The 229,226-nt window shown below is 62.0% G+C and carries 207 protein-coding genes and 8 pseudogenes (1 of these 215 running past the window's edge); 106 read left to right on the top strand and 109 right to left on the bottom strand.

Features of this window, described 5'->3' with window-relative positions:
• Positions 1-83: 83 nt before the first annotated feature.
• The 6 genes from ROSMUC_RS03960 to ROSMUC_RS03985 all read left to right on the top strand — a co-directional run bounded on the left by ROSMUC_RS03960 (position 84) and on the right by ROSMUC_RS03985 (position 8,397).
• Positions 84-1,244: a hypothetical protein gene (locus ROSMUC_RS03960; protein WP_146005665.1), complete on the top strand. Its 1,161-nt coding sequence runs from the start codon at positions 84-86 to the stop codon at positions 1,242-1,244.
• A complete protein-coding gene (locus ROSMUC_RS03965) occupies positions 1,237-3,423 on the top strand; it encodes a hypothetical protein (protein ID WP_037269985.1) in 2,187 nt (728 codons plus the stop codon). Before ROSMUC_RS03960 ends, ROSMUC_RS03965 begins: the two co-directional genes overlap by 8 nt.
• 466 nt (positions 3,424-3,889) lie before the next feature.
• Positions 3,890-4,954 (top strand): TRAP transporter substrate-binding protein, encoded by a 1,065-nt coding sequence (locus ROSMUC_RS03970; protein WP_037270396.1) that lies wholly within the window; start codon positions 3,890-3,892, stop codon positions 4,952-4,954.
• Positions 4,954-5,478: a TRAP transporter small permease subunit gene (locus tag ROSMUC_RS03975; RefSeq protein ID WP_037269987.1), complete on the top strand. Its 525-nt coding sequence runs from the start codon at positions 4,954-4,956 to the stop codon at positions 5,476-5,478. Before ROSMUC_RS03970 ends, ROSMUC_RS03975 begins: the two co-directional genes overlap by 1 nt.
• A gap of 9 nt (positions 5,479-5,487) precedes the next feature.
• Complete coding sequence (locus tag ROSMUC_RS03980) at positions 5,488-6,813, top strand: TRAP transporter large permease (protein ID WP_037269989.1); 1,326 nt, start codon at positions 5,488-5,490, stop codon at positions 6,811-6,813.
• 3 nt (positions 6,814-6,816) lie between these two features.
• On the top strand, positions 6,817-8,397 hold the full coding sequence (locus ROSMUC_RS03985; RefSeq protein ID WP_037269991.1) for a gamma-glutamyltransferase family protein: 1,581 nt from the start codon (positions 6,817-6,819) through the stop codon (positions 8,395-8,397).
• A 146-nt stretch (positions 8,398-8,543) separates the two neighbouring features.
• On the opposite strand, the pseudogene ROSMUC_RS03990 reads toward ROSMUC_RS03985, so the two are convergent.
• Both ROSMUC_RS03990 and ROSMUC_RS03995 read right to left on the bottom strand, forming a co-directional pair.
• Positions 8,544-8,858 (bottom strand): annotated as a pseudogene (locus ROSMUC_RS03990) (IS6 family transposase); the annotation flags it as partial.
• A gap of 295 nt (positions 8,859-9,153) precedes the next feature.
• Positions 9,154-10,008 carry a MurR/RpiR family transcriptional regulator gene (locus ROSMUC_RS03995; RefSeq protein ID WP_037269993.1) on the bottom strand — a complete coding sequence of 285 codons (855 nt, stop codon included), beginning with the start codon at positions 10,006-10,008 and terminating at the stop codon, positions 9,154-9,156.
• A gap of 181 nt (positions 10,009-10,189) precedes the next feature.
• On the opposite strand from ROSMUC_RS03995, the gene ROSMUC_RS04000 reads away from it, so the two are divergent.
• From ROSMUC_RS04000 to ROSMUC_RS04020, 5 genes are all read left to right on the top strand, one after another.
• Entirely contained in the window at positions 10,190-10,999 is an 810-nt protein-coding gene (locus ROSMUC_RS04000; RefSeq protein ID WP_037269995.1) for a transporter substrate-binding domain-containing protein, read from the top strand.
• Between the two features lie 79 nt (positions 11,000-11,078).
• Positions 11,079-11,822 (top strand): amino acid ABC transporter permease, encoded by a 744-nt coding sequence (locus ROSMUC_RS04005; protein ID WP_037269997.1) that lies wholly within the window; start codon positions 11,079-11,081, stop codon positions 11,820-11,822.
• Positions 11,819-12,694 carry an amino acid ABC transporter permease gene (locus ROSMUC_RS04010; protein ID WP_052115250.1) on the top strand — a complete coding sequence of 292 codons (876 nt, stop codon included), beginning with the start codon at positions 11,819-11,821 and terminating at the stop codon, positions 12,692-12,694. Before ROSMUC_RS04005 ends, ROSMUC_RS04010 begins: the two co-directional genes overlap by 4 nt.
• A gap of 11 nt (positions 12,695-12,705) precedes the next feature.
• On the top strand, positions 12,706-13,452 hold the full coding sequence (locus tag ROSMUC_RS04015; RefSeq protein ID WP_281256576.1) for an amino acid ABC transporter ATP-binding protein: 747 nt from the start codon (positions 12,706-12,708) through the stop codon (positions 13,450-13,452).
• A gap of 6 nt (positions 13,453-13,458) precedes the next feature.
• Positions 13,459-14,847: an aspartate ammonia-lyase gene (locus tag ROSMUC_RS04020; protein WP_037270003.1), complete on the top strand. Its 1,389-nt coding sequence runs from the start codon at positions 13,459-13,461 to the stop codon at positions 14,845-14,847.
• Positions 14,848-14,853: 6 nt separating this feature from the next.
• On the opposite strand, the gene hpxZ is transcribed toward ROSMUC_RS04020, so the two are convergent.
• The 6 genes from hpxZ to ROSMUC_RS04050 all read right to left on the bottom strand — a co-directional run bounded on the left by hpxZ (position 14,854) and on the right by ROSMUC_RS04050 (position 21,204).
• A complete protein-coding gene (hpxZ, locus tag ROSMUC_RS04025) occupies positions 14,854-15,267 on the bottom strand; it encodes an oxalurate catabolism protein HpxZ (RefSeq protein WP_052115251.1) in 414 nt (137 codons plus the stop codon).
• 8 nt (positions 15,268-15,275) lie between these two features.
• Positions 15,276-16,451, bottom strand: a complete 1,176-nt coding sequence (locus ROSMUC_RS04030) for an amidase (RefSeq protein WP_075571707.1) — start codon at positions 16,449-16,451, stop codon at positions 15,276-15,278.
• Positions 16,452-16,462: 11 nt separating this feature from the next.
• A complete protein-coding gene (locus tag ROSMUC_RS04035) occupies positions 16,463-17,755 on the bottom strand; it encodes a TRAP transporter large permease (RefSeq protein WP_037270007.1) in 1,293 nt (430 codons plus the stop codon).
• 10 nt (positions 17,756-17,765) lie between these two features.
• Positions 17,766-18,278 (bottom strand): TRAP transporter small permease, encoded by a 513-nt coding sequence (locus ROSMUC_RS04040; protein WP_037270009.1) that lies wholly within the window; start codon positions 18,276-18,278, stop codon positions 17,766-17,768.
• A 131-nt stretch (positions 18,279-18,409) separates the two neighbouring features.
• Complete coding sequence (locus ROSMUC_RS04045; RefSeq protein WP_245875106.1) at positions 18,410-19,411, bottom strand: TRAP transporter substrate-binding protein; 1,002 nt, start codon at positions 19,409-19,411, stop codon at positions 18,410-18,412.
• Positions 19,412-19,578: 167 nt separating this feature from the next.
• Complete coding sequence (locus ROSMUC_RS04050) at positions 19,579-21,204, bottom strand: gamma-glutamyltransferase family protein (protein WP_245875107.1); 1,626 nt, start codon at positions 21,202-21,204, stop codon at positions 19,579-19,581.
• Positions 21,205-21,293: 89 nt separating this feature from the next.
• Here ROSMUC_RS04050 and ROSMUC_RS04055 point away from each other — a divergent pair, with 89 nt between their 5' ends.
• Complete coding sequence (locus ROSMUC_RS04055; RefSeq protein ID WP_075571712.1) at positions 21,294-21,989, top strand: TetR family transcriptional regulator; 696 nt, start codon at positions 21,294-21,296, stop codon at positions 21,987-21,989.
• Positions 21,990-22,302: 313 nt separating this feature from the next.
• On the opposite strand, the gene ROSMUC_RS21720 is transcribed toward ROSMUC_RS04055, so the two are convergent.
• The 3 genes from ROSMUC_RS21720 to ROSMUC_RS04065 form a co-directional block, all read right to left on the bottom strand.
• The gene (locus tag ROSMUC_RS21720; protein ID WP_146005666.1) at positions 22,303-22,581 is read right to left on the bottom strand and encodes a response regulator transcription factor; all 279 of its coding nucleotides are present in this window, start codon (positions 22,579-22,581) and stop codon (positions 22,303-22,305) included.
• Between the two features lie 237 nt (positions 22,582-22,818).
• Positions 22,819-39,291: a VCBS domain-containing protein gene (locus tag ROSMUC_RS04060; RefSeq protein ID WP_052115253.1), complete on the bottom strand. Its 16,473-nt coding sequence runs from the start codon at positions 39,289-39,291 to the stop codon at positions 22,819-22,821.
• A gap of 1,171 nt (positions 39,292-40,462) precedes the next feature.
• Positions 40,463-42,739: an adenosylcobalamin-dependent ribonucleoside-diphosphate reductase gene (locus ROSMUC_RS04065; protein WP_037270405.1), complete on the bottom strand. Its 2,277-nt coding sequence runs from the start codon at positions 42,737-42,739 to the stop codon at positions 40,463-40,465.
• Positions 42,740-42,830: 91 nt separating this feature from the next.
• Here ROSMUC_RS04065 and ROSMUC_RS04070 point away from each other — a divergent pair, with 91 nt between their 5' ends.
• Positions 42,831-43,256 carry a DUF1489 family protein gene (locus tag ROSMUC_RS04070; RefSeq protein ID WP_037270013.1) on the top strand — a complete coding sequence of 142 codons (426 nt, stop codon included), beginning with the start codon at positions 42,831-42,833 and terminating at the stop codon, positions 43,254-43,256.
• Between the two features lie 548 nt (positions 43,257-43,804).
• On the top strand, positions 43,805-44,398 hold the full coding sequence (locus ROSMUC_RS04075) for an outer membrane protein (protein ID WP_037270015.1): 594 nt from the start codon (positions 43,805-43,807) through the stop codon (positions 44,396-44,398).
• A gap of 43 nt (positions 44,399-44,441) precedes the next feature.
• Here the strand turns inward: ROSMUC_RS04075 and hisG are convergent, their stop codons facing one another.
• From hisG to hisS, 3 genes are read right to left on the bottom strand one after another with little or no spacing between them, the layout of a single operon-like run.
• Complete coding sequence (gene hisG, locus ROSMUC_RS04080) at positions 44,442-45,137, bottom strand: ATP phosphoribosyltransferase (protein ID WP_037270017.1); 696 nt, start codon at positions 45,135-45,137, stop codon at positions 44,442-44,444.
• The gene (locus ROSMUC_RS04085) at positions 45,134-46,219 is read right to left on the bottom strand and encodes an ATP phosphoribosyltransferase regulatory subunit (RefSeq protein ID WP_037270018.1); all 1,086 of its coding nucleotides are present in this window, start codon (positions 46,217-46,219) and stop codon (positions 45,134-45,136) included. The genes hisG and ROSMUC_RS04085 overlap by 4 nt, the downstream gene beginning before the upstream one ends.
• Positions 46,219-47,691, bottom strand: coding sequence for a histidine--tRNA ligase (hisS, locus tag ROSMUC_RS04090; protein ID WP_037270407.1), 1,473 nt, complete (start codon positions 47,689-47,691; stop codon positions 46,219-46,221). The genes ROSMUC_RS04085 and hisS overlap by 1 nt, the downstream gene beginning before the upstream one ends.
• Positions 47,692-47,800: 109 nt before the next feature.
• Here hisS and ROSMUC_RS04095 point away from each other — a divergent pair, with 109 nt between their 5' ends.
• The gene (locus ROSMUC_RS04095) at positions 47,801-47,995 is read left to right on the top strand and encodes a SlyX family protein (RefSeq protein WP_037270019.1); all 195 of its coding nucleotides are present in this window, start codon (positions 47,801-47,803) and stop codon (positions 47,993-47,995) included.
• 61 nt (positions 47,996-48,056) lie between these two features.
• Here the strand turns inward: ROSMUC_RS04095 and dnaE are convergent, their stop codons facing one another.
• Complete coding sequence (dnaE, locus tag ROSMUC_RS04100; RefSeq protein WP_037270020.1) at positions 48,057-51,557, bottom strand: DNA polymerase III subunit alpha; 3,501 nt, start codon at positions 51,555-51,557, stop codon at positions 48,057-48,059.
• Positions 51,558-51,718: 161 nt separating this feature from the next.
• On the opposite strand from dnaE, the gene xdhA reads away from it, so the two are divergent.
• The 8 genes from xdhA to ROSMUC_RS04140 all read left to right on the top strand — a co-directional run bounded on the left by xdhA (position 51,719) and on the right by ROSMUC_RS04140 (position 62,068).
• A complete protein-coding gene (gene xdhA / locus ROSMUC_RS04105; protein ID WP_037270021.1) occupies positions 51,719-53,125 on the top strand; it encodes a xanthine dehydrogenase small subunit in 1,407 nt (468 codons plus the stop codon).
• Positions 53,122-55,473 (top strand): xanthine dehydrogenase molybdopterin binding subunit, encoded by a 2,352-nt coding sequence (gene xdhB / locus ROSMUC_RS04110; RefSeq protein ID WP_037270022.1) that lies wholly within the window; start codon positions 53,122-53,124, stop codon positions 55,471-55,473. The genes xdhA and xdhB overlap by 4 nt, the downstream gene beginning before the upstream one ends.
• Positions 55,466-56,392 carry a xanthine dehydrogenase accessory protein XdhC gene (gene xdhC / locus ROSMUC_RS04115; protein ID WP_037270024.1) on the top strand — a complete coding sequence of 309 codons (927 nt, stop codon included), beginning with the start codon at positions 55,466-55,468 and terminating at the stop codon, positions 56,390-56,392. Before xdhB ends, xdhC begins: the two co-directional genes overlap by 8 nt.
• A complete protein-coding gene (locus tag ROSMUC_RS04120) occupies positions 56,389-57,906 on the top strand; it encodes an ABC transporter ATP-binding protein (RefSeq protein WP_037270026.1) in 1,518 nt (505 codons plus the stop codon). Before xdhC ends, ROSMUC_RS04120 begins: the two co-directional genes overlap by 4 nt.
• Before the next feature lie 48 nt (positions 57,907-57,954).
• The gene (locus ROSMUC_RS04125) at positions 57,955-59,037 is read left to right on the top strand and encodes an ABC transporter permease (protein WP_037270028.1); all 1,083 of its coding nucleotides are present in this window, start codon (positions 57,955-57,957) and stop codon (positions 59,035-59,037) included.
• Positions 59,037-59,957, top strand: a complete 921-nt coding sequence (locus tag ROSMUC_RS04130) for an ABC transporter permease (protein ID WP_037270030.1) — start codon at positions 59,037-59,039, stop codon at positions 59,955-59,957. The genes ROSMUC_RS04125 and ROSMUC_RS04130 overlap by 1 nt, the downstream gene beginning before the upstream one ends.
• Positions 59,958-59,992: 35 nt before the next feature.
• On the top strand, positions 59,993-61,066 hold the full coding sequence (locus ROSMUC_RS04135; RefSeq protein WP_037270032.1) for a BMP family ABC transporter substrate-binding protein: 1,074 nt from the start codon (positions 59,993-59,995) through the stop codon (positions 61,064-61,066).
• 189 nt (positions 61,067-61,255) lie between these two features.
• Entirely contained in the window at positions 61,256-62,068 is an 813-nt protein-coding gene (locus ROSMUC_RS04140; RefSeq protein ID WP_245875108.1) for a phytanoyl-CoA dioxygenase family protein, read from the top strand.
• Here the strand turns inward: ROSMUC_RS04140 and ROSMUC_RS04145 are convergent.
• A complete protein-coding gene (locus ROSMUC_RS04145) occupies positions 62,065-62,814 on the bottom strand; it encodes a CDP-alcohol phosphatidyltransferase family protein (RefSeq protein ID WP_037270034.1) in 750 nt (249 codons plus the stop codon). The two genes, ROSMUC_RS04140 and ROSMUC_RS04145, sit on opposite strands and share 4 nt — an antisense overlap.
• Positions 62,811-63,473: a phosphatidylserine decarboxylase gene (locus ROSMUC_RS04150; protein ID WP_037270409.1), complete on the bottom strand. Its 663-nt coding sequence runs from the start codon at positions 63,471-63,473 to the stop codon at positions 62,811-62,813. The genes ROSMUC_RS04145 and ROSMUC_RS04150 overlap by 4 nt, the downstream gene beginning before the upstream one ends.
• A gap of 121 nt (positions 63,474-63,594) precedes the next feature.
• On the opposite strand from ROSMUC_RS04150, the gene ROSMUC_RS04155 reads away from it, so the two are divergent.
• From ROSMUC_RS04155 to ROSMUC_RS04175, 5 genes are all read left to right on the top strand, one after another.
• On the top strand, positions 63,595-64,530 hold the full coding sequence (locus tag ROSMUC_RS04155; protein WP_037270411.1) for an aldo/keto reductase: 936 nt from the start codon (positions 63,595-63,597) through the stop codon (positions 64,528-64,530).
• 4 nt (positions 64,531-64,534) lie between these two features.
• Positions 64,535-65,191, top strand: a complete 657-nt coding sequence (locus ROSMUC_RS04160) for a DUF938 domain-containing protein (protein WP_037270036.1) — start codon at positions 64,535-64,537, stop codon at positions 65,189-65,191.
• Positions 65,192-65,261: 70 nt separating this feature from the next.
• On the top strand, positions 65,262-65,612 hold the full coding sequence (locus ROSMUC_RS04165; RefSeq protein WP_037270413.1) for a carboxymuconolactone decarboxylase family protein: 351 nt from the start codon (positions 65,262-65,264) through the stop codon (positions 65,610-65,612).
• A gap of 67 nt (positions 65,613-65,679) precedes the next feature.
• Positions 65,680-66,420, top strand: a complete 741-nt coding sequence (locus tag ROSMUC_RS04170) for a glycoside hydrolase family 25 protein (RefSeq protein ID WP_037270037.1) — start codon at positions 65,680-65,682, stop codon at positions 66,418-66,420.
• A 127-nt stretch (positions 66,421-66,547) separates the two neighbouring features.
• A complete protein-coding gene (locus ROSMUC_RS04175) occupies positions 66,548-66,784 on the top strand; it encodes a hypothetical protein (RefSeq protein ID WP_146005667.1) in 237 nt (78 codons plus the stop codon).
• Positions 66,785-66,870: 86 nt separating this feature from the next.
• Here the strand turns inward: ROSMUC_RS04175 and ROSMUC_RS04180 are convergent, their stop codons facing one another.
• Positions 66,871-69,378, bottom strand: coding sequence for a GcvT family protein (locus ROSMUC_RS04180; RefSeq protein WP_037270041.1), 2,508 nt, complete (start codon positions 69,376-69,378; stop codon positions 66,871-66,873).
• A gap of 194 nt (positions 69,379-69,572) precedes the next feature.
• On the opposite strand from ROSMUC_RS04180, the pseudogene panB reads away from it, so the two are divergent.
• Both panB and panC read left to right on the top strand, forming a co-directional pair.
• Positions 69,573-70,394, top strand: a pseudogene (gene panB, locus ROSMUC_RS21165) (3-methyl-2-oxobutanoate hydroxymethyltransferase); the annotation flags it as partial.
• Positions 70,395-70,397: 3 nt separating this feature from the next.
• Positions 70,398-71,246: a pantoate--beta-alanine ligase gene (gene panC / locus ROSMUC_RS21170; protein ID WP_037270417.1), complete on the top strand. Its 849-nt coding sequence runs from the start codon at positions 70,398-70,400 to the stop codon at positions 71,244-71,246.
• 80 nt (positions 71,247-71,326) lie between these two features.
• Here panC and ROSMUC_RS04190 read toward each other — a convergent pair whose 3' ends face one another.
• From ROSMUC_RS04190 to ROSMUC_RS04210, 5 genes are all read right to left on the bottom strand, one after another.
• Positions 71,327-72,607: an acetylornithine deacetylase/succinyl-diaminopimelate desuccinylase family protein gene (locus ROSMUC_RS04190; RefSeq protein ID WP_037270043.1), complete on the bottom strand. Its 1,281-nt coding sequence runs from the start codon at positions 72,605-72,607 to the stop codon at positions 71,327-71,329.
• Entirely contained in the window at positions 72,604-73,569 is a 966-nt protein-coding gene (locus tag ROSMUC_RS04195; RefSeq protein ID WP_037270045.1) for an NAD(P)H-dependent flavin oxidoreductase, read from the bottom strand. Before ROSMUC_RS04195 ends, ROSMUC_RS04190 begins: the two co-directional genes overlap by 4 nt.
• Before the next feature lie 27 nt (positions 73,570-73,596).
• Positions 73,597-74,253: a phosphoglycolate phosphatase gene (gene gph, locus ROSMUC_RS04200; protein WP_037270047.1), complete on the bottom strand. Its 657-nt coding sequence runs from the start codon at positions 74,251-74,253 to the stop codon at positions 73,597-73,599.
• Positions 74,250-74,951: a ribulose-phosphate 3-epimerase gene (gene rpe, locus ROSMUC_RS04205; protein ID WP_037270049.1), complete on the bottom strand. Its 702-nt coding sequence runs from the start codon at positions 74,949-74,951 to the stop codon at positions 74,250-74,252. The genes gph and rpe overlap by 4 nt, the downstream gene beginning before the upstream one ends.
• A gap of 105 nt (positions 74,952-75,056) precedes the next feature.
• The gene (locus ROSMUC_RS04210) at positions 75,057-75,953 is read right to left on the bottom strand and encodes a zinc-ribbon domain-containing protein (protein WP_037270051.1); all 897 of its coding nucleotides are present in this window, start codon (positions 75,951-75,953) and stop codon (positions 75,057-75,059) included.
• A gap of 162 nt (positions 75,954-76,115) precedes the next feature.
• Here ROSMUC_RS04210 and ROSMUC_RS04215 point away from each other — a divergent pair, with 162 nt between their 5' ends.
• Genes ROSMUC_RS04215 through ROSMUC_RS04225 form a run of 3 tightly spaced genes read left to right on the top strand, consistent with a single transcriptional unit; the run spans position 76,116 to position 78,438 of the window.
• Positions 76,116-76,793 carry a cell division ATP-binding protein FtsE gene (locus ROSMUC_RS04215; RefSeq protein WP_037270053.1) on the top strand — a complete coding sequence of 226 codons (678 nt, stop codon included), beginning with the start codon at positions 76,116-76,118 and terminating at the stop codon, positions 76,791-76,793.
• Entirely contained in the window at positions 76,790-77,695 is a 906-nt protein-coding gene (locus ROSMUC_RS04220; RefSeq protein ID WP_037270055.1) for a cell division protein FtsX, read from the top strand. The genes ROSMUC_RS04215 and ROSMUC_RS04220 overlap by 4 nt, the downstream gene beginning before the upstream one ends.
• Positions 77,692-78,438 carry a lysophospholipid acyltransferase family protein gene (locus ROSMUC_RS04225; RefSeq protein ID WP_037270057.1) on the top strand — a complete coding sequence of 249 codons (747 nt, stop codon included), beginning with the start codon at positions 77,692-77,694 and terminating at the stop codon, positions 78,436-78,438. Before ROSMUC_RS04220 ends, ROSMUC_RS04225 begins: the two co-directional genes overlap by 4 nt.
• 26 nt (positions 78,439-78,464) lie before the next feature.
• Here the strand turns inward: ROSMUC_RS04225 and ROSMUC_RS04230 are convergent, their stop codons facing one another.
• From ROSMUC_RS04230 to mdh, 8 genes are all read right to left on the bottom strand, one after another.
• The gene (locus ROSMUC_RS04230; protein ID WP_102105874.1) at positions 78,465-79,268 is read right to left on the bottom strand and encodes a glycosyltransferase family 2 protein; all 804 of its coding nucleotides are present in this window, start codon (positions 79,266-79,268) and stop codon (positions 78,465-78,467) included.
• 13 nt (positions 79,269-79,281) lie between these two features.
• On the bottom strand, positions 79,282-80,670 hold the full coding sequence (gene lpdA, locus ROSMUC_RS04235; RefSeq protein ID WP_037270062.1) for a dihydrolipoyl dehydrogenase: 1,389 nt from the start codon (positions 80,668-80,670) through the stop codon (positions 79,282-79,284).
• A 142-nt stretch (positions 80,671-80,812) separates the two neighbouring features.
• Positions 80,813-81,208, bottom strand: coding sequence for an MAPEG family protein (locus ROSMUC_RS04240; protein ID WP_037270064.1), 396 nt, complete (start codon positions 81,206-81,208; stop codon positions 80,813-80,815).
• A gap of 76 nt (positions 81,209-81,284) precedes the next feature.
• Positions 81,285-82,799, bottom strand: a complete 1,515-nt coding sequence (gene odhB, locus ROSMUC_RS04245) for a 2-oxoglutarate dehydrogenase complex dihydrolipoyllysine-residue succinyltransferase (RefSeq protein ID WP_037270065.1) — start codon at positions 82,797-82,799, stop codon at positions 81,285-81,287.
• A 3-nt stretch (positions 82,800-82,802) separates the two neighbouring features.
• Positions 82,803-85,763 (bottom strand): 2-oxoglutarate dehydrogenase E1 component, encoded by a 2,961-nt coding sequence (locus ROSMUC_RS04250; protein WP_037270067.1) that lies wholly within the window; start codon positions 85,761-85,763, stop codon positions 82,803-82,805.
• Positions 85,764-85,861: 98 nt separating this feature from the next.
• The gene (gene sucD / locus ROSMUC_RS04255) at positions 85,862-86,743 is read right to left on the bottom strand and encodes a succinate--CoA ligase subunit alpha (protein WP_037270069.1); all 882 of its coding nucleotides are present in this window, start codon (positions 86,741-86,743) and stop codon (positions 85,862-85,864) included.
• Positions 86,744-86,802: 59 nt separating this feature from the next.
• On the bottom strand, positions 86,803-87,996 hold the full coding sequence (sucC, locus tag ROSMUC_RS04260) for an ADP-forming succinate--CoA ligase subunit beta (protein ID WP_037270418.1): 1,194 nt from the start codon (positions 87,994-87,996) through the stop codon (positions 86,803-86,805).
• A gap of 225 nt (positions 87,997-88,221) precedes the next feature.
• Positions 88,222-89,184, bottom strand: a complete 963-nt coding sequence (mdh, locus tag ROSMUC_RS04265) for a malate dehydrogenase (RefSeq protein ID WP_037270071.1) — start codon at positions 89,182-89,184, stop codon at positions 88,222-88,224.
• Between the two features lie 158 nt (positions 89,185-89,342).
• Between mdh and ROSMUC_RS04270 the strand changes: the two genes are divergently transcribed.
• On the top strand, positions 89,343-90,089 hold the full coding sequence (locus tag ROSMUC_RS04270; RefSeq protein WP_037270073.1) for a sulfite exporter TauE/SafE family protein: 747 nt from the start codon (positions 89,343-89,345) through the stop codon (positions 90,087-90,089).
• 5 nt (positions 90,090-90,094) lie between these two features.
• On the opposite strand, the gene ROSMUC_RS04275 is transcribed toward ROSMUC_RS04270, so the two are convergent.
• The gene (locus ROSMUC_RS04275) at positions 90,095-90,400 is read right to left on the bottom strand and encodes a hypothetical protein (protein WP_037270075.1); all 306 of its coding nucleotides are present in this window, start codon (positions 90,398-90,400) and stop codon (positions 90,095-90,097) included.
• Between the two features lie 210 nt (positions 90,401-90,610).
• Between ROSMUC_RS04275 and ROSMUC_RS04280 the strand changes: the two genes are divergently transcribed.
• The 4 genes from ROSMUC_RS04280 to ROSMUC_RS04295 are packed head-to-tail and all read left to right on the top strand — an operon-like array spanning position 90,611 to position 93,263.
• Positions 90,611-91,471 (top strand): HpcH/HpaI aldolase/citrate lyase family protein, encoded by an 861-nt coding sequence (locus tag ROSMUC_RS04280; protein WP_037270076.1) that lies wholly within the window; start codon positions 90,611-90,613, stop codon positions 91,469-91,471.
• Positions 91,472-91,476: 5 nt separating this feature from the next.
• Positions 91,477-92,022 (top strand): NnrU family protein, encoded by a 546-nt coding sequence (locus tag ROSMUC_RS04285; RefSeq protein WP_037270077.1) that lies wholly within the window; start codon positions 91,477-91,479, stop codon positions 92,020-92,022.
• 3 nt (positions 92,023-92,025) lie between these two features.
• On the top strand, positions 92,026-92,229 hold the full coding sequence (locus tag ROSMUC_RS04290; protein WP_037270079.1) for a DUF1737 domain-containing protein: 204 nt from the start codon (positions 92,026-92,028) through the stop codon (positions 92,227-92,229).
• A gap of 2 nt (positions 92,230-92,231) precedes the next feature.
• Positions 92,232-93,263: a MaoC family dehydratase gene (locus ROSMUC_RS04295; RefSeq protein WP_037270080.1), complete on the top strand. Its 1,032-nt coding sequence runs from the start codon at positions 92,232-92,234 to the stop codon at positions 93,261-93,263.
• A gap of 6 nt (positions 93,264-93,269) precedes the next feature.
• Here the strand turns inward: ROSMUC_RS04295 and ROSMUC_RS04300 are convergent, their stop codons facing one another.
• The gene (locus ROSMUC_RS04300) at positions 93,270-93,731 is read right to left on the bottom strand and encodes an NUDIX hydrolase (RefSeq protein WP_102105864.1); all 462 of its coding nucleotides are present in this window, start codon (positions 93,729-93,731) and stop codon (positions 93,270-93,272) included.
• A gap of 70 nt (positions 93,732-93,801) precedes the next feature.
• A pseudogene (gene hrpB / locus ROSMUC_RS04305) lies at positions 93,802-96,259 on the bottom strand (ATP-dependent helicase HrpB).
• 117 nt (positions 96,260-96,376) lie between these two features.
• Between hrpB and meaB the strand changes: the two are divergent.
• Positions 96,377-97,351: a methylmalonyl Co-A mutase-associated GTPase MeaB gene (gene meaB, locus ROSMUC_RS04310; protein WP_037270081.1), complete on the top strand. Its 975-nt coding sequence runs from the start codon at positions 96,377-96,379 to the stop codon at positions 97,349-97,351.
• Positions 97,352-97,355: 4 nt separating this feature from the next.
• Here meaB and ROSMUC_RS04315 read toward each other — a convergent pair whose 3' ends face one another.
• Positions 97,356-97,595 carry a hypothetical protein gene (locus ROSMUC_RS04315; RefSeq protein WP_037270083.1) on the bottom strand — a complete coding sequence of 80 codons (240 nt, stop codon included), beginning with the start codon at positions 97,593-97,595 and terminating at the stop codon, positions 97,356-97,358.
• Between the two features lie 123 nt (positions 97,596-97,718).
• Here ROSMUC_RS04315 and ROSMUC_RS04320 point away from each other — a divergent pair, with 123 nt between their 5' ends.
• From ROSMUC_RS04320 to ROSMUC_RS04330, 3 genes are all read left to right on the top strand, one after another.
• Positions 97,719-98,429, top strand: coding sequence for a M48 family metallopeptidase (locus ROSMUC_RS04320; protein WP_037270085.1), 711 nt, complete (start codon positions 97,719-97,721; stop codon positions 98,427-98,429).
• Position 98,430: 1 nt separating this feature from the next.
• Entirely contained in the window at positions 98,431-98,787 is a 357-nt protein-coding gene (locus ROSMUC_RS04325; RefSeq protein ID WP_037270087.1) for a YigZ family protein, read from the top strand.
• A gap of 63 nt (positions 98,788-98,850) precedes the next feature.
• The gene (locus ROSMUC_RS04330; protein WP_037270089.1) at positions 98,851-99,114 is read left to right on the top strand and encodes a DUF6455 family protein; all 264 of its coding nucleotides are present in this window, start codon (positions 98,851-98,853) and stop codon (positions 99,112-99,114) included.
• A 55-nt stretch (positions 99,115-99,169) separates the two neighbouring features.
• Here the strand turns inward: ROSMUC_RS04330 and trhA are convergent, their stop codons facing one another.
• Positions 99,170-99,820: a PAQR family membrane homeostasis protein TrhA gene (gene trhA / locus ROSMUC_RS04335; RefSeq protein WP_037270090.1), complete on the bottom strand. Its 651-nt coding sequence runs from the start codon at positions 99,818-99,820 to the stop codon at positions 99,170-99,172.
• A 186-nt stretch (positions 99,821-100,006) separates the two neighbouring features.
• On the opposite strand from trhA, the gene ROSMUC_RS04340 reads away from it, so the two are divergent.
• Positions 100,007-100,387, top strand: a complete 381-nt coding sequence (locus ROSMUC_RS04340) for a hypothetical protein (protein WP_037270092.1) — start codon at positions 100,007-100,009, stop codon at positions 100,385-100,387.
• Between the two features lie 148 nt (positions 100,388-100,535).
• Here ROSMUC_RS04340 and ROSMUC_RS04345 read toward each other — a convergent pair whose 3' ends face one another.
• The 8 genes from ROSMUC_RS04345 to dctP form a co-directional block, all read right to left on the bottom strand.
• Entirely contained in the window at positions 100,536-101,492 is a 957-nt protein-coding gene (locus ROSMUC_RS04345) for a 2-hydroxyacid dehydrogenase (RefSeq protein WP_037270095.1), read from the bottom strand.
• The gene (locus ROSMUC_RS04350; RefSeq protein WP_037270097.1) at positions 101,489-101,827 is read right to left on the bottom strand and encodes a tRNA-binding protein; all 339 of its coding nucleotides are present in this window, start codon (positions 101,825-101,827) and stop codon (positions 101,489-101,491) included. The genes ROSMUC_RS04345 and ROSMUC_RS04350 overlap by 4 nt, the downstream gene beginning before the upstream one ends.
• The gene (gene proC, locus ROSMUC_RS04355) at positions 101,820-102,635 is read right to left on the bottom strand and encodes a pyrroline-5-carboxylate reductase (protein ID WP_037270099.1); all 816 of its coding nucleotides are present in this window, start codon (positions 102,633-102,635) and stop codon (positions 101,820-101,822) included. The genes ROSMUC_RS04350 and proC overlap by 8 nt, the downstream gene beginning before the upstream one ends.
• 42 nt (positions 102,636-102,677) lie before the next feature.
• Positions 102,678-103,178: a type III secretion system chaperone family protein gene (locus ROSMUC_RS04360; protein WP_037270100.1), complete on the bottom strand. Its 501-nt coding sequence runs from the start codon at positions 103,176-103,178 to the stop codon at positions 102,678-102,680.
• A gap of 203 nt (positions 103,179-103,381) precedes the next feature.
• Complete coding sequence (locus ROSMUC_RS04365; protein ID WP_102105865.1) at positions 103,382-104,167, bottom strand: alpha/beta fold hydrolase; 786 nt, start codon at positions 104,165-104,167, stop codon at positions 103,382-103,384.
• Positions 104,143-105,444: a TRAP transporter large permease gene (locus ROSMUC_RS04370; RefSeq protein ID WP_037270102.1), complete on the bottom strand. Its 1,302-nt coding sequence runs from the start codon at positions 105,442-105,444 to the stop codon at positions 104,143-104,145. Before ROSMUC_RS04370 ends, ROSMUC_RS04365 begins: the two co-directional genes overlap by 25 nt.
• A gap of 3 nt (positions 105,445-105,447) precedes the next feature.
• On the bottom strand, positions 105,448-105,951 hold the full coding sequence (locus ROSMUC_RS04375; protein ID WP_037270104.1) for a TRAP transporter small permease: 504 nt from the start codon (positions 105,949-105,951) through the stop codon (positions 105,448-105,450).
• A gap of 64 nt (positions 105,952-106,015) precedes the next feature.
• Positions 106,016-107,005, bottom strand: coding sequence for a TRAP transporter substrate-binding protein DctP (gene dctP, locus ROSMUC_RS04380; protein WP_037270106.1), 990 nt, complete (start codon positions 107,003-107,005; stop codon positions 106,016-106,018).
• Between the two features lie 175 nt (positions 107,006-107,180).
• On the opposite strand from dctP, the gene ROSMUC_RS04385 reads away from it, so the two are divergent.
• Positions 107,181-108,065, top strand: a complete 885-nt coding sequence (locus ROSMUC_RS04385) for a LysR substrate-binding domain-containing protein (protein WP_037270108.1) — start codon at positions 107,181-107,183, stop codon at positions 108,063-108,065.
• Between the two features lie 106 nt (positions 108,066-108,171).
• On the opposite strand, the gene ROSMUC_RS04390 is transcribed toward ROSMUC_RS04385, so the two are convergent.
• The 3 genes from ROSMUC_RS04390 to rimO form a co-directional block, all read right to left on the bottom strand.
• A complete protein-coding gene (locus ROSMUC_RS04390) occupies positions 108,172-109,452 on the bottom strand; it encodes a glycerate kinase type-2 family protein (RefSeq protein ID WP_037270110.1) in 1,281 nt (426 codons plus the stop codon).
• Positions 109,453-109,516: 64 nt separating this feature from the next.
• Positions 109,517-109,894 (bottom strand): thiol-disulfide oxidoreductase DCC family protein, encoded by a 378-nt coding sequence (locus ROSMUC_RS04395; protein ID WP_037270112.1) that lies wholly within the window; start codon positions 109,892-109,894, stop codon positions 109,517-109,519.
• Between the two features lie 109 nt (positions 109,895-110,003).
• On the bottom strand, positions 110,004-111,380 hold the full coding sequence (gene rimO, locus ROSMUC_RS04400) for a 30S ribosomal protein S12 methylthiotransferase RimO (RefSeq protein WP_037270424.1): 1,377 nt from the start codon (positions 111,378-111,380) through the stop codon (positions 110,004-110,006).
• A gap of 150 nt (positions 111,381-111,530) precedes the next feature.
• Between rimO and ROSMUC_RS21785 the strand changes: the two are divergent.
• The 3 genes and pseudogenes from ROSMUC_RS21785 to ROSMUC_RS04410 form a co-directional block, all read left to right on the top strand.
• Positions 111,531-112,001: pseudogene (locus ROSMUC_RS21785) on the top strand (AsmA family protein); the annotation flags it as partial.
• 286 nt (positions 112,002-112,287) lie between these two features.
• Positions 112,288-113,430: an AsmA family protein gene (locus ROSMUC_RS21270; protein WP_483880251.1), complete on the top strand. Its 1,143-nt coding sequence runs from the start codon at positions 112,288-112,290 to the stop codon at positions 113,428-113,430.
• Positions 113,431-113,480: 50 nt separating this feature from the next.
• Positions 113,481-114,677 (top strand): class I SAM-dependent methyltransferase, encoded by a 1,197-nt coding sequence (locus tag ROSMUC_RS04410; RefSeq protein WP_037270114.1) that lies wholly within the window; start codon positions 113,481-113,483, stop codon positions 114,675-114,677.
• Positions 114,678-114,733: 56 nt separating this feature from the next.
• On the opposite strand, the gene rplT is transcribed toward ROSMUC_RS04410, so the two are convergent.
• The 4 genes from rplT to pyk form a co-directional block, all read right to left on the bottom strand.
• Positions 114,734-115,099, bottom strand: a complete 366-nt coding sequence (rplT, locus tag ROSMUC_RS04415) for a 50S ribosomal protein L20 (RefSeq protein WP_009817248.1) — start codon at positions 115,097-115,099, stop codon at positions 114,734-114,736.
• Between the two features lie 14 nt (positions 115,100-115,113).
• Positions 115,114-115,314 (bottom strand): 50S ribosomal protein L35, encoded by a 201-nt coding sequence (gene rpmI / locus ROSMUC_RS04420; RefSeq protein WP_037270116.1) that lies wholly within the window; start codon positions 115,312-115,314, stop codon positions 115,114-115,116.
• A gap of 135 nt (positions 115,315-115,449) precedes the next feature.
• The gene (locus ROSMUC_RS04425; RefSeq protein WP_037270117.1) at positions 115,450-115,674 is read right to left on the bottom strand and encodes a hypothetical protein; all 225 of its coding nucleotides are present in this window, start codon (positions 115,672-115,674) and stop codon (positions 115,450-115,452) included.
• Between the two features lie 41 nt (positions 115,675-115,715).
• The gene (gene pyk, locus ROSMUC_RS04430) at positions 115,716-117,161 is read right to left on the bottom strand and encodes a pyruvate kinase (protein ID WP_037270118.1); all 1,446 of its coding nucleotides are present in this window, start codon (positions 117,159-117,161) and stop codon (positions 115,716-115,718) included.
• Positions 117,162-117,268: 107 nt separating this feature from the next.
• Here pyk and ROSMUC_RS04435 point away from each other — a divergent pair, with 107 nt between their 5' ends.
• The 4 genes from ROSMUC_RS04435 to ROSMUC_RS04450 all read left to right on the top strand — a co-directional run bounded on the left by ROSMUC_RS04435 (position 117,269) and on the right by ROSMUC_RS04450 (position 120,593).
• Entirely contained in the window at positions 117,269-118,030 is a 762-nt protein-coding gene (locus ROSMUC_RS04435) for an N-formylglutamate amidohydrolase (protein WP_102105866.1), read from the top strand.
• 24 nt (positions 118,031-118,054) lie between these two features.
• Positions 118,055-118,369, top strand: coding sequence for a DUF1244 domain-containing protein (locus ROSMUC_RS04440; protein WP_037270120.1), 315 nt, complete (start codon positions 118,055-118,057; stop codon positions 118,367-118,369).
• 55 nt (positions 118,370-118,424) lie between these two features.
• The gene (locus ROSMUC_RS04445; RefSeq protein WP_037270121.1) at positions 118,425-119,120 is read left to right on the top strand and encodes a glutathione S-transferase family protein; all 696 of its coding nucleotides are present in this window, start codon (positions 118,425-118,427) and stop codon (positions 119,118-119,120) included.
• A gap of 99 nt (positions 119,121-119,219) precedes the next feature.
• Positions 119,220-120,593, top strand: coding sequence for an L-serine ammonia-lyase (locus ROSMUC_RS04450; RefSeq protein WP_037270122.1), 1,374 nt, complete (start codon positions 119,220-119,222; stop codon positions 120,591-120,593).
• 209 nt (positions 120,594-120,802) lie between these two features.
• Here ROSMUC_RS04450 and arsC read toward each other — a convergent pair whose 3' ends face one another.
• The 3 genes from arsC to ROSMUC_RS04465 are packed head-to-tail and all read right to left on the bottom strand — an operon-like array spanning position 120,803 to position 122,534.
• Positions 120,803-121,150 carry an arsenate reductase (glutaredoxin) gene (gene arsC / locus ROSMUC_RS04455; RefSeq protein WP_206018423.1) on the bottom strand — a complete coding sequence of 116 codons (348 nt, stop codon included), beginning with the start codon at positions 121,148-121,150 and terminating at the stop codon, positions 120,803-120,805.
• The gene (locus ROSMUC_RS04460) at positions 121,141-122,199 is read right to left on the bottom strand and encodes a quinone-dependent dihydroorotate dehydrogenase (RefSeq protein ID WP_037270123.1); all 1,059 of its coding nucleotides are present in this window, start codon (positions 122,197-122,199) and stop codon (positions 121,141-121,143) included. The genes arsC and ROSMUC_RS04460 overlap by 10 nt, the downstream gene beginning before the upstream one ends.
• On the bottom strand, positions 122,196-122,534 hold the full coding sequence (locus tag ROSMUC_RS04465; RefSeq protein ID WP_037270124.1) for a DUF952 domain-containing protein: 339 nt from the start codon (positions 122,532-122,534) through the stop codon (positions 122,196-122,198). Before ROSMUC_RS04465 ends, ROSMUC_RS04460 begins: the two co-directional genes overlap by 4 nt.
• 98 nt (positions 122,535-122,632) lie before the next feature.
• Between ROSMUC_RS04465 and ROSMUC_RS04470 the strand changes: the two genes are divergently transcribed.
• Complete coding sequence (locus ROSMUC_RS04470; protein WP_037270125.1) at positions 122,633-123,241, top strand: (d)CMP kinase; 609 nt, start codon at positions 122,633-122,635, stop codon at positions 123,239-123,241.
• Between the two features lie 224 nt (positions 123,242-123,465).
• A complete protein-coding gene (gene rpsA / locus ROSMUC_RS04475; RefSeq protein ID WP_075571710.1) occupies positions 123,466-125,145 on the top strand; it encodes a 30S ribosomal protein S1 in 1,680 nt (559 codons plus the stop codon).
• 313 nt (positions 125,146-125,458) lie between these two features.
• On the opposite strand, the gene glmM is transcribed toward rpsA, so the two are convergent.
• Entirely contained in the window at positions 125,459-126,799 is a 1,341-nt protein-coding gene (glmM, locus tag ROSMUC_RS04480) for a phosphoglucosamine mutase (protein ID WP_037270127.1), read from the bottom strand.
• Positions 126,800-126,931: 132 nt separating this feature from the next.
• Between glmM and ROSMUC_RS04485 the strand changes: the two genes are divergently transcribed.
• Both ROSMUC_RS04485 and ROSMUC_RS04490 read left to right on the top strand, forming a co-directional pair.
• Entirely contained in the window at positions 126,932-128,272 is a 1,341-nt protein-coding gene (locus ROSMUC_RS04485; RefSeq protein ID WP_037270128.1) for a UDP-glucose dehydrogenase family protein, read from the top strand.
• Between the two features lie 5 nt (positions 128,273-128,277).
• Complete coding sequence (locus ROSMUC_RS04490; protein WP_037270129.1) at positions 128,278-129,036, top strand: SDR family NAD(P)-dependent oxidoreductase; 759 nt, start codon at positions 128,278-128,280, stop codon at positions 129,034-129,036.
• A gap of 105 nt (positions 129,037-129,141) precedes the next feature.
• Here the strand turns inward: ROSMUC_RS04490 and ROSMUC_RS04495 are convergent, their stop codons facing one another.
• The 4 genes from ROSMUC_RS04495 to ROSMUC_RS04510 all read right to left on the bottom strand — a co-directional run bounded on the left by ROSMUC_RS04495 (position 129,142) and on the right by ROSMUC_RS04510 (position 131,223).
• The gene (locus ROSMUC_RS04495; protein WP_037270130.1) at positions 129,142-129,492 is read right to left on the bottom strand and encodes a RidA family protein; all 351 of its coding nucleotides are present in this window, start codon (positions 129,490-129,492) and stop codon (positions 129,142-129,144) included.
• A gap of 68 nt (positions 129,493-129,560) precedes the next feature.
• Positions 129,561-130,040 carry a hypothetical protein gene (locus ROSMUC_RS04500; RefSeq protein ID WP_037270131.1) on the bottom strand — a complete coding sequence of 160 codons (480 nt, stop codon included), beginning with the start codon at positions 130,038-130,040 and terminating at the stop codon, positions 129,561-129,563.
• Between the two features lie 273 nt (positions 130,041-130,313).
• Positions 130,314-130,661 carry an antibiotic biosynthesis monooxygenase family protein gene (locus ROSMUC_RS04505; protein WP_037270132.1) on the bottom strand — a complete coding sequence of 116 codons (348 nt, stop codon included), beginning with the start codon at positions 130,659-130,661 and terminating at the stop codon, positions 130,314-130,316.
• A 256-nt stretch (positions 130,662-130,917) separates the two neighbouring features.
• Positions 130,918-131,223: an NIPSNAP family protein gene (locus ROSMUC_RS04510; RefSeq protein ID WP_037270133.1), complete on the bottom strand. Its 306-nt coding sequence runs from the start codon at positions 131,221-131,223 to the stop codon at positions 130,918-130,920.
• 81 nt (positions 131,224-131,304) lie between these two features.
• Between ROSMUC_RS04510 and ROSMUC_RS04515 the strand changes: the two genes are divergently transcribed.
• From ROSMUC_RS04515 to ROSMUC_RS04545, 8 genes are all read left to right on the top strand, one after another.
• On the top strand, positions 131,305-131,988 hold the full coding sequence (locus ROSMUC_RS04515; RefSeq protein ID WP_037270134.1) for an ArsR/SmtB family transcription factor: 684 nt from the start codon (positions 131,305-131,307) through the stop codon (positions 131,986-131,988).
• A 107-nt stretch (positions 131,989-132,095) separates the two neighbouring features.
• Positions 132,096-133,571, top strand: coding sequence for a MocR-like pyridoxine biosynthesis transcription factor PdxR (gene pdxR / locus ROSMUC_RS04520; protein WP_037270135.1), 1,476 nt, complete (start codon positions 132,096-132,098; stop codon positions 133,569-133,571).
• A gap of 240 nt (positions 133,572-133,811) precedes the next feature.
• On the top strand, positions 133,812-135,587 hold the full coding sequence (gene xsc / locus ROSMUC_RS04525) for a sulfoacetaldehyde acetyltransferase (RefSeq protein ID WP_037270136.1): 1,776 nt from the start codon (positions 133,812-133,814) through the stop codon (positions 135,585-135,587).
• Positions 135,588-135,590: 3 nt separating this feature from the next.
• A complete protein-coding gene (locus ROSMUC_RS04530; protein ID WP_037270137.1) occupies positions 135,591-136,751 on the top strand; it encodes an acetate/propionate family kinase in 1,161 nt (386 codons plus the stop codon).
• Between the two features lie 137 nt (positions 136,752-136,888).
• A complete protein-coding gene (locus ROSMUC_RS04535; protein ID WP_037270138.1) occupies positions 136,889-139,708 on the top strand; it encodes a molybdopterin oxidoreductase family protein in 2,820 nt (939 codons plus the stop codon).
• Positions 139,705-139,854 carry a hypothetical protein gene (locus ROSMUC_RS20965; protein ID WP_170062550.1) on the top strand — a complete coding sequence of 50 codons (150 nt, stop codon included), beginning with the start codon at positions 139,705-139,707 and terminating at the stop codon, positions 139,852-139,854. Before ROSMUC_RS04535 ends, ROSMUC_RS20965 begins: the two co-directional genes overlap by 4 nt.
• Entirely contained in the window at positions 139,851-140,633 is a 783-nt protein-coding gene (locus tag ROSMUC_RS04540) for a 4Fe-4S dicluster domain-containing protein (protein ID WP_037270139.1), read from the top strand. The genes ROSMUC_RS20965 and ROSMUC_RS04540 overlap by 4 nt, the downstream gene beginning before the upstream one ends.
• Entirely contained in the window at positions 140,633-141,505 is an 873-nt protein-coding gene (locus ROSMUC_RS04545) for a dimethyl sulfoxide reductase anchor subunit family protein (protein ID WP_037270140.1), read from the top strand. Before ROSMUC_RS04540 ends, ROSMUC_RS04545 begins: the two co-directional genes overlap by 1 nt.
• A gap of 18 nt (positions 141,506-141,523) precedes the next feature.
• Here ROSMUC_RS04545 and ROSMUC_RS04550 read toward each other — a convergent pair whose 3' ends face one another.
• Positions 141,524-142,105 (bottom strand): DUF1523 family protein, encoded by a 582-nt coding sequence (locus ROSMUC_RS04550; RefSeq protein WP_037270141.1) that lies wholly within the window; start codon positions 142,103-142,105, stop codon positions 141,524-141,526.
• 11 nt (positions 142,106-142,116) lie between these two features.
• Positions 142,117-142,443: a hypothetical protein gene (locus ROSMUC_RS04555; protein ID WP_342748339.1), complete on the bottom strand. Its 327-nt coding sequence runs from the start codon at positions 142,441-142,443 to the stop codon at positions 142,117-142,119.
• Between the two features lie 44 nt (positions 142,444-142,487).
• Between ROSMUC_RS04555 and ROSMUC_RS04560 the strand changes: the two genes are divergently transcribed.
• Both ROSMUC_RS04560 and ROSMUC_RS04565 read left to right on the top strand, forming a co-directional pair.
• On the top strand, positions 142,488-143,303 hold the full coding sequence (locus ROSMUC_RS04560) for a cyclase family protein (protein WP_037270142.1): 816 nt from the start codon (positions 142,488-142,490) through the stop codon (positions 143,301-143,303).
• A 105-nt stretch (positions 143,304-143,408) separates the two neighbouring features.
• Entirely contained in the window at positions 143,409-144,218 is an 810-nt protein-coding gene (locus ROSMUC_RS04565; protein ID WP_037270430.1) for a CE1 family esterase, read from the top strand.
• Between the two features lie 77 nt (positions 144,219-144,295).
• On the opposite strand, the gene ROSMUC_RS04570 is transcribed toward ROSMUC_RS04565, so the two are convergent.
• The 3 genes and pseudogenes from ROSMUC_RS04570 to ROSMUC_RS04580 all read right to left on the bottom strand — a co-directional run bounded on the left by ROSMUC_RS04570 (position 144,296) and on the right by ROSMUC_RS04580 (position 146,668).
• On the bottom strand, positions 144,296-144,538 hold the full coding sequence (locus ROSMUC_RS04570; RefSeq protein WP_037270143.1) for a hypothetical protein: 243 nt from the start codon (positions 144,536-144,538) through the stop codon (positions 144,296-144,298).
• Between the two features lie 157 nt (positions 144,539-144,695).
• On the bottom strand, positions 144,696-145,553 hold the full coding sequence (locus ROSMUC_RS04575; RefSeq protein ID WP_052115257.1) for a phosphotransferase: 858 nt from the start codon (positions 145,551-145,553) through the stop codon (positions 144,696-144,698).
• A gap of 154 nt (positions 145,554-145,707) precedes the next feature.
• A pseudogene (locus ROSMUC_RS04580) lies at positions 145,708-146,668 on the bottom strand (DUF808 domain-containing protein).
• A 234-nt stretch (positions 146,669-146,902) separates the two neighbouring features.
• On the opposite strand from ROSMUC_RS04580, the gene ROSMUC_RS04585 reads away from it, so the two are divergent.
• From ROSMUC_RS04585 to ROSMUC_RS04605, 5 genes are all read left to right on the top strand, one after another.
• A complete protein-coding gene (locus ROSMUC_RS04585; protein WP_037270432.1) occupies positions 146,903-147,394 on the top strand; it encodes an Lrp/AsnC family transcriptional regulator in 492 nt (163 codons plus the stop codon).
• A 159-nt stretch (positions 147,395-147,553) separates the two neighbouring features.
• Positions 147,554-148,696 (top strand): glycine cleavage T C-terminal barrel domain-containing protein, encoded by a 1,143-nt coding sequence (locus tag ROSMUC_RS04590; RefSeq protein ID WP_037270145.1) that lies wholly within the window; start codon positions 147,554-147,556, stop codon positions 148,694-148,696.
• Positions 148,697-148,725: 29 nt separating this feature from the next.
• A complete protein-coding gene (locus ROSMUC_RS04595; RefSeq protein WP_037270146.1) occupies positions 148,726-149,175 on the top strand; it encodes an OsmC family protein in 450 nt (149 codons plus the stop codon).
• A gap of 21 nt (positions 149,176-149,196) precedes the next feature.
• A complete protein-coding gene (locus tag ROSMUC_RS04600; RefSeq protein WP_037270147.1) occupies positions 149,197-149,997 on the top strand; it encodes an enoyl-CoA hydratase in 801 nt (266 codons plus the stop codon).
• Between the two features lie 3 nt (positions 149,998-150,000).
• Positions 150,001-151,647: an acyl-CoA synthetase gene (locus tag ROSMUC_RS04605; RefSeq protein WP_037270148.1), complete on the top strand. Its 1,647-nt coding sequence runs from the start codon at positions 150,001-150,003 to the stop codon at positions 151,645-151,647.
• On the opposite strand, the gene ROSMUC_RS04610 is transcribed toward ROSMUC_RS04605, so the two are convergent.
• The 8 genes from ROSMUC_RS04610 to ROSMUC_RS21725 form a co-directional block, all read right to left on the bottom strand.
• On the bottom strand, positions 151,644-152,495 hold the full coding sequence (locus ROSMUC_RS04610; protein WP_037270149.1) for an ATP-binding cassette domain-containing protein: 852 nt from the start codon (positions 152,493-152,495) through the stop codon (positions 151,644-151,646). The two genes, ROSMUC_RS04605 and ROSMUC_RS04610, sit on opposite strands and share 4 nt — an antisense overlap.
• On the bottom strand, positions 152,492-153,331 hold the full coding sequence (locus ROSMUC_RS04615; protein WP_052115258.1) for an ABC transporter ATP-binding protein: 840 nt from the start codon (positions 153,329-153,331) through the stop codon (positions 152,492-152,494). The genes ROSMUC_RS04610 and ROSMUC_RS04615 overlap by 4 nt, the downstream gene beginning before the upstream one ends.
• Before the next feature lie 4 nt (positions 153,332-153,335).
• Positions 153,336-154,253 carry an ABC transporter permease subunit gene (locus ROSMUC_RS04620; protein WP_037270150.1) on the bottom strand — a complete coding sequence of 306 codons (918 nt, stop codon included), beginning with the start codon at positions 154,251-154,253 and terminating at the stop codon, positions 153,336-153,338.
• Positions 154,250-155,257 (bottom strand): ABC transporter permease subunit, encoded by a 1,008-nt coding sequence (locus tag ROSMUC_RS04625; RefSeq protein ID WP_037270151.1) that lies wholly within the window; start codon positions 155,255-155,257, stop codon positions 154,250-154,252. Before ROSMUC_RS04625 ends, ROSMUC_RS04620 begins: the two co-directional genes overlap by 4 nt.
• A 71-nt stretch (positions 155,258-155,328) precedes the next feature.
• Positions 155,329-156,873, bottom strand: a complete 1,545-nt coding sequence (locus ROSMUC_RS04630) for an ABC transporter substrate-binding protein (protein ID WP_102105877.1) — start codon at positions 156,871-156,873, stop codon at positions 155,329-155,331.
• Positions 156,874-157,000: 127 nt separating this feature from the next.
• The gene (locus ROSMUC_RS04635; RefSeq protein WP_037270153.1) at positions 157,001-157,624 is read right to left on the bottom strand and encodes a helix-turn-helix domain-containing protein; all 624 of its coding nucleotides are present in this window, start codon (positions 157,622-157,624) and stop codon (positions 157,001-157,003) included.
• Between the two features lie 146 nt (positions 157,625-157,770).
• The gene (locus ROSMUC_RS04640) at positions 157,771-158,886 is read right to left on the bottom strand and encodes a M24 family metallopeptidase (protein ID WP_037270154.1); all 1,116 of its coding nucleotides are present in this window, start codon (positions 158,884-158,886) and stop codon (positions 157,771-157,773) included.
• 202 nt (positions 158,887-159,088) lie between these two features.
• Positions 159,089-159,250: a hypothetical protein gene (locus tag ROSMUC_RS21725; protein ID WP_425442765.1), complete on the bottom strand. Its 162-nt coding sequence runs from the start codon at positions 159,248-159,250 to the stop codon at positions 159,089-159,091.
• Between the two features lie 137 nt (positions 159,251-159,387).
• Between ROSMUC_RS21725 and ROSMUC_RS04655 the strand changes: the two genes are divergently transcribed.
• From ROSMUC_RS04655 to ROSMUC_RS04670, 4 genes are all read left to right on the top strand, one after another.
• Positions 159,388-159,750 carry a hypothetical protein gene (locus ROSMUC_RS04655; protein WP_146005668.1) on the top strand — a complete coding sequence of 121 codons (363 nt, stop codon included), beginning with the start codon at positions 159,388-159,390 and terminating at the stop codon, positions 159,748-159,750.
• A gap of 73 nt (positions 159,751-159,823) precedes the next feature.
• Entirely contained in the window at positions 159,824-160,921 is a 1,098-nt protein-coding gene (locus ROSMUC_RS04660; protein WP_037270156.1) for an ABC transporter substrate-binding protein, read from the top strand.
• Positions 160,918-161,973 (top strand): FecCD family ABC transporter permease, encoded by a 1,056-nt coding sequence (locus tag ROSMUC_RS04665; protein WP_037270157.1) that lies wholly within the window; start codon positions 160,918-160,920, stop codon positions 161,971-161,973. Before ROSMUC_RS04660 ends, ROSMUC_RS04665 begins: the two co-directional genes overlap by 4 nt.
• Entirely contained in the window at positions 161,970-162,731 is a 762-nt protein-coding gene (locus ROSMUC_RS04670) for an ABC transporter ATP-binding protein (RefSeq protein WP_037270158.1), read from the top strand. The genes ROSMUC_RS04665 and ROSMUC_RS04670 overlap by 4 nt, the downstream gene beginning before the upstream one ends.
• 604 nt (positions 162,732-163,335) lie before the next feature.
• Here ROSMUC_RS04670 and ROSMUC_RS04675 read toward each other — a convergent pair.
• The gene (locus ROSMUC_RS04675) at positions 163,336-164,244 is read right to left on the bottom strand and encodes a LysR family transcriptional regulator (RefSeq protein ID WP_245875111.1); all 909 of its coding nucleotides are present in this window, start codon (positions 164,242-164,244) and stop codon (positions 163,336-163,338) included.
• Between the two features lie 166 nt (positions 164,245-164,410).
• On the opposite strand from ROSMUC_RS04675, the gene cuyA reads away from it, so the two are divergent.
• The 5 genes from cuyA to ROSMUC_RS04700 are packed head-to-tail and all read left to right on the top strand — an operon-like array spanning position 164,411 to position 168,502.
• Positions 164,411-165,433, top strand: a complete 1,023-nt coding sequence (cuyA, locus tag ROSMUC_RS04680) for a D-cysteate sulfo-lyase (RefSeq protein ID WP_075571713.1) — start codon at positions 164,411-164,413, stop codon at positions 165,431-165,433.
• 29 nt (positions 165,434-165,462) lie between these two features.
• Entirely contained in the window at positions 165,463-166,338 is an 876-nt protein-coding gene (locus tag ROSMUC_RS04685; protein WP_037270161.1) for an amino acid ABC transporter substrate-binding protein, read from the top strand.
• Between the two features lie 58 nt (positions 166,339-166,396).
• On the top strand, positions 166,397-167,116 hold the full coding sequence (locus tag ROSMUC_RS04690) for an amino acid ABC transporter permease (RefSeq protein ID WP_037270162.1): 720 nt from the start codon (positions 166,397-166,399) through the stop codon (positions 167,114-167,116).
• 1 nt (position 167,117) lies between these two features.
• Positions 167,118-167,774: an amino acid ABC transporter permease gene (locus ROSMUC_RS04695; protein WP_037270163.1), complete on the top strand. Its 657-nt coding sequence runs from the start codon at positions 167,118-167,120 to the stop codon at positions 167,772-167,774.
• Positions 167,771-168,502: an amino acid ABC transporter ATP-binding protein gene (locus ROSMUC_RS04700; RefSeq protein ID WP_037270164.1), complete on the top strand. Its 732-nt coding sequence runs from the start codon at positions 167,771-167,773 to the stop codon at positions 168,500-168,502. Before ROSMUC_RS04695 ends, ROSMUC_RS04700 begins: the two co-directional genes overlap by 4 nt.
• A gap of 164 nt (positions 168,503-168,666) precedes the next feature.
• Here the strand turns inward: ROSMUC_RS04700 and ROSMUC_RS21275 are convergent.
• Positions 168,667-169,074: pseudogene (locus tag ROSMUC_RS21275) on the bottom strand (integrase core domain-containing protein); the annotation flags it as partial.
• A 128-nt stretch (positions 169,075-169,202) separates the two neighbouring features.
• Positions 169,203-170,242: pseudogene (locus ROSMUC_RS21730) on the bottom strand (LacI family DNA-binding transcriptional regulator).
• Positions 170,243-170,352: 110 nt separating this feature from the next.
• Between ROSMUC_RS21730 and ROSMUC_RS04720 the strand changes: the two are divergent.
• The 5 genes from ROSMUC_RS04720 (at position 170,353) to ROSMUC_RS04740 (ending at position 176,329) form a co-directional block, all read left to right on the top strand.
• Positions 170,353-171,873 (top strand): tripartite tricarboxylate transporter permease, encoded by a 1,521-nt coding sequence (locus ROSMUC_RS04720; protein WP_037270166.1) that lies wholly within the window; start codon positions 170,353-170,355, stop codon positions 171,871-171,873.
• On the top strand, positions 171,870-172,325 hold the full coding sequence (locus ROSMUC_RS04725) for a tripartite tricarboxylate transporter TctB family protein (RefSeq protein WP_037270167.1): 456 nt from the start codon (positions 171,870-171,872) through the stop codon (positions 172,323-172,325). The genes ROSMUC_RS04720 and ROSMUC_RS04725 overlap by 4 nt, the downstream gene beginning before the upstream one ends.
• Positions 172,326-172,373: 48 nt before the next feature.
• Positions 172,374-173,333 (top strand): tripartite tricarboxylate transporter substrate binding protein, encoded by a 960-nt coding sequence (locus ROSMUC_RS04730; RefSeq protein WP_037270168.1) that lies wholly within the window; start codon positions 172,374-172,376, stop codon positions 173,331-173,333.
• 72 nt (positions 173,334-173,405) lie between these two features.
• Positions 173,406-174,815, top strand: a complete 1,410-nt coding sequence (gene sauS / locus ROSMUC_RS04735; protein WP_037270436.1) for an acylating sulfoacetaldehyde dehydrogenase — start codon at positions 173,406-173,408, stop codon at positions 174,813-174,815.
• Positions 174,812-176,329, top strand: a complete 1,518-nt coding sequence (locus ROSMUC_RS04740) for a class I adenylate-forming enzyme family protein (protein WP_037270169.1) — start codon at positions 174,812-174,814, stop codon at positions 176,327-176,329. Before sauS ends, ROSMUC_RS04740 begins: the two co-directional genes overlap by 4 nt.
• A gap of 29 nt (positions 176,330-176,358) precedes the next feature.
• Here ROSMUC_RS04740 and ROSMUC_RS04745 read toward each other — a convergent pair whose 3' ends face one another.
• The 7 genes from ROSMUC_RS04745 to ROSMUC_RS04775 all read right to left on the bottom strand — a co-directional run bounded on the left by ROSMUC_RS04745 (position 176,359) and on the right by ROSMUC_RS04775 (position 184,019).
• Complete coding sequence (locus ROSMUC_RS04745) at positions 176,359-178,212, bottom strand: heavy metal translocating P-type ATPase (protein ID WP_037270171.1); 1,854 nt, start codon at positions 178,210-178,212, stop codon at positions 176,359-176,361.
• Positions 178,213-178,335: 123 nt separating this feature from the next.
• Positions 178,336-179,133: a phosphodiesterase gene (locus ROSMUC_RS04750; protein WP_037270174.1), complete on the bottom strand. Its 798-nt coding sequence runs from the start codon at positions 179,131-179,133 to the stop codon at positions 178,336-178,338.
• Between the two features lie 2 nt (positions 179,134-179,135).
• The gene (locus ROSMUC_RS04755) at positions 179,136-179,945 is read right to left on the bottom strand and encodes a carbohydrate ABC transporter permease (protein ID WP_037270176.1); all 810 of its coding nucleotides are present in this window, start codon (positions 179,943-179,945) and stop codon (positions 179,136-179,138) included.
• Complete coding sequence (locus tag ROSMUC_RS04760; RefSeq protein ID WP_037270178.1) at positions 179,942-180,835, bottom strand: carbohydrate ABC transporter permease; 894 nt, start codon at positions 180,833-180,835, stop codon at positions 179,942-179,944. Before ROSMUC_RS04760 ends, ROSMUC_RS04755 begins: the two co-directional genes overlap by 4 nt.
• Before the next feature lie 74 nt (positions 180,836-180,909).
• Positions 180,910-182,166, bottom strand: coding sequence for an ABC transporter substrate-binding protein (locus ROSMUC_RS04765; RefSeq protein WP_037270180.1), 1,257 nt, complete (start codon positions 182,164-182,166; stop codon positions 180,910-180,912).
• Positions 182,167-182,208: 42 nt separating this feature from the next.
• Positions 182,209-183,243 (bottom strand): ABC transporter ATP-binding protein, encoded by a 1,035-nt coding sequence (locus ROSMUC_RS04770; protein ID WP_037270182.1) that lies wholly within the window; start codon positions 183,241-183,243, stop codon positions 182,209-182,211.
• Positions 183,243-184,019, bottom strand: coding sequence for a DeoR/GlpR family DNA-binding transcription regulator (locus ROSMUC_RS04775; protein WP_037270184.1), 777 nt, complete (start codon positions 184,017-184,019; stop codon positions 183,243-183,245). Before ROSMUC_RS04775 ends, ROSMUC_RS04770 begins: the two co-directional genes overlap by 1 nt.
• A gap of 298 nt (positions 184,020-184,317) precedes the next feature.
• Here ROSMUC_RS04775 and ROSMUC_RS04780 point away from each other — a divergent pair, with 298 nt between their 5' ends.
• The gene (locus ROSMUC_RS04780) at positions 184,318-185,202 is read left to right on the top strand and encodes an HAD-IIA family hydrolase (protein ID WP_037270186.1); all 885 of its coding nucleotides are present in this window, start codon (positions 184,318-184,320) and stop codon (positions 185,200-185,202) included.
• A 39-nt stretch (positions 185,203-185,241) separates the two neighbouring features.
• On the opposite strand, the gene ROSMUC_RS04785 is transcribed toward ROSMUC_RS04780, so the two are convergent.
• Together ROSMUC_RS04785 and ROSMUC_RS04790 are read right to left on the bottom strand one after the other, a co-directional pair.
• A complete protein-coding gene (locus ROSMUC_RS04785; protein ID WP_037270188.1) occupies positions 185,242-185,997 on the bottom strand; it encodes a class II aldolase and adducin N-terminal domain-containing protein in 756 nt (251 codons plus the stop codon).
• Positions 185,994-186,437 carry a VOC family protein gene (locus ROSMUC_RS04790; RefSeq protein WP_037270190.1) on the bottom strand — a complete coding sequence of 148 codons (444 nt, stop codon included), beginning with the start codon at positions 186,435-186,437 and terminating at the stop codon, positions 185,994-185,996. Before ROSMUC_RS04790 ends, ROSMUC_RS04785 begins: the two co-directional genes overlap by 4 nt.
• 74 nt (positions 186,438-186,511) lie before the next feature.
• On the opposite strand from ROSMUC_RS04790, the gene ROSMUC_RS04795 reads away from it, so the two are divergent.
• Together ROSMUC_RS04795 and ROSMUC_RS04800 are read left to right on the top strand one after the other, a co-directional pair.
• Positions 186,512-187,975: an AMP nucleosidase gene (locus ROSMUC_RS04795; protein WP_206018424.1), complete on the top strand. Its 1,464-nt coding sequence runs from the start codon at positions 186,512-186,514 to the stop codon at positions 187,973-187,975.
• Between the two features lie 132 nt (positions 187,976-188,107).
• Positions 188,108-188,395: an HU family DNA-binding protein gene (locus ROSMUC_RS04800; protein WP_037270194.1), complete on the top strand. Its 288-nt coding sequence runs from the start codon at positions 188,108-188,110 to the stop codon at positions 188,393-188,395.
• Positions 188,396-188,497: 102 nt separating this feature from the next.
• On the opposite strand, the gene ROSMUC_RS04805 is transcribed toward ROSMUC_RS04800, so the two are convergent.
• Both ROSMUC_RS04805 and ROSMUC_RS04810 read right to left on the bottom strand, forming a co-directional pair.
• Positions 188,498-189,481 carry an NAD(P)H-quinone oxidoreductase gene (locus tag ROSMUC_RS04805; RefSeq protein WP_037270196.1) on the bottom strand — a complete coding sequence of 328 codons (984 nt, stop codon included), beginning with the start codon at positions 189,479-189,481 and terminating at the stop codon, positions 188,498-188,500.
• 16 nt (positions 189,482-189,497) lie between these two features.
• Entirely contained in the window at positions 189,498-190,187 is a 690-nt protein-coding gene (locus ROSMUC_RS04810; protein ID WP_037270198.1) for a COQ9 family protein, read from the bottom strand.
• 106 nt (positions 190,188-190,293) lie between these two features.
• Here ROSMUC_RS04810 and rpsU point away from each other — a divergent pair, with 106 nt between their 5' ends.
• Positions 190,294-190,500, top strand: a complete 207-nt coding sequence (rpsU, locus tag ROSMUC_RS04815) for a 30S ribosomal protein S21 (RefSeq protein ID WP_008207378.1) — start codon at positions 190,294-190,296, stop codon at positions 190,498-190,500.
• A 136-nt stretch (positions 190,501-190,636) separates the two neighbouring features.
• On the opposite strand, the gene ROSMUC_RS04820 is transcribed toward rpsU, so the two are convergent.
• The 8 genes and pseudogenes from ROSMUC_RS04820 to ROSMUC_RS04855 form a co-directional block, all read right to left on the bottom strand.
• Positions 190,637-190,825: a hypothetical protein gene (locus ROSMUC_RS04820; RefSeq protein WP_037270200.1), complete on the bottom strand. Its 189-nt coding sequence runs from the start codon at positions 190,823-190,825 to the stop codon at positions 190,637-190,639.
• Positions 190,826-190,930: 105 nt separating this feature from the next.
• On the bottom strand, positions 190,931-191,650 hold the full coding sequence (locus ROSMUC_RS04825; protein WP_037270202.1) for a gamma-glutamyl-gamma-aminobutyrate hydrolase family protein: 720 nt from the start codon (positions 191,648-191,650) through the stop codon (positions 190,931-190,933).
• Positions 191,647-192,600: an amidoligase family protein gene (locus ROSMUC_RS04830; RefSeq protein ID WP_037270204.1), complete on the bottom strand. Its 954-nt coding sequence runs from the start codon at positions 192,598-192,600 to the stop codon at positions 191,647-191,649. Before ROSMUC_RS04830 ends, ROSMUC_RS04825 begins: the two co-directional genes overlap by 4 nt.
• A 4-nt stretch (positions 192,601-192,604) precedes the next feature.
• Positions 192,605-193,783 carry a dual-specificity RNA methyltransferase RlmN gene (gene rlmN / locus ROSMUC_RS04835; protein WP_037270205.1) on the bottom strand — a complete coding sequence of 393 codons (1,179 nt, stop codon included), beginning with the start codon at positions 193,781-193,783 and terminating at the stop codon, positions 192,605-192,607.
• Positions 193,784-193,898: 115 nt separating this feature from the next.
• The gene (locus tag ROSMUC_RS04840; RefSeq protein ID WP_037270207.1) at positions 193,899-194,867 is read right to left on the bottom strand and encodes an agmatinase; all 969 of its coding nucleotides are present in this window, start codon (positions 194,865-194,867) and stop codon (positions 193,899-193,901) included.
• Positions 194,864-195,589, bottom strand: a complete 726-nt coding sequence (locus ROSMUC_RS04845; RefSeq protein WP_425442767.1) for a C40 family peptidase — start codon at positions 195,587-195,589, stop codon at positions 194,864-194,866. The genes ROSMUC_RS04840 and ROSMUC_RS04845 overlap by 4 nt, the downstream gene beginning before the upstream one ends.
• Positions 195,590-195,609: 20 nt before the next feature.
• A pseudogene (locus ROSMUC_RS04850) lies at positions 195,610-196,990 on the bottom strand (leucyl aminopeptidase family protein).
• A 79-nt stretch (positions 196,991-197,069) separates the two neighbouring features.
• Entirely contained in the window at positions 197,070-197,462 is a 393-nt protein-coding gene (locus ROSMUC_RS04855) for a hypothetical protein (protein WP_102105870.1), read from the bottom strand.
• A gap of 140 nt (positions 197,463-197,602) precedes the next feature.
• Between ROSMUC_RS04855 and ROSMUC_RS04860 the strand changes: the two genes are divergently transcribed.
• A complete protein-coding gene (locus tag ROSMUC_RS04860) occupies positions 197,603-198,253 on the top strand; it encodes a carbonic anhydrase (protein ID WP_008279607.1) in 651 nt (216 codons plus the stop codon).
• A 45-nt stretch (positions 198,254-198,298) separates the two neighbouring features.
• Here ROSMUC_RS04860 and ROSMUC_RS04865 read toward each other — a convergent pair whose 3' ends face one another.
• From ROSMUC_RS04865 to ROSMUC_RS04905, 9 genes are all read right to left on the bottom strand, one after another.
• The gene (locus ROSMUC_RS04865) at positions 198,299-200,497 is read right to left on the bottom strand and encodes a 3-hydroxyacyl-CoA dehydrogenase NAD-binding domain-containing protein (RefSeq protein WP_037270212.1); all 2,199 of its coding nucleotides are present in this window, start codon (positions 200,495-200,497) and stop codon (positions 198,299-198,301) included.
• Between the two features lie 3 nt (positions 200,498-200,500).
• Entirely contained in the window at positions 200,501-200,980 is a 480-nt protein-coding gene (locus ROSMUC_RS04870; protein ID WP_037270213.1) for a cupin domain-containing protein, read from the bottom strand.
• Entirely contained in the window at positions 200,980-202,191 is a 1,212-nt protein-coding gene (locus ROSMUC_RS04875; RefSeq protein ID WP_037270215.1) for an acetyl-CoA C-acetyltransferase, read from the bottom strand. The genes ROSMUC_RS04870 and ROSMUC_RS04875 overlap by 1 nt, the downstream gene beginning before the upstream one ends.
• A gap of 15 nt (positions 202,192-202,206) precedes the next feature.
• Positions 202,207-202,842 carry a glutathione S-transferase family protein gene (locus ROSMUC_RS04880; protein ID WP_037270217.1) on the bottom strand — a complete coding sequence of 212 codons (636 nt, stop codon included), beginning with the start codon at positions 202,840-202,842 and terminating at the stop codon, positions 202,207-202,209.
• 163 nt (positions 202,843-203,005) lie between these two features.
• Positions 203,006-204,139, bottom strand: a complete 1,134-nt coding sequence (locus tag ROSMUC_RS04885; protein ID WP_037270219.1) for an acyl-CoA dehydrogenase family protein — start codon at positions 204,137-204,139, stop codon at positions 203,006-203,008.
• A gap of 27 nt (positions 204,140-204,166) precedes the next feature.
• Positions 204,167-204,379, bottom strand: a complete 213-nt coding sequence (locus ROSMUC_RS04890) for a hypothetical protein (RefSeq protein WP_037270221.1) — start codon at positions 204,377-204,379, stop codon at positions 204,167-204,169.
• Positions 204,380-204,406: 27 nt separating this feature from the next.
• Positions 204,407-206,185 (bottom strand): acyl-CoA dehydrogenase C-terminal domain-containing protein, encoded by a 1,779-nt coding sequence (locus ROSMUC_RS04895; protein WP_037270223.1) that lies wholly within the window; start codon positions 206,183-206,185, stop codon positions 204,407-204,409.
• A gap of 34 nt (positions 206,186-206,219) precedes the next feature.
• The gene (locus ROSMUC_RS04900) at positions 206,220-206,621 is read right to left on the bottom strand and encodes a MerR family transcriptional regulator (RefSeq protein WP_037270225.1); all 402 of its coding nucleotides are present in this window, start codon (positions 206,619-206,621) and stop codon (positions 206,220-206,222) included.
• Between the two features lie 171 nt (positions 206,622-206,792).
• The gene (locus ROSMUC_RS04905) at positions 206,793-207,161 is read right to left on the bottom strand and encodes a MerR family transcriptional regulator (protein WP_037270440.1); all 369 of its coding nucleotides are present in this window, start codon (positions 207,159-207,161) and stop codon (positions 206,793-206,795) included.
• A 118-nt stretch (positions 207,162-207,279) separates the two neighbouring features.
• Between ROSMUC_RS04905 and ROSMUC_RS04910 the strand changes: the two genes are divergently transcribed.
• From ROSMUC_RS04910 to ROSMUC_RS04940, 7 genes are all read left to right on the top strand, one after another.
• Complete coding sequence (locus tag ROSMUC_RS04910; protein WP_037270227.1) at positions 207,280-207,702, top strand: PaaI family thioesterase; 423 nt, start codon at positions 207,280-207,282, stop codon at positions 207,700-207,702.
• Positions 207,702-208,211 (top strand): PaaI family thioesterase, encoded by a 510-nt coding sequence (locus ROSMUC_RS04915; RefSeq protein WP_037270442.1) that lies wholly within the window; start codon positions 207,702-207,704, stop codon positions 208,209-208,211. Before ROSMUC_RS04910 ends, ROSMUC_RS04915 begins: the two co-directional genes overlap by 1 nt.
• Positions 208,204-209,556, top strand: coding sequence for an MATE family efflux transporter (locus ROSMUC_RS04920; RefSeq protein ID WP_037270229.1), 1,353 nt, complete (start codon positions 208,204-208,206; stop codon positions 209,554-209,556). Before ROSMUC_RS04915 ends, ROSMUC_RS04920 begins: the two co-directional genes overlap by 8 nt.
• Before the next feature lie 55 nt (positions 209,557-209,611).
• Positions 209,612-210,034, top strand: coding sequence for an alternative ribosome rescue aminoacyl-tRNA hydrolase ArfB (arfB, locus tag ROSMUC_RS04925; protein WP_037270231.1), 423 nt, complete (start codon positions 209,612-209,614; stop codon positions 210,032-210,034).
• 119 nt (positions 210,035-210,153) lie between these two features.
• Positions 210,154-212,703: a calcium-binding protein gene (locus ROSMUC_RS04930; protein WP_245875112.1), complete on the top strand. Its 2,550-nt coding sequence runs from the start codon at positions 210,154-210,156 to the stop codon at positions 212,701-212,703.
• 327 nt (positions 212,704-213,030) lie between these two features.
• Complete coding sequence (locus ROSMUC_RS04935) at positions 213,031-214,152, top strand: beta-ketoacyl-ACP synthase III (protein WP_037270235.1); 1,122 nt, start codon at positions 213,031-213,033, stop codon at positions 214,150-214,152.
• Between the two features lie 113 nt (positions 214,153-214,265).
• Positions 214,266-214,724, top strand: coding sequence for a hypothetical protein (locus ROSMUC_RS04940; protein ID WP_037270237.1), 459 nt, complete (start codon positions 214,266-214,268; stop codon positions 214,722-214,724).
• A gap of 14 nt (positions 214,725-214,738) precedes the next feature.
• Here the strand turns inward: ROSMUC_RS04940 and ROSMUC_RS04945 are convergent, their stop codons facing one another.
• Together ROSMUC_RS04945 and ROSMUC_RS04950 are read right to left on the bottom strand one after the other, a co-directional pair.
• Entirely contained in the window at positions 214,739-215,314 is a 576-nt protein-coding gene (locus ROSMUC_RS04945) for a HupE/UreJ family protein (protein WP_037270240.1), read from the bottom strand.
• A gap of 139 nt (positions 215,315-215,453) precedes the next feature.
• Positions 215,454-216,851 (bottom strand): aminotransferase family protein, encoded by a 1,398-nt coding sequence (locus ROSMUC_RS04950; RefSeq protein WP_037270241.1) that lies wholly within the window; start codon positions 216,849-216,851, stop codon positions 215,454-215,456.
• A 427-nt stretch (positions 216,852-217,278) separates the two neighbouring features.
• Here ROSMUC_RS04950 and ROSMUC_RS04955 point away from each other — a divergent pair, with 427 nt between their 5' ends.
• The 3 genes from ROSMUC_RS04955 to ROSMUC_RS04965 all read left to right on the top strand — a co-directional run bounded on the left by ROSMUC_RS04955 (position 217,279) and on the right by ROSMUC_RS04965 (position 220,436).
• Complete coding sequence (locus tag ROSMUC_RS04955) at positions 217,279-218,277, top strand: taurine ABC transporter substrate-binding protein (RefSeq protein ID WP_037270243.1); 999 nt, start codon at positions 217,279-217,281, stop codon at positions 218,275-218,277.
• Between the two features lie 87 nt (positions 218,278-218,364).
• Positions 218,365-219,174, top strand: coding sequence for a taurine ABC transporter ATP-binding protein (locus ROSMUC_RS04960; RefSeq protein WP_037270244.1), 810 nt, complete (start codon positions 218,365-218,367; stop codon positions 219,172-219,174).
• Positions 219,171-220,436 (top strand): ABC transporter permease, encoded by a 1,266-nt coding sequence (locus tag ROSMUC_RS04965; protein WP_037270246.1) that lies wholly within the window; start codon positions 219,171-219,173, stop codon positions 220,434-220,436. The genes ROSMUC_RS04960 and ROSMUC_RS04965 overlap by 4 nt, the downstream gene beginning before the upstream one ends.
• Positions 220,437-220,475: 39 nt before the next feature.
• Here the strand turns inward: ROSMUC_RS04965 and ROSMUC_RS04970 are convergent, their stop codons facing one another.
• The 3 genes from ROSMUC_RS04970 to ROSMUC_RS04980 are packed head-to-tail and all read right to left on the bottom strand — an operon-like array spanning position 220,476 to position 222,142.
• Positions 220,476-221,321: an urea carboxylase-associated family protein gene (locus tag ROSMUC_RS04970; RefSeq protein ID WP_037270249.1), complete on the bottom strand. Its 846-nt coding sequence runs from the start codon at positions 221,319-221,321 to the stop codon at positions 220,476-220,478.
• Position 221,322: 1 nt separating this feature from the next.
• Entirely contained in the window at positions 221,323-221,538 is a 216-nt protein-coding gene (locus tag ROSMUC_RS04975) for a hypothetical protein (RefSeq protein WP_037270251.1), read from the bottom strand.
• Between the two features lie 4 nt (positions 221,539-221,542).
• The gene (locus ROSMUC_RS04980) at positions 221,543-222,142 is read right to left on the bottom strand and encodes a DNA-3-methyladenine glycosylase I (protein WP_037270253.1); all 600 of its coding nucleotides are present in this window, start codon (positions 222,140-222,142) and stop codon (positions 221,543-221,545) included.
• Between the two features lie 108 nt (positions 222,143-222,250).
• Here ROSMUC_RS04980 and ROSMUC_RS04985 point away from each other — a divergent pair, with 108 nt between their 5' ends.
• The 3 genes from ROSMUC_RS04985 (at position 222,251) to phbB (ending at position 225,295) form a co-directional block, all read left to right on the top strand.
• Positions 222,251-223,087, top strand: coding sequence for an EAL domain-containing protein (locus ROSMUC_RS04985; protein ID WP_037270255.1), 837 nt, complete (start codon positions 222,251-222,253; stop codon positions 223,085-223,087).
• A 140-nt stretch (positions 223,088-223,227) separates the two neighbouring features.
• Positions 223,228-224,403 (top strand): acetyl-CoA C-acetyltransferase, encoded by a 1,176-nt coding sequence (locus ROSMUC_RS04990; RefSeq protein WP_037270257.1) that lies wholly within the window; start codon positions 223,228-223,230, stop codon positions 224,401-224,403.
• A gap of 169 nt (positions 224,404-224,572) precedes the next feature.
• Positions 224,573-225,295 carry an acetoacetyl-CoA reductase gene (phbB, locus tag ROSMUC_RS04995; protein WP_037270259.1) on the top strand — a complete coding sequence of 241 codons (723 nt, stop codon included), beginning with the start codon at positions 224,573-224,575 and terminating at the stop codon, positions 225,293-225,295.
• A 45-nt stretch (positions 225,296-225,340) separates the two neighbouring features.
• On the opposite strand, the gene ROSMUC_RS05000 is transcribed toward phbB, so the two are convergent.
• Positions 225,341-226,378: a LacI family DNA-binding transcriptional regulator gene (locus tag ROSMUC_RS05000; RefSeq protein WP_037270261.1), complete on the bottom strand. Its 1,038-nt coding sequence runs from the start codon at positions 226,376-226,378 to the stop codon at positions 225,341-225,343.
• A 136-nt stretch (positions 226,379-226,514) separates the two neighbouring features.
• Between ROSMUC_RS05000 and ROSMUC_RS05005 the strand changes: the two genes are divergently transcribed.
• From ROSMUC_RS05005 to ROSMUC_RS05020, 4 genes are all read left to right on the top strand, one after another.
• Positions 226,515-226,694, top strand: a complete 180-nt coding sequence (locus ROSMUC_RS05005) for a hypothetical protein (RefSeq protein ID WP_037270264.1) — start codon at positions 226,515-226,517, stop codon at positions 226,692-226,694.
• Between the two features lie 26 nt (positions 226,695-226,720).
• Positions 226,721-227,869 (top strand): TRAP transporter substrate-binding protein, encoded by a 1,149-nt coding sequence (locus tag ROSMUC_RS05010; protein WP_037270266.1) that lies wholly within the window; start codon positions 226,721-226,723, stop codon positions 227,867-227,869.
• A 106-nt stretch (positions 227,870-227,975) separates the two neighbouring features.
• Positions 227,976-228,482: a TRAP transporter small permease gene (locus tag ROSMUC_RS05015; RefSeq protein WP_009817082.1), complete on the top strand. Its 507-nt coding sequence runs from the start codon at positions 227,976-227,978 to the stop codon at positions 228,480-228,482.
• Between the two features lie 9 nt (positions 228,483-228,491).
• On the top strand, positions 228,492-229,226 hold the 5' portion of the coding sequence (locus ROSMUC_RS05020) for a TRAP transporter large permease (RefSeq protein WP_037270268.1). Its footprint extends 594 nt past the window's final position; 735 of the gene's 1,329 nt are visible here — the first part of the coding sequence; the start codon lies at positions 228,492-228,494; the stop codon falls past the right edge of the window.

A 229,226-nucleotide genomic window follows, 5' to 3' on the forward strand; every position in this document is an offset into this window, starting at 1 on the left:
GGGTGAAGATGACATCATCCGCTATGAAGACATTTACGCGCGTGGCTGACGGGCGCGCTGCACATAAACAGATGGAACCCGCCATGTCCGAAGAATCCCGCCTCATCATCTGGGTCAGGCCCGAGACAGAGGCCGCCCTGATCGCGGAGAGATTGCAACAGATCGCCGCCGGGCCGGACGAGCGCGTCAAGGTGGAGATCTGCACGGACCCGGATACGGCACAGGCGATGCTGCGTTCGGATGGTGCCGCGATATTATGCCAGATATACACGTCACCGGAACGCTTTCTCTCGCGGGCTGTTCGGGATGGTGACAATCTGAAAGCGGCGCTTGGGAAATGGATGGACGAGGCACACAAGATGCTTGCGCTCCATCGGCAAAACCGGGGGCGCAGCCTGCTCTTCGAGGCACTCCACCTCTGCCGTTATTCCGATACCGGTCTGGCCCGGCTTGGCTTTTCATCGGGCAGCGTGATCCTGAACACCGCGCTCGAGGATGTGCCACAAGGGGCCCCATTGCAGTGGTTGATCGCACAGGCCCATCTCCAATCCCGCCCCGATGTCGTAGACCTGCGCGAGGAGCTGGATGCCAGCGCGCAGCTTCTGTCAAATGACGCAGCTCTGGTGCCGCCCTTGTCAGCCGAGTTGGCGCTACAGGATTACCGCGCCCAAGCCCTGCGCTTTGCGGAGGTCAAAGAGGAACGGGATTCGGCGAAAAACCAGACCCTGGCGAGCTTGGAGAGCCTGAAAGTCCTGAGGGCAGAAACCGCGTCAAAGGATCTGAGCCTGCAGGCGCGCGCGGCAGAGATCGAGGCGCTGCGGGCGGAACGCGACAGTCTCAGTGCCCGGGTGGCAGAGCGGGATGCGAGCCTGCAGGCCCGCGCCGTGGAGATCGACGGGCTGCGAGCGGAGCGCGACAGTCTCAGCGCCCGGCTGGCAGAGCGGGAGGCGAGCCTGAAGGCGCGCGCCATCGAGATCGACGGGCTGCGCACCGATCTCGTCGGGAAGGATGCGGCGCTTGGTGCGGTGCAGAAGGATATCAGCCGGGTCAGCAAGGAACGCGACCTCGGCTTCAAAACGCGCGACGGCCGGATCGCTGATCTGAACGAGGCAGTGAAGAAAGAACAAGGTCAAGTTCAGGCGCTCGAAGCCGAGATCGAACGCATCATGAATTCCCGCTCAATTCGCATCACCGCACCGCTTCGCCGCCTATGGGCCCTGTTTGGCGGGAGGTCACATGACTAAGATCTGGCCCGAGATCGTGGCCATGGATCTGGCCGCCCGGCCCCTAGGGACCATTCTGATGCTCGGGTCCGGCGGCGAGACGCTGCTTGGGAGTTTGCCGCTTGCGGCCACGACGCGGGTGGTACGGGCGGAGCCCGATCCCCGGCGGGCGCGGATTCTGCAGCGCCAGCACGTGTCGGACTCGTCCGTCACGATCCTGCCCGTCGCAGTTGCCGAGACGGCTGGCCCTGCGAGGCTGCGACGCTTCAATCTCTCGCATGCGACCTCGTTTCGCGCCCCGACCGGGCTTGCCTCCCTGTTCCCGGGGCTGTGCGAGACAGGGCAGGCCGAGGTCGAGACACAAACTGTCGCGGCGGTCGTTCAAGAGGTCGATCTCGACCGTGAGGCCGACAACGTGCTCATCCTCGGGTTGGCGGGCGAGGAACTGGCCGTGATTGAAAAGCTTGCGGATCTAGGCCTGTTGCAGCGGTTCGCGCATGTGATCGTCCCCTTGCCGAGCCTGCCCCTCTATGAGGGATCGGGCGACGGACGGGAGATCCGTACCCGTCTCGAAGAGGTCGGTTTCCGGGTAGAGAGCCGGGACATGTCCGACCCGGATCTCGCGTTTGCCCATCTCCGTATCGACCGGGTGCAGGTGGCGCTCACCACCGAGCGCGATGGGCTGCGCGAGGAACTGGAGAGAACCCAATCCGAGATCGCCCGCCTGCAAGACGCGGTGAGCGCGGCCGAGACCGAGCGCGACCGGCTGCGCGAAGCGCAGGGCACGTCCAATGCCGAGATCGAGCGCCTCAAGTCCCTGCGCGCGCAGATTGCTGCGGCCCGCGATGCGGCACAAGAAGCGCGCACTGAGGCCGAGCAGAAAGCCGCGACGCAGGCAGAAGAGATCGCCCGCCTGCAAGACGCGGTGAGCGCCGCCGAGGCCGAGCGCGACCGGCTGCGCGAGGCGCAGGGCACGTCCAATGCCGAGATCGAGCGCCTCAAGTCCCTGCGTGCGCAGATTGCCGCGGCCCGCGATGCAGCACAAGAAGCGCGCACTGAGGCCGAGCAGAAAGCCGCGACGCAGGCAGAAGAGATCGCCCGCCTGCAAGACGCGGTGAGCGCCTCCGAGCAGAAACGCGAAGCCGCGCAGAAGATCGTCGTCGCGACGCAGGAAGAGAAGGACCGGATCGGAACCCTCAGCGATACCTATCGCCATGCGATCCGACTGGAGCTGATGCGCACCAGTGGACGCGCGTCCGAACGAGCGCGTCCATTGTCGCCCGCCGTCCTGCGGTGGCTCGAGGCGCTTGACAGCCCGACATCGGCGCTCACCTCACAATCTCTCGGCGCACGGACCTTCAATCTGGAGGTGTATCGGAAGGCAACCGAGAATGCCGCAGATCATGCTGATCGCCATATCGTTCTGGATGTGAAATCCATACCGCGCTCTGGTCTGCATTACATGAAGCGGCAATTCGCACATCTGTTTCAAGATCGGTTCAGTTTTTGCGAGTGGTACCAAGAGCCGGGTTGCTGCAAACGGATGCCCTGCGCGTTCTTCCCCCATTCGGCGGGCGATGGCGCTGCGCTCCGAATGCTGAAGTCCCATGATTTCGACCTGAGCGATCCAGTCTACCCCGTCACGCCGGGCCTGCAACGCCTCATTCTGGTCCGTGATCCGCTCTATGTTCTGACATCGCATTGGGTCTTGCATCTACTGGCCAAGAACAAGGAAATCCTGGCAGCCAACGATATCCGCTTCGAAAAGATCGTTTACCTCCACGAACCTGCCGTGCTGTCCCGGGCCTATGCGCTTTTGGATGAGGCCGCGGTCATTCCCGACGCCGAGGCCGTTGCGATGTTCCTGTCGGAACAGCAGGAGTATTTGACCGGGTTCGCGCGCAAGTGGGCCGTAGCGGCAGAGATGCCCCGGACCTATGTTGTCCCCTATGACAAGACGCCGCTGGCGATAGAGGCCTGTCTTGCGCCGATCCGTGAGGCGATGTCCGCTGATCAGCGCGCTCGGCTGGACGACTATACCGCGGGCTGGAGAAAAAGCTTTCAGCCGCGTCAGGATCCGTTCCGGGGGCCGACCCCGTATCTGAGTAGCCTGCTCGAACGCCATTCCGCGCTGTTCCGCGCGACGGCAGACGCGGTCCGCGATGCCGATAGCAGCGGGTTCTTTGACCTGTCGGGATAGGCGGGCTGCCGCCCCCAGAGTGTGTTATGTGCATTTGCGGTCACGCAACACGCTCTAACCCATTGATTTTGCATGTTCTAGACACCCTCTGGCTCTAGCAGAAGCACGCCGGCGCTCCGCCGACGCTTGCGAGCGGACAGAGCGCTGTGAGTGACGGTCTTGGGCGTTGATTGCCACTGAGATTTGACCCGGCAGAGCAAAGGCCAGTGCCCCCCTTTGGAAAGAAACCTGTGCGGTCATCTGCTCCCTTCTACGGCAGCAGTTTACAATCGCTAAGGGGGCCCTGAGCCAGAGGTGAATGCTCTAACCTTTTCATCCCGCTCAAAAAATGGACAGGCTTTCGCAATATTGGGCAAAATTGCATGCAAAATGCAATCTTGTGGTGATTTTGCGCTTTGGAATCTGGTTTCTGCCCTGTGGGACGACATGGTCTGCCCATCTGCCACCGATTAAAAAGGACAGGACAATGGATAGACGCAAGTTTCTGGCGGTCACCGCCGTCGCCCCTCTGGCCGCGCCGAGCATTGCGCGGGCTCAGACCAGTTTTGCTTGGAAAATGACCAACGCTTATGGCCCCGGTTCCCCGTTCTATGTCGAGGGCCCGGGGAGCCCCAAGGACTTCTGCGACAAGGTTGCGGCGATGTCTGGTGGCCGTATGACCATTCAGCATTTCGCCGCCGGTGAGCTGATCCCGGCACTAGAAGGCTTTGACGCCGTGCGTGGCGGCGCGGTCGAAATGAACGCCGCAAACGCCTATTTCTGGGCGGGTAAATTGCCTGCGGCGCAGTATTTCACGACTGTTCCCTTTGGCATGAACTTTCAGGGCATGACGGCGTGGCTCTATCACGGGGGCGGGATGGCGCTTTGGGATGAGCTTTATGAGCCGCTTGGCCTCAAGGCGCTGCCAATGGGCAATACCGGCGTGCAGATGACCGGCTGGTTCCGTGAGCCGATCGAGAGCATAGCCGATTTCAAAGACCTCAAGATGCGTATTCCCGGTCTTGCCGGCAAGGTCTATGCGGCCTTGGGTGTCGATGTGAAACTCTTGCCGGGCGGCGAGATTTTCCCGGCGCTGGAACGCGGCGTGATTGATGCGGCGGAATTTGTCGGACCCTATCAGGATCGTCGCCTCGGACTGCATGATGCGGCCAAATACTATTACACGACCGGCTGGCACGAACCCTCGAACGTGACCGAACTCTTGATCAACAAGGCCGCGTGGGACACGCTGCCCGCCGATCTTCAGGCTATTGTGTCTACCGCTGCCATGGCCTGCAACCTCGAAAGCCACACATGGTGCGAGGCGAATAACGCCGCAGCTCTCAAGGACCTGGTCGAGAATGAGGGCGTGATCGCCAATACCCTGCCCCAGGATGTGGTGGACGAGTTGAAGGCTGTGACGCAAAAAGTCCTCGAAGAAGGCGCTGCCGCCGATCCGGCGACCAAAAAAGTGCATGACGCCTTCATGGCGTTCAAGGCCGAGCATGACAGTTGGGCCGCCGTGTCCGAAAAGCCGCTCTACGCTCTGTGATGCAGGCGTGGATCAAACGCGTTACGGACGGGGCTTCTGGCCTCGTCCGTGTCATCGGACATGTCGCAGCATGGAGCGCGCTGGCGCTTGTGCTTGTCGTCGCGTTCAATGTACTGGCGCGCTACCTCTTTTCCTATGGCACCGTCGGGTTGCAAGAGGCCGAGTGGCATATCATGGCGGTGAGCGCGCTTTTTGGGATGTCTTACGGTCTCAATCAGGGGGGCGAGGTGCGGGTCGACATTTTCTATGGGTCGATGCGCCCCAAGTCGCAAGCACTGGTCGATTTCGTGTCCAACATCGCGCTTTTTTTGGTTGCGCTCCTCATTGCCTGGCTCTGCATTGCTTATGTGCAGTCAAGCTACGCGATCAACGAAGGCTCTCCGGATCCCGGCGGCCTTGGCTACCGCTACCTGCTCAAGGCAGCGATGCCTGTGGCCTTTTTGCTCTTGGCTTTGCAGGCGGTCGCGATGATCGGCCACGCCGCGCTCAAGTTGATGACCCCTCTCCCAGAAAGACAGGAATAGGCACGTCCAATGCCCTACACTGAAATTCTCGCGCTCTGCATGATCGGCGCGTTCTTTGTCCTGTTGCTGATCGGCATGCCGGTTGCCGTGTGCCTTGGCGCGACGGGGTTTGTATTTGGCTACATGGGCTTTGGCTCCATGCTCTTCACGCTGATGCCCGCGCGCATCTTCGGGGTGGTCACCAATTATACACTTCTGGCACTGCCCCTCTTCATCTTCATGGGGATCATGCTCGAAAAATCCCGAATAGCCGAAGACCTGCTGGAGGTCATAGGCTTTGCCATGGGCGGGCTGCGCGGGGGCATGGCTCTGGCCATTATCCTTGTTGGGGTGTTGATGGGCGCGGCATCTGGCGTGGTTGGCGCGACAGTGGTCACGATGGGGCTGATCGCCCTTGGCCCGGTGATCAAGCGCGGCTACAGCGCCAGCGTAGCCGCAGGCGTCATCTGTGCATCGGGCACTCTGGGGCAGATCATTCCGCCTAGTCTGGTTTTGATCCTGCTGGCCGACATCATGGGGCAATCCGTGGGCACGCTCTTTGCCGCAGCGCTCTTTCCGGGGCTGATGCTGGCGGGGCTTTTTGTGGGCTACGTCCTCATTCTTGGATTTCTTTCGCCCAAGACCCTGCCGGCGATCCCTCTCGAAGAGCGGGCCGCGATGCTGCGCGGTGAACTGGCCGGCAAGCTTCTCAAGGTTGTCTTTCCGCCCATTGCCCTGATCGTTTTGGTGCTGGGGTCGATCATCGGCGGTGTTGCCGCACCGACCGAAGCGGCCTCGATGGGTGCCTTTGGCTCTATCGTGCTGGCGGCACTGGCCGGGCGGCTTAATCTCTCGATCCTGCGTGACGCGGTGCGCGCCGCCTTTGTGACTTCAGCCATGGTTTTCCTGATCCTGATTTTCGCGCAGCCGTTCGGGTTGGCCTTTCGCGGACTTGGAGGCGAACATCTGGTGCAATCGGCGTTCTCCAGCGTGCCGGGCGGGATGGATGGTCAGATCTTTTTCCTGATGCTCTTGCTCTTTGTGCTGGGCTTCTTTCTGGAATGGATCGAGATTTCCTATATCGCCTTGCCGCTCTTTTTGCCGATTTTCATGCAGTCTGGTGCGGATTTGACATGGATCGCTATTCTGGTGGCTATGAACCTGCAAACCTCGTTTCTCACGCCTCCCTTTGGCTGGGCGCTGTTCTTTCTCAAAGGGGTCGCCCCGCCCGAAGTCACGACCGCTGACATCTACAAGGGGGTTTTGCCCTTTATCGGCCTTCAGCTTGCTGCGCTCAGCCTTGTCTATTTTTCACCGGGGCTGGCCACATGGCTGCCCCAAGCAATCGGATGGTGAACCATGCTTCATTCTGCCTTGGGATATAACGGCGCGGTGTCCGCGCCCCATCGGGCCGCCGCATTGGCGGGACGGGATGTGCTGCGCGACGGAGGCACAGCAATAGAGGCGATGGTCGCCGCTGCGGCGACGATTGCAGTGGTCTATCCGCATATGAACGGCATTGGTGGGGATGGGTTCTGGCTGATCAAGCAACCGGGAAAGCCACCTGTCGGCATCTTTGCAGGCGGGCAGGCGGCGGGGCTGGCGACGCCAGAGTGGTATGCGGCGCGAGGGCATCATCAGGCAATTCCCACGAGGGGCGGTCTGGCTGCGCTGACGGTTCCCGGCACAATCGGCGGCTGGGAGGCGGCGCTTGACGTGCAGGGCACAAAGTTGCCGCTCTCGCGTCTCTTGGCCCCTGCGATTGCCTATGCGGAACGCGGCATCGCCGTGACCGGCAATCAATCGCGCACCACGGCCGAAAAGTTGGACGGCTTGCGCGACGTTCCGGGCTTTGCCGAGACCTTTTTGATCGGTGGCAATGTGCCAGAGGCGGGCGCACATCTGCGCCAATCGGCCCTTGCCCGCACCCTGCGCCATCTTTCTGACGAGGGGCTGCGCGCCTATTATGACGGCCCGCTGGCGCGCACCCATGCCGCCTATCTTGAGGCCAACGGCAGCCCGCTGCGCGCCGAAGACTTTAAGGGTTATGCCGCAGAGCAGGTGACGCCGCTGAGTTTGGAGACTTCTCAGGGGCGGCTCTACAACATGATCCCACCCACGCAGGGGGTCTCATCCCTAATGATCCTTGGTCTCTTTGACCGACTGGGTGTGACGACGGGTGACGGCTTTGATCACATCCACGGGCTGATCGAGGCCACCAAACAGGCGTTTTTACGGCGCAATGCCGAATTGGGTGATCACACCCACATGGCGACACCGGCGCAGGAATGGCTAACGGATGCGGCGCTGGATATGCTGGCAGCGCGGATCGACAGAAGCAAGGCGCTGCCCTGGCCCTATGAGCCGAAAGAGGGCGATACGATCTGGATGGGCGCCTGCGACGCCGACGGCACGGTCGTCAGTTTCATTCAGTCCGTGTTTTGGGAATTCGGCTCTGGCCTCACATGCCCGGATACGGGCGTCTTCTTTCAGAACCGGGGGGCGGGATTTTCACTGACTTCGGGGCCGAACCAGCTTGCCCCCGGCAAGCGCCCGTTCCACACGCTTAATCCCGCCATGGCCGAATTGCTTGATGGGCGCGTGATGGCTTATGGCACGATGGGTGGCGAGGGCCAGCCCCAGACGCAATCCGCCGTTTTCACCCGCTATGTTCAGTTCGGCATGGGCTTGCAAGAGGCGGTGACAGCTCCTCGCTGGCTATTGGGCAAGACCTGGGGGCAGGAGACTACGTCACTGAAGCTTGAGGATCGGTTTGATCCGGACCTGATTGCGGCGTTGCGAGGGGCCGGGCATGAGGTTGAGATGATCCCCGCTTATTCGGATCTTGCGGGCCATGCCGGGGCTGTGGTGCGCCATCCGACTGGATTGATAGAGGCCGCTGCCGATCCGCGTTCGGATGGGGCCGCGATCACTGATTGAGGTCTAGGGGCAGGGCCGGCCTGAGCAGGTGGGCTCAATCTGCCCTGCCCTTGTGCGTGAGAACAGCAGTGCAAAAGTTGGCCATGGAAATGGCGTGATAATCTCGCTGCGGGCCACGTAGTTGCCGCAGGCGCGTCGCGAGTTTAAGACCGCATGAAGCCCAGCGTTTCGCCGCGCTTGTCGATCGCTCGATACAGACAGCACCAGCGTCCCTACACTTTCTTATATGTTGCATCCATCCGCCAGGAGCGTGCAGCCCCGGTCATCCGTTTCTGTGCCTCTTGCGCGATCAGAGGTGCATATTTCTCGACCCAACGGTTTAGCGTGGCGTGATCGACAAAAACGCCACGGTCCTTGATGATTTCCTCAAGATCACGATAGGAAACCAGGAAACGCACGTAGAACCAGACGGCAAACACGATGACGTGTTTCGGAAACTGAGCGCCCTTGAAATCGATCACACTATTCTCCACCCTGCGACGTTCAGAAGCGCCAGATGTAGATTTCGTGCCCAAGCACCTCAACTCGAGAAAACTTTGCGAGAGAACCGCAGGGGGCAGGTCACTGGAAATTCGACGAGCCTCTGAGGCTTATGCGGACCGCACGCCAACCAACGCACGCGAATCTCGCGCTTGTTTTTGCGAAGTCGTCTTCGAAGTTGGTGATGACCGCCTGTAAAAGTCTCCGCGCCAGCCCCTATGCCCCCTGAATAAATGAGTTACAGATCAACTCGCACTGGGACGCGTATAACGCGCGCTACTCGTCAAGATAAGCGCCGCTTGAGCGTCGGATCTCATCCAGTTGCCTAAGTCGATGGCGCGAAGCGTCACCGCTGGCTGCGGCACAAGCCGCCAAAAGAATTTCGGCGACAAGTTGCACGGCGATGGCTGATGGAAAGTAATGTGGGCTGGCTGTTGGGGCCAGAAAGATGCCATTTGCATAGGGGGCCAATGGCGAGCTGGGTCTGTCGGTGATGGCATAGACCGATGCACCGGCGCGACGGGCATATTGCATTGCATCAATCGTCTGCACGCAATAGGGCGCAATGCCGAGCGCCAGCACGGTATCACGCTCGGAGATTGTCGAAATCCGCTCACTGGCAGCCACGGTCCCGGCTGGCAGTGTGACAAGATCGGGCAGAGCAAGCCTCCCGGTTGCTTCGATCATACCGGCAGCCCAGTACATCGAGCCTGCGCCGATCACATAGGTGCGCCCGGTCCGATGCACAGCGGCAACAAAGGCCGCAACCTCCTTTGGCTCAAGATGCGCGGCAACCTCTGCGATATTATTCTGGGCGGCCTCTGTCATATGAGTGATCAGCTTCGACAGCGAGTCGCTCTGAAAGGTGCTGCGCAGCGCATCAACCCGCGCCCCAAAGCCGCGCCCCATCAACAGTTTCTGAAAGTCCTGTCGAAGTCCATCATAACCCTCATATCCCATATTTTGCGCCAGTCTCTGCATTGTCGGCGCGGCCACACCGCAGGCCTGTGCCACAGAGCGCATGGATTCCATCGCGATCCGGTCTGGATTGTCCAGCGCAAAGCGGGCCGCAACGGCCAACTTGCGCGGCAGGGATGGCAACGCTTGGGTTAACTTTTCGTCGATTTTCATATCCGCGACACCTCTCGCTTCAGCATCGTCAGTGTCATGTGGAGATCGCATTGGGGCAAGTGTAATTTTTTAACGCAAAAAATGACAAATGATATTTTTTTCTGGACTCGTGAGAGTCAAAACCTCATCAAATCCGAAGCAGCACGGAAGACGTGTTGGCACCAGACAACAGGAGAGTGGAATGAGGACGTATATCAAAGCTGCACTGACCGCCGTCGTGGCCACCTTGACCAGCACCGCCGCCATGGCCGATGCGCTGCAAGATATCAAGGATGCTGGCAAGATCGTCGTTGGCGTCAAGCAGGACTACAAGCCATGGGGGTATCTGACCTCGGACGGTCAGCTTCAGGGCCTTGAGATCGACTTGGCCAAAGACGTCGCAGAGCGGCTGGGGGTCGAGGTGGAACTGGTTCCGGTGGTCGCGTCCAACCGTATGGAATTCCTGCAGCAAGGGCGGATCGACCTGATCATCGCGACGATGGGGGACAACCCACAGCGGCGTGAGGTGATCGGCATGATCGAGCCCAACTACTATGCCGGCGGCACCAATGTTTTGGCGCCCAAGGCTGCGGGCCTCGAAAATTGGGAAGACCTGAAGGGCGCAGACGTCTGCGCGCTGCAAGGTTCCTACTACAACAAGCGCGTCACGCAACTCTACGGTCCCAATCTGGTCGCTTTTGCGGGCATCCCAGAGGCGACTGCGGCGCTCTTGAACGGAAGCTGTGTCGCCTTTCTCTACGACAACACCTGGATCGAATCGCAACTGGCCTCGGACGCACAATGGGCTGAATTTGAAATGCCCTTCCCGACTGAAGACCCGCAAGCATGGTCCATCGCCGTGCCACTTGAGGAACTCGACCAACCCTATGGTAAATTGATGAGCGAGATCGTCACCGATTGGCACAAATCCGGCTATCTGATCGAACGAAACGCAGCAAACGGCATCGCGCCCAGCCCGTTCCTGCAGGCAGAGCACGACCGTTTGAAGTAACCTTTCCTTGCTGAACTGCCCGGCAGCACATGTCTCTGCCGGGCATCTCTTTGCGCTGCGACAGAGGTGATCCGAGCCGATGGACCTTGCTAACACATTTATCGACTGGCTGCGCCCCGACTGGTTTTTGAACCTTGCCGTGGTCAGCGACGATTACAATCGCGGTCGCTATGTCGCGGGTCTCTGGATGACGATCAAACTGTCGGTCGTGTCGATCTTTTTGTCGCTCCTTGTCGGCGTGTTGGGGGCCGCTGTCCAAGGTGCGCCGTCCCGCACATTACGCGTTGCTGTCGGGCTCTTTGTTGCGTTCTTTCGCAACACACCGCCATTGGTCCAGCTCTACTTCTTTTATTTCGCCATCGGCACGGTGCTGCGGATCACCGGCGAGAATGGTCTTCCGCAGCCTTTGATCAGCAATTTCGGCTGGGCTATCATTTCCCTATCGCTGTTTGCCGGCGCGTTGAATGTGGAAATCTTTCGCGCAGGGGTCGAGGCTGTGCCGCGCTCGACGGTAGAAGCGGCCGAGGCGCTCGGGTATACACGCCTGCAAATCTACACCGATATCGTGCTACCGCTGGCGGTGCGCGTCTCATTACCGGCGCTCGGGACAAATCTGGTGAACTTGGTAAAGACCACAACACTCGCCTATGCGATTGCCGTGCCGGAACTGCTCTATATCTCGGCGCAAATCTGGTCCGAGGATCTGAACGTACGCGAGATGATGAACGTTCTGCTGGTGTCCTACGTGGGTCTGGTCGCCGTTCTGGTCTGGGTATTGCATCGTTGGGAAAAGGCGCTGCGCATTCCAGGATATGGGGAATGACCATGTACTGTCTCCACCAGAAACCCAAGGTTCGCGGCCACATGCCGGTGATGCTGCCCATGCGCCTGCGCGCCGATGGTTTGCCGCTTGCGGATAGGCTCTTCAATCTCTGGACGCTCACAGCGCTGGTGCTGGCCTTGGCCGCCGTGCTGATTGGTCCCGCCTTTGCCCAGCTTGCAACGCCAGACGAACGCACGATCCTCACGATCCTGCTGGAATGGACCCCCACCTTGGCCAAAGGGTTTGGTTTTAATGTCCTGATTTCCGTTCTGTCGATGCTGATCGGGACGATTATGGGGGTGTTTCTGGGTGTTCTGCAGGTGTCGCAGATCCGTCCGATACGGCAGTCTGCATGGCTTGTCACACAGTTCTTCCGAAACTCACCTTGGCTTGTCCTTCTGTTCTATTGCATCCTGCTGATCCCATTCCAGTTCGAGGTATTCGGCGTGAAGGTCCCCTTCCCCGGCTGGATCAAGGCCGTGATCGGCCTGTCGTTGCCCGTCATGGCCTACACGTCGGAATTCATGCGGGGTGCGATCCTGTCCATCCCGACGGGCCAGTGGGAATCTGCTGAATCCTTGGGGTTCAGCCGCCGGATGACCCTGACGAACATCATTCTTCCACAAACCGTCAAGCGCGTGCTGCCGTCTTGGATGAATCTCTACGCGGTTCTGACGATGGCGACGCCGCTGGTGTCCATCATTGGGGTCGATGATGTCATGGCCCTGACGCGCGCTGCGCTGAGTGCTGAAGGGCGCGCTGATCTCCTGATCCCGATGTACCTTTATATTCTGTCCTGGTTCTTTCTCTATTGCTACCCGATCAGCTCTTTGACGCGCGTTCTGGAACGAAAATACTCGGTGAAACTATGAGCGAGGCTTCCATGACCTGGACCCCCCAACAGCCAATCGTGTCGTTGAAAGACGTGCACAAGTCCTTTGGCTCTGTCGAAGTGCTCAGAGGCATCTCGCTCGATGTGATGAAAGGGGAGGTGATCTGTATCATCGGGCCGTCGGGCTCGGGCAAATCGACCCTGATCCGCTGCATCAATGCGCTAAACGACATTCAGGCAGGTTCGATCACCGTGGAGGGATTGGAGGTCAACGACCCAAAGCTGGACAAACTCGCGCTGCGACGAAAGGTCGGGATGGTGTTCCAGCAATACAATCTTTTCCCACACAAGACCGCCTTGCAAAACGTGATGATGGCACCCATCAAGGTGCTCGGCCAGGACCGCGCAGAGGTGGAAAACCGCGCGCGCGCGCTGATTGCCAAGGTTCGTCTGAACGGCAAGGAAGACGCCTACCCCGGCGAGTTGTCCGGGGGCCAACAACAGCGTGTCGCAATCGCACGATCTCTGGCCATGAACCCCGACGTGATGCTGTTTGACGAGGTTACCGCCGCGCTTGACCCTGAGACCGTGAAAGAGGTTCTGATGACGATCAAGGACCTCGCGGCGGACGGCATGACCTGCATCCTCGTCACGCATGAAATGGGCTTTGCCCGCGAGATCGCAGATTGCATCTACTTCACGGATCGCGGGGTGATCGTCGAGTCAGGTCCACCAGCGACCTTTTTTGACAACGCGCAAGACCCCCGCACCCAGCAATTCCTTGCTCAAATCCTGTAGGTGCCCATGACGTATCGCACTGAATCCGACAGCCTTGGCACCGTCCAATTACCCGATGGCGCGCTCTATGGGTCCAATACCGCACGCGCATTGGAAAACTTTGCCGGCATGGGCCTGCCTCTCTCGGCCTATCCCGATTTCATGCGCGCCATGGCGCTGGTCAAACGCGCGGCCGCGATGGCCAATCGCGAGGTGGGGGCTTTGGCCTCAGATGTGGCTGACGCCATCATCACCGCCTGTGACGAGATCGCGGCTGGCGGTCACGTCGAGCATTTTCCCACGCCCCTTTTGGAAGGGTCTGGTGGCACATCCACCAACATGAATTTCAACGAGGTGATCGCAAACCGTGCGGGCCAGATCCTCGGCGATACGCCGGGATGCTATGCGCGCGTCAATCCCAACGATCATGTGAATTGTAGCCAGTCCACCAATGACGCCCTGCCGACAGCGGTCAAGCTGGCCTGTGTTCTGACCGAACCGTCCCTGACCGCAGCAATAGAGACCTTGATGTCAGCGCTGCGCGTCAAGGCCGACGAAACGCGGGATATGCTGCGCGCGGGGCGGACCTGCATGCAGGCGGCGCAGCCGATGACATGGGGGCAGTATTTCACGGGTCACGCCAGCGCCCTCTCGCGCGCGTTGAGCGCGGTACGGGCGGCGGTTGATGCCTTGCGCACGGTTCCGATGGGCGGGACCGCAATCGGGACCGGTCTTGGGGCATTTCCAGGCTATCGCCTTGCCATTGCCCCCGCTCTTTCAGAGGTGTTCGGCATGGAAATCCGTTTGGCGGAGGACTCATTCGATGCCATGCATGCCGCCGACGGGTTTGTGCGCTTGTCGGCAGAACTTCGTAATCTTTCTGCTGTTATGGCCAAGCTTGCCGCGGATCTGGTGATCCTTGGCAGCGACGGCGCGTCGGGTTTGGGCGAATTGCGTTTGCCGCCTGTGCAACCCGGCTCATCCATCATGGCAGGCAAGGTCAATCCGGTGATCCCCATGACCGTCCAACAGGTCTGGATGCGCGTGCATGGCCATGATGCCGCCATCGCCATCGCCGCGCAGTCTGGCCAGATGGAGATCAACCATTTCGAACCGCTGATCGCCCTGTCTCTCTTCGAGCAGATGGCGTTGATCACCGCCGCCGCCAAGAGCTTTGCTGCGCGCTGCATCGCCGGACTGGAGGTGGATGAGGACCGCAGTTACCTCAACCTCGCGCAATCGTTTGGCGTCTCGACCGTTTTCCTGAAAAAGCTGGGGTATGCACGTGTTTCGGCCATGGCCAAACGTGCGCTCTCCGAGGGCAAGCCGCTGGCAGATATTGCCGTTGAAGAGGGTCTTCTGTCCGACTCTGATATTCGCGATGTTCTGCGCCATGCGGCGGTTCCGGCTGAATGACGGCGGCTAGAGGCGCTCGCGTATTTGCCGTTGCTCAAGATCGACAATCGAGACATGCGCCGAGACGATTTGCCAACCTGTGGCTGGAAACTTTACGAGGCTCTGACTCTGCCTGCCGGTGCGGGTCGCAGGCCAGTCAGCGCGCGTGAAAATCGCATTCGTTGTGGCAAAGTCATCGCCAAAGGTGGTGATGACCACCTGTAAGAGGCTCCGCGCCAGCCCTACACTTGGACGCGCCTTGCGGAACGCGAGGATCTCATCCTGACCGAACAGGTTTTCAGAGGCCCCCAATCTGACCGTGTGGTCACTGGACCAAAACAACGCATCGAGGGTCGCGACATCGTTTGTCACGAGGGCCGTTTCGTAGCGATAAAACACCTCTGTTACTTCGGCGTGGGTCTTGGGGCGGTTTATGTCCATAACGCCGCTCACGTGTGAGCCAGTGACACTGGCGCAAAGGTCTGCGCCGCAGCGATCAGGCGCAGATCCGTTCCTCGGGCACCGAGAAGCGAAAGACCAATCGGTGCGCCGTCATGGATTGCAAGCGGCACGCTGATCTGTGGCAACCCGGCGTGCCCGGCAACGCAGAGCAGTGTCAATGCAGCGTTGCGGAACACATCTAGATCCTCTTGGGGCGTTGTGCGAAGGGGGGCCACGCCCGGAGATGTTGGGAAAACGAGGATAGTTGTGGGCGCAATCGACGTTTCGAGATGAGAGCGAATGGCGGACCGGCGCTCGACTGCGCTGTCGAACTCCTGCTTTGAAATCTTGCTGGCAGTGTCAAACCTCTCTCGGATACCCGGCCCAAAATCAGGTTGGTGCTCCTCTATCCAAGCGCCGAGCGCTTGCCAGATCTCATAGCCTTGATGGATGCGGAACACATGCAGCCAGTCTGTCAGATCACCACCCGGCAAAAGAGGGTCCAAACGACATTCACCGGCAGGACGTGAGGCGCGCAAAGCCCCTGCAACGCCGTCGTCTACAAGTGACCAAAGGTCAGAAGGCAGCCAGAACGTGACTGGCCCCTCCGGCGTCTGATCCTTCTGGAACACCGAAGCGATGGCCGCCATAGTGGTGAGGTCGCGCGTGAAAAATCCGGGTGTATCGTAGCTCGGCGCAAGGGGGACCAGATTTTCGCCTGACATGAGCCCATGTGTTGGCCGCCAGCCATAAACGCCGCAAAAGGATGCCGGCAAGCGGACCGAGCCACCGGTGTCGCTGCCCAGACCAATGTCCACCAACCCGGCCGCCACACTGGCCGCCGAGCCAGAGGATGATCCCCCCGGAACCCGGTCAGGAGCGGCGGGATTGAGGGGGGTGCCATAGCGCGCGTTGACCCCCATGAGGCTATAGGCAAGCTCATCCATCTGCGTCTTGCCAATGATCTCTGCGCCCACGTCAAGCAAAGCCTGCACAACAGGAGAGGTCTTGGTCGCGGGACCGTGAAAATCGGCCCATTCCGGGCATCCAGCCCCGGTCACATGCCCCGCGATGTCAAAGCCGTCTTTCACGCCAACGCGCAACCCGGCGAGCGCGCCAGAGGGGCTGGACCCCCTCAAAGGCGTGTCAAATTTACGTATGAATGGATCGCATGTCGGCAGCATCCGGCATCTCCTCAGAAAGACGTTGAAATATTCGGATAGAATTGCGCTGGCAGCCAGAGCGACGTGATCGGAACATAGGTAATCACCGCCAGCGCAATCAAACCGACCAGAATAAATGGCAGCGCGCCCTTGATCGCGTCGCTGAAGGTGATGCCGAGCGCACCGGAGACAAAGAGGTTCAGGCCGAATGGCGGGGTAAACATTCCAATGGCGGCATTCACCGCAAGCACAATGCCTAGATGGATGGGGTCAATACCCGCCGCCATCGCGACCGGCACGATAAACGGCACGAGGATGATGATGATGGAATTCGGATCAAGGACCATGCCCGCCAAGAGAATGATGCAGTTGATCGCCAACAGGACGTAAATCGGATCATTGCCAATTCCGGCCAAGAGCCCGGTCAGTCCGTTCGCGACGCCGGAAGTGGTGAGATACCACGCAAATGCCGAGGCCGCCGCGATGATGATCATCACTTGCGCCGTCGTGATCGCACTGTCGACCGCAGAATCGAGAATGTCGGTGAGGGTCATTTCCCGGTAGATCAGGGCCGATACGAAGACAGCATAGATGACCGCAACCGCCGCTGCCTCGGTTGGGGTAAAGATGCCCCCATAAATGCCCCCAAGGATGATGAAAGGCGTGGCCAAGCCCCAGAAACATCCGCGCGCCGCGGTCATTATTTCGGCCCGGTCCCACCGCGCCTCACGGGCCATGCCTGTGACCCTTGCATAGACAACGCAGACGGCGATGAAGGCCAGACCATAGACCAACCCAGCACCGACACCCGCCAAGAACAGCGCGCCGATCGACACACCTGTGACTGCGCCATAGACGATCATGAAAATCGACGGAGGAATAATGATGCCCATGGAACCGGAACTCATCAACAGGCCAATGGAAAACCAGCGCTTGTATCCTTCCTTTTCCATGGCAGGCAGCATGATCTTGCCAACAGCTATGACGGTTGCCGGGCTGGAGCCAGAGATCGCGGAAAAGAACATCGAACTTGTAACCGTTGTGATGCCCAGCCCACCAAGCAACGGGCGCACAAGTGCATTTGCTAATCTTATCAGCCGCTTGGATATTCCACCCTGCGCCATGATATTGCCTGCGAAGATGAAGAACGGGATCGCCATCAGCGGAAACTTGTCAATACCGGAGAACAATCGCTGGATCACGAGGACAGGTGGCGTCGCGGTCGTGGTCTCTAGAATGACCATTACGGGCAGCAGCAAGACGACAAAAACAGGCACCCCCACAAGAAGCAGGACAACCAATGATCCAAAGAAAGCGACGTGCATCCGGGTATCCTCAGGCTGTGCTTTGAGCGGCGGTCAGACGGCGGGCATCCTTTGACAGGAAAAAGGCGTTCTGGATGAACCGCACCGACATGAGCGTGCACCCTGTCGGGATGGCGAGGTAGACAACCCACATGGGCCATTCGAGCGACGCGGATGTTTGCCCGAATTGCTTCATCTGGCTAACCAGGGTCCAGCCGTACCATGCCAGCATCGCGGTGGTGCCGGCGGCTATCAGGGCCGCAAACTGTGCCAAGCGGTGCGCCATTCTGGGGGGCAGGACCGCCCCAAGAACATCAATCGAGATATGAGCCCCCGAGCGTGCCCCGATGCCCCCCCCGATGAAGACAAGCCAGACGATGGCATAGCGCGTCAACTCGGCCGCCCAAGCCAGCGCTAAACCAAAGAATGCCCGCAACGCCACATCTGCGACGAGGATTACAACCGCGACCAGCAAGAGGAGTGCGACCGTGGTCCGTTCCAGAAATGTCAGGGCCGCATCTATCAGTTCAAGCCATTTCCGCATCGGCAAAGTCCTTGTTGAAGAGGCAAAGATCGGTCGGGGTACACCCGACCGAGAGGATCGGCCTTCCGGGCAAAGGGCGCAGACGGCCGACCTTTGGGCCCCGCCATGACGACAGGGCCTGTGTTCTCAGCTCACTTTGAGAAGGACTCAATCTCGGCATAAGCCGCCTCGAGCAAGTCGCTGCCGATACGGTCCGCGAATTTCTCATGCACCGGCTGCATTGCATCGGCGAAAAGGGTCAATTGTTCCGGTGTCATTTCGACCACTTCGGTGGTTCCGGCATCAATGATTTCCCGAAGCAGGCGGCCATTGTCCTCAGCGGATACCTGGCGTTGGTAATCGCCGGCTTCGCGCGCCGCAGACATCAGTATGTCTTGCATTTCCGGTGACTGAGCATCGAACCACACTTTTGAGAAGATGAAAGCCGTGCCGATGTACCCATGGTTCGAGAGCATCATATAATCCTGCACCTCGTAGAACTTCATCGAGTTGATGGATACGATCGGGTTCTCCTGACACTCCACGACCCCTTGCTGAAGAGCCGTGTAGGTTTCGGAGAATGCCACGGGAATTGCCGTCGCTCCCAATGCCTCAAACTGAGCGATCAAGAGCGGGCTCTCCATCACGCGGACATTGCGCCCAACATAGTCCTCGGGTTTGCTGATAAGATGGTTGCAGGTCAGTTGTTTGAATCCCGACTCCCAAAACTTTGCCCCAACGAAACCGGAGGCTTCGAGCGACTTCAGCATTGTACCGCCGACCTCTTCTGAATCGAGTAGGGCATAGGTCGCCTCGACCGACGGAAAGAGGAAAGGCAGGTCAATCAACTGTAATGACGGGCTAAAGTTCGCGAGCTTGGCGGTCGGGATAGGGGCGGCCTGTACCGCACCAAATTGCATTTGCTGCGCAACCTCGACATCGTCGCCAAGTGCGTTGTTGGCATAGATTTCGACCTCATAGGCCCCGTTCGATGCGGCCTCGACAAGCTCTTTGAACTTAACGGCGCCTTTGTGCTGGGCCGAGGTGTCCGGCAAGTCATGGTGAAACTTGATGACCTCTCCGAGAGCGACCGTCGATGTCACACTCAGCGCGAACGCAGTTAGGCAACCGATTGTAATCTTTCTCTTATTCATTTCCATTCTCCTGTAGGACAAGTTTCCGTCTGACGCGTGAATGTGTGAGCGACGCTCAGTAAGTGCACAATTACTTTGCAACTCGGGTGTCCGTTTGATTGGACGTCGAAATCTCAAGTGCCTGTCCAAGTGGCGACAAGCCTGCGTTTTGGGCAGGTATCAAATCATCAGAACGCAAGTGCTGCACCATCCGCACGCGGGTCACTCGCGGCTTCCATCAGCCCAGTGGGATGCTGCACGACGGCCCCCGCATGTCCGGCTAGATCGGACCACGGCGCTATTATTTCGATGTCGTGGCCAAGCGAGTGCAACCCCGCCATGAGGGAGGGATCAAAGCGATCCTCAAGCTTGAGAGTCGTGGTTGTTTCGCCCCAGGTCTTGCCCAACAGCCAACGTGGTGCCGTGACTGCCTGCTGCAAATCCTGACCGAAAAGCGCATAGCGCGTGAATACTGCTGCTTGCGTTTGCGGCTGCCCTTCTCCCCCCATCGTGCCATAGGCCATTATGCGGCCATCGTTCAGTTCGGCGAGCGCGGGATTGAGGGTATGAAAGGGGCGCGCGCCCGGACGCAGTTGATTTGGGCCTAGGGCCAGAGAAAAGCCCGCGCCACGGTTCTGGAAAAAGACGCCTGTATCGGTGCAGGTCAATCCGGAGCCAAACTCCCAGAACACCGATTGAATGAAACTGACAACCGTTCCCTCCGCATCTGCCGCCCCCATCCAGATTGTGTCACCCGGTTTGGCCGGATGCGGCCAAGCCAAGGCCCGCGCCGGATCAATGCGCCCGGCAAGGGTGGCAATATGATCTGGTTCCAACCAGTCTTGGGCCGGCTGAGACATGAAATCAGGGTCGCCCAGTTCGGCGTTGCGCTGAATGAACGCCTGTTTTGTGGCCTCAATCAATCCGTGCAGATGTGCGGTCCCCTCAGCTTGGGTAACGCCAAGCTGGTCAAAGATCGCGAGGATCATCAGTGATGAAATCCCCTGCGTGGGTGGTGTCATGTTCCAGAGTCGGCCTGCACCAATCTGAACCGTGAGCGGTGTCACAAGGTCCGCTGAAAATGTGTTGAAATCCTCAAATCGCAGCGGGCTTCCTGCTTCCTCAAGAAAGCGGGCATGGGTTTGTGCGATGTCGCCACGGTAATAGTCGTCCAGCCCGGTCTCTGCCAGCCGTGCCAGCGTGTTGCCAAGCGCCGATTGCCGCAGCCTGTGCCCTGGCGCAGGAGGCATGCCCCCCACCAGATAGGTTTCAGAAAAGCCCGGCACATCCTTGAGCCCAACCAGTTTTTCCAACGTCGTGCGAGATTGATTGCCGGTGACTGCGATTCCGTCACGAGCCTGCGAAATCGCGGCACCAAGCAGATCCCTGAGCGGCATCCGGCGACGGTCCGGCACCAGTGCCAGTGCCTTGGCCCATCCAGCAATCGTGCCCGGCACAGTCAGAGTTGCCAAGGCACCCCGCGCAGGAATTGCATCCAATACACCCTGCGCGGCATACCAGCCAGGGGTAGCCAAAGAGGCAGCCCGACCGCAGGCCGATATTCCGACAGGCGCCATTCCTGGTCGATGAATGAGCCAGAACCCGTCACCTCCGATGCCGTTCATATGGGGGTATGTGACCGCAATACTTGCAGCCGCCGCAACCATTGCCTCAATCGCAGTGCCGCCTGCATTCAGCACATCCCGCCCCGCCAAGGCTGCCGCTCGGTGGGGGGCACTGAATGCGCCGTTAAATCCCAATGCTGTGCTTAGCAATTTTTCACTCCCACGTGAGCACCTGAAAGTATGAGGCATTGGTTAAAATAGTAAGTCAACTATTACTTACAGTTCCTTGCAAACCAAATCTGTTTATGATGGGCTGGGCCAAACACCGAGGAACGCTTATGAGTAATAGAATTTCAGCAGTCCCAGAGGTCGCGCCCAAGAGTGAAGGTCGGAGCGCATCGCAAACCAAAGAGAAGATATTGCTCGCAGCGATCGAAGAGTTCTGCGAGCATGGGTATGCTGGTGCAAGCACAACGAGTATTGTCAGCGCAGCCGGCTGCAATATCAGGATGCTCTACCATTATTTCGAAAGCAAAGATGGCCTCTACCTTGCCGCTCTGACGCGCGTCTACCAACATCTACGCAGCAGTGAAGCCTCTGCGGATTTCTGGAATCTGCCCCCGAGACAAGCAATCATCGCCCTCACACATTTCACCTTTGACTACATGGTAAAAAACCAGAGTTTCCCACGCATGATTATCAACGAGAACCTCAACAAGGGGCGCGCAGCGGTCAGTATTGCCGACTCAATCAGAACAGCATCATCACCATTCATCGCCAAGATAGATAAGTTGATTTCGCAGGGTCATACATCGGGCGAGTTTTCCCACCGGCCAGATGCGCTTAATCTCTACCTCACAATTCTGGGCCTCAGCTTCATTCACATCACCAACAGGTTCACTCTTACAGCGACTTTTGGCGTCGATATGTCCTCAGAGGTGTTTCTCTCAGAGCGCAGGGAACACATCACGCATACCATTTTGGCCCTGCTGTCTTGCGGCATCAATAGTGAACGCAAAGGGTTGAAAGTTTAAGAGAACTGTCCAAAAGGCCCATCTTTCAGGCATCTAAGGCTGTTTCTACCGTTCTGGCGGAGCTTACCGTTTTGCGCAACTTTGCCAATTGGCACAGCCGGAAATTAACTACAGCCTTCAGTGCCCTGATAATAGTTTGAGACGAGCATCTGTTTCATTGGCCATACTAAGCGTGTGCTTTGTGACCAGCTGATCGGAAGCCGGGAAACCCTGCCATCGGGCGGCGCAACGTTGGGGGCGGATCAAGTTGGAGCAGACTCTACATTACAGTGAGGGATTTCGCGGGAGGCAGGTCAGCGTGCGCGGCCAAACCTCAGATTATTCCACGATCTCGCGCTTTAGATGCCGGTTGGACCTGAGTGGAGACACCATGTTTTCGATATAGGATTCGAACATGCGTCTGAACCGGGGAGAGTGAAATCCTCATGACACGTGCTGTTTGCTCGTAGGTAAGTCCCTTTGCGATAAAGCGAATTGTTTCAGTTTCGCACTCTGAAAACGGAGATGCCTTAGGCTGTTGATTGTCACTGAGAACTGACCCGGCGGGAGTGCGGCAATGAAGATCAGCAAATCGCGCGGAAGATCGCGACATTGAAGCAGTGACGCCATTGCTGCGATACGCCGATCCTCACATAGATCGATTAGTGTCCCTATGTCATGCCCTGCTGCATCGCAGATCAACGGCGGTCGCCATTGCACGAGCAGACTGCATTCAGCCTCGACATGCGCGGTTGGAAAAGCGCGCGGGGTCTTGCCTTGCATTTCATGCGAGAGCCCGAGTCCGGGGAGCGCGTGGGGCTCTCTCGCAAGAGTCCCACGCCGTCTTTAGTTACGAGAAGAGATCGAGCTCGCTGGTTCCCAAGCTGGTGACATCCTCGAACAGGATCCGAAGCGTGCCGGTCGCGTTGAAGCTCAGTTCGAGGGCATCGGCACTCACCGAGACATTGCTTGTCAGCGCCGCGTCGTTGGCGTCGATCACGCCGTCCCCGGTTACGTCGAAATCCGAGAAGCTGTTGAACCCAGCCTGCAGCCCGAACACCCGTGCCACATCACCGCCGCCAAAATCGGTGATCACGTCCTCGCCGAAATTGTCGCGGAACACGAAGAGGTCCGCACCCGCCCCGCCGGTCAGCTGGTCAAATCCGTCGCCACCGTCGATCGTATCCTGACCCGTGCCACCATCGATCACGTCTTCGCCAGCAATCCCGAGGATTCTGTCGTCCCCACCGAGCCCACGCAGGACGTTCGATCCCACGTTACCGACCAGCAAGTCATTGCCCGACCCGCCCACGACATTCTCGAAGCCCGAAATCACATCGCCCGTCGCAAACCCGCCAGACGCGGTGTTGTTGAACAGACGCACCGCCACCCCGCTCGTGTCGAGAGAGTAGCTTAGGGTGTCGGTGCCCGCCCCGCCGATCAGCGTATCCGCACCGGTCGCAGAGCGTATGAGGTCATCCCCCGTCCCACCGTCCAGCCGATCGCCGCCGCCGAGGCCACTTAGCGTATCGTTACCACCCAAGCCGCGCAGGTCGTTCGACTGACCGTCGCCGAGCAGCACGTCACTGCCTGCCCCGCCCACGACATTCTCGAAACCCGAGATCACGTCGCCCGTCGCAAACCCGCCAGACGCGGTGTTGTTGAACAGACGCACCGCCACCCCACTGATGTCGAGAGAGTAGCTCAGTGTGTCGGTATCCGCTCCGCCGATCAGCGTATCCGCACCCGCCGCTGAGCGGATCAGGTCATCCCCTGTCCCGCCGTCGAGTGTATCCCCGCCACCTAGGCCGCTCAACGTATCGTTACCACCCAGGCCGCGCAGGTCGTTCGACAGACCGTCGCCGAGCAACACGTCATTACCCGACCCGCCCACGACATTCTCGAAGCCCGAGATCACGTCACCTGTCGCAAAGCCACCCGAGGCGGTGTTGTTGAACAGACGCACCGTCACCCCGCTCGTGTCGAGCGCGTAGCTCAGCGTGTCGGTATCCGCCCCGCCCGCAAGGCTGTCAGCCCCGCCGCTGCCTTCGATCGTGTCGTTTCCGCCTCCACCGGTCAGGGTATCATTCCCGAGACCGCCAGTGAACTGATCCGCAAACACACCGCCGACAAGCTGGCGGCCAAGATCGTCTGCCGTGACGACTTCCGCCGCGCCGTTATCCTGCACGGCGATCGAGATCGTGCGCTGCAACGTCTCAATCCCGTCACTCACGGTGAAGATGACATCGTGGCTGCCCTGCTGCTCGAAGTCGAGGGCGAGGCCGTCATTGACGATGATCTGCCCGCTCGAAGTATCCGCGAAGGCGAACCGCCCCCCGGCATCGTCGAGCATCGTGAAGATCAGCGTGTCCTCGTCCTCGTCCGTCGCCGCAATCGTGGTGACCACGCTGCCCGTTGCCGCAAACTCTGCCACCGCCGCATCCGACGGCACCACAAGCTCTGGCGCATCGTTGACGTTCGCCACCGCATCGGTCGCCGCCGAGGCCACGCTCTCAGGCGTGCCCTGAGCATCGGTATAGGAGGCCACCACGGTGATCGCCGCGCCGACATCGGCCTGACCCAGCGTGTAGGTCTCGCCCGTCGCCCCGTCGATATCCGCACCATCGCGCTGCCACTGGTAGCTGATCGTGCCCAGACCATCCTCATCCGTCAGGTCGTTCGACGCCGTCAGGGTCTGATCCTCTTCCGCCAGACCGCTGATCGTCACCGTGCCAACCGGCAGGTCGTTGACTGGAAGCAGATCGAGACCTGCGGACGCCGTCGCCGTCAACCCGCCATCCGAGACGGTATAGGAGAAGGTCACCGCGCTGTCGTCATTGGCCCCGGGCGTGAAGGTCCAGGTGCCATCGCCATTGTCAACCAGAGATCCGGCACCGCTGCTCAGGGTCAGATCGGTGATCGTGAGCGTATCGCCCACATCCACATCGCTCGCACCGACCAGCAGTTCGGCCTCGGTGATCACGCGCACCTCATCCTCGTTCGAGGCGGTGAGGGTCACATCAACGGCCCCGGGCGCATCATTGTCGCCTGTGACATTGACCGTCACCGTGGTCGAGGACTGAGCCGAGCCGCTGTCCTGCACCGTGTACTGGAAGCTCGCCGTCGTGGACTGACCACCGGCCAGGCTCTCGGGCGCGGTGAGCGTGTAGTCCCCGTTCGCGTTCAGGTCGATGACAACGCCATCTACAGTGGTGATCCGGAACCCGCCCAGCGTCGCAATGGCGGTGGCTGTGACCGAGCTGCCGACGTTCACGATGGTGGGTGTATCGTTCACATCCGCATCGATGTCATTGGCCAGCAGGTTGCCGGTCACGCTTGCGGCGGCGTCCTCGGTTGTCGTGATGGTATCGGCCTGCGCCTGGATCGCATCATTGGCCCCGGTGATGGTCACCTGGACCGTCGCCGTCGTGGACAGATTGCCGTCGGAGACAGTGTAGGTGAAGCTGTCAACCGCCGTCTCACCCGCCGCAAGCTGGTTGAAGCGCGCGGTGGAGGAGGTGAGGTTGTAGAAGAGCTGGCCATTCTGCTGAAGCGTGACCTCGGCGCCCCAATCGGTGGTGATGACGCCCGCCGAGGCGCCAACCACAGCGGTGCCGCCGACAGGCTCTGTGCCATCGGCCACATCTGCCACTTGCGTGACGGTCAGCGCATCGCCATCGGGATCGCTGTCCGCCGTGCCAAAGGTCAGCACGTTGAACGCCGAGGCAAAGGCCCCTTCTGAGACGCCGAAGGCATCGTCAACAGGTGTCGGGCTGTCATTCGAGGCGGTGATGGTGACCGAGACAGTCTGTTGCGCAGCCGAAGCCCCGTCACCGTCGGTGAGGTCGAGCGTGATGTCGCGCGACGCCACGGGGGTGTCATCGGTGGTGGCATAGGTCAGCGCGTTGATCACGGCCTGCACGTCAGATGCAAAGGCTGCGGCCAGGAAGCTGACCGAGAGCGTGGCGGTGCCCTGCCCGGTCACGCTGCCGACCTCGGTGCCACCCACGGAAACGGTGCCGCTTGCGACACTGACCACGCCGGAGGTGTCGAGATCCAGCAGGTCGGTCGCATCGCCGCCCGTGACGGCGGCGGTGAAGGTGCCGCCCGCGTAATCGAGCCCATCCACGTCGATCAGCGCGGCGGCGTCAGCCACCAAAACCGGTACGGGGGCAGCATCGTCGACGGCCTCGACATGGGTTGGGGTCACCTGGCCCGCGACGTCGATCTCGGTTGCGTCGTTGACCGCATCGACCGTGACATTGACCGTAACGGTATCGGTGCCGCCATTGCCGTCCGAGACTTCGACGGTGAAGCTGTCGGTGCCGTTGAAGTCTTGCGCGCCCTGATAGCTGTAGGTGCCGTCGGGGTTGACCGTGACCGTGCCATTGGCAGGCTCACCCTCCGCAGCCAGCGTGAAGGTTAGATCGTCCTCCTCGACATCCGACGCCAGAACGGACCCGGTGATCGCCGTGTCCTCGTCGCCCGAAACCGCGAGATCCGAATTGACCTCGTCAATCACCGGCGCGTCGTTGACCGCATCGACCGTGACGTTGACCGTAACCGTGTCGGTCAATTCGCCGCTGTCGGTGACCACCACGGTGAAGCTGTCGGCGCCGTTGAAATCGGCGTTCGGCGTATACTCGTAGGTGCCATTGGAGTTGACGATGACCGACCCGTTCGTGGGCGCGCCGCCGTCGGCAAGGGCGAAGGTGAGAGTGTCACCCGCATCCACATCCGTCGCCGTGACCGAACCGTTGAGGACCGTGTCCTCGTCGGTGGTCACATTGGCATCCTCCTGTGCGACCGGAGCCTCGTTCACATCCGTCACCGTCAGGGTGAAGGCCCGTGTCGCATTCGGACCGCTGCCAAACTCGGCGTCGTTCACGTTGACGGTTACGTTATACGTGTTATCGGCCCCGGTATCCGCCGGCATCTCGAAATCCGGCGAGGAACCGATGTAGTGCAATTCCAGCCCCGAGGTGCCATTGACCACAATGAAGGCGCTTGCATCATCACCGCTCAGCGTCACGTCATTGATGCCGAGCGCATCGTCGGTGATCGTGATATCCGCGACCTTGATCCCGGTCCCGATGGCGGTGTTCTCGGCCACGGTCGTCTGAGCATTGTCGAGGGTCACCGCCGTGGGCGCCTCGTTCACATCCGTGACCGTGACGGTCAGGGTCTGCGTTGTGGGCGTGGTAGAGCCATCGTCGGCCTGAACCTCAACGGTATAGACATTGCTGCCCGCGACACTGCCCGGAGCCTCGAAATCTGGCGCGCTAACGAAGCGAAGCTGATTGCCAACGAGTTCAAACGCCCCGGCATCCGCGCCACCCGTAATCGTGAAGCTGATGTTTTCAGGTGCCGTATCCACATCCGTGGCCGCCAGTGTCACCACATCGGTGCTGTTCTCGGCGACGCTCTGCGATGCATCGATAGTGAAGACCGGCGCGTTGTCATCCGCATCTAGGATATTGATGGTGAAATCTTCCGTCGCGGTCGAACCGTCCTCGCTGGTCGCCTGCACGGTAATGGTGTGGCTGATCTCGGTCTCGAAATCGGGGCGTACCGCCCCCGGAGCGGTCGAGAGACGCACTTCTCCCGTAGTCGCATTGATTTCAAAGATGCCACCGGCATCATTGGTCAGGCTGTAGGTGACACCGTTCGTGGTCGCGTCCGCATCGCTGGCAAGCGCGGTAATGCCCACCGCCGTACCGGGGGCCGCATTCTCGGAGACTTCGTTGTCACCGGTATTGACATCGACCGGAACGGTTACGTCGAACTCGTCCACATCGTTGATCGTGATGGTGAAGGTCGAGGTGGTGCTCGCCGCGCCGTTTGTCGGCGTTGCCTGCACCTCGATGGTCAATGTCTCGTTTGCTTCACGGTCGATCGTGGCCCCCGAGGCGACCGACACGACGCCTGTGTTGGCGTCGATTTCGAAGGCGCTCTCCCCCGTGCCGCCCGTGATGGCATAGCTGATCGCACCAGAGGTGACATCCGCATCGGTCGAACTGGCGGTGATGCCCACGGTGCCCGAGGTGGCATTTTCATCCACAGTGCCGCCTACGTCACCGTCTGCATCCACCGGCGCGGTCGTCAGGTTGTCGTCCACATCCGTGACGTTGATGGTGATCTCCTGCGTATCGGTGCCGCCATTGCCATCGTCCGCCGTCACGGTGAGGGTATGGGTCAGCGCCGTCTCGGCATCGAGCGTCTGGCCCGCCACGAGAGAGAGATCTCCTGTGGAGGCGTTGATCTCGAACAGTCCCGCTTCGTTACCGCCGGTGATGCTGTAGGACAGAACATCGCTCAGGTCCGCATCCGTGGCAGAGGCCGTCGCGATGACGGTCACGTCGTCGAGGTCTTCGGCGACCGTCGCCGAGGCCGCCGCCGAGGCCACCGGGCTGTCATTGGTGCCAGTGATCGTGATGGTGACGGTCTGCGTGTCGGTCGCGTTGGCCTCGCCCGACTGGTCATCGGCGGTCAGCGTGTATGTGACCTGCAGCGTCTCGCCCACCGCGAGGAAGTCGAAGGACGCATCGCCCGCCGCACCCGAGGTGAAGATCCAGCTGAAATCGCTGCCCGCGCCATCCGCGCCGAGCGTGACGCTGGACGTGCCCGCCGTCGTGACCCCGGCCCCTGCGGCCAGCGTCATCATGGATTGCAAGTTCACAGTCTCGGGCACCAGCCCACTGAACGTGCCACCGGTGACGGCCGCCTCGCTGACCGAGATGGTCACGTCATCGCTTGTATCCACATCCGCAACCGACAACGTTCCTGCGGTCGTGATCGTGGCGTCCACGGCCCCGTCGGCCGCTTCGGTTACCGCGCCGCTGTCGGCCAAACCGCCGCCAAGCGCCCCGGAAATCACTGGCGCATCATTGGTGCCAATGATCGCGATCGAGACCTGCTGCGTCACCGATCCGCCATCGCCATCGCTGATCGAGATGTTGTAGAGCTGCGGGCTGGCCGAGAGCGCCTCGCCCTCAGCGAGGGACTCGAGTTCCGCATCGGGGATGACGAAGCTCCAGGTAAAGGTGCCTGCATCCACCGTCTCGCCCGAGGGCGAGAAAGAGATGGTACCGGCAAAGCCGGGCGCGGCCGCCACAAACCCGAAGGAGGGCGTGCCGGTGCTGTCCACATCCGCGAAGGAGATCGTGCCGGACACGGTGACGGTGCCACCCTCGTCGGCCTCGGCCTTTTCTTTGGCGGTGACGTTGACCACACCTTCGGTCGCCCCCGGCACAGTGCCGGTGACGGTGGGGTCGTCATTCACCCCGTCGATGTTGATGGTGATATTGGTCTCGTCGAACGCGCCCTGCGGATCGGTCGCCCGAAGGGTGGTGGTGATGGTCGGGTCCTCATCCGCCCGCAGGCTGTTGATGCCTGCATCGTCGGGCTCAAAGCTATAGGTGCCATTCGTCTGCACCGTCAGCGTGCCGAGCGCGACACCATTGGTGGGAACGGTGGTGACAACGGTGCCGCTGTCACGATCCAGGTAGAAGGTCTGCGACGTGGCGCCCTCGCTCACCGTCTGGCCCGCGATGGAGTATTCCATCCCGTCCTCGTGGCCGGTATCGCGGTCTGCGGCGGACAGAGTCCCACCTTGGGCGGCAAAATCATCGGCCGCGTCGGTATCGGTAATGCTGATTGCATCCACCGGTGCCAATTCGGGCGTATCGTTGGCCGGGTCGATCGTCACGCTGATCGTCGCGGTATCGGTTCCTCCCTTGGAATCCGTCACCTCGACGGTGAAGTCCTCGTCGATGTTCTCGCCTTCCGGCAGGGCGTTGATCGCCTCCGCATCGGGGGTGAAGGTGTAAGAGCCGTCCGAGAGAACGCGCAAGGTACCGTATGTGCCCGCGATTTCGGTGTAATCGCTCAATCCGTCATTACCGCTCGTCACCCCGGTGCCGGTCACGACATAGGTGAAGCCAGCATTGTCGGCATCGACATCCGTCGCGATCAAAGTTCCGTCGAGCGTGGCGGTCAGGGCGTCATCGGCGGCGGTCTCCGCCACCGTGCCGATATTGACATCGGCCAGAACCGGCGCGTCATTGATGCCTTCAACCGTGAGCGTGAGTTGACCGTTCGTATCGGCCAGCGACCCGCTGTCGATTACGGTAAATGCCACCACAACGGAAACGGTGTCCGTCGCATCGAGCGGTTGGTAGAGCGCCGCATCGGTATCCAGCGTGAAGACGCCGTCCACGTAGCTGATGCCAGCCTCCGCCAGCGTCTGCGGCACGCCGTTTACGGTCACGGCGGTAAAGCTCAGCGAGGAGGGGCTGATATCGCCATCCACATCGCTGGCAAAATCCGACAGGGACAGCTCGTCCGTGTCCGGCAGGCCCGATACGATGGTAAAGCTGAGAGGCGTGTTTTCCAGCACGTTCCGCAGGATCGTCGGCATCTGCGCCACCGGCGCATCATTCATCGGGGTAACGGTGATGGTGACCGTATCGGTATCGTTCAGCGCGCCACCCGCGCCGGTGTTGCCACCGTCATCGGTGGTCATGGTCAGCGTGACATCGCCGTTGAGATCCTGCGCCGGGGTAAAGACCGGTGCAGTCATGCCAGCGAGATAGGCGTTGATATCCGCGAGGGTGCCCGAAAGCTGGACGGACTCCCCCCCTGAACCCAGAACAGTGACACCGCCCGCTTCGCTTGCCGCGATGGTCCCGTCACCCTCACCCACCGACAGCGTCACGGTGATCGCGCCCGTGGCCGCATCCACATCCGCGACCGACAGGCCGGTCAGTGTGACCGAAGTATCCTCGTCCGTGGTGTAGCCTGTCGGCACGGTGTTCACCGGCGCGTCGTTCACCGGGGTGACCGTGATGTCGAACGAATCCGAGATCGTGTCCTCGCCGTCCGAGGCAATAACGGTAACGGATGCTATTCCCACGTCGCCGTTCTCGGGCGTGCCGCTCAACTCTCCTGTCGTCTCGTTGATGCTCAGCCATGTTGGCGCACCATCGCCGAGGCTATAGGTCAGCACATCACCATGGATCGTGTCGTCATCGGCAAAGTTGCCCGAGACATCGAGGCTGAACGCCGCATCCTCAGCGACGCTTGTATCAGAGATCGGGCTTGCCACGACAGGCGCATCGTTGGTGTTGTTGACGGTCAGGTTGAAGGTATCGGAGACCGTCACAGAGGAGTCGTCGGTTGCGATCACGGTCACCTCGACCGTTCCCACATCGCCGTTTTCGGGCGTACCGGTCAGAATTCCGGTATTCGCGTCGATGCTCAGCCATGCCGGCGCACCCTCGCCAAGGCTGTAGCTGAGGCTGTCGCCATGGATCGTATCATCGTCGGCGAAGTTGCCGGACACATCGAGGCTGAAGGCTGCGTCCTCGTCGGTGCTGGTGTCGCTGATCGCGACCGATACGACCGGCGCGTCGTTGACGTTTGTCACGGTCAGTTCGAACGTGTCGGACACGGTGTCGTTACCGTCATCGGTGGCGATGATGGTTACGCTGTTGACACCGACATCGCCATTTTCAGGCGTCCAGCTGATCACGCCGGTGGTTGGATCAATCGTCAAACCCTCCGGAGCCCCTGCCCCCAACGAGAAAGTCAGCGTGTCGGTCACATCCAGATCGGCGAAATTACCCGAAACATCGAGGCTGAAGGCCGCGTCTTCAGCCGTAGTCTGATCAAGGATCTCGGTTCCAACCGTCGGTGCATCATTCGCGCCCATGACGGTGACACGCACAACCTGCGTGTCGGTCGCCATGCTGCTGTCGGTGGCCGTCAGCGTATAATCCAGCACAAGGCTTTCGCCTTGGTTGAGATAATCGAACACACCCGGTGCGGCGGTGAAGCTCCAATTCACGACATCGGTCGTTTCGGTGGCGTTCAGATCGCCGCTCACGCCCATCAGCGCGAGCAAAGTTGAGTTTTCGATGCCGTTGTCACTGCCCTCGAAGACCGCGACACCGGTAACGACAACACCCACCGTATTGCTCAGGTCCACGTCCGAAAGTGTCAGCGTTCCCGTTGCCGAAACTGAATCCTCGCCCGTGCTGCCGAAGGCGGTGTCCATACCACCAGAGGCATCGAGAACCGGTGCATCGTTGGTGCCGTTGATCGTCACCTCGATCAGTTGCGTATCGGTGCCGTCGACCGAGGACACCGTGATCGTGTCGGTCAGGCTCTCACCGACGCCAAGCGCCTGAACCGCCGCCACGCCATTGTCGAGCGTGTAGGTCCAGTTGCCATTGGCATCCATCGCGAAAGTGCCATAGGCATTGCCGCCCGGGGTTCCAGCCTCGACCGGCGTGAACACCGCCTGACCGTCATCGGCATCGGTAACGGTAAGTGCGCCGGAAACCGTCTGGAAGGTGGTCTCGCCATCGCCATCTTCGGTCACCGCACCCGTCGCGACACCCGCGATGGTGGCGGCATCATTCGTGCCGGTGACGGTGAAGGTCAGCGTTTCGGTATCTGTGCCGCCATTGTCATCCTCCACCGTCACGGTGAAGGTGATCGCCAGTTCTTCACCCGCATTCAGGAAGTCGAAAGCACCATCGGTGATGGCATAGGTCCAGCCAACGGTATTGCCGAGGGCGTTGGAGGCATTGGCCGCATCCGCGTCAAAGGTCAACGTGCCGGTCGGGCCAGCATATTCGGCAACAGCTTCGCCGCCGCGGGCCACGCCCGTCACTTCCGCCGTCACCGTATGGGTATCCGCCGTGCCGCTGCCATTGAGCGCGGCCATGTCGGAGATGTCGACATCGTCAAACGTGATCGTGCCGGTCAGGGATTGGCTGTCGACCGAGCCGGTCTCGACCGTGCCCGCATCCTCGGTCAGCGTGGTGGCACCCGTGGTCCCGGTGATCACCGGCGCGTCATTGGTGCCGGTGAAGGTCAGCACGATGTTGCGGCTCGTGGTCGCCGTGCCGTCCGAGATCGAGACCTGATATTCCTGGGTGAACGTCTCGCCCGCGGCCAGATTGTCGAGCACGGTGTCGTTGAGGTTGAAGTTGTAGAAAACCGACCCGGCATTTGCGACATCGGTGCCTGTGGGCGCAAGGAAGCCCGCCGAGAAGGTGCCGACATAGGCCGAGAGCGGTGCTGCCCCCGCGCCCTCGCCCTGCACCGCCTGCGTGATGACCTGCAAGTTGGCGATATCGCCCGGATCGACGTCATTGAAGGTGATCGAGCCTGGGACGGTGTCGCGCGGGGCGTTATGGCCTGCGTCGGCCGCTGTCAGTTCGGTCACGTCCGCCGCGAAATCCGCGCCCTCGATGATATAGGGCGCGTCATTCGCGCCATTCACGCGGATGGTGGTGGTCACCGTGTCAGTGGTCGTGGTGATGCCGTCCGGCGAGGTGGTGGTGACGGTATAAGTCAGCGCCACGTCAATGAATTGGCCATCGTCCAGCGCGTCAAATACGGCTGCGTTGCGGTCGAAGGTGACGGATTCCGCCCCGGGCGCGCCCAGAGTAAAGGCTGCCTCGGCATCCGCTGCGGTGAAGCCGGCGGGAATGTTGCCCGAGGCCAACACGCTCGTGGTGCCGGTGATCGTGCGGACATCGTTGGTGTCGGGTTCGGTGACGTTGGTCACCCAGATTTCATCGGCGGTATCGGTGCCCTCGCCCAGCAGGTTGATGGTGACATTTGCCGTCGGCGTGGTCGCCTCTTGATCGAGAACGCGGGTCACCGGGTCGATCACAAGTGAGTCGCCTTCGACAAAGGCGTTCACTTCGTCCGCCACAACCGTCGGCGCATCATTGGTGCCGGTGATCGTGATCGTCACCTGCTGCACGGTGGAGACAGAGTTCTCGTCCGCGCCGGTGCCGTCAGACCCTTCGCCATCATTCACCGTCACGTCGTAGACAACGGTCAGCGTCTCGCCCGCGCCGAGGAAATCGGCAAGGGTGTCGGCAAGAGCGAAGCTCCAGTCGACCTGCCGCGCGTCGCCCGTGTTGATCGTCGCCGCGAAGGCCGCGTCGAGCGCTGCCTCGAGCCCGGCGGGCAGCGGCGTGACGGAAGACGGAGTCCCCCCGTTGTCGGCCCCGTTCTCGTCGGTCCAGGTCACCGAGGCGCGGGTTGCGGAAACCGAGTGCACATCCGAGGCGTCGGCATCGGCGATGCTGAGCGTGCCGGAGGTTTCAAGATTGCCGCCCATAAGGTCGGTTGACTCGGTCAGGCTTCCAGTGGCGCTGTCGGTGCCTTCCACAACGATTTCCGGCCGGTCATTGGTACCATTGACCGTGACGGTCACGGTCTCGGTATCTGTGGCGTCGCCGTCATCGGCGGTGACCGTGTATTCGAGGGTGATGCTCTCGCCCGCGCCGAGATAGTCGAAGGTCTCTGTGCCGCTGTCGAACGTCCACGTCGCCTGACCCGAGGCATTGCCCGTGCCAGTGGTCAGTGGGCTGCCGGCGGTGATGCTCAGCATGGTCTGCAACGCAAGGTCATTCGCATCGAAGTCGCCCAGCGTGCCGGTCGCCGCCACGCCCGTCACTGTCAGGCGCACCGAGTCATCCGCATCCACATCGGACAGAGTCAGCGTGCCGGTCGTGGTGAGGTTCGCCGCGTCAGATTCCTGGACGGACTCCGCCTGGGAATCGCCGGTCTCGACCGTGATCACGGGCGCGTCGTTGGTGCCGGTGACGTTGACGGTGACGTCGAGTTCCGAGTAGCCGCCCAACCCGTCGGCCACACGAACGGTGAAGACGTCTGTGACGCCTGCCCCTGCGGCGAGCGCCTGCGTGTCCGGGTCGGCGTCATTGAGAAGGTAGGACCAAGTGCCGTCATTGTTGAGCGTCAGGCTGCCATAGGTGCCCACCGCCTCGGCGGCCGCGCCATTGGCGACGGAATGGGTGATCGCCCCCCCATTCACGGCTGTGATCGACCAGATCGCCGCATCATCGGCTGTCGTTGTCGTGTCGTTGCCGTCGACATCCGAGACCGTGAAAGCACCCGAAGCCGCGTTGTCACCCACAACGCCTTCGCCTGCTTCTACCACGGCATTGTCCGCAACGGCGCTGCCGTCCACCGCGATCACCGGCGCGTCATTGGTGCCGTTGATGGTGATCGTGACATCCTGTGTCGTGACAGCGTTTCGGCTGTCGGTCACCGTCACGGTGAAGGTTTCCTCGACGGATTCCGAGTCGTGCAGCGCCTGCACGTCCGGATCGGTGTTATCCAGCGTGAAGGTCCAGTTACCGGAGGCATCGACGGCAAAGATGCCGTAGGTGCCTGCGATCGTCAGGGCATCGGTCTGCGACTGGCCGGCAGCGGTGTCGGCACCGGCACCCCATGTCAGGGCCGTGCCGCTGATGCCATCCTCGGCATCCACATCGTCGGCGCTGAGCGTGCCGGTGGCGGTGGTCGGAGGGGTGTTGATCGCGGCATTGCTGCCATCGACGCCCTCTTCCTCGACGGTGCCCGCATCCTGACCTTCGCCAACGGTGATCACGGGCGTATCATTGGCCCCGGTGATGTTGACGGTGAGGGTGGAGGTGGCGGTGTCGTCCGCATCCACACCATTCGAGATCGTATAGTTGAAGGTTTCGGAGGCGGCCTCGCCCGCGTTCAGCGCCTGCGTTGCCGCGCGTGTGTCATCGAGGACGTAGCGATAGCTCCCATCGGCGCTGACAAAGAGCGTGCCATAGGTGCCGTCGATCTCGGCTTCGCTGCCGGTGCCACCATCGAATGTCAGTTCCGCCTGCGCATCGGCCCCATGCGATCCGGAGACGACCGCCAGATTGGCCGCCTCGCCATCATCGGCATCGGTCCAGTTGCTGTCAGCGGAAAGATTGCCGGTCACCTCACCGGTGCCAGCCGTGCCGTTGTCCACGCCGCCGGCCTCGGCCACGCCGTTTGCCGTGCTGCTGGCCACAATCTCTGGCACGTCATTGCTGCCGGTGATGGTGATGGTCACGACCTGCGTGTCGGTCTCGTCCACGCCCGCGCCGGAATCATCCGTCGCCGTGAGAGTGTATTCCAGAACCAGCGTTTCGCCGTCGGGCAGGAAGTCGAAGGGCGAGCTTGTCTCATCGCCCGCGCTGAACTGCCAGGTGAAATCCGAGCCGCTCAATTCGGGATCCGGCGACGCATTCGCCGCCAGCGCTTCGCCAGCCACGACCTGCATCATCGCCAGAAGAGTGGCGTTGTCCGGGGGAGTACCGGTAAATGTGCTGGCACCCGCAACAGCCACCGACGTCACATCCACCGTCACCGTGTCGCTGGTGTCGGTATCCACCACGTTCAACGTGCCCGAGGCGCTCAGCGACTGGTCGCTGGTGCCGTCGTCGACAACCTCGGTCAGCTCCGCCGCGACCGCCGCGCCGGAAATCACCGGGGCGTCGTTCGTGCCCTCGATGGTGACCGTCACCCTCTGGGTAAAGCTCAGGCCGCCGCCGGTCTCGGCCACGGTGACGTCATATTCCTGCACGATGCTTTCGCCAGCGGCCAGCGCGTCGATGATCGCCATCTGGGTCGTCTGCGTGCCTGCGGGCAGCGGCGCGCCGATGGTGAAGCTCCAGCCCACCGTGCCATCGCCATCGCCCTGAATCGGATCGGAAAAACCAGCCTGGAAGAAACCGAGGAAACTGCCATTGGTGCTGGAGATGTTATTGACGGTGACGGAATGGCTGTTGGCCACGTCGTCGTCATGCACGGTAAAGCTGCCGCTGGTCCCGAGGGGTGGGGTGTTTTCACCGACGACATTGTCGTCGCGCTCCATCACCTTGCCCGTGACCTCGTTGAGGCCACCGCCCAGTTCCGGCGCGTCGTTGAGATCGCTCAGATTGACGGTGATGGTCGACGGGGTGGTGTTGCCCGCATTGTCGGTGCCGATCACGTCGATGGTGATGGTGGGGTTTTCCTCGAAGTCGAAAAAGCCGCGCGCGGCCTCGGTGTCGATGATCCGGAGGGCCCAGTCGCCGCCGTCTGCGACGATCTCGACCGCGTCATAGACCCCACCGGTGCCGTTCAGCGCATAGGTGGTGCCATCCGCGCCCGAGAGCGAGGCCAGCACGATGGGGGTGCCGCCGGTGTCGCCCGCGTTCTGATCAGAGATCTCGGCGAGGGGGACGGCTTCGGTCTCGCTCGCAGTCGCCTCGGTGTCGATTGCGGTGCCGGTGGAGGCACCCGTTACGGCGCTGAGCACGTTGCCCGCCGCATCCTGCGCACCCGAGATGTCGACGGTGATGTCGGACAGATCGACGTCCTGGTCACTGACGGTGTAGGTGATCGAGAGCGTCAGCCCGTCCATGGACCACAACCGGCCCGTCTCCGTCAGGCTGCTGGCGGCATTCGCGATGGTGACGGCCGGATCGACGGTGGTATCCATCGCCTCGGTGAATGTGATCGCGAGCGTGACGGTGTTGCCCACGTCGCCCTCGTTGATCTGCCCGTCACTGGTCTCGCCGGTGATCGTCACCGTGTCGATCAGCGGCGCGGTGGTGTCGAGATCGAAGCTGTTGGCCAAGACCTGAGCGGTATTGCCCGCCGTATCGGTCACATCAAGCGCAACGGACAGCGTACCGTCCGACAGTTGACCCATCTGCGTCTCGTTCAGCGTGATGGGGCTGGTGGTGGTCGAGTCCACATTGATAACAACCGGCGTGCTGCCCTCTCCGGTCGAAGTGATCGTCAACGTCCCCGCCGCATCCGCGTCGATCCCGCCGAAGGTGACCTGAATCGGCTCGGCCGCGTTGAACGTGCTGTCGCCGCCCGCGCCCGCAAAAGCAACCGAAAGCGCAGGGTCGGCATCCGCCGTGGTGTCGATGGTCACTTCGAGAGCCGCCGAAAGCGTGCTCACATTGCCCGCCACGTCGACGCTGCGCGCGGCAATGGTGTGGGTGCCCGCACTCAGCCCGGAGGCTTCGATCAGAACGGTGCTGGCCCCTGCTTCGAGCAGGAAGCTGCCGACAACCGCATTGCCGTTGCTTGTGTCGATCAACTGGATCGTATCGGTCAGGTTCAGACCGGCAACGCTGACCTCAAAGGTGGGCGTCGTGTCATTCGTCAGGTTGTCGGTCTGGCTGCTGCCGCTGTCAGAGGCCGAGACCAGATCTGGCGTGCCCGGGGTGGTCGGGTTGGTCGTGTCCACGGTGATGAGCAGGGTATCAGAGAGGGCACTGACATTGCCCGCAACATCCGTCGCCCGCGCCGCGATGGTATGCGCGCCCGGGATCAACGCGCTTGTCGTGATCTCGGCAATGCCGCCCGTCTCGGCGCCTGTCACGGTGTAGGTGGCAACCACGGTCACCGCGCCGAATGTATCGACCAGTTCCACCGTATCGCCTGCGGCGAGGCCTGAAACATCCACGTTAAAGCTGGGCGTCGTGTCGTTGGTCACGTTGTCGGTATCGCTGCTGCCGGTGTCGGAGGCGGCCAGAAGATCCGGCGTGCCAAGCGCGTCCGGCGCGGTGGTGTCCAGCGTGAAGGTGAACGCATCGCTCGCAGGGCCGGCGTTGCCAGCCGTGTCGACCTCGCGCACGAAGATCGTGTTCTCACCCTCGGTCGGGGTCGGCGCGATTGCCGACCACGTGTTGCCGTCGGTCGAAAATTCCACAGTGTTGGCATTGTCGGCGGGCGTCGCTGTGAACGCACCAACGCTGGTAATCAGGTCATTGCCATCGGTGCCGGTATCATTGTTGAGCGTAATCGTCGGCGTGCCGGCAGGGGCCGTCGTGTCCAGGACGATGGTCAGGGCACCGGAGAATGTACTGACATTGCCCGCAGCATCGATGCTGACTGCCCGGATATTGTTCGTGCCGTTGAAAACCGACGCTGTGATCTCGGCAATCCCGCCCGCCTCGTCGCCCGTGACAGTATAGGTGCCGAGCACATTCGGATCGAAGGCGTCATCCAAAAGTCGCACAGTATCGCCTACGGCGAGGCCCGAAACATCTACGTTAAAGGTGGGCGTCTCGTCGTTTGTCAAGTTGTCGGTCTGGCTGATGCCGCTGTCGGAGGTCGAGGCCAGATCCGGCGTACCGGGGGCGGAAGGCGCGGTGGTGTCGAGGACAATGTCGAGATCGCTGGTAGCAAATGGGGGAACCGAAAAGGGCTCGTCAGAATCTTCGATGAAACCTGTGTATCCCGTGATCTCGAGGTCGGAGACATTGTCCCCCGGTAGCACAGTGTAGCTGAACACCAGTGTGTTGGTGCTATCCCCCGACACATAGCTTGCGGTCCGCCCTCCTGTCAGGCTCAGCGCGGCTTCTAGACCGGGTAGTCCCACGGCCGTGACAACCGGTTCCGAAAACAGCACCGTGAAGGTGATGACATCCCCGGCGTTGAAGGGCGAGGCGGGGGTGAAGGTGGCGGATTGGAAGGTTGCGGGCATGGTGGTCTCCTGTGACGGGGCGGTCCGGGCTGGCGGACACTTTCAAGGGGATTAAAACGGGGAGGGCGCAAGCGGGACCGGGTCCCGCGTGCGCCGTGCGATCAGGATTTAAGGAGAGCGCAGCAGCGCGGAACGACCGGCCTCGCCGGTCGGGCGACCCTGACGGGCAAGCCAGGGTGAAACGGTTGAGTAATGGTCATGCTGTGGGTCCTCGACTGATCAATCGTCATTCTTTGCCATCTGAGGCAGTGAAGTCTTGCTGGCGGTATGGAAAATCAGGCCTGATGCATCGGCGGGTGTAGGGCGGTCAAGCCACCGGGAAAATTGAAGGTGCGGCGTGAAAATTTGTAAACTTAATTGGACACTCGATGCTTTTGAATAACTTTTGCAGCATTGGTAATGGGCCCTTCCTAAAGAGTAACGTTGCAAAGATAGAAGGAACGATCGTTTTAAAACAAGGTATTATCTTTCGATTTTCCCATCATTATCAACGAAATATTGCTTGCATTCTGAAATTGACCGAGGATTCTGCAACCCTGAGTTTTGTTAAAAATTAGCGTGCATCCTAAGGTGTAAATAGTTTGCAACCATAGGTATAAGCTTCTGTAAATCAAAGTTGTCAGGCTTGTATCTGAGAGAGAAAGTCGGCGCATCTCCCCTGACTCGCTTGGTGCCGTGGCGCGTTTCTGAGGCTGGGGATATACCGTCAGCGCAGCGTTCGCCCCATGGCAATGGCGTGGCACCAAGAGCCGACCTGGCCCACGGCCAACCCCTGGATTGCCAGACGCTTTGCCAGGTAATTCTGGAACCCCGGGTCGACGAAATCTCCGCAGGCAATTTCACGGACGAGGCCACGCGCGCGCCAGTCGCTCAGGCGGTTGATACGGTAGACCCGAAGCCATGGTCGCGGTGAGATGGTCTCGCTGTGGGCGGAACGAGATTCTGCCGCTTTCCCCTACTCAAGGCTGCTGGCGTTGGACCATGGTCTTTGACGCGATCACCGTCCTGCGGGAACGCATTGATGAAGACGGGCAGTTGTGCGTGCGTCACGGGGATCAAACGAGAAACGCCGCCCTGTTGAGGCGGCGCTCTCTTTTTGCGCGTTTTTCGCGGCTCAGCCGCCAGTGGAGGACAGTTTCACCAAATTGCCTCTCCTATGCCTGTCATATCATCAGGCACATTTGCTGTGACCACAGCTTGCACAGGTCATGCAGCCTTCGATCATGCGCATGTCGTATTGGCCGCAGGCGGGGCAGGCGGGGGTTCTGCGGGGGCTGTCCAGACCCGCGACCTGTGTCTGCGGGTCTTCCTTGAGGCCCATGCCCTCTCCTTCAAGAAAACCGATCTGCACCATATGCTGTTCCAGCACGCCGCCAATGGCCGCCAGAATACTGGGAACGTATTTTCCCTGCATCCATGCCCCGCCGCGCGGGTCGAACACCGCTTTCAGCTCTTCCACCACAAAGGATACATCCCCGCCGCGCCGGAACACCGCCGAGATCATCCGGGTCAGCGCCACGGTCCAGGCATAATGCTCCATGTTCTTGGAGTTGATGAACACCTCGAAGGGCCGGCGATGCCCACCCAGCACGATATCATTGACGGTGACATAGATCGCATGGTTGCTGTCGGGCCATTTGAGCTTGTAGGTGGCCCCTTCCAGCTCCTTGGGCCGGTCGAGCGGCTCGGACATATAGACCACCTCGCCGCCGGTGGCGGGAACATCGCCGCGCGTCTCGCCGGGGGCCTTGTCCGTGGTCTCGGACACGCTGAGAACCGATCCCGTCACATCATTGGGCCGGTAAGTTGTGCACCCCTTGCAGCCCAGATCCCAAGCCTGAAGATACACATCCTTGAACGCCTCAAAAGAAATATCCTCGGGGCAATTGATGGTTTTCGAAATGCTGCTGTCCACCCATTTCTGGGCCGCGGCCTGCATCTTGACGTGATCCTCGGGCGGCAGGGTCTGGGCGTTGACGAAATGCGCGGGCAGAGGCGCATCGCCCATCTTGTCGCGCCACATCTGCACGGCATAATCGACCACCTCTTCCTCGGTGCGGCTGCCGTCCTTTTGCAGCACCTTGCGGGTGTAGCTATAGGCAAAGACCGGCTCGATCCCCGACGACACGTTCCCGGCATAGAGGCTGATCGTGCCGGTGGGCGCGATACTGGTCAGGAGTGCGTTGCGAATACCATGTTCGGCCACGGCGGCGCGCACATCCTCGTCCATCGCCTGCATCGTGCCAGAGGCGAGATAGGCGTCACGATCAAAAAGCGGAAAGGCACCCTTTTCCCGCGCCAGATCGACCGAGGCCAGATAGGCCGCCCGCGCGATGGCACGAAGCCACGCCTCGGTCTGTTGCACCGCCTCGTCCGAACCATAGCGCAGCCCGACCATCAGGAGCGCATCGGCAAGCCCCGTCACACCCAGGCCGATCCGCCGCTTGGCCTGCGCCTCAGCGGCCTGGGCGGGCAAGGGAAAGCCGCTGACGTCGACGACATTATCCATCATCCGCACAGCCACGCGCACCAGATCGCTCAGCGCCGCCTCATCCAGACGCGCATCCGTGGCAAAGGGCTCTGCCACCAGCCGCGCAAGGTTGATCGACCCCAAGAGGCACGCACCATAGGGTGGCAAGGGCTGTTCGCCGCAAGGGTTGGTCGCCGCGATCGTTTCGCAATAGTTCAGGTTGTTGGCGGCGTTGATCCGGTCGATAAAGATCACCCCCGGTTCGGCGTAATCATAGGTGGCCTGCATGATCCGGTTCCACAGATCGCGCGCCTGAACGGTATGATAGACCTTGCCGTCAAACTGCAACTCCCACGGGCCATCGGCCTTGACTGCCTCCATGAAGGAATCGGTGATCAGTACCGACAGGTTGAACATGCGCAGCCGTGCCGGATCGGATTTCGCGGCGATGAACGCCTCGATGTCGGGGTGGTCACAGCGCATGGTCGCCATCATCGCACCGCGCCTGCTGCCCGCCGACATGATGGTGCGGCACATCGCATCCCACACATCCATGAAGCTGAGCGGCCCGCTTGCATCCGCAGACACGCCCTTGACCTCGGCCCCCTTGGGCCGGATCGTGCTGAAATCATAGCCGATGCCGCCGCCCTGCTGCATGGTCAGCGCCGCCTCGCGCAGATTGTCGAAAATGCCGCCCATATCGTCGGGGACCGTGCCCATCACGAAACAGTTGAACAGCGTCACCTTGCGCGCCGTGCCGGCACCCGCAGTAATGCGGCCAGCGGGCAGAAATTTGAAATCCTCAAGGGCCTGATAGAACCGCTCTTCCCAGACCTGCGGTTCATTTTCGACCACAGCCAAAGCACGGGCGATGCGCCGCCAAGTGTCTTCGACACTGGCGTCACCGCCATCGCCGTTTTTGAACCGGTATTTCATGTTCCAGATCTGTTCGGAAATAGGGGCAGCAAATCGGGTCACGGCGGTCTCCATTGGCGGGCAGAGAACCACAATAGCTTGAAGCTGCCCGTATTTCCACTACCCTATCTGCCCATACTGGAGATTCTTTGACGTGACCCTGCACCTGATCAAACTGAGCGTCGGCACCACCTCGGTCGAGGACCTGGAGGACTGGCACAAAGACCCCCGCGCCCAAGGGCCGGACGGGCTGCCGCGCCATGTCACCCGCATGTGGCCCAAGCGCGAAGCGGAATTGCTGGATGGCGGCTCGATCTACTGGGTGATCCAAGGGGTTGTGCAATGCCGTCAGCGCATCTTGCGACTGGACGAGGTGACGGGCAGCGACGGCATCCGCCGCTGCGCGATCGTGCTGGAGCCCGGGCTGGTCCGCACGGCCACAGCCCAAAAGCGCCCCTTTCAGGGCTGGCGCTATCTGCCCGGATCGGATGCGCCCCCCGATCTTGGCACGGCGCGCGTCAAGGATGATAAACTGCCCCCCGCCCTCTCGGCGGCACTGGCAGACATCGGCGTCTTGTAACCGCACGCCTTTGACGCTCTTTCTCGGGCAATCTGCATGTAAGCCCCACCCTCTGAACATGCCGGTGTCACCCGCTCTTGTACCGGCGGGCTGACCCCAAGATCGGCGCTCGCTAAGGTTACCTGATTTTCAGTCCATTTTCCGTGGGCGCAGAGATACTCTATCACGAAATCGACACCTTCAACGCGACCGCCACAGGCATCGGAGCCACCACCACTCAGGCCCGCGCCACGTTACGATCTAAAGGCGGAGTGCGACAAATAGGGCGGGTGCGTCCTTCAGTGTGCCCGACCGCTTGGGAACAAGGGATGCGCCGAACTTTTCCCCAATGGGTTGCGCAAGACCCACATATTTTTGCAAAAACCCGCCGAATGGCTTTATTATTCAGCATATCCTTGCCACTCAAGCGAGTGTGATGCCCCCGCGCGTGACGCGCCCTTGTCGCCATAGGAGTGTGACCCGATATGAGTTGGGACGGAACCAACCGTGTGCCTTCGGAGTTCTCCTCCCTGACCCGAGTGGCAAGACCAGAGTGAAAGGAAAACACGATGTTGAAAACAACCACAGCGCTGATGACCGCAACTGCCCTGATGACCGCCCCGGCCTTTGCTGGCAACGTGCAAGAGCCGACGCCTGAGCCTGTGATCGCCGCCCCGGTCGCACCCCCGGCCCCGGTTGGCCCGAATTGGACCGGCTTTTACGCGGGTGGTCAGCTTGGCTATGGCGACGTTGACACGCAGGCCGCAGGTGTCGACGGCGATGGTCTGATCGGCGGTCTGATCGCCGGGTACGATTATGACTACGGCAACAACTGGGTCGTTGGCGTGGGCCTCGATTACGATCTCGCAGACATCGACCTTGGCGCGGCCGCGTCGCTGGAAGACGTTTTCCGGATCAAATCGCGCCTCGGCTACAAGATCGGCAATGGCCTGCTCTACGGCACCGGCGGCTATGCCTGGGCCGACACCGACAACCTTGGCGATGACAACGGCTATTTCTTTGGCGCGGGCTATGAACACATGATCACCCAGAACGTGTCTCTGGGCGGTGAGGTGCTCTATCACAAGTTTGACAATTTCGGCACGGCCGGGGTTGATGTGGATGCCACCACGGTTCAGGCGCGGGCGGCGTTCCGCTTCTGATCCTCAGAACAAAACGGGGCGGTCGTGATGGACCGCCCCGTTTTCATTCCAGATCCAGCCTTTGCTTGAGCACGCGCAGCGTGTCCCGATCCTCAGGCTCCATCGGGGCCACCCGCGACTTGAAGAGCGTCGCCTGTGACTTGAGGATCAGCCCATCATCCAGAACCTTGAGGTGATTGGCCCGCAGCGTATCGCCGGTCGAAGTGATGTCGGCAATGGCCTCGGCGGTCTCGTTCTTGACGGTGCCTTCGGTCGCGCCCTGACTATCCACCAGTTGATAATCCGCCACGCCATTCTCGCGCAGGAAATCCCGCACCAGACGGTGATATTTCGTGGCGATGCGCAAGCGAAACCCATGCTTGAGCCGAAACGCGGCGGCGGTGGCGTCAAGATCGTCAAGATAGCTCACATCCACCCAACAGCGCGGCACCGCCAGCACCAGATCGGCCTGACCAAAGCCCAGCTCCGCCAGCTCCGCCACCTGATTTTGCCACTGCCCCAGCTTTTCGCGGATTAGGTCGGTGCCCGTCACCCCCAGATGGATGCGCCCGGCGGCCAGTTCGCGCGGGATTTCCCCGGCAGAGAGCAGGACCAGTTCGACATTCTCAATGCCCTGCACAAACCCCGCATACTCGCGCTCTGACCCCGAGCGCCCCAGCGTGATGCCGTGCTTGGCGAACCAGTCAAAGGTTTTCTCCATTAGCCGCCCCTTGGACGGCACCCCAAGTTTCAGGGTCATGTCGCACCCCCAAGGCCCAGCACCAGACCGGGCCGGATCACGCCGCCTACGGCCGGGATTTCGCGCCCGCGACCCAACTGTCGGGTGAGCGCATCATAGCGGCCGCCCGTGGCAATGGGCGGCAGGTCAGGGCGGCTCTCGGCATAAAAGCCAAAGACAAAGCCATCGTAATATTCCATCTGCGTGCGCCCATAGCTCGCCTCGAAATCCAGCTTGGTGATGTCCAGTCCGCGCTCTGACATCGCCGTCAGCCGCCGCGCCAGACGGTCCACCGCACCATGAATGGCGGGCATGTCCACCGCAATATCGCGCAGCCGCTCCAGCGCGTTGTCGCTGGTTTCGCGCACCGCGAGGATGGCATCCAGCAGCTGCACCTCAGAGGCGGAAATCGGCCCGGCCGCCGCATCCTCGCGCAGCGCCGTGATCCGGCCTGCAATCTCGTCCGGGCCGCGCAGCCCGATCATCGGCTCTGCCCCCGCCATCGGATCCGCCGACGCCAGAAGGGCCGCACGCGCCTCGGGCACCACGGCGCGCCCCGAGTACCGATCCATCAGCGCGCGAAAGCGCCGGGGCCGCCAGATATGCCGCCGGAGCGCCGCCTTGCGGCGCTCGGTGGTGCGCAGCCCCTCGACCGCTGCCATCAGGATGCCGATGTCGCCCGTCGCCGCACGCAGGCCAAGCGGTCGCAGGATGTCAAAGAACATCGCAAAGACCTCGGCGTCCGCGGCCTCAGGTGCCGCCCGCTCGAAGATCTCGAACCCTACCTGCGTGTATTCATTGGCGCGGGCCGCGTCCTCTTCCTGACGGCGAAACACCTCGCCGGAATAGGTATAGCGCGCGGGCTCGGCGCCATGCTCCATATGCATCTGAACGACCGGCACGGTGAAATCGGGGCGCAGCATCTGTTCGCCGCGCAGCGCGTCCGAGGTCACATAGGCCCGCGCACGAATATCCTCGCCGTAAAGGTCCAAGAGCACCTCGGCGGGTTGCAAGACAGAGGTTTCCACCGGCAGCGCGCCCGCCCCCTCAAAGAGCGCGCGCAGCCGTGCGGCCTCAGCCCGGATCGCGGCACGTTCCGGCATCAGCTTTGCTCCGCGAGGATGTCGCGAACCTTGTCCACCAACCCGGCGCGCGGCACCTCATATTGGCTGGGGCGTTCCTTCCATTCCTCCACGGTCGCATTCTCGGCGATCTGCGCCCCAAGGATCAGGTCCTTGATCTGCACCACGCCCTTGGCGAACTCGTCACCCCCGGCGATGATCGCCACCGGAGACCCGCGCCGGTCGGCGTATTTCATCTGATTGCCAAAGTGCTTGGGGTTGCCAAGGTAGACTTCGGCGCGAATACCCGCTTGGCGCAACTCGCCAACCATCGCCTGATAATCCGCCATCCGGTCGCGGTCCATCACGGTCACAACCACCGGCCCACGCTCTGCGCCGCTGATCTTGCCCTTGGCATGAAGCGCGGCAAGCAGGCGATCCACGCCGATGCTGACCCCAACGGCAGGCACCTGCTGCCCGGTGAAGCGCGCGACAAGGTCGTCGTAACGTCCCCCGCCTGCCACGCTGCCAAACTGGCGCGGGCGGCCTTTCTCGTCGAGAATTTCAAACGTCAGTTCGGCCTCGAAGACGGGGCCCGTGTAGTAGCCAAGGCCACGGACGACGGAAGGGTCGATGACGATGCGGTCGGGGCCGTAACCTTGCGCGGCGAGGAGGCTGGCGATTTCTTCGAGTTCGTTGACGCCTTGCACGCCCATCTCAGAGGCTCCAACCGCGACGCGCAGGTTGGCCAGAGTTTCAGCAGTACTGCCACCCTTTGAAGTTAGAAACGCCAACACGGGAGCCGCCTGATCTTCGTTCAGCCCTACGCCGTCGATATACGCCCCCGACGCATCGAGCCGCCCCTTGCCCAGCAACTCACGCACGCCGCTCTCGCCCACCTTGTCGAATTTGTCGATGGTGCGCAGCACGGCGGCCTGTTGGTCTGGCTCAGTGACGCCCGTCGCCTCCAACACCCCATTCAGCACCTTCCGGTTATTCACCCGCACCACGTAATCGCCGCGCGGAATTCCCACCTCTTCCAGCGCATCCGCGAGCATCGCGCAAATCTCGGCATCGGCGGCCATGCTGGCCGTGCCGACCGTATCCGCATCGCATTGATAGAACTGGCGAAACCGCCCCGGTCCCGGCTTTTCGTTGCGCCAGACCGGACCCATGGCATAGCGTCGGTATGGCGTCGGTAAATCGTTGCGGTGCTGCGCATAGACGCGGGCCAGGGGCGCCGTCAGATCATAGCGAAGCGCCAGCCATTTCTCGTCCTCGTCCTGCCAGGCAAAGACACCCTCGTTCGGCCGGTCCACGTCGGGCAGGAACTTGCCCAGCGCCTCGACCGTTTCGACCGCGCTCGATTCCAGCGCGTCAAAGCCATAGCGATGATAGACGCCGGCAATCGCGTTCAGCATCGCGGCGCGCGTCGTCACCTCTGCGCCGAAATAATCGCGGAACCCTTTGGGCGTTTCGGCCTTGGGGCGGGGCTCTTTCTTGGGCTTGGCCATGGAATGCGTCCTTGCGGCATCTGTCGTGGCGCGGTCTAGCCCAAGGGCCGCGTCGGGGCAAGGCGGCTGCGCGATTGACCAAAGGCGCTGTCGCGCGTAATCCGATACCATGACCGAAATAGAAGAAAAACTGGCCCACCTGATCCGCACGGTTGATGACCTGTCGGATGTGATCGCGCGCCAGGACCGCGAGCTTGACCGCCTGCGCGTCCGGGTCGAGATGCTGCTCGCGCGCGAAGCTGCCCGGCAGGGCGAGAGCGATGGCGGCGTAATCCTTGGCGACGAGCGCCCGCCGCATTACTGACACGGGGTTATCTTACAACCGGAGGTCCCGGTTCAGGCCCGGGACAACTACGCAGAAGTCGTCAGATTTCTTCGACCATCACCACGCCGGTCAGGCTCTTGATCGCGCCCTTGATCTGCGGCGTCACGGGATATTCCGCGCCGCTGTCAATCTCGACCTCGCCGGGCAGGTCCGCGCCCATCAGGCAGAAATGGATCGGGCCAGGGCGCGCACCGCGCGCGGCTTGGCTGGCGCTTTGCAAGACCGTGGCGACCGATCCAATCGCCCCTGGCTGATCCACGAAAATCCGCAAGCCGACCGCGCCCGCCCCGGCCACCATCCCGTCAATCGGCTGCACCGCGCGGCAGAGCAATTTCAACTGATCCGCCTCAAGCGTGGCCTCGGCGGTGATCACCACCTGCGCGCCGGTTTCCAGAAACTCGCGGCATTTCTCGAGCGTGTCCGAGAATATCGTCACCTCATAACCGCCGGTCGTATCGCTCAGCTGCGCAAAGGCAAAGCGGTTGCCGCGCGCCGATTTCCGCTCTTGCCGCCCGGCCACGACCCCGGCCATCTTGACCAGCGCCGGACCGCGCTCGGCCTGTGCCGTCACCTCGTCCAGCGTTTTCACATCCTGCCGCCGCAACACGGTCATGTAATCGTCGAGCGGATGCCCCGAGAGGTAGAACCCAACGGCCTTGAATTCCTCGGTCAGCCGCTCGGCAGGCAGCCAATCATTGACCGGGGCCAATCGCGGTTCAGGCAGATCATCGCCCGCCTCGCCAAAGAGCGAGACCTGGCTCGAATTCTTCTGCTCATGGATCGCCGCCGAATAGCTCATCAGTGCCTCGATGCTCTCGAACACGCGGCGGCGATTGCGGTCGAGCGCATCAAACGCCCCGGCACGGGCCAGCATTTCGAGCGGGCGCTTGCCCACCCGTTTCAGATCGACCCGCTGCGCCACATCGTAGAGCGTGGCAAAGGGCCGGTCGCCACGCCCCGTCGTGATCAGCTTCATCGCCTCGACACCCACGTTCTTGAGCGCACCCAGCGCGTAGTGCAACACGCCATCGCGCACGTCGAACGTGGCCTCGGAGCGGTTGACGCAGGGCGCAGCCCAAGGCAGGCCCAGCCCCTTTTTCACCTCTTGGAAATAAACCGCCAGTTTGTCGGTCAGGTGAATATCGCAGTTCATCACCCCAGCCATGAACTCGACCGGGTGATTGGCCTTGAGCCAGGCGGTCTGATAGCTGACCACCGCATAGGCCGCCGCGTGGGATTTGTTGAAGCCGTAATTGGCGAATTTCTCGAGCAGGTCAAAGACCTCGCTGGCCTTTTTCTTGTCGACGCCATTCTCCATCGCGCCCTTCTCGAATTTCGGGCGTTCCTTGGCCATCTCTTCGGCGATCTTCTTGCCCATGGCACGGCGCAAGAGGTCGGCACCGCCGAGGCTATAGCCCGCCATCACCTGCGCGATCTGCATCACCTGTTCCTGATAGACGATGATGCCCTGGGTTTCCTCTAGGATATGGTCAATCGACGGATGGATGGACTCGAGCTCACGCAGACCGTTCTTTACCTCGCAATAGGTCGGGATATTCTCCATCGGACCGGGACGGTAGAGCGCCACAAGCGCCACGATGTCCTCGATGCAGGTCGGCTTCATCCGCTTGAGCGCATCCATCATGCCGCTGGATTCCACTTGGAACACGGCGACAGTCTTGGCACTGGCATAGAGCCGATAGGATTTCTCGTCATCGAGCGGGATTGCCCCGATGTCATATTCGAACCCTGCAGGGGGATCATAGAGCACGGTGCCATCCGCCGCCACATTCAGCGGGCGGCCCGCCTTGCGGATCATGTCCACCGCGTTCTGGATCACCGTCAGCGTCTTGAGGCCGAGAAAGTCGAACTTGACCAGTCCCGCCTGTTCCACCCATTTCATGTTGAACTGCGTGGCCGGCATATCCGAACGCGGGTCCTGATAGACCGGCACCAGCTCATCCAAGGGCCGGTCGCCAATCACCACACCCGCGGCATGGGTTGAGGCATTGCGCAACAGCCCTTCGACCTGCTGCGCATAGGTCAAGAGCCGGTCCACGACCTCTTCATTCTTGGCCTCTTCGCGCAGGCGCGGCTCGTCGGCCAGCGCCTTTTCGATGCTCACCGGCTTCACGCCCTCGACCGGGATCATCTTGGACAGCCGGTCCACCTGCCCATAGGGCATTTGCAGCACGCGCCCGATGTCGCGCACGGCGGCCTTGGACAAGAGCGCGCCGAAGGTGATGATCTGGCCCACCCGGTCACGGCCATATTTCTCTTGCACATACTGGATCACCTCCTCGCGGCGATCCATGCAAAAGTCGATGTCAAAGTCGGGCATGCTGACCCGCTCCGGGTTCAGGAACCGCTCGAAGAGCAGGCTGTAGCGCAGCGGATCAAGGTCGGTGATGGTCAGTGCATAGGCCACCAGACTGCCCGCGCCAGACCCCCGCCCCGGCCCCACCGGGATCGCGTGATCCTTGGCCCATTTGATGAAATCGGCCACGATCAGGAAATACCCCGGAAAGCCCATCCCTTCGATGATGCCCAGTTCGAATTCCAGCCGCTTTTCATACTCTTCGACCGGGGCGGCATGGGGGATGACGGCCAGCCGGGCCTTGAGCCCCTCCCGCGCCTGACGGCGCAGTTCCTCGACCTCGTCATCGGCGAATTTCGGCAGGATCGGATTGCGCTTGTAGGCCCCAAAGGCGCAGCGGCGCGCAATCTCGACCGTGTTTTCAAGCGCCTCCGGAAGATCGGCAAAGAGCGCCGCCATCTCGTCCTGGCTTTTGAAATAATGCTGCGGGGTCAAGCGGCGGCGCGGCGCACTCTGATCGACATAGGCGCCCTCGGCCACGCAGAGCATGGCATCATGCGCCTCATACATGTCCGATTTCGGGAAATAGACATCGTTGGTCGCCACCAAGGGCAGATCCATGGCATAGGCCATCTCGATCAGCCCACGCTCGGTCAGACGTTCGACCTCGGGCGCACCGCCCTCGCCGGGATGACGCTGCAACTCGACATAGAGCCGGTCGCCAAACGCCTGTGCCAAGCGCTGCATCAGCGCCTCTGCCGCCGGGCGCTGCCCGCCTTGCAAAAGACGCCCCACCGGCCCATCCGGCCCACCCGTTAGGCAGATCACCTCCCCGGCATGCCGCTCCAGCTCGTCCAGCGCCACATGCGGCAGGCTGCCGTCGCCGCGCAAGTAGAGGCACGAGTTGAGCTTCATAAGGTTCTCATACCCCTGCTCGCTCTGCGCCAGAAGAACGATGGGCGCAGGCGGTTTGGCGCGTTCACCGGGGGCAGGGCTGAGATAGGCCAGATCAACCTGACAGCCCATTATGGGCTGCACACCCGCCCCCTGCGCGCTGACGGAAAATTCGAGGGCGGAGAACATGTTGTTGGTATCGGTCACGGCCACGGCGGGCATGCCTGCGGCCACACAGAGACCCGGCAGCTTCTTGAGCCGCATCGCCCCCTCCAGCAGGGAATATTCGGTATGCACCCGCAGGTGGATGAATCGGGGATCAGTGCTCATGCATGCCACCCTAGCCCCGGCTGCGGGGGAACAAAAGACTTGCCAAAACGCCCGCCCCCGGCTTTCATCAGTCCATGACAGGCAAAGCCCGCCGCCTTCTACGCCGCATCGAAGGTCAGGCAATCCGGGGCAGACATAGGTAACGCGGCGGGCATCGGCTCATGACCCTCACGTTTCTTCTGAATGGAGAGAGCGTGGCGCTTCGGGATGTGACCCCGACGACAACCCTGCTCGACTGGCTGCGCGAGACGCGCGGTCTCACAGGCACCAAGGAAGGCTGCAACGAAGGCGATTGCGGCGCCTGCACGGTGATCGTCAGTGACGAGACCGGCGCGCGCCCGCTCAACGCCTGCATCCTGCTCCTGCCGCAACTCGCCGGGCGCGCGGTGCGCACGGTCGAAGGGGTCAGCGGCCCCGAGGGCCAGTTGCACCCGGTCCAGGAGGCGATGATCGCGCATCACGGCTCGCAATGCGGCTTCTGCACGCCGGGGTTCATCACCTCGATGGCCTGTGCGCATCTCAATGGCGAGCGGGATCACGATCGGGTTCTGGCGGGAAACCTTTGCCGCTGCACGGGCTATGCCCCGATCCTGCGCGCCGCCCGCGCCGCCGAAACCGCCCCCATTCCCGCATGGATAACCGAGGACCGCGCCGTCATCTGGCCGGAAATACCTTCGGGGGGGCCCGCAGGGCGGGGGGCAGACAGCCCCCCTTCCTCGCTGCACCCCCGATGCGCCGATGAGGCTGCGCGCCTCTATGCCGCCCACCCGCAGGCCACGCTGATCGCGGGGGCGACCGACGTGGGCCTCTGGATTACCAAGCAATTGCGCGATCTCGACCTTCCGATCTTTCTCGGGGGCTGCGCCGATCTGCGCAAGATCGACATCTCGGATACGGAGATCCGCCTTGGCGCCGGGGTTACCATCGCGGCGCTGATGCAGGCGATTGCCCCCTTTCACCCCTCCTATGCCGCGATGCTGCGGCGCTATGGCTCGGAACAGGTGCGCGCGGCGGCCACGCTTGGGGGCAATATCGCCAATGGCTCGCCCATCGGCGACAACGCCCCCGCGCTCATTGCCCTCGGGGCCACTCTGCACTTGCGCCATGGCGAGACCCGCCGCGAGATACCGCTCGAGGCATTCTTTCTCGACTACGGCCAGCAGGGCCGTGCGCCGGGTGAGATGGTCGAGGCCATCACCCTGCCCCGCCAACCCGACCGCCTGCGCTGCTACAAGATCTCGAAACGCTTTGATCAGGATATCTCGGCTCTTCTGGGCTGCTTCAACATCACCGTGAACGAAGGCAGGATTACCGCCGCGCGGATCGCCTTTGGCGGTATGGCGGGCATCCCGAAACGCGCACAGGCGGTCGAAGCGGCACTGATTGGCCAACCTTGGACCGAGGAGACGATCACCGCCAGCCACGTGGCTTGGGCGCAGGATTTCGCGCCGCTCTCGGATATGCGCGCCTCTGCCGACTATCGCCTCGACGTGGCCCGCAACCTCTTGATGCGCTACTTTCTCGAGGATCAGGGCATCGCCACTTCGGTTCTCGAGGTGCAACCATGACCGTCGCCCGCTCTCTGCCCCATGATGCCGCGCGTCTGCATGTGACGGGGACAGCGCGTTATGTCCACGATATTCCCAGCCCGCGCGGCACGCTGCATCTGGCCTTTGGCCTAAGCACCATTGCGGCCGGTCGCATGACCGAAATGGACCTTGCATCGGTGCGCCAGAGCGCGGGGGTCGTTGCCGTGCTGACCGCTGCCGATCTGCCACAGGGGGCCGATTGCTCGCCCTCGGCGCATGACGAGCCGCTCTTGTGCACCGGCGACGTGCATTACCATGGCCAGCCGCTCTTTCTGGTGATCGCGACCAGTCACCTTGCCGCGCGCCGCGCCGCACGCCAAGGGCAGGTCAGTTACGAAGAAACGCCCCCCCTCCTGAGCATCGACGCGGCCCTTGCCGCCAATAGCCGCTTCGAGGAGGGGCCGCGCATCTGGCAAAGGGGCGACGCCGCCCGCGCCATCGCCGAGGCGGCCCACACGATTGACGGCGTGATCGAGATGGGCGGGCAAGAGCATTTCTATCTGGAAGGTCAGGCCGCGCTCGCCCTGCCCCAAGAGGGGGGCGACATGGTGATCCACGCCTCGACCCAGCACCCCAGCGAGGTGCAGCACAAGGTGGCCGATGCGCTCAGTCGCCCCATGCATGCGGTGCGGGTGGAAACCCGACGCATGGGCGGCGGCTTTGGCGGCAAGGAAAGTCAGGCCAACGCCCCCGCCATCGCCTGCGCCGTCGCGGCGCGGCACACGGGCCAACCCTGCAAACTGCGCTATGACCGCGACGATGACATGGTGATCACCGGCAAGCGCCATGATTTCCGCATCACCTATCGAGCCGGTTTTGACGACACCGGCCGACTGTCCGGGGTGGAGTTCGTGCATTACGCGCGCTGTGGCTGGTCGCAAGACCTGTCGCTGCCGGTGGCCGACCGCGCCATGCTGCATGCCGACAACGCCTATCACCTGCCCGCCGTGCGGATCGAGAGCCATCGGTTGCGCACCAACACCGCCTCGGCCACCGCCTTTCGCGGCTTTGGCGGGCCGCAGGGCATGCTGGGCATAGAGCGGGTGATGGATCACGTGGCCCACACCCTCGGGCTGGACCCGCTCGCCGTGCGTCGCCGCAACTACTATGCGGCAAGCGCCGGAGGGGGGCTGTCTGCCCCCCGCGCTGCGCGCCCCCCCGAAGGTATTTCGGGCCAGATGAAGCCGCAGGTCACGCCCTATGGGCAGGAGGTCGAGGATTTCATCCTGCACGAGATGACCGAGCGGCTGATGGACACCTCGGACTATGCCGCGCGGCGGGTTGCGGTGGCGGCGTGGAACGCCCGTAACCCCGTGCTCAAGAAGGGGCTCGCGCTGACGCCGGTCAAGTTCGGCATCTCCTTTACGCTGAGCCACCTCAATCAGGCCGGGGCCTTGGTCCATGTCTATCAGGATGGCTCGGTGCATCTCAATCATGGCGGCACCGAGATGGGGCAAGGCCTGTTTCAAAAGGTGGCGCAGGTGGCCGCCGCGCGCTTTGGCCTGCCGCTGGAGGCGATCAAGATCACCGCGACCGATACCGCCAAGGTGCCCAACACCTCGGCCACGGCGGCAAGTTCCGGCAGCGATCTCAATGGCATGGCGGTCAAGGCGGCCTGTGACACGATCCGGGACCGGATGGCCGCCTGTCTGGCAGAGCGTTATGGTGGTGCGCCAGACGCGGTGCAGTTCAGCGCGGGCCATGTGCAGATCGGCACTCGGTGCCTGAGTTTTGCCGCAGCCGCCAAACTCTGCTACGAGCAGCGCATCAGCCTGTCCGCGACCGGGTTTTACAAGACGCCCGATCTGGCATGGGATCGGATCAAGGGGGAGGGTCGCCCCTTTTACTATTTCGCCTATGGTGCCGCCGTGACCGAGGTGGTGGTGGACGGGCTGAGCGGCGAGTACCGCATCCTGCGCGCCGATATCCTGCATGATTGCGGGGCCTCTCTCAATCCCGCGCTCGACATCGGGCAGATCGAGGGCGGCTATGTGCAGGGGGCAGGCTGGCTTACGGTCGAGGAACTGGTCTGGGATGCCGCCGGGCGGCTCCGCACCCACGCGCCCTCCACCTACAAGATCCCCGCCTGCTCGGATCGGCCCTCAGTGTTCAACGTGGCGCTGTGGGAGGGAGAGAACCCGCGCCCGACGATCTACCGCTCCAAGGCCGTGGGCGAGCCACCCTTCATGCTTGGGATTTCGGCCCTGATGGCGCTCAGTGCTGCGGTGGCGGCGTTTGGTCCGGGCTATCCGTCGCTCGATGCCCCGGCCACACCAGAACGCGTGCTGAGCGCCATCGCACGCCAGAGGGCGCGCGCCGATGCGTGACCTTGATGATCTGCGCGCGGCCGTCGCACGCGAGGACGTGATTGCGCGGGTTGTCATTACCTCGACCCGAGGCTCGACCCCGCGCGCCGCCGGGGCCGCCATGCTGGTCTGGCCCGGCGGGCAATCAGGTACCATCGGAGGTGGGCGGCTGGAACATGCGGCAGCAGGCGCCGCGCGCGCGCTTTTGGCCGAAGGCGCGCACGCCCGCGTGCTGCGCCAGGCGCTCGGCCCTGCCCTTGGGCAATGCTGTGGCGGGGCGGTGGTTCTGGTGATCGAGCGGTTTGACGATCACCGGGTGGAAGAGGCAGCAGAGGCGCTCACACACTCGGGTGTCTGGGCGCGGCGGATCGAACCCGGCGCAGACCGCGCCCCCCGCATGCCGTGGCAAGGGGCAGATGCCGCGATCTCATGGTCGGAGGGTTGGCTGATCGAGCGCCTGCCGCCCCGGTATCCGGTTGTAATCCATGGCGCGGGCCATGTCGGCCGCGCCTTGGCAGACATGCTCGCCCCCTTGCCCGATCTGGCGGTGACGCTGGCGGATTCACGACCAGAGATGTTGAGCCACCTGCCCGCGTCGATAACAGCTTCGGATCATCCCCTGCGCGCGCTCGGCGATGCCCAGGACAGTGCCGCGCATATCATCGTGACCCACGATCATGCGCTGGATCTGGAGCTGTGCCACCGGCTCTTGCAACGGCCTTTCGCAGGCGCGGGATTGATCGGCTCTGCCACCAAATGGGCGCGGTTTCGGCAGCGATTGGCGGCTCTCGGGCATTCCGACGCGCAGATTTCACGCATTTCCTGCCCTATTGGCGATCCGAACCTTGGCAAACACCCGCAAGCCATTGCGCTTGGCGTGGCGGCTGCGCTACTGAAAGAACCGGGCATCAGGGCCGCAGACCGAAGGAGAACCGCGTGACAGGCGATTTGCTGACCGTCTCGGGTCTGACCAAGGCCTATCCCGGGGTTGTCGCCAATGACGCCGTATCCTTTGCTATCCGCGAGGGCGAGGTGCATGCTCTTCTGGGCGAGAATGGCGCCGGGAAATCCACCCTCGTCAAGATGATCTATGGTCTGGTCAAGCCCGACAGCGGCACCATGACGCTGCGCGGTGCGCCCTATGCTCCACATGACCCCCATGCCGCGCGCTTGGCCGGGGTGGCGATGGTGTTTCAACATTTCTCGCTCTTTGATGCGATGAGCGTGGCAGAGAACGTGGCCCTCGGGATGGAGAACCCACCGCCAATGCGCGATCTGGCTACCCGCATTCGCGAGGTCTCGGAGACCTATGGCCTGCCGCTTGACCCCGACCGCACGGTTGGCGACCTCTCGGCAGGCGAACGCCAGCGGGTCGAGATCATCCGCTGCCTCTTGCAGGAGCCGCGCCTCTTGATCATGGACGAGCCAACGAGCGTGCTGACGCCGCAAGAGGTGGAAATCCTCTTTCAGACCCTGCGCAAGCTGACCGGCGAAGGCGTGGCGATCCTCTATATCTCGCACAAGCTCGAGGAAATCCGGGCGCTCTGCGATCATGCCACCATTCTGCGGCAGGGCCGCAACGTGGGCACCTGCACCCCCCGCGAGACCTCGGCCCGCGCGATGGCCGAGTTGATGGTGGGTTCCAGCTTTGCCGCGCCGGAACGGGCCCGGGGTGGCAAAGGCGATGTTCTGCTGGAGGTGTCCGGCCTGTCGGTCGCGGCACAGGGACAGTTCGGCACCGCGCTGCACGCGATTTCCTTTGCCGTGCAGGCCGGAGAGGTACTGGGCATCGGCGGGGTGGCGGGGAACGGACAGGATGAGCTTTTGGCCGTGCTCTCGGGGGAAATGCCGGTGCCGGCAGAGACCCTGCGCCTGAAGGGTGCGACCATCGGCCAGCACGGCCCCAGCCAGCGCCGCGCCATGGGTCTGCTCACCGCGCCCGAGGAACGGCTGGGACATGCCGCAGCCCCGGACATGAGCCTGACGGAAAATGCGATCCTGACCGGCGCGGCGCGGGAAAACCTGGTCAATCGCGGCTTTCTCAAATGGGACGCAGCCGAGGCCTTTGCCCGCCGGATCATCACCGGCTTTGACGTGCGCACACCGGGCCCCGGCACCGCCGCGCGGGCGCTCTCGGGCGGCAATCTGCAAAAGTTCGTCATTGGCCGCGAAGTCCTGCAACGACCCGAGGTTCTGGTGGTCAATCAGCCCACCTGGGGCGTCGATGCCGCCGCTGCCGCAGCAATCCGGCAAGCCTTGCTCGATCTCGCCGCCGGTGGCGCGGCGGTCATCTGCATCAGTCAGGATCTGGATGAGTTGATCGAGATTTCCGACCGCTTCGGTGCGCTCAGCGAGGGGCGGCTCTCGGAGATACGGCCCACCCAAGGCCTGAGCGTCGAAGAGATCGGTTTGATGATGGGCGGCGCGCATGGCATGGAGGTGGCGCATGTCTGACCCGTTGTTTTTGAGTATTTTTACCAAAAAGAAGCCTGGGCGCGTGCCATGCTGAAACTGGAAAAGCGCCCCCAACCCTCGCAATTCTGGACATGGGCCACGCCGGTTCTGGCGGTGCTGATCACCATGGTGGCGGGGGGTGCGCTCTTTGCCGCCCTGGGCCAGGACCCGGTCGCGGCGATCTCGACGATCTTCTGGCAGCCGCTTTTTGGCGAGTTCGCGTTTTATTACCGGCCCCAACTTCTGATCAAGGGCGCGCCTCTGGTGCTGATTGCCACTGGCCTCAGCCTCGGGTTTCGCGCCGGCATCTGGAACATCGGGGCCGAAGGACAATATATCGTCGGCGCGCTTGCGGGTGCGGGTGTGGCGCTTGCCTTTTATCCAGCGGAAAGCGCGCTGATCTTTCCGCTGATGGTGCTGGCGGGCGCGTTGGGGGGCTGGGCATGGGGCATGATCCCGGCCGTGCTCAAGCTGCGGTTCGGCACCAATGAAATCCTCGTGTCGCTCATGCTCGTCTATGTCGCCGAGCAATTGCTGGCGGCCATGGCGCTTGGCCTGATGAAGAACCCCGAGGGGCGCGGTTTTCCCGGCTCGCGCAACCTGCGCCAATATGACAGCGCCCATAACGCAGAGCTGATCACCGGCACGGGCATGCATTGGGGGGTGGTGGCCGCGCTGATTGCGGTCATTTTCGCCTATGTGCTGCTCAGTCGACACCTTCTTGGGTATCACATCCGGCTGGCCGGTCAGGCCCCACGCGCGGCGCGGTTCGCCGGGGTGCGCCCGGCGCGGCTCGTGCTCTTTTGTCTTGGCACCTCGGGGGCCTTGGCCGGTCTGGCTGGCCTCTTCGAGGTGGCGGGGCCCGCGGGGCAGGTCAGCATTGATTTCAACGTGGGCTATGGGTTTACCGCGATCATCGTGGCCTTTCTGGGCCGGTTGCACCCGTTCGGTATCCTGCTTGCGGGGCTCTTGATGGCGCTCACCTATATCGGGGGCGAACTGGCGCAATCCAACATGGGCCTGCCCGCCGCCGCGATCCAGCTCTTTCAGGGGATGTTGTTGTTCTTCCTGCTGGCCGTTGACCTGCTGACCAATTACCGCATCCGGTTGGCGACAAAGGAGGTGGCGTGATGGTCCTCTCGTCGATTGATCCGGCGCTGCTTTTGGCCTCGCTCATCGTGGCCTCGACCCCCATCCTGCTGGCAGCCCTTGGCGAGCTGGTCGTCGAGCGGGCGGGGGTGCTCAACCTCGGGGTTGAGGGCATGATGATCACCGGCGCAATCTGCGGCTTTGCGATGGCCGTCAATACCGGATCGCCGTTCGTGGGCTTTGTCGCCGCCGCCGTCGGGGGGGCCATTCTGGCGCTCCTTTTCGCGCTCTTGACGCAACTGGCCCTTGCCAATCAGGTGGCCAGCGGTCTGGCGCTCACGCTCTTTGGTCTTGGCCTGTCGTCCCTGCTGGGGCAGGGCTATGTCGGGATCAAGCCGCCGCCGACCACCCGGCTCGACCTGCCTGTCCTGAGCGATCTGCCCTTTGTCGGGCGGGTGCTCTTTTCCCATGATCTGATGGTCTATGTCGCCCTTGCGCTTGTGGCTCTGGTCTGGGGGCTGTTGAAATATACCCGCGCCGGGCTGATCCTGCGCGCGGTGGGCGAAAACCACGAGGCCGCACATGCGCTTGGCTACAAGGTGGTGCGCATCCGTATTCTGGCGATCCTCTTTGGCGGGGCCTGCGCGGGTCTGGGCGGGGCCTATCTCAGCCTCGTGCGCGTGCCGCAATGGACCGAAGGCATGACCTCGGGTGCGGGATGGATCGCGCTGGCGCTCGTGGTCTTTGCCTCATGGAAGGTGGGGCGCGTGCTGCTTGGCGCGTGGCTCTTTGGCGGGGTGTCCGTGTTGCAGCTCAACCTTCAGGCAGCAGGTGTCGCCATACCGGTGGAATATCTTTCCATGTCGCCCTACTTGATCACCATCCTCGTGCTGGTCATCATGTCGGCGGACAAATCCCGCGCGCCCGGCTCGCTTGGCCGCATCTTTCACGCCTCGCAATAAGATCACATCAAAAGATCACAACAGGGAGACCCCGAATGAAACTCACGCATCTACTGACCTCTGCCGCACTGGCCCTTGGTCTGGCAAGTGCCGCCGTCGCGCAGGACAAGACCAAGGTCGGCTTTATCTACGTGGGCCCCATCGGCGATGGTGGCTGGACCTATGAGCATGACAAGGGACGTCAGGCTGTCGAGGCGCAGTTTGGCGACGCTGTCGAAACCGTCTATCGAGAGAGCGTGCCAGAGGGCGCCGATGCCGAGCGCGCGATCACGCAGATGGCGCTCCAGGGCGCGGACTTGATCTTTACCACCTCCTTCGGCTTCATGGAGGCGACGCTGGCGGTGGCCGAGAAATTCCCGAACGTGAAATTCGAACACGCCACCGGCTACAAGACCCTGCCCAATGTTTCGACCTATTCCGCCCGCTTCTACGAGGGGCGCGCGGTTCAGGGCCATATCGCGGGCAAGATGACCAAATCGAACATCGTGGGCTATATCGCATCTTACCCCATCCCCGAGGTCATTCGCGGCATTAATTCGGCCTATATCCACGCGAAAAAGGTCAACCCGGATGTCGAGTTCAAGATCATCTGGGCCTATACATGGTTTGACCCCGCAAAAGAGGCCGACGCCGCCACCGCATTGATCGAGCAAGGCGCCGACGTGATCCTGCAACACACCGATTCCACCGCGCCGCAGGCCGCCGCCGAAAAGGCCGGCAATATCGTGACCTTCGGACAAGCCTCGGACATGGGCGAATACGCCCCCTTCCCGCGCGTGTCGTCGATCATCGACAACTGGGCGCCCTATTACATCGCCCGCACGCAGGCGGTGATTGACGGGACATGGGAGAGCACGCAGACATGGGATGGCATCGGGCCGGGCATGGTCGGCATTGGCGAAATTTCCGATGCGGTGCCTGCGGATGTAAAGGCCGAGGCACTGGCGCTCAAGGCGGCCATGGCCGAGGGCAGCTATCACCCCTTCACCGGCCCGCTGAAAAAGCAGGACGGGTCGGACTGGCTGGCCGAGGGCGAGGTCGCCGATGATGGCACGCTTTTGGGTATGGATTTCTATGTCGAGGGGCTGACAGGCGAGATTCCGAACTAAGCCGCCAGGACAGGTCTGGATACGACAGCCGCCGGTAACCCGGCGGCTGTTTGCGTTCATCGCGGGGGCTATTCTCGCGACATCCCCGCCGGTCGGTTTCAGAACAGACGCGCGCGATGCAGGCCATACTCTTTGGCATATCCACCGCCAGGAGACAGACCATGGGCACCCCCGAATCCCTGATTGATCTTGACCGCTACCCGGTTCACCAAAGGGGGGCTGGCGCGCGACGCGGTCCTTGCCCGCGTCCGGGCCGATCTTGGCCGCGATGGCTGTGCGGTGCTCAAGGGGTTCCTCACCCCGGCAGGTGTGGACATCCTGCGCGCGCAGGCAGAGGGCGTTGCGGACAAGGCGTTTCGGTCCTTCAACCGCACCAACCCCTATTTCACCAAGGACGACCCGAGCCTGCCCGCCACCGATCCGCGCCGACGGTTCTTCGAGCGCTCCAACAGCTTTATCCCGGCGGACAACTTTCCATCCGCAAGCCCGCTGCGCGGGCTCTATGAATATCCCGCCTTGACCACGTTCATTCAGGACTGTCTCGAGGAAGAAAACTTCTATCCCTATGCCGATCCGCTGGCCGATGTGATCGTGAATGCCGCCGATGAAGGCAACGGATTCCCGTGGCATTTCGACACCAACAATTTCACCGTCACCATCGCGCTTCAGAATGCCGATGAGGGAGGCGCGTTTGAATATGCGCCCAATATCCGCGCCGGGGGCGAGAATTTCGCCGAGGTCGAAAAGGTGCTGGATGGCACCTCGGACAAGGTCAGAACGCTTGTGCTGGAACCCGGCGATCTTCAGATCTTCCGGGGGCGCTATTCGCTTCACCGGGTCGCACCATTGCGCGGCAAGACCCCGCGTTACGTTGCTATCCTGTCCTATGTCGAAGAGCCGGGAATGGTGGGCACGCCCGAACGCTGCCAACAGCTGTACGGCCGCACCCTGCCAATCCATCACGAGCGTGCGGGTCAGAGGGCCGACGCCTATCTCGATTAACCCTCGTTGGGATACCAGAAGAGCGCAGCCCAGATCACCATGCCGACATAGGCCAGACACATCACGATCAGCGCCGCCCAGGTAAAGATCACCAGCGCCGCCGCGACACAGGCAAAGGCCAAGAGGAAAAACTTGACGTTCTCGCGCGAGATGCGGGTTTTCTTGAACGACCAGATCGGCACCGGCGAAATCATCAGTAGGCCAACCCCGGCCATGTAGAGCCCGGTGAGGAACGCAGGCGGCGGGGACATATCGGGCAGCGCAAAGGTCACGAACATCGGCAGCATCGCCAGAAGCGCGCCTGCGGGCGAGGGCAATCCCTGGAAATAGGCCCCCGATCCGCCCTTGCCGCCCTCTTCGCGCGCGCTGACGTTGAACCGCGCCAGACGCATGACGCAGCACACAGCAAAGAAGAGAACCGCGATCCAGCCAGCCTGTCGCGCATCCTGAAGGCCCCAGTAATAGATCACCAGCGGGGCCGCGACGCCGAAGTTGACAAAATCCGCCAGCGAATCAAGCTCGGCCCCCATGGCGCTCGAACTGCGCAAAAGCCGCGCCAGACGTCCATCGAGACCGTCCAGAACCCCGGCAATGAGCAAGAGCTGCACCGCGCGCACATAGTCCCCCTGCACGCCGAGCCGGATTGCCGTTACCCCGGCACAGATCGCGGCCACGGTCAGCATGTTGGGCAAAAGCTGCGCCAGCGTTACCTCGCGGCGCGCGTGGGGCTCGGGGTCTGGCGTCATTGATCCAACTCCGCGATCACGGTTTCCCCCGCCACCATGGTCTGACCCACGCGCACACTCGGGGCAACACCCTGGGGCAGATACACATCGAGACGAGAGCCAAAACGAATGAGACCAAACCGCTCTCCACGCCCAATGGCCGCGCCCGGTTTCACGAAACAGACAATCCGCCGCGCCACCAATCCGGCGATCTGCACCACCGGCAAGAGCCGCCCATCGGCCATTTCGATCACCACGCCATTGCGCTCGTTATCCTCGCTCGCCTTGTCGAGAGAGGCGTTGAGGAATTTGCCGGGGCGATAGGCCACCGTCTTGATGGTGCCTGCGACCGGCGCGCGGTTCACATGGCAGTTGAACACGCTCATGAACACGCTGACGCGGGTGAGCGGCGTGTCCGGCAGGCCCAGTTCGGCAGGCGGCACCACCGGTTCGATCAACGACACGATGCCATCCGCGGGGCTGATGATCAGGCCGGGGCGCTCTGGCGTCACACGCGCGGGATCGCGAAAGAAATAGTAGCACCACACCGTGAGGCCCACACCGATCCAGCCCAGCACATCCCAGACCATGAAAAGCGCAAGCGTGACGAGCGCAAAGATCGCCACGAACTTGCGCCCCTCGGGGTGCATCGGCTTGATGAAGGTTTCATGCATTTTCATGCGCGCGCGCTCCTTGCGACGGGTCCGGGTTTGCTTCCGTTTCCCCCCGCCTAAGCCCATGGCTCTCAACTTTCAAGGTGACAGCTTTTCTTTGCAACATCCACATGGCAATCTCTGCGCCATGACCATGCAAATCACCTCCCCCGACGGAACCCCGGCCAGCCGCTTTGCCTTTGGCACCATGCAATTCGGCGATGCCGCAGACGAGGCCGCCTCGCGCGCCATGTTCGACGCCTGCCTCGGCGCGGGCATCACCCATTTCGACACCGCGCATCTCTATACCGATGGCGCTGCGGAAACGCTCTTGGGGCGGTTCGCGGCCCCACATCGCGACCGGCTGACCATTGCCACCAAAGCCGGGTATTCCGGCGGGGCGGGGCGCGAGAACATCCTCGCGCAGTTCGACATCTCCCGCCAGCGTTTGGGCATGGACAAGGTCGAGATTCTCTACCTCCACCGCTTTGATCCCGACACGCCGCTTGAGGAAACTCTGGAAACCTTCGCCGAGTTGCGCGCGCGCGGGCAGATCAATCATGTCGGCCTGTCGAATTTCGCCGCGTGGCAGGTGATGAAGGCCGCCTGCATCGCCGCGCGATTCGACCTCAGGATCTCGATCCTGCAACCGATGTATAGCCTCGTGAAACGGCAGGCCGAAGTTGAAATCCTGCCGATGGCCGCCTCCGAAGGGATGGTGGTGGCGGGGTATTCGCCGCTGGCCGGCGGATTGCTCACGGGCAAATACGCGCGCGGCGAAACCGGGCGGCTCACGGGCAATGAACGCTACGCCATCCGTTATGGTCAAGGCTGGATGCAAGAGGCGGCGCTTGCCCTTGTCGAGATTGCGCAAGAGTTGGGCACCGATCCTGCCACCCTCGCGGTGGCGTGGGCGGCGCAGCATCCGGCCCATCCAGTGCCGATCATTTCCGGCCGCTCTGCCGCGCAGATCGCGCCATCGCTGGCCGCCCTCGATTTCGAGATGGACGCGGCCCTCTATGCGCGGATTGCCGCCCTCAGCCCCGCACCGCCCCCCGCCACCGACCGCACCGAAGAGGCCTGAGCCGATGGCGCAACGCCCCCTGCCGCCAACCGCCTCGATCGCGCACGCGGGCGACGGGGCCAAGCTGCACGCACCCTCTGCCGAGCGCAACGCGGCGATCATCACCGAGGCTCTGGTCGGCATCGCGCCCGCGACAGGCCGCGCGCTCGAGATTGCCAGCGGCACGGGTCAGCATGTCGTGGGCTTTGCCCGCGCGATGCCCGGTCTCGATTGGCAACCGACCGAGGTGGACGCTGCGCGGCGCGCCAGCATCGACGCTTGGGCGGCCGAGGCCGGATTGCCCAATCTGCGCGCGGCCATGCCCCTCAACGCGACGCAAGCGGGTTGGGGCACAGAGGCGGGCGAGCGCGCCCTGATCGTGCTCATCAACCTTCTGCACCTCATCTCGACGCCAGAGGCACAAACGCTGGTGCAAGAGGTGGCCCGTGCCCTCGCCCCGGCGGGGCGCTTTGCGCTATACGGGCCGTTCCTGCGCGAGGGTCAGGCCACATCCGAAGGCGATGCCCGGTTCCACGCCAGCCTGATCGCGCAGGACCCCGCCATCGGCTACAAGGATCTGAAAGAGGTCCAGGATTGGCTGCGCGACGCGGGGCTCACCTTGATCGAAACCCGTGCGATGCCTGCCAACAATGTACTGCTGATTGCTGAGCGTCCCGCCTGATCTGGATCAAGGCCACGCGCGGCGCGGCGTGGTTTCTGCCGGGACAGAGACAGGCATGGAGAGCACGCACATGAGTTGGCCAACCAAGATCGAGACCACCCGGCAGGAATTGCGCGCGCTCAACGCGCTCATTCCCGACACCGCCCGTGCCTTTGGCGGGTTGGGCAAGGCCGTCAAGGAAGGCGGCACGCTTGACTTCAAGGTCAAGGAATTCGTGGCCCTGGGCATTGCGGTTGCAACCAAATGCGAACCCTGCATCGCCCTGCATATGGAGGCGCTCATTCGCACAGGGGCCACCCGCGAAGAAGTGGGCGACGTGCTGGCCATGTCGATCCAGATGGGCGGCGGCCCGGCGATGATGTATGCCGCCAAAGCGCTCGCCTGTTACGATGAACTGTCGGAAAAAGGCCAGCCCGCATAAAAACGGCTGACCGATTCACGGTAATCAGGTTAGGCTCGGGGCAGGTCTTCTTGTAACGGGTTTGCCGATGCTGCGTGCTCTTTTCCTCTGCCTTGCCGTCCTTTGCGGCCCCGCTCTGGCAACCGAGCGGTTTGGCGACTATGCCCCGGTCGATTTTGGCCCGCGCGGCCCGTCACGCTATCCGGTTCATGGCATCGACGTGGCGCGCTTTCAGAACGAAATCGACTGGCGGCGCGCGGCGCTCTCTGGGGTGGCCTTTGCCTTTATCAAGGCGACCGAGGGCGGCGATCTCAAGGACGCGCAATTCGACCGCAACTGGCAATTGGCCGCGCGCAATGGCGTGCCGCGCGGGGCCTATCATTTCTACTATTTCTGCACCCCGCCCGAAGTGCAGGCGCAATGGTTCATCCAGAACGTGCCGCGCCGGGGCAAGGCGTTGCCGCCCGTGCTGGATATGGAGTGGAACCCGTTTTCGCCCACCTGCACGGTGCGCCCACCGGGGGCAGAGGTGCGCAGGCAAGCGCAGATTTTCCTTGATATCGTCGAGCGCTATTACGGCCAACGCCCGATCATCTACACGACCCCGGAATTCTACGAGCAAACCGGCATCGGACAGATAGAGGGGGTGGAATTCTGGTTGCGCTCGGTCGCCAAGACGCCCGACCAGGTCTATCCCGGCAAACGCTGGACCTTTTGGCAATATACCGGCACGGGCATCGTGCCGGGGGTCGAGGGCGGCGTCGATATCAACGTCTTTGCCGGGTCTGAGGGGGATTGGCGCAGGTGGTTGCGCCAGCACTACAAGTAGCACAAGCACCTTACAAGTAACTTTGATAAACGGCACTGTGGGATTTGAATTTGCTTTCGAAACCTGAAATATTCATAGTAATTTGCATGCAGGAGTTATTTGAACAACAAAGATGAGGAGCCATCCCTTGCCGTATCTGTTCTACTTATTTGCTTTGATCGCCGTAGTTTTGTCAGTTTTGAAATTGAGTACAGGGCTTGGGTTAATTTCTCAAACTTGGTTTGCGGAAGCAGCCTTTTTTCTTGGCATTGGCAAAATAATTGCACAACTTGAACAAATAATTCCTGTTTCTCAGGATAGCCATAACTTGGTTGAAAAGTCGCTTTCGATAGAAGACGACATACCCGAACAGTTCAAAGACTAATACCCATAGAACTAGCTTTGATTTTCACCCACCCCGCGCTGCATTTACCGTAGGGTGGGTGTAAGCTACCAGTTAGTTATAGACACTCACCCGTCCTTGCGGATGGTCTCGTTCTTGGGATCATAGGGGCTGTCGCAGGTCACGACCGCATCCCAGAGCTGATCGAGCATCTTGACCTTGAGCTTGGTGCCCTCAACCGCCTGCTCAGGCTTGACATAGCCCATGCCGATGGATTTCTCGAAGGCCACCGAATAGCCACCAGAGGTCAGACGCCCCACGCGCTCACCCTCGGGCGTATAGAGCACCTCACGCCCCCAGGGATCGGCATCGGCGGGCCCGTCGATCAGAAGCGTGCAGCATTTCACCCGCACACCGGTTTCGACCATCCGGGCCTTGCCACGGAATTCCTTGTCCAGATCGACAAAGCGCGGCAAATCGGCCTCGAGCGGGGTGGCATCGCGGCCAAGCTCGTTGCCGAAGGCGCGATAGCTTTTCTCTTGCCGCAACCAGTTTTGCGCGCGCGCACCGACGAGTTTCATCCCATACTTCTCGCCAGCCTTTTCCAGCAGGTCGAAAAGGTAGTTCTGCATCTCGATCGGATGATGCAATTCCCAACCCAATTCGCCGGTATAGGCCACGCGGATGGCATTGACCGGGCACATGCCCAATTCGATCCGCTGCGCCGACAGCCAGGGGAACCGCTTGTTGCTGAGCGCGGTCGCCGGATCGGCATCCTTGACGACCTCGTTGAGCACCGCGCGCGATTTCGGCCCCGCGATGGCAAAGACACCCCATTGCGTCGTCACGTCCTGGATCTCGATATAGCCGAATTCGCCCGCCATATCCTCGGCCGATTTGCGCAGGTAATCGGCATCGTATTCCGTCCAGGCCCCGGCAGAGACGAGGTAATACTCGTTCTCCTTGAGGCGCACGATGGTGTATTCCGTGCGCGTCGTGCCGTGATCCGTCAGCGCATAGGTCAGGTTGATACGCCCCACTTTCGGCAGTTTGTTGCAGGTAAACCAATCGAGGAACGCGGTCGCCCCCGGCCCCTTGACCATGTGCTTGGAAAAGGCGGTCGCGTCGATCAGGCCCACACTCTCGCGGATGGCCTTGGCCTCTTCGACGGCATATTGCCACCAGCCGCCCCGGCGGAAGCTGCGGGCGTCATGGTCGAAGTTTTCCGGCGCGTCGAGGGGCCCGTAATAGTTGGGGCGTTCCCAGCCATTGACGAACCCGAACTGCGCGCCGCGCTTCTTTTGCCGGTCATAGGCGGGCGAGGTGCGCAACGGGCGGCACGCGGGGCGCTCTTCATCCGGGTGGTGCAGGATATAGACGTGATCGTAGCATTCTTCGTTCTTGCGCGCGGCAAACTCGGTCGTCATCCAGTTCGACGAATAGCGCTTGGGATCAAGGCTCGCCATGTCGATCTCGGCCTCGCCATTCACCATCAGCTGCGCGAGGTAATAGCCGGTGCCGCCGGCGGCGGTGATGCCAAAGCTGAAGCCCTCGGCCAGCCACATGTTGCGCAGCCCCGGCGCGGGACCGACCAGCGGGTTGCCATCGGGCGTGTAGCAGATCGGCCCGTTGAAATCATCCTTGAGTCCGCTTTCCTCGCACGAAGGAATACGGTGGATCATCGCCATGTATTGTTCTTCGATCCGCTCCAGATCGAGCGGGAAGAGGTCGGCACGGAAGCTGTCCGGCACGCCATATTCAAAGCAGGCAGGGGCGTTCTTTTCATACACACCCAGAATCCAGCCGCCGCGCTCTTCACGCACATAGCTCTGCGCATCGGCGTCGCGCACCACGGGATGCTCCTTGCCACCATTCTTGCGGAATTCGACCAGCGCCGGGTCCTGATCCATGACCACGAACTGATGCTCGACGGGGATTGCCGGAATCTTGATGCCCAATTTCTTGGCGGTGGTTTGCGCATGGTTGCCCGAGGCTGTCACGACATGCTCGGCGGTGATGACGATCTGCTCGTCCGAAGGGACCAGATTGCCGCCCTTTTCCACCATCTTGGTGCAGGTCACTTCCCAGGCGCTGCCGGTCCAGTGGAACGCATCCGCCTGCCACTTGCGCTCGATCATCACGCCGCGCTGACGCGCGCCCTTGGCCATCGCCTGCGTCACATCGGCGGGGTTAATATAGCCGTCGGTGTTGTGATAGAGCGCGCCCTTGAGATCAGAGGTGTTGATCAGCGGCCACCGCTCCTTGATCTCGTCCGGGGTCAGCCACTGATAGGGCACGCCGCAGGTCTCGGCGGTCGAGGCGTAGAGCATGAATTCGTCCATGCGCTCATCTGTCTGCGCCATGCGCAGGTTGCCCACCACGGCAAAGCCCGCATTGAGCCCGGTCTCGGCCTCGAGCGTCTTGTAGAACTCGACCGAATACTTGTGGATATGGGTGGTCGCAAAGGACATGTTGAAGAGCGGCAGAAGCCCCGCTGCGTGCCAGGTCGAGCCAGAGGTCAACTCGTCCCGCTCCAGCAGCATCACATCCTCCCACCCGGCCTTGGCGAGATGATAGGCAATCGAGGTGCCAACGGCCCCACCGCCAACGACGAGGGCTTTGACCTGGGTTTTCATGACGTGCGACTCCCTTCGGGTAACATGAGTTGGGCCGATGTTTATCAATCCTGCCATTTCGCGCGCAGCCCATCCGACGCAACGCCGCACGAAAGCGACGTCACGCCAGATCGCAGGCGAAAACAGAGGTGTGGATTTCTCTGGCGAGGATTGATAGCGTGCGCCGCAATGCAGAAATGACCGGACTTCAGCCCATGAGCGCCACCGCCACCAAGACCGCCCCCCTGCCGGAGGATATCCGCGCCATGAAAGGCGGCACGCCCATCGTCAGCCTGACAGCCTATACGACGCCGATGGCGTGGATGATGGATGCCGCCTGCGATTTCGTGCTGGTGGGCGACAGCGTGGGCATGGTGGTACACGGCCTGCCCTCGACCCTCGGCGTCACGATGGAGATGATGATCCTGCACGGTCAGGCGGTCGCGCGCGGCCTCAGCCATGCCATGCTGGTGATCGACATGCCCTTCGGTTCCTATGAGGAAAGCCCCGAACAGGCCTTTCGCAACGCGGCGCGGATCATGCGCGAGACAGGTGCTGCGGCGGTCAAGCTCGAAGGCGGGCGGCACATGGCGGACACCATCGCCTTTCTCGTGGCGCGCGGTGTGCCGGTGATGGCGCATATCGGCCTCACGCCACAATCCATCAACACACTGGGCGGCTACAAGGTGCAGGGGCGCGGCGATGCCGCCGAGACGCTACTGGCCGATGCCCGCGCGGTCAGTGCGGCGGGAGCCTTTTCGGTCGTGCTGGAAAAGGTCACGGCCTCGCTGGCCGACCGGATCACCGCCGAAATCCCCATTCCCACTATCGGCATCGGTGCCTCGGTGGGCTGCGACGGGCAAATCCTCGTGGTCGATGACATGCTGGGGCTTTTCACCGCCTTCAAACCGAAATTCGTCAAGCGCTATGCCAGCTTGGGTGCAGAAGGAGAGGCGGCCATTGCCGCCTATGCCGCCGAGGTGCGCGCGCGGACCTTCCCCGCACCCGAACATACCTTTGCCGACAAGGCCCCCGCGCGGATGAGCGCGCCCATCCTGCGCGACCTCAGCGCGCTGCGTGCCGCCACCCGTCCCTGGATTTTGGCAGGCGAGACGATTGGCGTCGTGCCCACCATGGGCGCGCTGCATGACGGGCACCTGTCGCTGGTGGCGGCGGCCAAGGCAGCCTGTGACCGGGTGATCGTGACCATCTTTGTCAATCCCAAGCAGTTCAACACCCCCGAAGACCTCAAGAACTATCCTCGCACGGAAACCGAGGACGCACGCAAGCTGGAGCGCTTCGACGTGGATGCCCTCTGGGTGCCGGATGGCGACCAGATGTATCCCGAGCATTTTGCCACGACCGTCTCTGTCGCGGGCCTCACGGATGTGATGGAGGGCGTCTATCGCCCCGGCCATTTCGACGGCATGTCCACGGTCGTGACCAAGCTTTTTACCCAGACAGCAGCCACCGATGCCTTTTTTGGCGAAAAGGACTATCAGCAGCTGATGGTCGTGCGCCGGATGGCGGCGGATCTGGATATTCCGATCACCGTGCACGGCTGCCCGACGATCCGCGAGATCGACGGTCTGGCCATGTCCTCGCGCAACCTGCTTTTGTCGGACCGCGCCCGCACCACGGCCCCCGTGCTGCATGAGGTGATGGAGCAGATCGCCGAAGGCCTGCGCGCGGGTAGCGATTTCCAGGCGTTGCACGCCGAGGCAGTGACGCGGCTGGAACGGGCGGGCTTTACCGGGGTCGATTACCTCGATCTGCGCGCGCAGGACGATCTGTCAGCCCTCGCGACCCCCATACGCCCCGCCCGGCTCTTTGCGGCCGCTTGGCTGGCAGGGGTGCGCCTGATCGACAATATCGCCATCGGCACCTGAGCGGTTTCATCGCTCCGTAAATACTCAAATCCCGCCGCCCGACGCAGGGGCGGGTTTCGAGTATTTGCAGAACAGTGAATTCAGGCCCCGAGCAACTCCGCAAGCGCAAGCGCCATGACAAGCGCGGATTGTTCCATATCGTCGATCCCCACATATTCATCCGGCTTGTGCGCCAGATCGAGAATACCGGGGCCATAGGCGATGCAATTCTTCAGCCGCCCGATCCGGTCGATATGTTTCTGGTCATAGGTGCCGGGGCTGACCACGTAATCGGCGGCATGGCCGAACACCTGATCCACCGCCCGCGCCACCGCCCCCACCACCGGCGCATCGCGGTCGGTCATCGTGGGCAGGACGCGGTGCAATTCGCGCAATGTATAGTCAAACCCCGCTCTTCCGCTGCGCAGGTTTTCCAGCAGATCACGGATTTCGGATTCGACCGCGCCAATATCCTCCTCGATCAGGAACCGCCGGTCGATCACCATGCGGCAGCGGTCGGGCACGCAAGGGCTGGGCAGGCCGGTGTAATCGGCGGCCTGCTCCGGCTCGCCGCCATGGATCGAGTTGATGTTGAGCGTGGAGTGCCGCGCGCCTTCGGGCACCACCGGCATCTCGGTGCGCCGGGCCGCCAGTGCCGGAAAGAGCTGCGCCTCCATCCGTTCGATCACGGCGCCCATGTGGCGCACGGCGCAATCCCCGAGAAAGGGCATGGAGCCATGCGCAATCTCGCCATGCGTCTCGATTTCGGCCCACCAGACGCCACGATGCCCAAGGCAAATGCGATCCTTTCCCAAGGGTTCCGGGATGATGACGTGATCCACCCGGCCGGGGCTGAAATAGCCCCGCTCAGCCAGATAGGCGACGCCGCCAAAACCGCCCGATTCCTCATCCGCCGTACCGCTGATCTCGATGGCCCCGGCATAATCGGGACAGGTGGCGATGAACGCCTCTGCCGCGATGATGCTTGCCGCAAGTCCGCCCTTCATGTCACAGGCGCCCCGGCCATAGATCTTGCCGTCGATCACCGCACCGCCAAAGGGGTCCACGCTCCAGCCATGGCCCACCTCGACCACGTCGATATGGCTGTTGAAATGCACGCAAGCGCCGGGCCGCGCACCCGCGCGCCGCGCGATGATGTTCCAGCGCGGGTGCCGGTCGCTGTCGCCCGGCGCGCCCATCGCGCGGATCAATTCGGTCTCGAACCCCGCCGCGCGCAGGCGACGGTCGAGATAGTCGCAAATCTCGCGGTAATTCTCGCCCGGTGGATTGAGGGTGGGAATGCGGATCAGATCCTGCGTGAGCGCGATCAGATCGTCGCGCCGCGCCGATATTTCGGCCTTCAGACGCTCCGCTACACTCATCCGGCCCAGCCCGGCGCGCGCGCGAGCAGCGCTTCGGCCTCGTCCACGATCCGCGCGATGATGTCGGCCACTGGCGGGCGATCATGGATCAACCCCGTTGCCTCGCCGACAAAGGTATTTGCGCGGTCAGGATCACCCGCTGCCCAGCCCGTAGCCCAGTCAGCGCGCGCGGGCAAATCCTTGCGCAAACCGTCGGGATCGTCATGCCAACGCTCTGTCACCGCATTGCGCAGCACGCGCGCCGTGTAGCGTGCGGGCCAACGCAGATCGCGCGCGGCATCCATCACGGTCGAGCGGATTGTCTGATCCCCGGTCGCGGCAATCGCGGCATCGGTCATTGCCTGGGATACCTGCGCCTCGGCAGAGGCCCAGAGGCGCGATCCCATCAGAGCGCCGTCCGCCCCGAGCATGAGCGACGCGGCCAATCCTCGCCCATCGGCAATGCCCCCCGCCGCCAAAAGCAGCACCTCGGGGGCCTGCCGCGCCAGCCAGTCGGCCACCTCGGGAACCAGCGTGATCGTGCCGCGCCGCTCGCCGTGACCCCCCGCCTCGGCCCCCTGTGCCACGATGATCCGCGCCCCACAGTCCGCTGCGCGCTGCGCGTCTCGCAGGGTTTGGACCTGACAGATGAGCGGCACACCCGCCGCCGCGATCCGGGGCGCGAATGGCGCGGGATCGCCGAACGAGAGGCACAGCGCCGCCGGTTTGCGCGCCAGAACCTGATCCAGAACCGCAGGGTTTTCGGCCATTTTCCATGTGATGAACCCGCATCCTACCTGCGCATTCCCCGCCTCGGCAAAGGCCCCGTCCAGCCAGTCGGCATTGCCATAACCGCCCCCGATCAGGCCCAGTCCGCCAGCGTGGGTCACAGCCGCCGCCAAACGCCCCCCGGCGGCAAAGGCCATCGGCGCGCAGAGAATGGGATGGGTCAGGCCAAGGACCTCGGTCAAACGGGTTCGCATGGGCTGAGTATGCCCGCGCAATCACCCTCAGGACAAGAGGCCTCTGATCAGCCCCGGCAAGTGCGCGAAATCCGAAAACGCCCGGTCATGGGCGATCCGTTCGACCGGCCCCTTGCGATAGCCCTCGGTGTAAAGAACAAAGGGCACCCCCGCCCGCGCCGCCGTTTCGGCATCAACCTCGCTGTCGCCGACAAAGACCACGTCCCGTGCGCCAAGCGCTGCCGCCGTGGCCTGAAGCGGGGCCGGGTCGGGTTTGCGCACGGTCAGGCTGTCCCCTCCGATGATCACCGGGAAATAGCCGTCCAGCCCCAGATGTGACAGGACAGAATGGGCCGGCCCCTCGGGCTTGTTGGTGCAAAGACCCAGCGCCAGATCGGCCCCCGCCAGGCCGTCAAGCGCGTCCATGACCCCCGGATAAACCTGTGTCAGGGTCACGGCGGTTTCGTAATCGGCGATGAACTCTTCGATCAGACGGGCGCGCAGCGCGCCATCCCCTGCCCGCCCGCGCGCCGTCAGACAGCAGGTGATGAAATGCGGCACGCCGCTGCCGATGAAACTACGGGTTTCGTCGGGCGTGAAAGCGGCAAACCCATGCTGTGCCATCAGGCGGTTGGCGGCGGCGTGAATATCCGGCGCGCTGTCGATAAGCGTGCCATCGAGGTCGAAAATGACCGCGCGGCTCATGCCATGGCACCGGTCGCCGCCTCTGCCGCGCGACGGATCGCGCGGATATTCTCGCCGTAGACGCCGGGGTTATCGACGCTGCCGCCCTTGAAGACCGCAGAGCCCGCCACCAGCACATCGGCCCCCGCCGCCGCCATCAAAGGTGCTGTTTCGGTGGTGATGCCACCGTCAATCTCGATATGGATGGGCCGGTCGCCGATCATCGCACGCAGGCGTTTGACCTTGTCGATCTGGCTATGGATGAACTTCTGCCCGCCAAAACCGGGGTTGACCGTCATCACACAGATGAGATCCACCATATCAAGCAGATGATCGACCGCGTCGATCCCCGTGCCGGGATTGAGCGCGAGACCCGCCTTGCACCCTGCCCCACGAATGGCCTGCAAGGTGCGGTGGATATGCGGCCCCGCTTCGAGATGCGCGGTCAGGATGTCGGCCCCGGCCTGCGCAAAGGCGTCAATATAGGGATCAACCGGCGAGATCATCAGATGCACATCCATCACCGTCTTGATATGTGGGCGGATGGCGGCGCAGAGCGGCGGACCAAAGGTGAGGTTGGGCACGAAATGCCCGTCCATCACATCGACATGCACCCAGTCACATCCCTGAGCCTCGATGGCGCGGATTTCCGCCCCGAAATTGGCGAAATCGGCAGAAAGAATGGAAGGGGCGATCTTGATCGAACGATTGAGGCTCATGGCAGGTCTCCTCTGGGGCGCATGCACGCGACATGCGCTGCCTATGGCCAGAGGTCAAGACCCAAGGGGCAGCGCGCCGCAGCCCCGAGCCAGCAGCAAACCCGCCTAGAACCAGCCCGCGACCAGTTGATCCAACCACACCCGCGCCATGTTGACCGCATTCACATATTGCGTGAGCGGTGCCTCGGCTGCGGGGATGGACGCGGCCAGACGCGGGGCCAGCGCATAGACAAGGGCCGCGAGACCGAAGGTGATGATCGCAAGGCGAAAGCCGCTGCGAAAACCGCCACGCCCGACAGGCAATTCGATATCCTCGGGAATCGGGCTCTGCGCCGGTTCTGCGCGGTCGCCAGTCGAGGTGAGCGAAGAATTGATCTCTTCTATATCGGGCAAGAGATTGCGCCGGGATGAGGGGTCAATGCCAGCATGTGCATCGGTCATCTCGGGCGCAGTCGGTGCAGACGGGCCAGAGGTGCCGCGCAGACGCTCCATCCGGGCGCGGGCCTGCCTTGTGCGCTCGTCCTCCGAGAGGTCGGGTTCTGTAAGGCCCAGATCGGGCTGCATCTCGATTCCGCCGGGGGCGGCGCGGACCTGTCGTTCACGCTCGGCCTCCTGCCTCAGGATGTCGGCGACACCGGGGTCGATGCCGCGCCGCGCAGGGCGGGCAGACGCCGGGTCCGGCTCCGGTTCTGGCTCTGACAGGTTCTCCTCGAGCATATCGTCGTCATAATCGTCGTCTTCGCCATAGACATCATCGGGCAGAGGATCGTCACCGTTCTCGGAGTTCTCGGATCCTTCTGCCGCAGGCGCGGGGGGCGGCAGGTCTTCGTCGCGCAACTGAGGGCCCAGATCATCGTCGCCCGACGCAGCGGGCGCATGCGACGGATGATGCTGAAACCAGGTATCCCCACAGTTGGAGCATTGCACATCGCGCCCGCTCACCGGGATCACTTCGTCGGGCACCTCGTATTGTGCACCGCAATTCGGGCAAATCAGCCTCATTCTGCCACCTGCTTCTTGCCGCCGTTGTCCGGCCCCTCTCGTTAGCCATCAGCATAGGCGGTTCGCTGCTTTCGGAAAAGGCCAAAGCGAATCACGCGCAGGATCATTGCACATGTGTGGCCTCTGGGGCATTTAGGGGCGGTAAGTGACAAGGGGACAGCGGTGATCGAGCTGGAGAATGTGGCCTATAGCTATGGCGGCGGCGAGTTGCTGGCGGATGTGTCGCTGGCGCTCAGTCCCGGTTCGTTTCATTTCCTGACCGGGCCGTCGGGATCGGGCAAAACAACGCTGCTCAAGCTATGTTATGGTGCTCTTGTGCCCACGGCGGGACAGGTGCGCCTGTTCGGACAGGAACGGCGCACGATGGAGCGTGACGACATCGCCATGGTTCGGCGACGGATCGGCGTTGTGCATCAGGACTGCCAGTTTCTTGATCACCTGAGCGTTTCGGAAAACATCGCCCTGCCACTGGCTGTCTCGGGTCGTGATCTCTTGGCCGAGGATGCCAACCTGCGCGAATTGACCGGCTGGGTCGGCCTCAAGGAGCGCGCTAATGCCTTGCCGCCGGAACTGTCCGGGGGCGAGCGCCAGCGCGCGGCCCTTGCGCGTGCGGTGATCATGTCGCCCGATGTGGTGCTGGCGGATGAACCGACCGGCAACGTCGATTGGGAGATGTCGCAGCGTCTCTTGCGCCTGCTGATCGAGTTGAACCGAATGGGCAAGACCATCCTCATCGCAACCCATGACCTCGCCCTGATCCGCGCCGCCAAGAGCCACGTTCAGGCCCGCGTCCTGCGGATTGCATCGCGCAAGCTGCAATTGGCGGGGGCGGATCTATGAAGATCGACCTCGCACAGGTCAAGGCCCTACTGCTGACCGACAGGCAGGCCGACCGCGTGGTACCACCCACTGGCTTTACGGCCTCGCTCACGCTCTTCAGCGCGGGCGTCATGGCCTTTCTCGCGGTTTTCGCCCTTGCCCTGTCGCTGGCGACCGGGCGGCTGGCGGATCGCTGGGGCAACGAACTTGCGCGCACGGCAACGGTGCGGATATCCGCCCCCGAAGGCCAGATGGCGGCCCAAACCGCGGCGGCGCTGCGCGTCCTTGAAACCACCGCCGGGGTGGACCGTGCCCGCGCCCTCACGGATGAGGAACAAGCAGCACTCCTGGCCCCGTGGTTCGGCCCCGGTCTGCCCATTTCGGATCTGCCGATCCCGCGCCTGATCGAGGTGATCGAAACCTCAGACGGGTTTGACGCCGACGGCCTGCGCCTGCGCCTGAGCGCCGAGGTGCCGGGGGCCATGCTCGATGATCACACGCGCTGGCGGCAACCTCTGGTGCGCGCGGCCAGCCGGTTGCGGCTCTTGGGGTGGGTCTCGCTGATCCTGATCGGGGCAGCAGTCGGGGCGATGATCACGCTGGCGGCCAACGCGGCCCTTGCGGCCAATGCCCAGGTGATCAGCGTGCTGCGCCTTGTGGGCGCGCAGGATACCTATATCGCCCACGCTTTCGTGCGCCGCTTCACGCTCCGCGCGCTCAGCGGGGCCTGTGTCGGCATGGTTCTGGGTTGCGGTGCGATCCTGCTCTTGCCGAGCGCACAAATCGAGGGCGGGTTTCTAACCGGCCTCGGATTTCAAGGCTGGCACTGGATCTGGCCCCTGATCATTCCTCTGCTGGCGGCGGCAGTGGCCTTTGTCGCCACCCGCCTCGCCGCGCAGCGTACGCTTAAGGACATGCCATGAAATACGCGGTTCAGTGGGTTCGGTCGCTGCTCTTTGTGGCGCAGATGTATGTCATGCTGCCTGTGGTCGGGCTGATCTACATGCCCGCCGCCATTGTCAGCCGCAAGGGTGCTCTGGCGGGTTGCAAGGCCTATTGCCGCTGGGTCCGTTGGACCGCAGCATGGATGGTCGGCCTGCGCACCGAAGTACGCGGCACGCCACCGGATGGCCAAGTACTGATTGCGTCCAAACATCAATCCTTTCTGGATATCCTGCTGATTTTCAGCGAATTGCCGACAGGACGCTTTATCATGAAGCGCGAAATTCTCTGGACGCCGGTGATCGGGCTTTACGGCATGCGGATCGGCTGCGTGCCGGTTGACCGTGGCAAGCGGGGCGCCGCGATCAAGAAGATGGTCGAGGATGTGGCGCGCGGGGCGCAGACCCCCGGCCAGTTGATCATCTACGCCCAAGGCACGCGCGTGGCCCCCGGCGCACAGATGCCCTACAAGATCGGGACCGCCGTGCTCTATGAACAGATGGGCGTGCCCTGCGTGCCTGCGGCCACCAATGTGGGTGTGTTCTGGCCCAAGCGCGGCATCTACCGCAAGCCGGGGCTGGCAGTGGTCGAGTTCCTGCCCGCGATTGAACAGGGTCTGGACCGCGACAGCTTTATGACACGACTGGAGCACGATGTCGAAAGCGCCTCCAATGCGTTGATGCGCGAGGCGGGATTTGATCCAGAACAGCCCGCGCGCAAGTAAGGCGTTCCGGTCGGGCCACCCGACCTCTAGACGGCCAGCCGGGTTTTCATGAACTGGTAAAAGAACTCGGCCTTGCCCGCCTGCGCATAGGCCCGGTTCAGCCGTGACTTGGCCTCGAAGGCATGGCGTGCGGCGCGGCCATGCTGCGGCGCAATCCGGGTGCGACCGGTCTCGATGGCGCGCATGTGCTCGCGGTACGCCTGTTCAACCCGGCAGGCAAAGGCGGCTTGCGCCGTGGCGCTCTGCGCGTTGAGATGCAGGTTGTAGCTGGTCGCACCCAAAGGCGCGCGCCCCCCCACAAGCGACAGGATTTCCATCGCGTGCAATACGTCCTGCGCGGGCCGATTGCGAAATGGCCCGACCAACCCGCACCGCGCCACCGGATGAAAACTGGCCCCGGTGCGCCCCAGATCGGCAAAGCCAAGGGCCGTCTGGCCCCCGCCCGGCACATGCAGCAGAGCCTCCTTGCCCAGCAGGATACGGGTTCGGCCAAAGGCCGCCCCATGCGACCGGGCCAAGGGCAGAAGTGCCGCCAGATAGCCCGGCTCCCAGGTGTCATCGGCATCGAGAAAGGCGATCACCGGCGCGGTTGCCCGCGCGATGGCCCGGTTGCGCGCAGGGCCTGCGCCAGTGGCCATGTGATGCGTGGCACAGCGGATCAGGCGCAGACCGAGATCGGGCAAATCGTCATAGCCCTGCCCGTCATCCGGGGCGATCACTACCTCTATACGCTCTGACGGCAGCCCAGAGGCCGCGATGGAGGCAAGAGCGGCGGGCAAGCTGCCGCCCGCCTGAAACGCCGGGATGACGACCGAGACGAGGGACGTCATCGCGCCGCCCCGCTCACGCGTGGATTGCCCCATCTCCGCAGGCCAAAGCCGCTTCGCGCACGGCCTCGGAATAGGTCGGGTGCGCGTGGCAGGTCATGGCCAAATCCTGCGCAGAGGCCCCGAATTCCATCGCCACGCAAATCTCGTGGATGAGATCGCCCGCCGCAGGCCCGATGATATGCGCGCCGAGGATGCGGTCAGTCTCTTTGTCGGCGAGGATCTTCACGAAACCGTCGCCCGCAAAAACCGCCTTGGCACGGCCATTACCCATAAAGGAAAACTTGCCGACCTTATAGGCACGCCCTTGTTCTTTCAGGCTTTCTTCGGTCGCACCGACATTGGCAACCTCGGGATGCGTATAGATCACGCCGGGAATGACGCCGTAATTCACATGCCCATGCTTGCCCGCCAGCACCTCGGCCACGGCCATGCCTTCATCCTCGGCCTTGTGGGCCAGCATCGGGCCTTCGATGGCGTCGCCGATGGCGTAGATGCCCTTGACCGAAGTCTGCCAATGGTCATCCGTGGCGATCTGGCCGCGCTTGGTCATTTCGACGCCCAACTCGGCCAGCCCCAGCCCGTCGGTATAGGGCTTGCGCCCCGTGGCGAGCAGAACGGTATCGGCATCCAGCTGATGCGTGCTGTCGTCCTTGCGCAGTTTGTAATTCACCTTGGCCTTGGTCTTGAGTGTCTCGACCGATTGCACGGCGGCCCCCATGATGAAGTTAAGCCCTTGTTTCTTCAATGTTCTTTGGAAGGTTTTTTGCACCTCGCCATCCATGCCGGGCGTGATCGCGTCGAGATATTCGATCACCGTCACCTCAGCCCCCAGACGGGCATAAACCGAGCCCATTTCGAGCCCGATCACACCCGCGCCGATCACCACCAGTGATTTCGGGATCTTGCCCAGTTCCAGCGCGCCGGTGGAGGTGACGACGATCTTTTCATCGACCTCGACACCGGGCAGAGAGGCAGGCACAGAGCCGGACGCAATGACGATCTTCTTGGCCTCGTGGATGTCTTCACCCACCTTGACGCGCCCCGCCTCGGGGATGGAGCCCCAGCCCTTGATCCAGTCCACCTTGTTCTTTTTGAACAAAAATTCGATGCCCTTGGTGTTCTGGCCGATCACGTCATCCTTGTAGGCCAGCATCTGCTTCCAATCGACCGAGGGGGATTTGCCCTTGAGGCCCATGGCCGCGAAATTATGCTCGGCCTCGTGCAGCATGTGGCTCGCGTGCAAGAGCGCCTTGGAGGGGATGCAGCCCACGTTGAGACAGGTGCCGCCCAGAGTGGCGCGGCCCTCGACCACGGCGGTTTTCAGCCCCAGTTGCGCGCAGCGGATGGCGCAGACATAGCCGCCGGGGCCAGCACCGATGATGATTACGTCGTAAGAGGCCATGGGTCAGATCCTTTCGTTTTGCGCGGCGAGGCCGCGTCGGTATTCTATCGGTCTTGCGTCGGTGCGGGCGGGGCAGAATGGGGGCGCTGCCCCCGTCGCGCTGCGCGCGCCTCCCCCGAGGTATTTTGAGCCAGATGAAACATCAGAAGAGCGCCGCCAAAAGCATGAGAAGCGTGGCAAGCAGACCCACCGCCCAGATGAAGGAACGCGCGGGGCTAAGCCCGGCGTAATAGGCAGGCACATAGAGGATGCGGGCGGCAACGTAGCTATAGGCGCACCAGGCGGTAAAGTGGCTGGACTGGCCAGAGAGGGTGATCACCAGACACGCGATGGTAAAGAGGATCAGCCCCTCGAAATGGTTCGAAAGCGCCCGGCCAAGGCGGGCGGTTTGCGGGGAGAGGGGCCGCGGCGGCTCGTGATCGCGCGCGGACATCGTGTAGCCCGGCCCAAGCTCGAGATTGGCGGGGATGGCATAGAGGACGAATTGCACGACCTGCCAGAGCGCCGCGAGGGTGAGGGCGGTGAGTTCGTGGGTCATTCGGAGCCTCATGCCATGAGGTGCGCAATGAATGCACACCCTACGGGGGGTAGGGTGCGCACTTGTTGCGCACCGATTACAGATCCATCAGCAAGCGGCGGGGATCCTCAAGCGCTTCCTTGACCCGCACGAGGAAGGTCACAGCCCCCTTGCCATCCACGATCCGGTGATCGTAGCTGAGCGCCAGATACATCATCGGGCGGATCACCACCTGACCGTTGATCGCCATCGGGCGGTCCTGAATCTTGTGCATCCCCAGAATACCCGATTGCGGCGGGTTCAGGATGGGCGAGGACATGAGCGAGCCATAGACGCCGCCATTCGAGATGGTGAAGGTGCCGCCCTGCATTTCCGCCATGCTGAGCTTGCCATCACGGGCACGCGCGCCCTTCTCAGCGATGGCCTTTTCAATCGCGGCAAAGCCCATGGAGTCCACATCGCGGATCACCGGCACGACAAGGCCGGTGGGCGTGCCCGCCGCGATGCCCATATGCACGAAGTTCTTGTAGACGATGTCGGTGCCGTCGATCTCGGCATTGACCTCGGGCACCTCTTTCAGGGCATGCACGCAGGCCTTGGTAAAGAAGGACATGAAGCCAAGGCGCACGCCGTGCTTCTTGTAGAACTCGTCCTTGTATTGATTGCGCAGCGCCATGACCTCGGTCATGTCCACCTCGTTATAGGTGGTGAGCATGGCGGCGGTGTTCTGGCTGTCCTTGAGGCGACGCGCGATGGTCTGGCGCAGCCTCGTCATTTTGACCCGCTCTTCGCGGGCCACATCCTCGGCCGGGGCGGGCGCGCGTGGCGCCTGAGCGGGGGCAGCGGAAGCGGCGGGGGCCTGTGTGGCGGCGGCTGCAGCGCGGGCCACATCCTCTTTCATCACGCGGCCGTCGCGGCCCGAACCCTGCACCTGATCACGGCTGAGACCGGCCTCGGCCATGGCTTTCTTGGCCGAGGGCGCATCCTCGACATCCTTGCCACCGGCAGCGGCGGGCGCTGCGGCCTCTTCGGCCTTGGGGGCTGCGGCGGGAGCAGATGCCCCGGCACCCGAGGACAGGATCGCAAGCTTGCCCCCGGCCTGAACGGTGGAGCCTTCGGCCGCAAGAATCTCGGTCAGCGTGCCTGCGGCGGGGGCCGGCACCTCGACCGAAACCTTGTCTGTTTCCAGCTCGCACAGCATCTCGTCAGCGGCGACCTGATCGCCCACCTTCTTGAACCAGGTGGACACGGTGGCCTCGGTCACGCTCTCGCCTAGGGTCGGCACCATTACGTCGACGCTCGCCCCAGAGTCGGCGCTCTCGGACTTGGCGGGCTTTTCGGATTTCTCGGCCTTTGCCGGGGCAGCCTTGGCCTCACCGGCGGAAATGGTGGCAAGCAGCGCATCAACCCCAACGGTCGTGCCCTCTTGGGCCACGATCTCGCCCATGGTGCCTGCGGCGGGGCTGGGCACCTCGACCGTCACCTTGTCGGTTTCCAGCTCGCACAGCATTTCATCGGCGGCGACCGGATCGCCGGGTTTCTTGAACCATGTGGCGACAGTCGCCTCGGTCACGGATTCGCCAAGGGTGGGGACGCGGACTTCGGTGGTCATGGGTTAGTTCCCTTCGATGGTCAGCGCGGCATCGACCAGCGCTTCTTGTTGTGCTTTGTGCTGTTTGGCGAGGCCCGTCGCGGGCGACGCCGAGGCGGGACGACCGGCATAGGTGGGCCGCAGATGCTTGGCCTTGATCCGGGTCAGGACCCACTCGATATTGGGCTCGATAAAGGACCATGCCCCCTGGTTCTTGGGCTCTTCCTGGCACCAGACCATTTCCGCGCCTTTGAAGCGTTCCAGCTCCTTGACCATGGACATGGCCGGGAAAGGATAGAACTGCTCCAGCCGCAGAAGATAGACATCGTTGATCCCGCGCGCATCGCGCTCCTCGAGCAGGTCGTAATAGACCTTGCCCGAGCACATCACGACACGGCGAATCTTGTCATCCGCGACCAGCTTGGTTTCGGAATTGCCGTATTGCGCATCGTCCCACAGGACGCGGTGGAACGAAGAGCCGGTGGTGAACTCTTCGGCCTTGCTCACCGCCAGCTTGTGCCGCAAGAGCGATTTCGGCGTCATCAGGATGAGCGGCTTGCGGAAGGTGCGATACATCTGGCGGCGCAGGATGTGGAAATAATTGGCCGGTGTGGTGCAATTGGCCACGATCCAGTTATCCCCGCCACACATGGTCAGGAACCGCTCGAGACGGGCCGAGGAATGTTCCGGCCCCTGCCCTTCATAGCCATGCGGCAAAAGGCAGACGAGACCCGACATGCGCAGCCATTTCGATTCCCCCGACGAAATGAACTGATCGAACATGATCTGCGCGCCATTGGCGAAATCGCCAAACTGCGCCTCCCAGAGGGTAAGCGCGTTGGGTTCGGCCAGCGAATAGCCATATTCAAAGCCAAGAACCGCGTATTCCGAAAGCATCGAATCGATGACCTCGTAATGTGCCTGCCCTTCGCGGATATGGTTCAGCGGGTAATAGCGATCTTCGTTATCCTGATGGATCAGGCCGGAATGCCGCTGAGAGAAGGTGCCGCGCGTGCAATCCTGCCCCGAGAGACGGACGCGATACCCCTCGGTCAGAAGCGAGCCAAAGGCCAGCGCCTCGGCCGTTGCCCAGTCAAAGCCGCTGCCGGTCTCAAGCATTTTCGCCTTGGATTCAAGCAACCGCTCAACCGTCTTGTGGAGCGGGAAACCTTCGGGCGCGGTGCTGAGCGCACGGCCCACTTCGGCCAGGGTCTCGGGCTTGATCGCGGTCTCGCCGCGCTCATACTTGCCGCGATGGGCGTTCAGATCGGCCCATTTGCCATCCAGCCAGTCGGCCTTGTTCGGGCGGTAATCCTTGCCCGCCTCGAACTCATCCGCGAGATAGGCTTGGAACGCGGTTTTCATGTCCTCGATTTCCCCCTCGGGAATGAGGCCATCCTTGACCAGCCGCTCGGTATAGAGGCTGAGTGTGGTTTTCTGCTGCTTGATCTTTTTATACATCACCGGGTTGGTGAACATAGGCTCATCGCCTTCGTTATGCCCGAAGCGGCGATAGCAGATCATGTCGATCACCACGTCCTTGTGGAATTTCTGGCGGAATTCCGTGGCGACGCGGGCGGCATGGACGCAGGCCTCGGGATCGTCCCCGTTAACATGGAAAATCGGCGCCTCGACCATCAGCGCAATGTCAGTCGGATAGGGCGATGACCGGCTGAAATGCGGTGCAGTGGTAAAGCCGATCTGGTTGTTCACCACGATATGAATGGTGCCGCCGGTGCGATGCCCCTTGAGGCCCGACAGACCGAAACACTCGGCCACAACGCCCTGACCGGCAAAGGCCGCATCGCCATGCAAGAGGATCGGCAACACCTTGGTGCGGTCGGTGTCGTTCAACTGGTCCTGCTTGGCGCGGACCTTGCCCAGAACCACCGGGTTGACCGCCTCGAGGTGGCTGGGATTGGCGGTCAGGCTGAGGTGCACCTTGTTGCCGTCGAATTCGCGATCCGACGAGGCGCCAAGATGGTATTTCACATCGCCCGATCCATCGACCTCTTCGGGCTTGAAGCTGCCGCCCTGAAACTCGTTGAAAATCGCGCGGTAAGGCTTGCCCATCACATTGGCCAGCACCGACAGGCGACCACGGTGCGGCATGCCGATCACGATGTCCTGCACGCCCAACTGGCCACCGCGCTTGATGATCTGCTCCATCGCAGGGATGAGGCTCTCGCCGCCATCCAGACCAAAGCGCTTGGTGCCCATGTATTTCACATGCAGGTATTTCTCAAAACCTTCGGCCTCGACCAGCTTGTTCAGGATCGCCTTGCGCCCATTGCGGGTAAAGGTGATTTCCTTGTCATAGCCCTCGATCCGCTCTTTCAGCCAGGCAGATTCCTCGGGGTCGGAAATATGCATGTATTGCAGCGCGAAGGTGCCGCAATAGGTGCGTTTGACGATGGCGAGGATCTCGCGCAGGCTGGCAATTTGCAGGCCCAGCACGTTGTCGATAAAGATCGGGCGATCCATGTCGATTTCGGTGAACCCATAGGATTTCGGATCGAGCTCCGGGCGGTTCGGCGTCTCGCGCAGACCCAGCGGATCAAGGTCGGCGGCCAAGTGCCCCCGGATGCGGTAGGCGCGAATGAGCATCAGCGCGCGCACGGAATCGAGCACGGCGCGTTTCACGTCCTCGTCGGTCAGGCTCACGCCCTTCTCAGCGGCCTTGGCGGCGATCTTCTTGCCCGCATCCTTCAATTCAGGCTCGGCGGGCCATTCCCCCGTCAGCGCCGCGGTCAGGTCATCCGACGGCATGGGGGGCCAATCGGCGCGCGCCCAAGAGGGGCCAGCGGCCTCGGCCTTTACATCGTCATCACCATCGCCCAGCGCGTCGAAAAAGCTTTTCCACGCCGCGTCGACCGCGTTCGGGTCATTGGCATAGCGCGCATAAAGCTGTTCGAGATACTCGGCATTATGCCCCTGCATGAAGGAGGAGGCATGAAACTGGTCGTTGGGGGATTGGTCGGTCATGTCAGATGTCCTTTTCGCAACACATCCCGGGCCTGACCCGGGATCACCCAGCCGCGCAGGGGCCCCGGGTCAGGCCCGGGGCGCGCGCGAACGGGCCTTTAGCCAATCGCCTTGAGCACGGCTTCGCCGAGGCCAGCGGGGCTTTCTGCCACGGTGATGCCGGCGGATTTCATGGCCTCGATCTTGCTCTCGGCGTCGCCCTTGCCGCCCGCGACGATGGCGCCGGCGTGGCCCATGCGGCGGCCCGGCGGGGCGGTGCGCCCGGCGATAAAGCCTGCGACAGGTTTCTTGCGCCCGCGTTTGGCCTCGTCTTTCAGGAACTGCGCCGCTTCTTCTTCCGCGCTGCCGCCGATTTCGCCGATCATGATGATCGACTGCGTTTCGTCATCGGCCAGGAACCATTCCAGCACGTCGATATGTTCGGTGCCCTTGATCGGGTCGCCGCCGATGCCCACGCAGGTCGATTGGCCAAGGCCCACATCCGAGGTCTGCTTGACCGCCTCATAGGTGAGCGTGCCCGAGCGGCTGACCACGCCGACGCTGCCGCGCCGGTGGATATGGCCGGGCATGATGCCGATCTTGCAGGCCTCGGGCGTGATGATGCCGGGGCAGTTCGGGCCGATGAGGCGCGATTTGCTGCCCTCCAGCGCCCGCTTGACGCGCATCATGTCGAGCACCGGAATGCCTTCGGTGATGCAGACAATGAGCTCCATCTCGGCATCAATCGCCTCGAGGATACTGTCGGCGGCGAAGGGCGGCGGCACGTAGATGACGCTCGCGTTGGCCTCTGTCACATGCTTGGCCTCATGCACCGAGTTGAACACGGGCAGGTCGAGATGCGTCGTGCCACCCTTGCCGGGGGTGACGCCGCCGACCATCTGGGTGCCATAAGCGATGGCCTGTTCGGAGTGGAATGTGCCCTGAGAGCCGGTGAGGCCCTGACAGATTACCTTGGTGTGTTTGTCGACGAGGACTGCCATTTTGGCGTTCTCCTGTAATGAATTCGCGGGGGAGGTGGGTTGGCACCCACCCTACGGGATCAGCCCTTGACGGCTTTCACAATCTTCTGCGCGCCGTCCTTGAGGTCGTCGGCGGCAATCACGTCGAGGCCGGAGGTGTTGATGATCTCCTTGCCCTTTTCGACATTGGTGCCTTCGAGACGGACCACGAGCGGCACTTTCAGCCCCACCTCCTTGACGGCAGCCACCACGCCCTCGGCGATCACATCGCAGCGCATGATGCCGCCAAAGATATTGACGAGGATGCCCTTCACTTGCGGGTCGGAGGTGATGATCTTGAAGGCCTCGGTGACCTTTTCCTTGGTCGCCCCGCCGCCCACGTCGAGGAAATTGGCAGGCTCGGCGCCGTAAAGCTTGATGATGTCCATCGTCGCCATCGCGAGGCCCGCGCCATTGACCATGCAGCCGATCTCGCCATCGAGCGCGATATAGTTGAGGTCGTATTTCGAGGCTTCCAGTTCCTTGGGGTCTTCTTCCGAAGTGTCGCGCAACTCGGCGATATCCGCGTGCCGGTAAATGGCGTTGGAATCAAACCCCATCTTGGCGTCAAGGCATTTCAGATCGCCCTTGTCCGACACGATCAGCGGATTGATCTCGAGCATCTCCATGTCCTTGTCGAGGAAGAGCTTGTAGAGGATACCCATCAGGTTGACGCATTGCTTGACCTGACCGCCGGTGAGCCCAAGGTTGAACGCGATGCGGCGACCATGGAACGGCTGATAGCCGGTCGCAGGATCGACGCTGAACGACAGGATCTTTTCAGGCGTCTTTTCGGCGACTTCCTCGATATCCATCCCGCCCTCGGTCGAGCAGACAAAGGACACGCGGCTGGTCTGACGATCCACCAGAAGCGCCAAGTACATCTCGGTCTGAATACCCGATCCATCCTCGATATAGATGCGGTTGACCTGCTTGCCCGCCGGTCCGGTCTGTTTGGTTACAAGAGTGCGGCCCAGCATGCGCTTGGCCTCTTCGGCGGCTTCTTCCACGGAACGGGCCAGACGCACACCACCGGCTTCACCGGCGCCTGCCTCTTTGAACTTGCCCTTGCCACGGCCACCGGCGTGGATCTGCGCCTTGACCACCCAAACGGGGCCATCGAGCGCGCCTGCGGCGGTCTTGGCCTCTTCGCCGCGCAGAACGACGCGGCCATCCGACACCGGGGCGCCGTAAGAGCGAAGCAGGGCTTTCGCCTGATACTCATGGATATTCATCAAACTGTCCCGTTTTGCTGCGATTGGGACAGGGTGTGGCATATATCCTGCGGCGATATAAATCGTTTTTTGCGGAATGGCAGGTTTTGGTGCGAAAATCGTCATTTTGTGATCACACGGATAAATCGTGTGATCACAAAATGGAAATCGGCCCGTGCCTCGGGCCAAAAAGAATCAGGGCCGAACGTGTGTCGGCCCTGATGCAGAAGCGTTGACCGCAGGAGATCAGACCAGCGAGGGGTCGATTTCCTTGCAGGCCTTGACCAGACCTTTGACCGCATCGACCGACTTGTCGAACATATCCTGCTCGTCCTTGTTGAGCTTGATGTTGACGATCCGCTCGATCCCGCCCGCGCCGATCACGGTCGGCACGCCGACATACATGTCCTTGAGGCCGAATTCGCCGTCGCAATAGGCTGCACAGGGCAGAACCCGCTTTTGATCCTTGAGATAGGCCTCGGCCATTTCGATCGCCGACGTGGCGGGGGCGTAAAAGGCGGACCCGGTCTTGAGCAGACCGACAATCTCCGCGCCGCCATCCCGAGTACGCTGCACGATCGCGTCGAGTTTCTCTTGCGTGGTCCAGCCCATTTCGATCAGGTCCGGCAGCGGGATACCCGCGACGGTCGAATACCGCACCGAGGGCACCATCGTGTCGCCATGGCCACCCAGAACGAACGCGGTGACATCCTTCATCGACACGTTGAATTCCACGCTGAGGAAGTGGCGGAAGCGGGCGCTGTCAAGCACGCCAGCCATGCCGCAGACCTTGTTCGCCGGCAGGCCCGAGAACTTCTGGAGCGCCCAGACCATCGCATCGAGCGGGTTGGTGATGCAGATCACAAAGGCGTCGGGCGCGTTGGCGGCGATGCCCTCGCCCACGGATTTCATGACCTTGAGGTTGATCCCCAAGAGGTCATCGCGGCTCATGCCCGGCTTGCGCGGCACACCGGCGGTGACGATGCAGACATCGGCGCCTGCGATATCGGCATAGGACTGCGTGCCCTTGAGCGTCGCGTCGAACCCTTCGGAGGGGCCGGATTCCGCGATGTCGAGCGCTTTGCCCTCGGGGGTGCCTTCGGCGATGTCGAACAGGACGATATCGCCCAGTTCCTTGAGCGCGGCGAGATGGGCGAGCGTGCCGCCGATCTGTCCGGCGCCGATCAGCGCAATCTTGGGTCTGGCCATTGGATCATTCTCCGTCGGTTGAAAAGTTGCGCTTGGGCCTAGTCCGAATTCAACGATCTTGCAAGAGTGCTGCACTGCGGCGGATTTTCGGCGTGACAGCGGGATACGGTCGTATACCGTGAAAGTGCAGGCAGATTCAGAGGTTAGGGGCCGGAACGATGAGCATCGAAGTGATCGCAATCGGGGTGTTCGCGGCGCTCTTGGCAGGGGTGTCCAAGGGTGGCTTTGGCTCTGGCGCGTCTTTTGCCGGGGCAGCGATTCTGGCGCTCTTTGTCTCTCCGGCTATGGCCCTCGGCATCATGCTGCCCATTCTCATGCTGATCGACGTGGCCACCCTGCGCCCCTATTGGCGGCAATGGGGACGGGTCGAGGTGGCGATGCTGATCCTTGGTGGGGTGCCGGGGATCGGTCTTGGGATGCTGTTCTATCGCAGTGCCGATGCCGATCTCTTGCGCCTTTTGATCGGGGGAATCGCGCTGATCTTTGTGCTCTGGCAAACGGTGCTCAAGGCGCGGGTGATGCGCCGGGGACAGGCCCCCTTACCGGGTTGGAGCGGGGTACTGGCAGGGTTGGTGGCCGGGTTCACCAGCTTTGTCAGCCATGCGGGCGGGCCACCTGCGGCGGTGTACCTGCTATCGCGTGGGCTCGACAAGACGCGCTATCAGGCGACCACGGTGCTGATGTTCTTTGTCTTCAACATCGTCAAGGCGGTGCCTTATGGGATGCTTGGCCTCTTCACGGCAGAGACGCTGACGATCGACCTCATCCTTGCGCCCTTCGCGCTCTTCGGCGCTTGGGTCGGTGTGCGCGCGCACCGGATCATGCCGGAACGCGCGTTCTTTGCCGTGACCTATGTCTTGCTGACGATCACCGGGATCAAGCTTATCTGGGACGGGCTGTTCTAGGCGTTCTAGGCCCCCTTGCCGGGCTTCGGCTCGGTTTCGGCGGTGGGCTCATAGGCCTGACCGCTGGCGACAAGGCAGGTGACACCATCGCTGCCCGTCACCGTGATGGTCCAACTGCCCGACGTGCCGCTGGCAAAGACCTCGACCACCATGTTGTTGGCGCCCAGCCCCACGGATTGCCGCGTCTCACCATAGGCATCGGCCAAGCGCTGCACCACCATGTCGCGCGGCGCGCAAGCCCCGGTTTGCGCCTGCGCCGGGGCATATGCCAGCACCACCGCGCTCAGACCGGCCATCACTGTCTTGATCATCAGTCACCCTTTCTCTTGGGTTGGCCCCCCGGCCGTCGCGCGCCCATCATGCCGAAAGAGTGATGAACAAGGGGTTAATGAGCCCGGACGCCGCACCGAAGCCACCGCATCGCTGCATCGCGGCGAGAAATCGCTTGAACATTTCCGCCGAAAAATGCCATTCCTGCGCAAGATTATTACCACAGCCAGAATCCATCAAAGGGAAGACCCATGGACAGCAGCATGCATCCCTACCGTTCGGTGCTATATATCCCCGGCTCGAAAGAGCGCGGGCTAGAAAAGGCGCGCGACCTGCCCACCGACGCGATCATCTTTGATCTCGAGGATGCGGTAGCGCCCGATGCCAAGGCGGCCGCACGCGCCACGCTGGTCGAGGCGCTGCGCCAGGGCGGCTATGGCTATCGCTACAAGATCGTGCGGATCAACGCGCTCACGACCGAATGGGGGCTGGAGGATGCGCGCGCGCTGCGCGACGCGGGCGCCGACGCCATTCTTCTGCCCAAGGTCAACACGCCCTCGGATGTTGACAACCTTTCGGATGTGATCGGCTCTGATCTGCCCATCTGGACCATGATGGAAACGCCCGTCAGCGTGTTCAACGCCCGCGAAATCGCGGCGCATCGGCAGGTGACGGGCCTTGTGGCCGGCACCAATGACCTGATCAAGGATCTGGGCTGCCGGGTGCGCGCCGACCGCATGCCGCTCTGGGCCTCGCTCCAGATGATCGTGATGGCGGCGCGCGCGGCGCGGATCGTGGCGGTGGACGGGGTCTACAACCGCTTTCGCGATGGGGACGGGCTCAAGTTCGAATGTGAACAGGGCCGCGACCTCGGGTTTGACGGCAAAACACTGATCCATCCCGCCCAGCTGGAAATCGCCAATACCGCCTTTGCCCCCACCAATTCCGAAATTGAACTGGCGGGACGCCAGATCGCAGCCTATGAAGAAAGCCGCGCCTCAGGTCAGGGGATTGCCGTGGTGGACGGGCAGATTGTCGAAAACCTGCACGTCGTGTCCGCACAGCGCATTCTGGCCAAAGCTCAGGCGATACGGGAAATGGCAGCGGAGTAGCACCCATGTTTTACCTCATCCTCGGGCTGATCCTCTGGATCGCGGCGCATCTCTTCAAACGGGTGGCCCCCGATCTGCGCGCAAGGATGGGGAACGCGGGCAAAGGCGTTGCCGCCCTCGGCATTCTGGCCGGTCTGGTGCTGATGGTGATCGGCTATCGGCAGGCGGACTTCATCAACGTCTGGTATCCGCCCAGCTGGACGGTGCATATCAACAACCTGATGATGCTGGGGGCGGTGTTTCTCTACGGCATGAGCGCCACCAAGGGGCGGCTGCGCGGGGCCATGCGCCATCCGCAATTGACAGCGGTCAAGGTCTGGGCGGTTGCGCATCTCTTGGTCAATGGCGATCTGGCCTCGCTCATCCTCTTCGGCGGGCTGCTCGTCTGGGCGGTGCTGGAAGTGGTGATGATCAACCGTTCCGAGGCCTGGGTGCGTCCGGCACCGGGAGAGGCGAAAAAGGATATCCTTCTGGTGGTCATTACCAGCGTGATGTTCCTCGCCATAACCTTTGTTCACAACTGGCTGGGCGTCTGGCCGTTTCCGGGGTAATCCATGAAACTCTACCGTTTTCTCAGCGCCGACGACACGTCGGAGTTCTGTCACAAGGTGACGGCCGCGCTCAACAAGGGCTGGTCGCTCTATGGCGATCCCACCTATGCCTATGACGCGGCCAATGGCGTGATGCGCTGCGGTCAGGCCGTGACCAAGGACAAGGACGGCACCTACACCCCCGATATGAAGCTGGGAGAACAATAAGCATGGCCAAGACCAATCCGGGCCGGTTTTTCGAGGATTACGAACTTGGGCAAGTGATCCCTCACGCGGTGCCGCGCACCGTGTCGGGGGGCGAGCGCGCGCTCTATCACGCGCTCTATCCGGCACGCCATGCGATCTATTCCTCCGACGAATTCGCCCATGTCTGCGGCTTGCCCGCCAGCCCGATTGATGATCTGGCGGCCTTCCATATCGTGTTTGGCAAATCCGTGCCCGACATCTCGCTCAATGCCGTGGCCAATCTGGGCTATGCCGAGGCACGGTGGCTGCGTCCCGTTTATGCGGGCGACACGCTGCGGGCACAGTCCGAGGTGATCGGACTCAAGCAGAATTCCTCGGGCAAGACGGGCGTGGTCTATGTGCGCACCACCGGCTTCAACCAGCACGACCTGCCGGTGATGGAATTCGTCCGTTGGGTGATGGTGCGCAAGCGCGACGAGGCGGCACCAGCCCCCGCCGATCACGTGCCGCAAACCGCGTCCTGCGTCGCGGCCAGCGATCTCATCATCCCGGCGGGTCTGGATTTCACGCATTACGATTTCACCCTCGCCGGAGAACCGCATCGCTGGGGCGATTACGAAATTGGCGAACAGATCGACCATGTCGATGGTGTGACCATCGAAGAGGCCGAGCATATGATGGCCACGCGCCTCTGGCAGAATACCTCCAAGACGCATTTCGACGCGACCCCGCGCGCGGATGGCAAGCGGCTGATTTACGGCGGGCATGTCATCTCGATGGCGCGCGCGCTGTCGTTCAACGGCCTTGCCAATGCCCAGATGATCGTGGCGATCAACGCGGGCAGCCACGCCAACCCGTGTTTTGCAGGTGATACCGTGCGGGCTTGGTCCGAGGTTCTGGACCGCGCCGATACAACGGCACCGGGTGTGGGCGCACTGCGCCTGCGGCTCGTGGCAACCAAGGGCGGCGCGCCCTTCAGCTTGCGTGGCGAAGACGGCAAACACCTGCCCCATGTGTTGCTGGATCTGGATTACTGGGTCTTGATGCCGAAATAAGCGGGCTCAGAATTTACGCAGAATATCCTGCAAGTCCGGTTCGTCCACGAGTTTCGCTGCCCTGCGCGGCGTGACCCAAAGCCGACGGCGTTCGCGCGCTTCGGGGAAACGGTCGCGCAATTCGTCGTCACGCAGGCGAACTTTGTAAAGCTCCGCATTGATCGGCAAAGTGGTCCCATCGCGCATCCCCTTTTCATAGGAAAACCGCCCGATATGACGTGCCTTATCGGCATCGGCGCGCACGCCCGCCTCTTCCCAAGCCTCTTGCAGCGCGGCTTCCGCGTCGCTCAGCCCTTCGATGGGCCAGCCCTTGGGCACGATCCAACGGCCCGTGTCCCGGCTGGTGATGAGCAGAACCTCCTTGCGCCCCTTGTGCTTGCGCCAGCACAGCGCCGCCACCTGCCGGCGCGGCAGGACAGACTCTGCATGCACCGCGCCGGGCACGGTCTGGGGGAAAATCTGGTTCACTCTGGTTTTGCTCTGCTCGGGCACGTTTCTCTAAACATCATATATAGGATATTTCCCCACCGGATACAAATCACGGGATGTTGCGGGGTTTGGCGCGCAGCGTGGGATCGGCCTCGGTCGGATCTTCAGGCCAGGGGTGACGCGGATAGCGCCCGCGCATGTCCTTGCGCACATCCGCATAGGAACTTGCCCAGAACCCCGGTAGATCGAGCGTGGTTTGCACCGGGCGATTACCCGGCGACAAGAGCGTCACGCGCAATGGCGTGCGGCCAACCGTGGGATGGGTGGTCTGGCCGAACATTTCCTGCAAACGCAGGGTAATTTCAGGATACTCCCCACTATAGTCGATGGGGATTTTCCGGCCCAATGGCGTGGTGAACTGCGCGGGTGCCGCCCGGTCCAGCATTTGCATCTGGTCCCAGTCCAGCCGCGCGCGCAGCGCATCGAGCATGTCGAACTTCTTCCACTCCGGCGCGCTGCGCACGCCGCGCAAATAGGGCAAGAGCCAGTCGTCCAATGTCTCGATCAGCGCCGCCTCGGACATATCCGGCAGGTCCGCCCCCCCGTCGCGCAGCAATTGCACCCGCGCGACAAAGCGCCGGGCCGGATCGCTCCAATTGAAACCCAGATCGCGCACCCCGTCCAGCATGGCACGCGCAATACGCTCCTCGGGCGCGTCCCGCCAATGCCGATCATCCAGCACCAGCGCACCAAAACGCTCTTGCTTGCGCGCCACCACACGCCGTTCGCGCCGATCCCAGAGGCAGACATCCTGCCACACGATCCGCTCGGCAAAGAGCCCGCGAATTTCCGCCTCAGAAATGGCAATGGCCTGCCGGATACGCGCCTCGCGCGGGTCGCCATCCAGATCGGTGGCCACGATCAGCCGGGTCTGGCCCATCGGGTCGCCCTCTGGCATCACCGCACCCTTTCCCCCCGAGAGCACGTAACGCGGAGCATCCCCTTTGCGGCGCAGCCCGATCCGGTCCGGATAGGCAAGGGCGGCGCATTCGGCATCGCTGCGCGTGGCTTGGCCCCGGCCCTTGGCCTGCACCGCCAGACGCCGCGCCTCGGTCTTGATCCGCTCAACCGGGCCGCGATTGACCGTATGGACATGGCGCGCCTCAAAGGCGCGCAGATCACGCGCCGCACTCAGCCGCAGCGCCAGATCAACCGGCGCGCCGCGGCCCAGCGGATCGCGCTCCGCCAAAAGCGCCGCCAACATCGCCGCCTCCGGCCCCGCAGAGGTCAGCATGTGCGCGAGGCGCGGATGCAGCGGCAGCGCCGCCAGTGCCTTGCCATGCGGCGTGATCCGACCCGTGGCCTCCAGCGCGCCCAACATCTCCAAGAGCGCGCGCGCCTCGGCATAGGCGCCGGGATTGGGCGGGGTCAGCAGCGGCAAATCCTGTGGGGCCGCGCCCCAGAGTGCCAGCTCCAGCGCCAGACCCGCCAGATCCGCCGCCTCGATTTCTGCCGGGGGATAGGCCTGCAACGCGCCCTCTTCGCCGCGTGTCCAGAGCCGATAGCATCGCCCCTCGGCCACACGCCCCGCGCGCCCCGCGCGCTGCGTTGCCTCGGCGCGCGTCACAGGCTCTGTCACCAGCCGCGACATGCCGGAACCGGGGTCGAACCGCGCCCGTCGCGCCAAGCCGCCGTCGATCACCACGCGAATATCCTCAATGGTCAACGAGGTTTCGGCGATGGATGTTGCCAGCACGATCTTGCGCCCCTCCGTGACGGGCGCGATCGCGGCGCGTTGCGCGGCAAACTCCATCGCGCCAAAGAGCGGGCGCAACTGGCAGTCACCGGGCAGACGCGGGCGCAAGAGCGCCTCGGCACGGCGAATTTCCCCCTCACCGGGCAGGAACACCAGAACGCCGCCCGTTGTCTCGGCCACGGCCTCGTTCACCAGATCGGCCAAAGCCTCTTCAAACCGCCGCGTCTTGGGCCGGGGGCGGTCGCGCCAGCGGATCTCGACCGGATAGCTGCGCCCCTCCGAGGTGATCATTGGCACATCGCCCATCAACCGCGCCACGGGCGCGGCATCGAGCGTGGCCGACATGACCAGCAGGATCAGATCCTCGCGCAGCGCCCCCCGCCACCTCTAGGCAGAGCGCCAATCCCAGATCGGCATTGAGCGAGCGTTCGTGAAATTCGTCGAAGATCACCGCACCGACGCCGCGCAACTCTGGGTCAGACTGGATCATGCGGGTCAAAATCCCCTCCGTTACCACCTCGATCCGGGTCTTGGGACCAACGCGCGCCTCGCCGCGCACCCTGTAACCCACGGTTTCCCCCGGCTTTTCCCCAAGGCTCTGCGCCATCCGTTCAGCGGCGGCGCGGGCCGCAAGGCGGCGCGGTTCCAGCATCAGGATACGGCCCCCCGTCACGCCTGCGCGCAACATCTCGAGCGGCACGACCGTGGTCTTGCCCGCACCGGGCGGTGCCTGCAACACGGCACGCCCGCCCGCGCGCAGCGCGTCGATGAGGGCCGGAATGTCCTCTTGAATGGGAAGATCGGGCGTCATGCCCCGCGTTATCGGGCATCGGCGCGCGCTTGGCCAGAGGCTTGCCAGGCCTCTCGCCTCTGGACAAGGCCCACAGGGCCAAGGCATGAAGGCAACCGACAGCAAAAAGGGCAGCGCATGGATATTGCGGATACCGCACAGAGGATCATCGCAGGCGACCGCCGGGCCTTGGCCCGCGCGATCACCCTGATCGAAAGCGCGCGCGCGGACCACCGCGCCGATGCCGCAGCGCTGATGGAGGCATTGAAAACCGCAGGCAAACAGGCGGTGCGCATTGGCCTGTCGGGCACGCCCGGTGTGGGCAAATCCACCTTCATCGAGAGTTTCGGCATGATGCTGACCGCGCAGGGCCTGCGCGTGGCGGTTCTGGCGGTCGATCCCTCCTCGGCACGCTCGGGCGGCTCGATCCTCGGCGACAAGACGCGGATGGAACGGCTGAGCCGCGATCCAGCGGCCTTTATCCGCCCCTCCCCCAGCCAGAGCCATCTGGGCGGCGTGGCGCGCCGCACCCGCGAGGCAGTGACACTCTGCGAGGCGGCCGGGTTCGACGTGGTGCTGATCGAAACGGTAGGCGTCGGGCAATCCGAGACAGTGGTTGCGGAAATGTCCGACATCTTCGTGCTCTTGCTCGCCCCGGCGGGCGGCGACGAATTGCAGGGCGTCAAGCGCGGCATCATGGAAATGGCCGATCTCATCTTGGTGAACAAGGCCGATGGCGATCTCAAACCGGCGGCGATGCGGACCTGTTCGGATTACGCAGGCGCGCTGCGCCTCCTGCGCAAACGGCCCCAGGACCCCGAAGGCTATCCCAAGGCGATGACCGTATCCGCCTTGCAGGACGAGGGGCTGCAAAAGGCATGGGACGAGATGACCGCGCTGGTGAACTGGCGGCGCGAGACTGGGCATTTCGACGGGCGGCGGGCAGAGCAGGCGCGCTACTGGTTCGGGCAAGAGGTGCGTCAGGGCCTTCTGGCGCGGCTGGAAACCCCCACGGCACGCGCCGCGATGCAGGATTATGCCGCCCGCGTGGCAGCGGGCGACATGACGCCAACCGTCGCCGCCGCCGAAGTCCTGCGACAGATTGGCGACTAATTTTCTATTTTGCGTCCGGCGCTCGGATATAGACCCCCTCGGGCAGGTCGAGCGCCGCGCGCAGATCGCGCAGCTGCCCCATCGACAGGGTAATCTTGTGCAACCGATCGGTGCGCGGATCATATTGCTCGATCGTCACGCATTCCTCGAAGGCATTGATGATCACATCCTCGCCCAAGGGTGCCGCCCCCTCGTCGACAAGGGTGATCACGGTGGCGTCGAATTCGTGCTCTATGGAAAACATGGGTTCAGCCTACCGCGTTGGCGGGTCTTTGCAAGCAGAGACTGGCGTGGTGCAAAAGACCTGTCAGAGGCGTGAAACCCTGCTAAAACAAATGAATAAATGGGTCAGAACCGGGGATTTAGAATGCGGTGGTTATCTCTCGTGGGGCTGGTGGCACTTGTGGGCTGTGTCGATGTGGTGGAACAAGGGCCCGTGAGCCAACCCGCGCCGCAAGCGACCTCACGCCCCAAGGCGACAACGCCGACGCGCGCGCAGGTCAATCAATTTATCTCAGTGGTTCAAAGGGTTGAGCCCATAGCCGAGCGCGAGTGCCGGGCGCGTTCGCCGCGCGCCAACTGCGATTTCCGGATTGTCGTGGATGACCGGCCCGGTCAGCCGCCCAATGCCTATCAGACTCTTGACCGTAACGGTCAGCCCATCCTTGCCTTCACGCTGCCTTTGATCGCGCAGGTGCGCAATCAGGATGAACTGGCCTTTGTCATGGGACATGAGGCAGCCCACCACATCTCTGGCCATATCCCGCGCCAACAACAGAATGCAGCGGCGGGGGCGATTCTCTTGGGCGGCTTGGCGGCGATCACCGGCGCGAGCCAGACCATTGTCGATCAGGCGGTCGACATCGGGGCCGGGGTTGGCGCGCGCAGCTATTCCAAGAATTTCGAGCTAGAGGCGGATGCCCTTGGCACCGTGATCACCCATAACGCAGGCTACAACCCGGTGCGCGGCGCGGAATTCTTTAGCCAGCTTCCCGATCCCGGAAATCGCTTCCTAGGAACGCATCCGCCCAATGCCCAGCGGGTCGAAACCGTGCGGCGGGTGGCTGCCGGGCTGTGACATGCGACAGCTAAAAGGCGTCGTGAACGACCGGGGATCGAACTATGCGGTCTCGGGCGGGGCGACGCAGAGCCGCGAGGCGGTGGATGAGTTCCTCAAAGCCTTGAAAAAGGACAAGAAATTCGCCCGCGCCACGCATAACACCTGGGCTGTCCTGCTCGGCGATGGCACCCCGCTCAAGGGCGACGATGGCGAGGCAGGCGCAGGCCAAGTGATCCTGCGGATGCTGGAACGCGCCGATCTGCGCGATCATGTCGTGGTCGTAACCCGTTGGTATGGCGGCAAAAAACTGGGCGGCGACAGGTTTCGCCACGTGCAGGACTGCGTGCGCGCCTATCTCGACGAGATGGCGATTTGATCGAGGTCAAGGTGCGCGGCCGCGACCTGAGGCACAGTGGCGGCGCAGCAAGGGGGCAACAGCATGCAAAGCACTTCAACCTTGAAACGTCACGCACATTTGGTGGACCGGATGGCCAACACCTTGGGCGTTGATCTTGAACAGAAAATCATGGAAGGGCAAATGACCTTCGATACCTTGGGCGACGTGGTTCTGGCCTGCACGGGCTGTGCCAATCCCGAGGCCTGCGATCATTGGCTGGCGCGGAACAAGACCGCGAGCGCAACACCGGACTATTGCCGCAACAGCGATGTCTTCAGCCTCTTGATGGCGGGCAAGCACGCTTGAGCGACCTTACAGATCGTAAGGTTTGCCCGGTGATTTCGCAACCTCTCGCGCCCCGTCAGAGGCGGGTCGCGAGGGCCGAGGCGATCCCGATGAAAAAGCACCCGCTGGCAAAGGCCACGAAAAGGTGCCAGATGGCATTGGCAAAGCGCAAACTCTCCCACGCATAGAACACCACGCCCAGCGTATAGAGCAGGCCACCTGTCAGCAACAGCACAAGGCTATGCCCCGGCAGAATCGGCGTGAGCGGGATAAAGAGCGCCACCCCGACCCAGCCCAGCGCCACATAGGGCAACCAGCCGGTCGGCATCTGGCCGGGTTTGGCCCGGATCTTGGTCACGGCGCCAAAGATGGCCAGAACCCAGACGACCGCCAGCACGACATAGCCAAAGGCGGTGCCCAAAAGCACGCTGAGCGGCGTGAAGGTGCCCGCGATCTTTACATAGATGGCCGCATGATCCAGACGGCGCAGAAGGGGCCGCGCGGCGGTATGGGCATAGAGGTGATAGGCCGCAGAGGCCCCCAGCATCAACAAGAGCGCGCCGGAATAGACGATGGTCGAGGCCAGCGTCACCCCGTCCATGTGCAACGCCCACATGGCAAAGAGCACCCCCACACCGGTGAGCGCCGCGAGGAGGCCGGCAATATGCACCGCCCCGTCAGCAAGACGTTCGGCGCGGGAATAGGCAGGATAGGACATATCGATCATCCGCTCTCTGTGGCGCAAATGTATTAATTTTTCTATGCGCTGTCTCACAATATGGATCACTCTTTCAGGATTTCGCGGCATTTTGAGGGTGACGTTGCGGCAATGCCGGTGCCGCGCCCAAAAGAATCGAGTCGCGCCCCGGCGCAGGATTTGCGATAGTGTGTGCCGCAACAAAGGAGTGTGATCATGCATCGCCGTCTTGTTCTGGGTGTCCTGAGCGCCGGGCTTCTCGCCCTTGGCTGGCCCGTCACAGCGCAACCCGCGCAGATGACCGCCGCCGAAATCAGCGCGCTGTTGTCTGGCAACACCATCGTCGGAAGCTGGTCCGGCACCGACTATCAGCAGTATTTTGCTGCCGATGGCAGCACGGTCTACATGCTGGGGGATGGCCGCCGCGACGATGGCCAATGGCGCGTGAACGCGGAGACCAACGATTATGAGAGCTGGTGGCGCAGCACCGGCTGGACCCCCTACGCCATGGTACGCACCGAGGCGGGCAGCTATGCGTGGATCAATGGCGACCGGCTCGAACCCTTCGAAGTGCTGAGCGGGCGCCAGATCGAGTAGGCACCCGCGCCCGCTGCTTAGAGCATGTGGCCTCCGATCAGGTTCACATCGCCCCGGGCTTGACCCGGGGCCTCGCCGGGGAAGGTTGGAGATCCCGGGTCAAGCCCGGGACGGGTGTGGTTTAGATAGCGCGGCATGGTCTCAGTCGTCAGTTGACCAGATTGGGCGGGGCTTCCCCGGCAAAGAAGGCACGCAGGTTCTCGACCGCCATCAGGCCCATCGCCTCGCGCACCTCGAGCGCTGCGGTGCCCAAATGCGGAAGCAATGCGACGTTCTCCATCGCCTTGAGCGCGTCGGGCACGATCGGCTCGCGCTCATAGACGTCGAGGCCCGCCCCGGCGATGCGTCCCTCTTGCAGCGCGGCGATCAGCGCCGCCTCGTCCACCACATCGCCGCGCGCAATGTTGATGAAATGCGCGGTCGGGCGCATGGCGGCAAAGACGGCCGCATTGATCAGATGCCGGGTTTCCGCCCCGCCGGGCACCGCCACGACCAGAATATCGGCGGCCGCGGCAACCTCTTCGATCGACCCAAGCTGACGCGCGTCGAAATCGAGCGGTTTGGCCGAACGGTTGTGATAGACGACCGACATGCCAAACCCGAAATGACAGCGCTTGGCAATCGCCTGACCGATGCGGCCCATGCCGATGATGCCCACTGTCTTGCCCGTGACATGCAGGCCCAGCATCTGCGTCGGGTTCCAGCCCGGCCACTTGCCAGAGCGCACCAGCCGCTCGCCCTCGCCCGCGCGGCGCGCGGTCATCAGCATCAGCGTCATGGCGATATCGGCCGTGGCATCCGTCACGGCACCCGGCGTGTTGCTGACGGCAATGCCCACGGCACGGGCGGCGGCCACGTCGATATGGTTATAGCCCACGCCGAAATTGGCGAGGATGCGACAGCGCGAATTCTCGGCCTCGGTAAAGACATCGGCCTGAAACATATCGCCCAGCGTCGGAAGGATGCCATCATAGAGCGCCAGCGCGCCGCGCATCTGCCCCGGCTTGAGGGGCGTATTGTCGTCGCGTGTTTCCACGTCGAAATGGCGGCGGGCCTCGTCCAACACGCGGTCGGGCATGGGGCGGGTGACAAGTATCCGTTTCAATGCAGTCTCTCTCCGATGGGAACGTCTTGGTCCGGGCGTATCAGAACGATATCGCCATTGCTATCGCTCAGCCCCAGCACGAGGATTTCCGACCGGAACTTGCCGATCTGGCGGGGCGGGAAATTGACCACCGCCAGCACCTGACGTCCGATCAGGCTCTCGGGCGTGTAATGCGCGGTGATCTGGGCGCTGGATTTCTTCTCGCCCAATTCGGGGCCGAAATCGACCCAGAGCTTGATCGCAGGCTTGCGCGCCTCGGGGTAGGGTTCGGCGCGGGTCACGCGGCCCACGCGAATATCCACGGCAAGAAAGTCGTCGAATGTGATCTCAGCCATTGCGCAGCGCCTTGGAGCGGTCCGTGGCGGCGGCAACGGTTTTCAGCATCAGGGGCGGCAGGCCGGTGTCGGGGTGCATCAGCACCTCCAGCCCCGCCTGCGTCGTACCATTGGGGCTGGTGACGTTCTGGCGCAATTGCGCGGGCGTTTCCTCGGCCGCCTCGGCCAGGGCACCGGCCCCTGCAACGGTCGCCTGCGCCAATTGCATCGCAAGCGCCGGCGAGAGGCCCTGCGCCGCGCCCGCCTCAGCCATACATTCGATCATGTGAAACACATAGGCCGGGCCAGAACCAGACAGGCCAGTGACGGCATCCATCTGATCCTCATGCTCGAGCCGCACCACCTGCCCCACCGCACGCAGGAGCGTTTCGGCCAGATCGAGATCAGCCGCAGTCGCATGGGCATTGCCGATGATGGCGGTGATCCCGCGCGCCACGGCAGCGGGGGTGTTGGGCATGGCGCGGATGATCGGGGTCTTATCACCCAGCGTCGCCTCAAACGCCGCAATCGGCGTACCGGCGGCGACCGAGAGGAAGAGCGTCGTGCCATTGCCCATGGCGGCCAACGTGGGCAGGGCCGCGCCCATCATCTGCGGCTTGACCGCGACCAGCACGATGGCGGGCGCATCGGGCAGATCGGTGTTGAGATGCACGCCGGTGCCGCGCAGCCACTCGGACGGGTTCGGGTCCAGCACCCAGACCGACGCGGGCGGCAACCCGCCCTTGAGCCAGCCTTGCAACATGGCGCTGCCCATCTTGCCACAGCCCAGTAAAACAAGACCTTTTTCGGCCAGATCCTGCATCGTCATGGTGTTTCCCCCGCTCTTGTCATCCGTTCGCGGGGGATAGTGTTACGCGCGGCCGTAAGCCTCTGCAATGGCCACCTGCATCGCATCGCGCGGCGATTGATCCCCCCAGATCGCGAGTTGCAGTGCGGGGTAGTAGCGCTCGGCGCTCGATACGGCGGCATGCAGCATGGTGTCGATCTGCTCGGGGCTGGCCACCTGCCCACCGGCAAGAACGAGGCCATAGCGATAGACCATGAGTTTCTGCTCGGCCCACCAGGTAAAGGACCCGGCCCAACATTCATCGTTGATTTCGTTGAGAATTTCAAAGAGCACGGGCAGCTTTTCGGCGGGCGGCTCCATGTCGAAGGTGCAGACAAGGCGCAGCGTTTCATCATAGCCGGACCACGCGAGGGTGAGCGAATAGGTGCGCCACTGGCCATCGACGGCCATGGCGATCTGATCGTCGCCGATGCGGTCGAACTCCCACTCGTGGTGTTCGGCGATGTGCTCAACAATATCAATGGGGTGGATGTCGTCCTGCAAGAACTGCTCGGAAAGTGCCATGGCGCCGCCTCATTTGCTATAGCGCGGGGGTGGCGTTGCACCCCAAGCGCTAGGTGCCTGCTCTACGGACGGGGGCCATTCCCCTCGCCCATACCAGATATGGTGCGGGGTTTGACGCGCCCTGTAAAGCTATTTGTTGAGGGGGATAGCAATATATTGTGGATGGAATGGGAGAGTGCCGCAAGAGGGGGCGGGCACAGCCCTCACCCCGTCACGAAATCCTCGACCAGAGCGTGAAAGAGCGCGGGCTTTTCCAGATGCACTGCATGGGCGGTGCCGGGCACGACGGCCAGAGCCGCGTCGGGCAGGCCTTGCCAGAGGGTTTCGACCTGTGGCCAGCGATAAGAGCGGTCGCCATCGCCCCAGAGCACCAGCGTCGGCATGGTCAGGCGGCCAAGCGCGCCGCGCCCGTCCCAATGGCTCATGGCGTCAAGCCCGGCGAGGGCTGCGGCCTCGGTCGCCTGTGCGCCCAGCTCTGCCACGATCTCGAACCCTTCCGCCGCCGCGCCCTGGCGAAACCATGTGGCCCCGATGCGCCGGATGGTTTGCGCCACCCCATCGCTGCGCAGGCGCGCGCGCGAGGTCTCGAGCGGCTCGAACCGGTTGGGCATGGCACCAAGCGGCCCGGTGCCATAGAGGATCAGCCGGGCGATACGGTCTGGGTGGGTCGCGGCCAGTTCCTGCACGATCATGCCGCCCATGGAATGCCCCATCAGGGTAAAGCGACCAATGCCCAGCTCGTCGAGCAGGGCCACCACCGCCGCCGCAAAGGCGGCGATCCGCTCAGGTGGCGGCAGGCCCGCCGACCCGGCATAGCCCGGCAAATCGGGGGCGATCACGTCGAATCGGTCGGAAAAGCGCGCAAGCTCGGCCTGCCATTGCGCCGACCCGCCCAGATAGCCATGCACAAGCACCAGCGGTGCGCCCGCCCCTGCCCGGCGATAGCTGAGACCGCTCCGCGCGATCAGCGCATCTGTTCGGGCAACCACAATGCAAGCTCCGGCATGAGGATAAGAAGAACGATCAAGAGAACAAGCGCCCCGATGAAGGGCAGGCAGCCCATGATCACATCACCGATGCTGACCTGACCGCGCCCAATGCCCTGAATGACATAGAGGTTGAGCCCTACAGGGGGTGTCAGCACCGCAATCTCCATGGTGATCGTATAGACCACCCCGAACCAGATCAGGTCGAAGCCAGCGGCGGACATCAGCGGAAAGATCGTGGGCAGGGTGATGAAGGTCATCGACACGGGTTCAAGGAACATCCCCAGCACGATGTAGAAGATCAGCACGATGGTCAGCACCACATAGGGCGAGAGATCGAAGCTGAGAAACAGCTCGGTGAACTGTTGCGGCACGCGGTAATAGGTGAGCACGAAACCAAACAGCACCCCCGCCGACAGGAGCAGGCCAAGATAGCCCATGGTGCGCATCGTGGCAAAGAGCGAGTCCTTGAACCCCTGCCATGTCAGGCCACCCACGCCAAAGGCGAGGATCACGGTCAGAAGGGCCGCGACCGCCGCCGCCTCGGTCGGTGTGGCGATACCGGCGTAAATCGCCACCGTGATCACCAGACCGATCAGGCCGATGGGCGCAATGGTGGCGGCAATCTGGACGAGCCCCATTTTCACCGCATCCTCGCTGCCCGGAATATCCTCGGGCTTGAGGATGCCCCAGACCAGCACGACGATGGCAAAGCAGGTAACAAGGATCAGCCCCGGAATGACCCCCGCGATAAAGAGATCCCCGATGCTCTGGTCGGTGACGATGCCGTAGAACAGCAGGATGAGTGAGGGCGGGATCAGAACGCTGAGCGTGCCCCCCGCCGCCAGCACGCCTGACGACAGCCGCTTGCCATAGCCCAGCCGCAGCATCTCGGGCAGGGCCACGCCGCCAATCGTCAGCGCCCCCACCATGGACGAGCCACAGACCGCGCCGAAACCCGCGCAAGCCCCGATCGAGCCATAGGCCGCCGAGCCGCGCACCCGCACGCCCTGATGCAGGAACTGATAGAGATTGGGACCGATATTGGATTTGCCGATGAGTTCACCCAAAAACACAAAGAGCGGCACCGCCAATAGGATATAGTCGATCCACACCCCCCAGAGCTTCAACTCCGCCGAGGCGATCGAGGTCTCGAAGGTCTGGATTTGCCACAGAAAGGGCAGCGAGGCCGCCGCCAGCGCAAAGGGGATCGGCACGCCCACCGCAATCAGGAACATCAAGAGGCCAAGCAGGCCAAGACCGACTTCATACCATTCCATCGCTCAGACCTCCGCTGCCGGGGTGCGCAACAGCCGCACCAGCCGCAGCACCGCGTAAATCGAAAAGAGAACCAGCGCCAAGGCTCCGGGTGCCCAGAACGCATAGCGCGGCCAGAGCAGGATTTCCGAGGACGCGCCGGAATTGAACGACCGGATCGTGGCACTGACCCCGGCCAGCGAGAAAAAGAACCCGACCCCCAGCATCACGCAGAGATTGAACACTGCCACCACCTTGCGCAGACCGGCAGGAAGGGTATCGGTCAGCATCGTGACCTTGGGATAGGCATCCTCGCGCATCGCATAGGCGAGGCCCGCAAAGGCCACCGGAAAGAGCAAGAGCGCGGTTGCCTCTGTCACCATCCGGTCGGGCGCGTTGAGCGCGTAGCGCGTGAAAACGCCGTAGCTGATCCACACCATCTGCACGAGTACCACCACGGCCCCCGCCCCAGCGAGCCAGACAACCGCGCGTTCCACATGGGCAATCCATCGGTCAAGACCGCTTTGCATGGCGTGTCTCCCTGTTGATGCAACGGGCGGCCCCCTGCGCGCTTGGCGCAAAGGGCCTGTCAGATCACGGCGCGTGCTGCGCAAAGAGATCGCGGATCTTGCCAGCCAGTTCCGGCCCGCAGGCCGCATCGACCGTCTCGTTCCACTTACCCTGCACGCTGGCAATCAGCTCCATCCGCTTGTCTTCGGGGATTGCAACGGCCGCACCGCCGCCCTTCATCACCGCATTGCCGACGCGCTGATCCACCCAATCCTCGTAACGGGGTTTCAGCCACTCTTCGGTTTCCGTGGCGGCGGCCATCACGGCGGCCTGTTCGTCGGCGGTCATGCCGTCGAACTTTTCCTTGTTCATCATGTATTGGATATTGCCGTAAAAGAGGCTCGCCTTGACCATATAGGGCATCACATCCCAGAGCTTCCAACTGGAATAGGTGGCAACGCCCATGTTGATCCCGTCCACCACGCCGCGCTCGGCGGATTGGAACACCTCCTTGGGTGCCACAAAGACCGGCGCGCCGCCCCAGGTCTCGATCATCAGGCTGACGAGCGGGCCAATGGAGCGGACCTGCTTGCCCGCAAGATTGCCGAGATCGTCAATCGCCTCTTCGAACCACCATTCCTGATCGTAGGAATAGTTCGAGTTGAACACCGGCACGAGGTTGATCGCCGCCGCCTCATCGCGCACCAGATCGGCATAGGCGGCGTCCAAGTCGATCTGCCCTTCCAGATCCACCGCCACCGGGTAGAGCGAGGTGACACGGTAGCAGGGCAGGCGCTCGTCGGCGGGCATCCAGCTCATGTCCGACACGCCGCCCTGAACCGCGTCCACACCTTCGGACCAGCCATGCAGCGTGGAGGACGGGAAGATCTCGACCTTGACGCTGCCGCCGGTCTTGTCCGCGACCAATTCGGCAAAATGCACGAAACCGTCATAGCGGATATCGGCCTCGTTCACATAGGTGGACAGGCGGATCGTGGTTTCGGCCATGGCGGGCAGCGCAACAGTCATCCCGAGCGCTGTGGTGGCAATCAGTCCTTTCAACGACATTTTCATCTCTCTCTCCTTGTTGGGGGCGTGGCGAGACCGTTCATGCGGCCGTCGTCCATTGATATTGGAGGAAATGCTAGGACAGACCCGGACGAGTCGGCCAATTCAAACATCTCATAAAACTATTCCGATCTTGCATGACCCTGCGGCCTGGCGCAATCTGGCGGCAAGGGAGAGGGTGATGGACATCAACTGGCTGCGCGATTTCGTCTGCCTTGGACGGACGCTGAATTTCACCCGCGCGGCGGAAGAGCGCAACATCACGCAATCCGCCTTCAGCCGCCGCATCAAATCGCTCGAGGCGTGGATCGGCGTGCCGCTGATCGATCGTGCCAGCTATCCGGTGCAACTCTCCGAGGCGGGGCGGCAATTCCTGCCGGTGGCGCAACAGACGGTGTCGGACCTTACCGACACGCGGCAAGCGATCCGCGAACGCGCGCGCGGCCATGCCAGCTTTCAACGCTTTGCCGCCCTGCACGCCATTTCGGTGAATTTCCTACAACCGCGCATGGCGGCGTTGGAGCGCGAGTATCCCGATCTGCGCACGCGTGTCATCTCGGACAGCCTGACCGCCTGTTGCCAGTTGCTCAGCGAAGGCGGCTGCGAATTCCTGCTCTATTACCGGCATCAGGACGTGGCCCCGATCCTCGACGAGACCCGGTTCAAGCGCAAGGACATCTGCGAAGAGCGCCTGATCCCCGTGGCCCAGCACGAGGCCGCCGCGCGCCATGGCTGGACGCTGCCGGGGCGCGCCGGGCGCGAGGTGCCCTATCTCAGCTATGATCCCAACACCTTTCTCGGCACGGTCGTGGATCAGACCATCGGCAACCGCCGCCCGGCGCTCGACCTGCGCTACATGGATGCGCTGGCAGAGGCGCTCAAGCGCCGCACGCTCGCGGGGGCGGGGCTTGCGTGGCTGCCGGAATTTTCCATCCGTCAGGAACTGGCCGACGGCACGCTGGTCCGCCTTGGCGGGCGTGACTGGACCGCGACGATGACGATCTCGCTGTTTTGCTCACCCGAACGGCTGGATGATCTGGGGCGCACGATCTGGGATCAGTTCTAGGGCCTGTCGCGCCTCATCGAAACCGCACCCGTCCCGTGCTTGACCCGGGACCTCACCGAGGCCGCGTAGAGGCCCCGGCGCGGGGGCCGGGGCGGTGCGGCCCCGATCAGAGGCAACCTGCTTTACCCTGGACCGGCGCGATCAGGATGGCACGGAAATCGTTGACATTGGTCAGCGTCGGCCCGGTCACCACCTGCCCGCCAATCGACCCAAAGAACCCATGCGCGTCATTGATCGCCAGGGCCTGTTCGGGATCGACCCCGGCTGAGGCGGCCTGCGCCAATGTCTCCGGCCCGATCACCGCCCCCGCCACCTCTGCCGCGCCATCGACGCCATCGGTGTCACAGGCCAGCGCGTGAATCCCCGCCGCCCCCTCCAAGGCCAGCGCCAGCGCCAGCGCGTATTCGGCATTGGGCCCGCCCACGCCATCGCCACGCCGCGTCACCGTCAATTCACCGCCCGAAAGCAGCAGCACGGGGGCATCCCCCGGTGCCAGCCCCGCCTGCACCTCGCGCGCCAGCGCGGCGTGATCGCGCGCCACATCGCGCGCCTCGCCCTCCAGCGCATCGCCCAGAATACGCACGCTGATCCCTTCGGCGCGCGCCACCTCTGCCGCCGCCTCCAGCGATTGCACGGGGGCGGCATAGATCACGTTCTCGACCCGGCTCAACCGCGCATCCTCTGGCGCCACGACGCCGCTCTGCCCTGCCAGCACCGCCTGCGCCGAGGCCGGCAGATCAATCCGGTAGCGCGCCACGATGTCCAGCGCCTCGGCGCTTGTGCTGGCCTCGCCCACCGTCGGCCCCGATCCGATCATGCCCGGATCATCCCCCGGCACATCGGAAATCAGCAGCGCATGCAGCCGCGCCGGATAGGCCGCCGCCGCCAATTGCCCGCCCTTGACCCGGCTCAGATGTTTGCGCAGCACGTTCATCTGGCCAATCGGCGCGCCCGACGCCAAGAGCGCGGCATTGACCGCCTGCTTGTCCGCCAGCGTCATCTCGCCCGCAGGCTGCACAAGCAGCGACGACGCCCCGCCCGACATCAGCGCCAACACCATATCGCCCTCGCCCAAGCCCTCGACCAGTTGCAGCATCCGCGCGGTGGCCGCCAGACCGGCGGCATCCGGCACCGGATGCGCCGCCTCGACAATCTCGATGCCCGCGCAGGGCCGTGCATAGCCATAGCGCGTGATCACCAGCCCCTCGCAGGGGCCCCATTCCGCCTCGACCGCCTCGGCCATGCGCGCGCTGGCCTTGCCCGCGCCGATCACCACGACACGGCCTTCGGGGCGCGCGGGCAGATAGGGGGCAAGGCTCTGCATCGGGTCGGCCACGGCCACCGCCCGGTCAAAGAGGCGGCGCAACAGGGTCTGGGGATCGGTCATGTGTCTGGGGTCTCCGCGTCAGTCGCGCGCACCCTATCGCGGGGCGCGCGACTGCGAAAGCCCCTCAGGACGCGGCGCGCTTTGCTTCTCGCGCCAGATGCCGCGCATAAAGACGCGGGGCCAGAACCCGCTCATAAATCAGCGACGCCACCTGCCGCAGCCCCGGCAAGGCCACGATCCGCGCCGCCCAACGATAGCGCGGCAGGGCGGCCCAGAGTGCCGCAAAGGCATCGACACCCGAGAGCACGCGGTCATTCTGCCGCACATGCAGCCGCCGCGCGGCCTGATCGGCGCTGATGCCCCAATGCTCAAGACCACCGGCGTTGAGATCCTGAAAGATGACCGGCAGGCCGTGCGCGTCCACATAGCCCGCATAATGCGCAATCTCCGCCCGGCAGACCGGACAGCGGGCATTGTAGAGCACTTGGATTTCGTGGGTCATCGCGGGCCTCCTGTGAAGGGGAGGTAGGGGGAGAGGGACACAGGGGAAGAGGTGCAGAATGTCGCGGGGGGACGCCCGTAGAGTGGTGGCAACCAAACGTCAGGCGGCCCTACTCCCCCAACCTCCCCCACAAATCATACTCCCCCGCCTCATCGACCACGACCGAAACGATATCGCCCACGGAAACCCCCTCCGTCCCCTCATCAATAAACAGGTTCCCGTCAATCTCCGGCGCATCCGCCTTGGTGCGGCAGGTGGCGATGCCGTCGGCGTCGATCTCGTCCACGATCACCTCCATGCGCTGACCGACCTTGGCCGCCAGCTTGGCCTCGGAGATTGCCTGCGCCTTTTCCATGAAGCGATCCCAGCGCTCTTGCTTGACCTCTGGGGCCACATGATCCGGCAGCGCGTTGGACCGGGCCCCGGCGACATTCTCGTATTGAAAACAGCCCACCCGGTCCAACTGCGCCTCGTCCAGCCAATCGAGCAAAGTCTGAAACTCTGCCTCGGTCTCGCCCGGATAGCCCACGATAAAGGTCGAGCGCAGGGCAATCTCGGGGCAGTCGCGCCGCCATGCCGCGATCTCATCAAGCGTCTTTGCCGCCGCCGCAGGTCGCGCCATGCGCCGCAGCACCTCGGGATGGGCATGCTGGAACGGAATATCCAGGTATGGCAGCACCAGCCCCTCCGCCATCAGCGGAATGAGGTCGCGCACATGCGGGTAGGGATAGACATAATGCAGCCGCACCCATGCGCCCAGAGACCCGAGATCGCGCGCCAGATCGGTGATATGCGCCCGGTGCCCGCGCTCTTCGGCATGGCGGATATCGACGCCATAGGCCGAGGTATCCTGAGAGATCACCAAGAGTTCCCTGACGCCGCTCTCCACCAGCTTTTCCGCCTCGCGGATCACCGCATGGGCCGGGCGGCTCTGCAATTTGCCGCGCATATCGGGGATGATGCAGAATTTGCACTTGTGATTGCAGCCCTCGGAAATCTTGAGATAGCTGTAATGGCGCGGCGTCAGGCGCACACCCGAAGCAGGCAAGAGATCAATGAAGGGATCGGGGCTGGGCGGCACCGCCAGATGCACGGCATCCAGAACCTGCTCGTATTGATGCGGCCCGGTCACGGCCAGAACGCGCGGATGCACCCCGGTGATATACTCGGGCTCTGCCCCCAGACAGCCCGTGACAATCACCCGGCCATTCTCGGCCAAGGCCTCGCCAATCGCCTCGAGGCTTTCGGCCTTGGCGCTGTCGAGAAACCCGCAGGTGTTGACGATCACGGCATCCGCCCCGGTGTAGTCGGGCGAAATGCCATAGCCCTCGGCGCGCAACCGCGTCAAAATCCGCTCGCTGTCCACCAGCGCCTTGGGACAGCCAAGGCTGACCATGCCGATGGTCGGCTGGCCCGCGCGGGGCGTATCAGTCAGACGCGCACGCGGCGCGAGATCGGGGCGGAGGTTGGGCGGGTTCTGGGACATGGGCGCGATATACTCTGCCCCCGCCCGCCCGCCTAGCCCAAAAGCGGTTGCCCCGCCCCACGCCACATGCCTAGACTATGGCCAGAACAAGCAGGCAAAGGGGGCGATGCCATGCGGTGGATATTCCGGGCCTTGGGGCTGGTCGTGGTCATGGCGGCCATCGTCCTTGGCGCACTCTTCTTACTGCCGGGCGAGCGGATCGCGCGCATCGCCGCCGATCAGATCACCAAGGCTACGGGCCGTCAGGTCTCGATGTCCGGCGACACCAAGATCAGCTTTTATCCCATCCTCGGCGTGTCCACCGGCGCGGTCGAGATTGCCAATGCCGATTGGTCCGACGCAGGCCCGATGCTGCGCGCCGACAGTCTCAAGATCGGGGTGGAACCGCAGGCGCTGTTTGGCGGCGATATCCGCATTACGGGGCTGGAGGCGGTCAATCCCGCGATCCGGCTGGAACGCGCCCGCGACGGGCGGGTGAATTGGGAATTGGGGGTCGAGGGCGTGGCCCCTTCGGGGCAATCGGACGGCACCCTTGCCACCTCGAACCGGCTGGCACTAACCCTTGACCGCGCGCTCATCACCGGGGCGAGCCTCAGCTATACCGATCACGCCACCGGCGATGTGCAGGCGTTCTCAGACATGGATTTCGACCTGCGCTGGCCCGATTATGACGGCACCGCCACGTTTGAGGCCGTGCTGCGCCAAGGCAGCGCGCCCATGACCCTCTCGGGCCAACTCGATCAGGTGGGTCAGTTCATCGACGGGGCCGTCACCGGCCTCTCGGCGCGGCTATCGGGACCGGGCGGCAGCGTCACCTTCGCCGGGCGCGGCGGGGCGCAACCGCAATTGCAGGGGCGGCTCGACATCGACCTTGGCGATACCGATGCCTTTCTGGCGGCACTTGGCCTTGACCGGCTGGAATTTGCCCCGTGGCTTTGGCGCCAGCGTCACAGGCGGCACCGACCTTACGCTGACCGACGCCCTGCAACTTTCGTTGCGCAATCTGACACTGAACCTAGGCGGCAATGCCCTTGCCGGGGCCGCCGATATTGCGCTTGGCGGTGACGTGCCGCGCATCAACGCCCAGCTGAACGCGGGCGCGCTCGATCTCTCGCATTTCGCCGGGGCCGACAGCACCGGCGCAGGCAGCGCCGACAGCGGCTGGTCCAAGAGCGCGATCGACGCCAGCGCCCTTGCCCTCGCCAATGGGGAAATCGCGCTCATCGCAGACAGCATCAATCTGGGCGATCTGAAACTGGGCAAGACCCGCAGCCTGATGGCGCTGGACAATTCCCGCGCCGTGTTCGAGCTGCGCGAATTGCGCGCCTATGACGGGCTGATCACCGGGCAATTCGTCGCCAACAACCGCTCTGGCCTCTCGGTCGGGGGCAATCTCAAGGTGAGCGACATCAACCTCGAACGGTTCCTGACCGATGCGGCCGGCATCACCCGCTTTGCCGCGTTGGGTAGCGGCGAGGTGGAGTTTCTGGGCGTGGGCAATTCGGTGGATGCGATCATGCGCTCGCTCTCGGGCAAGGGGGCGCTGCGCACCGGGCGCGGCGTGATCTCGGGCTTTGATCTCGACCGGCTGATGCGCGCGGGCGATGTGACGGGCGGCACCACAATCTTTGACGCGATGACCGCCAGCTTTACGATGAATGGCGGCAACCTTATCAATCAGGACCTCGCCATGACCCTTCCGCTCGCCCGCGCCTCGGGCCAGGGGCGTGTCGGGCTTGGCGCGCGCGACATCGACTATCTCTTTACCCCCGTACTGCTCGAGGGCGAGAACACCCGCGGCCTTGCCATCCCGGTGCGCATCGAGGGGCCATGGGCCAATCCCCGGATCAAGCCCGATCTGGAAAAGGCCGTGCGCATGAACCTCAAGGCCGAGCGCGACAAGCTGGAGCAAGAGGCCAAGGACAGGCTGGAACGCGAACTGCAACAGCGCCTCAACGTCGCCCCGCAAGAGGGCCAGAACCTTGAGGATGCCCTGCGCCAAAAGATCGAGGACAAGGCCGCGCGCAAATTGCGCAAGCTCTTCGAATGAGGCAGGCGCGCAATTGAGTATTTTTGCCAAGAAGAACGAGGACCGCGCCCATGAGTGAGGTCAAGGCGCAATACGAGGCCTTCCCCTATCCCGCGCGCGATCCGGCGGATGAGGCCAAGCGCCTGATCACCGGCTCGCCGTCGCATGTGCTGGAAATTGACCATTTCCTGTTTCAGGGGCGGCGCGACTGGAGCAAACCGCTGCGCGCGCTCATCGCGGGCGGCGGCACCGGCGACGGGTTGATCCAACTGGCGCAACAGATGAAGGATACGGGCCGCGCCGCCGAGATCACCTATCTGGACCTTTCGACCGCCTCCCGCGCCATTGCCGAAGAGCGCGCCCGCCTGCGCGGCCTGAGCAATATCCGCTTTGTCACCGGAAGCCTGATGGACGCGGCCAGCCATGGGCATTTCGACTATATCGACTGCTGCGGCGTGCTGCATCACCTGCCCGACCCGGCGGCAGGGTTTGCGGCACTTCTGGCGGCTCTGGCACCTGGTGGCGGCATGGGCTTCATGGTCTATGCCCCCTATGGGCGCGCGGGCGTCTATCCGCTGCAAGAGGCGTTTGGCGCGCTCTACGCGGGCCTGCCCCCCGAGGCGCGTCTCAAGGCCGCCAAAGAGGTGGTGGCCAACCTGCCCGAGGGGCATCCGTTCAAATCCAACCCCAATCTCGGCGATCACAAGGACAGCGATGCAGGCTTTTACGATCTGCTCCTGCATTCCCAAGACCGCGCCTTTGACGTAACAGCCCTTGTCGGGATGCTGGACGATACCGGCTGGGCGCTCTCGGGCTTTGCCCTGCCGGTGCTCTATGACCTGAGCCGCATCACCACAGTGCCGGACCACCTGAGCGCCACCGCGCGCATGGCCCTGGCCGAAAAACTGCGCGGCACGATCAAGACGCATGTGGGCTATGCCACCCGCGCGACCGAGGCCCGCCCGTCCGCCACGGGGCGCGACCGCGCGCTGATCCCCCATCTCAAGGGCCTGCGCGCGCCCGACCTCGCCCGCGCCATCGCCCAGGGCCAGACGCCCAAACTGCGTTTCAACGGAATCGAGGCGCGGCTCGCCCTGCCCAAAGAGGCGGCCCCCCTCTTGGCGGCCATCGACGGGCGGCGCAGCCTGAGCCAGATCGCGCAGGCCAGCGGCATCGATCCCATCGCCTTTGGCAGTCTCTGGGCGCGGATCGAGCGCGATCTTGGCGATCACGGCCTCCTGCTCTTTTCCAGCATCCTGCGGCCATGAAAAAACCGCCGCCCGGACCCAACCGGACGGCGGTTTCAATCGCGATGCGAACCGGCTCAGGCGGCCAGCGCACCCTTGGCTTGGTCCACGATGGCCCCGAATGCGGCGGGCTCATGCACGGCCAGATCGGCCAGAACCTTACGGTCCACTTCGACCCCGGCCAGCGCCAGACCGTTGATGAAGCGCGAGTAGGTCAGCGATTCATCATGGGCGCGCACAGCCGCGTTGATCCGCTGGATCCACAGCGCGCGGAAATTGCGCTTGCGGTTCTTGCGGTCGCGGGTCGCGTATTGGTTGGCCTTGTCGACGGCCTGTGCGGCCACCTTGAAGGTGTTCTTGCGGCGGCCATAGTAACCTTTGGCGGCCTTGATGACTTTCTTGTGACGGGCGTGGGTGACAACCCCACCTTTGACGCGTGACATATCCTAAATCCTCCTTAGCGCGCGTAGGGCATCATCGGCTTGATGATCCCTTCATCAGGCTTCGACAGCGTGGTCGTGCCACGGGCGTTGCGGATGAATTTGTTGGTACGCTTGATCATGCCATGGCGCTTGCCGGCCTGTGCGGCCACCACGCGGCCAGAGGCCGTCACTTTGAACCGCTTCTTGCAGCTCGACTTGGTCTTCATCTTGGGCATTTCCGGCTCCTCTATTAGGTCGGTAGAACCGCACGACTCGGCATGCCACATCTGGCCGGTCCTGCGGGGTGAGCGCGCCGTATACGCGGCGCGCGGCCATTGTTCAAGAGGGTTTGACCACGGATTATGCGCGCCTCAGCTCACATAGCGCGCGATCACCCGCACCAGCACCTCGGGCAGATCACCAAAGCTGTAGCCACCCGGTTTGTTGCTGATTGCCCAGACGATCAATCCCCCCGAGGCCATGAGCGTAAAGGTCGCCACGCGCGGCGGATGCCCCTCGGAAAATGCCGAGATGATCGAAGGTATGGAAAACACCCCCAGCACCATGCCAATGGCCATCGCCAGATCAGGGTCCATCACATACCTCCGGGAAATACCTTGAATTAAACTGAGACAGTTTAACCCGGATCGGTGGCGTAAATCAAACTTTCCTGACAGGGGGCCACGCGCAGGATATTGGTCGTGCCGGGCACGTTGAAGGGCACGCCCGCCGTCACCACGATCTGATCGGCTTCGGTCGCGTATCCATGCGCCCGCGCCGCCCGCGCGGCATTGATCACCGCCATCTTGAAGCGCGTCAGTTCCCCGGTCATGACACAGGTCACACCCCAGGTCAGCGCCAGCCGCCGCGCGGTGCCAAGCAGACTGGTCAGCGCCAGAATCGGTACGCGCGGCCGCTCGCGCGCGGTCAAGAGCGCGGTGGTCCCAGATTCCGTATAGCAACAGATCACCTTGATATCGGCGGTCTCGGCAATCTCGCGCGCGGCGGCGACGATGCCATCGGCCACGGTCTGCCGGTTGACACGGCGGCTGGCCTCGATCACCTCGCGATAGGTCGGATCGCTCTCGACTTCGATCGCCACATTGTCCATCGTTCGCACCGCCTCGACCGGGTATTGCCCCGCCGCCGATTCCGCCGAGAGCATGATCGCATCCGATCCCTCATAGATCGCGGTGGCCACGTCCGACACCTCGGCGCGGGTGGGCATCGGGCTTTCGATCATGGATTCGAGCATCTGCGTCGCCACGATCACCGGCTTGGCCGCCGCCCGACAGCGCCGGATCAACCGCTTCTGGATCGGCGGCACGTTCTGCACCGGCAATTCCACGCCCAGATCACCACGCGCCACCATGATCCCGTCGCTGACCGCCAGAATCTCATCAAACCGCTTCACGCCCGCCGGTTTTTCGATCTTGGACATGATCGCGGCCCGGCCCTTTACCAAGGCCCGCGCCTCGGTCACATCCTCGGGGCGCTGCACGAAACTCAGCGCCAGCCAATCCACCCCAAGCTCGCAAATGAATTCGAGATCCGACAGGTCCTTTTCCGACAGTGCCGCCAGCGGCAGCACCACATCGGGCACGTTCACCCCCTTGCGATTCGAAATCGTGCCGCCCGCGATCACCTCGCAATCGGCATACTCCGGCCCACAGGCGGTCACGCGCAGACGGATCTTGCCATCGTTCACCAGCAGGTTGGCGCCCGGCTCCAATGCCGCGAAAATCTCGGGATGCGGCAGGCAAACGCGGCTAACGTCCCCCTCAGCCTCGTCGAGGTCAAGCCGGAACGCCGCCCCGGCGACCAGCTCCTCCTCGCCCTTGGCGAACACGCCTACGCGCAGTTTCGGCCCCTGCAAATCGCCCAGGATGGCAATCGGGCTATCTAAGTCCTCTTCGACCTGCCGGATGATCCGATGCCGCTCTGCAATATCGGCCTGCGTGCCATGGCTCATATTGAGACGAAACACATCCGCCCCCGCCTCGTGCAGTGCGCGGATCGTATCATAATCAGACGAGGCCGGGCCCAGTGTGGCCACGATCTTGACATTGCGGTTGCGTCTCATCTCATGCGTCCTTCATCTCTGACATCACAGGTTTATGTTAACGCTAACATCACCCTTTCGCGCCTTATCGCGCAATTCACATTATCCCGCAACTGTTCTAAAGGACGATGACAGGAAAAACCAAGCCAATGATGTATCATCCTTTTCAGATCGACGGGCAGGACCGCCCCGAACGCTGGCTCGTGACCTGCGATCACGCCAGCAACCGCGTGCCGGATTTCGTCAACGGCGGCTGTCTTGGCGTGGCCCCCGCCGACATGGCCCGCCATATCGCCTATGACGTGGGCGCCGCCGGTGTGACCCGCGCGCTCGCAGAGGCGCTGAATGGCCCGGCCATCCTCAGCAACTTCTCGCGCCTCGTGATCGACCCGAACCGGGGCGAGGATGACCCGACCCTGGTGATGCGCCTCTATGACGGCACCATCATTCCCGGCAATCGCCACGCCACCCCCGACGACATCGAGCGCCGCCTCAACCGGCTCTACCGCCCCTATCACACCGCCTTGGCCGAACTGGCCGCGCGCCGCGCCGATACGGTCATTGTCTCGGTCCACAGCTTCACCCCGCAATTGCGTGGCCGCCCGCCCCGCCCCTGGCATATCGGGCTGCTCTACGCCGCCGATGAACGGCTGGCCAAGCCGCTTCTGGCCCGCCTCGCCCAAGAGCCCGACCTCTGCGTCGGCGATAACGAGCCTTACAGCGGCCATCTGCCCGGCGATGCCATCGCGCGCCATGCCATCGCCTACGAGCGGCCCAATGTGCTGATCGAATTGCGCAACGACCTGATCGAGACGCCCGCGCAACAGACGGCCTGGGCGCTCCGCCTCGCCCCCATCCTGCAAGAGGTCGCGGCCCAAACCGGCCTCTGACCCATCCCCAAAAGGAGTGTGACCATGGACGACCAGACCAGAACCGAACTCGAGGCCGCCGCCTTTCGCGCCCTGCGCGCGCATCTGATGGACAAGCGCGCCGATGTGCAGAACATCGACATGATGAACCTCGCGGGCTTCTGCCGCAACTGCCTCAGCCGCTGGTATCAAGAGGCCGCCAACGCCCGTGGCATCGAAATGTCCAAGGAAGATGCCCGCGAGATTTTCTATGGCATGTCCTACGACGACTGGAAATCGCAGCATCAAACCGAGGCCAGCGCCGAGCAAAAAACCGCCTTCACCAAATCCTTCGCCGAGAATGTCGGCCCCAAGGACTGACCCCGCCTGTCATCCTTTTTCAAATGCTCGAAATCCTTGCACCCGAGGCTGTCCGATGACCGCGCCCTACCGCCTGCATTACGCCCCTGATAACGCCTCGGTGATCGTCCGCCTCACGCTCGAGGAACTGGGCCTGCCCTATGAAACGGCGCTGCTGGAGCGCGCGAAACAGGCGCATGCCGCGCCCGCCTATCTCGCGCTCAACCCCGGTGGGCTGATCCCCACGCTGGAAACGCCCGAGGGGGCCATTTTCGAAACCGGCGCGATCCTCCTTTGGCTGGCCGACCGGCATGGGCGGCTGGCCCCTGCCCCGGATGCAGCCGCGCGCGGGGATTTCCTCAAATGGCTGTTCTATCTCGCGAATACCGCCCATACCGCCCTGCGCATGAGCTTTTACGCCGAAAAATACGTGGGGCCCGACCGCGACGCGCAGCACCTCTTGCGCAGCACGATGCAGGCGCGTTTTGGCGACTGTCTGGACATACTCGAAACCCGCGCCACGCCGTGGTTCTCGGCCGAGACGCCCTCGGTGCTGGATTACTACCTTGCCTGCCTCATGCGGTGGCGCGCGCTCTATCCCGAGGGCACGCGCGGCAACTATGACGCAAGCGCCTGGCCGCGCCTGCACGCGCTGCTGACGCATCTCGAATCCCGCCCCGCCACTGGCCGCGTGGCCGCCGCCGAAGGCCTGGGCGCGCACCCCTTCACCGCGCCCGACTATTGCGATCCGCCCGAAGGCAGCGCCACCTGATCCGGCCACATGGCAAGGAGCCACCCTTGAAGCGTCGCTTTCGGACAAGTAGATCAAGGGGCGAGCGGCGATAAGACCCGCGATCAGGGAGCGCGCCTTATGTTTCTATCCGTCTTCGACATGTTCAAGGTGGGCATCGGCCCCTCTTCTTCGCACACCATGGGGCCAATGGTCGCCGCCGCGCGCTTCCTCGACAAGATGCGCGCCGCCCCCTTTCACTATGCCGGATTGCGCGGCTCGCTGCATGGCAGCCTTGCCTTTACCGGCGTGGGCCATGCCACCGACCGCGCCACCATCCTTGGCCTCGCCGGGTTCCTCCCCGACACCTATGACCACGACCGCGCCGAGGCGGTGCTGGAAGAGATTCGCGACACCCACACCGTCACGCCCCCGGGCCTGCCCGCGCTCAAGTTCCACCCCAAGGAAGACCTGATCTTCGATTTCGGCCCCAACCTGCCCGGCCATGCCAATGGCATGATCCTGATGGCCACCGACGCCCAGGGCGATGTGATCCTGCAGGAAACCTACTATTCCATCGGCGGCGGCTTTGTGCTGACCGACGGGGAACTGGCCGCAGGCAAGGCCACGGACGAGGGCGCACCGATCCCCTACCCGTTCAAATCCGCCGCCGAGATGCTGGAAATGGCCGAACGCTCGGGCAAGAGCATCGCCCAGATGAAACGCGCCAATGAAATCGCGCGCGGCGGCCCCGAAAATCTGCGCTCCGGCGTGGCGCGCATCTGGCAGGTGATGAACGACTGCATCGAACGCGGCCTTTCGACCGAAGGCATCCTGCCCGGCGGCCTGCAGGTCAAGCGCCGCGCCAAGGGCATCCGCGACGCGCTGATGGCCGAGCGTGGCACGAACCTCACCGCCCCGCACAAGATCAACGACTGGATGAGCGCCTATGCCATGGCGGTGAACGAGGAGAACGCCGCCGGCGGGCAGGTCGTGACCGCCCCCACCAATGGCGCGGCGGGCGTGGTGCCAGCGGTGATCAAATACTGGCTCGAGCATGTGCCGGGCGCCCATGAGAACCAGATCGAGGAATTCCTGCTCACCGCCGCCGCCATCGGCGGTCTGGTGAAATACAACGCCTCCATCTCGGGGGCCGAGGCAGGCTGTCAGGCCGAGGTGGGCAGCGCCGCCGCCATGGGCGCGGCGGGCCTCGCCGCCGTCTTGGGCGGCACCCCCGCCCAGATCGAAAACGCCGCCGAAATCGCGCTGGAACACCACCTTGGCATGACCTGCGACCCGGTGCGCGGTCTGGTGCAAGTGCCCTGCATCGAACGCAACGGCCTGGGCGCGATCAAGGCGGTCTCTGCCGCCTCTCTGGCGCTGCGCGGCGATGGCACGCATCTCGTGCCGCTCGACGCCTGTATCGAGACCATGCGCCAGACCGGCCATGACATGATGGAGAAATACAAGGAAACCTCCTTGGGTGGTCTCGCGGTCAATATTCCGAACTGTTGAGAGAGCGTCGCGCTCGCCTCAATCCCCCGCGCGAATAGCACCGAAGGTGCCGCGCGGATCGCTGGGCCGTCCCGCGGCCTAGCGATTTTGAGAGGGCGCGCATCACTGAGGGATCACACGCAGTTTGCTGGCATAAAGTGGCAGCCATTTCCGTTGCATCGCTAGTCCCCGGCCCATCGACCGCGCGGCTCGCCGCTAGCGTCCTAGGGTCACAATATCCCCAGCACCGCCTCGGGCGGCCGCCCGATCACTGCCCGACCCGCGCCAATCGCAATCGGCCGCTCGATCAGGATCGGATGCGCCGCCATCGCCGCCAGCAGATCCTCTGCCGCGCTCTCGCGCCCCAATCCCAGCGCCTTGAACTGCGGCTCGCCGGGGCGCATCATCTCGATCGGCGCGCAGCCCAACAGCGCCAGAACACGCCGCACCTCCGCCAGATCCGGCGCATCCTCCAGATAGCGCCGCACCGTCACCGCGACGCCGCGCTCCTCCAACAGCGCCAGACCCGCGCGCGACTTGGAACAACGTGGATTATGCCAATAGGTGATCACAGCCATGCCTCCCGCCCGGTGCCCACCGCCTCGGCCACATTGGCAAAACCGTCCCGTTCCAAGAGCCGTTCCAGCCCGCGCGCGATCTCGCCGACCAAGGACATCCCCTGATACACCAGCGCCGAATAGAGCTGCACGGCGCTCGCCCCGGCACGGATCTTGGCATAGGCCTGCTCGGCGCTGGCAATGCCGCCCACGCCAATCAGCGGCATTTCCCCGCCCGTCAGATGTGACAGCCGCGCCAGAACCCGCGTCGATTTCTCAAAGAGTGGCTGCCCAGACAGCCCGCCCGCTTCGCCCTTGGCGGCACTCACCAGCCCCTCACGGCCCAGCGTGGTATTGGTAGCGATGATCCCCGAGAGGCCCGAGGCCCGCGCCACATCGGCGATCTCGCTCAACTCGCCATCGCTCAGATCCGGCGCGATCTTGAGAAAGACGGGGATCGGCTGTGGCAACCAATCACGCGCCTCCATCACCCCTTTCAAGAGCCCCATCAGCGCCTCTGCCCCCTGTAACTCGCGCAGCTTCTCGGTGTTGGGGCTGCTGACGTTGACCGTCGCGAAATCCAGATGCGCGCCGCAATGCGCCAGCACGCGGGCGAAATCCTCGGCCCGGTCGGCGCTGTCCTTGTTGGCCCCGAGGTTGAGGCCGATCACGGCATCCTTTGGCCGCGCCGCCAACCGCGCCGCCGCCGCCTCCATGCCAAGGTTGTTGAACCCAAAGCGGTTGATCACCGCCCGATCCTCGCTCAGCCGGAACAGACGCGGGCGCGGATTGCCGGGCTGCGGACGCGGCGTGACCGCCCCCACCTCGATAAACCCAAACCCGGCGCGGGCAAGCGGCGCCAGCGCCTCGGCATTCTTGTCAAACCCCGCCGCCAACCCCACCGGGTTGGGCAGGCGCAGCCCCGCCAGATTGGTCCTCAGCCGCGCGCTTGTATGCGGCCCCGGCGTGGGCACCAGACCCAGTTGCAAGGCCCGCAGCGCCAAACCATGTGCCCGCTCCGGATCGACCCGATGCAAGAGGTTGAGCCCCAGACGCTCCATCCCGCTCATTCCAGACCTGCCGGAAACTGATGCACGCCGTCCACCAGTGGCAGGGGCTGCGCCCATGCCACATCCGAGAGGCGCATCTCGCGGTAGAGATGCGGAAAGAGCGCGCCACCGCGCGACACCTCCCATTTCAGCGCATCGCCCAGGCGCTCCGCCTCGACCGCCACCAGCATGAGGCCCTCGACCCCGGCAAAATGCTTGGCCGCTGTCTCGGCGGCCTGCTCGGCCGTCGAGAAATGCACATAGCCATCGGCCAGATCGACCGGCGCACCAGCCAGTTCGCCCGCTGCCCGCAACTCGGCCCATTCCGGGCCACGCAAGATCTTGTATATCATCATAGAGGCGTGATGCCTTGGCCCCGCGCGCAGGTCAAGCGATGCTTGAGCCTCGCGCCCTGATCGGCTAGGCAGAGGGTCCGGTCACGAAAGGGCAGCCCATGGCATTCACGATTGCAATCGACGGCCCCGCAGCAGCGGGCAAAGGCACCATCGGCCGGGCCCTGGCTGCGCATTTCGGCTTTGCCCATCTCGACACCGGCCTGCTCTACCGCGCCACCGGGCGGCGGATGCTGACCGGGCTCGACCCGGTCGAGGCCGCGCATTCCCTGCGCCCCGAAGACCTTGACGCCGACGACCTGCGCACCCCCGATGTCAGCCAGGCCGCCAGCCGCGTCGCCGCCATCCCCGAGGTGCGCCAGGCGCTTCTCGATTTCCAACGCGCCTTTGCCCGGCGCGCGGGCGGGGCCGTGCTTGACGGGCGCGACATCGGCACCGTCATCTGCCCCGAGGCCGAGGTCAAACTCTACGTCACCGCCTCCGATGCCGAGCGCGCCCGCCGTCGCCATCTGGAACTGACCGGCAAGGGCCATGAGGTGACGCTCGACGAGGTGGCCCAGGACCTTCGCGACCGCGACGCCCGCGACAGCGCCCGCGCCACCGCCCCTCTCAAACCCGCCGAGGATGCGGTGCTGCTCGACACCTCCGAGATGACCATCGAAGAGGCGACCGCCAAGGCCATTGCCATCGTCACCGCGGCCCAAGGCTGAGGCGCGGCGCACGATCACCGCAGACAGGCTTGATTATCCCGCCAAGCCCCTGTATACGCGCGCCTGTCACCAAAGGCGAATAAGGCCACAGGACAAAAGAGATCGAGCAGGGTCGGAACCACCGGCCCTCTTTGTTTTGTGACCCGCCCGACCAACGAAACCCTGAAAGACCGGCGGAGACAACCGCTCGGCCAGAAAACCGTTAAAAGGAAACCAGAGACCACATGGCTCAACATACATCTATGGAGGAATTCGAAGCCCTCTTGAACGAAAGCTTCGAAATGGACACACCCGAGGAAGGGTCTGTTGTCAAAGGCAAGGTCATCGCAATCGAAGCAGGCCAGGCCATCATCGACGTCGGCTACAAGATGGAAGGCCGCGTTGATCTGAAAGAATTCGCAAATCCCGGTGAGACCCCCAACATCTCCGTTGGCGATGAGGTCGAAGTGTTCCTGCGTTCCGCCGAGAACGCCAAGGGCGAAGCCGTGATCAGCCGCGAGATGGCCCGCCGGGAAGAGGCATGGGACCGTCTTGAAAAGGCCTATGCAGACGAAGAGCGCGTCGATGGCGCCATCTTTGGCCGCGTCAAAGGTGGCTTTACCGTCGATCTGGGCGGTGCCGTGGCCTTCCTGCCCGGCTCTCAGGTCGATGTCCGCCCCGTGCGCGACGCGGGCCCGCTGATGGGCCTCAAGCAGCCGTTCCAGATCCTGAAAATGGATCGCCGCCGTGGCAATATCGTCGTGTCGCGCCGCGCCATCCTCGAAGAAAGCCGCGCCGAACAGCGCGCCGAGGTGATCGGCAACCTGACCGAAGGCCAGACCGTTGACGGCGTGGTCAAGAACATCACCGAATACGGCGCCTTCGTCGATCTGGGCGGTGTGGACGGCCTCCTGCATGTCACCGACATGGCATGGCGCCGCGTCAACCACCCCTCCGAGATCCTGACGATCGGCGAAACCGTCAAGGTGCAGGTCATCAAGATCAACAAGGACACCCACCGCATTTCGCTGGGCATGAAGCAGCTGCAAGAAGATCCGTGGGATCTCGTGGCCGCCAAATACCCGCTCGAATCGGTGCACACCGGTCGCGTGACCAACATCACCGATTACGGCGCATTTGTTGAGCTGGAGCCGGGCGTCGAAGGTCTGGTTCACGTCTCGGAAATGTCCTGGACCAAGAAAAACGTCCACCCCGGCAAGATCGTTTCGACCTCTCAGGAAGTCGAAGTCATGGTGCTGGAAATCGACGGTGCCAAGCGCCGCGTGTCGCTCGGTCTCAAGCAGACCATGCGCAACCCGTGGGAAGTCTTTGCAGAGACCCATCCCGAGGGCACCGAGGTCGAGGGCGAAGTCAAGAACATCACCGAATTCGGTCTCTTCATCGGTCTCGAAGGCGAGATCGACGGCATGGTCCACCTCTCGGACCTCAGCTGGGACGAGCGCGGCGAAGACGCCATCCAGAACTACAAGAAGGGCGACATGGTTCATGCCGTCGTTTCCGAAGTCGACATCGAGAAAGAGCGCATCTCGCTCTCGATCAAGGCTCTGGGCGGCGACAAGTTCTCCGAAGCCGTTGGCGGCGTCAAGCGTGGCTCGGTGATCACCGTGACCGTGACCGCGATCGAAGACGGCGGCATCGAAGTGGAATACGAAGGCATGAAGTCCTTTATCCGCCGCTCCGATCTGTCGCGTGACCGCGCCGATCAGCGCCCCGAGCGCTTCTCGGTCGGGGACAAGCTCGACGTGCGCGTGACCAATGTCGACGCCAAGACCCGCCGTCTGGGCCTGTCGATCAAGGCCCGCGAGATCGCCGAAGAGAAAGAAGCCGTCGAACAGTATGGCTCGTCCGACTCGGGCGCATCGCTCGGCGACATCCTCGGCGCAGCCCTCAAGGGCGACCGCTAAGCAGACCGCAACCGGCCCCGCGCCGGTTGCAATTCGCCAGACACGAAACGGCCCCACCGATCCGGCGGGGCCGTTTTGCATTTGGGGGGAGAGAGATTTTGAATTCTATCCACCGCTTGGAATGCCTCCCGCGTGGAACAAGGCGCGGTACGCGCCGCCGCGCGGATCGCTGGGTCGTCCCGCGGCCTAGCGATTTTGAGAGGGCACGCAATTCTGATGGTTCATACGGACTTGGCCGGCATAAAGTGGCAGCTACGAGTGTTGCTTCGCTAGTCCCCGGCCCAGCAATCCGCGCGCTTCATCGCTTCCCCCCTCAACTCTCCTGCCGCACCGCGCCCACAACCGCATCCATCACCTGATCCAGCACCGCCGGATTGAGCGCCTCTGCCATGACCCGGATCATCGGTTCCGTCCCCGAGGGGCGCACCAGCAATCGCCCGTCACCGCCCAAGAGCTTCTCCGCCGCCGCCATGGCGGATTGCACCGCATCTGATCCCATCGGGTCCTTGCCCTTGGCAAAGCGCACATTGATCAGCTTCTGCGGCACCGGCTCGAACACCTGTGCCAGTCGGCTGGCGCGCTCGCCGGTCTCGACCATCGCCGCCAGGAACTGCAACGCCCCGATCAGCCCGTCGCCGGTGGTGGCATAATCGGTCATCACGATATGGCCCGATTGCTCGCCGCCCAGATTGTGACCGCCCGCACGCATCGCCTCGACCACATAACGATCCCCGACCGCCGTCCGCTTGAGCGCGATCCCCTGCCCCTCCAGATGCCGCTCCAGCCCCAGGTTGGACATGACCGTCGCCACCAGCGTATTGCCCGCCAGACGTCCCTCGCGCGCCCAGCGCGTCGCAATCAGCCCCATGAACTGATCCCCGTCGGCGATCCGACCCTGTTCGTCGATCAACACCACCCGGTCGGCATCGCCATCGAGGCAAATGCCCAGATCGGCCCGCGTCTCCAGCACCCGGCGCGCGGCGGCCTGCGGCTTGGTCGATCCGCAATCGAGGTTGATGTTGAAGCCGTCCGGTTCCACTCCCATCGCGATCACCTCGGCCCCAAGTTCCCACAGAACCTCCGGTGCCGTGCGATAGGCCGCGCCATTGGCACAATCCAGGACGATCCGCAGCCCCTCCAATCGCCGCCGATGCGGAAAGGTGGTCTTGGCATATTCCACATAGCGCCCGCGCGCGTCCTCGATCCGCTTCGCGCGGCCGATATTCTCGGGCGCCGCCAGCCGCGTGCCCTCGTCCAGCAGCCGCGCAATCCCCGCCTCCGCCTCATCGCTCAGCTTGTAGCCATCCGGCCCAAAGAGCTTGATCCCGTTGTCCGAGGCGGGATTATGACTGGCCGAGATCATCACACCGACATCGGCGCGCAGGCTATGGGTGAGATAGCCAATCGCAGGCGTCGGCACCGGCCCCAGCAGAAACACGTTCATGCCCGTGGATGTGAACCCGGCAGTGAGCGCATATTCGATCATATAGCCCGAGAGCCGCGTGTCCTTGCCGATCACCACGCGGTGCTCCTGCTTGTCGCGGCGGAAATACCGCCCCGCCGCTGCCCCGAGGCGCAACGCCACATCCGCCGTCATCGGCCAGCTGTTGGCCTGCCCCCGGACCCCGTCCGTCCCAAACAGCTTTGCACCCATCGTCTTTCTCCTTATCCACCCAACGCCACAGGCTTACCTGTTTTCCCCTACAGGACACCACAGCGCGTTGACACACCCGATTCGACCCCCAATACAGTCAAATCAAGAGTTTTGCGTCAAAGGGCATGTAACATGAAAATTGCGATGATCGGAACGGGCTACGTGGGCCTCGTCTCGGGGGTATGTTTTTCCGATTTCGGCCATGACGTGACCTGTGTCGATAAAAACCCCGACAAGATCGCCATGCTCCTGCGCGGCGAGGTCCCGATCTTCGAGCCGGGTCTCGACGCCCTCATGGCCAAGAATGTCGAGGCCGGTCGCCTCCGCTTCACCACCGACCTGGCCCAGGCCATCGACGGGGCCGAGGCGGTGTTCATCGCCGTGGGCACCCCAACCCGGCGCGGCGATGGCCACGCCGACCTCACCTATGTCATGGCCGCCGCCGAAGAGATCGCCCGCGCGGCCTCGGACTACGTGGTGATCGTGACCAAATCCACCGTCCCCGTCGGCACCAACCGCGCCGTCAAGAAGGTGATCAAAAAGGCCAATCCGGCCCTCGATTTCGATGTCGCCTCCAACCCCGAATTCCTGCGCGAAGGCGCCGCCATCGACGATTTCATGAAACCCGACCGCGTCGTCGTCGGCGTCCAGACCGACCGCGCCGCCGATGTCATGGCCGAAATCTACCGCCCCCTCTACCTGCGCGACTTTCCCATCGTCACCACCGATCTCGAATCCGCCGAGATGATCAAATACGCCGCCAACGCCTTTCTCGCGACCAAGATCACCTTCATCAACGAAATCGCGGCCCTCTGCGAACGCACCGGCGCGGATGTGAAACAGGTCAGCCACGGCATCGGCCTCGATGGCCGCATCGGCAACAAATTCCTGCACGCAGGCCCCGGCTATGGCGGCTCCTGCTTTCCCAAGGACACCCGCGCGCTGGCCCGCATCGGTCAGGATCACGGCCTGCCCATGCAGATCACCGAAAAGGTCATCACCGTGAACGAGGAAATGAAACGCCGCATGATCGACAAGCTGCTCGATCTCTGCGACGGCTCTTTCAACGGCAAGACCATCGCGATCCTTGGCGTCACCTTCAAACCCAATACCGATGACATGCGCGATGCCCCCGCGCTCACCATCATTCCCGCCCTTGTCGGCGGCGGCGCGCGCGTGCGCGTGACCGACCCCCAGGGCCAACGCGAGGGCGAGGCGCTCTTGCCCGGCGTCATCTGGCAGGATGACCCCTACAAATGCGCCAACAAGGCCGATCTTCTGGTCCTGCTCACCGAATGGAACGAGTTTCGCGCCCTCGATCTCAAGCGGCTGGCGCGCAAGATGGCCAACCCCCGCATGGCCGACCTGCGCAACATCTACTCGGTCAAGGATGCCAAACGCGCGGGCTTTACCGCCTATGACAGCATCGGTCGCCCCGCCTATCGCCACGACGCCGCCCCACAACAGGACTGATACCCATGACCGACACTCCGAAAACCGCCGTTGTCACTGGCGCCGCCCGTGGCATCGGCCTTGCCACCACCCGGCAATTTCTGGCCATGGGCTGGCGCGTGGTGATGATCGACCGCGATGCCGCGGCGCTGGAAGAGGCGGCAAACCCGCTCTCGGGCGTTGATCCGGTGCTCTGCGATGTCTCGCAGCCCGATCAGGTGGCGAAAATGGCCGCCCATGTGACCGCCACCGCGCCCTCTGTCGATGCGCTCGTCAACAACGCCGGCGTGGCCGATTTCGGCCCCCTTGCCGAAACCGATTTCGCCCGCTGGCGCACCGTGATGGACACCAATCTCGACGGCGTGTTCCTGATGAGCCAAGCCTTGCGCGAGGTGCTCTGTGCCGCGCGCGGGGCCATCGTCAACATCGCCTCCATTTCGGGCCTGCGTGCCTCGACCCTGCGCGTGGCCTATGGCACCTCCAAGGCCGCCGTCAAACACCTCACGCTGCAACAGGCGGCAGAGCTTGGCGAATTCGGCGTGCGCGCCAATTGCGTCTGCCCAGGCCCGGTGGCGACCAAGCTCGCCATGGCCGTGCACACCCCGGACATCGTCTCCGCCTACCATGACGCGATCCCCCTCAACCGCTACGGCAGCGAGGATGAAATCGCCGCGGTCGTCACCTTCCTCTGCTCGCCCGCCGCCAGCTACGTGACCGGCCAGATCATCGCCGTCGATGGCGGGTTCGAGGCCACCGGCATCGGCCTACCCGCCCTGCGCGGCTAGCACGCGCAACAAAAACCCGCCCCGGATCGCTCCAAGGCGGGTCTCTGTCACGCCCCGGGCCTGACCCGGGACGCGCATCAAAAGACGCAAAGACGGGGCAAACCCTTACTTCTGCGCCGCCGTCACGATGAACTCGACCAGATAATCCGGCGTGGCCAACTTCGCCTCACCTGCCGCGCGCGCCGGTGTGTGGCCCTGCGGCACCCAGGCATCCCAGACCGCGTTCATCTCGGCAAAATCCTTCATATCCGCCAGCCAGACGATCGTTTGCAGGATGCGCGTCTTGTCGCTCCCGGCCTCGGCCAGCAGGGCATCGACCTGCGCCAGACAGGTCTTGGTCTGCTCGGTCACACTGTCGCCGGGCTTGCCAACCTGGCCGGCCAGATAGACGATGCCGTTATGCACGACCGCTTGGCTCATGCGGGGGCCGGTATGAAGACGGGTAATCTCACTCATGGGATGTCCTTTCAAATGTAGTCTCGCCCCTTTTAGGCAGCCCATCCCGCCCGCGCCAGTGCCAATCGCTACATCCACCACCGCGCCCGGTCATGCCGCGCAAGCCAGCCACCAACACTGAAATGGTCCCGCCGGATCAGCAGCACCAGTGCGACAAAGGCCGCCAAAACCGCGAGATCAATCACTTGGTTGCGATGAATGGGAAATCCCCGGTCATTCACGGCGAATGGATCAAAGAACCCCTCCCAGCGCCGCGTCACGGTAAAGAAATGCATGATCAGCAGACTGCCATAGGAAAAATACCGCAGCACGCCTAGCGCCACCAACAGGCACAGCACAATCTGCGCGCCTCCCGCAAGATACACTTGGCTCAGGCTCACGTCGATCTTGTCGATATTGCGCGCAAGGTCCTGATATTGTCCCGGCGTGATGATCTTGTGCGCCGCCCAGAGGAAGATGAACCACGCCAGCCCCAGCCGCAGAACCAAAACCGCCAGCGCATCCAGCTTGTCCTGCGGTGACAGAATGATTTTCTCGTGAAATGCCATCTGATCTTATCCCCCTTTCCAAACACCTTCTGGCTAACGGCATAAAATCCCACATTCAAATCACAGCTTGGCGAAGATTGTGTCAGGCACACGCCCCTCGCTGCCGCGCCTCCTGCGCCCTCTCTGCCCGCGCCTCTCTGTCAACGATGATCCTCCTCTCACTTTTTCGCTTTGCCGCCCTTTGCCGGTTTCCGCCTTTACCCAACTGTCCTCTGCGATCCCTCTCTCGACTTTGCCCTCTACCGCCACCGATGCCCCGCCGCTCGGCCAGCCTCACGCGCCATGCGCGGTGCGGCTGTCCTCGGGCGCCTCGTCGCGCTCATTCATGCCATAGTCGCGGATCACGCTGACCACGCGCAGCCGGTAGTCGTCAAACATCACTTCGCGCCCGGCCCTCTGCGCGCCGCGATGTGCCGCCAATTGCCGCCACCGGATCACCGCCGCCTCATCCTCCCAGAACGACAAAGACAAGAGCTTGCCGGGGTTGGTCAGGCTCTCAAACCGCTCGACGCTGATAAATCCGGGGATCGCCTCGGCCAAGGGCCGCATCTTGGCCGCCATCTCCAGATATGGCTCCTTTTGTCCCTCACCGGGGATCACCTCGAATATGACCGCAATCATCTCACGCCCTCCCGCACGGTTGCGCCGCTTCTCTTGGCCGCCTACCTCGGCCGCCCTCCTTGGCCGCCTGCCCCGGCTCGATGCCGCGGCCGCCTGCCCTGACTGTCAGCCCTAGCATATTCCTGCGCCGCTCCGCCACGGCGGCCACGGCATGTTGCCCCGGCAATCCGCATGGGCGGCAATTCTCGGCCACCGCGTCCTGCCTCGGGCCGCCGCCCTGGGCGGCCCCTCGTCGCCGCGACAAATCCCACCGGCATCATCTGCTCACCAGCTTCAGGAAAACGCGGTCCTCGCGCAACAAGAACCGCTCGCGCTGCGCGAAGGCATAATTCTCGCGCCCCAGCGGATCATCGGCCAACCGCGCGCGATAGGCCTCATAGGCCGCGAGCGACGGGATATTGTAAATGCCATAGGCCAGCGTGCTGCTGCCTTCATGCGGGGCATAATAACCGATCAGATCCGCCCCACAGCGCGGGATCGCCTCGCCCCAGTTGCGGGCATATTGTGCAAACTCCTCTCTCTTGGTCGGGTCGATATGATAGCGAATCACACAAGTCAGCATGGCACGGCAGTCCTTTCCAAATGGTTGCAGTCTCCGATCTACCCGATTGCGCGGCATTCATGCTTCGTCTACCATCGAACCATGAAAACAGGTCCCGACATCGCTCGCATCGCCGCCCTTATCGGTGACCCGGCCCGCGCCAACATCCTGACCGCCCTGATGAGCGGCAAGGCCCTGACCGCCACCGAACTGGCGGCAGAGGCAGGCGTGACCGCACAAACCGCCTCCGCTCACCTCGCCCGTCTCGAAACCGGCGGTCTTGTCACGCAGACACGGCAGGGGCGGCACAAATACACCCGCCTCGCCTCGGACGAGGTCGCGCATCTTCTCGAGACCCTGATGGGCTTTGCGGCGGGGGCAGGCCATCTGCGCACCCGCCCCGGTCCCCGCGACCCCGAGTTGCGCCGCGCCCGTGTATGCTACAACCACCTCGCGGGCGACATGGGCACTCAGATGTATGACAGCCTCTTGTCGCGCGGCTTTCTCTGCCGCGATGAGGCATCCCTCACGCTCACCGATTCAGGCCACCGCTTCGTGATCACCCTCGGGCTTGACGTAACACGCCTTCCCTCCCCCCGAACGCCCCTCTGCCGCGACTGTCTCGACTGGTCCGAACGGCGCCCACATCTGGCCGGGCGTCTGGGGCGCGGTCTGCTCGCGCATATCGAATCTCAGGGCTGGGCAAAGCGTGTCCCCAGCACCCGGATCATCCGCTTTTCACCGGCGGGCACGGACGCCTTCACCGCCGCCTTTCCCGCGCCCTAGGCGACCTTACAAAATCCCCTGACAGACCTTACAGAGCTTACAATTCCACGCCACGCCGCAAACCAGACCAGATTGCAAGCGCGATAAGTCCAGTCTAATCTGCCCCCATGGCGATTCCGGTCGAAACCTTTTTTCTTGCCCCCGAGGCCGAGGGCACGCTTCAGGCGCAGATTCAGCAGATGATCGCGCAGGGCATCCTGTCGGGTCGCTTTCGCAAGGGCGAAAAACTGCCCTCCTCCCGCAAACTCGCCGCGCATCTGGGCGTCAGCCGCATCACCGTAACCCTTGCCCTGACCGAGTTGCAGGCCAATGACTATCTCGCCTCGCGCGACCGATCTGGCTACTATGTCTCTGAAAACGCACCAGAACCTCCGGCTTTCACGGCCCCCACACCGCGCGGCGACACGATTGACTGGTCCCGCGCGCTCGGTCGCCGCTTCACCGGCGGCGATACCCCTGAAAAGCCGCAGGATTGGGCGCGCTACCCCTATCCATTCATCTACGGCCAGACTGATCCGGCGCTCTTTGATCATGCCAACTGGCGTCACTGCGCGCTTCAGGCTCTAGGGGCCAAGGATTTTCAGGCCCTCACTGCCGATTACTACGATCAGGACGATCCCAAACTGATCGAGTTTATCGCCCGCCACACTCTGCCGCGCCGCGGCATCATCGCGCAACCCGATGAAATCCTTGTCACAATGGGCGCTCAGAACGCCTTGTGGCTCACCGCGCAGGTGCTCTTGACCCAACGCCGCACCGCCGCCATCGAAAACCCCTGCTACCACGCCCTGCGCGACATTCTCATGCAATCACGCTGCCATCTGATGCCGGTGGACGTCGACCGGGATGGCCTGCCGCCCGAAAACCTGCCCGATGAGGCCGACGTGATCTTTACCACGCCCAGCCATCAGGCCCCGACCAACGCCACCATGCCGCTTGCGCGACGCAAGGCGCTGCTCGCACGCGCCGCCGAGATGGAGGCACTGATCGTCGAGGATGACTACGAGTTCGAGGTCTCCTTCCTCCGCGCACCCCTCCCGGCGCTGAAATCTCTCGATACCGAGGGGCGGGTGATCTACGTAGGCTCCTTCTCCAAATCGATCTTCCCTGGGTTACGCCTTGGCTATCTTGTTGGTTCTAAATCATTTATCAGAGAATGTCGCGCCCTGCGCGCCTCCGTCCTTCGCCATCCGCCGGGCCATATCCAGCGCACCGCTGCCTATTTCCTCTCACTAGGGCATTACGACAGCTTGGTTCGCCGAATGGGTCAGGTCTTTTCCCGCCGCCGCAGCGTGATGGAGAGTGCGTTGGCCGAACACGGCCTCGACATTGCCGGGCGTGGCGTTTTTGGTGGCTCTTCCATCTGGATGCAGGCCCCGGACCATATTGACATGGGCCTGATTGACGGGCCACTCAGACAGGCAGGCGTGTTGATCGAGCCTGGCCACCCGTTCTTTCACGGTGCCGACCGGCCGCGTAATTTCTATCGCCTCGCTTATTCCTCGATACCCTCGGATCGCATCCCGCAGGGAATTGCCCATATCGCCCGGGAATTGGCCTTGATCTCTGGGCAAGCTTCCTAAACGGTAATTTGGCACATTAGTGTTTAAATTTCGCATCTTAATGAGTTAACCCAACAAACAATCCAAAGAGACACAAAGTCATCAATCATCCTTATTGATACCATTATTCTCATTTTTATAATACTCTGGCCTTACCCTACATTGCCTTCTGGCCCTAGAAGTAACCCCCGCACACCGCTAGTTTCGCATAAGATTTTCCCCTTAACCGCCACCGCGCGCCCGATCCAGAGGACCCAGCCGATGAAGATGACCACCGAAGAGGCCTTTGTCAAAACCCTGCAACTGCATGGAATCCAACACGCTTTCGGGATCATCGGCTCTGCCATGATGCCGATCTCGGATATTTTCCCCAAGGCCGGGATCACATTCTGGGACTGCGCGCATGAGGGGTCTGCCGGCATGATGGCCGATGGCTACACCCGCGCCACCGGCAAGATGTCGATGATGATCGCTCAGAACGGCCCCGGCATCACCAATTTCGTGACCGCCGTCAAAACCGCCTATTGGAACCATACCCCCCTCCTGCTCGTGACCCCGCAGGCCGCCAACAAGACCATCGGTCAGGGCGGTTTCCAAGAGGTCGAACAGATGAAACTGTTCGAGGATATGGTCGCCTATCAGGAAGAGGTGCGCGATCCCTCGCGTATTGCCGAGACCCTCAACCGTGTGATTCTCAAGGCAAAACGCGCCTCTGCCCCGGCCCAGATCAACGTGCCCCGCGATTTCTGGACGCAAGTGATCGACATCGAACTGCCCGCCATCGTCGAGTTTGAGCGCCCCTCGGGCGGCGAGGCCGCGATTGCCGAGGCCGCCCGCATGCTGACCGAGGCCAAATTTCCCGTCATCCTCAACGGGGCCGGTGTGGTGCTGGCCGATGGGATCGACGCCTCACGCCAACTGGCCGAGCGTCTCGATGCCCCGGTCTGCGTCGGCTATCAGCACAATGACGCCTTCCCCGGCTCGCACCCGCTCTTCGCGGGGCCTCTGGGCTACAACGGCTCCAAGGCGGGGATGGAACTCATCTCGCGCGCGGATGTCGTGCTCTGCCTCGGCACGCGCCTCAACCCCTTCTCGACCCTGCCGGGCTATGGCATCGACTATTGGCCCAAAGAGGCCAAGATCATTCAGGTCGACATCAACCCCGACCGCATCGGCCTGACCAAGAAAGTGACCGTGGGCATCGTCGGCGACGCCAAAAAGGTCGCCACCTCGATCCTCGCCCACCTGGGCGAGAGCGCAGGCGACACCGACCGCGCAGACCGCAAGGCGTTGATCGCAAAAACAAAATCGACATGGGCACAGCAGCTCAGCTCGATGGATCACGAAGACGACGATCCCGGCACCACCTGGAACCAGCGTGCCCGCGCCGATAAACCCGACTGGATGAGCCCCCGCATGGCATGGCGCGCGATCCAGTCCGCCCTGCCGCGCGAGGCGATCATTTCCTCGGACATCGGCAACAATTGCGCCATCGGCAATGCCTACCCGTCGTTCGAAGAGGGCCGCAAATACCTCGCCCCCGGCCTCTTTGGCCCCTGCGGCTATGGCCTGCCCTCCATCGTCGGCGCCAAAATCGGCTGCCCGGATGTGCCGGTGGTCGGCTTTGCCGGGGACGGTGCCTTTGGCATCGCGGTCAACGAACTGACCGCCATTGGCCGCTCGGAATGGCCCGCCGTGACGCAGATCGTGTTCCGCAATTACCAGTGGGGTGCCGAAAAGCGCAACTCAACCCTTTGGTTTGATGATAATTTCGTCGGAACAGAGCTGGATCAGCAGGTCAGCTATGCCGGGATTGCACAGGCTTGCGGCCTCAAGGGTGTCATCGCCCGCACGATGGAGGAACTGACCGACGCACTCAACACCGCGATCAAGGATCAGATGGAACATGGCAAGACCACCCTCATCGAGGCCATGATCAATCAGGAACTGGGCGAGCCCTTCCGCCGGGACGCAATGAAAAAGCCCGTGGCCGTCGCCGGGATTGATCCGGCCGACATGCGCGAGCAGCAGGTCTGATCTATGGGAAGCCCCGGCAACAGCGATCTCATTCTGGTCCTGAATGCCGGGTCATCCTCGATCAAGCTGGCCGTTTTTGACGGCCAGCTCACCCAAATCCTGACCGGGATCGCCGATGGGATTGGCGGTTCTGGCACGCTAAAACTGGGGGATGCAAAGGCGGTCCGCGATCTGCCCGATCACGCAACCGCTTTGCATGCCATCCTGCAAGAACTTGAAAGTCAAGGATTTTACATCACTCGCTTCGCCGCCGCAGCGCATCGCGTGGTACATGGTGGCACCACACTCACCCAGCCCACGCGCATCACGCCTGCGGTGCTGACCGCGATCAAGGCCTGCACGCCGCTTGCCCCGCTGCACAACCCACACAACGTCGCCGCGATCGAAACCCTGTCTGCGCTTGCGCCCGACTTGCCCCAAGTGGCCGCGTTCGACACCGCCTTTCACGCGAGCAACCCAGAGGTTGCCACCCGCTACGCCCTGCCTGCCGCAATCGAGGCGCGCGGCATCCGGCGCTATGGCTTTCACGGCATCTCCTATGCCTCACTCATCGACAGCCTGCCCACCCTGACCGGCACGCCGCTGCCCGCCCGCCTGCTGGCCCTTCACCTTGGCAACGGCGCGTCAATCTGCGCGATCCGCGACGGTAAATCCATCGCCACATCAATGGGTTACTCACCCCTAGAGGGGCTGACCATGGGTACCCGCACCGGCATGATCGACGGCAACGCCGTGCTGCGATTGGCCGAAGAGGACGGTATCGCCGCTACCCACACGCTTCTGAACAAGGAAAGCGGGCTGCGCGGCCTCTCGGGCGGCCTCTCGGACATGCGCGCACTGCTCGCTGACCCCTCCCCGGCAAGCGCCTTCGCGGTCGAGCATTTCTGCTATTGGGCCATCCGCCACGCGGGATCGCTCATCGCAGCGATGCAGGGGCTTGATGCCGTGGCCTTTACCGGCGGCATCGGCGAAAACGCCGCCCCCGTGCGCGCCCGGATCATGGAAGGCCTAGCCTGGCTCGGAGCAGAGCTCGACATCCGCGCCAATGCAATGGGCGCAACCCGCCTGCACGCCCCCGCCTCGAAGATCGCCTGCTGGATCATTCCGGCCCAAGAGGAACGCATGATCGCGGGCGACGCACAACGCCTCTTGTGCGGTGAATGAGGCCATGAACAGGAACAACAGACCGGTAATTTCGGAATTTCCGAGACATGTTTTCAGGAAATGAAAAGAATCAAGAAGATGGTCGCGATCAGGTTTCTTCTGCCATAACGTGACGCCGACGGAGAAAAAGGCCAACCATGACACATCAGCCCCGCATCGACACCTCGCCGCATGTCTCGGATGAGGTGCGCAAAACCACCTGTTACATGTGCGCCTGCCGCTGCGGGATCAACGTGCACCTCAAGGGGGGCAAGGTTGCCTATATCGAAGGCAATCGCGACCACCCGGTGAACAAGGGGGTGCTCTGCGCCAAGGGATCTGCCGGCATCATGCAGGTCAACGCCCCCTCGCGCCTGCGCGCGCCGCTCAAGCGGGTCGGCCCCCGTGGCTCTGGCGAGTTCGAGGAAATCTCTTGGGATGAGGCGCTGCAAATCGCCTGCGACTGGCTGGACCCTATCCGCCATGACGATCCGTCCAAGCTGGCCTTCTTCACCGGGCGTGATCAATCACAGTCTTTCACCAGCTTTTGGGCGCAGAATTTCGGCACGCCGAACTATGCCGCACATGGCGGCTTTTGCTCGGTCAACATGGCGGCGGCGGGCATCTACACAATGGGCGGTGCCTTTTGGGAATTTGGTCAGCCGGATTGGGACCATACCAAGCTGTTCATCCTCTTCGGCGTGGCCGAGGATCACGATTCCAATCCGATCAAGATGGGCATTGGGCGGATCAAGGCGCGCGGCGCGCGGGTCATCGGGGTCAACCCGATCCGCTCCGGCTACAATGCCGTGGCCGATGATTGGGTGGGCATAACCCCCGGAACGGATGGGCTTTTTATCCTGTCTCTCATTCACGAACTGATGCAGGCGGGCAAGATCGACCTCGATTACCTCGCGCGCTACACCAATGCGCCGGTGCTGTTGAACAGCGATCCCGCCTCGCCCGAACACGGGCTTCTCCTGCGCGATGATGACGGCAAGCCTCTGGTGATCGACCGCACCACTGGCCAGCTCACCGCCTTTGACACACCCGGCGTGCGCCCCGATCTCAGTGCGACATACGAGGCAGACGGCATCACACATCGCCCCGTCATGCACCTCATGGCCGAACGCTATCTCGATCCTCAATATGCCCCCGAAACGGTGGCCGCGCGCTGCGGCGTGACCCCCGACAAGATCCGGCGCGTCGCCGCCGAAATCGCGCGCGTGGCTTTTGACGAGGCGATTACGCTCAATCACGAATGGTCGGACTTTCGGGGCGAAACCCACAAGACCATGACCGGCCGCCCCGTCAGCTTTCACGCCATGCGCGGGATTTCGGCACATTCCAACGGGTTCCAGACGGCCCGCGCCCTGCACGTCCTGCAAATTCTGCTCGGCACGGTCGAGGTGCCGGGCGGTTTCCGCTTTAAACCGCCCTATCCCAAACCCGTTAGCGCCCATCCCAAACCGCATTGCGGGGTCCAGCCCGATTGCCCGCTCGACGGCCCGCATCTGGGCTTTGTACGCGGCCCCGAGGATCTGGCGCTCAAGCCTGACGGCACGCCCGCCCGTATCGACAAGGCGTTTACCTGGGAAAACCCGATGTCGGCGCATGGGCTGATGCATATGGTCATCTCCAACGCCCATGCCGGTGATCCCTACAAGATCGACACGCTGTTCATGTATATGGCCAATATGTCGTGGAATTCCTCGATGAACACGCGCGGCGTGATCGAGATGCTGACCGACAAGGACGAGAGCGGTGCCTATGTCATTCCCCGCATCATCTATTCGGATGCCTATAGCTCTGAGATGGTCGCCTATGCCGATCTGATTCTACCCGACACAACCTATCTGGAACGCCACGATTGCATCTCGCTGCTGGATCGCCCGATCTGCGAGGCGGATGCCGCCGCCGATGCGATCCGCTGGCCGGTGATCGAACCTGACCGCGATGTGCGCGGCTTTCAAACTGTGCTGGTGCAACTGGCCAACAAGCTGAAATTGCCCGGTTTCACCACCGAGGATGGCACGGCGAAATACGCCGATTACGCCGATTACATCGTCAATCACGAGCGAAAACCGGGCATCGGTCCGCTCTCGGGCTTTCGCGGCGATGGTTCTGATACCGGGCGCGGCACGCCCAACCCCGAACAGCTGAACCGCTACATCGAGAACGGCGGCTTTTTCGTAAGCCACATCCCCGACGGCGCGAATTACTACAAACCATGGAACATGGCCTACCAGAATTGGGCAGTCGGTATGGGCCTCTTTGACACACCGCAGCCCTATGTGTTTGATCTCTATGTCGAAACCATGCGCAAATTCCAACTGGCCGCCGAGGGGCATGGCACCCGCCAACCCCCCGACCACCTGCGCGACCGGATCAAGGCCACGATGGACCCGCTGCCGATCTGGTATCCTCCGTTCGAGGAATCGCATGTCGATCCCGATGAATTCCCCGTCCATGCGCTGACACAGCGCCCGATGGCGATGTATCACTCCTGGGGCACGCAAAACGCATGGCTGCGCCAGATCCACGGCCAGAACCCGCTCTATCTGCCCACCAAACTCTGGGAGAAGCACGGGTTCAGCGACGGGGATTGGGCGCGCGTCACCTCTGCCCATGGCGAGATTACCGTGCCCGTCGCCCATATGGCCGCGCTCAACGAAAACACCGTCTGGACATGGAACGCCATCGGCAAGCGCAAGGGGGCCTGGGCGCTCTCCGAGGATGCCCCCGAGGCAACGCGCGGCTTTCTGCTCAACCATCTGATCCACGAGCTTTTGCCGCCCAAGGGTGACGGCCTCAGATGGTCCAATTCCGATCCCATCACCGGACAGGCGGCGTGGTTCGACCTGCGCGTCAAGATCGCCAAGGCCGCCGCGCCATCAGAGGCGCAACCCGCCTTTGCCCCGATCAAATCACCGGTCGGACAAGGCCCTGACCATCTGGAATGGAAGGTCGGGAAATGAGCGGCAAGACTCTGACATTGCTGGCCATTCTGGCCTTTGTCGCCTTCAGTGTCGGCTCGTTCATCTGGTTCATCGCCACATGGGACAAGACCCGCGAAGAGCCGGTGAGCATCCGGTCCAATATCCTAGAGGAGCGCCGCGCATGACAACGCTTCCCGCATCCACCACCCGAAAGCTGGGCTTGGTGATCGACCTCGACACCTGCGTCGGCTGTCACGCCTGCGTGGTGTCCTGCAAGGGCTGGAATACCGAGAATTACGGTGCCCCCTTGAGTGATCAGCAACCCTATGGCGCAGACCCTTCGGGCACATTCCTCAACCGCGTTCACAGCTACGAGGTGCAGCCGCTGGCCTCCTCCGCCATGCCGCACCCCGCCGCGCAATTGGTGCATTTCCCCAAATCCTGCCTGCATTGCGAGGATGCGCCCTGCGTCACCGTCTGCCCCACTGGGGCCAGCTACAAGCGGGTCGAGGATGGGATCGTTCTGGTCAACGAGAGCAATTGCATCGGCTGCGGCCTCTGTGCCTGGGCCTGCCCCTATGGCGCGCGCGAAATGGACGCCGCAGAGGGGGTGATGAAGAAATGCACCCTCTGCGTGGACCGCATCTACAACGAGAACCTGCCCGAGGTCGACCGCGTGCCCGCCTGCGTGCGCACCTGCCCCGCAGGGGCCCGCCATTTCGGGGATTTCGCAGACCCCGAAAGCAATGTCTCGAAACTCACCGCTGAGCGCGGTGGCCTCGATCTCATGCCGGAACAGTCCACCAAACCTGTCAACAAATACCTGCCGCCGCGCCCCAAGGATCGGCTCGACCAACCCAAGCCGGTGGGCGAGATCGACATTCTGGCGCCGTTCCTCGGTCCCGTGATCGAGGAACCCAAGGGTTTCCTTGGCTGGCTCGACAAGACCTTGGAGAAGCTCTGATGCATCCAGCCCCTTCCGTCATCGTCTTTACCACGCTCTCGGGCCTGGGCTTTGGCCTGCTGTTCTGGCTGGGTCTGGGCCTGCCTGCGGTCACTGGCTGGGTTGCCTTCGCCTTCTTCGCCATCGCCTATGCACTGGCCGTGGGCGGGCTTATGGCTTCGACCTTTCACCTCGGGCATCCGGAACGCGCTTGGAAAGCGTTTAGCCAGTGGCGATCAAGCTGGCTCAGCCGCGAAGGCGTCTGCGCGGTCGCGGCGCTTGTCGTCATGGGGATTTACGGCGCAGGGCTTGTGTTCTTTGGTGAACGTCTGGCGATTTTGGGCTGGTTTGGCGCGGCGCTCGCTCTTGGCACCGTGTTCACCACCTCGATGATCTATGCCCAACTGAAAACCGTGCCGCGCTGGAAAACTCCCCTGACACCCGCGCTCTTGATCGCGATTTCACTGGCGGGGGGCGCGCTCTTGGCGGGACAGATCAGCGTGGCGCTAATCCTGATCCCGATCGCTGGCGTGCTGCAAATCCTATGGTGGGTGCGCGGCGACGGGGCCTTTGCCGCCTCGGGTACGGATATGGCGACGGCAACTGGCCTTGGGCATATCGGCACGGTGCGCGCCTTTGAGCCACCCCATACCGGGCCCAACTACCTCTTGCGGGAATTGGTCTTTCAGGTTGGGCGCAAACACGCGCTGAAACTGCGCGGCATTGCCTTTGGTCTGGGCTATGCCGTGCCTGTCCTGCTCTTGCTTGTGCCCTTCAGCCATGCCCTGGCCTTGGTGGCTGTCCTCGCCCATGTCGCCGGGATCGCGGCGTCACGCTGGCTGTTCTTTGCCGAGGCAGAGCATGTCGTGGGTCTCTACTACGGCAAGCGTTGAGGCCGAATGGGCGCGGTTTTAACCGCGCCCGACGCCCCATTCCGTGTCACCCTGTTTCTCGCGCCCGTTCCAGAACCGCCGCCAGCGAACCCGGATGGCCCAGGCTGATGCGGCGAGCAGCAGAAGGATCACGATCTTGACCCAAGGGATGATCTGCACATCCGGCCCCGCGACCGGCCAGATGCTGACGGCATTGGGATAGATGGAAAAGAACTCGTTCCGCCAGCCATAATGGCGCACGACGACCCATTGGGCATTCTCGGCGGATTTCTTCGACATCATGTCCGAGGCTTCGGCCTGCAAATTCGAGGTGTCGAACTTGAAATAGGGCGGCCAGCCCCAGCCCGTATCCTCGTTGCGATAGATCATCGGCTTGTCATTGGCACGGAAGGTCTGGATGAAAAACACATCGCGTTCGGTCGCCGTCGGGTCCGCTCCGGTATCCGCATTCGACCAGAAGAGCGAATTATCCCCCGGATTGACCCGCTTTTCATAGGTATCCGTGATCCGCACCACATCATGCTGCGGCAGCGTGTAATGCAGAAACGCAATCACGCCGGTCCAGAACAGACCCCAGAACACCCATTTGACATAGACCATCGTCGGCCCCCTTACATGAAGTTCGTCAGATATATGATGACCACCACTGTCACCACCGGAACGATATAGACCAGCCAGATCAGCCGCTTGCGCAGCGATTGCTCATATTGCGCCATACCGGTCTCTATATAGGTATTCCTGTCGCCGGGACGACCCGCCTCTTCCCAATCGCGCTCCATTTTCCGTCGCCGCACGGAACGCGAATACCAGGAGATCGCCAGATAGAGCACCGTCAGAGCGATCAATCCAAAAATCAGCAAGCGCATCAGCGCCACCATGGCATGCTCCTTGTTTTCAAGTTCCGACCAAAGCCGCCCCCTTGCATAACGCAGAATCATGCTAGGCTGCACCCCATATGCACCGAAACCCGAAAGGACATGCCATGTGTGACGCCTGTATCATCAACGCGGTCAAGGACAGGATGCTGTCGCGCCGCAGCTTTTTCACCGCTGCAGCGGGGGTCGGGGCAGCGGCCGCATTGTCCCCTCTTGGCGGCACGCCCGCCATGGCGAATGGACATGCCAAGGTCGAGGACCTGACACATACCTATGACGCGGATTTTCCCACCTATTTCGGCGCGCCCGGCATCTCGACCGAGCAGAATTTCAACTTTGCCGAAAACGGCTTTAACCTGATGACGCTGACGGTGAACGAGCACACTGGCACCCATGTGGATGCGCCGCTGCATTTCTCGGCGGATGGCGCATCGGTCGATGAAATCGCCGTGGGCGATCTGGTCGCACCGCTCTGTGTGGTGGATATCGCCGCACGCGCGGCACAGGACGCCGACACGATGCTCACCCCTGACGATCTCAAGGCGTGGATTGCCACCCACGGCCCGATCCCCGACGGCGCCTGTGTGGCGCTGCATTCCGGCTGGGGGGCCAAGACCGGCACCGAGGCCTTTCGCGGGTTTGATGGCGAAAAACAGCACTATCCCGGTTTTCACATCGAGGCGGCGCAAATGCTGATCGAGGAAACCGGTGCCCGCTCGATTGCCAGCGATACACTGTCGCTCGACCACGGCCCCTCGGCCGATTTCGCGACGCATTACGCCTGGCTGCCAACGGGCCGGTTCGGCATCGAATGTCTTGCCAATCTCGACAAGGTGCCCGCCGCCGGGGCGACCATCGTGATCGGCGCGCCCAAGCACCGCGGCGGTTCTGGTGGGCCCGCACGCATCTTTGCGTTGATCTGACCTGTTCGGCCCCGACATGTTCGTCGGGGCCGAACCTGACACTCTTGTGACATGACATTTCAGGCGCGGTGCGTAGTCTGGTTTCAGCCACGTGTCGGAGATGTCATGCGTTCCCTGTTCTTCCTGCTGTGTTGTCTCTGGCCGGGGCTGCTGCACGCAATCGAGACAACCGAGGATCGCTGTCACGCCGAAGTGCCCTGTCCCTTGGGGGACCGTTCCTATCACGTGCTAGAGCCTGATGGCTGGGACGGGTCGTCGCCCTTACCGGTTCTATTGCATTTTCATGGGTGGATGCGGCAAGGCACGGTCGTGGTCAAACATCCCCGCGTCGCGGGTGCCACACGGCGACGCGGCGTGCTGTTACTGGCTCCCAATGGCGAGGGCAGAACATGGAACTTCTGGACCTCCCAAACCGATGACGTGGCGTTTGCTGCCGCCGTGATCGAGGATGCCGCAAAACGCTATCCGATAGACCGCGCCCGCATCTTTGTCTCGGGCTATTCCTACGGATCCGCGATGGCTTGGCGTTATGTATGTGAGAACGGCGACGGCGTTTCCGCTCTACTGGCGGTATCGGGCACCCTGCGCCAATCAGAACACTGCCAACAGGCCCCTCAAGAGATTCGTCACGTGCACGGCACCTCAGATACCGTCATGGACTTTCCGTTCGGTCCAGAGGGAGAGACCACATGGCCTGTCAAACTCTGGCGGGACAAGCTGGGATGTGCAGAACCCGGTGAGGGGCGTGGGGAATGGAGGGTGACAGAACCCCTCAGCTTTCAGCGCATCACATGGGAGGACTGCGCCGAAGGCCGCGTAGTGCTTGATGTGCATAGCCGAGGCCATTTCATCCCGCGCGGTTGGATCGGCAGGCAACTGGACGAGCTACTAGCCTTGCCCCCGTCCTATCCCTAAAACAGCAAAAAACGGGCAATCTTGCCCGTTTTCTGTATCTCATATGTCGATTGTCGCCGAAACCGGCGCGACAAATATCAGTTGGTGGTCGTCGTGGAGGACGAACCGTCGCCACCCGAAGCGGCAACTGCGCCAACAATGATCGCACCTGCGACAACAGCCACAACGGTGCCGGTGCTCACGCCGAGACCAAGACCAACGCCCGCACCTTGGGTGGACACGAACGGATCAGCATTGGTCTTTGCTTCTTCAGCAAGAACCGGAGCAGCGGCGGAAGCGGCCAGAGCGGCAGCGGCGACAAAAGTCGAAATCTTGTTCATTTTATTCTCCTATCCATTATGGACCATGACATCCCAAAAGGACTTAGGCTTGCTTATGCCATAGCTCAAGGCTCAATGGAACCCGAATTTTCGCCATACGCCCATTCTCGCTGCTGAGAGATATAGTTGCAACGACCTGATTAATTTTTGTGCAAATTCAGATGTAAGCTGCGCTCATTGCGGCGATTTCCGCCTCTGTGCCTTCGCCAGCAGCGCGATCACCGCGCGAATCGAGCCAGAGACAATAGGCCGCCATGCGCCAATGGTAGAATGCCGCAAGCGATTGGTAGCGCCGAGTAATCTCTGGGTCGGGATAAGTTGCCAGAAATCTCTGGCGCTCTCCCTCCGACAAGGGCGCACCGCGATAGGCCATTTGCATCGCGGGGGACAGAAACAGGGCGATATCCTCACACGGGTCACCAATCGCCGGACATTGCCAGTCTATCAGCCGCCAGTCCCCCGGATTTCCCACGATATTTCCGGCAACGGGATCGCCGTGCAGCAAACACATTCGGCCGACAGGGGGAATCACCCCAGAGGGGCGAAAGCTCCAAACAGGCTTGGCTTTGACAGCAGGACAGTGGGACAGAATTTGTTCTGTCTGGCGCAGAAGGCCCTCGCTCCCATCCGGCACCGTGCGCAGATTCTCCGGTCCGGCCAGGGCGTGGACCCGGTACAAAAGCGCGGCAATCTCTGACACCCCGGTTTGCCAGCTTTGGCCAGGGACATGCTGATAAATCACGCAATGCCCCTCTGCGGTGGCGAAATCATCCAACCATTTCGGGGCAAGGTTCAAATTGTCTAAATGCCGGAGACTGGCAACCTCTGCGCTTGCATCATTGGGAAAGAGGGGATTGTCCGAAACCTTCGCAAAGAGTTTGACGACAATGGACAGATCCTCGGCCTCGACTTTCCAACTTTGGTTCGTGCGCCCGCCCAAGAGGCGAGTCCAAAGGGCATCGGACAGGGCGAACCCGCGCCGCAACAGCGCGTCCTGCAACTCGGATTGCGTCATCTCAGCCGAGTCTTGTCTCAAAGGCTTTCACCATAACACCAAGGAAGGTTGAACAAGGCTAGAAGGAAGCGGGTGATCCTACAAGACACGGTGTTCTGAGCGCCTCGAAAGATCGAGACACCTGTGACCTGCTTTTGACGGGCGTGCAACAGAGTCACGATTTCTCAGGAAAGAGCCAGCCGGAAACCGGAACAATTGCTCGGGTGACAACCGGGATCAGCACGAGACCCGCAACCAGACCAACAATTCCGTCGAGCCCCGCCGTAACGCCCCAAGAGACAAGGCCGGGCAACGCGCCGGCCGTCTCTACCGCCCATTTTGCGGCATGCTTGATCTGCTCATAAGGCAGATGCCAGCCAAGTTCATGCAGGCCATGCACGAGGATGCTGCCCCCAACCCACAACATCGCAACTGTTCCAATGGCCCCAATCCCCGTCAACACACCCGGCATGGACCGGACAATGCCCCGCCCAAATGCCCGCGTGGCACCAAAGCGCCCGGTCGTACTCAGATGCAGGCCGACGTCATCAGCCTTAACCAAGAGTGCCACGGCACCATAAACCAATATGGTAATGCCGATGGCCACCAAGCCCAAGGCCGTGGCCTGTATCCAAAAGGTGCCAATGTCGATCTGTGACAAGGCGATTGTCATGATCTCTGCGGACAATATGAAATCGGTCTTGATTGCCCCTTTCACACGCTGCTCTTCCAGATGTGCCGCCTCAAGGGTTTCGGCCTCCTGCGGGCCGTGGTCCTTGTGTGGCACGATCAGATGCCAGACCTTCTCGGCACCTTCAAAACACAGATAGGCCCCGCCAAGCATCAAGAGAGGTGTTAGTATCCAAGGCAAAAACGCATTCAACAAAAGCGCAGCAGGCAACAAGATCACCAGCTTGTTGAAAACACGAGGCGCGCGCGATTTTCCACACGATAGGTAACTCGCGCGCCGCAGGCAGTCCGGTGGCGTATTTCGGTGTGACCGCAGCATCGTCGATAATCACTCCGGCGGCCTTGGTTCCGGCCTTGCTCGCTTGCGCTGCAACATCGTCAAGTTGCGACGCGGCCAGCTTGGCGATAGCAGCCACATCGTCGAATAGCGCCAGTAATCCGCTCATGACTTTCTCCGCATGTTTTGGGCCGCCCGCACCTGACCTCTATCAAGGAACAGGGCCGACATTCAACGATCACACGCCAGACCGGGACTAAGGCAAGACAATCCCCGTCGCTTTTGGCGAGAAAGATGTTGCAATAGGACGAGGACGCGCGGATATGCGCGCTACATTCGAGTGGTGCTTGTGAGGCGCTGCGCGATGACCCATCGCCATCTTGTGACAAAAGGTTTCCAGGGGATGAAACGGCTCGGGCTTGATGCAACGGATATCCGCATTCTCAATGCGGTCCAACAGCATGGCCCCCTAAGCAAAACTCGGCTGGCTGAGATTGCTAATATCTCCCCGACCCCCTGTTGGGCACGTCTTGATCGCTTGAAGGCGGCGGGCTTTATCCGTGGGTATCATGCGGATATCGTGCTCGAAAAGATCTGCGACTTTACCGAGGTTGTCGTCACCGTCTCGCTCACGCACCACCGCAAGGCGGATTTTGACCGGTTTGAGGGTTTCGTCCGTGGGCGCGACGAGATCACCGAATGTGTCGCCACCGGAGGCGGCATGGACTATGTGATGCGCGTCATCTGCCCCAGCCTTGCGCGGTTCCAGACCGTGATGGACGCCATGCTTGCCGGTGACTTGGGCATCGACCGCTACATGACCTACATCGCCACGCGGCGTGTCAAATCCGGGAAACCGAATCTCGCACTTCTCACAGCAAAAGACGGCAAGTGATCCAACCGACCGCGCAGTCTGTCCGCAATTAAAAATCAGCCTGTTCAGTCTGCGCGGATCGCTTTTTCAGACCAAATCCCAGTGCCGTTTGGCCCTAGAAGATCGCCAGTTTCACACAGTCGGCCACGGTGGCGCGACGGAACAGCAAGGGCGAAAACCATGATGCAAGCAGACGACTTCGGCTTTGGCACCCAGATCCGTAAATCCCCCTATTTCGATGCCACCGTGCGGTGGGGCGCAAAGGGATTTTCCGTTTATAACCATATGTATATCCCGCGTGACTTTGGTGATCCGGAACAGAACTTCTGGAACCTCGTGAATGACGCCATCCTCTGCGATGTCGCCGTGGAGCGCCAGGTCGAGATCACCGGCCCCGACGCTGCACGCTTTGTCCAGATGCTGACGCCGCGCGACCTGTCGAAAATGGCCGTGGGCCAGTGCAAATACATCCTGATCACCAATGCAGCGGGCGGCATTCTTAATGACCCGATCCTGCTGCGTCTGGCAGAAAACCACTTCTGGATTTCGCTGGCCGATAGCGACATCCTTCTTTGGGCGCAGGGTGTGGCGGTGCATTCCGGTATGGATGTGACCATCGGCGAGCCGGACGTATCCCCCCTCCAATTGCAAGGGCCGAAATCGGGCCTGATCATGCAAGAGCTCTTTGGCGAGAGCATCCTCGATCTGAAATACTACTGGATGCGCGAAGTCGAACTGGACGGGATGCCCTTGATCGTATCGCGCACCGGCTGGTCAAGCGAATTGGGCTATGAGATTTACCTGCGCGACAGCGCCCATGGCGATGCATTGTGGGAGCGGATCATGGCGGCGGGGATGCCCCATGGTTTGAAACCCGGTCACACCTCATCCATTCGCCGGATCGAGGGGGGGATGTTGTCCTATCATGCCGATGCGGACATCAACACCAACCCCTATGAGCTGGGTTTGGACCGGTTGGTCAATCTCGATATCGAGGCCGAGTTCATTGGCAAGGCCGCGCTGCGCCGTATTCGTGACGAGGGTCCGCGCCGCAAGCAGATTGGCCTGATCATCGACGCTGCGCCGCTTAAAGGGCCGAACACCACGTTCTGGGCGATCAATGTTGCGGGGGCGCAGGTGGGCAAGGTCACATCGGCCGTCTACTCGCCACGCTTGGAACGCAATATCGCTCTGGCGATGGTCGCAGCCGAGTATGCCAATATCGGCGCCGAGGTTGAGGTCGTGACCGGCCAGGGACCAGTGCGCGCCGTGATGGTGGAGCGCCCCTTCTACGATCCCAACAAGAAAATCGCCGCCGCCTGAGCGCGCCCAGTCAAGACGAGTCCTGATCCATGTCCGACCTCGCAATCGAGCTGCATTGGCAGCGCGCCGAACCTGTGCTGCACACTGGCAAATACTCCAACGCCCATACCGTGCAGTTCAACAACCACCATGATGTGCAAGTGGATGCCGCCCCGGATTGGGGCGGTGATCCCGCCCACACCAATCCTGAGCAGGCGCTCGCCTCGGCGCTGTCCAGTTGCCACATGATGACCTTTCTTGCCCTTGCGGCCAAGGCCGGCTGGCCGGTCGCCAGCTATCACGACTATGCCGTGGCCCATCTGGGTAAGAACCCCAAGGGGCAAATGTCCGTCACACGGATTGATCTGCATCCGGTCGTGCGTTTCGACACCGGCTTTGCGGTGGAAGACGCGCAGCTGGCAGAAATGCAGGACCGCGCGCACCGCTACTGCTTTATCGCCAACACGCTCGCTGAGAGCGTGGAGATCAACATTCTCTGACCTCTGAAAGGACGAGACCCCGTGCCAAAAAGCGATATCCTTCTCTCTGAGCTCGACGGCGACGGCATCCTGCGCCTGACGCTGAATGACGCAGGACGCCGCAACGCGCTGTCCGAGGCAATGCTGGCAGACCTGGGTCGCGCCTTTGCGGAGGCCGGGAATGATCCCGCGGTGCGGGTCATCGTTCTTGCAGCAAACGGGCCCGCGTTCTGCGCGGGCCATGACCTCAAGGAAATGACCGCGGGGCGGGCCGGAGCGGACCGGGGTCGCGCCTATTTCACCAAGATCATGGCGCTCTGTTCCGGCGTAATGCAGGCCATCGTGAACTGCCCCAAGCCAGTGATCGCCGAGGTTACGGGCATCGCCACCGCAGCAGGCTGTCAGTTGGTGGCAAGCTGCGATCTGGCGATTGCGGCGGATACGGCGCAGTTCAGCACGCCAGGGGTGCATATCGGCCTCTTCTGCTCGACCCCGATGGTGGCCCTGTCGCGCAACGTGGCGGGCAAACATGCGATGGAGATGCTGCTGACGGGCGATATGATCCCAGCCGCCCGTGCGGCGGAAATGGGGCTTATCAATCACGCCGTAGCACCGGATGACGTGCAGGCCGCCACGATGGCCATGGCGCGCAAGATTGCATCGAAATCGAGCATGACCCTCGCCACCGGCAAGCGCGCCTTTTACGCGCAACGCGAGATGACCCTGTCCGATGCCTATTCCTACGCCTCCGCCGTGATGGTGGACAATATGCTGGCGCGAGATGCCCAAGAGGGCATCGGTGCCTTTATCGAGAAACGCGCGCCCCAGTGGCAGGATGCCTGAGACATGAGCACGAACCCCTACAACACGGATCTTGATCGCAACCCCGCGAACCATCAGCCGCTGACGCCGCTGACGTTCCTGGAACGCGCGGCGACGGTTTTCCCGGATCACATCGCAATTGTGCATGGCTCCCTGCGCCGCAGCTATGCCGAGTTCTACAGGCGCTCGCGCCAGCTCGGCTCGGCGCTGAGCGCGCGGGGGATCGGGCGCGGAGATACCGTGTCGGTCATGCTGGCAAACACGCCCGCAATGCTGGAATGTCATTACGGCGTGCCGATGTGCGGCGCGGTGCTGCATTCGATCAACACGCGGCTAGACGCGGGCATCATCGCGTTTCAACTCGATCACGCCATGTCTCGGGCGGTGATCGTGGACCGCGAATTCATGCCCCTGATGCAAGAGGCGCTGTCGCTCGCAACGGCCACCCCGCTCCTTATCCAATATGATGATCCGGAGTTCGCGGGGCCGGGCATCGCGACCGAGGCAGAAGACTACGATGCCTTCTTGTCGGCTGGCGATCCGGCCTATGACTGGCTGATGCCAGAGGATGAATGGGACGCGATTTCGATCAATTACACCTCGGGCACCACAGGCGACCCCAAGGGCGTGGTCTCGCATCACCGGGGTGCGTATCTCTTGGCACAGGGCAATGCGCTGACCACCTCCATGGCCAAACATGCGGTCTATCTGTGGACCCTGCCGATGTTTCATTGCAACGGCTGGTGTTTCCCTTGGACGCTCTCGGCCATCATCGGCACGCATGTCTGCCTGCGTCAGGTGCGCGCCGAACCGATCTGGGAGGCGCTCGCACAAGAGCGCGTGACGCATCTTTGTGGCGCGCCGATTGTCATGTCTCTTATGATTTCCGCCCCACAGAGCGTCAAACGGGCGCTTGATCACAGGGTCCAATTCTTCACCGCCGCGGCACCGCCCCCGGAAAAGCTCTTGGCCGACATGAAGGAGGCAGGGTTCGACGTGACCCATCTCTACGGGTTGACCGAGACCTATGGCCCGGCGGTCGTCAATGACTGGCACGACGGTTGGTCTACCCTGTCCTCTGCGGAACAAGCAAAGCTCAAGGCGCGCCAGGGTGTGCGATATCTGGCGCTCGAGGGTCTCGACGTGCTGGACCCCGATACCATGGCCCCGGTGCCCCGCGACGGCGTGACCATGGGCGAGGTGATGTTTCGCGGCAATGTCGTGATGAAGGGCTATTTCCGCAACCCGAAAGCCACGCAAGAGGCCTTTGCCGGGGGCTGGTTCCATTCCGGAGATTTGGGCGTGCGGCACCCGGACGGATACATTCAACTCAAGGACCGCTCCAAGGATGTGATCATCTCGGGCGGCGAGAATATATCCTCTATCGAGGTGGAGGAGGCGCTCTATCGTCACCCGTCTGTGGCTGTGACGGCCGTGGTCGCCTTGCCGCATGAGAAATGGGGCGAAACCCCTTGCGCCTTTGTCGAACTGGCCGAGGGGCAGGCGGCAGATTCGGAAACCCTGCGGGCCTGGTGCCGCGACCATCTGGCGCCCTACAAGGTGCCGGGACGCTTCGTGTTTACCACCATTCCCCGCACCTCGACGGGCAAAATCCAGAAGTTCCTGCTGCGCACACGCGCAAGGGAATTAGCGGAGCCCGAAGTGGTCTAACCTGCCCGTGCCGCCTTGCGGCGTTCAACCCGCGCGCGGATAGCCGCGACATCGGTTACCGGTGTCGCGGCAAAGAGCGCACGGGTATAGGGGTGTTGCGGATCGGCAAAAAGCGCCTCACGGCTGCCCTGCTCGACCGCCTCACCCTTGGAGATCACCATCACCTCATCGGCAATATAGCGCACCACCGAAAGATCGTGGCTGACAAACACATAGGTCAGGTCGAACTCGTCTTGCAGATCGGCCAAGAGGTTGAGCACCTGCGCCTGAACCGAGAGATCGAGCGCCGAAACCGGCTCATCCAGCACAAGCAGCGAGGGGTTGAGCATCAGCGCGCGGGCAATCGCGATGCGCTGTCGCTGACCACCCGAGAACATATGCGGGTAGCGGTTGAAATGCTCGGGCTGCAAGCCGACCTTCTTGATCATCGCCTCGGCCCGGTCTCGCCGTTCCGAGGCGGGCATATCGGTGTTGATCACCAGGGGTTCCATCAGCACATTGCCGATCTTCTGGCGGGGATTGAGGCTTCCGTAGGGGTTTTGAAACACCATCTGCACCTTGGAGCGCAGGGCCGGGCCGGGGCGTTTGCGGGCAATATCAACGGGGTGATCATCAATCCGCAATTCTCCGCCCGAAGGCGCGTCAATCAGCGCGATAATGCGCGCGAGGGTGGATTTACCGGAACCGCTCTCACCAACGATGGCAAGGGTCTTGCCCTTATCGACAGCAAAGTCGATGCCGTTGAGCGCGCGCACCTTGCCTGCGCGGGCAAAGAGACTGCCGGGCACCGCGTAATCCTGCACAATACCGCGACCTTCAACAACGGGGGCGAGGGACGTTGCGGTCATCGGGCGACCTCCTGCGAGAAGAAGTCTGAAACGGTGGGCAGGCGATCACCTGTTGCGTGCTCTGGCAAGGCCGAGAGCAACGCGCGAGTATAAGGGCTCTGGGGGGCTTCAAAGAGCGAGAGCACGTCGGCCTCCTCCATCTTTTTTCCCTGATATTGCACCACAACCCGGTCGGCTGTTTCGGCCACCACGCCCATATCATGGGTGATCAGGATCAGCGCCATGCCGAAGTCCTCTTGTAGTTTCATCAACAGATCTAGGATCTGTTTCTGGATGGTCACGTCGAGGGCCGTTGTCGGCTCATCCGCGATCAAAAGGCGCGGGTTCGAGGCGATGGCGATGGCGATCATCACCCGCTGGCACTGTCCGCCTGACATCTGATGCGGATAGGCGTCAATCTTGGTTTCAGGATCGGGAATGCCCACGGCACGAAACAGGTCGAGCGCGCGGGTACGTGCCTCGTGCCGTGAGAGCCCAAGGTTGAGGCGCAGCACCTCTTCAATCTGGAACCCCACGGTAAAGGACGGGTTGAGCGACGCCACAGGTTCCTGAAAGATCATGGTGATCTCGCGGCCAATGAGATGGCGCCGTTCCGTGGCGGACAGGTCAGAGATGTCGCGCCCGTCATAGGTCATCTCGTCAGCGGTAATTGTAGCTGTATCAGGCAAAAGGCCCATGACCGCCAGCATCGACACCGATTTGCCAGAGCCGCTCTCGCCCACGATGGCCAGAACCTCGCCCCGGTCGACATGCACGTCGATCCCGTCTACGGCGGTAAAGCTGCCGGTGGCGGTGGCGAATTTGACCGTCAGGTTCTTGATGTTCAGAAGCGCCATTTCATCAACTCCGCTTCAGCTTGGGATCGAGCGCGTCGCGTAGCCCGTCGCCCATCAAGTTGATCGCCAACACCGAAATCAGGATGGCGAGACCGGGAAAGGTGACCACCCACCAAGCGCGCAGGATGAATTCCCGCGCCTCGGCCAACATGGTGCCCCATTCCGGCGAGGGTGGCTGCGCTCCCATTCCCAGAAATCCCAAAGCGGCGGAATCGAGCACTGCCGAGGAAAACGACAATGTGGCCTGCACGATCAGCGGCCCAAGACAATTGGGCAGGATGGTCTTGAACATCAGGCGCAGATTCCCCGCCCCCGCCACACGGGCAGCGGTGACATATTCGCGCTTCATCTCGGACATGACGGCCGCACGGGTCAGACGGGCAAAATGGGGCTGATAGACAATCGCGATGGCAATCATCGCATTGGTCAGCCCAGGTCCCAGCACCGCCACCAACACAAGTGCCAAAAGGAGCGAGGGAAAGGCCAAGATCACATCCATCATCCGCATGATGACATTGTCGATCCAGCCGCCAAAGAACCCCGCCAACAGCCCGATGATGATCCCCCCCACAAGCGCGATGGAAACCACGACAATGCCGATAAAGAGCGAGTATTGCGCACCAAAGATCAGGCGCGAGAGCATGTCGCGCCCGACCGCATCGGTCCCCAGCAGAAATTGCGCATTGCCACCTTCGGCCCAGACGGGAGGCACAAGCAAGGCTTCGCGGTACTGCGTGGTCGGGTCATGGGGGGCGATAATTCCGGCAAAGATCGCTGTTAGTACCAGCAGCACAAAGACCACCAGGCCGATCACAGCGCCCCGGTTCTGGCTGAAGTAGAACCAGAATTCAGCCAGCATGCGACGACGGATCGCAGCATCGGATAGCTTCACCGGGGCGGCAAGGTTGGATGTCTCGCTCATTTCACACGAATCCTCGGGTTGATGAGGCCATAAGTCAGATCGACCAGCAGGTTGACGATCATAACGAGCGCCGCGATGAGCAGGAGGCCGGATTGCACCACCGGATAATCCCGGCGCGAGATGGAATCGATCATCCATTTGCCTATGCCGGGCCAGGAAAAGATCGTCTCGGTCAGAATGGCACCGGCCATCAGCACCCCGATTTGCAGACCGATGGTGGTGACCACCGGCACCATCGCATTGCGCAGCGCGTGGATGCCGATGACGCGGTATTGTGGCATGCCCTTGGCGCGAGCGGTGCGGACATAATCCTCGCCCATGACCTCAAGCATGGCAGAGCGGGTCTGACGGGCGATGACCGCAAGCGGAATCGTGGCCAGCACCAGCGACGGCAAGATGAGATGGCTCAGCGCCGAGGTGAACGCCCCCTTCTGCCCCGAAAGCAGGCTGTCGATCAGCATGAAGCCGGTGACATTTGGGAAATAGTACAGCAGGCTGATACGCCCCGACACCGGCGTCCAGCCGAGAATGCCTGAGAAAAAGATGATGAGCAGCAGCCCCCACCAGAAAATCGGCATGGAAAAGCCGACAAGGGCAAGCGTCATGGAAATCTGGTCGAACCAGCTCCCGCGCTTGATGGCGGCAAATACGCCCACGGTAACGCCAATCACAGTGGCGATGATGATGGCGCAAAGACCCAGTTCGACAGTCGCGGGAAAGAGGGTCAGGAACTCGTCCAGCACAGGTTTCTTGGTCACGAGCGAATTGCCCATGTCCCCCTGCAAGAGCCGCCCGAGGAAATCGAAATACTGGAGCACGATGGGTTGATCATAGCCCAGTTGCGCGCTGAGTTCCGCATGCCGTTCGGGGGTCACACCCCGCTCGCCCGCCATCAAGAGCACCGGATCGCCGGGCAGGATGCGCACAAAGCTGAAGGCGATGATGGTGATCCCGATAAAGGTCGGGATAAGGTAAAGAAACTTGGACAAGATGAATCGGATCATGCGCCGCTTTCCTTTGAAAACGCGCGAGGGCTGTGCCCCCGCGCGTCCGGTTTCAGATCAGACTGATCCGTTCATTCGGCAATGTCGACAGTCTCGAAGGTGAAGTCGCCCAAGGGGCTCATCACAAAGCCCGACACCTTGTTCGACATCGGCACATATTGGGTCGAATGCGCGATGGTGAACCACGGGGCCTGGTCCTTGAAGATCACCTGCGCCTGTTCATAGAGCGCGGTCCGTTCTGCCGGATCGGCAGTGATCTTGGCATCCTTCAGCAGCTTGGAAAAATCTTCGTTGCACCAAAACGCGCGGTTGGCACCGCCAGGCCCGGCGGAATCGCAGGACAAGAGCACCGACAGGAAGTTGTCGGGATCGCCATTGTCCCCGGTCCAGCCCAGCATCACCGCGCCGTCGCGGCCGGGTTCCATCGACTTTTGCAGATATTCGCCCCACTCATAGGACACGATCTCGACCTTGACGCCGACCTTGGACAGGTCCTCTTGCATCAACTCGGCAGAACGGCGGGCATTGGGCATATACGGGCGCTGCACCGGCATGGCCCAGATTTTCATCGAGAGGTCGGTCACGCCCTCTTCCTCAAGCATCTTCTTGGAGGCTTCGGGATCATAGGGATCGTCGACGATCGACTCGTTATAGGACCACATGGTCGGCGGGATCGGGTTCTTGGCCGGGGCGGCCGCCCCCTGAAAAACGGCATCCACGATGGCATTCTTGTTGATCGCCATGTTCAGCGCCTTGCGGACGCGCGCGTTGTCAAACGGCGCGACTGTGGTGTTATAGGCCAGATAACCCACGTTCAGACCGGCCTGCTCATCCAGTTTGAGGTTGGGATCGGCTTTGATGGTCTCGATATCCGCCGGGGCCGGATAGGGCATCAGGTGGCATTCACCAGCCTTGAGCTTTTGCAGACGCACGGCAGCGTCCGGGGTGATGGCAAAGACCAGATCGTCAATGATCGCGCCTTCTCCCCAATAGTCGGCGTTCTTCGTGTAGCGGATCACCGCGTCCTTTTGATAGGCCACGAACTTGAACGGGCCGGTGCCAATGGGCAGGTTGTTCAGATCTTCCTTGGTCCCTGCGGCATCGAGCGCATCGGCATATTCCTTGGACACGATCGAGGCAAAGGGCATCGCGATATTGGCGAGGAAAGGCGCTTCGGGCTGGTTCAAGGTGAACTTGACCGTATAGTCGTCGATCTTCTCGATGGATTTGATCAGGTCAGGCATCGCCATGGAGGTGTAATACTCGTAGGTCACACCGGCGATATACTGATGCCAGGGATGGTCGGCAGATCCCTGACGCTCGTAGGAAAAGATAACGTCATCGGCGTTGAAGTCACGGGTGGGCGTGAACTTGTCATTCGAGTGCCACTTGACGCCCTCGCGCAGATGGAAGGTGTATTCGGTTCCGTCCTCGGACACGTCCCAACCAGTCGCAAGGCCGGGCACGACCTCGGTCGTGCCTTTCTTGAACTCGGTCAGGCGGTTGTAGATCGGATGCGCCGAGGCATCGAACGTGCCGCCTGCGGTAAAGGGCGCAGGATCAAACCCCTCTGGCGAGGCTTCGGAGCAATAGACAAAGGTTTTGGCCTCGGACATCGTGGCGGTCAGCGCCAGTGCAGAAGCGCAGAGCAGTAGGTGTTTCACGTAAGGTCTCCTTGTTGGATTTGGTAGAGAATGCGCCGGTTGTCCCGGCTGGTGCCCGAGCCGCATACCGCGATGCCGATCAGGGGATGTCTGGTTTTGATGTGTCCGTGCCGGTGCGCGGCACATAAGATGAAGGGGTTGCGCCATGCAGCATCTTGCCGGTCCAGAGCAGACGCGCCCGAGTGTCGCTGGCGTTGGACCAGGAGTGCGGATGCTGGCCCAGATAATGCATGCTGTCCCCGGCACAGAGCAGAAATTGCTGCCCGTTGACCACTTGCAAAATCTCGCCCTCGAGCACAAAGATCAGCTCTTCACCGGAATGTTGCACGGTCTCGGACTCATACCCAGGCGGCACATTGAGAATGAACGACGTCAGTTCATGCCCGGGAAATTCCGCGCCGATCTGTTCATAGATGATCGAGGTGCCGGAAATCGAGAACTGCGGGCGCGTGGCTGCGCGGGTCACGCTATCCGCCTGTCTCGGCGTGGCGATGAAATGGTCGATGCCGACATCCAGCGCCGCCGCAATTTCTGCCAGCGTGCCCAGAGTGGGCACGGCATTGTCGCGTTCGATCTGGCTGAGATAGCTCACAGATACTCCACATCCGTTGCTGAGATCCTGCAAGGTCATCGACAAGAGTTGCCTGCGTTTTCTTATGCGACGCCCCAGGGCGAGTGGCGCGCCGGCAGGTGTATTGGTCATCGGCGTCCTTGGGTCAGAAGGCGTTTCTTGATGCTCACCTCAGACGAAATGTAAAAGCATTGCAACAAAAATTTTTCCATCTAGAAAAGTTTTTGCCACCGAATCGGACCTATGACGCTCCGCACCCAGAGGAGGATGCTGAAGCGTCATCCAATCACTGGACGCACAATCAGATCACGCGGCATATCCGAAAAAACCTCAGCCCCACCGGACCGCAGGATCACGATTTCCTCAAGCCGGAGCCCAAAACGGCCATCGAGGTAAATGCCCGGTTCGATGGAAAAGACATTGCCAACTGACAGCGGCGTTTCAGAGGTTGCAGTGATGTACGGCGGTTCGTGAATGTCGATACCAAGCCCGTGGCCCGTGCGGTGCAAAAAGCGGTCGCCATAGCCTGCAGCGGTGATCACATCACGCGCCGCCTTGTCGACATCACGCGCCAATGCTCCGGGATGCGCCGCGTCGAGCGCGGCCCGTACAGCCTGATCCACCACCGTGAAAACCTCGGTGTAGGTGGTGTCCGGCGCACCAAAAAATCCGCATCGCGTCATGTCAGACGGATACCCATTCAGCCGGCAGCCGGTATCGAGCAGTACGGGCATGTCGCGCTCCAGCCGCGTCGCTCCGGGCGTATGGTGCGGAAACGCCCCAGAGGGGCCAAAACAGACAGAACAAAACTCCAACGTCGCGCCGTGTGCCCCGTAAAATTCCTGAATGACTTGCACCAAGTCGCGCTCGGTCATGCCAATGCGGAGCGCGTCAAATGCGGCCTCAACCGCCCGATCATTGAGCAGATGTGCCGCTTTGATTGCGTCAAATTCCGCGGCGTCTTTGCAGGCACGTAGCGCACCAACTGTATCGTCGGTAAACCGTCGGTTCGGGGCCTGAAGATGGTCCAGCAGCAACAGTGAGAAATCCGTACGCATGGTTTCATCGAGCACAACCGAGAGGCCAGGACGGTTTGCATTACAGGCGCTCAGAATGTCTTGCAGAGCCGCATGCGGACCTTCGTCATCCCTCCACATATGAAATGGCAAATCGGTGGACTGCCGCGCTGAGGCGGCATTGAGCGAAGGCATGAGAAACCCGGCATAATCGCGTGTGATCAACAGCATTACGGGCCGCTCGTCGCCATGCGGATGCACGTCCGAGAGCCACGCCATATGGCTCGACGGCCCAAGGACCACAAGATCGGAGCCGGTCACCTCCATACGAGCGCGTAGGTTTGCGAGGCGGGACTGGGCGAGGGGAAAGGCGGTCATGACGGCTCCTGCCAATTAGAGGCACCGATCGACAGGCGGACTCGCAGACACCATGCCCGGAGAATCGTCGCGGCTTGCCTTGACCATAGAAGACAATTTCAGGCCTCACACCCGTCTTCTGGCGGCGATCACTGAAGGCAGGCGCGCAGCCTGTCTATACAAACTTCCATCAGCAGAACAATCATAAAGCTCGCGAGGATGATCATCGAAGCATTGCGATATTGAAAGAGGCGAAACGCGACCTTGAGATCCTGCCCGATCCCCCCGCATCGACCTGCCCCAACGGCATCGCCAACTGCGCCGGGGCCAGCCGCACCGCGCCTACTCCGCGCATGGGCGTGAGAAAGCGGCCCTTTTCCAGCACTCTGTAATAAAGGCAGAAGCCCTGCCCATCCCAATGCGGGAGCTTCAGCTTGTCACCCCGCTCCGGACTTGAGCCGTCCTCCTGTTTTGGATTTGCGTCTTGATAATGGTATGGTAGTCAACAGCATGGTGAAGACGATGTTCGTAGTGCTTTTCAAGGCCGCGATGGTCTGGATGGTGGCGATCAGCCTCTTGGCGATAGGTTTTGCCCACCGCCCGATCCCAAATGCCGCGCAGATTGGTCAGGCGGTGTATTTGGCCGAATTCGGCCCGACTGCGGTTGATCTCTGCGCGGAGTCGGGCGACGAGGATAGTGGACTGGTCATGGGCGACTGCCCTGCCTGTCACTTGGCGGGGTCAATACTGCTTCTGGAACCCTTCCTGAGCTTCATCGACATTGAACTGCGCGCTACCGCAGCCATCCTTGTCCCGGCACATATGCATGGTCTTGGTCGGACCACCAACCCTGCAACACCGGTCCGTGCACCCCCTCTGGCTTGATCGCCAAAACTTTTCGCCGATCAAGTCAACTTGCTGCGCCTTTGATGCGCCAGCATTACCCGAGGGTAATAGTATGAGATTCCTGTTCAAACTCCTTGGTCTTGGCGCGCTTGCCTTGACCACCGCCTTGCCCGCTTGGGCCGAAATCACCCTGACCGACCTCAAGGGCCGAACGGTCACTTTGGCCGATACTCCTGATCGGATTCTGCTCGGCTTTTATTATGAAGACTTCATTGCGATCACAGGTCCGGGCGGCATCGACAAGGTCGTTGCGATCTCCCGCACGCCTTGGGCGGAATGGCGCCCCATGCAGTGGGAGGCTTATAAGGCAGTCTATCCGCAGATCGATGCACTTCCCGACGTCGGTGACACTGAAAGCAGCACTTTTAGCGTGGAAGCCGCCATCGCAGCCAAACCGGATGTCGCGATTTTGGCAGGTTGGCAGTTTGATGCCCTTGGTGAGGGCATTGCACAGCTGGAGGCCGCAGGAATTCCTGTTGTCGTGGTGGATTATAACGCCCAGACACTGGAGGCGCATCTGGCCTCAACCAGAGTAATTGGCTCGCTGATGGGCACTGAAGATCGGGCCGAGGCCTTGGCCAGACACTACGAAAGCATGATCACCGATACGATCGCAAGGGTCACCGCCGCAGGCGGCGCGCCGAAGAAGGTCTATGTCGAACTGGCCAGAAAAGGCCCTGCCGAGGTTGGTAACTCCTATGGCAAAGGTATGTGGGCGGGCGTGATTGATCTGGTCGGCGGGGCGAACATCGCGAAAGGTCGGATTGAAAACTGGGGTCCGCTGGCACCTGAATTCGTTCTGGCCGAGCAGCCCGAAGTCATCCTTCTTGCCGGGTCGGAATGGATGAACGCCCCCGAGGCTGTGCGGATAGGCTTCGGGGCTGATGCAGCCGCGGCGCAGCAAAGTATGGCAGCGTATTTGACACGTCCAGGCTGGGCAGAACTTCCGGCTGCGAAATCGGGCGAGGTTCATGCGATCTACCACGGCGGCGCAAGGTCCTTGTCGGACTTCGTCTTTGCCCGTTATCTGGGCAAGGTCTTGCACCCGGAAGCTTTCGTCGATGTGAGCCCGCAGGCCGAGCTTGCCGCCTATTATGCAAAATGGCTGCCCATCCCACTTGATGGGATCTTCGTGCAAAAACTGCAATGACGGATGCCGTAACGACCTCTGGCGGGCTTTATGCCCGCCAGATCAAGGCGCGCATGACGGCACTTCTCGGGGCTGCCATATTGCTTTGCGCCCTGCTTGCAGCCGACTTGGTCACGGGACCATCGGGCATGTCGCTGGCCGATCTGAACAAGGCCCTTTGGGCAGGCCCCGCAGGTGAAGATCGCGGCGCCGCTGCCATCCTGTGGCAAATACGCTTACCACAAAGCATCATGGCAGCGCTGGTCGGCGCTTCGCTTGGTCTGGCCGGATTGATGATGCAAACCATCCTGAACAATCCCCTTGCCAGCCCATTCACCCTTGGGTTTTCCGCTGCCGCCGGTTTCGGTGCAGCCCTTTCGATCCTGGTCGGCGGGCTGTTGGGGTTGCCGCAATGGCTGCAAACCCCGATTGCCGCATTTGTCATGACCCTTGCCGCCGCCATGCTGATTTACCTTGTTGCACGTGTCAAAGGAGCCGCACCGGAGGTGTTGGTGTTGGCAGGCATTGCAGTCTTGTTCTTCTTTCAATCGCTGCAGTCGCTTGCGCAGTTCATGGCTTCGCCAGAGGTCTTGCAACAGATTGTCTTCTGGCTGTTCGGCAGCCTGTTGAAGGCCAGTTGGACCTCGGTTCAAGTGTGCGGCACAATCTTGCTGGTGTGCCTGCCGCTGGTTCTGCGCGATGCTTGGAACCTGACCTCGCTCCGTATGGGCGACGACAACGCTGCCAGCCTTGGGCTGGACGTCAACCGCTTTCGGAGACGGAGCTTTCTGTTGGTCGCTGCGCTGACCGCAGGGGCTGTCTGTTTCACCGGCACCATTGGTTTTGTCGGACTGATCGCCCCCCACATCGCGCGTGCGGTCGTCGGCGAAGATCACCGCTTTGCCTTGCCGACCGCCGCGCTAATGGGAGCGATCATCCTAGTTGCGGCGTCTGTTGTCGGCAAGCTGATCTCGCCCGGTGCGATCATTCCTGTAGGCATCATCACCGCCATTGCAGGTGTTCCGATGTTGATGGCTGTGATCCTGACGCTCAAACCAGCGGGGACGAGATGACCCTAAGTGCCAACCTGCCTGCCGCATTCAAGGGGCGCACCCAAATCCTGCATCCATTGCAAATTGAAGTCCCCGCAGGCCAAGTGCTCGGAGTGATCGGCCCGAACGGTGCTGGAAAATCCACTCTTCTGCGTAGTCTTGCCGGTATCGAGAAACTGCACGCGCATTGGAACGGTGTGACGCTACCCCGAGACCAGATCGGTTACATGCCGCAAGCCTTTCAGACGAACGTGCGTCTGTCGGTGTTGGAGGCCGTTCTTCTCGGCAAGCGCGAAGCCCTTGGCTGGCGCGTTGCCCCGGCAGATCTGGACGCGGCGGCAAGGGTATTGTCAGAGCTTGGGTTGTCCCATCTGGAAGACCGTAACGTGGACCGGCTTTCCGGCGGCCAGCAACAAATGATCTGCGTGGCGCAACGTCTTCTCCGCGCACCCCGTCTCTTGATTTTAGACGAGCCGACATCGGCGCTCGACCTGCACCACCAACTGGTGATCTTGCGGCATCTCAAGACCGATACACAGAACAGGCAAGCAGCCACCATCATGGCATTACATGACCTGACACTAGCGGGCCGGTTTTGTGATCAACTTCTGGTGCTGAAGAATGGCAAGGTTGTCGCTTTCGGCCCGAAACATGATGTCCTCTCGGAACAGCGCGTCGCCGAATGCTGGAACGTGTCGGTCGAGGTGATGCAAGCGCGGGACGGGTGTCCTGTGATCGTACCTCACGAACATGGTTTGGCGGTAGGAAAGCGAACATGACGAACGTCAACTCTGGGCAACCCCAGAGTAATACAGGACGACGTCGCAATCGCTTGGTTTGATGAGTTCCTCTCTGTCCGTTGGACAGTATCTGGGGGTGACTCAAGCTACTCTTTGCACCTTCTGGCGAGGTTGCGGCGCATTTTTCTAAGCCAGTAGACCACTTCAAGTGGCCTGCCACCAAGGGCTGAGTGTGGCCGTTGGAGGGTATAGAAAGCCATCCGTTTTGTGATGCGTACCTTTGTTTTCAACCCGGCCTCCTAGGCGTGCAGGTAGACGCATTCGCATTTCAGGGTCCGTCAGAGCCGCTCGATGAAGATGTTTTCGAAGAACCCGCCGGTCCCATCCATCGAGATGCGAACACTGGATCGGTACAGCCTGTCTGTACAGGCGAAGGACGTGAACTGGCTGCCCCATCCGTATTCATGTTCTCAGCCGGACCACTGGCCTTTTGTATTGCCTCGTTCTGCACTCCGACACAGATTTCGACCTCCAGCGTGTTCGATTCCCGCGACATTGCCCCGCACTTTGCGGCACTCTCTTATGCGACATCAACTCGCCTGTAGATGCGCCGGAAATATCCGGCCCAGAAGCTGCTCTGGCTTTATGTCCCAAAAACGCTTTTTCGCAGGCCACAAAGTTGCATGGAGACTGAGTCGGTTGGTCGAGCAAAGAGCGATATGCGCAGGGGCAAGGTTTCAGTATCCCCATTACACACGAGCAAGGCACCGCTTTGGACTTCGCTATAGACAAGGCTCATCGGTAACCAAGCCAGAGCAAAACCCATCAAGACTATTTCCTTGATGCCGACGGTAAAGGCGCTCTCGGCAAAGATTGCACCCGTATGGCTGGAATAGGAGGTGCTTGCCCCGGCGAGCATTTCGGCGAAAAAGGTCCCGGGGGGATAGCGGATCATCGGTGTATCTGGCGGAGCGACCCCCTTGGGGCTTAAGGCAAAGCGCAGTGGTCCGCCAACCACTGGGACAAGCCTGTCCCGGCCCCAAGTCGCACGGACAATACTGTCATCGAAGGGCATCGGAGCACCGCCATCGCGCTCATAGCACATCAGCAGCGAGGCCTCGCCGCTCAGGAACAACGAGATGCAATCATTATGGTTCGCGGCTCTGAGGCGAAAATCGACACCTTGGTGCTCTGCGCGCGCACCGGCTGCGAAATCGGGAAAGATCGAAACGATCAGTGAATGCTGTGCCGCGACCGTCACGGTAGATCTGCCGGGTTCATATCCGGCGATGCGCTGGCGAAATGCCTGAATGTGGCCCGCCAAGGCCTGAAGCTCGGTTGTGTTTTCGGACAGGGCCGGTTCGATGTCCACGCGATTGGCGGCACGCTTGACGATCGGACGACCCAGCCAGTGTTCGAAGCTTTGAATACGTCGTGAAAAGGCCGGTTGCGTGATGTTCCGGCGCTGTGCGGCACGGCTCATATTGCCTTCTTCCAGAAGCACAAGAACGTCGTCGAAGATGCTTAGGTCCATTAACTCTCCTTTACCCATACCCTTAGTATGAGCACCCTAAGAGAATAGCATTTTCCAATGGTATTAAAGGGAGTTTAGCCTTGGCTTTACATTGGGTGAGGGATTTATGGACAAAGAAGGCGTTTCGGCGACGGTTCAGCGAAGCCAGCAGCGCGTTTGGCCTTCTGTCGCGCGCAGAAAGGACCTGGCAAGCGCGCTTGCGGCCTTTCCCAGAGTGCGTCTTGGGCATTTCCCGACACCACTAGAACCCATGGACCGTCTGACCGAGCATCTGGGCGGACCCCGCTTTTGGGTAAAGCGCGATGATTGCACAGGCTTGTCCTCAGGCGGCAACAAGACCCGCAAGCTCGAGTTCCTGATGGCAGACGCATTGGGAGAGGGTGCGGATACGATCATTACCCAAGGCACCACCCAATCCAATCACGCCCGCCAGACAGCAGCTGCGGCGGCACGACTGGGCATGGCCTGCCATATCCTACTCGAAGATCCGACCGGCTATGCCGACCCAGAATACACGCTGAACGGAAATGTGTTTCTTGACCGGCTTCATGGCGCAACAGTGGCCATGCGGAGGAGCGGCGCCGACATGGCGTCAGAGATGGAGCTTCTGGCGGTAGAACTTCGCGCCGCCGGCCGGAAGCCTTATGTCATTCCGGGAGGAGGCTCGAACAGCACCGGTGCTCTTGGTTACGTGAATTGCGCCTTGGAACTTTGCGAACAGTCCGCGACCATGGGGTTGAAGATCGATGCATTGATCCATGCCACGGGCAGCGCTGGCACCCAAGCGGGCTTGGTGGCCGGCCTTGCGGCGCTGGAAAGTGACATCCAGCTTCTCGGAATTGGCGTTCGGGCCCCTCAGGACAAGCAGGAAAGCATGGTCTTTGAGCTTGCGAAACGCACCGGTGCGCGCATCGGCTATGGAGAGGCCATCCGTCGTGAAGATGTAAGGGCCAACTGCGATTACGTGGGTGCGGGATATGGTATTCCCACGCAAGGCATGGTCGAAAGCGTCAGGCTTTTAGCAGAGCTTGAAGGTCTGCTGTTCGATCCGGTCTATTCCGGCAAAGGGCTTGACGGTCTGATTGATCTGACCCGAAGGGGCGCCTTTGGCGACATGCATAATGTCGTATTTCTGCATACCGGCGGATCTGACGCGCTCTTGGGATACCCCGAGGCGTTTGATCTACCGGGCCACCAGATAAACTAACCATCAACGAAAAGAGGGAGAACTTGACCATGGACTTTAAACTTGCCCGCCGCCTGCTTGCTGTCGCGGCTTTGACAACAGGGCTGGCACCTGCCGCTATCTGGGCCCAAGACCTGACGGGAACGCTCGCCAAGATCAATGACAGCGGGGAAATCGTGATCGGCCACCGCGAAAGCTCGGTACCGTTTTCTTATCTGAATGATCAACAGCAGCCCGAGGGCTATTCCATCGACCTCTGCATGAAGGTGGTCGAGGAAGTGGAAAAGACGCTCGGCAAGGACATCGAAGTCCGCTATGTGCCCGTCAACCCCAAGACCCGTATCGCGCTGATGGCAAACGGCACAATTGATCTGGAATGTGGATCCACAACCAACAATTTGACGCGCCAGCAGCAGGTTGAATATTTGCCCGTGACCTTCGTAACCGGGACCAAGATCCTGACCCGAAAAGGTTCAGGCATCACGTCGGTTGCCGATCTCGACGGTAAAGCAATCGCGCTTGCACAGGGCACAACCAACGAGCGCGCTGTCAAAGCGGCGGTAGAGGCCCTGGGGCTAGAGGTGAAGATCCTGCCGGTACGCGACCATGCCGAAGGCATGCTCTCGCTTGAGACTGACCGCGTTGATGCCTACTCCACAGACCACATTCTGCTGTTCGGTTTGATTGCCAAGTCCAAGACACCGGATGAATTTGCCGTTGTCGGTGATTTTTTGTCCTTCGACCCCTACGCGCTGATGGTCCGTCGTGACGACAGTGCCTTTGAACTTGTGGGCAAGACCGCGCTTGCCAACGTGTTCCGCTCGGGCGAGATCAACGAGATCTATTCAAAGTGGTTCGACCCGATGGGCGTGCCTGCCGACCCGCTCCTGCAGGCCGCATTCCAGCTTGGAGCCCTGCCTGAGTAAAGGATCTGCGGCCCGCTCGTGACCGGGCGGGCCGCGCAATTTCGGGGGACCGGCCAAGATGAATTATAACTGGAACTGGAGCGTTCTTTGGGAACCGGAATATTTCGGCTGGCTCCTGAGTGGCCTTGGCTGGACCGTGTCGGTAGCACTCTGCGCTTGGGTGATCGCTTTGGTCGTGGGATCGCTGGTGGGCGTGGGCCGAACCCTGCCCAACAAAGTGGTCAGCACACTCTGCACCGCCTATGTCGAACTGTTCCGAAACGTGCCGCTGCTGGTGCAAATGTTCATCTGGTATTTCGCCGTCCCCGAGATGTTGCCCGAGGATGCCGGGCGCTGGATGAAGCGCGAGATGCCGCAACCCGAGTTTGTCACGGCAGTTGTGGCCTTGGGCCTCTATACCGCAAGCCGCGTGGCAGAACAGGTGCGTGCCGGGATTGAGGCGGTGCCATCTGGTCTCAAATCAGCGGCTACCGCACAGGGTATGGGCGTGGCACAGGTCTACCGATACGTTCTTTTGCCGATTTCTTTCCGCCTGATCGTGCCGCCAATGACATCGGAATTTCTGACTGTCTTCAAGAACTCGTCGCTCGCGCTTACCATCGGGCTGCTTGAATTGACGGCGCAGAGCCAGCAGATCGCGGAATACACATTCCAGAGTTTCGAAGCTTATACGGCCGCCACCGTCATCTACGTGTTCATCGCCCTCTGCGCCACAATCGTCATGACCGTCCTCGAACGCTACACGCGCATTCCGGGCTACGTTGGCAAGGGGAACTGAGATGGGCGATTTTGATTTTGGCGTCATCCTGAACAACCTGCCGTTCCTCTGGCAGGGTTTGCAACTCAGCTTATGGCTCACCTTTCTTGCGGTGTTGGGCGGTATCGCTTTAGGCACGTTGCTCGCGCTGGCGCGGCTCTCGGGGATCAGACCGCTGGCGATATTCGCTGCGGCCTATGTGAACCTGATCCGGTCCGTGCCCTTGATCCTCGTGATTTTCTGGTTCTACTTCCTTGTACCTCTGGCAGTCGGTCGGCCGATCGGCGGCTTCTATTCAGCGCTTATCGCCTTTGTCATGTTCGAGGCCGCCTATTATTCAGAGATCATGCGGGCCGGCATTCAGAGCGTTAGGACGGGTCAGGTGCACGCAGGTCAGGCCACAGGCCTAGGCTACTGGCAGATTCAGCGCTATATCGTGCTGCCGCAGGCATTCCGAAACATGATCCCAATCCTTGTAACACAAGGAATCATCCTGTTTCAGGATACCTCATTGGTCTTTGTCGTATCGCTGCGCGACCTGATGACCGCCTCTTCCATCGTGGCCCGGACCGAGGGCCGCCTCGTTGAAATGTATCTCTTTGCCGCGCTCGTTTACTTCGTGATCTGTTTTTCAGGTTCGCTGTTCGTGCGTCGGCTTCAAGCGCGGATGACGACATGATCGAAATGAAGAATGTGAGCAAGTGGTACGGGGACTTTAAGGTTCTCACCGATTGCACGACAAGAGTTGCAAAGGGCGAGGTCGTGGTGGTCTGCGGACCCTCTGGCTCGGGAAAATCCACCCTTATCAAATGTGTAAACGGGCTTGAGCCAGTTCAGGAGGGGCGGATCGTCGTGGATGGTGCCGAAGTGACAGGCAGCGGCACAAAACTGACCAAGCTGCGCGCCAAGATCGGCATGGTGTTTCAGCATTTCGAACTTTATCCCCACATGAGCGTGCGCGATAATCTATGCCTTGCGCAGGAAAAGGTGTTGGGACGGACGCGCAAGGAGGCGGAGGAGAGATCCGAGACGCTCTTGACACGCGTGGGAATGATTGACCACGTCGCCAAATATCCCGGTCAGTTGTCGGGCGGTCAGCAGCAGCGCGTCGCCATTGCACGGGCTCTTGCCATGGATCCGATTGCGATGCTCTTTGATGAACCGACTTCAGCGCTTGATCCCGAGATGATCAAGGAAGTTCTGGACGTTATGGTGGGACTGGCCCGTGACGACGGCATGACCATGATGGTGGTCACTCATGAGATGGGCTTTGCGCGCAAGGTCGCAGACCGTGTCGTATTCATGGATGCGGGGGCCATCGTCGAGGATCGTCCAACGCAAGAGTTCTTCGATGAGCCGGAAAGTGAGCGTGCCAAGGATTTTCTCTCAAAGATTCTGCAACATTGAGAACGCGGCGATACCGCCTTTCCGTATCCGACCTCGGAAGAGAGCAAAGGAGCGGGGGAATGTGTCGACGACTGTCAGGATGCCTATGTTGTCCGTAACCGAATGATTTGGAGAAGGCGGTGTGATTTTGGTCTGGAGGACTCCGGTTGTGTTGGTTGATGGTATGCTGCTTGGCGCTGATGGATCAAGCGGCAGTTCTGAATGGTCTGTGCCTTGATCTTCTCCCTTTCTGCCAGGATTGCGGGACCGCGCCCGAAGTAAGCATCGGCAGGTGTCAGATTGCCGAGGCTTTCGTGATATCGGCCGTGGTTGTATTGCTCGATGAAGGCGGTTATCGCCGCTTCGAGTTTGCCCTCCAGGGAGTGATTTTCGAGCGGGATGCGTTTCTTTAGGGTCTGGTGCCAGTGCTCGATCTTGCCTTACGTCTGGGGATGGTTGGGGGCTCCGCGCATGTAAGCCATGCCATTCTTCTCGAGATATCTGGCGAGATCGCCCGCGATGTAACAGAGGCCGTTTTCACTGAGCCGCTGCGGCTTGTGCAGCACCGTGACGCTGTCATATCCTGATGCGGCCTGCCTCTACCCGCTTCGTCAGACACAAACAACTTGGCGATACCCACCGCCATTGACCGCGCACCGGGTGGTGCAGCGATCGGGTTCAATCGAGGTTGCTGGCCGATGACCTGCGTGGATTTTGCATTTCAGTCGCCGACCGCGTGAACCGCGCGCGATGTGCCGCGCAGGATACATTCCAACGGACAGCGGACGCGAAAATGATCATCGCTTGCACCTGTGATCAGGTCGGTGAAGCGCTCGCCAGCAATCTCTCCAATAGTACGGGCGGGTATACGGATAGTGGTCAGGCCCGGCTCCATCTCGCTTGACCCTTTGAAATCCCCGATGCCAATCACCGAAATATCCTCAGGGACGCGCAGGCCGCAGCTTTGCGCACCATAGATTACACCTTGGGCAATCACATCATTGCCGCACAAGAGCGCAGACGGACGATGCGCCCGGCGCAAGAGATCCTGTGCCACCTGTTTGGCCTGCGCAATGCTATAGGGGGCCTCCCATTGCCAATCCGCGATCAAGGGAATGCCCGCTGCCAACAATCGCTCCCGCGCCCCCCAGAGGCGGGCACTTGCCCGATCATTGCCTTCCGGACGTGGAAAGACCAGCCCGATATCGCGATGCCCAAGCTCAAGCAGATGATCGGCGGCGATGCGCCCCGCCTCGCGATTGTCCGCCCCTACACAGGGCAGCAACGAGTCGGGAGCATAGTTCCAGAGCGCCAGTCGTCGGGCGTCCCCTGCTGCTCCAATAGCCGAAGGCTGGCGTCCGCGTGTTCCAACCCAACCAACGCAATGCCATCCACCCGATGCTCCATCAGCTTGCGCATCATCGCATATTCGCGGTCGAGGTCATAGGAATGCGACGCGATGAGCAGGGTAAAACCGGCCCGGTCGATGGAATCGGAAAAGGACTGGATCACTTCGGCAAAGATCGCATGGTCAATGGTTGGCACGATCAGACCGATGGTGGCGTTACGCCGTCCATGCATCGACTGCGCGGCGCGATTGCGGATGTACCCCAGCTTTTCGACCGCGCGGGTAATGCGTTTACGAGTGGCCGGGCTGACCAGACCGGGGTGGTTGAAACTGCGCGACACCGTCGAAGGTGAGACCCGCGCGGCCTTTGCCACAGCCACAATATCGACCTTTTCATTAATTTTGTCAGACACTTAAACCACCATTTCATGGATTTTATGAAAACATTTGCATTACTATTTTCATCACTTACCGTTAGACTTCAACCGGCGTTGTTGCCCGGAGTCGCAACGGGAGGGGCGCGTTGGAATTCCTTTACTACTTTGGAGAGGTCTTTACGCCGATGGCTTTCATGCTGCTTGTGGGCGGCACCATTGGCGGGCTGATCCTTGGGGCAACCCCTGGCCTCTCGCCGACAATGGCGGTGGCGCTGCTCATTCCGTTCACCTTTCGGCTTGAAGCTGCGCATGGCCTTATTCTGTTGGGGGCGGCCTATACCTCGACCGTGGCAGGTGGCGCAGTCAGTGCGATTCTGCTCAAGATACCCGGGGCACCTGCCAATATAGCAACCACGCTGGACGGCCATACGATGGCCACGCAGGGACGTGGCGCGGAAGCATTGCAACTTTCCTTTCTGTCCTCGGCAGCGGGGGGCGTCTTTGGCGTTCTGCTGTTGATATTTCTCACGCCGATACTGGCAAAATGGGCGCTGGCCTTTGGTCCCTCGCATCTCTTTTGGCTGGCCATTCTCGGTGTGACGGTAATCGGAACCTTAGATACCAATTCCGTGGTCAAGGGGCTGCTCTCGGGCTGCATGGGGATGTGGCTGGCCACCATTGGGTTTGACGACATCATGGGCGCGCAACGCTTTATCGTGCATCCGTCGCTGGCGGGGGGGATCAGCATCGTGCCTGCCTTGATTGGCCTTTTTGCAATCCCGCAAGTGCTCGCGATGTTCGCGCGCGGACGTCAGCCGGTGGGCAGCGATGTAATCGCAGTGCAAAAACACCCCATCGGCAAGGCGATGCGCGAGATGACCCGTCGCTGGCGTGCGCTCGGCATTGGCACAGCCATTGGTTCCATCATCGGCCTCATTCCGGGCATCGGGGGACAGATTGCGGGGCTCGTCGCCTATGATCAGGCCAAGAAATTCAGTTCCGAGCGCCAGAAATTCGGCAAAGGCCATTCCGAGGGCGTGATTGCAGCCGAAAGCGCCAACAACGCCATGGTAGGCCCGTCACTGGTGCCGCTCCTTACGCTTTCAGTGCCCGGCAGCCCGACGGCGGCGGTTCTCCTGGGCGGCCTGCTGATCCACGGAATCTTTCCAGGGAGCGACCTTTTTGACAACCACCCGGATGTCGCTTGGACCTTCATCAACTCGATGCTGATCGGGCAGGTGTTGATGTGCATCTTTGGCCTTTACGTCGCGGGCCTTGCCGCGCGCGTGGCACAGGTGCCGCAATATGTGATGGCTGCGGTGGTTCTAGGGCTGGCTGTATTTGGCTCGTACTCTGTCCAGAACTCGATGGGCGATGTCTATGTGATGGCCGCATTGGGCATCGGCATGTTCTTTCTGGAACGGTTCGGCTTTACCGCCGCTCCGCTTGTACTGGGTCTTATCCTTGGACCGATCGCCGAGGCCAATTTTACCCAAGGGTCGATGATCGCCGACGCCACCGATGGGCGGTTCAGCTATTTCTTTGGCGGCACTCTGAATATCGTGCTGATCCTTATCGTGATCGCCTCTGTCGCCTATTCAGCCTGGATGGAGGTTCTGCAACGTCGTCAGGATCGGGCCGATCAGGCCAATGAGGCCAAAGCATGAGACAGTGGCAGCATATCATCCCATCCGGCGCCATTGCCGCACTTGGCCTTTGGGTCTGCTATGTCAGCTTTACCCAGAAACCGACGCAGGCTTTTCTATTTCCCCGGCTGATTTCCAGCGTCTTTGTCGTACTGGCACTCTGGACCTTTGGCCGGGCGCTCTTGGGCCTTTCTCGTGCCGGCACCGGGATCGGCAGAACGATGTTTCTCAATATTCTGCCAGGCCTGCTGGTGGCGGCTGTCTATATCTTCTGGGCGGCAGAGGCGCTCGGGTTCTATAGCGGCAGCGCCCTCGCCTTTTTCACGCTGCTCAGCCTCTACGATCCTGCGTCCCACGGCGAGGTCAAAAGTTGGGTCCGCCGGATCGTGATCACGGCCGGGTTCATCCTCGTGATGTATCTGCTCTTTGCCAAGCTGCTCAGCGTTTTCACACCGCGTGGCCTGTTTTTTTAAAACTGCCGGAACAATCCGGACATTCAAAAACCAAGGGAGGAGAAGACCATGACCAAGATACTCAAAGGGTTGGCAACGGCCCTACTGCTCGCGGCGTCCCCCGCTGTGGCGCAGGACTATCCGGACCGCCCCGTGATGATGATGGTCAGCTACGGCGCGGGTGGGGCCACCGATTTCCAGGCACGGATCGTGACCATGACCGCCGGAAACGAGGATGCGCTTGGCCAGCCCATCGCCATCATCAACAAGCCCGGCGCAGGCGGGCGCGTTGGCTGGAACTGGCTGGCGACACAGGCCGAGGCGGATGGCTACACCCTGGGTGCCTACAACATTCCCCATTTCATCGCGCAATCGATCGAAGGTGGCGTTGAATACAGCGCGGACAGCTTTGAACCAATTGCCAATTGGGGCGCAGACCCGGCAGTCTTTATCGTCGGCGCCGACAGCCCGTTCAACTCAATGCAGGATGTGGTGAACTGGGCCAAGGAAAATCCTGGAAAACTGACCTTCTCCGGTGCCGGTCTGTTCGTGGGGCACCATATTGCGGCCCTGCAGCTCGAAGCTGCCGCAGACGTCAAACTTGCCTATATCCCCAACAACTCAGGTGGAGCGGGCGCCATGAAGGCTGTGATCGCCGGAGAGGTCATGGGCGGTGTCAACAACCTGTCGGACGCTTATCGTGCCGCGAATGCGGGCAGCGTCAAGATTCTGGGTGTGTTCGATACTGAGCGCAGCAGCTTCCTGCCCGATGTGCCCACTTTGCAGGAATCCGGGTATGACATTGACAATTCCAGCGTGAATTATCGTGGCATCATGGCTCCCAAAGGCACACCTCAAGAGATCATCGACAAGCTGGCAGCCGTGATGCCTGCCATGTTCGCCGACCCAAAGGTCGTCAAACAGATGGAGGCCGGCGGATCGCCGATAAAGATCATGACGCGGGACGAAGTGATCGAGATGTGGGCCGCCCGCCAGCAAACACTAGAGAAGCTTTTGGCAGGGCTTTGATCCTGCAGCAAAGTCTGCATCGGCAGGGCAGCCCACGGCATGCCCTGCAACCAACCCGACAAGGAACACCAAATGAGCGTTGAAGGTGATATCGCTGCCGTCGAAGACGTGATGGCCAAGGCTCGGGCCGCACAAAGGGCCTATGAGGCAAGTGGGTCGCAAGAGCGCTATGACCGCACCGCAGAGGCCGTGGCTTGGGCCATCATGGAGCCTGCCCGCAACCGCGCCTTGGCGGAACTCTCGGTGGCCACCACCGGCATCGGCAATGTGCCGGACAAGATCACCAAGAACCACCGCAAGACGCTCGGGCTGATGCGCGACATCGCCGGGGCCAAGACTTTTGGTGTCATCCGCGACGATCCCGCAACCGGCATCACCGAAATTGCCCGCCCTATCGGGGTAATCGGTGCCGTGGTGCCCTCTACCAATCCGGGGGCAACCCCGGCCAACAACATCATCAACGCCCTCAAATGCGGCAATGCCATCGTGCTCTCACCCTCACCCAAGGGCGTGCCAACCTGTGAGCGATTGCTAGAGCATATCCACGCCGAATTTACCAAGATCGGGGCAAATCCCGATCTGGTGCAAATGGTGCCCGCGCCGGGATCCAAGGCCAAGACGCAGCGCATGCTGGAATTGTCCGACCTGGTGGTCGTGACCGGCAGCCAGGACAACGTGCGCCGCGCCTACACCTGCGGCACACCCGCGATTGGCGTGGGCGCAGGCAATGTGACCGTGATCGTCGATGAAACCGCCAATCTGGCCGCCGCAGCCGCCAAGATCGCAGCGTCCAAGACATTTGACAACGCAACGTCCTGCTCATCGGAAAATGCGGTTGTCGTGGTGGATGCTGTCTATGACGATTTTGTCGCGGCATTGGCCCGCGAAGGCGGCGCACTGGTTCCAGAGGCGGACTCAGCCGGTCTCGTGGCTCGACTTTGGCCCGACGGCCATCTCAACCGCGCGGTCATCGCACAGGACGCGCCGCGCATGATCGAGGCGCTTGGCCTCTCGGGGAAAGTGCCACAAGCGACGCGCTTTGTAGCGGTCGAAACGCGGGGGATCGGGCCAGAGCATCCGCTTTCAGGTGAAAAGCTGAGCCTTGTTCTGGCGCTCTACCGCGCCGCGGACTTCACGGATGCAACCAGTATCGTTGCACGCATCCTCAGCCATCAGGGGGCAGGTCATTCCATAGGCCTGCACAGCACCGACGATGCCCGCGCACGCCACCTGGCGGCAACGCTTCCGACCTGCCGGGTGATCGTCAATCAGGCGCATTGCTTTGCAACAGGCGGTGCCTTTAACAACGGCATGCCCTTTTCCCTCTCGATGGGATGCGGCAGCTGGGGCGGCAATTCCATCGACGACAATCTCAATTGGCGGCATTTCCTGCAAACCACCAAGATCGTGCGGGAAATTCCACCGCGAGAGCCGACGCTCGACGAGATTTTCCGCGCGTATTGGCAGGTGGCCGGACGATGAAGCTAAGCCGCGACACGCCCCCCAAAGGCACGATACGGGACTGGGTCGATGCCCGCGCCGAGGCCGGTGGCATGGCGCTGTCCTTTCCAGATGAAGGCACCACGCTGGATTGGCCCGGTTTGCGCAGCCGCGCACGGGCGATCGCTGCCCTTTTGACAGCACGGGGGATCGCCAAAGGGGAAAGTGTCGCCATCCTGCACCCCAACGGGCAGGCGGCGATCGAGGCGATTTATGGAACGCTCTACGGTGGCTTTCGCGCCACGATGATCAACCTCGTCGCTGGGGCAGAGGCGATTGGCTACGCGCTCGACCATTCCGGTGCGCGGGTGGCGCTCGTTCATCCAACTCAGGAGAGCGTATTCCAGAGCGTAAACCCCGGCGGGCGCATTGCCATGTTGAACATGGCCGAGACCGCGCCTGAAACCGTCCTGCATCCTGTCACCCCCGACGATCATGCTTTGCTGATGTATACCTCGGGCACCACGGGGCGCCCCAAGGGGGTTGTGCACACCCAAGCAAGCCTTCTGGCCGGGGGGTGGACCACGACCATCGCCCATGATCTCACACCCGGGGATACGGGGCTTTGTGTTTTGCCGGTCTATCATATCAACGGGCTTTGCGTGTCTGTGATGGGCTCGCTCGTGTCGGGCGGGCAGTTGGCCATGTGCGCGCGGTTCTCTGCACGCCGGTTCTGGGCGCAAGCTGCCGAAACACGGGCCACTTGGTTTTCGGTCGTGCCGACCATCGTATCGCATCTGTTGCATGGGGAAACTGGACCAGACCCAGAGACCCGCAGACGGCTCCGGTTCGGGCGCTCCGCCTCCTCCCCTCTGCCGGTCGAGGTTCATACGGCGTTCGAGGCCCGGTTCGATGTGCCCATTGTCGAGACGATGGGCCTTACAGAGACCGCGGCGCAGATCCTCTCGAACCCTCTTCCGCCCGGCAGGCGCAAGATTGGCTCTCCGGGTATCGCCTATGGCAATCTGGCCGAGGTGGCAGGGCCGGATATGCGCCCGCTACCTCCGGGGGAAGAGGGCGAAATCATCGTCAAAGGCCCAAACGTCATGCTGGAATATCTGCGAAATCCCGAGGCCACGCGCGACAGCTTCACACCGGATGGCTGGCTGCGCACCGGCGATCTGGGACGCAAGGATGCAGAGGGCTATTTCTTTGTCACGGGACGCCTCAAGGAACTGATCATAAAGGGCGGCGAGAATATCGCGCCGCGTGAAATCGACGAAGTGCTCTACGCGCATCCCGATGTGGTCGAGGCGGCGGCCTTCTCTTGTCCTTGCCCGCGCTACGGCGAGCGGGTCGAGGCTGCAGTCGTCCCAAGACCGGGCTCGACACTGACGGCCGAGACCCTTTTGACGCTTTGCAAGGACCGTCTCGGGACGTTCAAAAGCCCGGATCACATCCATTTTCTAGACGAGTTGCCCAAGGGGCCGTCGGGCAAAATTCAGCGTGTCAGGCTCAAGAGCCTGCTGGCTGGGGACCTGGAGCGCAATTCCTGACAACATTCTGAAGATTGGATGAGAAACGATCACACACGCAGCGCGTCACTGGGGGAAATACGCAAAGCGCGCAAAGCATTCAGGATGACGGCAACGTCAATCACCTCTTGCAAGAGGGCACCCTGAACCGGGCTTAGGTAGCCATAGGCAGCAGCGATCATGCCCATCACCGAAAGACCGATCCCGACAACAACGCTTTCAACAGCGATCCGGCGTGCCGCGCGGGCAATCTCGATCCCGGGCCCCAGCGGGTCGATACGATCAACCAGAAGCACCACATCGGCCGCCTCAGCGGATGCGGCTGCACCCCGCGCGCCCATGGCGACGCCGACATCGGCAGCACTAAGAGCAGGCGCATCATTCACGCCGTCCCCCACCATCATCACCGGACCGCGCTTGCGTTCGGAAAGTACAAGCAGCACCTTTTGATCGGGCGTAAGACCCGCCCGCACCCCATCAAGGCCCAACCCCTCGGTCACGCGTTTGGCCACATCGGCGCGGTCGCCGGTCGCAAGCAGGATACGGCGCACCCCTTCGCGCCTCAGCCCGTTCAGCATAGCGCCGGCGCCGTCGCGCAGCGGGTCGGACATCACCAGATGTCCCGCCATTTGACCGTCAATTGCGACGGCAACCAAAACCGATCCGGCAGCCATGCTGGACGCATCGCCAGACACACGCCCGACAAGAGCCGCGACAAAACCATCCCCCCCGACGATAACGGGGCGGCCTTCGACTCTGCCCACCACCCCCTCACCGGGCAGTTCCACCACCTCTGAGGGTACGGGCAAGCGGAGACCTTCTGCCTTTGCCGCCGCGACGACGGCTTGCGCCACGGGATGCTTCGAGGCCTGATCAAGGGCTGCGGCCATGCGCAGGATTTCTTGCTCGCTCGTGTCACCGTAACAGGCGATGGACACGATTTTCGGCCGACCATCCGTCAAGGTGCCCGTCTTGTCGAGGATCAAGGTATGAATGCGCGCCATCGTCTCCAGCGGTCCCGCACCCTTGATAAGCACGCCGAAATGGGCGGCGCGCGAGAGGCCAGCCACCAATGCCACCGGAACAGCCAGAATCAAGGGACAGGGCGTGGCCACAACCAGCACCGCGACCGCGCGGATTGGATCGCCCGTGAACCACCACGCAGCAAAGGCGATGCTGACAGTCACCGCGAGAAAACCGAGGGACCACTTGTCAGCCAGCCGGGACATGGGCGCCTTGGACGCCTGCGCCTCGGCGACCAGCCTTACAATTCCGGCATAAGTGCTGTCCTTGGCCGGGCGCAGCGCCGTGAGGTCAAACGCCTCGCCCGCATTGGTGGCCCCACTCATCGCCTCGGCCCCGCGCATCAGGCGTACCGGCAGGGATTCACCCGTCAGCGCCGACGTGTCGACAAAACCGGTCTCCGAGGCCAGAGTGCCATCAACCGGCACCACGTCACCCTGCCGGATCAGCAACCGGTCACCCGGTAAAATCTCGTCAATGGGGATATCTTCAAGCCCGTCGTCGCGATGCCGCGTCGCGGTTCGCGGCACGCGAGACAGTAGCGCATGCATCTCTCGCCGCGCGCGGCCCTCGGCGAAGCTTTCAAGAAAGGTGCCCCCCGAATACATCACCGCGACCACCGCCGCTGCAAGTGTTTCGCCAAACGCAAGCGCCGCCGTCATCGAGAGCGCCGCGACGATATCGAGGCCCACCTCGCCCCGGCTGAGGCTGCGCAGAATCTCGATCACAAGCGATGCAAGCACGGGCACGACCCCGGCAATCCAGATAAGGCTGGCGATGCGGGCCTCATCCGCAAGATAGAAGGCAAGTCCAATGACCAAGCTGGCTACCGCCAGCAGTAGGAGCGCGCTCTTGAGGCGGTCCGATCCGGTTTGTTCCATGCGACCTCGTTCTCCCCGGCCACGCACCCACCTTGCGTAGCCCGCATGATCACTCAGGTCACAGAGACCGTCCAGCCCGAGTTTTACCGCAAGAAAGCTGCGGCTCCAGAAAGGACGACGCGCTCAGAACGCGAAAGGCCCATCCCCATAGCGCAATGGCAGTTCGGTCCAGACCCCACCCACCCCCGTGTCGATCACGGCGCATCCCGTTGGTCCCGTCAGAAACCCGACCGGTGCCTCTTTGCGCACGTCCAGTGCAAACGCACTGCAACAGGACGGGGCTGTCACGACCGGATGTCGCCCCAAAAGACCATGATAGACACCATGCACATGCCCGGCCAATACCCGAACCGGCGCATCATGTTGATCCAACACCGAGCGCAAGGCGTCAGGGTTCTCCAGACCGATGGCATCCATGAAACGTATGCCGGTTCGCAGCGGCGGGTGATGCAGAGCAACAAGCGTCTGCCTGCGTCCCGCCGTGGACAATGCCTCGGACAAAAGCACGAGACTTTCATCGCGCAGAGTGCCGCCGCCCTTACCCTCGATCAACGTATCGAGGCCGATAACGCGCGTGTCTCCGATATCCGCGACCCAGTCGATCTGGCCAGTTGACCTTATCTCTGGCAGGTCGGAAAACGCAGCCCTGAACGTTTCTCGATCATCGTGATTGCCCGGCACCACCAGCAATCTCTGCCCCAATCGCTCGAGTTGCTCGCGTGCAACTCTGTAACTCTCGGCGCTGCCATCATCACTGATATCGCCGGTCACAAGGACGGCATCCACGGGTCCGATGGATTCAAGCCGGTGAATGAGCGTGTCCACAGCCCCCCGAAAAAGACGGGCGGTGTCGAGTTGCCCCGAAACCAGCAGACCCTCTGGCACAATGTGAAGGTCGGTCAGGTGGAGAAACCGCGCCATGTTTACTTGATCCCCGCGCGCAAGAAGGCCTGCACGAACTGTCTTTGAAAGACAAGGAAGGCGACCAGCAAAGGTGCCACGGACATGATCGTTGCCGCCGAAATCACGCTGATGTTCACGCCGTTCTCGGGCGCGCCAAAAATCGAAAGCCCCACGGTGAGCGGTCGGGTATCCGGCGAATTGGTGACAATCAACGGCCATAGAAAATTGTTCCAATGGGTCGAAACCGACACCAGCGCATAAGCCAGATATGTGGGCCGCGCGAGCGGCACATAGACCCGCCACAGGATACCGAACCAGCCGCATCCCTCGACGCGCGCCGCCTCGTGCAGTTCGATCGGCACGCCCTTGAACGCCTGACGCATGAGGAAAATGCCAAAGGCAGATGCCATATAGGGCATGCCCACCCCAAGGATCGTATCGAACAGTCCGAGACGCGAAATCATCACGTAATTCTCGACAATCAAAACTTCGGGCAGAATGAAAAGCTGCATCAACACCAGAAGAAACACGATGTCACGCCCCGGAAAGCGCACCTGCGCAAAGGCAAAACCCGCCAGCGTTGTCACGAAGAATTGCCCGATCAGGATTACGGTCACCAGGAGGAAAGTGTTGAGAAAATATCGGAGCCAAGGCGCACCGGCCCAAGCGGTGCGGAAATTGTCCAAGGTCCACGGCGCGGCAATGTTGAAGTTCACCGCATCCGACGTGGTGTGAAACGCCGCCCAGACGGCAAAGACCAGCGGCGAGATCCAGATCACCGCCAGCAGCAGCGCGCCGAAGGTTTCGAGGTGTCGCATGAGGCCGCTCATTGGTAATGGGTCCGCTTGTCAAGGATGGTGAACTTGATCCCCGCCACCACGCCCAGCACCAGCAGGATCAGGATCGTCATCGCCGCCGCCTGCGGCGCGTCGAAGAACGCAAAGGCCATTTCCCAGATGTAGTAGAGGATAAGCTTCGAGGCGTCGTTCGGCCCGCCCTTTGTCAGGATGAAGAGGTGATCAATCAGTTTGACCGAGTTGATCAGCGCGTTGACCATGATGAAGAGCGTGGTCGGCATCAGGAGCGGCAGCACGATCCGGCGCGTGTAGGTCAGGCGGCTTGCCCCCTCGATATCGGCAGCCTCCTTGAGGTCCTCGGGAATGGTCTGAAGCGCGGCGAGATAGAAGATCATGAAGAACCCCGCCTCTTTCCAGATCGTCACGATGATCACGGCCCAAAGTGCCGTCTCCGGCTGGCCAAGCCAATTGACAGAGGGCAGCCCAAAGAGCGCCCCGATCTGATCCAGAACCCCCAATCCCGGCGTGTAAAAGAACAGCCAGAGATTAGCAGCGGCGATCATCGGCAGCACGGTGGGCGTGAAATAGGCGGTCCGAACAAAACCGCGCGCCGGGATCTTGGAATTGGCCCATAGCGCCATGCCAAGGGCAATCGCGATGGAAACGGGGATCGTGGCACCCGCATAGATCAGGTTGTTCGTGACCACCTTCCAAAAGGTCGGATCGGCGAAGAGCTCAGCGTAGTTTTCCGTGCCAACGAATTCACTGGGTTTGCGGCGCGTTTCCCGGCTGAAAAGGCTGGTCCAGAGAGTCGCCAGCGACGGATAAAAGGCAAAGGCCGTCAGCAAAATCGCGGCAGGGGATAGCAGAAGCCATCCGTAAATCGCCTGTCTGCGGCGTTCGATATTCACATGCTGCGCCATGTTCGGCCTTTTTAGCGGTCAATGTCGACGCCGGACCACGCCCGACGCCGACAAAAGGGACGTCCGATCAGAATTTACCGGTAGTCTTTCAACAGCCGCTCGGCGGCCTCTTGTGCCTCGGCCAAGGCATCCGCAGGCGCTTTGCCGCCCGTCAATGCCGCCTGAATGGCGTTGTTGAGCCCATCGCGCACGCGCGCCGTCTCGAAGGTCGAGAATTCGGCAACGGCGTTTTCAAGCTGGTTGCGCGCGACAAGAGCCGGCGGGAACTCTGCTGTATAGGCCTTGAGCGCTTCGGTGTCATAGGATGCGGGCGACACCCCCATATAGCCGGTGGCAATCGACCATTCTGCGGCCTGTTCGGGCGCGGTCATGAACTCGATCAGCTTGAGCGCTGCGGCCCGCTCTTCTTCAGTCGTGTCCTGAAAGACATAGAAATTGCCACCACCGGTGGGCGAGCCGGGCCGCACATTCGCCGGAAGCACCGACACCCCGAAATCAAAGCTGGCTTCTTTCTTGACCGCCGTCAGGTTGCCGGTCGAATGCCACATCATTGCCGTCTGACCTTCGAGAAAGGCCTGACGCAGCGTGCCCCATTCCACCGTCCCTTCGGGCATGATGCCATGCTCGGTCGAGAGCGATTTCCAGAATTCCAGGGTCTCGACAACCGCGGGGTCGTCAAAATAGGTCTCCAGCCCGTCACTGGACATCAGTTCCTTGCCATTCTGAATGGCGAGCGCCTGGAACATCCAATAGGGATAGCCGGTCGAGGGGATCATCAGACCATAGGTGCCATCTTTGGTCAGGGCCTTGCCCATGCTGACCATCTCGTCCCACGTGGCCGGGGGCGCCTCGGGGTCAAGACCTGCGGCACGGAACATATCCTTGTTGTAATAGGCCACGATGGTCGAACGCTGGAACGGGATACCCCATGTCTTACCCTCGATCCGGCCGTTGGCCATCAATGCGGGATAAAAGCTGTCGAGCCAGCCTTGGTCCACACCTTCGATATCCTCAAAGGCGACAATCTTTTCCTGCTCGATCAGGTCATAGGCGTCGATCGAAAAGAGCACCGCCAATTGCGCGGGCTCGCCCGAGGCCATGGCCGAAAGCGCCCGCACGCGCGTGTCATCGTAATTGCCCGAATAGATCGCGTTGACCTTGATGTCGGGGTTGGCCTCTTCGAACTTGGCGACGATACCATCCACGACCTCGGTCAGCGCACCGCCAACCGCAATCGGGTAATACATCGTCAACTCGGTTTGCGCCGCGACCGGCGCGGCGGTCAGGGCCGCCAATGCCGTTGCTAGACTGATCTTTCTGAAGGTGTTCATGATTTTCTCCCTTGAATTAAACGTGGTCATTCGAACGTGACCTCACACAGTCACGCCATTCGGATGCCGAAGCCTGTTTCCCTCTGCGTCGAAGAAATGCAGGTCCTCATCGGCAAAATCTATTTCGAGGTCCTCGCCCGCCGGAATGTGCCGCAGGCCCGGCATCGAAATCGTAAGCCCGCGCGCGCCCGGATGCGTCAGACCCACAAAGGTCTCCGATCCCAGGAACTCACACTCTGAAACCCGGCATTTCAGCCGCCCCTTGCCAGCCTCAGCTAAGCGTAGGCTCTCGGCGCGCAGGCCGATCATGGTCGCGCGTTCGAAACCCGGCAGCATCGCACTGTCGATCAGCGCCATCGGCGGTGCGCCGACGAATTCCGCGACAAAGGTATTGGCGGGGCGGTAATAGAGATCCTCTGGCGCACCGGACTGCTGAATTCGCCCGTCCCGCATCAGCACGACGTGATCGGCCATGCTCATGGCTTCGGTCTGATCATGGGTCACATAGACAACGGTGATGCCCAGATCGAGTTGCAGCTTCTTTATATCCTTGCGCACAGACGCGCGCAGCTTGGCATCGAGGTTCGACAGCGGCTCATCCATCAGGCAAAGCGGCTGGTTCGCCACGATAGCACGGGCAAGGGCCACGCGCTGTCGCTGGCCACCTGACAACGCACCGGGCTTGCGCGCCTCATAGCCCAAAAGCCCGGTGATCTCGAGCGCGCGCTTGAGCTTCTCGCGCCGTTCGGCAGCCGGTACGCGGCGCACTTTGAGGCCAAACACCACATTCTCGGCAACGCTCAGATGCGGAAAGAGCGCGTAGGATTGAAACACCATCGACAGATTGCGCTCTGACGGCGCGGCTGTGGTCACGTCCTTGCCGTCGATGATGATCCGCCCCTCGTCCGGCAACTCCAACCCCGACAGCAGCCGCAGCGTGGTCGATTTCCCGCACCCGGACGGACCAAGCAGCGCAACAAACGACCCACGCGGGATGGACAGGGAAACGCCCTCGACACCAAGCTGCCCATTCCAGCGCTTGGCGACATTCTGCACCTCGACGAACGTGTCAGGCATCACTCGGCATCCTCTGCAAAGGTGATGCGGTCGCCCAACTGCTCGACCAGCCCGCCAAACGGCGCGGCTGGCGGGCGGTCGCATATGATGTGGTCGATCCGTGCGATATTGCCGCCAACGGCAGGAGCAAGGCGCCCGAACTTGCTGTGGTCGATCACAAGGATGGATTTCCGCGCGTTCTGCCACATGCGGTGGGTGGCGCGCACTTCGGCCTGATGAAATTCGAGCAACTCGCCCTCCGCTCCGATTCCCGCCGTTCCAAAGAGGGCGAATTCTGCGCGATAGCGATCAAAGAACTCGACCACCTCCTCGCCCACGAAATCGCGGTCCGGCAGGCGAAGCTCGCCACCCGGAAGGATGATGCGGTTGGAAATCTCTTCACTCAGCGCCATCGCCGCGCTGAGATTGTTGGTGACGATGGTCAACTCCTTCTTGCGATGCAGCGCCCGCGCCACGCTGAGAACAGTCGATCCGATGGAGATGAAAACGGTGGAGCCATTCGGGATCAGCGCCGCTGCGGCATTGGCAATCGCGCGCTTGCCCACGAGATTCGTACCGGCCCGCTGATCGAACGGTGTGTTGCGCCGCCCCTCGGCCAGCTCGATACGCCCGTGCGACCGTTGCAGCGTGTCGCCATCGCAGAGGATATCGAGATCGCGTCGGATCGTCTGCATCGACACGCCAAACATCTCGGCAAGCGCGCCCACGCTCACCCCTCCCTGTTCCTGAACGACCTCTTGAATGAGGTCGTGTCGCCTGCTTTTCTTGGACGCCATTTCAGCCCCGTTGGTTTTGGTCGATTGTTGGACACGAAATGCAACAAAGCAACATTTTTCTACTCGAATCGCTTGCCGATTTTCGCCAACTCTTGCGCCACCTGATAAGAACTGCCTGTCTCGGTGGAGTTTTCCGTTGCGCCCCCTGCTATCGCGGATATGTGACAGAGGTATGAAATGTCGCTTTGTTGTTTTGACTTTAATTTTTTTACTTACGCTGTAAGTTTTCCCCAAGCTGGAGGTCGCTCCAGCGCTGCGGCACACGCAGTTTGACCAAGCCAAGGGACCAGCCAAGCCGATGGATACTGCCGCAACCATTTTCGACCGCTACGAGGCTGTGCGCCATCGCCTGCCTTCGGCGAGCCCTCCGGCCAGAACATCGCAAATCGCATCGCTGCACGACATAGCGGCCCATGCCGATGCCTTTGTCTTTGACGCCTACGGTGTGCTCAATATCGGCGAGGCCGCGATTCCCGGCGCTGCGCAACGCCTGCGGGAATTGCGCGAGATCGGGTGTCAGATTCGCATTCTCTCAAACGCGGCCAGCTACACGCATACAGGGGCCGTGACCAAGTTTCAGAAACTGGGCATGGGGGTGAAGGACCACGAGATCATCACCAGCCGCGACGCGACATTGGCACATCTGGACGAGCGTTTGTGGGGATGCATCGCCGCACCACAAGACAACCTGTCCGACATCACGGCCCCCACACGGCGCCTCGTGGATGACCCCACAAGCTATGATCAGGTCGAGGGGTTCTTGTTCCTCTCGACCGAAGTCTGGTCTCTGGACAGACAGGCTTTGCTCGAATCCGCGTTGTCAAAGCGGCCAAGGCCCGTGATCATCGCCAATGCCGATCTGGTTGCTCCACGCGAACATGGGTTCTCGCTGGAACCCGGTTACTTCGGGCATCAACTCGCGGATCGCGGCATTCAGGATGTGCGGTTCTTTGGCAAACCTTTTCCCGCGGTCTATGAGATGGTCGAGGCCTCGCTGCCCAACCTCTCGCCCGAACGCATCATCATGTGCGGCGATACGCTGCACACGGATATTCTCGGAGCCGCATCACGGGGCTGGCAGACAGTTCTCGTGGAAAAGGACGGTCTCTTTTCGGGCCAAGACACTGGCGCCTATCTTTGCCAGGCCAACCTCTTTCCGACGTGGCGCCTGTCGCGCATCTGAGACAGGCGCAAACGCGCAAACCACGCCGGCCAAAGGAGGTTATTGCGCGTAATCCGAACCTTCAGCATCCAGAATAGCCTTGAGTTCCGAAAGGTGGCGCTCCGCCTGACCGGGATAGTCATCGAGTTCCTGCGCTGTCTTTTCTGCAACCGCGTCGGACAGCACCCGCAAGGGCCGCCCGGTTTGCAAGGCGCGAATATAGGTCTCGGCGGCGCGCTCGAAGTAATAGAGCCTGTTAAAGGTGTCCGCGACACTGTCGCCAATGACCATCACACCATGGTTGCCCATGATCAGCACCTTGTGGCGCGGGTTGGTCAAAAGCCGCGCACAGCGCGCGCCCTCATCCTCGAATGCCAGCCCACCATAGCTCTCATCCACCACATGCCGATTGTAGAAGGTGGCGCAATTCTGGTCGATCGGCGGCAAACGGCTGTCGGCGAGGCTGGCCAGAACCGTGGCATGGATGGAATGCACATGCATGGCGCAACGGGCATGGGCGCAATGCCGGTGCAGACCGCCATGCAGGCCCCAGGCGGTCGGATCAGGCGCATTCGGACCCTCCAGCGTTTCGGGATCATTGGCATCCACGACGATCATGTCACTGGCCCGAATCCGGGCAAAATGCATCTGGTTGGGGTTCATCAGGAACCGCGTGCCGTCCTCATTGATCGACAGGCTGAAATGATTGGCCACCGCCTCGTGCATGTTAAGGCGCGCAGTCCAGCGAAAGGCGGCGGCAAGATCAACGCGCTCTTGCCAGTGGTCCATGTTGGGGCGCAGATTGGTCACGGTCATGTCGCGTTCCTTTCAGTCTCGGTGAGGGGCCGCGAGGCGACCCAGGCATAGCCATCGGGGCACAGGATGCAGCATTCGCGCAGCCCATGGGGTTTGTTGGTGGGGGGTTGAAGGATCATGCCGCCCGCACCCGTCGCGCGGGCGGCGGCAATGTCTGGATCTGTGTCGAAGAGGTGAATCGATGCCCCGGCCCCACGCGGCGGGCTCTCGGGCACAAGGCCAAGGATCGGATTGGCGGCATAGGTGTGATCTGCGTGGAGTTGCATCACCTGATCACCGTAGACCATGATCGCAAAATCCGCGCTGATCCGGTGGGCAGTCATGCCATAGACATTCACGAGGAACGCCGCCTCACCCCGCACATCGCGCACCAAGAGGTTAAGGCCAAGCCCGCGCAGGCCCGCGCCGAAATCCTGTGGTGAAATGCTCTCGTAATCCATTGACGCCCCTTTGACCGCAGCTTGATCATGCCCCCGGCGCGTGTCAACCTGAGACCATGGCGCAGGAGACAGGCATGAGCATCCACACCCCCGACCGGATCGACCCGGAGGCTTTCACAGAGGCGCGCGCGGCGGTGGACCGGCTCTGCCAGCTTTACGAGGCGAGCACGGCCTTTCTCTGTGACGCCTTTGCGCGCGCTTTGGCCGGGGATCTGCCGCAGGGCCGCGTGCGCGCCTTTTATCCCGAAATTCGCATGACCACCGCAACCTATGCCAAGGTCGATAGTCGCCTCAGTTTCGGCCATGTCTCCAACCCAGGAACCTATGCCGCAACCATCACGCGCCCGGACCTCTTTCGCGCCTATCTGGAACAGCAGATCGGCTTGCTCTTGGTCAACCATGGCGTCGGGGTGACAATCGGCCTCTCCGACACGGCGATGCCAGTGCATTTCGCCGTCGCAGGCGATGCGGGGTTGAGCGTGCCGCAAGAGGGCGCAGCCGAGTTCACCTTGCGCGATTACTTTGACGTGCCGGATCTTGCGACCACCAATGATGACATCGTCAATGGTACATGGACGTCGGGGCTGGATGGCGCGGCCCCACTGGCGCCCTTTACCGCGCAACGTATTGATTATTCGCTGGCGCGGCTCACGCATTATACCGCGACCGACCCCTGCCACTTCCAGAACTACGTTCTTTTCACCAATTACCAATTCTATGTCTCGGAGTTCGAGACCTATGCCCGGCGCATGTTGGCCGATAGGACAAGCGGCTATACCGCCTTTGTCAGCACCGGCAATGCCGAGATCAGCGGGCCGGATGCCCCCTTGCCCGCGCCCGAGCGCTTGCCACAGATGCCCGCCTATCACCTCAAACGGGCGGATGGGTCTGGGATCACGCTGGTCAATATCGGAGTGGGGCCCTCCAATGCCAAGACCGCGACCGACCACATCGCCGTGCTGCGCCCGCATGCCTGGGTTATGGTGGGTCATTGCGCGGGGCTGCGCAATTCGCAGTCCTTGGGTGATTTCGTGCTGGCCCATGCCTACCTGCGCGAGGATCGCGTGCTTGATGCCGACCTGCCCGCCTGGGTACCGATCCCCGCGCTGGCCGAAATCCAGATCGCCCTGCAAGAGGCGGTGGCAGCAGAGACGCAGTTGGAGGGGTTTGACCTCAAGCGCGTCATGCGCACCGGGACCGTGGCCAGTGTGGACAACCGCAACTGGGAACTGCGCGAGCAATCGGGGCCGGTGCAGCGCCTCAGCCAATCGCGCGCCATAGCGCTCGACATGGAGAGCGCCACGATTGCCGCCAACGGATTCAGGTTCCGGGTGCCCTATGGAACCTTGCTATGTGTGTCGGACAAGCCTTTGCAGGGCGAGTTGAAATTGCCAGGCATGGCCTCGGAATTCTATAAATCACAGGTCTCACGCCACCTGATGATCGGGATTCGCGCCATGGAATCACTCCGCCGGATGCCGCTCGAACGCATCCACAGCCGCAAATTGCGCAGTTTTGAAGAGACGGCCTTCCTTTGACCCTACGGAAATCCGCACAAAATCCGGCAAAAGGGCTTGCTTTTGCCCACTAGTCGTTGTGTTTAGCCACATCATAGCGTTTAATCGCGCGCATGAGGCCCAAGGGACGGGCAGTTGCAAGGAGACCATAAAATGGCAAAACCCATGACCAAGACCCAACTTGTCGCCGCTCTGGCCGATGATATGGGCAGTGACAAGAAGACAGCAGGCGCAGCTCTGGACGCCGTGATCGCGATCATCACTCGTGAAGTATCCGCAGGCGGTGCCGTGACCCTGCCCGGAATTGGCAAGATCTATTGCCGCGAGCGCCCCGAGCGTATGGTGCGCAACCCCGCCACTGGCGAGCAAATGAAGAAAGAGGCCGACAAGGTGGTCAAGATGACCATTGCCAAGGCGCTCAAGGACAGCGTCAACGGCTGATCCCCGGCCCGCTGGCAGGATTTCTGCAAAGCCAGCCTATACCAGAGACCAGAAGGGCCGCCCAATGGGGCGGCTTTTTATTTGTCTGACCGCAGGATCGGGTCACGCCACCTTGAGGACGATCTTGCCGATGTGCCCGCTCGATTCAAGGCGGGCATGGGCGGCAGCGGCCTCGGCCAAGGGAAATTCGGAATCCATAACCGGGGCGATTTTTCCAGCCTCGAGCAAGGGCCAGACATGGGTGCGCAACGCCTCTGCAATCCGGGCCTTGGCCAGATCGCTTTGCGGTCGCAGGGTGCTGCCGGTGATCGTCAGGCGGCGCATCATCACCTGAGAGAAGTTCAACTCGACCTTGGGCCCCTGGAGGAAAGCAATCTGCACCAGACGCCCATCGTCGGCCAAGGCATTGACATTGCGCGGCAGATAATCGCCACCGACCATGTCGAGGATGAGATTGGCCCCACCTTGGGCGCGCAGCACCTCAACGAAATCTTCCTCGCGGTAGTTGATGGCGTGTTCGGCGCCCAGATCTGCGCAGGCCTTGCATTTCTCGGCGCTGCCGGCAGTGGCAAACACCCGCGCGCCAAAGCTATGGGCGAGTTGAATGGCGGTCGTACCAATCCCGGATGAACCGCCATGCACAAGGAAACGCTCGCCAGACTTGAGCCCGCCGCGCTGAAAGACATTGGACCAGACCGTATAGAAGGTTTCCGGCAGGCAAGCGGCCTCTTTGAGGCTGAGGCCACGCGGCACGGGCAAGCAATGCGCGGCAGGCGTGGCCACATATTGGGCGTAACCCCCGCCCGGTAAGAGAGCGCAAACCTGATCGCCAAGCGCCCACTCACTGACGCCCGCGCCAAGCGCCACGATTTCACCAGCCCCTTCTAGGCCCGGCAGGTCAGAAGCCGAGGGCGGCGGCGCATAGAGCCCGGCGCGCTGCAACGCATCTGGACGGTTGACGCCCGCATAGGCCAGCCGGATCACCACCTCGCCTGCGCGCGGTGTTGGAACGGGGCGTGTCGTCAGTTTCAAGACATCTGGGCCGCCCGCCTGCGTGATTTCGACGGCCTGCATCGCTTCAGTCATGGGTCTGTCCTTGTTCTCAGTTCGGCCCGTTCCAACGACCCGGCATCCCGGTCTGCGCACTTGCTTGGGGCGCACGGATGCGGCTCAAAAAGTTGAGCGGTCCCGCCATGAGGCCCGACATCCACCGGTTGTCACGGGCCTGTGCCTTGAATTTCTCGATCTGCATCACATCCTCGATGCGACGATCCAGAAACTCCCATGTGCGGGTTTGACCTTCGCTGTCGTCGCCCAACCAATAAAGAACGGTCGCGCCATAGACGCCGGACAGCGTGGCGCGTTTGGTGTACCAATTCACATCCTCGGATGTATCGCCAAGCGCCATCCAGATGTGATCCGCAGTTTGCCAGAGCGCGCGCGCGCCATCGGCAGCATAGGGCGGCAGGGAAAAGAGGGTCATGCCCCGGCGGACAAGTTCACGATCCTCGACCACCTCAAGCCGGGCACGCACGGCAAAGGCCACGCGGTCACGAAAACGTAAGCTGCTCAGATCCGTCTCGGCCAGTCGTTTCAGCATCGCGGCATCCCCGGCCGCATGATAGGCGAGCGCAAGATCGACCGCGCCCCGCGGGCAGATAGCAGCCACGAGGCCGGGGGCAATCCCAGCATCCTCGGCAGCGAGGCGCAGAGTGGTCTCGCTCCAGCCATCGAACGGCACATGCATCGCTGCAGCCGCGAGCAGACGGGTCATCAGATCGGGTTCGGACATCGGCGTTTCTCCTTGCGGCGCACCCTAGACAAATCCGGGATGCTTTGCTATACGGCGCCTTCCTGCAATCTATTGCAACTTTAACTTAGGAAGGTGGTGACACCACATGCAGGTTAGTGTTCGCGACAACAATGTCGATCAGGCGCTTCGCGCTCTGAAGAAAAAACTGCAGCGCGAAGGCGTTTTTCGTGAAATGAAGCTCAAGCAACATTTCGAAAAGCCGTCCGAGAAGAAAGCGCGCGAGAAGGCCGAAGCGATTCGCCGTGCCCGGAAACTGGCGCGCAAGAAAGCGCAGCGCGAAGGCATGCTCTAAGAGCGCTCTCCGCAGGTTTTTGCGGCACGTTTGACGACCCCCGGGCAGATGCTTCGGGGGTTTGTCGTTCTTGTGGCTTAGCCCTATCAGCCCAAGTGTCAGTCGCCTGTAGATTTCAGCCTGAAACAGGGCGCGATCAGCTCAGCTGGCAGAGCGGCGCATCCTGACGGATCGAGGTGACAAAGCGCCCCTCTGCTGTGTCGCGGATGGCATAGCCATACCCGCGCAGGCGGTGCTTCCATTCCCGCTCGGAAACGGCGAGATGACGCTCGCGCATCACGAGGTTGCGGATTTCTGTGCTGCTGTCAGTATGGTTCAGGTTCATTGTTTCTATCCCTGTTAAAATTTGCCTCTAATCTTAGGGATAGGTGACGGATGTGGCGGCAATCGCACCGGATTATGGCAGGGCCGGGGAATTGTCAGGGCAAGATCAACGTGCCGCAGCATCCACGCCGGGCAATTGCGCAGCATCGTCGCGGCGCGCAGATGCGGCGGCCATGAGCGCACGAAAGATGCCCATTTGCCGATGCGCATAAAAGAGATGCTCGGGGTGCCATTGCACGCCCAAGGCAAAGGGCTCTGTCATCCGTTCGATTGCCTGAATCATGCCCCCGCTGTCCCGCGCCGCGATGCGCAACCCATCCCCCAAACGGTCCACGGCCTGCGTGTGCAGGGCGTTCACCTTCATCGGCTTTGCTCCAGCGAGCTTTGCCAGGCGCGTGCCACGCACGATCTGCACGGTCTTGCGCGGAAGCACGGTGCGGATATGGTCGCTGGCTTGATAGGTGGCATAGGCATCCTGATGCAGCGTGCCGCCAAGTGCTATGTTGAGCATCTGACTGCCCCGACAGATGCCCAAGACAGGCTTGAAATGCTCGAACGCTGCGAGCACCAACTTGCGCTCCAACGCATCTCGGTCAGGATCAAGGCGCGCGGATTTCACAAGCCGTCCGCCATAGAGATCCGGCGAAATGTCATCCCCGCCACCGATGATAAGCCCGTCTACGGTGGTAATGTCGGCGACACGCCCCGCCTGCCAGCGCAGAGCGCGCCCGCCAGCCAGCCACACATTGAGCGCGATGAGTGGAAAGATACGCCACCCCGAGCGGCGCGAGACAGTGACCCCGATCACCGGGCGACGAGAGGTCATGCGCGGTCCAGCCCCGCCGATTGCAGGATTCGCCCCGCGCGGGTGGCCCAACTCTGACGCGAGAGCGTCAGCAAGCCGTGATCGTCGAGCCATGCCTGTGACAGGCGGGTAAGCAGCGCCGTATCCGCAGCCGCCCGTTCCACCGTGAGCCAGCGCTGCCATTCATCGGCTATGCACCAGCCGCGCTCGTCGATCCGACAATCGGGCAAGCGGAAATGAAAGGTCGGGCGCGCAGATGTCTTGTCGGTGATGGCCGCCCTGATCCGCGCCTCATCGAAATGCGCAAAGAGCGGCAGCATGTCGAGACCACGATTTCGGCTCGGGGTGAGTTCGAGATAGAGACCTGTCACATGGTCGCGGCTGGCACCCGGTCCGGCCTTGATCAACGCACGGGTGAAATCAATCGGGTATGGGTCCGTAAAGGGCAAGAGGCGCCGGGACTCGTCAATCGGGTTGGCGGCGCGCAACCAATCCTCGATCAGGGCATAGGCCAGCAAGGGACGCACCGTATCCGCATCCGCCTCGCTGGCCATCTCGATGTTGAGATGCAGTCCAAAGCCAAAGAACCAGCCTGCGCCGCTACCCAAGGCCCCCGCATCCCGCAAGGCATTGCGCAGATCGTCAAGACGGCCAAGGCCATCCATGTCGAGCGGTTCGGTGACGATTTCCACCGGCACCACATCGCGCCCCAGATCAAGAGCCAGATCACGCAGTTTGCTCTGCTGGGAGTTGCGTAGAAAGATGTCGAGATAGATGTCGATCTCGCCGATCTGACTGTTCTCGACACGCCAGATATGGCTGTCGACTTGGGACGCGGTGCCATCCAGCGTGGTTGCACAGAGGCGCGCCACTTGCTCTACGGGCAAGCCGCCAAGCTCGATCTCGACCCCCACAAGGCGGGGATCACCCTTGGCGTTCATCGGTTGCGGCAGAGAGGGAAAGGCGGTCATGGGCCTAATGCCCAACCTCGGCCTCGATCTGAGCACGGGATTTGCGTGCGCGCTCGGTGGCGGATTTCAATTGACCGCAGGCGGCCATGATGTCTTCGCCCCGTGGCGTGCGGATCGGGCTGGCATACCCGGCCTTGTAGATGATGTCGGCAAAACGCTCGATCCGCTCCCAATCGCTGCGCTGATAGGGGCTTCCGGGCCATTCGTTGAATGGGATGAGATTGATCTTGGCCGGGATGCCCTTGATCAGTTGTACCAGACGGCGGGCGTCGGCGTCACTGTCATTGACCCCTTTGAGCATGACATATTCAAAAGTGATCCGCTCGGAATTAGACAGGCGCGGATAGTCGCGCAGCGTCTCGAGCAGCGTGGCGATGTTCCATTTCTTGTTGATCGGCACCAGCGTGTCGCGCACCTCGTCGGTGGTGGCGTGAAAGCTCACGGCCAAGAGACAGCCGATTTCCTCTGCCGTCTTGGCAATCTCAGGCACCACACCAGAGGTCGAGAGCGTGATGCGGCGGCGCGACAGGGAAATCCCCTCGCCATCCATGGCGATCTTCATCGCATCGCGCACGTTGTCGAAATTATAAAGCGGCTCGCCCATGCCCATCAGAACGATGTTGCTGATAAGGCGCGGACGTTCGCCCGCAGGCTCGCCCGGTTTCGGCCATTCATTCAGGTCGTCGCGCGCCAGCATCACCTGACCGATGATCTCGCCGGCCGTCAGGTTGCGCACCAGTTTCTGTGTGCCGGTGTGGCAAAACGAACAGGTGAGCGTGCAGCCCACCTGAGAAGAGATGCACAGCGTGCCGCGATCGGTTTCGGGGATATAGACAACCTCGACCTCGTGACCGCCCGCGATGCGCACCAGATACTTTCGCGTGCCATCGGCGCTGACTTGCTTGCTCACGACTTCGGGGATCGCCACCACGAACTTCTCGGCAAGTTCCGCGCGATAGGCCTTGGCCAGATTGGTCATGGCATGGAAATCGCGCACGCCCCATTGATAAATCCATTGCCAGATCTGGTTGACCCGCATCTTGGCCTGCTTTTCGGGCGTGCCATGCGCGATCAGAACCTCGCGCAGGGTATCGCGGGTGAGACCGACAAGGTTCACCGGCCCCTCGGGCAACTTGCGGGGGATTGTCAGAACATCCTGTGTGATCGGGGCAGTTTGGGTCATGGGCCTGTCGCGGTTCGGGCTGGGATATGATCCCATATAGGATTCGCACACGGATTCCAAAGGGTTTGGCGGAGGGCACCGCCAAACCATGCGTCATGTGTGATCTGTTGGGGCCTTACCCCTCGGCGTGTTGCCCCGCCATGACGCAGAGCAGTTCAAACATGATCGACGCCCCCAAAAAGGCCGTGCCGCCAGAGGCGTCAAACGGCGGGGACACCTCGACCAGATCGGCACCGATAATGTTGACCCCTTCCAGCCCGCGCACCACCTGCAATGCCTGATAGCTGTTGGGGCCGCCCACCTCAGGTGTGCCGGTGCCGGGCGCGAAGGTAGGATCAACAAAATCGATGTCGTAACTGACATAGGTATCACCGCTACCTGCAATCTCGCGTGCCTCGGCCATCACATCCTCGGGACCGCGCGCATGGAATTCCTCGATCAGGATCAGGCGGATGCCAACGGCCGCCGCGAAATCCCGATCTTCGGTGTCATACATGGTGCCGCGCAGCCCGATCATCACCACGCGCTTGGGGTCGAGCAGACCCTCTTCCACGGCGCGGCGGAAGGGGGTGCCGTGGGTATACATCGTGCCGCCGAAATAGGAGTGATAGAGGTCTGTGTGGCTGTCGAAGTGGATCATGCCCACCGGCGCGCGGCGGGCCAGCGACCGAAGCACCGGCAGGGTCGTGAGGTGATCACCGCCTGCGGTCAACGGGAGGATCCCCGCGCCGGTCACACTATCGTAAAATTCAGTAATCCGACGCATGCTGTCGATGATATCCGCAGGGTTTGGCCCCACATCCCCCAGATCGGCGCAATTCACTGCCTCGAACGGGCGCATGCCGGATGTCGGATGCTGCGCGCGGATCATCGTGGAGGCATCGCGCAACTGGCGGGGGCCGTGGCGCGGACCGGGGCGATTGGTGGTGCCACTGTCCCACGGCACGCCGATCAAGCCGATCTGCACCTCGTCAAACTTTGCATGCCCTGTGGGCACATAGGGCAGGCGCATGAAGGTGGGCACACCGGCAAAGCGCGGCAACTCAAAACCGGACACCGGATGAAAGAAGGGATCGGAGGTCATGACAGTCCTTTCAGGCGTTTGCGAGAGGTGACGGGGCCGTCGCCCTGTGCCGCGATACGGGCGATGGCATCCGTGATGGGTTCATAGGCCACGGCCATGTGATGCGCGTTGGCATGGAGGAGCGTGTCAGGATCCGAAACCCACGCCACATGCCCGCGCCAAAAAAGAAGATCGCCGCGTCGAAGCGGCGCAGTATCTGACAGGTGTTCCCCCAGACCTTGCTCTTGCGGACCACTGTCACCGGGGCAGGCGATGCCGCAGGCCAGGCATCCTGCCTGCACCAGACCAGAGCAGTCGATCCCGAAACTAGAATTGCCGCCCCAAAGATAGGGGGTGCCAAGATAAATCTCGGCCACGGCGACAGGGTCGGCCGCATGAACAGCCAGAGCTGTCAGATGCGCACGCGGCACATAGCCGTGCGGTGTTTCGGCAAAGCGTCCCTCGTCAGAGAGCGCCTCAAGACACGCACCGTGACCAAGACTGAACAGCTCACGGGCCTTGAAATCCGGCTTGGGGTAGACATGCGTAGCGCGGGCGCTGACGCGGTGTGTGACGGCCCCCTCTGTCAGCGCCCCAATGGGCACAAATCCAGGATAGCCGTCGCGGGCGGCGCAGACCTCTGCCCAGCCATCCGTGACGCCCGTCACGGTCACGGTCTCTCCCATCAAAAGTTGCCTGTCGCGCGGACCATCCGGGCAACGCAAGAGGTCAACGAGAGGCATGGCAATGAGGTGGCTTGCGGTCACAACCCCAGCACCTCGGGTATAGCCTCCAGCAATGCCCGCGCGCCCATGCCAACGCCTCCCTTTGGCCGGGCGGGGGCGGCGGAGGGCGTCCAGCCGTAGATGTCGAAATGGCTGTAGTTCAGCCCACCCGCAAAGCGGCGCAGAAATAGCGCGGCGGTGATTGAGCCTGCAAAGCCACCCGAAGGCGCGTTGTCGAGATCGGCAATCCCCGGCTCGATCATGGCCTCATAAGGCGTGTGAAACGGCAGACGCCAGACCGGATCGGCCACGCGCGCCGCTGCGGCCTCAAGTGCCTCGGCAAAACAGGCATCGTCGGTGTAATAGGGCGAAAGGTCCGGCCCAAGCGCCACACGCGCGGCCCCGGTAAGCGTCGCCATCGAGATCATCAGATCGGGTGCATCCTCGGCCCCATAGGATAGCGCATCCGCCAGCACCAACCGCCCCTCGGCATCGGTGTTGTTGACCTCGACCGTCAGCCCATTGCGGGCTGTCAGGATATCGCCGGGACGAAAGGCATTGCCCGCAACCGCGTTTTCCACCGCCGGGATCAGCACGCGCAACTGCACCGGCAGATCGAGCGCCATGATCATATGCGCAAGGCCCAGAACCGTGGCAGCCCCACCCATGTCCTTTTTCATCAACCCCATGGAGGAGCCGGGCTTGAGATTGAGCCCGCCGGTGTCGAAACAGACCCCCTTACCCACAAGCGTCAGTTTAGGCCCCGTCTTGCCCCACCGCAAATCCATGAGGCGCGGGGGCACAGCAGAGGCGCGTCCGACGGTGTGGATCAGCGGAAAACTCTGCGCCAGCAGGTCTTCGCCCCGCACGCAGGTCACGTGTGCGCCGTTCTGCTCAGCGATGGCAACACAAGCGGCCTCAAGGGCATCGGGGCCAAGATCATTCGCCGGGGTGTTGATGAGATCGCGGGTCAGCGCCTCACCCGCCGCAATGATCTCCAGCCGCGCGGCGTCAATACCCTGGGGCGCGACCAGCCGCGGCCTTGGCCGGGGACTGGGCACGATAGCGCTCGTAGGCGTAGTGCGACAAGAGCCAGCCCAAGCACTCGGTCTCGGCCTGATCCTCGGGCAAACCTACGACCCAGTAGGTGCCTGCGGGCAAGGCCGCAGCGATCCCCGCCAGATGAAACCGGCCCCGCGCGCGCGTCGCAGCCGTTCCATAACCGCCCAAGGCCATGGCAATGCCACCCGTCGTATCGGGCACGATCAGAACGCGCCCAAGTGCCCCTGTGAACCCCATGGCGCGCACCCATGCCGCAACTTCGGGCGTTTGCCCTGCAAGCCACCCCTCAAGAGCCTCCTCAGCCACAAGGTGCAGCGGCAGGGCGGGCGTGTCGGGGGCGGCGAATCTGAGGCTCATTCTGGCGGACCTTCTGGCAAGAACAATGCGCGCCAGCCTAGCCACGATTACGCCGCCTGCAACCCGTCATTTGAACCAGTCAGAGGGGCGGGTCAGACATATCCCAGATTTCGCAAAGCGAGCGCTCACCGATCCGCAACAGCCGCGCAAAGGTCGCGGCAAGGGCGTTGGCATCACCTGCGTCGATAGAGCCGGTTACATCCCCCGCCACCCGCGCCAGATGCAGCATACCGATCTGATCCGCGATGGCGATCAGGCTGCGCGTGCATTTGCGCAGATCAGCCATTTGCCCCTCACGATACAGCCGCTCAGCATGGGTAAGCCGCGCCGCCAATTCCTCGAGCGCGCGACACACCACATCCTCGGCATTTGCCTCACCCAATTGCAAGTAGAGCGCCGCAAGCCGATGCGCGTCGAGCCGCACCCGCTCCTGTTGTTTCAGCAATGTCACTTGGTCCACATTCTCACCCACGATGTCAGTTTGCCCCCACGGCGCGGGCAGAATGACGCCATTGCAGTTCCCAAATGGTTTCCGGCGGCGCAAATTGTCACTCGAATTCGAGGCGAATCCCGACTATTGACCAGTCGATTGCCCAAACCCCGGGAGAGACCATGGAACATGCCCGCCCCCTGCCCGCCTATCTGGTGCACCGCTTTCATGGCTGGAAGGCCACGAGCTATACCGAGAACCAGTCATGGTATCGGCATCTGGCGCAGCAGGGTCAGCACCCCCGCGCCATGGTGATTTCCTGCTGCGACAGCCGGGTGCATGTGACGTCGATCTTTGGCGCAGATCAGGGAGAGTTCTTTATCCACCGCAATATCGCCAACCTTGTCCCGCCCTATGTGAGCGATGGTGCCCAGCACGGCACCTCGGCGGCGGTGGAATATGCGGTGACAGCGCTCAAGGTGGCGCATGTGATCGTGATCGGCCATTCCGCCTGCGGCGGGGTCAAGGGATGTCTTGATATGTGTTCGGGCCACGCACCGGAACTGGACAAGCAGACCAGCTTTGTCGGACGGTGGCTCGACATCCTGCGGCCCGGATATGAGCGGGTCAAGGATATGGCCGATGCCGACGCCCAGATGAATGCGCTGGAAAAACAGGCGGTGGTGATCTCGCTCGAGAACCTGATGACGTTTCCGTTCGTGGCCAAGGCCGTGTCAGAGGGCGCGCTTACGCTTCACGGGCTCTGGCACGAAATAGGCTCTGGTGCTCTGGAACAGTATAGCGGCAATCAGGACGCGTTTGTGCCGCTTTGAAAGAATACCCCGGCGCGCCGCGGCAGCGCGCCGGGGATCGTATCATCAGGCCGCAGCCGCCTGCCCGCCAAAGCGTCCATAGAAGCTCTGGGTTTTGTCCGCCATCTCTCGCAGCAGTTTGGGCGTTGTGAAACGCGGACCGAATTTCTCGGCCAACTGGTCGCACCGCTCTGCGGCATAGGGCGTGCCAATGATGTCGAGCCAGGAAAACGGCCCGCCCGACCAGGGCGCAAAGCCCCAGGCCAGAATGGCACCCACATCGCCCTCGCGGATGTCCTCGAGCACACCCTCCTCCAGCGCACGCACCGCTTCGAGGACTTGCGCAAACATCAGGCGATGCTGCACCTCATGCAGATCTGGCTGCTCTGTGGCGCGGGGGTATTTGGTGGCCAGACCCGGCCAATAACCCAGGCGCTTGCCCTTGTCGTCATAGTCAAAGAACCCGGCCTTGGATTTGCGGCCCAGACGCCCCTCGCCTTCCATGTAGAAGATCACCTCGTCGACAGCAGCATCCGGATAGGCATCGCCCATGGCCGCCTTGGTGGCGCGGGCGATTTTCGCACCCAGATCAATCGAGGTTTCATCGACCAGTTGCAGCGGTCCGACCGGAAAGCCCAACTGCCGCGCGGCATTGTCGATGAGCGCGGGTGCCACGCCCTCGGCCACCATGCGCAGGCCCTCGTTGATATAGGGAATGATGCAGCGGTTGCAGTAGAAGAAGCGTGCATCATTGACCACGATCGGCGTCTTGCGGATTTGCCGGACGTAATCCAGCGCCTTGGCAACGGCGCGCGGGCCTGTTTTCGCACCTTTGATGATCTCGACCAGCATCATCTTTTCCACCGGCGAGAAGAAGTGGATACCGATGAAGTTTTCGGGGTTGTCCGAGGCTTTCGCAAGTTCGGTGATCGGCAGAGTGGACGTATTGGTGGCAAATATGCACTCTTTGTCCACAACCTTGAGCACCTCTTTGGTAACTTCAGCCTTGACCTTCGGGTCCTCGAACACCGCTTCGATGATCAGATCACAGCCCTTGAGCGCCGCGTAATCGGTCGTCGCGGTGATGAGGTCCAGCGTCGCCGCCTTCTTCTCTGCCGTGGCCTTGCCGCGCTTGATGCCCTGATCCATGAAATCGGCGGTGTAGGATTTGCCCTTGTCCGCCGCCTCTTGCTTCTGGTCGATCAGAACCACCTGCATGCCCGCCATGGCGGAGACAAGAGCAATGCCCGCCCCCATCATGCCCGCGCCCATCACGCCGACCTTCTTGACCTTCTGATCGGACACGTCGGGGCGGTTGGCGCCCTTTTCCAGCGCCTCCTTGTTGATGAAAAGAGAGCGGATCATCGCACTGGAACTCGGGTTCATCAGCACATTGACGAACCAGCGCGCCTCGATCTTGAGAGCGGTGTCGAACGGCACGAGCGCGCCTTCATAGACCGCAGACAAGAGCGCCTTGGCTGCCGGGAACGCACCTTGGGTCTTGCCGTTGACCATGGCCGACGCGCCGACGAATGTCATGAAACCTGCCGGGTGATAGGGCGCGCCGCCGGGCATCTTGTAGCCCTTGTCATCCCAGGGCTTGACGATCACGGGGTTGCTCAGAACCCATTCACGCGCTTTCTCGATCAGTTGATCGGCGGGCACCACCTCATCGACCACGCCGGCGGCCTTGGCCTTTTTCGGGTCATTCAGCTTGCCTTCAAGCAGGAGAGGCGAGGCCGCCATCGCGCCCAACTTGCGCACAAGACGTGTTGTGCCGCCCGCACCGGGAAAAATCCCGACCATGATCTCGGGCAGGCCGATTTTGGCCGAGGGGTTGTCGGCGGCGAAGATGCGGTGACAAGCCAGCGGAATTTCAAGGCCAATGCCAAGCGCCGTGCCAGGCAGAGCGGCGGCAATCGGCTTGCCGCCCTTGTTGGTCTTGGGGTCCATGCCCGCGCGCTCGATCTTTCGCAGGATGGCATGCATCCCCATCACCCCGTCAAAGAGCCCCTTGGCGGGATTGTCGCCCGCGTCATCGCGCATCTTGGCGATGATGTTGAGGTCCATACCTCCCGCGAAGGACCCCTCTTTGCCAGAGGTGATGATCACGCCCTTGACGGCCTCATCCGCCAAGGCCTTGTCAATCAGCGCCTCAAGGTCAAGAAACCCTTGGCCGTTCATAACATTCATCGACTTGCCAACGGTGTCCCATGTGATGATGGCCACGCCGTCGCTGTCGGTTTTCATCGTGAAATCAGTCATATCTTACTCTCCGATCTGGTCAGCCGTCAGCGGGCTGCCATCTTTGCGGGTAAAGGTGTAACCGGCCGCATCCACCGACACCTTCATGTCGAGATCGCTGTAATATCCGGTCTCTGTTTCGGTTCGTGTGCCCACCACCAGAAAAACGGCGGGCACTTCGGTCTTGTTCACAAGGTGATGGCCATTGGCCTCGCCTGCCGGGAAAGTGGCACAATCGCCGGCCTGCAGCGTATGCTCGCCCTGATCGTCAATCAGGGTGCAGGTTCCTTCCGTCACCATCACGAACTCGTCCTGCGCCATATGGTAATGGCGCAAGGACGACATCGCGCCGGGGTCAAGCCGCACGAGATTAACGCCATATTGGCTGAGCCCGCCTGCATCGCCCAAGGCCTGGCTGCTGCGCCCGGCCATGGCCTGGGCCAGCTTGCCGGGATAGCTTGAGCCGCCCTTGAACGGGATTTTCGAAAGGTCCAGCTTGGGCATCAGACGCGCTCGATGATCGTGGCGGCCCCCATGCCGGATGCGATGCAGAGCGTGGCAAGACCCGTGCCTTTGCCCGTGCGCTCCAACTCATCCAGCAGCGTGCCGATGATGATGGCGCCCGTGGCCCCGAGCGGATGGCCCATGGCAATCGCGCCGCCGTTCACATTGACCAGACCGGGGTCGACCTCGAAGGCCTGCTGAAAGCGCAGAACAACGCTGGCGAAGGCCTCGTTTACCTCGAAGAGGTCGATGTCCGAAATCGACATGCCGCTATCGGCAAGAATTTTCTGTGTGGCGGGAACGGGGCCGGTTAGCATGATCGTGGGATCGGTGCCGATCTTGCAGGTCTGCACGATCCGCGCGCGGGGCTTGAGGCCCCACTTCTCACCAAACTCCTTGGACCCAATGAGCACACCCGCCGCGCCATCGACGATGCCCGAGGAATTGCCCGCGTGGTGGATATGGTTGATCCGCTCCAGATGGGGATACTTCATCTTGGCGATGGCATCAAAACCCGGCATCACCTCGCCCATCGCCTGAAACGCCGGCGTGAGTGCGCCCAGTGTCTGCATGTCGGTGCCGGGGCGCATGTATTCGTCATGGTCAAGAATGGTCAGGCCGTTCTGATCCTGCACCTCGATGATGGACTTCGCGAACCGCTTGTCATCCCAGGCCGCCTTGGCCCGGCGCTGCGACTCCATCGCAAGCGCGTCCGCCTCATCCCGGCTGAACCCGTATTCAGTGGCGATGATGTCCGCGGAAATACCCTGCGGCACGAAATAGGTTTCCATCGCAATCGACGGGTCCACGGCAATCGCCGCACCGTCGCTGCCCATGGCAACGCGGCCCATCATCTCGACCCCGCCTGCAATATAGGCGTCACCGGCCCCGCCCTTGATCTGGTTGGCGGCAAGGTTCACCGCCTCCATGCCAGAGGCGCAAAAGCGGTTGATGGCAAGGCCGGGGATGCTCTCATCCAGATCAGAGGCGAGCACGGCAGTCCGCGCAAGGCAGCCGCCCTGCTCCATCACCTGCGTGACATTGCCCCAGATCACATCCTCGACGGCGTGACCATCGAGACTATTGCGGGATTTCAGTGCATTGAGCACCTGCGCCGAGAGACGCGCAGCCGTCACCTCGTGCAGCGCGCCGTCCTTGCGGCCCTTTCCGCGCGGCGTGCGCACGGTGTCGTAGATATAGGCGTCAGACATATCGGTCTCCTTCGTTCAGGCGCGGTCAGCGGGGCTGCCGGGCATCAGGTCATAGGGGTGTTTCCAGCCGGGCGTGGCACTGATGTTGTTCAGCCACCGGTCGATATTGGGCCAATCCTTGCGATCAAAACCGAAAGGCTCTGGATAGTAGAGATAGCCGCAGCACGAGAGATCGGCATTGGTGATCGCGTCGCCCACGATCCAGTCGCGCCCTGCAAGATGGGTGTCGAGCGTGGCATAGGCCGCCTTGAGGCGACCTTGGGTAAAGGGGATCGCGCCTTCGGGGCGCTTATCCTCAGGCAGAAAGTTCATCAGGAACCGCGTCATGCCAACCGGGCTGCTGAGCTTGTGGTTGTCCCAGAACATCCAGCGCATCACCTCGCGTGCCTCCTCCGGCGTGGTCCCGCCGAATTTGCCGGTTTTCTCGGTGATATACATCTGCATGACACCCGATTGGGTCAAGGTCACGTCACCATCGATCAACACCGGCACCTCGCCCATGACGTTGATCTTGCGGAACGCGGGCTGCCGTGTCTCACCTCCGAAGAAATCGACAAAGACCGGCGTCCAGTCGAGACCGGAGAGTTGCAGTGCCAGCGCCGCCTTGTAGGCATTGCCGCTTTCGCCGAAGCAGTGGAGTTTGATGGTCATGTGTGCCCTCCCGGCATTCCACCCTTGGCGGGCGTTGGATTTGAGTGATTTGGGAACAGTGAAGATGCGGGCCATGGTTCATCATGGCTGAAATACTCCACGGGGGTCCGGGGGTGTGAAACCCCCGGCTTCGACTGTGCCACACTGACTGCCGCCTCAACCCTCACAGCGCCCTCGCGATCAGCTCTTTCATGATTTCGTTGGTGCCGCCATAGATGCGCTGCACGCGGGCATCGGCCCACATTTCTGCGATGTCGTATTCCTGCATATAGCCATAGCCGCCATGCAGTTGCAGACAATCATCCAGCACTTCGCCTTGGCTGTCAGTCAGCCAGTATTTGGCCATCGCGGCCTTCTCCACGCTGAGGTCGCCGCTTAGATGCTCGTTGATACAGGCATCCAGAAACGCGCGGCAGACGGCGGTCTTGGTCTGGCATTCAGCCAGTTTGAAGCGGGTGTTCTGGAACTGAAGAACCGGGCCACCAAAGGCCTGACGCTCCTTGCAATAGCTGATCGTGCGCTCCACCGCGCCCTCCATCGCCCCTTGCGCACCACAGGCGATGATCAGGCGCTCCTGCGGCAATTGCTGCATCATCTGATAAAAGCCGCGCCCCTCCTCGCCGCCAAGGATGTTCTCCGGCGGGATCTCGACGTTGTCGAAGAACAGCTCGGACGTGTCGCCCGCATGCATCCCGACCTTTTCAAGATTGCGCCCGCGCGTGAAACCCTGCGCGCCTTCGGTTTCCACAACCACCAAGGAGATGCCCTTGGCCCCTTCCTTGGGGTCGGTCTTGGCCGCGACGATGATCAGCTCGGCATGCTGGCCGTTGGTAATAAAGGTCTTTTGCCCCGAAAGCCGATAAGCGTTGCCGTCCCGGATGGCACGGGTCTTGATGCCCTGCACATCCGATCCGGCGGCGGGCTCGGTCATGGCCAGCGCGCCAACCATTTCGCCCGAAACCATCTTGGGCAGCCATTTCTGCTTTTGCGCCTCGGACCCATAGGCAAGGATATAATGTGCGACGATGCCGGAATGGATGGGATTGCCCCAGCTTGCCAGATTGGCGCGGCCCTGTTCGATGCAGATGACTGCTTCATGCCCGAAATCGCCGCCAGCGCCGCCGTATTCCTCGGGGATGGACGGGCAGAGCAGGCCAAGGGCCCCCGCCTCAAGCCAGCAGTCGCGGTCCATGATCCCCGCCTTGCGCCAACGGGCAAAATGCGGCCGCCATTCCTCGGTGATGAACTTGGCGGTCATGTCCGAGAGCATCCGGTGCTCGACTGTCATCCAGGTCATGGCCGGGCCTCCCTTCCCTTTGCCGCCTTAACGTTTGCGTGCCTCAAGTTCGGAATTGAAGAGCCTGAGACGGTGCGCAAAGGTTTCTTCATTGATCACGCTGTCGAAATTCTCGAAGAGAAAGGACAGCGCCTCGCCCTCATCCAGCCCCGAGTCCTGCGCAAACCGGCGCAGGCGGCGGTAGCCATCCTCGGTCATCGCCGCATTGAAGCGGCGCGTGAGGCGAAAGCGTTTCGGCATCTGTCCCTCCTCGCTAGCAGTCTCTCCTCAGAACGCTTCGGCCTCGAGTGCCATGACCGTATCGGCGCCGCTCTGGATACGTGCCAGATGCAGGGCCGTCGCGGGCAGGCGGCGCTTCATGTAGAAGCGTCCCGTCGCCAGCTTGGTCTTGTAGAAAGCCTCATCCGAGGTGCCAGCATCGAGCGCCGCGTGGGCCGCCTTCGCCATCCGCGCCCACATCAGACCAAGGCAGACATGACCAAAGAGGTGCATGAAGTCATAGGAGCCCGCGAGCGCCGCATTGGGGTTCTTCATCCCGTTCTGCATGAAGAACATGGCCGAGGCTTGCAGATCCTTGGAGGCTGCCTTGAGTGGATCGAGAAAATCGGCCTTCAGCGCCTCGTTGCCCTCGTTGTCCTTGAGGAACGACTTGACCAATTCGAAGAAGGCCATGACATGCTTGCCACCATCCTGCGCCAGCTTGCGGCCCACAAGATCGAGCGCCTGAACGCCGTTGGCCCCTTCGTAGATCATGGCGATGCGGGCATCGCGGGTGAATTGCGACATGCCCCATTCCTCGATATAGCCGTGGCCGCCGTAAATCTGCTGCGCCAGCACGGTCATGTCGTAACCTTCGTCGGTGAGAAAGCCCTTGATCACCGGCGTCATCAGCGAAATCAGACCTTCGGCAGCGGCATCATCACCTCGATGCGAACGGTCAATGAGTTCCGCACCCCAGAGCATGAAGGCGCGCGCACCCTCGATAAAGCTCTTTTGATCCATCAGCGACCGCCGGATGTCGGGATGCACGATCAACGGATCGGCGGGGCCGTTGGGGTTTTCCGTGCCGGTCACCGCACGACCCTGAAGCCGGTCCTTGGCATAGGCCAATGCGTTTTGATAGGCGACCTCGGCCTGCGCCAGACCCTGCATGCCGACGCCGATCCGCGCCTCGTTCATCATGGTGAACATGGCGCGCATGCCTTTGTGCTCTTCACCCAAGAGCCAGCCGGTTGCCCCGTCATAGTTCATCACACAGGTGGAATTGCCGTGAATCCCCATCTTTTCCTCGATCTTGCCGCAGCTAACGCCATTGCGGTCGCCGAGGCTGCCATCCTCTTTGACGATGAATTTCGGCACGATGAAGAGCGACACACCCTTGATCCCCTCGGGGCCACCGGGGATCTTGGCCAGCACGAGGTGGATGATGTTGTCGGCCATGTCATGCTCGCCCGACGAGATAAATATCTTCTGCCCGGTGATCTTGTAGCTGCCATCGCCCTGCGGTTCGGCCTTGGTGCGCATGAGGCCCAGATCGGTGCCGCAATGCGGCTCGGTCAGATTCATGGTGCCGGTCCACTCGCAATTGGCCATTTTCGGCAGATAGGTGGCCTTTTGATCGTCGGTGCCATGCACGAGGATCGCCGAGGCCGCGCCATGGGTCAGACCCTGATACATGGTAAAGGCCTGATTGGCGGCCGAAAACATCTCGCCCACGGCAGTGCCGAGGATATAGGGCATATATTGCCCGCCGAATTCCTCGGGCAGATCGAGTGCTGTCCAACCGCCGTCTTTCATCTGCTCAAAGGCCTCTTTAAAGCCCTTCGGCGTACGCACCACACCGTTTTCCAACACGCAGCCCTCGGTATCACCCACGGCATTGAGCGGCATCAGAACCTCCGAGGCAATCTTGCCCGCTTCTTCCAGAACGGCCTTGGTAAAGTCGGGCTCAAGCTCGGCATAGCCGGGCGTGCTCTGTTCGGACACGCTCAAAACCTCGTGCAGCACGAATTGCATGTCACGGGTGGGGGCGGTGTAGCTTGGCATATGTCTCTCTCCCTAAAACAGGTGCCGGACCGGATTACTCGGCGGCTTTTTGGCTGGTCTTGAGCGAGGCCAGCATACGCTCGCCCCATGTCATCTGTTCGCGCAGCTCAGAGATTGCGGCCTCCAGCTCGTCGCGCTGTTTCTCCATCTCGGCCAGACGCGTGCGCGCAACATCGTAGGCGCGGGCAATCTGGCTGTGCTGCTGATCCCCCTTGTCATAGAGATCGAGCAATTGGCGCAGGTCCTCGAGGCTGAAACCAAAACGCTTGCCGCGCTGGATCAGTTTCAGCCGGGCCCGGTCACGCCGGGTAAAGAGCCGCTTCTGCCCGACCCGGCGGGGCGAGAGCAGTTCCTTGGCCTCATAGAAGCGCAGGGTGCGGGGCGTCACATCGAACGCCTCGCACATCTGGCGAATGGTCATCATATCGTCGGTCATCGGTTTACCCATGTCACAGCGCATTTGCCGACAATCTGCGGATCATGGGCCATGGTTACAACAGCCGGATGGCTTTACGTAACCACTACGTCGCGTCACTTTTAAGTTGACGTAAGATAAGGCAAGGTAAACAGGGTGCAGGGGAAATATTCTTGCCCTTGCGTCAGCCCTTTACCCGAGACTCGCGGCGGTATCGTCGCGCAGTTTCTTGAGTTCGGCCATTGCTTCGTCGATTTGACGGCGCTGTTCGGCCAGTTCCGCCAACTGCCGGTCGGCCAGGTCTATCCAACTGCGCATCTGCGCATTCGTGCCCTCTTTCTCGTAGATGAGAAGCCATTGCCGGATCTCTTCCAGCGCAAAACCGAACTTGCGGCCGCGCAAGATCAGCGTCATGCGAGCACATTCGCGCGGGCCGTACCATCGCGCGCGGCCATCGCGCTCAGGCTCCAGAAGTTCGATATATTCATAATATCGCAGGGTGCGCGGCGTCACATCATAGGTCGCACACATTTCCTTGAAGGACAGTTTCTTATCCGACATGGTCAGCCCTCCCGTTGTGCAGACGTTAGGACCAAGACGCGGCCCTTGCAACCGGTGCTCTTGCAGCTTGGGCAGATTAGGGATCATAAAGGGCGCATCACGATCCGCGGGGAACAGCATGACCGACGCCAAGACCAAGATCGCACAGCAGTTCATGCAGGCCCTGCCCCATGCCCGCGCCCTTGGCATGCGGCTGGTCTCTATGGGGGATGGTCAGGCCGAGATCGCGATGGATTACGATCCACGCTTTGTCGGCGACCCCGAAACCGGGGTGATTCACGGCGGGGCGGTTTCGGCCCTGATGGATACGTGTTGCGGGGCGGCGGCCATGAGCCATCCGGCCTCGCCCGGCGGCACCGCCACGATTGATCTGCGTATCGACTATATGCGCCCGGCAACACCGGGGCAGCGCATCCGCGCCCATGCGGACTGTTACCACATAACGCGATCCGTGGCCTTTGTCCGGGCAAGAGCGATGGATGAAGATGAGGCGCGCCCGGTGGCGACGGCGACAGGCACCTTTACCGTGGAGGGCAAATGATGGCCCGCACCCGTCCTGAACCTGTGCAGGTGGTCAAGCAGCGGCGCGATGCGGCGCTGAAGGCCTTGGTCGAAGGGGTGCCCTATATCGGCTTTCTCGGGGTGCAGTTCGATCGGCGGGGGGATGAGTTGACCGCCCTGATGCCCTTTGAGGAAAAGTTGATCGGCAACCCGCTCTTGCCCGCGCTGCATGGCGGGGCGACGGCGGCGTTTCTCGAAATCACCGCGATCATCGGCCTGAGCTGGGGGATGCTCTGGGAAGAGATCGAAAGCGGCGCGTTCGACCCCGAGGCGATTGTCGGAGGCAAGCTGCCACGATTGCCGAAAACCATTGATTTTACAGTGGATTACTTGCGTTCCGGCCTGCCGCGTGATGCCTATGCGCGCGCACAGGTCAACCGCTCTGGCCGCCGCTATGCCTCGGTGCATGTCGAGGCTTGGCAGGACAATCGCAGCCGTCCCTTTGCCCAAGCGACCGGGCATTTCCTGATGCCGCGTCGCGATGGCTGAGGTCGCGCGGGCGGTCACGCATGCCCGTGTCCTTAAAATTGCCCTGCCCATCGTGATTTCCAACGCCACGGTGCCGATCCTCGGCGCGGTGGATACGGGCGTGGTCGGACAGTTGGGGGCAGCGGCACCGATTGGCGCGGTTGGCATTGGCGCCGTCATAATCACCGGAATTTATTGGATTTTCGGATTCCTCCGGATGGGCACCACGGGACTGACGAGCCAAGCGCAGGGGGCCGGGCAGACGGGCGAGGTCGCGGCGCTCTTGACGCGGGCGTTGATGATCGGCTTTGCCGGGGGGCTGGCCTTTATCGCCTTGCAAGTCCCTGTTTTTTGGGCCGCTTTTCAGATTTCCCCGGCCAGCGAAGAGGTGGAAACCCTCGCCCGAGAATACATGGCAATCCGGGTCTGGAGCGCCCCGGCGATGATCGCGCTCTTTGGCATGACCGGGTGGCTGATCGCACAGGAACGCACACGGGCGGTTCTACTGCTGCAACTGGTGATGAATGGCATAAATATCCTTTTGGATCTGTGGTTTGTCCTGGGGCTCGACTGGGGTGTCGCGGGCGTGGCGCGGGCGACGGTGATTGCCGAATGGGGCGGTCTGGTGCTGGGCTTTTGGTTTTGCCGCGATGCCTTTGCCGTGCCTGCATGGTGCGACTGGCCAAGGGTATTTGACCGGGAGCGGCTGAAAAACATGGCCTCGGTCAATGGCGACATCTTTCTTAGGTCATTGATGTTGCAGATTATTTTCATCTCTTTCCTGTTCTGGGGCAGCGATTTTGGCGATGTCACGCTGGCGGCAAATCAGGTGCTGTTGCAGTTCCTGAGCATCACCGCGCATGCGCTGGATGGGTTTGCCTTTGCCGCCGAGGCGCTGGTGGGGCAGGCGTTTGGCGCGCGCTCTGTCGCGCACCTACGGCGAGGGGCGCTGTTGACAAGTATGTGGGGCGTCGTGGTCTGTGTCGCCTTGGCCATTGCCTTTGCCACCTTTGGCGGGGTGTTGATTGATCTTATGGCCAAGGCTCCAGAGGTTCAGCAAGAGGCTCGTAACTATCTGATATACATGGCACTTGCACCCATTCTTGGGCTGGCAGCCTATATGCTGGACGGCGTATTCATTGGCGCGACGCGCACCCGCGACATGCGCAACATGATGGCGCTGAGCCTCTTGGTCTATGTCGTCGCGGCGCTGCTGCTGGCCCCTTCGATGGGCAATCACGGCCTATGGCTGGCGCTCTTGATCAGTTTCGTGGCGCGGGGTGTCACGCTCGGGCTGCGGTATCCGGCGCTGGAACGGGCGGCAACCAACCTTACAGACCTTACAAAATCACCCTCGATTCTGTAAGGTCGAGGCACGGGTTTGCAGCGCCTGCCGGATGCGGACTGACGGAACGGGAACCATGCTGCACATCACCGATCAAATCGCCATCGAAGACTGGGAATTGACCGAGCAGTTCATCCGCGCCTCGGGGCCGGGAGGGCAGAATGTCAACAAGGTGTCGAGCGCCGTCGAATTACGGTTCGAGGCCGAGCGGTCACCCAATCTGCCCGCGCCGGTCAAGACGCGGTTGCGGCGGTTGGCCGGGCGGCGCTGGACCAAGGAAGGGGCGGTCGTGCTGCAATGCGACGAGACCCGAAGCCAGACCCGCAACCGGGAAATCGTGCGGGATCGTTTGGCGGAGTTGATCCGCCAAGCCTCGGTCGCGCCCAAGCGGCGGGTGGCGACCAAGCCGACGCTGGGGTCAAAGAAACGCCGCCTTGCCGCCAAGAAGCAGCGCGGAGAGGTGAAGGCATTGCGCGGTCAGGTGGGCAGCGAGGAGTGAGGCCCGCGCCTTGATCGACCGCGGGCGCTCTGACCGCAAAGTTTTTACCCCGCGCCTGAAACTTTGTGCCGATGTCTTGCGTGACTGTTCCGTGATGCTTGCAAACGGGAGGTCAAACCATGGCACATCTAGCGACTAACTATTCCTCTTTCGAAACCTTTCTGCGGGGTGCGGAATCCACCTATACGGTTGATTTCATTGCGCTCAACGGCTCGGGCGTCAGTGGTACGGCGATCCTCGCGATTGGCGCGCCTGAAATCACCGGCGAACAATATCTCAACGTGTCCATCACCGTGGAAGGTATGGAACCCAACCAACCTGTACCGCAGCATATTCATGGTCTGTTTGACGTAGACGACAATCCTGTGAATTCGCAAACGCCGGATATCAACAGCGATGCGGACCGCGATGGGCTGGTGGAAGTGCTGGAAGGTGTGGGCCAATATGGCGACGTGCTTTTGACCCTGAGCGGTGAGAGCGCCACGCCGATGACCAATGCCGATGGCTCCTTTACCTATATTCGGGCGTTCGATTTGAATGATGCGTCCAACTTTTTCAGCCCCGTCACCATGAATGATTATGTGGGTGCCGATATTCTGCCGCTCACCCTGCGGGAAATCGTTCTGCATGGCGTGGCCGTGCCGAATGGCATTGGGGCCGGAACGACGGGGGAGGTCAACGGCTCTCAGGATGGGTTTGTGCCAATTCTGCCTGCGGCGGCAGGCGAAATCGAGCAGATCACATTGGACGAAGCGCTGTCCCGTCTGGATGATCAACGGGCCATGGGCGGCGTCGCCCTGACGCTGGGTGATGCGGGCGAGACCGCGACGGGCACGGAAGGCGACGACAGTCTTGACGGTGGGGCGGGCGATGACGTGCTCATCGGTCTTGGCGGCAAGGACACCCTGACCGGCAACGGTGGCAGTGACGATATTGATGGCGGCCAAGGGGACGACGTGATTCTGGCAGGCAATGATGCCAATATCCCGAATGGCGCTGATGCCGGGGCCTCGGGGGCATTGCCCCGGGCAGAATATGACAATGGCTATGCCGGGGGTGCCGGTGACGACCTGATCATGGGAGGGGCCGGGGACGACATCATCACCGGGGACGATGAGAGCCGGGTCTCTGCCGTCAGCGGGCAAACCTTCAACCCGGATGCGGATGGTGCGGACACCATTTTTGGCGGGGCCGGAAATGATGAAATCCATACCGGATCCTGGGCCGACAGTGATGACGGGTTTGGCAATACCCAAACCGGCACCGCCTCTGACGAGGCGCATGGCGGCGACGGCGATGACATTCTGCGCGGTGCCGGTGGCGACGATATTCTGAGCGGCGACGCGGGCAATGACGATGTCGGCGGCGGCGGCGGTGCGGATAGCATTACGGGCGGCGCGGGCGATGACGTGCTCTTTGGCAATGCCGGTGCGGATGTGATAGATGGTGGAACGGGCAACGATACGCTGCGCGCAGGTGCGGGGGACGAGGACGACAGGTTCAATGCCGCCAGCTTTGGCGCGTCTGGCGCGCTTCCTCTGTCGGAATATGACAATGGCTATGCCGGTGGGGCGGGCGATGACCTGATCGAAGGCGGCGCGGGTGATGACATCATCACCGGTGATGACGACAGCCGCGTTTCGACCGCCACGGGGGGAATGTTCGATGCAACAGCCGATGGGTCCGACACGATCTTTGGTGGGGCTGGCAATGACGAGATCCACACCGGAAGCTGGTCGGATGGCGATGATGGTCTGAGCAATATATCGACCGGGGTGCAGGGGGACCTGGCCTTTGGTGGCGATGGCAATGACATCCTGCGCGGCGCAGGCGGCAACGATTTCCTTGGCGGTGACGCGGGCAACGATGACATTGGCGGCGGCGGCGGGGCGGACAGCCTCGTGGGTGGTGCCGGTGATGACGTGCTCGCTGGCAATGGCGGCGATGATGTCATCTCGTCCGGGGATGGTGACGACGTGGCCACGGGCGGCGATGGCGATGACCGGATCGGTGGAGGGCTGGGCAATGACCGGCTGTCCGGCGATGCGGGCGATGACGTGCTTGGGGCCGGTCTTGGGGATGACACCGTAGAGGGCGGCGATGGCAACGATCTGGTCAATGGCGGCGGCGGCGACGACGTTCTCACGGGCGGGGCCGGGAACGACAGGATGGGCGGCAGCCAGGGTGCCGACAGCATGACCGGTGATGACGGCGACGACCTGATGGGCGGCGGTGCCGGACAGGACGTCATGACTGGCGGCGCTGGTAACGATCAAATGGGTGGTGGTGTCGGTGACGACATGCTGGATGGCGGCGCGGGCGACGATTTTGTTGCCGGTGGCAATGGCCGCGACATGCTCAGCGGTGGTGACGGCAATGACACGATCAACGGCGGAAACGGCGACGATGAGATGCAAGGCGGGGACGGGATGGATGTCTTTGTCTTCAACAGATTCAACGCCGGAGAAGTCGATGTGATCTCGGATTTCGACAGCGCGGGCGATCTGCTTGATTTGCGCGGGGTTGCCGAGGGCTTTGATGGTCTGGGCATCGCCGAGACGTCGTTTGGCGGCTCTGCCGCGACCGAACTCAGCTATCAGAACCACACCATTCTTCTGGTCGGGGTAGAGGCCGCGACGCTGGACGAGAGTGACTTTCTCTTTGGTTGAAGTGGTCAGAACAAAGGGCCCCTCGCACGCTGCGGGGGGCCAACCGGACTGACGCCTCATAGCTTTGGTGGCCTGCGCGCGGCCGTTCTTTTCAGGCGCGTTTTTGCGTTGAGCTGCACTCTGTCCTCTCGGGTAGCGGGTCCACGTTAGATCTTGTCAACCTTTCGCAAGGACAGCACAGCTGAGGCCTGCCAGAGGCCGGTTGCCTCTGTGGGATGCCACGCTGGTGCCTCTGTGGCGCTAGTCCCGTGCTGAAATGGCGCGACGTCGGGCTTGACCCCGCGGCAGGACTGAGGTGATCTGATCGAACCTTTGAGGAGAATGAGAATGGGTTTGCCCGCAATCACGGGAACAGGTGTTTTCACACCGTCCGAGGTGATCACCAATGAGGAACTGGTCGTAGCCTTTAACGCCTATGCCGAAGCGTTCAACGCGCGACATGCGTCAGAGATTGCAGCCGGAGAGGTGGAAGCCAAAGGCATGTCCTCGCCCGAGTTCATCGTGAGTGCTTCGGGGATCGAGCGGCGGCATGTCATGGACAAGACCGGCGTACTCAATCCCGAGGTGATGCATCCGCTGTTGCGGCAGCGCCGGGATGACGAGCCGGGGATCATGGCGGAAATGGCGATGGATGCCTGCGCGCAAGCGCTTGCTCAGGCCGGGCGAGAGGCGTCAGAGGTCGATCTGATCATCTGCGCTGCGTCGAACCATGAGCGGCCCTATCCGGCCATTGCCATCGAGATACAGCAGCTTTTGGGCGCGGGGGGCTTTGCCTTTGACATGAATGTCGCCTGTTCCTCGGCCACGTTCGGGATTCAGGCCGCCGCCGACATGATCCGGGGCGGATCGGCCAAGCGGGCGCTGGTGGTCAGCCCCGAAATCTGTTCCGGGCATCTGGAATGGCGCGACCGCGATTGTCATTTCATCTTTGGCGATGTCTGCACCGCCATTCTGATCGAGGCGGGGGAAGAGTCCAAGGGGCCGCATTTCGTGATCCGCTCCACGCGCTGTGCCACGCAGTTTTCCAACAATATCCGAAACAACAACGGGTTTCTGCGGCGCACGCGCCCGGATGGTCTGGTGGACCGGCGCGACATGCAATTCGTGCAGGAGGGGCGCAAGGTGTTCAAGGAGGTGTTGCCGATGGTCTCGGCGCATATTCTGGCGCATCTGGAGGCCGAAGGCGTGGTGCCCGATGAATTGCGGCGGCTGTGGCTGCATCAGGCCAACAAGGCGATGAACGATTTCATCGGGCGCAAGGTGCTGGGCCGGGTGCCGGAGCCGGAGGAGCAGCCGAATATCCTGCAGGATTATGCCAACACATCCTCTGCCGGGTCGATCATCGCCTTTTCCAAGTATTCCGACGACCTTCGGCCCGGCGATCAAGGTTTGATCTGTTCCTTCGGAGCGGGCTATTCGGTGGGATCGGTTCTGGTGGAGCGCGGGTAATCCGCGGCCAAGCCCTTGGGACAATTTTTAAAACTGACAAAACATGGCAAAGCCGCTATGGGACATCCCGGTAAGGGTGGCCTCAGAAATGGCGGCCGATTTGGGGAATGCGTATGTCGACGACGGGAAGTTACCTGAAAAAGCACACCGAAGCCTTGGTCAAGGACGTCGGAATCGAGGCGGCCTGCCAATTGACCGGCAAGTTCAAGGCGACGCTGGGGCGCTATTATTCCGACCATGACGAGCACGCAGACCGCTTCATGCCGGTGGATACCGTGGCCGCCCTAGAGGCCGCCGCAAGCTATCCGCATGTCACAAGCGCGCTGGCCGAGTTGTGCGGTGTGAGCCTGAGCCTGATCGCAGAGCGGCGCAATACGCAGGAACGGGCCAATGTGAACAGCGATGTCATCGCGCTGTCACAGCGCTTTGCGATGCTCATGGCCGAGTATCAGCAGAGCATCGCAGATGGGCGCATCACCGTGAACGAGGCCAAGCGGCTATTGCGCGAGACCACGCAATTGCAGCAGGTCTTGATCGAGATGAAGCTGCATCTTGAGGAAGAAGTGACCTGACGCCAGCGGCGCGCTCAGGCGAAGGCGATATAGGCCCCGACAAGCGCGGTTGCCCCGCCCATCAGGCGGAGCGGCAGGGCGCGGGCATTACGGGTTTCACGCGCAGCGGTGAAGGCGATGAGCAATCCCGCCCCATGCAGAAGCGCCGTGGCGATGGCAAAGCCCGCGCCGAATTGCAGCGCCTGCGCCTGACCCAGTTCTCCGCCATGGGCGTGACCGTGAAAGAGCGCGAAGAGTGCCACAAGGGTCATGGCCAGCCCCGGCGCGGGACGCAGCGCAAGGGCCACGACAAGACCAAGCGCCATGATCGAGGCGAGAATCATCGGTTCGACCATCGGCAGAGGCAGGCCGATCAGGGCCCCGAGAAACCCGAGGATCATCGCCAGAACAAAGGCGCTGGGCACCGTCCAGAGCGCGCGGCCGCCGATCTGCGCCGCCCAGAGGCCGACGGCGATCATCGCAAGCACATGATCGAGGCCGAAAAGCGGATGCGTCACCCCGGCCAGGAAAGAGCCATATTCGCCCTCGGGCAGATGCGCCGCTGCGGGGCTGGCGGCGAGGATCAGGAGCGGGGCGAGGAGGCGTTTCATTGGGGGGTCCTTATCTGGTCAACCGGCGCCTCGGGGTGAGTCGCGCCTGTGGGGCAGGATGTAGAGGGTTGGAACGGGACGCAACAAAAAACCCGGCACGCGGGTGCGCGCCGGGTCAGGTGGGGAAATCGCGACCAGATCAGCCGAAGACGCGGGTCAATGCCGCATCCGTGGCGGAAATCAGGTGGTTGATGTCGTCCTTGGTCGCAATCAGCGCGGGCGAATAGCACAGCGTGTTGTTGAAGCCGGGGATCGAGCGATTTGTGGCCCCGATGATGACGCCCTGCGCCATGCAGTCGGCCACAACGGCCTGAACCCGCTTTTCATCCATCGGTTCCTTGGTGGCGCGGTCGGCAACCAGTTCGGCCCCGAGAAACAGACCCTTGCCGCGCACATCGCCGATGACGGCGTGCTTGTCCTTGAGCGCGCGAAGCTGGTCGAGCATGTAGTCGCCCATCGCCACGGTATTGCCCAGGAGATCCTCTTCCTCGATGATCGCCATGTTTTCCAGCGCCGCAGCGGGACCGGCGGTGCAGCCGCCAAAGGTCGAGATGTCGCGGAAATAGTTCATCGGATCGGTGGTGTCGTCCTTGAACATGTCGAACACGCGCTCGTTGGTGACACAGCAGGCGATGGCGGCATAGCCAGAGGCCACGCCCTTGGCCATGGTCACGAAATCGGGCTCGACCCCGTAATGCTGATAGCCGAACCAGGTGCCGGTGCGCCCGATGCCGCAGACAACCTCGTCGATATGCAGGAGGATGTCGTATTTGCGGCAAATCTCTTGCACGCGGGGCCAGTAGCCCTCGGGCGGGGTGATGACGCCACCACCGGCAGTGACGGGTTCAAGGCAGAGCGCGCCGATGGTGTCGGGCCCTTCGGCCAAGATCACCTCTTCGATGGCATTGGCGGCGGCGATGCCATATTCCTCGCCCTCGAGATCCCATTGCGCGCGGTATTCAAGGCAATGCGGCACACGCACGAAACCGGGGGTATAGGGACCATATTGCGCGTTGCGCTGATCCTGCCCACCCGCAGAGAGACAGGCAATCGTGGTGCCGTGGTAATCGCGGTCGCGGTAGAGGATTTTATGCTTTTTGCCGCCATAACGCTTGTGCGCGATCTGGCGGACCATTTTAAAGGCCTTCTCATTCGCCTCGGAACCGGAGTTGGTGTAGTAGACCCGGCTCATTCCCGGCATTTTCGAGATCAGCTTTTCAGAGAAAAGCGCGCCGGGGATCGAGCCCGCGGAGCCTGCGAAATAGGGCAGTTTGATGAGCTGGTCGCGCACCGCGTTGGCGATGCGTTCGCGGCCATAGCCCACGTTGACGGTCCAGACGCCGCCGGAGACACCGTCGAGATGTTCCTTGCCCTTTTGGTCCCAGACACGCATGCCACGCCCCTCGACGATGATGCGGGGATCGGCCTTGGGGTCGGTGCCGCTCCAGGGCGCGTGTTGAATCAGGTGATGCCAGACATGCGCGCGGTCGGCCTCGACCACATGGGAGATGTCGTTGTCGCGAAGTTTGCCGTCCATGGCGATGCTCCATCAGGTTGAGGCCCGGCGCGGGGCGCGGGCCGTCTATGTATATCACGGGTTGTCCTGCCCGCATATCAGCCGAGAATCCGGGCAGATCGTTAGGGCCAGAGCATAGCATTAAATAGGTCCAGAATAGCCCGCCGCTGTGCGAGTTTGCGAGTAACTCTCTGGTCTATTTCAGTTTTTCATCAACAGGGACGAGCGCCGCTTCTGTTTCAGGCTATCCGAAAACCTCTTTTCGGAAATACTGAAATGATCTTAGCTCTGTTATAATTGCGTTGATCGGGGCCTGTGGATCGGGTTCACTCTGGGCTGTCGCCTGTTCCGGGGTGCGTGTGATCCAATCGGCCCGGACGCAGGAGAAACCCGCCGAAACGTGCGGGGTGAAACAGAAAAACGACTGTAACCAACGGGAGAAGACAAGATGAGCATGAAAAGCAAACTGATGTCGGCGGTGGCTGGCGCGGCGTTCTTGGCCGGAGCCGGGGCGGCAAGCGCAGAAGAGATCACCGTGGCCTATTTCCTCGAATGGCCGATGCCGTTCCAGTATGCCAAGGAAATGGGCACTTATGACAAGGAAATGGGCGTCAAGGTCAACTGGCGTGCGTTTGACACCGGCACCGCGATGAGTGCTGCGATGGCATCGGGCGATGTGCATCTGTCGGTCAGCCAGGGTGTTCCGCCCTTCGTGGTGGCCACCAGCGCCGGGCAGGATTTGCAGACCCTCGACGTGGCCGTGAGCTATGCCGACAACGACAACTGTGTCGTCGCCTCGGCGCTGGAAATCGACAAGACCAACGCCGCCGAACTGGCCGGCAAGAAGGTTGCCGTGCCGCTGGGCACCGCCGCGCATTACGGGTTCCTCAAGCAGATGAACCATTTCGGCGTGGATATTTCCACCATGGACGTGGTCAACATGGCCCCGCCAGAGGGGGCTGCCGCCATCGCGCAGGGCGCTGTTGACATGTTCTGCGGCTGGGGCGGATCGCTGCGCCGGGCCAAGGAGCATGGCAACGTGCTGTTGACCGGTGCCGAAAAGGAAGAGCTGGGGATTCTGGTGTTTGACGTGACATCCGGCCCGGCGGCCTTTGTCGCGGAAAATCCCGATCTGGTCGCCAAGTTCCTGAAAGTGACCGCAGATGCCAATGCGATGTGGGCCGATCCGGCCAATCGCGACACGATGCTGCCGGTCATCGCCAAGGATAGCGGCATGGATGTCGAGGCCACGGCAGCAACGATCGACACCTTCGTATTTCCCACTGTCGAAGAGCAGTTGACCGCCAAATGGCTGGGCGGCGGCGCGCAGGAATTCATGAAGGGCGTGGCCGAGGTCTTTGTCGAGGCAGGCAGCATCGATTCGGCGCTGGCCACCTATGAGAACAACGTCAACACCGGACCGCTGGCCGCCGCCAACGGCATGTAAGCCCGGCTGACGGACTGAAACGAGGCCCGCCCCGCATGAACGGGCGGGCCTCTGCCCAACAATCCCAGAGAAAAACAGGGGGTGGGGATGTCGACACTTTCGATTGATAACATCTCGATGCGGTTCGATCTGCCGAATGGCAGCCATGTGCAGGCGCTCAAGAATGTTTCGCTTGAGATCAAGACCGGCGAGTTGATGAGCGTGCTGGGGCCGTCAGGCTGTGGCAAGACCACGCTTCTGAACATCCTTGCCGGGTTTCTGGCCCCGACCGAGGGGCAGATCACGCTGAACGGGCATCGGGTGACGGGCCCAGATGCCGAGCGCGGCATGGTGTTTCAGCAAGGCGCGCTGTTTGAATGGATGAGCGTGCGCGACAACGTAAGCTTCGGCCCCCGCATGGCAGGCAAGCGGGAAAAGGAATGGGCGGGCACGGTCGATCATTTGCTTGAGGTCGTTGGCCTGCGCGATTTCAAGGAAAAGGCGGTTTATGAGTTGTCGGGGGGCATGCAGCAGCGCGTGGCGCTGGCGCGGTGCCTTGCGAATGATCCCGATGTGATCCTGATGGACGAGCCCTTGGGCGCGCTCGATGCGCTGACGCGCGAAAAGATGCAAGGTTTGGTGCTGAAGCTCTGGAAAGAGACCGGCAAGACCATCATTCTGATCACCCATTCGGTCGAAGAGGCGCTGCTCTTGGGCGAGCGGCTCTTGGTGATGGCCCCGCGACCGGGGCGGGTGCACAAGGAATACCGCCTGCCCTTTGCAGAATTGGGGGCGGGCCGTGATCTGCGCGAGGTCAAGAAAGTGCCTGATTTCGCCGCCAAGCGAGAGGAAATCCTGACGATGATCTGGGACATGGAAGAAGAGATCATGGGCCGGGCAGAGGAGGCGGGCGCATGATCATTCTGATCATTTACGTGGCGATTTTTGCGGCGTCGTTTTTCGTCGTGCGCCTTGGCGTGCGCAAATTCCGGCAGATGAACGATTTCACCTCGCTCAAGACGGTGACCTTCGGGGATGAGAGCGCGGTGCGCCCGGATCGCTGGGCGAGCGTGATTTCGGTGGTCACGATCTTTTTGATCTGGGGGGCCTTTACCGGCAGCAAATGGGTGCCCATCCATGCGCCGGGGCCATTCATCGGCGATACCGAATTCACCTATACGCTGGAGGGCCCGGACGGCACGCGCGACGATGCGACAGTGACAGTGCGGGTCTTTACCGTCGGCGAGACGGTTGAAGAGCCGGTGATCGAGCCGGGTGAGGGGATTGCCAAGAATGACGTGCTGACGGTGGGCGCGTGGCGGTCGCAGCTCTTGCTCATGGACAAGAATGACGAGGTGACGCGCGATCAGGGGGCCAAGGTGATCGCGATTGACGGCAAGCCAGTGAGCGCAGGGCAGACCGTTGCGGTGGCCGATGGCACCGTGGCCGTGACCGCCAAGGGATCGCTGAATTTCGCCCCCGCCAAGGGGATGCAGATGGAGCCCATATGGCTGCCGGCGCCCGAGGCGGTGGTGTCGCGTCTTATCGAAGTGTCGAAGCAGGGCTATCAGAACTTCACCCTTTTGGAGCATCTCTATTGGTCGCTGTTCCGGGTGATCGTGGGTTTTGCCCTGGGCGCGCTGGTGGGGATACCGCTGGGCTATGCCATGGGGTTGAGTGACTGGTTCCGCGGGTGGTTCGATCCGATCGTCGAATTCATGCGCCCGGTGCCGCCTCTGGCGCTGATTCCGCTGGTGATTATCTGGGCCGGGATCGGCGAGAGCGGCAAGATCATCCTGCTCTTTCTGGCCGCGCTCTGGATCATGACGATTTCGGCGCGGGCGGGTGTATCCGGCGTGGCGATTTCCAAGGTCCATGCCGCCTATTCGCTGGGCGCAAGCAAATGGCAACTCATGCGGCATGTGATCGTGCCCAACTCGCTGCCCGAGATTTTCACCGGCGCGCGCGTCGCGATGGGGGTCTGTTGGGGCACGGTGGTGGCCGCCGAACTGGTGGCGGCGGAAAAGGGCGCAGGCATGATGATCATGGTCGCCAGCCGCTTTCAGCTGACCGATATTGTGCTGATGGGGATCATCCTGATCGGGATCATCGGCTATGGCATCGACATCCTGATGCGCAAGGCCGAGAACTGGCTGGTGCCGTGGAAGGGCCGGGTTTGAGATAAGGTGCGGGCAGGGCTAACCCCCTGCCCTTTCCTTTTACCGCCCGTGGCTGCCGTCATAGCCATTGCGCGCGGGGCTCTGCCAACCGGAGAGCGCGCCGGGTGCGGGGGCGAACACCTCGACCAGCATCGGGTAACAGGCCGCCGTGTCGCTGGTATGCTCGGACGAGCAATCACCACCGGGACAGGCGCTGAGACATCCCAGAATGTCGATCTCGGCAAAGAACTCCAGATAGTCGCCGGGGCGCACGGGGCTGGCCTTCATGAAATATTGCCCCGTGTCGCGGGTGAATCCGGTGCACATGAAGACGTTGAGCACGTCGTGGACATGCGGTTCCGCCTCGGCCAAGGACACGCCCAATTCATCCGCCAGGGCGCGGGTCAGGTTGGAATGGCAGCAGTGGTGATACTGCACCCCCGACAGGAGGTTACCGGTATAGGGATCGCAGCGGGTGCCGATCACGTCATGCACCGAGCCGCCAAACTCGTCGATGCCATACCAGCCCAGACTATCCCCGGTGATCGTGGCCATCGGGCGCAGGTGCGGAAAGGACGACCAGAGCCGTTCACCGGCGGTCACATGGGTGCCGTGGAGCGCGCGGGTCTTGCCGGAATAGAACCGCTCTGTGAGGTCATGCGCGTTCCAGAGGTTGAGGTCGCCCACTTGCGGGCCATCCACGCTGGTGATGCGAAAGAACTGCCCCGCCTCGGCGCGAAAGCAGGCCGCCTCGCGCGGAGGGACCAGCACCTCTGACACCTTAGTCCCCCCGGCGCGGGCGGCGGCGTAGAGCGCCAGATCGGGCACGGGCAACGTGTCATTGGGATAGCAGATCACGGGCGGCACGGCGCGGCGGGCGGCGGCATCGGCGGGGCTATGGCTCATCTCAGTCCTCTGGAACGTCGCGGGGATTTACCGCGCAATCCAAAGGCGGTTTGCCGGTGGATGTAAAGACCTGCGCACCGCAGGCCATGCAGCGGTAATAGGATTGCCCGTCGCGGTCCTGCCGCCGGTCCGCGCGCCAGCGGCACGACCGCGTGCGCCGGTTGGACAGGATCAGCACCAGCACGAAGGCGATGATCAGCCCTGCGACAACCAGCATCCGGCTATTCCCTGGCCGTGGCACCGAAGCGGGTGTCGTGGGCGGCCTGCGCCACCGGCGCATGACAGGGGCAGGTGACGAGGTGATCGTTGACCATGCCCACCGCCTGCATGAAGGCATAGGTGATCGTCGGGCCACAGAACTTGAAGCCGCGTTTCTGCAAATCCTTTGAAAGTTTTACAGAAATATCGGTCTGCGCAGGAACCTCTGCCAAGCTGCGCCACCGGTTCTGAATGGGCTGACCGCCGACATGATCCCAGAGGTAGCGGTCAAAGCCTTCGTTAGCTTCGATCTCGGCCCAGGCGCGGGCATTGCCGATGGTCGCCGCGATCTTGCCCCGGTGGCGGATGATGCCCGGATCGGCCAAGAGGCGCGTCACCTCATCCTCGCCCCATGTGGCGATGACATGCGGGTCAAACCCATGGAAAGCCGTGCGAAAATTCTCGCGCTTGCGCAGGATGGTGATCCAGCTCAGCCCCGCCTGAAAGCCGTCGAGAATGAGCTTTTCCCAAAGCGCGCGGCTATCATATTCGGGCACGCCCCATTCGGTATCGTGATAGGACAGGTAAAGCGGATCGTCACTGACCCAGCCACAACGCTCCATCGTTTTCCCCCTCTGAAACGGCAGATACGCGCGTCCATTCAAATGCGCGCCTTAAGCGATCCTTAAGCCATCTGCGCCAGTTTGAGAACAGACGTTCCGGAGGGGCAAATGGGACAGAAACACAAATGGGCCGATATTCCGGCGGGGTTCGATACCCCGCTGTCCTATGCCGTGTCAGCACGGGACCGTTCCGTGATCGACATGGTCAATCAGGCGGTGAAGCACAAACAGGTGCTCTTGGCCTATCAGGCGGTGGTGCCCGCGCGGCAGCAAGATCGGCCTGCGTTTTACGAGGGGTTGATTCGTGTGCTCGATGCCACGGGCCGGGTGATCCCCGCCAAGGATTTCATCACCCAGATCGAGGTAACGGAAACCGGGCGGATCATTGATTGTCTGGCGCTGGAAAAGGGGCTGCGCACGCTGGTCAACTATCCGGACCTGCGGTTGGCGATCAACATGTCGGCGCGCTCTATCGGATATTCACGGTGGATGCGCACGTTGAAGAAAGGGCTCAGCGACGACCCCACCATCGGCGAGCGGCTGATTCTGGAGATCACGGAAAACTCGGCCATGCTGGTGCCCGAGCTTGTGACCGGGTTCATGAAAGAGTTGCAGGCCAAGGGAATAAGCTTTGCACTCGATGATTTCGGGGCGGGTTACACCTCTTTCCGGTTTCTCAAGGAGTTCTATTTCGACATTCTCAAGATCGACGGGCAATTCGTGCGCGGCATCGCAACGGACCCCGACAATCAGGTGCTGACCGCCGCCCTGGCCAGCATCGGGCAGCAATTCGATATGGTGACAGTGGCCGAAAGCGTCGAAAAACCGGAGGATGCCGCCTATCTCGCGGCGCTGGGGATTGATTGTTTGCAAGGCTACTACTTTGGCGCGCCCACGGTGCGGCCCCCCTGGATTGACAGCGCCCTTGACCGCGCCACCGCTTGAATGTGACACTCCGTCCGTTGCCGCAGTGCGGCATCTAAGATATGACGCCGCGTAACGGCGGAGGTGACAGAGGAATGGCCACGTTAATGTGACATTCCTATGCCACACTCCCGTCCGGCAAATCCTGGTGGAGGACATAGATGACCAATGTAGTAATCGCATCCGCAGCGCGCACCGCTGTGGGTTCCTTTGGCGGCGCGTTCGCAAATACGCCGGCGCATGATCTGGGCGCAGCCGTGCTTGAGGCAGTGGTTGCCCGCGCGGGTATTGAAAAGAGCGAAGTCTCTGAGACGATTCTCGGTCAGGTGCTGACCGCCGCGCAGGGCCAGAACCCGGCGCGCCAGGCGCATATCAATGCCGGTTTGCCAATTGAATCCGCAGCCTGGAGCATCAATCAGGTCTGTGGCTCGGGTCTGCGGGCCGTGGCGCTGGGCGCACAGCATATCCAGCTGGGCGATGCCGCCATCGTTTGCGCCGGTGGTCAGGAAAACATGACGCTGAGCCCCCATGCCGCCTATCTGCGCGCCGGTCACAAGATGGGCGACATGACCTATATCGACACGATGATTCGCGACGGTCTGTGGGATGCGTTCAACGGCTATCACATGGGTCAGACCGCGGAAAACGTGGCTGACCAGTGGCAGATCACCCGTGACATGCAGGACGAATTCGCCGTGGCCAGCCAAAACAAGGCTGAAGCCGCGCAGAAGGCGGGCAAGTTTGACGACGAGGTGATCGCCTTTGCCGTCAAGACGCGAAAGGGCGAAATCATCGTCGACAAGGATGAATACATCCGCCAAGGCGCCACGATCGACGCCATGCAAAAGCTGCGCCCTGCCTTTACCAAGGATGGGTCGGTCACGGCCGCCAATGCGAGCGGTCTGAATGACGGTGCGGCGGCAACCCTTTTGATGAGTGCCGATGAGGCCGAGCGCCGTGGAATCGAACCGCTGGCGCGGATTGCATCCTATGCCACCGCCGGGCTTGATCCGTCGATCATGGGCGTGGGTCCGATCCATGCCAGCCGCAAAGCGCTGGCCAAGGCCGGTTGGAGCGTGGCCGATCTTGATCTGGTAGAAGCGAACGAGGCCTTTGCCGCGCAGGCCTGTGCGGTCAACAAGGAAATGGGCTGGGATCCGGCCATCGTCAACGTGAACGGCGGCGCGATTGCGATTGGCCACCCGATTGGCGCCTCGGGCTGTCGCGTGCTGAACACGCTGCTCTTTGAGATGAAGCGGCGCGGGGCCAAGAAGGGTCTGGCCACGCTCTGCATCGGCGGCGGCATGGGCGTTGCCCTCTGCGTCGAGCGTCCGTGAACCGCGCGGGCGCGGTCTGAGAAAGGATCAAGGGCACCCCGCACGGTGCCCTTTTTCATGCCGCGCCGAAAATAGCCGCATCGCAGAAAATTTATCGCGCAACAATATTGCGCAATTCAACTCAAACCGATAACCAAGTTTCAACGCACCAGCCATATTGGAGGATATCATGGCAAGAACCGCACTCGTCACCGGGGGCTCTCGTGGAATCGGCGCCGCCATTTCCAAGGCGCTCAAGGAGGAGGGCTATACCGTCGCCGCGACCTATGCGGGCAATGATGAGGCCGCCGCCAAATTCACCGAGGAAACCGGCATCAAGACCTATAAGTGGAACGTGGCGGATTATGACAGCTCCAAGGATGGCATCGCGCAGGTTGAGGCGGAACTGGGCCCGATCGACATCGTGATCGCCAATGCCGGCATCACCCGCGATGCGCCGTTCCACAAGATGACGCCGCAGCAGTGGAAAGAGGTAATCGACACCAACCTGACAGGCGTGTTCAACACCGTGCACCCGGTCTGGTCGGGCATGCGCGACCGTGGCTTTGGCCGGATCGTGGTGATTTCCTCGATCAACGGGCAAAAGGGCCAGTTCGGTCAGGTCAACTATGCGGCGACCAAGGCGGGCGATCTGGGCATCATCAAGTCGCTGGCCCAAGAGGGTGCGGCCAAGGGCATCACCGCCAATGCCATCTGCCCCGGCTATATCGCCACGGAAATGGTCATGGCCGTGCCCGAAGCCGTGCGGGAAAAGATCATCGGCATGATTCCGGCAGGCCGTCTGGGCGAGCCTGAGGAAATCGCACGCTGCGTGACGTTCCTTGTGTCCGAGGATGCCAGCTTTATCAACGGCTCGACCATTTCGGCCAATGGCGCGCAGTTCTTTGTCTGAGTAACACGCGCTTGTCAGGGAAAGCCCGCCCGATGGCGGGCTTTTTCATGTCCGGGGGGCGGCGAGCGTGCCGCGAAAACAAATTTCTGTCTCGAGGCAGACGGGTGCCGGGGCCACGCCGCCGCCGACCATCTGAACCAAGAGCTGTGCCGCGGCGCGGCCCATGTCACGGTGCGGGACATGCACGGTGGTCAGCGCCGGATCGACCACGGTGGCAAGTTCTATATCGTCAAAGCCGGTGATCGAGACATGCCGAGGCACATCGAGCCCAAGCTGGCGCGCCATCTGCAAAGCGCCCACCGCGAGCACGTCATTGCCGCAGATCACGGCGGTGGGGGGCGTGGGCAGGGCCATGAGGCACGCCATCGCCGCGGCCCCGTTGGCGATGCTGTAGGGGGTTTGATGCAGGCGCAACGCGGAGGGATCCAGCCCGCGGTCGCGCAAGGCATCGCGCACCCCGGCAATCCGGTCGCGGGCGCGGTCGTTGCCCTCGGCCATGGCGGAAATCATGCCGATGTCGCGGTGCCCGACACGCAACACCTCGTCGGCCAAGCAGGCCATGGCGCGACGATTGTCAAAACCGATCGAGGGGCGGGCCTGTGCCGGATCAAAGGCCCAAGCGATCAACACCGGCACGCCGCGCTGTTCGAGAAAGGCGTAGATACCGGGATCGCGGTCATGGCCAATGAGCAAGAGCGCATCCGCACCGCGCGCCACAAGCGTGCGAATCTGCTCCGCCTCGATCTCGGGGCTGTAGGAGGAGGAGGCGACCAGAAGCGTCTGGCCGCTGAGATGCAATTCCTCCTGAAAGGCCTGAATGGCGCGGGCAAAAATAGCATTTTCCATCGTCGGGATGATCGCGCCGATGGTGCCGGTGCGCCGCGCGGCCAGGGCCCGCGCGCCGAAATTGGGAGAATAACCCAAGGACGCGACCGCGCTCAGGACACGGTCGCGCGTGGTTGTCTGCACCTGCGCGGGGGAGTTGAGGCAACGCGAGACAGTGGCGGTGGACACCCCCGCCGCGCGGGCGACATCGGCCAGCGTGGGCAGGTTGGGAGCGGTGTCTGAGAGGCGTCGATTCATCCTGTGGCCCGGAGCGTTTGTGTCGAACTCTGCCCGTCTGTAACGGGATTTCAGGAATATAACAGCTTGCGCGAAAATATGTAAGCGCTTACATTTCTCTCGAATCGTCGGCAAATCCGGCGAGAGGGAGGGCCGCATGTTCCTGTTTGCCGCATTGATCCTGTTCGGTGTCTTCGGCGCGAATGTAGCGCTGGGGGCCTTTGCCAATGCCGCGTTTCTGACAGGTGTGGGGGAGATGCTGCTGCTTTTGGCGGCGGTCGTGACCTTTGTCGTCGCCACGTTGAGGAGCGAGGCGGCGCGCAAGCGCGGAAAATAAAACCAAATCTCAGGGAGGAGATACGAATGAACGAAGAGAGCAAAGAGCTTGCGTCCGAGGAGCGGCGCAATTTCCTGAAACTGGCAACCACCGGCAGCTTTACCGCCGCAGTTGTCGCGGCGGCGGCGGGCACGCTGTGGTCGTCCGAGGCAAGCGCACAGACCGCCAATGAAGAGCGCGAGCGCGAGGCGGCGGCAGAGCATGTGATGACGCTGGCCACGGAATATGTGGTGGGCACCACGCGCAGCTATCCGATGATGCAGCTCGACGTGAAGGAGAACCTGCAAAACGCCTCGAACGGCAAGATTTACGTCAAGCTGGCCCCCGGTGGACAGTTGGGCGTGGGTTCGGCGTTGGCGCAGAAGGTGCAGGGCGGCACGATCAATGCCGGGCAATTCTCGCTCTCGAATTTTGCCCCGTTCGCCCCGGCGGTGGACCTGATCAACATGCCCTATTTCTGCGGGGCCAATCAGCGCTTCGTCAATCTTGTGACCTCTGACATCTGGAAGAAAGAGGTGAATGCGCTGGTCGAGGCGCGCGGGTTCAAGCCGATGTTCTATTTCTGCATCGACCCGCGAGTGATGGCGGTGCGCAAGGGCGGCGGTGGGCCAATCATGACACCTGCGGATTTGCAGGGGGTCAAGTTCCGCGTGCCCGGCTCAAATATGTTGCAGCAGTTCTATCGCATGGGCGGCGCCAATCCGACGCCGGTCGCCTGGGGTGAGACGCCTTCGGCCATCAAACAAGGTGTGGCCGATGCGCTCGATCCTTCGGTGGGCGCGCTCTATGCCTTTGGCTTCAAGGATATTCTGAGCCACGTCACCTTTACCCAAGCGGTGCCGGACAGCCAGACCTATGCCTGCAATCTCGAATGGTTCAACAGCCTGCCCGCCGATGTTCAGGAAGCGATTGAATGGGCGTCCGAGATGAGCTTTCACCAGAACCTTGCCAAGGTGCCGTCGGCGCGCACCTTTGCCATGGCAGAGATGAACAAATCCGGCGTGGAGTTCCATTCGCTGAGTGATGATCAGATGGCCGAGTGGAAAGACACCGTGGGCTATCAGCGGTCGGAATGGGACAGCTTCAAGACCGAGCTGGCCGGGTCGATGGAGACCTTTGACAAGCTGGTCGAGGCGGCGGGCACCAAGGGCAAATACTACGTCCACGACGCCTGAGCCATGAGCGGCCGGGCGCGCGCATGACCGCCGCGCCCGGTCTATGCAATGAGAACGACAGAACGGCCGGGGCCGCCATGCGCGCCCCGAACCGGAGAGGTTTGACATGCTCAGCACACTCGACCGCAATCTGGAGCGATGGGCGCTTCTGATCTTTTACATGATGCTGGTCGTCACCATGGCGATCGAGGTGATCAGGCGCGAGGTATTCGCCTATTCCTCGGTCTGGGGCGAAGAGATCGTGCGCTATGCCTTTATCTATCTGGCGTGGATCGGGGCGGCGGCGGCGGTGCGCGAGCGCGCCCATATCCGCATTGACGTGATCATGCATTACGTCGGGCCGCGCATGAAGGCGGCGCTTTACATCCTGGGTGATCTGGTGATGGCGGCGGTGGCTGTCGTGGCGCTCTACTGGTCCTGGGAGACGGTGCTGGTTTCGGCCAAGTTCGGCTCGGTCAGTGCCGGGTTGCGGGTGTCGATGGTGTGGTTTCTCTTGGCGGTGCCGGTGGGCTTTGGCCTCATGCTGTTGCGCCTTGTGCAATCCTTCCTGCGCGATCTGCGCGCCCTTCGTGACGGGACGCCCGTGCACGAAGGCAATCAGCTATTCGACTGAGGGGCGCGGATCATGTGGAATACCTTTGCGCAAACCGTCGATCTGGGCTGGGATTTTTACGGGCCGGTGATCCTGTTCGTGGTGCTGGTGGCCTTGGCGGTGCCCGTCTGGGCCGCTATCGGATCAGCCGCGATCGTCATGCTGATGTGGTCCGGCGCGCTGCCGCTCAGCCTTGTGGGCGAGAGCCTCTTTGACGGGATCGACGCCTTTGCGCTGACCGCCGTGCCGCTCTTTATCCTGACCGGCGACGTGCTGGTGCGCACGGGCCTCAGCCGCAAGTTTCTGAACGTGGCGGAGGCGCTGACGCAGTTTGCCAAGGGCGGCTTCGGCTCGGCCACGGTGCTTGTCTGCGGCATGTTCTCGGCCATCTCGGGGTCGGACGCGGCAGGGGCGGCGGCGGTCGGGCGGATGACCATCGACCGGCTGGTCGAAAGCGGATACCCGCGCCCCTATGCCTGCGCGCTGGTGGCGGCGGGCGCCTGCACCGGCATCCTCATCCCGCCGTCGATTGCCTATATCATCATCGGTCTGGTGCTGGGCATTTCCGCCTCGACCCTGTTCATGGCCGCGCTCATTCCGGGAATGCTGATCCTCTTGTCGATCCTGATCACCAATATCGTGGTCAATCGCATCTATGGCTATGAGGGCGGCGGCAATATCGGGTTTAGTGAGTATTTTGCCAATCTGGGCCGTGCGCTGGCGTCGGGCTGGTATGCCTTTATCGTGCCGGGGATCATTTTCTAT

The sequence above is a fragment of the Roseovarius mucosus DSM 17069 genome (assembly GCF_000768555.3).
In the GTDB taxonomy this organism is placed as follows: Bacteria; Pseudomonadota; Alphaproteobacteria; order Rhodobacterales; family Rhodobacteraceae; genus Roseovarius; species Roseovarius mucosus.

Coding starts and splice junctions, on each gene's coding strand:
- ROSMUC_RS04795 (WP_206018424.1), top strand. CDS start 186,512: ATGAGCATCCACACCCCCGACCGGATCGACCCGGAGGCTTTCACAGAG.
- phbB (WP_037270259.1), top strand. CDS start 224,573: ATGGCAAGAACCGCACTCGTCACCGGGGGCTCTCGTGGAATCGGCGCC.
- ROSMUC_RS04220 (WP_037270055.1), top strand. CDS start 76,790: ATGAAGATCGACCTCGCACAGGTCAAGGCCCTACTGCTGACCGACAGG.
- meaB (WP_037270081.1), top strand. CDS start 96,377: ATGGATATTGCGGATACCGCACAGAGGATCATCGCAGGCGACCGCCGG.
- ROSMUC_RS04785 (WP_037270188.1), bottom strand. CDS start 185,997: ATGACCGTGACCAATCTGCGCCCCAACATGGACCACTGGCAAGAGCGC.
- ROSMUC_RS04145 (WP_037270034.1), bottom strand. CDS start 62,814: ATGACGCCAGACCCCGAGCCCCACGCGCGCCGCGAGGTAACGCTGGCG.
- ROSMUC_RS04195 (WP_037270045.1), bottom strand. CDS start 73,569: ATGCGAACCCGTTTGACCGAGGTCCTTGGCCTGACCCATCCCATTCTC.
- ROSMUC_RS04875 (WP_037270215.1), bottom strand. CDS start 202,191: ATGTCTGACGCCTATATCTACGACACCGTGCGCACGCCGCGCGGAAAG.
- ROSMUC_RS04990 (WP_037270257.1), top strand. CDS start 223,228: ATGACCAATGTAGTAATCGCATCCGCAGCGCGCACCGCTGTGGGTTCC.
- ROSMUC_RS04865 (WP_037270212.1), bottom strand. CDS start 200,497: ATGACTGATTTCACGATGAAAACCGACAGCGACGGCGTGGCCATCATC.
- ROSMUC_RS04315 (WP_037270083.1), bottom strand. CDS start 97,595: ATGTTTTCCATAGAGCACGAATTCGACGCCACCGTGATCACCCTTGTC.
- ROSMUC_RS04805 (WP_037270196.1), bottom strand. CDS start 189,481: ATGACTGAAGCGATGCAGGCCGTCGAAATCACGCAGGCGGGCGGCCCA.
- ROSMUC_RS04895 (WP_037270223.1), bottom strand. CDS start 206,185: ATGCCAAGCTACACCGCCCCCACCCGTGACATGCAATTCGTGCTGCAC.
- ROSMUC_RS04955 (WP_037270243.1), top strand. CDS start 217,279: ATGAGCATGAAAAGCAAACTGATGTCGGCGGTGGCTGGCGCGGCGTTC.
- ROSMUC_RS03980 (WP_037269989.1), top strand. CDS start 5,488: ATGCCCTACACTGAAATTCTCGCGCTCTGCATGATCGGCGCGTTCTTT.
- ROSMUC_RS04965 (WP_037270246.1), top strand. CDS start 219,171: ATGATCATTCTGATCATTTACGTGGCGATTTTTGCGGCGTCGTTTTTC.
- ROSMUC_RS04675 (WP_245875111.1), bottom strand. CDS start 164,244: ATGGGTAAAGGAGAGTTAATGGACCTAAGCATCTTCGACGACGTTCTT.
- ROSMUC_RS04095 (WP_037270019.1), top strand. CDS start 47,801: ATGACCGAAATAGAAGAAAAACTGGCCCACCTGATCCGCACGGTTGAT.
- hisG (WP_037270017.1), bottom strand. CDS start 45,137: ATGACCCTGAAACTTGGGGTGCCGTCCAAGGGGCGGCTAATGGAGAAA.
- ROSMUC_RS04790 (WP_037270190.1), bottom strand. CDS start 186,437: ATGGATTACGAGAGCATTTCACCACAGGATTTCGGCGCGGGCCTGCGC.
- ROSMUC_RS04905 (WP_037270440.1), bottom strand. CDS start 207,161: ATGTCGGATAAGAAACTGTCCTTCAAGGAAATGTGTGCGACCTATGAT.
- ROSMUC_RS04765 (WP_037270180.1), bottom strand. CDS start 182,166: ATGAACACCTTCAGAAAGATCAGTCTAGCAACGGCATTGGCGGCCCTG.
- ROSMUC_RS04130 (WP_037270030.1), top strand. CDS start 59,037: ATGGTCCTCTCGTCGATTGATCCGGCGCTGCTTTTGGCCTCGCTCATC.
- ROSMUC_RS04845 (WP_425442767.1), bottom strand. CDS start 195,589: ATGCCTCTCGTTGACCTCTTGCGTTGCCCGGATGGTCCGCGCGACAGG.
- ROSMUC_RS04730 (WP_037270168.1), top strand. CDS start 172,374: ATGACCAAGATACTCAAAGGGTTGGCAACGGCCCTACTGCTCGCGGCG.
- ROSMUC_RS04155 (WP_037270411.1), top strand. CDS start 63,595: ATGACCATGCAAATCACCTCCCCCGACGGAACCCCGGCCAGCCGCTTT.
- ROSMUC_RS03960 (WP_146005665.1), top strand. CDS start 84: ATGTCCGAAGAATCCCGCCTCATCATCTGGGTCAGGCCCGAGACAGAG.
- rlmN (WP_037270205.1), bottom strand. CDS start 193,783: ATGACCCAAACTGCCCCGATCACACAGGATGTTCTGACAATCCCCCGC.
- ROSMUC_RS04655 (WP_146005668.1), top strand. CDS start 159,388: ATGTTCGTAGTGCTTTTCAAGGCCGCGATGGTCTGGATGGTGGCGATC.
- ROSMUC_RS04530 (WP_037270137.1), top strand. CDS start 135,591: ATGGGAAGCCCCGGCAACAGCGATCTCATTCTGGTCCTGAATGCCGGG.
- ROSMUC_RS04515 (WP_037270134.1), top strand. CDS start 131,305: ATGAAAACAGGTCCCGACATCGCTCGCATCGCCGCCCTTATCGGTGAC.
- ROSMUC_RS04920 (WP_037270229.1), top strand. CDS start 208,204: ATGGCTGAGGTCGCGCGGGCGGTCACGCATGCCCGTGTCCTTAAAATT.
- ROSMUC_RS03975 (WP_037269987.1), top strand. CDS start 4,954: ATGCAGGCGTGGATCAAACGCGTTACGGACGGGGCTTCTGGCCTCGTC.
- ROSMUC_RS04435 (WP_102105866.1), top strand. CDS start 117,269: ATGACAGGAAAAACCAAGCCAATGATGTATCATCCTTTTCAGATCGAC.
- ROSMUC_RS04825 (WP_037270202.1), bottom strand. CDS start 191,650: ATGACCTCTCGTCGCCCGGTGATCGGGGTCACTGTCTCGCGCCGCTCG.
- ROSMUC_RS04690 (WP_037270162.1), top strand. CDS start 166,397: ATGAATTATAACTGGAACTGGAGCGTTCTTTGGGAACCGGAATATTTC.
- xsc (WP_037270136.1), top strand. CDS start 133,812: ATGAAGATGACCACCGAAGAGGCCTTTGTCAAAACCCTGCAACTGCAT.
- mdh (WP_037270071.1), bottom strand. CDS start 89,184: ATGGCCAGACCCAAGATTGCGCTGATCGGCGCCGGACAGATCGGCGGC.
- arsC (WP_206018423.1), bottom strand. CDS start 121,150: ATGGCTGTGATCACCTATTGGCATAATCCACGTTGTTCCAAGTCGCGC.
- rpsU (WP_008207378.1), top strand. CDS start 190,294: ATGCAGGTTAGTGTTCGCGACAACAATGTCGATCAGGCGCTTCGCGCT.
- ROSMUC_RS04770 (WP_037270182.1), bottom strand. CDS start 183,243: ATGCCTGACACGTTCGTCGAGGTGCAGAATGTCGCCAAGCGCTGGAAT.
- ROSMUC_RS04970 (WP_037270249.1), bottom strand. CDS start 221,321: ATGAGCCATAGCCCCGCCGATGCCGCCGCCCGCCGCGCCGTGCCGCCC.
- pdxR (WP_037270135.1), top strand. CDS start 132,096: ATGGCGATTCCGGTCGAAACCTTTTTTCTTGCCCCCGAGGCCGAGGGC.
- ROSMUC_RS04050 (WP_245875107.1), bottom strand. CDS start 21,204: ATGCCTCATACTTTCAGGTGCTCACGTGGGAGTGAAAAATTGCTAAGC.
- ROSMUC_RS04375 (WP_037270104.1), bottom strand. CDS start 105,951: ATGCAAAGCGGTCTTGACCGATGGATTGCCCATGTGGAACGCGCGGTT.
- rimO (WP_037270424.1), bottom strand. CDS start 111,380: ATGTCCCAGAACCCGCCCAACCTCCGCCCCGATCTCGCGCCGCGTGCG.
- ROSMUC_RS04900 (WP_037270225.1), bottom strand. CDS start 206,621: ATGACCGACGATATGATGACCATTCGCCAGATGTGCGAGGCGTTCGAT.
- ROSMUC_RS04500 (WP_037270131.1), bottom strand. CDS start 130,040: ATGGCATTTCACGAGAAAATCATTCTGTCACCGCAGGACAAGCTGGAT.
- ROSMUC_RS04360 (WP_037270100.1), bottom strand. CDS start 103,178: ATGGCACTTTCCGAGCAGTTCTTGCAGGACGACATCCACCCCATTGAT.
- ROSMUC_RS04695 (WP_037270163.1), top strand. CDS start 167,118: ATGGGCGATTTTGATTTTGGCGTCATCCTGAACAACCTGCCGTTCCTC.
- rpe (WP_037270049.1), bottom strand. CDS start 74,951: ATGAGCCTCAATCGTTCGATCAAGATCGCCCCTTCCATTCTTTCTGCC.
- ROSMUC_RS04945 (WP_037270240.1), bottom strand. CDS start 215,314: ATGAAACGCCTCCTCGCCCCGCTCCTGATCCTCGCCGCCAGCCCCGCA.
- ROSMUC_RS04915 (WP_037270442.1), top strand. CDS start 207,702: ATGGCCCGCACCCGTCCTGAACCTGTGCAGGTGGTCAAGCAGCGGCGC.
- ROSMUC_RS04820 (WP_037270200.1), bottom strand. CDS start 190,825: ATGAACCTGAACCATACTGACAGCAGCACAGAAATCCGCAACCTCGTG.
- ROSMUC_RS04440 (WP_037270120.1), top strand. CDS start 118,055: ATGGACGACCAGACCAGAACCGAACTCGAGGCCGCCGCCTTTCGCGCC.
- ROSMUC_RS04800 (WP_037270194.1), top strand. CDS start 188,108: ATGGCAAAACCCATGACCAAGACCCAACTTGTCGCCGCTCTGGCCGAT.
- ROSMUC_RS04385 (WP_037270108.1), top strand. CDS start 107,181: ATGGACATCAACTGGCTGCGCGATTTCGTCTGCCTTGGACGGACGCTG.
- ROSMUC_RS04330 (WP_037270089.1), top strand. CDS start 98,851: ATGCAAAGCACTTCAACCTTGAAACGTCACGCACATTTGGTGGACCGG.
- ROSMUC_RS04230 (WP_102105874.1), bottom strand. CDS start 79,268: ATGACGTCCCTCGTCTCGGTCGTCATCCCGGCGTTTCAGGCGGGCGGC.
- ROSMUC_RS04350 (WP_037270097.1), bottom strand. CDS start 101,827: ATGGCTGAGATCACATTCGACGACTTTCTTGCCGTGGATATTCGCGTG.
- ROSMUC_RS04150 (WP_037270409.1), bottom strand. CDS start 63,473: ATGAAAATGCATGAAACCTTCATCAAGCCGATGCACCCCGAGGGGCGC.
- ROSMUC_RS04410 (WP_037270114.1), top strand. CDS start 113,481: ATGAGTGAGGTCAAGGCGCAATACGAGGCCTTCCCCTATCCCGCGCGC.
- ROSMUC_RS05005 (WP_037270264.1), top strand. CDS start 226,515: ATGTTCCTGTTTGCCGCATTGATCCTGTTCGGTGTCTTCGGCGCGAAT.
- ROSMUC_RS04290 (WP_037270079.1), top strand. CDS start 92,026: ATGAAACTCTACCGTTTTCTCAGCGCCGACGACACGTCGGAGTTCTGT.
- ROSMUC_RS04045 (WP_245875106.1), bottom strand. CDS start 19,411: ATGAATAAGAGAAAGATTACAATCGGTTGCCTAACTGCGTTCGCGCTG.
- ROSMUC_RS04740 (WP_037270169.1), top strand. CDS start 174,812: ATGAAGCTAAGCCGCGACACGCCCCCCAAAGGCACGATACGGGACTGG.
- ROSMUC_RS04280 (WP_037270076.1), top strand. CDS start 90,611: ATGGACAGCAGCATGCATCCCTACCGTTCGGTGCTATATATCCCCGGC.
- ROSMUC_RS03985 (WP_037269991.1), top strand. CDS start 6,817: ATGCTTCATTCTGCCTTGGGATATAACGGCGCGGTGTCCGCGCCCCAT.
- xdhA (WP_037270021.1), top strand. CDS start 51,719: ATGACCCTCACGTTTCTTCTGAATGGAGAGAGCGTGGCGCTTCGGGAT.
- ROSMUC_RS04180 (WP_037270041.1), bottom strand. CDS start 69,378: ATGAAAACCCAGGTCAAAGCCCTCGTCGTTGGCGGTGGGGCCGTTGGC.
- ROSMUC_RS04225 (WP_037270057.1), top strand. CDS start 77,692: ATGAAATACGCGGTTCAGTGGGTTCGGTCGCTGCTCTTTGTGGCGCAG.
- ROSMUC_RS21720 (WP_146005666.1), bottom strand. CDS start 22,581: ATGTCGCGATCTTCCGCGCGATTTGCTGATCTTCATTGCCGCACTCCC.
- pyk (WP_037270118.1), bottom strand. CDS start 117,161: ATGAGACGCAACCGCAATGTCAAGATCGTGGCCACACTGGGCCCGGCC.
- ROSMUC_RS04170 (WP_037270037.1), top strand. CDS start 65,680: ATGCTGCGTGCTCTTTTCCTCTGCCTTGCCGTCCTTTGCGGCCCCGCT.
- ROSMUC_RS03970 (WP_037270396.1), top strand. CDS start 3,890: ATGGATAGACGCAAGTTTCTGGCGGTCACCGCCGTCGCCCCTCTGGCC.
- ROSMUC_RS04085 (WP_037270018.1), bottom strand. CDS start 46,219: ATGCCGGAACGTGCCGCGATCCGGGCTGAGGCCGCACGGCTGCGCGCG.
- ROSMUC_RS04975 (WP_037270251.1), bottom strand. CDS start 221,538: ATGCTGGTTGTCGCAGGGCTGATCATCGCCTTCGTGCTGGTGCTGATC.
- ROSMUC_RS04395 (WP_037270112.1), bottom strand. CDS start 109,894: ATGACCCACGAAATCCAAGTGCTCTACAATGCCCGCTGTCCGGTCTGC.
- ROSMUC_RS03995 (WP_037269993.1), bottom strand. CDS start 10,008: ATGAAAATCGACGAAAAGTTAACCCAAGCGTTGCCATCCCTGCCGCGC.
- sauS (WP_037270436.1), top strand. CDS start 173,406: ATGAGCGTTGAAGGTGATATCGCTGCCGTCGAAGACGTGATGGCCAAG.
- arfB (WP_037270231.1), top strand. CDS start 209,612: ATGCTGCACATCACCGATCAAATCGCCATCGAAGACTGGGAATTGACC.
- ROSMUC_RS04545 (WP_037270140.1), top strand. CDS start 140,633: ATGCATCCAGCCCCTTCCGTCATCGTCTTTACCACGCTCTCGGGCCTG.
- dctP (WP_037270106.1), bottom strand. CDS start 107,005: ATGAAAATGTCGTTGAAAGGACTGATTGCCACCACAGCGCTCGGGATG.
- ROSMUC_RS04615 (WP_052115258.1), bottom strand. CDS start 153,331: ATGGCGCTTCTGAACATCAAGAACCTGACGGTCAAATTCGCCACCGCC.
- ROSMUC_RS04295 (WP_037270080.1), top strand. CDS start 92,232: ATGGCCAAGACCAATCCGGGCCGGTTTTTCGAGGATTACGAACTTGGG.
- ROSMUC_RS04780 (WP_037270186.1), top strand. CDS start 184,318: ATGGATACTGCCGCAACCATTTTCGACCGCTACGAGGCTGTGCGCCAT.
- ROSMUC_RS04370 (WP_037270102.1), bottom strand. CDS start 105,444: ATGGAATGGTATGAAGTCGGTCTTGGCCTGCTTGGCCTCTTGATGTTC.
- ROSMUC_RS04010 (WP_052115250.1), top strand. CDS start 11,819: ATGACCATGTACTGTCTCCACCAGAAACCCAAGGTTCGCGGCCACATG.
- lpdA (WP_037270062.1), bottom strand. CDS start 80,670: ATGGCCTCTTACGACGTAATCATCATCGGTGCTGGCCCCGGCGGCTAT.
- ROSMUC_RS04125 (WP_037270028.1), top strand. CDS start 57,955: ATGCTGAAACTGGAAAAGCGCCCCCAACCCTCGCAATTCTGGACATGG.
- ROSMUC_RS04980 (WP_037270253.1), bottom strand. CDS start 222,142: ATGGAGCGTTGTGGCTGGGTCAGTGACGATCCGCTTTACCTGTCCTAT.
- xdhC (WP_037270024.1), top strand. CDS start 55,466: ATGCGTGACCTTGATGATCTGCGCGCGGCCGTCGCACGCGAGGACGTG.
- ROSMUC_RS04950 (WP_037270241.1), bottom strand. CDS start 216,851: ATGGACGGCAAACTTCGCGACAACGACATCTCCCATGTGGTCGAGGCC.
- ROSMUC_RS04760 (WP_037270178.1), bottom strand. CDS start 180,835: ATGGCGCAGCATGTGAATATCGAACGCCGCAGACAGGCGATTTACGGA.
- hisS (WP_037270407.1), bottom strand. CDS start 47,691: ATGGCCAAGCCCAAGAAAGAGCCCCGCCCCAAGGCCGAAACGCCCAAA.
- ROSMUC_RS04250 (WP_037270067.1), bottom strand. CDS start 85,763: ATGACCGACCAATCCCCCAACGACCAGTTTCATGCCTCCTCCTTCATG.
- ROSMUC_RS04890 (WP_037270221.1), bottom strand. CDS start 204,379: ATGCCGAAACGCTTTCGCCTCACGCGCCGCTTCAATGCGGCGATGACC.
- ROSMUC_RS04630 (WP_102105877.1), bottom strand. CDS start 156,873: ATGTCCGAGGCCAAAACCTTTGTCTATTGCTCCGAAGCCTCGCCAGAG.
- ROSMUC_RS04285 (WP_037270077.1), top strand. CDS start 91,477: ATGTTTTACCTCATCCTCGGGCTGATCCTCTGGATCGCGGCGCATCTC.
- ROSMUC_RS04550 (WP_037270141.1), bottom strand. CDS start 142,105: ATGGTCTATGTCAAATGGGTGTTCTGGGGTCTGTTCTGGACCGGCGTG.
- ROSMUC_RS04165 (WP_037270413.1), top strand. CDS start 65,262: ATGAGTTGGCCAACCAAGATCGAGACCACCCGGCAGGAATTGCGCGCG.
- ROSMUC_RS04620 (WP_037270150.1), bottom strand. CDS start 154,253: ATGAGCGAGACATCCAACCTTGCCGCCCCGGTGAAGCTATCCGATGCT.
- ROSMUC_RS04750 (WP_037270174.1), bottom strand. CDS start 179,133: ATGGCGCGGTTTCTCCACCTGACCGACCTTCACATTGTGCCAGAGGGT.
- ROSMUC_RS04495 (WP_037270130.1), bottom strand. CDS start 129,492: ATGAGTGAGATTACCCGTCTTCATACCGGCCCCCGCATGAGCCAAGCG.
- ROSMUC_RS04320 (WP_037270085.1), top strand. CDS start 97,719: ATGCGGTGGTTATCTCTCGTGGGGCTGGTGGCACTTGTGGGCTGTGTC.
- ROSMUC_RS04390 (WP_037270110.1), bottom strand. CDS start 109,452: ATGACCGATCCCCAGACCCTGTTGCGCCGCCTCTTTGACCGGGCGGTG.
- ROSMUC_RS04160 (WP_037270036.1), top strand. CDS start 64,535: ATGGCGCAACGCCCCCTGCCGCCAACCGCCTCGATCGCGCACGCGGGC.
- ROSMUC_RS04910 (WP_037270227.1), top strand. CDS start 207,280: ATGACCGACGCCAAGACCAAGATCGCACAGCAGTTCATGCAGGCCCTG.
- ROSMUC_RS04040 (WP_037270009.1), bottom strand. CDS start 18,278: ATGCGGAAATGGCTTGAACTGATAGATGCGGCCCTGACATTTCTGGAA.
- ROSMUC_RS04885 (WP_037270219.1), bottom strand. CDS start 204,139: ATGACCTGGATGACAGTCGAGCACCGGATGCTCTCGGACATGACCGCC.
- ROSMUC_RS04020 (WP_037270003.1), top strand. CDS start 13,459: ATGACGTATCGCACTGAATCCGACAGCCTTGGCACCGTCCAATTACCC.
- ROSMUC_RS04880 (WP_037270217.1), bottom strand. CDS start 202,842: ATGACCATCAAACTCCACTGCTTCGGCGAAAGCGGCAATGCCTACAAG.
- ROSMUC_RS03965 (WP_037269985.1), top strand. CDS start 1,237: ATGACTAAGATCTGGCCCGAGATCGTGGCCATGGATCTGGCCGCCCGG.
- ROSMUC_RS04860 (WP_008279607.1), top strand. CDS start 197,603: ATGGAACATGCCCGCCCCCTGCCCGCCTATCTGGTGCACCGCTTTCAT.
- ROSMUC_RS04055 (WP_075571712.1), top strand. CDS start 21,294: ATGAGTAATAGAATTTCAGCAGTCCCAGAGGTCGCGCCCAAGAGTGAA.
- ROSMUC_RS04570 (WP_037270143.1), bottom strand. CDS start 144,538: ATGAACAAGATTTCGACTTTTGTCGCCGCTGCCGCTCTGGCCGCTTCC.
- ROSMUC_RS04635 (WP_037270153.1), bottom strand. CDS start 157,624: ATGACCAATACACCTGCCGGCGCGCCACTCGCCCTGGGGCGTCGCATA.
- ROSMUC_RS04060 (WP_052115253.1), bottom strand. CDS start 39,291: ATGCCCGCAACCTTCCAATCCGCCACCTTCACCCCCGCCTCGCCCTTC.
- gph (WP_037270047.1), bottom strand. CDS start 74,253: ATGAGCCGCGCGGTCATTTTCGACCTCGATGGCACGCTTATCGACAGC.
- ROSMUC_RS04930 (WP_245875112.1), top strand. CDS start 210,154: ATGGCACATCTAGCGACTAACTATTCCTCTTTCGAAACCTTTCTGCGG.
- rplT (WP_009817248.1), bottom strand. CDS start 115,099: ATGTCACGCGTCAAAGGTGGGGTTGTCACCCACGCCCGTCACAAGAAA.
- ROSMUC_RS04625 (WP_037270151.1), bottom strand. CDS start 155,257: ATGATCCGATTCATCTTGTCCAAGTTTCTTTACCTTATCCCGACCTTT.
- sucC (WP_037270418.1), bottom strand. CDS start 87,996: ATGAATATCCATGAGTATCAGGCGAAAGCCCTGCTTCGCTCTTACGGC.
- ROSMUC_RS04490 (WP_037270129.1), top strand. CDS start 128,278: ATGACCGACACTCCGAAAACCGCCGTTGTCACTGGCGCCGCCCGTGGC.
- ROSMUC_RS04270 (WP_037270073.1), top strand. CDS start 89,343: ATGAGCATCGAAGTGATCGCAATCGGGGTGTTCGCGGCGCTCTTGGCA.
- ROSMUC_RS04610 (WP_037270149.1), bottom strand. CDS start 152,495: ATGACCGCAACGTCCCTCGCCCCCGTTGTTGAAGGTCGCGGTATTGTG.
- ROSMUC_RS04340 (WP_037270092.1), top strand. CDS start 100,007: ATGCATCGCCGTCTTGTTCTGGGTGTCCTGAGCGCCGGGCTTCTCGCC.
- ROSMUC_RS04135 (WP_037270032.1), top strand. CDS start 59,993: ATGAAACTCACGCATCTACTGACCTCTGCCGCACTGGCCCTTGGTCTG.
- ROSMUC_RS04575 (WP_052115257.1), bottom strand. CDS start 145,553: ATGACGCAATCCGAGTTGCAGGACGCGCTGTTGCGGCGCGGGTTCGCC.
- ROSMUC_RS04940 (WP_037270237.1), top strand. CDS start 214,266: ATGTCGACGACGGGAAGTTACCTGAAAAAGCACACCGAAGCCTTGGTC.
- ROSMUC_RS05010 (WP_037270266.1), top strand. CDS start 226,721: ATGAACGAAGAGAGCAAAGAGCTTGCGTCCGAGGAGCGGCGCAATTTC.
- odhB (WP_037270065.1), bottom strand. CDS start 82,799: ATGACCACCGAAGTCCGCGTCCCCACCCTTGGCGAATCCGTGACCGAG.
- ROSMUC_RS04445 (WP_037270121.1), top strand. CDS start 118,425: ATGACCGCGCCCTACCGCCTGCATTACGCCCCTGATAACGCCTCGGTG.
- ROSMUC_RS20965 (WP_170062550.1), top strand. CDS start 139,705: ATGAGCGGCAAGACTCTGACATTGCTGGCCATTCTGGCCTTTGTCGCC.
- ROSMUC_RS05015 (WP_009817082.1), top strand. CDS start 227,976: ATGCTCAGCACACTCGACCGCAATCTGGAGCGATGGGCGCTTCTGATC.
- ROSMUC_RS04960 (WP_037270244.1), top strand. CDS start 218,365: ATGTCGACACTTTCGATTGATAACATCTCGATGCGGTTCGATCTGCCG.
- trhA (WP_037270090.1), bottom strand. CDS start 99,820: ATGATCGATATGTCCTATCCTGCCTATTCCCGCGCCGAACGTCTTGCT.
- ROSMUC_RS04555 (WP_342748339.1), bottom strand. CDS start 142,443: ATGATTCTGCGTTATGCAAGGGGGCGGCTTTGGTCGGAACTTGAAAAC.
- ROSMUC_RS04660 (WP_037270156.1), top strand. CDS start 159,824: ATGAGATTCCTGTTCAAACTCCTTGGTCTTGGCGCGCTTGCCTTGACC.
- ROSMUC_RS04505 (WP_037270132.1), bottom strand. CDS start 130,661: ATGATTGCGGTCATATTCGAGGTGATCCCCGGTGAGGGACAAAAGGAG.
- ROSMUC_RS04935 (WP_037270235.1), top strand. CDS start 213,031: ATGGGTTTGCCCGCAATCACGGGAACAGGTGTTTTCACACCGTCCGAG.
- hpxZ (WP_052115251.1), bottom strand. CDS start 15,267: ATGGACATAAACCGCCCCAAGACCCACGCCGAAGTAACAGAGGTGTTT.
- ROSMUC_RS04275 (WP_037270075.1), bottom strand. CDS start 90,400: ATGATCAAGACAGTGATGGCCGGTCTGAGCGCGGTGGTGCTGGCATAT.
- ROSMUC_RS04190 (WP_037270043.1), bottom strand. CDS start 72,607: ATGAGTGTAGCGGAGCGTCTGAAGGCCGAAATATCGGCGCGGCGCGAC.
- ROSMUC_RS04425 (WP_037270117.1), bottom strand. CDS start 115,674: ATGGACCCTGATCTGGCGATGGCCATTGGCATGGTGCTGGGGGTGTTT.
- ROSMUC_RS04870 (WP_037270213.1), bottom strand. CDS start 200,980: ATGCCCAAGCTGGACCTTTCGAAAATCCCGTTCAAGGGCGGCTCAAGC.
- ROSMUC_RS04725 (WP_037270167.1), top strand. CDS start 171,870: ATGAGACAGTGGCAGCATATCATCCCATCCGGCGCCATTGCCGCACTT.
- ROSMUC_RS04685 (WP_037270161.1), top strand. CDS start 165,463: ATGGACTTTAAACTTGCCCGCCGCCTGCTTGCTGTCGCGGCTTTGACA.
- ROSMUC_RS04810 (WP_037270198.1), bottom strand. CDS start 190,187: ATGTCCGAACCCGATCTGATGACCCGTCTGCTCGCGGCTGCAGCGATG.
- rpmI (WP_037270116.1), bottom strand. CDS start 115,314: ATGCCCAAGATGAAGACCAAGTCGAGCTGCAAGAAGCGGTTCAAAGTG.
- ROSMUC_RS04560 (WP_037270142.1), top strand. CDS start 142,488: ATGTGTGACGCCTGTATCATCAACGCGGTCAAGGACAGGATGCTGTCG.
- ROSMUC_RS04585 (WP_037270432.1), top strand. CDS start 146,903: ATGAAACGGCTCGGGCTTGATGCAACGGATATCCGCATTCTCAATGCG.
- glmM (WP_037270127.1), bottom strand. CDS start 126,799: ATGGGTGCAAAGCTGTTTGGGACGGACGGGGTCCGGGGGCAGGCCAAC.
- ROSMUC_RS04450 (WP_037270122.1), top strand. CDS start 119,220: ATGTTTCTATCCGTCTTCGACATGTTCAAGGTGGGCATCGGCCCCTCT.
- xdhB (WP_037270022.1), top strand. CDS start 53,122: ATGACCGTCGCCCGCTCTCTGCCCCATGATGCCGCGCGTCTGCATGTG.
- ROSMUC_RS04035 (WP_037270007.1), bottom strand. CDS start 17,755: ATGCACGTCGCTTTCTTTGGATCATTGGTTGTCCTGCTTCTTGTGGGG.
- ROSMUC_RS04465 (WP_037270124.1), bottom strand. CDS start 122,534: ATGATGATATACAAGATCTTGCGTGGCCCGGAATGGGCCGAGTTGCGG.
- dnaE (WP_037270020.1), bottom strand. CDS start 51,557: ATGAGCACTGATCCCCGATTCATCCACCTGCGGGTGCATACCGAATAT.
- ROSMUC_RS04210 (WP_037270051.1), bottom strand. CDS start 75,953: ATGAGGCTGATTTGCCCGAATTGCGGTGCACAATACGAGGTGCCCGAC.
- ROSMUC_RS04325 (WP_037270087.1), top strand. CDS start 98,431: ATGCGACAGCTAAAAGGCGTCGTGAACGACCGGGGATCGAACTATGCG.
- ROSMUC_RS04755 (WP_037270176.1), bottom strand. CDS start 179,945: ATGAGCGGCCTCATGCGACACCTCGAAACCTTCGGCGCGCTGCTGCTG.
- ROSMUC_RS04605 (WP_037270148.1), top strand. CDS start 150,001: ATGAGCACGAACCCCTACAACACGGATCTTGATCGCAACCCCGCGAAC.
- ROSMUC_RS04015 (WP_281256576.1), top strand. CDS start 12,706: ATGACCTGGACCCCCCAACAGCCAATCGTGTCGTTGAAAGACGTGCAC.
- proC (WP_037270099.1), bottom strand. CDS start 102,635: ATGACGATGCAGGATCTGGCCGAAAAAGGTCTTGTTTTACTGGGCTGT.
- ROSMUC_RS04030 (WP_075571707.1), bottom strand. CDS start 16,451: ATGCTGCCGACATGCGATCCATTCATACGTAAATTTGACACGCCTTTG.
- ROSMUC_RS04700 (WP_037270164.1), top strand. CDS start 167,771: ATGATCGAAATGAAGAATGTGAGCAAGTGGTACGGGGACTTTAAGGTT.
- ROSMUC_RS04590 (WP_037270145.1), top strand. CDS start 147,554: ATGATGCAAGCAGACGACTTCGGCTTTGGCACCCAGATCCGTAAATCC.
- ROSMUC_RS04510 (WP_037270133.1), bottom strand. CDS start 131,223: ATGCTGACTTGTGTGATTCGCTATCATATCGACCCGACCAAGAGAGAG.
- ROSMUC_RS04000 (WP_037269995.1), top strand. CDS start 10,190: ATGAGGACGTATATCAAAGCTGCACTGACCGCCGTCGTGGCCACCTTG.
- ROSMUC_RS04670 (WP_037270158.1), top strand. CDS start 161,970: ATGACCCTAAGTGCCAACCTGCCTGCCGCATTCAAGGGGCGCACCCAA.
- ROSMUC_RS04775 (WP_037270184.1), bottom strand. CDS start 184,019: ATGGCGTCCAAGAAAAGCAGGCGACACGACCTCATTCAAGAGGTCGTT.
- ROSMUC_RS04985 (WP_037270255.1), top strand. CDS start 222,251: ATGGGACAGAAACACAAATGGGCCGATATTCCGGCGGGGTTCGATACC.
- ROSMUC_RS04005 (WP_037269997.1), top strand. CDS start 11,079: ATGGACCTTGCTAACACATTTATCGACTGGCTGCGCCCCGACTGGTTT.
- ROSMUC_RS04240 (WP_037270064.1), bottom strand. CDS start 81,208: ATGACCCACGAACTCACCGCCCTCACCCTCGCGGCGCTCTGGCAGGTC.
- ROSMUC_RS04565 (WP_037270430.1), top strand. CDS start 143,409: ATGCGTTCCCTGTTCTTCCTGCTGTGTTGTCTCTGGCCGGGGCTGCTG.
- panC (WP_037270417.1), top strand. CDS start 70,398: ATGAGCGCGCCCATCCTGCGCGACCTCAGCGCGCTGCGTGCCGCCACC.
- rpsA (WP_075571710.1), top strand. CDS start 123,466: ATGGCTCAACATACATCTATGGAGGAATTCGAAGCCCTCTTGAACGAA.
- ROSMUC_RS04595 (WP_037270146.1), top strand. CDS start 148,726: ATGTCCGACCTCGCAATCGAGCTGCATTGGCAGCGCGCCGAACCTGTG.
- ROSMUC_RS04470 (WP_037270125.1), top strand. CDS start 122,633: ATGGCATTCACGATTGCAATCGACGGCCCCGCAGCAGCGGGCAAAGGC.
- ROSMUC_RS04745 (WP_037270171.1), bottom strand. CDS start 178,212: ATGGAACAAACCGGATCGGACCGCCTCAAGAGCGCGCTCCTACTGCTG.
- ROSMUC_RS04665 (WP_037270157.1), top strand. CDS start 160,918: ATGACGGATGCCGTAACGACCTCTGGCGGGCTTTATGCCCGCCAGATC.
- ROSMUC_RS04830 (WP_037270204.1), bottom strand. CDS start 192,600: ATGACCGCCTTTCCCTCTCTGCCGCAACCGATGAACGCCAAGGGTGAT.
- ROSMUC_RS04540 (WP_037270139.1), top strand. CDS start 139,851: ATGACAACGCTTCCCGCATCCACCACCCGAAAGCTGGGCTTGGTGATC.
- ROSMUC_RS04460 (WP_037270123.1), bottom strand. CDS start 122,199: ATGAGCGGGATGGAGCGTCTGGGGCTCAACCTCTTGCATCGGGTCGAT.
- ROSMUC_RS04640 (WP_037270154.1), bottom strand. CDS start 158,886: ATGACCGCCTTTCCCCTCGCCCAGTCCCGCCTCGCAAACCTACGCGCT.
- ROSMUC_RS04075 (WP_037270015.1), top strand. CDS start 43,805: ATGTTGAAAACAACCACAGCGCTGATGACCGCAACTGCCCTGATGACC.
- ROSMUC_RS04535 (WP_037270138.1), top strand. CDS start 136,889: ATGACACATCAGCCCCGCATCGACACCTCGCCGCATGTCTCGGATGAG.
- ROSMUC_RS04840 (WP_037270207.1), bottom strand. CDS start 194,867: ATGACCTCCGATCCCTTCTTTCATCCGGTGTCCGGTTTTGAGTTGCCG.
- ROSMUC_RS04485 (WP_037270128.1), top strand. CDS start 126,932: ATGAAAATTGCGATGATCGGAACGGGCTACGTGGGCCTCGTCTCGGGG.
- sucD (WP_037270069.1), bottom strand. CDS start 86,743: ATGGCAGTCCTCGTCGACAAACACACCAAGGTAATCTGTCAGGGCCTC.
- ROSMUC_RS05000 (WP_037270261.1), bottom strand. CDS start 226,378: ATGAATCGACGCCTCTCAGACACCGCTCCCAACCTGCCCACGCTGGCC.